Genomic DNA, 228012 nt, shown 5'->3' with positions numbered 1-228012 from the left:
TCGCCCATCAGTTGCGGCCATTCCATCGAGCGTTCACCGAAGTGCGCCCGCATGAAGCGGATCTCGTCCGGCGCGAGATACTTCTCGAAGATCCGCATCTTCGTTTCCGCGGACGCGCGCAGCACATAGTCGCGCAGCACGGTCGAGATGCCGAGTTTCGACTGCATCGACGGTTCGCGCTCGTGCATCAGGTTGAGCTTCGCCAGCAGCCGCGGATCGTTGTTCGTGTCGCGCACGAGCAGCGCCATCCAGCGGCCGGCAAGCGCGCGAGCGCGCTCGTCCTCCGGCGGCACGCCCGCGTCGTGCAGCGCACGCACGTCGGCGACGAGCGCTGTCCATTCCGCGTCGCCGGCCTGGCTCTTGCGATACATCGGCAGGCGCGCGAGTTCTTCCTCGGAAAAGTATTTGTCGTACACGGTCATCAACTCCAGTGTGGTGAGCCAGTCGGCCAGCTCCGGCTCCGTGCCCGCGGCGAGCTGCGCGTGCAGGTGCACGAGCCGCTCGCGCAGCTGCGCGGTCTGCGCGAGCTGGTGGTCGAGCGACGCGATCTGCCTCGCGACGAGTGCGACGAGCGGGGTGCCGGGCCGGTTCAGGTAGTCGCCGATTTCGGCGAGCGACAGTCCGAAGCGACGCAGGGCCTGGATCTGGTGGAGCCGGGCGATGTCGTCGCGGTCGTACAGCCGGTAGCCGTTGTCGGCACGCGCCGAAGGCGTCAGGAGGCCGATCGCGTGATAGTGATGAAGCGTGCGGACGGTCAGGCCGCTGCGTTTCGCCAGTTCTCCCACTTTCAGCCGCATGGTGTCCTCCGTTCGGTGCGCACACTGGAGTCTCGAACGTTACGCTACGTGAGGGTCAAGCGGAAGATCGCGGATCGGCGCGCGGGGTTGGTCCCGCGCGCCCGACGCAAACGGCGCGCTACTGCGGTCATTGCGGTGGCGGCGGCGCGTCGGGCGTGACCGCGCGCGCCTGGGCGGTGGGGGCGATTCGAACCGCGTTGCCGATGTCGCCGGCCGGGTCGGCCTTTCCAGCCTTTTCAGCCTTTTCGGCTTTTTCAGCCTTGCCGGCTTTGCCGGCCGGGTCGACCGGCGGCGTGCCCATCGCCTGATAGAGCCGCGCGGTATCCGCGAAGCGTGCGCCGGTCGCGCGGATCTCGTCGAGCCGCGCGTTGCGGTACTGCAGCTCGCTTGCTCGCGCGGCCGACGGCGGCAGCGCGCCGAGCCGCACGCGGGCGGCCGCGTCGTCGTACGCGCCGCGCGCGGACAGCGCGGCCCGCGACGACGCATCGAGCGCCTCAGCATCGTGCTCGAGCGCGGCGAGCGAATCCGCGACGTTCTGGAAGGCAGCGAGCACGGTCTGCTTGTACTGGTCGACCGCCGCCTCGTAGGTCGCCTTCGCCGCACGGCGCTGCGCGAGTAACGCGCCGCCGTGGAACAGCGGCTGGCTCAGCGACGCACCGACGTTCCAGATCGAACCGGCGCCCGACAGCATCGCCGGCCAGCTGAAACCGCCTTTGCCCATCGCGGCCGACAGCGACAGCTGCGGGAACAGCTGCGCGGTCGCGAGGCCGACTTCGGCGGCGGCTGCCTTCAGCCCCGCGTCGGCGGCCTGGATGTCGGGGCGGCTTTGCAGCAGGTCTGACGGCACGACCACCGGCACCTGCACGGGCAGGTGCAGGTCGGCGAGCGTGAGATCGGCGGGCGGCCGGTCGGGCGTGCGGCCGATCAGCACGGCCAGCGCATGGCGCGCCGAGTCGCGCTGCTGGCGCAGCGCGGGCAGGCTCGCGGCGAAGGTGTCCGCGCTTTGCTGCGCGTTCAGCGCGTCGCTGCGCGACGCCGAGCCGAGCGCGTAGCGGCGTTGCGCGTCGTGCGCCTGGTCGTTCGCGAGCGCGACGAGCCGTTCGGTCGTGGCGATCTGCGCGTTGAGCACCGACACCGTGATCGATGCGGTGACGATGTTCGCGGCGAGTGCCCGGCGTGCCGATTCGAGCTGGAACGCGCTGACGTCGACGCGTTTCGCGAGTGCACGGTTCGCGAAGCGCGATACGCCGAACAGGTCGACCGTATAGCTCGCCTGCAGTTGCCCGACGAACGTGTCGTACAGCAACGTCGGCGCGCCGAGCGCAGGGATCGGCACGCCGAGCGCACGCTGGCGCGTGGCCTGGCCGCCGGCGTCGATCGACGGCAGCATCGAGCTGCCGATCTGCCCGCGCAACTGCTCGCGCGCGGCATCCAGCGAGTGCGCGGCGGCGCTGAGCGTCGGGCTGTTGCGCAGCCCTTCGTCGACGAGTGCGTTCAGCGCATCCGAACGGTACTGCGTCCACCAGTCGGGCACGGGCTGCGCGCCGACGTCGAACTGCTGCGCGACGCCTTGCGCGGCGACGGTTTGCGGCACTTGCGGCGCAGCGCCGTAATGCGCGGGCGACGGCATCGCGGGCGGCTCGCCGCTCGGCGCGAACCACGCGCAGCCGGCGAGCGGGCCGGCGAGGCTCGCGGCCGCGAGCACCCGCGCGGCCTTCGTTTTCAGGTTCATCGACAGTTCCATGGTCAGGCTCCCGACGGCGCGGCGGGCGTGCCGCCGTCGTGCGGCGGGGCGTCGCGCGGGTCGCGTTCGTCGCGCTTCACGCGGAACCACGCGGCGTACAGCGCGGGCAGGTAGAACAGCGTCAGCACGGTCGCGCTCGTGATGCCGCCCATCAGCGCGGTCGCCATCGGCCCGAAGAAGTTCGAGCGCAACAGCGGGATCAGCGCGAGCACGGCGGCCGCGGCCGTCAGCGTGATCGGGCGGAAGCGCCGCACGGTCGCGCCGACGATCGCGTCGAAGCGTCCGTGGCCGGCCGCGATGTCCTGCTCGATCTGGTCGACGAGAATCACCGAGTTGCGCATGATGATCCCGAACATCGCGATCACGCCGAGCATCGCGACGAAGCCGAACGGCTGGCCGAACAGCAGCAGCGTGCCGACCACGCCGATCAGGCCGAGCGGGGCGGTCAGCACGACCATCAGCACGCGCGAGAAACTCTGCAACTGGATCATCAGCAGCGTGAACACGGCGATCGCCATCAGCGGCATCTGCGCGTTGATCGACGTCTGCGCCTTCGCGCTTTCCTCGACCGACCCGCCGATGTTGATCTGGTAGCCGACCGGCAGTTGCGCGCGCAACGCATTCAACTTGCCGTCGATCGCATGCGTGACGTCGATGCCCTGTGCGCCGGCGCGGACGTCGGACTGCACGGTGATGGTCGGCTGGCGGTCGCGTTCCCACACGACGCCGTATTCGAGCGTCGGCGTGAAGCGGCCGAGCGAACCGAGCGGCACGGGGCCGTTCGGCGTCGGCATCGCGAGGCCCGCGAGCTGCGCGGGATCGACGCGATCGGCGCGCGGCGCACGCAGGTCGACCGCGATCAGCTTGTCGCGTTCGCGGTATTGCGTGACGGTCGTGCCGGACAGCGTCATCGCGAGGAAGCTCGACACGTCCTGCGACGTGACGTTCAGCTCGCGCGCCTTCTTCTGGTCGAGCTCGAAGCGCACCGAACGTTCGGCCGGCTCGTCCCAGTCGAACTGCACGTTCACCGTGCGCGCGTCGCCGCGCATCGTCGCCGCGACCTTCTCGGCGATCGCGCGCACCGTCGCGATGTCGTCGCCGCTCACGCGGAACTGCACGGGGTAGCCGACGGGCGGCCCGTTCTCGAGCCGCGACAGGCGCCAGCGCACGGCCGGGAAGCGGTCGCGCAGCGTGGTCTCGAGCCAGGCTGCGAGCTTCTCGCGGTCCTCGACCGATTTCGCGGTGACGACGAACTGCGCGAAGTTCGGCAACTGCAGCTGCTGGTCGAGCGGCAGGTAGAAGCGCGGCGCGCCGCTGCCGACGAAATTCACCGAATGGTCGATCTCGGGCCGCTTGTCGAGCACCTTCTCGAGACGTTCGGTCTCGCGCAGCGTCGCCGCGAACGACGCGCCTTCGGGCAGCCGCAGGTCGATCAGCAGCTCGGGGCGATCGGAGCTCGGGAAGAACTGCTGCGGCACGAGCGAGAAGCCCGCCAGCGCGACCACGAACAGGGCGCCGGTGATCAGCAGCACGACGAAGCGCCGCTCGATGCACCAGTCGATCCAGCCGCGCAAGCGCGTGTAGAAGCGCGTGTCGTAGATGTCGTGCTCGTGATCGTCCGGCAGGTGCGCTTCGTGCGCGTGCTTCTTGCGTTCGGGCAGCAGGTGGAAGCCCAGCAGCGGGATCAGCACGACGGCCGCGAACCACGATGCGATCAGCGCGATCGCCGACACCTCGAAGATCGAGCGCGTGTACTCGCCGGTACTCGATTTCGCGAGCGCGATCGGCAGGAAGCCCGACACGGTGACGAGCGTGCCCGTCAGCATCGGGAACGCGGTGCTCGTGTACGCGAACGCGGCGGCGCGCGCGCGGCTGTAGCCCTGCTCGAGCTTCACGGCCATCATCTCGACCGCGATGATCGCGTCGTCGACGAGCAGCCCGAGCGCGAGCACGAGCGTGCCGAGCGACACCTTGTGCAGCCCGATGTCGAACAGGTACATGAACAGGGCGGTGACGGCGAGCACGACCGGAATCGAGATCACGACGACCATTCCGGTGCGCAGGCCGAGCGACACGAGGCTCACGACCAGCACGATCGCGACCGCTTCGGCGACGGCTTCGAGGAAGTCGTCGACGGAATGCGCGACCGCATGCGGCATGCTCGACACCAGCGTCAGCTTGAGGCCGGCCGGCAACCGCGCCTGCAGATCCTTCGATTCGGCGTCGAGCGCCTTGCCGAGCCGGATCACGTCGCCGCCCGGCTGCATCGTCACGCCGATGCCGAGCACGGCGTGACCGTTCGCACGCATCTGCGTGATGGCCGGATCGTCGTAGCCGCGCTTCACGGTGGCGAGATCGCCGAGCCGGAACGTGCGGCCGTTGATGCGGATCAGCGTGTCGGCGATCGTGGCGACGTTGTCGAACTGGCCGCTCGGCCGCACGAATACGCGGTCGTCGGCGGTCGTCAGCACGCCGGCCGACGAGATGTCGTTCTGCGCGTTGAGCGCCTGCCCGAGTTGCTGCGGCGAGATGCCGAGGCGCGTGAGCTGCGCATTGTTCACCTCGATGAAAATCCGCTGGTCGGGATCGCCGAAATAGTCGACCTTGCCGACACCGGGCACGCGCAGCAGCACGGTGCGCAGCTGGTCCGCATAGTCGTGGAGCTGCGCGGGCGTGAAGCCGTCGCCTTCGAGCGTCCAGATGTTGGTGTAGACGTCGCCGAACTCGTCGTTGAAGAACGGGCCCTGCACGCCGGGCGGCAGCGTATGGCCGATGTCGCCGACCTTCTTGCGGATCTGGTACCAGGTCTCGGGCACGTCCTGCACGGGCGCCGAGTCCTTCATCGTGAAGAAGATCAGCGATTCGCCTGGCCGCGAATAGCTGCGCAGGAAGTCGATGGCCGGCGTTTCCTGCAGCTTGCGGCCGATCCGGTCGGTCACCTGTTCCTGCACCTGACGCGCGCTCGCGCCGGGCCAGAACGTGCGGATCACCATCACGCGGAACGTGAACGGCGGGTCTTCGGATTGCGCGAGCCGCGTGTACGCGAGGCTGCCAGCGAGCGTCGCGAGCGCGATCAGGTAGACGACCAGCGCCTGGTGGCGCAGCGCCCATGCCGACAGGTTGAAGCGGCCTTCTTCGCGGGGGCTGCTCATGACGCGAAGTCCTCCGCGTGCAGCGGGGCGACCGGCCGCACCTTCTCGCCCGCGCTGACCGTGTGCACGCCTTGCAGCACGACGCGCTCGCCCGGCTGCAGCCCGCTCGACACGGTGACCGTGCGTTCGTTGAAGCGCGCGACGTCGACGCGGCGCAGCTCGAGCGTGTCGTCCTTCGCGCGCACGACCCACAGGGCCGGATGCGGGCCGTCGTGGAACAGCGCGGTCGCGGGCAGCGTGATGCTCGGCGCGTTGCCGGCAACCGGCGCGCCGTCGAACGCGACGTTCGCGGTCATCCCGAGGCGCACGGCCGGATCGGGCGCGGCGAGCGTGAGCTTCACACGCCAGGTGCGGCTTTGCGGATCGGCGGCCGGCGCGATTTCGCGCACCTTCGCGGCGAACTGGCGGCCCGGCAGCGACGGCAGCGTGACGCTCGCCGCGTGACCGGGCGCGAGCGATGCGAGCGCGGCCTCGGGCACGTCGCTGACGACGTCGACGTCGCCCGACCACGCGAGCTGGTAGACGGCTTGGCCGGCCGATACGTTCTGGCCGGTGTCGGCCTGCTCGGCGGTGATGGTGCCGGCGTGATCGGCGACGAGCGTCGCATAGCGGAGCTGGTTCTTCGCAAGCGCGAGCTGCTGCTGCGCCTGGTCGCGCTGCGCGAGCGCCGACGTGTAGCTGTTCTCGGTCTGCTCCAGCTGCGCCGTTGCGATCAAGTTCTCGCGCGCCTGCGCGCGATCGCGATCGCGCTGCTGCTTCGCGAACGCGAGGCTGTGCGACGCGGCATCGAGTTGCGCCTGTGCGCTCGCGGCGTTCTTCTCGACGTCGGACGGATCAAGCAGCGCGACGACCTGGCCGGCCTTGACGGTATCGCCGAGCCGCACCTTGCGCTCGACGATCTTGCCCGCGATGCGGAACGACAGCGGCGTTGCATAACGTGGCTGGATCTCGCCGGGCAGCGTGGCGGCGGCCGCGGCGCCGTCGGCGCGTGCGGGCAGCGCGACGACCGGGCGCGGCGCGGGCGGCGCGGCTTCCTTCGGATGACAGGCGGCGAGGACGAGCGCGGTGCCGACCAGCAGCACGGCGCGGGAACCGGAGCGATTCACGAAACCCCCAGATGAGGTGAGAGCGGAACGAGGCCGGCAAGCGCGGCGGGCGCTTGCCCCGAGTGGCGCCAGTCCGGCGCACACGAACACAGCCGAACGAGGTCGTTCGGAAACTGCGGTGGATTCTAATACAGTGCTGTATCTGAATGCAAAAATGAATCTGAAAGGAAGTTGGTGCTAGACTGCGCGCCATGAAACCTCAGCGCTTAACTCGCGAGCAGAGCAGGGACCAGACGCGCGAACGTCTGCTGACTGCCGCGCACCGCATTTTTATGAAGAAAGGCTTTGTCGCGGCGAGCGTCGAGGACATCGCCGCGGCGGCCGGCTACACGCGCGGCGCGTTCTACTCGAACTTCCGCAGCAAGTCGGAACTGCTGCTCGAATTGCTCGAGCGCGACCACGATTCGGTGCGGGCCGATTTCGAGGCGATCTTCGAGATTGGCGGCTCGCGTGAGCAGATGGAGTCGATGGCGCTCGCGTACTACCGGACGCTGTTTCGCGACGACGAATATTCGCTGCTGTGGGGCGAGGCGAAGCTGCAGGCGGCGCGTGACGCGAAGTTCCGCGTGCGCTTCAACCAGTTCCTGCACGGCAAGCGGCTGCAGATGGCCGAATTCATCCAGCGCTTCGCCGAGCGCGCGGGCACGCCGCTGCTTCTGCCGGCGGAGACGCTCGCGTTCGGATTGATGTGCCTGTGCGACGGCGTGCAGTCGTACTACACGGCCGACCCGCAGCACGTGTCGGCCGACGTGGCCGAATCGGTGCTCGCAGGGTTCTTCGCACGGGTCGTGCTGGGGCGCGCGCCGGACTGAACGGCCGGGCGCCGATGCGGGCGGCCAGACGGTTGGCCGGCCTGCGTGGCGATCAACAAGACCGCGACGCCACATCGGGCGTCGCGCACCGGCGCCGTCACCGCTCGCCGGTCATCCGCCGGTACGCGTCGAGCAGCGACGTCTTGTAGACGACGCCCGCGAGCGTCGGCTCGGCTTCGCTTTCGATCACCGGCAGCCGTTCGCCCTGGAACGCCATGAAGCGTTCGAGCGCGGTCGCGAGCGGCATGTCGGGCGTGAGCAGCGGAAACGGCGTATGCGTGTAGTGCGCGGCCGTCTTGTCGGTCGTGTCGCGCTTGTCGAGCAGGTCGGACGTGATGTCCTTCAGCGCGACCGCGCCGCGGAAGCGCCCGGCGTCGTCGGTCACGTACAGATACTTCACCGGATATTCGAGAAACACGCGCGTCATGTCGGCGACGCTCGCGGTGAGCGGCACGATCGTCTGCGCGGGCTGGATCAGCTCGCGCATCTGGGTGGTGCGCAGCCGCAGCCGTTCCTGTGCGTCCTGGTGATGGTGCAGCGTGATCTCGTACATCGACGTGGTGCCGGTCGCGCGCGCGACGAAATACGCGAACACGCACGACACCAGCAGCGGCAGCACGACCTGGTAGCTCAGCGTCATCTCGAAGATCATCAGGATCGCCATCAGCGGCGCCTGCGTGGCGCCGGCCAGGAACGCGCCCATCCCGACCATCGCATACGCGAAGTACGCGGACGTGTGGCCGGGCCACAGCGCGTGCATCGCGAGCCCGAACAGCGAACCGAACACGGCGCCAACGAACAGCGTCGGCGTAAACACGCCGCCGACCGCGCCGGAGCCTGCGGTCGCGGCGGTCGCGATCACCTTGAACACCAGCACCGCGACGAGCGCCTGCCAGGTCCACGGCGCATGCAGGATGTGGTTCACGACGCTGTAGCCGTTGCCCCACACGTCCGGAATCCACACCGAGATCACGCCGACCACGAGGCCGCCGAGCGCGAGCCGCACCGGCAGCGGCACGGGCAGCCGCTTGAACTGGTTCTTGGACGCATCGAGCAGGTGCAGGAACTGCGGCGCGAGCACGCCGCACAGCGCGCCGAGCACGACGAACAGCAGCACTTCGGCGCCCGTCACGGCCGGGAACACCGGCATCTCGTACGGTGGCCGGTAGCCGGCGAATTCCCGCATCACGATGTTCGCGACGACGGACGCGACGACCATCGGCCCGAAGCTCTCCATCGCGATCGTGCCGAGCACGATTTCGGAGACGAAGAACGCGCCGGCGATCGGCGCGTTGTACGCGGACGTGATACCGGCCGCGGCGCCGCACGCGACGAGCAGGCGCAGGCGCGGCGGGTCGAAGTGCACGAAGCGGCCGACCAGCGACGCCGCGAGCGCCGCGAGCTGCACCATCGGGCCTTCGCGGCCGATCGAGCCGCCGCTGCCGATCGTCAGCAGCGACGACACGCTGCGCCACAGGCTCTGCCGCACCGGCACGACGCCGTCGCCGAGCGCGACGGCTTCCATGTAGTCGATGTTGCCGGATTTTCGGTCGCCGCGCGTCGCGAGCAACAGCACGCAGCCGGCGAGGAAGCCGCCCGCGGCCGGCATCCAGAAGCGCACGTACCAAGGCAGGCTTTTCGCCATCTCCACGAAGCTGCCGCTGTGCCCCGAGATCAGGCGCTGCATCAGGTCGATGCCTTCGCGGAACGCCATGGTGGCGAAGGCGCCGCCGACGCCGACGACGGCCGACCAGATCAGCATCGTATGGGCGTCCGACAGGCGGAACAGCGTCTGGGCGCGAGTGCGCAGCTTCAGCAGGAACGAGAGCACGGCTGAAAGAGGGTGATGAAGAGGACGAAGGAAAACGACGCGAAGCATAGCACTGCGCCGCGCCCGCGGGACCTTCCCGTCGGGCGCGGCGCGTGTCGCGGCGTGGCTGCGCGGCTCAGCCAAGCCAGTGCTGTACCGCCCAGGTGATCCCGTAGCCGCCGGCGATCAGCCACACGTACAGGATCAGGCCGGTGGTCAAGGCGCGCGGGCCGGCCTCGCGGATCTGCGACACGCGGGTCTCGATGCCGAGCGCGGTCATCGCCATCGTCAGCGCGAAGGTGTCGAGCAGGTTCAGCGTGTGCGTGACGTCGGCGGGCAGCACGTTCAGCGAATTGACGATCACGAAGCCGAGGAAGCCGAGCGCGAACCACGGCACCGCCACCTTGCGCTTGCCTTGCGCGCCTTCAGCGGTCGCATCGGCCGAGCGCGCGGAGCGGGCGAGCCACCAGCCGAGCGTGAGCAGCACCGGCACCAGAAGCATCACGCGGGTCATCTTCACGATGGTCGCGACGTGCGTGACCTCCGGACTGATGTCGCTCGCCGCGCCGACCACCTGCGCGACCTCGTGGATCGTGCCGCCGAAGAACAGGCCGAGGCCGGTCGGGTCGAGGTTGAGCAGGCCGGCGTGATACGCGAACGGGTACAGGAACATCGACAGCGTGCCGAACAGCACCACGCTGCCCACGGCCATCGCGCTCTGGTGCGGCTTCGACTGCAGCGTCGACTCGAACGCGAGCACGGCGGCCGCGCCGCAGATCGCACTGCCGGCGGCGGTCAGGAGCGCCGCGTCGCGATCGAGCTTCATTACCTTCATGCCGACCCAGGTGCCGATCGCGAGCGTGCTGACGACGATCAGCACCGACACCGTCAGGCCCGGCAGGCCGACCTGCGCGATTTCCTGCAGGCTCACGCGCAGGCCAAAGAACGCGACCGCGATGCGCAGCAGCTTGCGCGCGGAAAAGTTGACGCCGGCCGCCCAGCTCGCGGGCATGCCGTCGCGCAGCGCGTTGCCGTACAGCGCACCGGCGACGATGCCGACGATCAGCGGCGACAGGCCGAGCCCGGCGACTGCCGGCAGTTGCGACAGACTGGTGACGGCGGCGGCGAACAGCGCGACGAACAGCACGCCGTTCAACTGGCCGCGCAGCGACGGCGCGGCGTGGGCAAGATGGGGAGTCGGAGCAGTGGACATGGGGCACCGTGATCAAGCAGGTTGCGATGGCCTAATCCTAGTTTGGTTATATCGATATGAAAAATTGTGATTTGTGACGTAAACTATCCGGGAAGCCGATAATTCATCCCCATGACCCCGGATCAACTGATAACGTTCGCGGCCGTCGCCGAACATCTGAACATCAGCCGCGCTGCCGTGGCGCTGCATCTGTCGCAGCCGGCGGTATCGGGCCAGCTGCGCCTGCTGCAGGACGAGTTCGGCGAGCCGCTGTACCAGCGTGACGGCCGCGGCATCCGCCTGACGCCGGTCGGCGAGCAGCTCGCGCAGTACGCGAAGGCCCAGCGCGACACGTTCGCGCAGGCGCGCGCGTTTCGCGACGCGGTGCGCGGGCTCGACGCCGGCACGCTGCGGATCGGCGCGAGCACGACGCCGGCCAGCTACCTGCTGCCTTACCTGATCGCGGCGTTCCAGCCGCGTGTGCCGCGGGTGGCGATCCACACGATGAGCGGCAACACGGCCGACGTGGTCGCCGCGTTGGCATCGCTCGACATTGCGATGATCGAAGGGCCGCCCGGCGAGGCGCTGCCGCCCGGCACCGCCGTGCACGCATGGCACGAGGACGAGATCGTCGCGGTCGTGCCGGCCGGGCATGCGCTCGCCGCGCCCGAGTACGCAGCCGGCGTCACGCTCGAGGCACTCGCCGTGCATCCGCTCGTGCTGCGCGAGGAGGGCTCCGGCGTGCGGCAACTCGTGGAACGCGCGTTCGCGCACGGCGGCGCGCCGATGCGTGTCGCGTTCGAGATCGCCGGTGTCGAGGCCGTGAAGGAGGCCGTGCGCGCGGGGATGGGCGTCGGCTTCGTGTCCGCGATGTCGCTGCGCCACGAGGGTGCGGCGCTCGTGCCGCGCTCGCTCGCCCCCGCGCCGCTCACGCGTCATTTCTCGATCCTGGTGCCGCACGGCGCGGCGCCGTCGCGCGTGGCCGCCCAGTTCCTGGAAATGAGCCTCGCGCACGACGCCGGGTAGACACCCGAAGCCGGTCCTGGAGCGCCGGATGCCCCTGCGCCCGCGCACGTTCGTGCGGCGGCCATCCTTAGGGATTTCCTCTATGGCGTGCGCCCGGGGCGAAGCGCACCATCCGTCTCAAGCAAATGGAACCGGTTCCATTCCGGAGAAAAAAGGGCAGACATGGCAGACATCGTGATCGTGGCGAGCGCATTCGGGATGGACCGCGTGCGTCAGGAGGGCCACCGTGCATTCATCGCGACCGCGGCGGCATCCGGTGCGACCGGCTTCGAGGTGCGGCGCGAACTGTTCGCATCGGACGACGACGCGACGCCCGGCGCGCTGGCCGAGCTCGGCACGGCGCTCGCCGCGCACGGGCTGTGGTCGGTCTATTCGACGCCGGCCACGCTGTACACGGAAACCGGCGCGCTCGACGCCGAAGCGCTGCGCGACACGCTCGTCGAAGCCGACGAGCTCGGCGCGCGCTTCGTCAAGTTCCAGCTCGGCGGCTTCGCCGGCAACGCGCACGCAGCCGAGATCGTCGCGCTGTCGCGCGGCGCGCGTGCCCGCGTGGTGGTCGAGAACGGCCAGTTGCCGGTGGGCGGCGCGCTCGTGCAATTCAGCGGGCTGTTCGCGGCGCTGGCCGAGGCGGGCGCGCCCGATGCGCTCGGCATGACGTTCGACATCGGCAACTGGCAGTGGCCGGGCGAAGCGCCGCTCGCATGCGCGCACGCACTCGCGCCGCATGTGGAATACATTCATTGCAAGGCAGTCGCTGGCGAGGGCGCGCGCCGTTTCGCGGTGGCGCCGGCGCCGGGCGACACGCTCGTCACGGGCGTGCTCGCGGCCCTGCCGCAAGCGGCGCCGCGCGGCATCGAATTCCCGTTCGATGCGGCCGACCTGGCGGGCGATGCCGGCCGGCGCGTCGCGTGGCTCGCCGCCGCGTGACGCTCGAAGGATACGGAGGAATGCACTCATGAAGGCAGCACTCGATGTCGTGACCTACGGCGAAGCGATGGCGATGTTCGTCGCCGCCGAGCCCGGCCACCTCGCGCACGCCGCGCAATTCACGAAACGGATCGCGGGCGCGGACCTGAACGTCGCGATCGGCCTGTCGCGGCTCGGCTTCCGGGTCGGCTGGATGAGCCGGGTGGGCCGCGATTCGTTCGGCGGCTACGTGCTCGACACGCTCGCGCGCGAAGGCATCGACGCGTCGTGCGTGACCGTCGATCCGCGCTATCCGACCGGCTTCCAGCTGAAGTCGCGCAACGACGACGGCAGCGACCCGACCGTCGAATATTTCCGCAAGGGCTCGGCCGCGAGCCACCTGTCGTGCGACGACTACGTGGCCGACTACGTGCTCGGCGCACGGCACCTGCATTTGACGGGCGTCGCACCCGCGATCTCCGCGACGTCGTGCGAGCTTGCGTTCCGGCTGGCGCGCGAGATGCGTGCGGCCGGCAAGACGATCTCGTTCGATCCGAACCTGCGCCCGACGCTGTGGCCGTCCGCCGACGTGATGGCGAAGACGCTGAACGCGCTCGCATCGCTCGCCGACTGGGTGCTGCCGGGCTTGGCCGAAGGGCAGCAGCTCACCGGGCACGACACGCCGGCCGACATCGCGGGCTTCTACCTGGCACAGGGCGCGCGCGGCGTGGTGATCAAGCTGGGCGCCGACGGCGCGTACTTCCGCACGGCCGACGGCCGCGAGGGCACGGTGGCGGGCGAGCGTGTCGCGAACGTGGTCGACACGGTCGGCGCCGGCGACGGCTTCGCGGTCGGCGTGGTCAGCGCGCTGCTGGAAGGCCGCTCCGTCGAGCAGGCGGTCGCGCGCGGCAATCGCATCGGGGCGCTCGCGATCCAGGTGATCGGCGATTCGGAAGGCTTGCCGACCCGCGCGGCGCTCGATCGGCTCGAAAACGTCAGCAATCGCGCCGATCGCCTAGAGGAAACCGTCACCGCGCAATGAGAGGCCGGACACGGCACAATCCGCGGACCCAATTCGTGCTTCGTGCACGGTTTTGCATGAGGCCGGAGCAGGCGCCATCGCGCCGACGCCGGTCGATTCCCGAAAGGACGGGAGCGGAGCCGGGCGTTTGACCCGCCCACTCCGATCACCCAAGGAGACACTCTGATGGCAGCCAATCTCGCAGCACGACGCTGGTGGACGATCATGCCGATCGTGTTCATCACCTACAGCCTTGCTTACCTCGACCGCGCGAACTACGGGTTCGCTGCAGCCGCCGGCATCAACCAGGACCTCGGGATCAGCAAGGGCCTGTCGTCGCTGATCGGCGCGCTGTTCTTCCTCGGCTACTTCTTCTTCCAGATTCCCGGCGCGATCTATGCGGAGCGCCGCAGCGTCAAGAAGCTCGTGTTCGCCAGCCTCGTGCTGTGGGGCGCGTGCGCGGCGCTCACGGGGGTGGTCACCAACATCCCGTCGCTGATGGCGATCCGCTTCGTGCTCGGCGTGGTCGAGGCGGCGGTGATGCCGGCGATGCTGATCTACATCAGCAACTGGTTCACGAAGAACGAGCGCTCGCGTGCGAACACGTTCCTGATCCTCGGCAACCCGGTCACGGTGCTGTGGATGTCGATCGTGTCGGGCTATCTCGTGCACGAATTCGGCTGGCGCCACATGTTCATCGCCGAAGGCGTGCCGGCCATCATCTGGGCCGTATGCTGGTGGTTCCTCGTGCAGGACAAGCCGGCCGATTCGCCGTGGCTCACCGCGCAGGAAAAGCGCGACCTCGACGCCGCGCTCGCGGCCGAACAGGCGGCGATCAAGCCCGTGCGCAACTACGGCGAGGCGTTCCGCTCGCCGGCCGTGATCAAGCTGTGCGCGCAGTATTTCTGCTGGAGCATCGGCGTGTACGGCTTCGTGCTGTGGCTGCCGTCGATCGTCAAGAACGGCTCCGAGCTCGGGATGGTCGCGACCGGCTGGCTGTCGGCGCTGCCGTACCTCGCGGCGACGATCGCGATGCTGGTCGCGTCGTGGGCGTCCGACAAGGTCGGCTCGCGCCGCGGCTTCGTGTGGCCGTTCCTGCTGGTCGGCGCGGCCGCGTTCGCCGCGTCGTATGCGCTCGGCTCGTCGCACTTCTGGATCTCGTATGCGCTGCTGGTCGTCGCGGGCGCCGCGATGTACGCGCCGTACGGCCCGTTCTTTGCGATCGTGCCGGAACTGCTGCCGAGGAACGTCGCCGGTGGGGCGATGGCGCTGATCAACAGCATGGGCGCGCTCGGCTCGTTCGTCGGCTCGTATTTCGTCGGCTACCTGAACGGGGCGACCGGGTCGCCCGTCGCATCGTATGCGTTCATGAGCGTCGCGCTCGTCGCCGCGGTGATCCTCACGCTGTCCGTCAAACCCCAGGCGCGCGATGCGCACCCGCTCGCGACGCCGCTGCAAGGAAAATGAAAACGATGAAGCCTCGTATCGTCGCGTACAAGCCGCTGCCCGATGACGTGCTCGCGTACCTGCGCGAGCATGCGGAGCTCGTGCAGGCCGACGGCGCCGACGCGCTCGCCGACGCCCTCGGCGACGCGGACGGCGTGATCGGCGCGAGCCTGAAGGTCACGCCGCAGATGCTCGATCGCGCGCCGCGGCTGAAGGCCTGGTCGACGATCTCGGTCGGCTACGACAACTTCGACGTCGCGGATCTCACGCGGCGCGGGATCGTGCTCGCGCATACGCCCGACGTGCTGACCGAATCGACCGCCGATACCGTGTTCTCGTTGATCCTCGCGTCCGCGCGGCGGGTGGTCGAACTGGCGGAGTGGGTGAAGGCCGGCCACTGGCAGCGCAGCATCGGCCCCGATCTGTACGGCACCGACGTGCAGGGCAAGACGCTCGGCATCGTCGGGCTCGGGCGGATCGGCGGCGCGGTCGCGCGCCGCGCGGCGCTCGGCTTCCGGATGCAGGTGCTGTACACGAACCGTGCCGCGCACGCCGAAGCCGAGACGCAGTACGGCGCGCGCCGCGTGACGCTCGACGAGCTGCTCGCGCAGTCGGACTTCGTGTGCCTGCAGGTTCCGCTGTCGCCGCAAACGCATCACCTGATCGGCGCGGCCGAATTCGCGAAGATGAAGCGTGGCGCGATCCTGATCAACGCGTCGCGCGGGCCGGTGGTCGACGAGGCCGCGCTGATCGACGCGCTGCGGGCCGGCACGATCCGCGGCGCGGGGCTCGACGTGTTCGAGAAGGAGCCGCTGGCGGCGGACTCGCCGCTGCTGCGGATGAGCAACGTCGTCGCGCTGCCGCATATCGGCTCGGCGACGCACGAGACGCGCCATGCGATGGCGCGCTGCGCCGCGGAAAACCTGGTCGGCGCGCTGGCCGGCACGCTGCGCACGAATCTCGTCAATCCGGACGCGCTCGCGCGCGTCTGAGCGGCGGCGGCCGGCCGGCGGGCCGCCGCCGCAGTTAGAGTCGATGGTCTTGGTGCGGGAGGGCAGGCTGCGTTATGATCGCCCGCTCGTCGCGCATCGACGACCCGGCCACGCGGCCGGCGGCGTCCGGCGACGGGCATCCGTGCCAGCCCGGTGCGGCCGATCGCCGTGCGTGTCAGGCGAGCGGAGCGGGCGCGAAGGCGCCGGCTTCGATCGACCGCGAAGCAGGGGAGCGGCGGCGTGCGCCGGGGGGCGTTCGTATCCAACAACAAAGGTCCGTCCGCACACGAAGCGGCGCGGATCGTACGTCGCGAGGCACGACTTGAGCGATTCGCAACCTTCCACGCAGCGTCCGGCGACGATCAGCGACGTCGCACGCGAAGCCGGCACGGGCAAGACCAGCGTTTCGCGCTATCTGAACGGCGAGACGCACGTGCTGTCCGCCGATCTGCGCCAGCGGATCGAGACGGCGATCGCGCGCCTGAACTACCGGCCGAACCAGATGGCGCGCGGGCTGAAGCGCGGCCGCAACCGGCTGCTCGGCATGCTCGCGGCCGACCTGACCAATCCCTATACCGTCGAAGTGCTGCTGGGCGTCGAGGCCGCGTGCCACGCGCTCGGCTACATGCCGCTCATCTGCCACGCGGCGAATGAAGTCGAGATGGAGCGGCGCTTCCTGCAGCTGCTCACGACCTACCGGGTCGAAGGGCTGATCGTCAATGCGCTCGGCGCCGAGGAAGACGTGCTGCGCCCGCTGCGCGGCGGCGGCATCCCGGCCGTGCTCGTCGACCGGACGGTCGAGGGCTTCGAGGCGGACCTGATCGGGCTCGACAACACCGATGCGATCGAGACGGCGCTCGCGCACCTGATCGCGCGCGGCTTCGATGCGATTCATTTCGTCGTGCAGCCGTTCGAGCGCGTCAGCTCGCGGCGCCTGCGCGAGGCCGCGTTCCGCGCGGCGCTCGAGGCGCGCGGGCTGCCGGTGCCGCCGACGGTCGTGCTCGACCTGAACGAGCCGGCCGCGGCCGCCGTGGCGCTCGCCGACCTCGACGCGCGCGTCGATGCGGCCACGCAGCGCGGCGTGCGGGCGGCGCTGTTCGCCGCGAACGCGCCGGTCGCGCTCGCGATCGCGCGCCACCTGCGCGCCCGCTTCGGCGCCGCATGGCAGGAAAAGGCCGCGCTGCTGTCGATCGACGATCCGGAGTGGGCCGAGCTGATCGGCATCACGACGATCCGTCAGCCGACCTACGAGATCGGCTACAAGGCCGTCGAATTCGTGCACGAGCGCATCGACGGCGCGGTCGGCGACGTGCGCGTCGCGATGCTGCCGGGCGAGCTGATTGCGCGCGCGTCGACCGCAAGCTGAGTATCATGCGGGGCACGCGGCGCGTCAGGTGCGCTGCCCCGAACAAGGAAATTCATGACTGTCGCTCCCGTCACGCTGGCGGTGCTGATCGCCGCCACGCTGATCATCGCGCTACTGCCGTTCGTTCTCTTCCGTACCCTGCGCAAGCCGCTTGCGCTCGACCGCCGCGACACGATCGTCGGCGTCGCCGTCTTCACGCTGTTCGCGATGATCGTCGAACGCGCATTCCATGGCCTCGTGCTGAGTCAGACGCCCGCCGGCGGCTGGCTCACGCAGCCGCTCGCATTCGTCGCGTACAGCGCGCTCGCGACCGCCGTGTTCGAGGAAGTCGGCCGTTATCTCGGGATCCGGTTCCTGAACCGCCGCTACGGCGCGTCGGCCGGCGACGGGCGCGGCATCGGCTACGGGATCGGCCATGCCGGCGCCGAAGCCTGGTTCGTCGGCGTGCTCGTCTGGGGCCAGTGGTCGTATCTCGCGTGGCTCGCGAGCCGCGGGCAGCTCGAGACGCAGCTCGCGGACCTGCCGGGCGATACCGTCGTGCGGCTGCACGTGATGCTGGCGACGCTGTCGGCACAGTCGATCCTGCTGTTGCTGATCGAGCGCTGCGCGGCGTTCGCGGTGCAGCTCGCGCTGTCGGTGCTGGTCTGGCGCGGCGTGCGTGCCGGCCGCGCGGGCGTATTGCCGCTCGCGATCGTGCTGCATGCGCTGGCGGCCGCACCGGCGTTGCTGTACCAGGTGCGCGTGCTGCCGGCCGGATCGCTCGAGGCCGTGTATTTCGTGCTGGCCGCGATCCTGGTCGCCGTGCTGGTGAAGACGTGCCGGTCGCCGCGTGCGGCGGCCTGACGGGAGAGGCGGAATGGACGACTATCTGATCGAATGCGCAAGCGCCGAATTCGACGCGCTCGCGCGCGTGATCTGCGATCTCTTTCCGGAGCAGACGCGTTTTGCCGAAAGCAGCGACGAACGCGGGCGCTTCCTGTCCGTGCAGTGGCTCGCGATGCGTTTCGGTTCGACGCCGAAGCGGATGACGCTCGATATCCGCTTCGTGCCGGCCGCGCTGGCGCGCTATCTGGCGCTCAGGCCGATGCAGCGCGCCCGCAGCCACGCGGTGCTGCATGCGTACACGGAAGCGATGCTGGGCTCGCTCGAGGAGCGGCACGCGGCGGGTGAAGCCGTCGAGCGCACCGCGGAACTCGAACTCGACGAAGACTTTGCGTGAGCGGCGACGCCGGCGCGCGCCGGCACGATGCCGGCGCGGCGCGTGTCACGCGACGCGCGCTTACGCGTCGCGATAAACCTGCGCGAAGCGCTGCGCCTGCACGACGCCATAGTCGCCGGGTGCATATTGCATGACCCAGTCGCCGGCCATGCCGCGCAGCGTGTCGCCGTTTTCCGAGCGGGCGATCGTGAACGGCTCGTCCATGCGGCGGGCGAGCACGACGGCCGGCCGGTTCCGGTAGGCGCCCGGCGCGCCGTGCGCGAGCGCCGGATCGGCGGGCAGGTACTTCGCGTCGAAGCGCACGCGCGACACGACCCAACGGTCGCCGGTCGAGCCGGTGATCAGCGCGTCGCCCGCGACATAGCGGTTCGGGCCTTCGAGGCTCATCAGTTCGCCGTCGGCATCCGCGAATGCGACCGTGACGGTTTCATCCTTCACGACGCGACGGGCCTGCGGGTCGGTACGCAGATCGAGGTGCTTGAGTTCGAGCATGGCAGGGGGGAAGTGCGGGAAAAGCCGGGAGCTTATCCCGAATCCGGCGCGCCGTGTGACGCGCCGGATTCCCGCGGGATGCGCGACGCCGTTCGGCCCGCACGGGCAGTGCGGCGCCGACGGGGCGGACGTCAGGGTTGCGCGGGCGCGCTGGCGGCCGGCGCGGCTGCTGCCTTGCCTTCCTTGCTCGCGGCCTTGCCCTTGCCGCGGTGTTCGCCGCCGTGGTGCAGCCAGCTGCGGAACGTCGTGTCGGCGAGCGCCTTCTGGTCGGCCGGGAAGCGCTCGTAGAGCGGCGCGAATGCGTCGGCGAGCTTTTTCGCGCCGTCCGCGTTCGCCTGCGCGAGTTCCGCGTACTGCTTCATGTCGTCGACCGCGGACACGTCATGGCTTTCCATCCGGGCGCGATAGAGGCGGCCCATCGTGTCGCCGTTCTCGCGCATCGTGTCGGCGAACGTCTTCCATTGCGGTTCCTGCGCCGACGTGATCTTCAACTGGTCGTGCAGGTACTTGATGCGCTGCTCGATGCGCGCTTCGTGGCGCGCCGCACGCTGCTCGGCGCTCGGGGCCGACGACGCCGTTGCCGCTGCCGGAGCGGGCGTCTGCGGTTGCGGCGGGGTTTGCGCGAATGCGCTGGCTGCAACGGCGAGCGTAGCGAGGGTGAGCGAGATCTTCTTCATGGTTGGCTCTCCGGGGTGGTGTCGTGCGAGCGGGCGCGGCGGGCAGTGCCGCGAGCGCGCATCTCGCGTCTCACCTTATTAGTAGCACGTTGCGTGCAGTGCAGCAGCGAAAGCGACACTTGCTTACATCCGATACGAATCGAAATTGAAAGGGACCTGGCGAAGGCCGGCGATCGATGGTGTTCGATCGGCGAGTCGGGCGCCGCGCGCGAACGAGGCGGGGCGATGCGAACGCGTGAGATCCCGTTTGGGCGCACCGGCGTTCGGCGCTATCATCGCGTCACGTTCCATTTCGCCGGCGCGTTGCACGCCGGCCCAGCCTCATGCGTCCTCCTCGCCTCGACCAACTCGACGACCTCGACCGGCAACTCGTCGCGCTGCTGCAAGCGGATGCGCGCGCAAGCGTCGCCGATCTCGCGCGACAGCTCGACGTTGCCCGCACGACGGTCGTCGCGCGCATCGCGCGGCTCGAGCGTACCAACGTGATCGCCGGTTACAGCGTGCGGCTCGGTCAGGACGTGCTCGACGCGAGCATTTACGCATACGTCGGCATCATTCTCACGCCGAAGTTCGGCAAGGACGTGCTGCGCAAGCTCGACCGGATGCCCGAGGTGCAGCTGTTGTGCGCGGTGAGTGGCGAATACGACTATGTCGCGTGGTTGCGTGCCGATTCGCCGGAACGGCTCAACGACCTGCTCGACCAGATCGGCACGCTCGAAGGCGTCGAGCGTACGACGACGTCGATCATTCTGTCGCGCAAGATCGATCGCGGCACGATCGGCGGATGACGCGTCGCATGCGGTGTTGCATGTGACGCCGCGGCGCGATTCGATACGTCGCGCAGGCTTTTCCTCCTTTCCCTTCCCCTTGATGCCTTGATGCCCGCCGCCCGCGCACGCCGCGGGCGGGGCGTTGCCTCGTGCGTCCGCACGCGAGCGTCGTTGTGTCGAATGCGTGCGCGGGCGCGCGCAACGATTCATTTGCCTGCCATGTCCCGCCTTGCGTGTTCCTTCCTGTCCGGCCACACGCGTCCACACGCGTCGATCGCGGCCCGTCTGACGCACGCCGTATACGCGTTTTTTAGATGATTTGGTCGTTGTGACGAAATGTGTAGTCATTTCGTCGAAAGTATCGGTCGTTTCGCATCATTCTTCGTCTTGGAACTGATTTTGCACGTCCCTAAACTGTGTTCATGGCTCGACGCCGTACACCAACACCAAACCCATCATCAGGAGATAAGCGCATGAAAATCGCCATCGTCGGCGCAGGTCTGATCGGCCACACCATTGCTCACATGCTGCGTGAAACGGGCGACTACGAAGTCGTCGCGTTCGACCGTGACGCCGATGCGCTCGCCAAGCTGTCGCGTGAGGGCATCGCGACGCAACGTGTCGATTCGGCCGACGCCAATGCGATCCGTGAAGCCGTGAAGGGCTTCGATGCGCTCGTCAACGCGCTGCCGTACTACCTGGCGGTCAACGTCGCCGCGGCGGCCAAGGCGGCAGGCGTCCATTACTTCGACCTGACCGAAGACGTGCGCGCGACCCACGCGATCCGCGAACTGGCCGACGGTTCGGACCGCGCGTTCATGCCGCAGTGCGGCCTCGCACCGGGCTTCATCGGCATCGCCGCGCACGAGCTCGTGAACGGCTTCAGCGAAGTGCGCGACGTGAAGATGCGCGTCGGCGCGCTGCCCGAGTATCCGACCAACGCGCTGAAGTACAACCTGACGTGGAGCGTCGACGGCCTGATCAACGAATACTGCCAGCCGTGCGAAGCGATCCGCGACGGCCGCAAGCAGTGGGTGCAGCCGCTCGAAGGCCTCGAACATTTCTCGCTCGACGGCACCGAATACGAAGCGTTCAACACGTCGGGCGGCCTGGGCACGCTGTGCGAGACGCTGTCGGGCAAGGTCGAGACGCTCGACTACAAGTCGGTGCGCTATCCGGGCCACCGCGAACTCGTGCAGTTCCTGCTCGAAGACCTGCGACTGTCGAGCGACCGCGACACGCTGAAGTCGATCATGCGCCGCGCGGTGCCGTCGACGAAGCAGGACGTCGTGCTCGTGTTCGTCACGGTGACGGGCGTGAAGGACGGCCAGCTCGTGCAGGACGTGTTCACCCGCAAGATCTTCGCGAAGGACGTGTGCGGGATGCACATGAGCGCCATCCAGATCACGACGGCCGGCGCGATGTGCGCGGTGCTGGATCTGTTCCGCGAAAAGAAGCTGCCGCAAAGCGGTTTCATCCCGCAGGAAAAGGTGTCGCTGAAGGCGTTCCTCGCGAACCGCTTCGGCAAGCTGTACGAAGGCGGCACGATGGAGCGCGTGCACGAAGTCGCCTGACGATCGGTCCCAGGCACGAGGGCCGTGCGACGCCGGGAGCGCAACAGCGCTTCCGGCGTTTTTTTTGACGAGCGCGTCGAAGCCCTTCACGGCTTCACGGATCGCATTGGCGTCGGCCGAATCGACACGTTGCGTCGCGATGCCTTCACGCGACATGGTGAAGCGACGAGGAGCAGGGCGGTGCGCGCCGCTCAGGCGGGCAGCGGCGGGACGATCGTTGCCGCCGGCGGGGGCGGCACGATGCGGTACAGCAGCGCATCGATGTCCGCGTCGGACGGTGCGGTGTTGTCGAACATCACGATGCCGTCGCATTCGTGGCCGGTCGGCACGAAGCGGCGTTGCCGGTATTCGTCCCAGTGCGCGAGCTTGTACGCGTCGTTCGGATTGCCGCGCGCGACGATCCGCTGGTGCGCGACGTCTTCCGAGGTGTGGACCCACACGACCGTCAGCGCGACGTCCGGCCCGATGCCGAGCCACGTGCGGTCGAGGATGCGCCGGTCACGCACTTCGCGCGACAGCGGGCCGACCACGAGCGCGCCGATGCCGAGCGCGAGGTTCTCGCGGGCCGTGTCGAGCAGGCCCTGGTATTCGGGATCGCGCAGATGCTTCAGGTAGAGCGGGCTGTCGCGGTCGTTCGGATCGGAGGTGAGGGCGCCCATCGCGGCCGAGCTGTAGCGGCCGTAGAGCGTGTCCTTGTCGAGCAGGCAGAAGGCTTCGCCGGTCGCGCGCATCAGCGGCCCGATCAGCCGCTTCGCGAGCGTGGTCTTGCCGGTGCCGGCATGACCGCAGAAGAACACCAGGTGCGTCACGAATACCGGCTCCCCGAATCCGTGCGCGGTGCGGCGGTGCGCTTGCCGTCGCGCGAGAACACTTCCGCTTCAAGCCACATCGCGTTGATGATGCCGAAGCCGAGCGCCACGCCGATGCCGAGTATCCACGAGAAATACCACATGGGTCTGTCTCCTTGAAGGTTGGGCGGCACGGCCGTGCCGTGCACTTGTCGAAGCGATGCCGTGCGCGAGCCGCGGCGCACGCAATCCGATCATGACCAATATCGGCGTGCCGCGCAAGCCGGGCCGCCCGCGCGGCAACCCGGTAAACTGGTGCGATAACGGCAACATGACGGACATCATGCTCATCAACTGTGCTGCATACCAGGACGGCCGCAAGCTGGCCGATATCGATATCGACGCCATCAGCGAATACGTGTCGAAACCCGAGTGTTTCGTATGGGTCGCGCTGAAGGATCCGACGCCGGACGAGATCGACCTGATGGGCGAGGAATTCGGGCTGCACGAGCTCGCGCTCGAGGATGCCCGCAAGGGGCATCAGCGGCCGAAGATCGAGGAGTACGGCGATTCGCTGTTCGCGGTGCTGCACACGGTCGAGCTCGACCACGACGGCGAATTCAATGTCGGCGAGCTGAACGTGTTCGTCGGCCCGAACTACGTGCTGTCGATCCGCAACCATACCGAACAGGACTTCCGCGCGGTGCGCAAGCGCTGCGAGCGTGAGCCGCATCTGCTGCAGGAAGGGTCGGCGTTCGTGTTCTATGCGTTGATGGACCAGGTCGTCGACCGCTATTTCCCGATCCTCGAGACGCTCGGCAACGAGCTCGAGGAACTCGAGGACCGCATCTTCACCAAGGCCACGCCCGCGTCGTCGCGCGCGATCATCGAGGATCTCTATTCGCTGAAACGCCGGCTCGTGATGCTGCACCAGCACACGGCGCCGCTGATCGAGCCGCTCGCGAAGCTCACCGGCGGACGCATTCCGCAGGTCTGCAGCGGGATGGAGCATTACTTCCGCGACGTGTACGACCACCTGCAGCGGATCGTGAAGACGATCGAAGGGCGGCGCGAGATGGTCGTGACGGCGATCCAGGTCAATCTCGGGATGATCTCGCTTGCGGAGAACGAGGTGACCAAGCGGCTCGGCTCGTTCGCCGCGCTGTTCGCGATACCGACGATGATTGCGGGCATCTACGGGATGAACTTCGCGAACATGCCCGAACTGCACCTCAAGTACGGCTTCTACGGCTGCATCGGCGTGATGGTCGTAGCCGATCTCGCGTTGTGGTGGCGCTTCAAGCGGGCGGGGTGGCTGTAGCCGTGGCCCCGTGCACCGTCAGCGCGGGGCGTGCTTGCCGACCACGACGCGCCACGGACGCACGCGCCAGGACTTGACGAGGCCGTTCTGCACGTAGGGATCGGCGCGCGCGAACGATTCGGCGGCTTCCGGCGAATCGCCTTCGAACACGAGCACGGCCTGGTCGGCCGGATCCTGCAACGCGCCGGCGAGCACGAGTTCGCCGCGTTCGGTTGCCGCCCGCGCGAGTGCGAGGTGCTCGGCGCGGTACTGTTCGCGCCGGGACAGGTAATCGTCGACGAGTTCGTAGATCAGCTGGTAATGCATGGTCGCTCCCGGAATCGGCCGCCGCGGGATGGCGGGTGTTGGGCTCAGTATAGGGCGAGGTTCTGTCTTTGTCGGCGCGGTTTGCGGTGGCCTCGTTGGTGCGTGGCCGGCCGATCCCCGGCGTGCGATGGCGACGGTTTTCAGGTCTCGACGTTCTTCCTTAAAATGCAACTAACGGTCTGGCGCAGATCCGCCATCACATGTGGTGGGGTCCTCGTACGGGAACCGTTACCGCCCGTTGCGTCTCGTTGTGTCTTCAGGAAAGGCGGGGGCAGGCAGACATGTTCCATGCGGATTCCGGGCCCGGATTGCGCGCGCCGGAAAAAGGGGGCCGAAGCCGGGGCGAGCGTCGGTGCGGGCGTAGTGCGAGGGCGTTTCCATTGGCCGCAATGCGACCTATGCTGAACAAACCCGGAGCGAACTTCGTTCGTCCGATTCGTCCAGAGAGGTGTGCCATGCCTGTATCAGCCACCCTGCAGGATTGCCTGCGCCAGAAGTCATCGCGGTACGAAGTCGTGTACCACCCGTATAGCCATACCAGCATGGAGACGGCCGCCGCCGCGCATATCCCCGGCGATCGCCTCGCGAAAACCGTGCTGCTCGAGGACGACGAAGGCTACGTCGCCGCCGTGCTGCCGACGTCGCACGCGGTGCGGCTGTCGGACCTCTGGGTCAAGACCGGCCGCCATCTCGTGCTCGCCAGGGAAATCGAACTGCGCGAACTCTTCAAGGATTGCGACCTGGGCGCGTTGCCGCCGGTGTGCATGGCGTACGGGATGAAGACGTTCCTCGAGGAACATCTCGCGCAGCAGCCGGAAGTGTATTTCGAGGCCGGCGACCACGAAGCGCTGATCCACATGATGCAGGATGAATTCCTGTCGCTGATGGAGACGGCCGAGCGCGCGCATTTCTCGCACAAGATGCAGGGGATGTGGTTGTCCTGATCGTCCTGTTGTGGGCGGTTTGCGGTGGTTGGAGACGGCGTCTGGCGGGCGGCCGTCGGGGGCATTGCGTGCCGCAGGTTTTTGCTGAGGCGGGGTTCACGCTGCAAGAACGGTGGCTGCGCGTGACTGGTGAGGAAGGATGCCGGCGGTGTGCGGCGGGGATTTCAGGGGCGTTTTCGGGTAAATTTCATATTTGACATAATCTCAATTATCGATAGTTTTGGTTGTAGTAGCTTTTTAGAAATGTCGTGTTCTGGCTACTTAGAAATGTCGTGTTTTGACCTCGGTATGCTGGCCGGTTCTTTGCGGGACCACGGAGCCGGCCATGTATCCAGGTGCACTGGTGACACTGAACATGCGAGAACTCGACCGTCTGAAGGTAATCCAGGCCGTGGTGGACATGGGACTCAAGCCCGGACGCGCGGCCGAACGACTGGGCGTGACCGTGCGTCAGCTCCAGCGTCTGGTGGATCGTTACCGTGAGTCTGGCGCCGCCGGACTGGCTTCGCGCAAGCGTGGGCGTCCCGGTAATCGGCGGCTGGACGCTGATCTGGCCGATCGAGCACTGTCGATCATCCGTGATCGCTACGCCGATTTCGGGCCGACGCTGGCCTGCGAGAAGCTCCGGAATGTCACGGGCGGAGTTGCCTTCCGTCCGGACGCATCGTTGCCGGTTCACATCGACGCCCCGGGCGAGACCATCATCGCCCGGAGCGCACCTGCCTACGTCGTCACGCTGGCGCTGGGTTCGAGCGCAGAGTGGTTTTCCCCTGCCCCGGGACGGATCTTGAACCAGATCGAGTACATGGCCGGCAGAAACACCAACGTCAGAACCGTTCCGGCGAATGTTCCTCCGATAAGCGTATAAGCCAGCGTGCCCCAGAACACGGAATGGGTAAGCGGAATGAACGCAAGCATCGCGGCGACCGCAGTCAGGATCACGGGCCGCGAGCGCTGCAGCGTTGCCTCCACCACCGCATCGAACGGCGTCATGCCCGCGCGCGCATTCTCTTCGATCTGGCCGATCAGGATCAGCGTGTTGCGCATCAGGATGCCTGAGAGCGCAATGAGTCCCACCAATGCGTTGATGCCGAAGGCCTGATTGAACAGCAGGAGTGTCGGCACCACACCGATCAAACCCAGCGGACTGGTCGCGAACACCATCATCGTGGCGGAAATCGAGCGGGTCTGAAAAATGATGATGAGCAGCGTCAGCGCGATCATGATCGGGAACAGCGGCGCGAGCGCAGTTGTCGCTTTGTTGGCCTCCTCGATGGAGCCGGCCTCCTCGATCCGGTAGCCGCCCGGCAGCTTCGCGATGATGGGCTGAAGCTGCGCGAGCATCGCGGTCGACACATCGGGCGGCTGCAACCCTTCGGCGATATCGCCGCGCACGGTGATCGTCGGCGTTCGGTCGCGCCGGCGCAGGATCGGATCCTCCATGCGGATGTCGACTTTGCCGACCTGCGAGAGCGGCACCCGCTGCCCTGCGGCGCCGATCAGCGTGAATCCGTCGATCCGTTGCGGGTCGAGCCGGATGTCGCCCGCCGAACGCGCGACGAGCTCCACGGAACGAATGTCCTCGCGCACGTGCGTGACGGGAATGCCGGTCAGCAGGAATTGCAGTTGCTGCGCGACCGAGCTGGACGTCAGTCCGAACGCCCCGAGCCGATTTTGATCGAGCGTGAAATGCACGGTGGGAACACGCGGCCCCCAGTCGGCGTTCACCGTTCGCATCATCGGGCTGGCGTTCATGGTCCGTTCGACCTGTGCGGCGATGGTGCGCAACGTCTGGGCGTCCGGGCCCATGACCCTGAACGCAACGGGGTAAGGCGAGTAAGGGCCGAACACCAGCTGCGTGACGCGAACCTGCGCTCCGGGCACCAACCCTTCGGCGATGACCTTGCGCAGACGGAATTTGAGCGCTTCCCGTTGTCGCTCGTCATTCGTGCGGATCACGATCTTCGAGAAGGACGAATCCGGCAGCTCCGGAGACATGGCCAGATAGAAGCGCGGAGCGCCCTGCCCGATGTACGAGGTCACGATCTGCGCTTCCGGCTGCTTCGCGAGCCATGCCTCGACCTTTTCCGTTGCCGACGCGGTCTGCTCGATCGAAGTCCCATAGGGCATCTGCACTTCGACGAGCACTTCCGGGCGATCGGAAGTCGGGAAGAATTGCTTCTTCACGAGCCCCATGCCCATCACGGCGACCACGAACGATGCCACCACGATCCCGGCGACCATCCACTTGCGCGCGACCACGCGCCCGAGGAAGCGGCGAAAGCGCCGGTAGTTCGGCGTGTTGTAGATCGCCTCGTGGCCGCCTTCGATTACGGCGATGTCGGGTAACAGCTTGACGCCGAGGTACGGTGTGAAGACGACGGCCACGATCCACGAGGTGACCAGCGCGATGCCGACGATCCAGAACATGTTGCTGGTGTATTCGCCGGCCGTCGAGCGCGCAAAGCCATTCGGCATGAAGCCGACAGCCGTGACCAGCGTGCCCGACAGCATCGGTGCGGCCGTGTGGCTCCACGCGTAAGCTGATGCCTGGACGCGGCTATAGCCCTCCTCCATTTTCACGACCATCATTTCGATGGCGATGATCGCGTCGTCGACGAGCAGGCCGAGCGCGAGAATCAGCGAACCGAGCGTGATGCGGTCGAAGCTCTTGCCCGTCGCGGCCATGACGACGAAGACGCCCGCGAGTGTCAGCGGCACCGCCGCCGACACGACGATGCCGACACGCCATCCCATGCTCGCGAAGCTCACGACCATCACCACGAGCAGCGCGACAAAGAACTTCACCATGAATTCGTCGATGGCCGAATGGATGTTGACGGCCTGGTCGGTCACTTTCGTGAGGCTCACGCCCAGCGGCAGCCCGGCATTGATCGATGCGACTTCCGTGTCGAGCGCCTTGCCGAGATTGAGCCCGTTCCAGCCGTCCCGCATCACGACGCCGAGGAGCAACGCCGGTTCGCCTTTGTTGCGAATCTGGAACGTGGCCGGGTCTTCGTAACCGCGTTCGACGGTCGCCACATCGGAGAGCTTCAGTGTGCGGCCCTGAACGACGATCGGCGTGTCACGGATGGTCTGCAGCTTGTCGAAGGCGCCTTCGACACGAATGAAGACCTGCGCGCCCGCCGTATCGATCGAACCAGCCGGCGTGAGAACGTTCTGGTTGTTCAGCGCGGCAAAGATCTCCTGCGGCGTCACGCCGAGCGTCGCGAGCCGGTCGTGCGAAAACGACACGTAGATCCGTTCCGCCTGCTCGCCGATGATGTTCACCTTCTTGACGCCCGGCACATGAAGAAGCCGCTGGCGCAATCCCTCGGCGTCGCGCACCAGCAATCGTTGCGGCTCGCCTTTCGCCTTGAGCGCGAACAGCGCGAACGTTACGTCGGAATACTCATCATTGACGAGCGGGCCGATCACCCCGGGCGGCAGGTTGCCCGCTTCATCGTGCAGCTTCTTGCGGGCCTGATAGAACTCCTCGGGCACGTCCGCGGGCGGCGTACTGTCGAGCAAGGTCACGGTGGTGAAGGCCAGCCCCGGACGCGTATAGGTCTCGGTCCGGTCGTACCAGCGCAGCTCCTGCATGCGCTTTTCGAGCGGCTCGGCCACCTGGTCCTGCATTTCCTGCGCGGTCGCGCCGGGCCATGCCGTAATGACCGTCATCGACTTGACGGTGAATGGCGGATCTTCGGCCCGCCCCAGTTTCAGGAAGGCAATCACGCCGGCGATCGAAATCAGGATGATCAGAAACAGCGTGACCGAGCGCTCCCGCACCGCAAGAGCCGACAAATTGAAGCCGCTCATTGCGCTGCTCCTTGCGTGGAGACGGATGCCGCGGCCAGCTTGTCGTTGGCGAGACGCACGCGCTCTCCGTCGTGCAACAACTGGGCACCGAGCGCGACGACCTGGTCGCCTTCGCGAAGATCGCCAGTCACCGTCGCACTGTCGTCGCTCAACGCGGTGACACGAACCTTGTGCCAGGTCACACGCGATTGAGATCGATCGACGGTCCAGACGCCGGTGCCCGTGCCCGGATCGAACAAGGCGCCGACCGGCACCACCATGCCGGCCTGTGTCTGGCCGGCATCGCCGGCGAGATCGATGGTCACGGTCGCGCCGAGCGGTGCATTCGAGAGCGCGCCCTCGAGGACGTATCTCGCCTCGTAGGTCCGTGTCAGCCGATCGGCAGAATCGGAGAGCTGGCGCAGGACGGCGGGAACGGGCTTCTGGTCCGCGCCGTAAAGCGTCGCCGCGGCAATCGAGCCGGACGCGGGACGCAGCGTCTCGGGAAGCTGGACGACGGCCTCGCGGGGGCCGGCATGCGCGAGCCGCACGACGATTTGTCCCGGCGCGACGACCTGGCCCGGCTCCGCCAGCGTCTCGACCACCACGCCGTCGGCGTCCGCCATGACGACGGCGTATCCGGAAGCATTGTTGGCGAGCACGGCCTGCGCCTGCGCTGCGACGAGCTGGGCCCTGGCGGAATCGGCCGCCGCCTTGAGCTGGTCGTAGGTCGATGCCGACACCGCGCCCGCCCCGACGAGATCCCGATACCGCGCCTCGTCGGCAGCCGTCTGCGTCGCGCGCGCCTGCGCAGCGTCCACGAGTTTCTGCTGCGCACGGGCCTGCAGCCCCAGATCGATCGGATCGATGCGCATCAGGGGCTGGCCGCGCTTGACCGTTTGGCCCGCGTCGACCAGTCGCTCGATGACTTTACCCTGAACGCGGAAACCGAGATCGCTCTGAACGCGGGCGCCCACGACACCCGAAAACGACCGGCTCGCACCCGCCGCACCGTGAACGGCGCTTGTACGGACCAGTGGCGCCTCGGTACGCGGATCAGCAGCCGGATGCTCGCCGCATGCTGCGAGCGCAAGCGAAGCCAGGCCCAATGTGTAGACAAGACGATGGCGCCGGAACATGAGATCCCCTCTCGCAAAGAACAGGAGACCTCATTCTGATACCGGTGACTAAATCAGTCAATAGTCACAGCGAGATTCATGGAGCAAGACTTCTGAGTACCAGGCTCGCGAGTTGGGCCGTCGCCTCTTCCGCGCCATCGAGGTTGTACTGCAGCAGCAAGGGATTGAAGTAAGGCTTCATCACCAGAAAGATCGCGTTCACCGCCTCGTCCGGCGGCGTCTTGCGTTCGAATTCGCCGGTTTCTCGTCCGAGCCGCAGGATATCGGCGATGAGTTGCCGGATCTGGTCCTCATAACTCTGGACAGATGGCCAGAGCGATTCGGCCGACACGGCGGCAATATCGTAGAGCTTGCGATCCTGGAAGAAAAGCTGGCCTCCAGTTGAAAGTAAGGTCTTGAACATGCAGCGGAATTTTTCCGTCGCACTGTGCGCGCCGTCGATGTTTTCCCTGACTGCGGCGATCATCGCGGCGAGGCGATTGGCGCAGATGACCTGACCGATCGCCTGTTTGGAGTCGAAAAACTTGTAAATATAGGCTTTTGAAAACCCGATTTCCTTCGCGAGATCGGAGACCGTGGTTTTTTCGTAGCCGTAACGGCTGAAGTATTCCGTCGCGGCGTCGACGATCTGGGCGCGAACTTCGTGGTCCGAGGGGCCACGGGACGAAGAGGTGGAGGGAGTCGGTTTGTTCATGCCTCAAGCTTAGTCCGACGCTCGTCAGTTGACAACGTGTGACCATATTGTATATTGGTCACTATATTTCCCCTCCCGTTGTCGCTCCCGAGATGATCATGCCCTTGCGCCGTCCACTTGTTCTCCTGACTAGCGTCGCCGCCCTTTCGGCGTGCGCCGTGGGTCCCGACTACCACCGCCCGGATGCGCCGCTGGCGCAGCACTACATGACCCAGCCGCCCGCGCGCGCGGCAAAGGCGCCGGTTGCCGACCTGTCCGCATGGTGGGAAAGCTTCAACGACCCGCTGCTCACGCATTACGTTTCGCTGGCGCTGGCCCAGAACCTGGACCTGGCCCAGGCCGTCGCGCAAATCACTCAGGCGCGCGCGCGCCTCGGCACGGCCAACGCGGCGCTCCTGCCGTCGGCCTCGGTTTCCGCGTCGGCGGCACGAGCCTATCAGTCTGTCGATACGCCGTTGGGGCGATTGCTCAATGCCACGCCGGGGTACGAGCGCTGGGGCACCGAGTACGAAACCAACCTGGAGGCCGGTTGGGAGATCGATATTTTTGGCGGTCTGCGTCGTCAGCGTGAAGCCGCGCTCGCCGATTACTCGGCAACGCAGGCGGCGGCAGTCGCCACCCGGCTTGCCGTCGCAGCCCAGACCGCCGATATCTACGTCACGATCCGGGGGCTCCAGGCCCGTCTGGATATCGCGACCCGGCAGGTGCAGACGCAGCAGGCGCTTCTCGCAGACGTGAAACTCCTGTATTCGAAGGGCGCGGCGGCCGACTATCAGGTTCAGCAGGCGCAAGGTGCGCTCGACCAGGTGCAGGCCAGCGTGCCCGTCCTCCTCGCGGCGCTCGATGCGGCGTCGAACGCCCTCGACGTGATGCTCGGTACACCTCCTGGCACGCACCGGGCAGAGCTGGGCTCGCCTTCCCCGATCCCCGTCGCGCCGGCGCTCGCGGAAATGGGCACGCCAGCCGATCTGCTGCAAAGACGTCCCGATCTGATCGCCGCCGAACGTCACCTCGCCGCCGCCAATGCGCGCATCGGCGCTGCGATCGGCGAGTACTACCCGACGGTCTCGCTGAACGCCTTCGTCGGCAGCGCGACCTCGGCCGCCGCCGGTACGTTGTTCTCGGGCGGCGCCAACCAGGCGGCCGGCCTCGTCGGGCTGCGCTGGCGACTGTTCGATTTCGCCCGCATCAGTGCCGATGTCGACGCGGCGAAAGGCGCCGACGCGCAAGCGCTCGCGGCCTATCGGCAGGCCGTGCTCCGCGCCTCCGAGGACGTCGAAAACTCGCTCTCGTCATTGGTGAATCGAGAGGCGCAGGCTGCCACGCTGTCGCATGCCGAGTCGTCGTTTTCCCGCGCCAAGGATTCCTCGATGACCGCGTACCGCAGCGGTGCAGCGAGTTTCATCGACGTATTGCACGCCAACGAGACGCTGCTCCAGGCCGCCGACGCGCATGCACAGGCACAGACGGAATCCGCTCGTGCAGCGATCTCGACGTTCAAGGCGCTCGGCGGCGGCTGGGACCCGGCATCGCACGATGCGCAGACGTCGTTGAGCTCACGCTGACGCCACCGCCCTGCACTGGCGCGCGCAATGGAGCCTGCGCACGTTCCTGGTTCGCGCAATAGCGCACCGCACCATTGACGTGCGCGTCGCGCCCGCAATCGGAGAGCGTCTCGCGCATCACGACACCAGTCGCGCGCCAGTCATCGAATTGCGCTAAATTGGGCCTGTTTTCATTTGAACCCGCCGTCGGGTAAAGGCACACGACGCCTGTACGGGCGCACTCCAAGGCGCGATGAATGAACGATAGGAATCACGTCGATTTCGGGCAACCCGTTGCAGACGACGCCCTCGCCAAACGGTTTCTACTGCGAGATGCGCCCACCGTGCGGGCCGGCGTTTTCTCCCACGGGCAGCCTATCTCGTTCACACGGTTGACGAACCCCCGGCCTCAACCGGGGCGCTCGCTCACGCCGCAACCGGAGGAAGCCTTTGTCTTTCAGATGCCGCTGATACTGAGCCCCGATCCCGGCCTCCGTTATTCAGGCGGTAACCTCGATGCTTCCGCGTCGTGCAGTCCCGGCAGCTGCTTTCTGCTCGACCTGCGCTCGAGCCCCACGCGCCGTCTCGACATGCCGTTCGATACCATGCGGCTCTATCTGGCCCAGAGCGCGATCGAGGAATTCACCGATCAAAAGCGGCGCCGGCGCATAGGCGGACTCGTGCAGCCGCATCTCGGCGCCAGCGACCCGGTGCTGTTCAGTCTTTCGCATACGCTGCAGGCGGTCCTGCAGCAGCCCGACCTGACGAGTGCGCTGTTCATCGATTACCTCGCGCTGGCGTTTTGCGAACACGTCGTCACACGATATGGCCGAGCCGATCCGGCGCTCCGGCCGCGCCGCTCCGGACTCGCTCCGTGGCAGATGCGGCGCATCGAAGATTATTTCGCGTCCCACCTGCACGACAATCCTTCGATTGCCGATCTCGCGCGCGAGTGCAATCTCTCCACCAGCTATTTCGGTGAAGCCTTCAAGCAGACGACCGGCAGCACACCCCATCAGTGGCTGCTCAAGCGCCGCATCGAGCGCGCGAAATCGCTGTTGCGGGAAACAGATGCGAGCCTGGCCAGCATCGCATCGGACTGCGGATTTTTCGACCAGAGTCATTTTTCGCGCGTGTTCTCGCGCCTCGAAGGGTGCGGGCCGAAAGACTGGGCGCAGCGGAACCGATAGCGCCGGACAGGTGCGAACGTCGTTATCGGCGCTTGCGCGCTCGCTCGATATGCGTCGACGCGCGACGCACCACCGCCTCTGATCCGAGTCCAACCACTGCCCCGGTGTTTGACGGCCGTCCGCGATTCGTCCATCGAATCGTTGTTTTATACAAGATCGTTCTGGCACCCGACAGGTACGCTTCTCTCACATCGACTCGTCGATGCCCGCGCGGCTCGTCACGGATCGAGCGGGTGGCCGTCGCGGTATGGCCGTTTCTTTTCACCGCACCCGCCGGGATAGCACGCTGATTTGCCCGTAAAGTTTCGCGCGGCCGCCAGCCTGGAACGGTATGGCGCTGCGCCGGTCCGCCCAACCCTCCTGGAGTCGAGGCATGAAAAACCGCGATACGTCTACGCGTCTTGATCACGCAACGGGCGCGCCCGTTGCCGACAATCTGAACATCGAAACGGCCGGCCCGCGCGGCCCCGCGCTGCTGCAGGATATCTGGCTGATCGAGAAACTCGCGCACTTCGACCGCGAGGTGATTCCCGAACGACGCATGCACGCCAAAGGATCGGGCGCGCACGGCGTATTCACGGTAACGCACGACATCACGCGCTACACCAAGGCCAAACTCTTTTCGGAAATCGGCAAGGCAACGCCCGTATTCATGCGCTTTTCGACGGTCGCCGGCGAGCGCGGCGCCGCCGATGCCGAGCGCGATATCCGCGGCTTCGCGGTGAAGTTCTATACGGAAGAAGGAAACTGGGACATCGTGGGCAATAACACGCCCGTGTTCTTCTTCCGTGATCCGCTGCGTTTTCCCGATCTCAACCACGCGATCAAGCGCGACCCGCGCACGGGACTGCGCAGCGCAAACAGCAACTGGGATTTCTGGACGCTTTTGCCGGAGGCGCTTCACCAGGTCACGATCGTCATGAGCGACAGGGGCATTCCGCGCAGCTATCGCCACATGCATGGTTTCGGCAGCCATACGTTCAGCCTGGTCGATGCCGACAATCGGCGGACGTGGGTGAAGTTTCACTTCCGTACGCAGCAAGGCATCGCGAATCTGACGGACGGCGAAGCCGAACAGCTCGTGGGCAAGGACCGCGAAACGCATGGCCGCGATCTTTACGAGAGCATCGAGCGCGGCGACTTCCCGCGCTGGACACTCTTCATTCAGGTGATGAACGACGACGAGGCCAGGTCTCTGCCGTTCAATCCGTTCGACCTGACCAAGGTCTGGCCGAAAAGCGATTTCCCGTTGATCGAGGTCGGCGTACTCGAATTGAACCGCAACCCGGGCAATTATTTCGCCGAGGTCGAGCAGGCGGCCTTCTCGCCCGCGAACGTCGTGCCCGGCATCGGCTTTTCGCCGGACAAGATGCTGCAGGCACGTCTGTTCTCTTACGGCGACACGCAACGGTATCGGCTGGGCGTGAACTTCAATCACATTCCCGTCAATGCGCCGAAGTGCCCCTTCCACAGCTACCACCGCGACGGCGCCATGCGCACCGACGACAACCTCGGCGGCACGCCTTCTTACTATCCGAACAGTTCCGGCGAGTGGGAAGTGCGGCCCGATCTTCACGAGCCGCCGCTGAGAATCGAAGGCGACGCCGCGCATTGGGACCACCGCGTGGACGTCGATCACTTCGCGCAGCCGGGAAACCTGTTTCGCCTGATGAGTCAGGCGCAGCAACAATTGCTGTTCGACAACACCGCACGCCAGATGGCCTCCGTTCAGGCGCATATCCAGGAACGCCACATCCTCAATTGCACGAAGGCCGACCCCGAGTACGGCGCGGGTGTTCGCGAGGCCCTGGCAAGAATCGGGGCGACGACTGCAGCCAAGTAGCCAGCCATTCGCGTGCGGCGTCCGCCACGACGCCGGCGTCCGCTCACATTTCGATGGAGGACCGTCATGTCAGAGTTCATTCAGGATGTCGCGGTGCCCGACAGTCAGCTTGCGCGGGAAATTACCGAGTTCGTGCGCGACACGTCCACCCCGCTGCTCTTTCATCATTCGAGCCGCGTATATTTGTTCGGTGCGCTGGAGGGTGTGCGCCGCGGCCTGAAATTCGATCCGGAACTGTTGTACGCCGGTGCCATGTTTCATGACGTCGGCCTCACCGGAGCGTACAGCAGCGCCACCGAACGCTTCGAAGTCGACGGGGCCAATGCGGCCCGCGACTTTCTCTCGGGCCGGGGCATCGACGCGGCCGACATCGATCTCGTCTGGACGGCGATTGCGCTGCACACCACGCCCGGCATTCCGCGCCATATGCACCCGGTCGTCGCGCTGGTGACCGCCGGGGTCGAGATGGATGTGCTCGGACTGTCGTACCACGCGTTCACGCACGAGGAGCGCGAAGCCGTGACGCATGCGCATCCCCGCCCGCCGCACTTCAAGGAAGAGATCATTCAGGCGTTCTACGACGGCATCAGGCACAAGCCGGAAACCACGTTCGGCAACGTGAAAGCCGACGTGATCGCCGACAAGGAGCCTCATTTCCATCGGGGGAATTTCTGTTCCGTCATCCGCAATTCGGCATGGCCGGGTTGAAGGTGCCGTGTCCCGCGCATCGATGCCCGGCCAGTCGCGCCGCGCCACCCGATCGCGATCGTACGCAGGTCCGCATAGGCAGGAAACACCGGCGATCGCATTGGGCGAGACGGCATGCCGGTGTCCATCAACGGAATCATTCACACTGAGGTGAACATCATGGGCAAGCTTGCACGGAAAGTGGCCGTCGTAACCGGTGCGTCGAAGGGTATCGGTGCCGCCATCGCCAAGGCGCTCGCGGCAGAGGGCGCGTCGATCGTAGTGAACTACGCAAGCAGCAAGACGGGCGCGGATGACGTCGTGTCCGCCATCACCACGGCCGGAGGAAAAGCGGTTGCCGTCGGAGGTGACGTGTCGAAGGCTGCCGATGCAAAAGGCATCGTCGATGCGGCGATCGAAACGTACGGCCGCCTCGACATCCTCGTCAACAACTCGGGCGTCTACGAGTTCGCCCCGATCGAGGCGTTCACGGAAGCGCAATACCGCAGGCAGTTCGACATCAACGTGCTCGGCGTGCTGCTCACCACACAGGCCGCCGTCCAGCACCTGGGCGAAGGCGCCAGCATCATCAATGTCAGTTCGGTCGTCTCGACGCTCACACCGGCGACGACTGCCGTCTACAGCGGCACGAAAGGCGCGGTGGATTCCATCACCGGCGCGCTCGCCCGTGAACTCGGGCCGCGAGGCATTCGCGTGAATACGATCAATCCCGGCGTGATCGTGACCGAAGGCGCGCAAAGCGCCGGGGTGATCGGATCGGAGTTCGAGAGTTCCGCGGTCAGCCAGACGCCGCTCGGGCGCGTGGGCAGACCGGACGACGTTGCGTCGATTGCGGTTTTCCTCGCGTCCGACGACGCAAAGTGGCTGACGGGCGAGCATATCGTCGCCAGTGGCGGCATGCGATGACGCAGGTTCGCGAAACCGCGCACGCAGGTCGGCCTCAAAATCGACGAAACAAGCGTGACGGTCGTTCTGGATTTCTCACGCGTCAGTGCGTCGTCACGTCCAGTTGAAGCGTGACGACCGAAGTTACCGACACGAAACGTCGACGCCCGTACTTTGCAAGTGTGACCTGCATTCGCGGGTCACCTCCCTCTCCCGCTTTTCACGCGTTTTTCGTTCGTTGAACGGTGCGTGGCCGCGGATCGGCGTCAGCACGATCGCACACGCCGGGTTCACGCCGACGTCGCCTTTGACGCTTATCCAATGGCGATCATGAAGCTATGGAAAACACTCCAGGTACCGACGATGTCACGAACGGCATCAGCGACCGGCATCGCTGGGACAGGATTCTCGACGCCCTGCGATCGCCTCCGGCCGCACCGCCCTTTCCGGGAGTGGATGAGCGTGCGTGCATGAGCCACTCAAACCTGGAGGCCGTCCGCATCGTGATTCTCGAGCGCCCGTCAACCGACACCGTTCTCATCTCGTGGAGCAGCTCGACGGCGTGTCGATATGGCGAACAGACCTGGCGGAGAGTTGTTGCCCGAGAGGACGGGGTTTGCATTCTGACGGGCGACTCGATTGCCCGGGGGGATTCGGTCTTTCGTCCAAAGCGCACGCGGAATGCGATGTGCAGCAACTCGATGGCGATGATCAAGGCGTCGTCCATCGATCTGCCGCGGTATCGGGTCGGTCAGACATCGGCCAGGTTGGGCGCGGAACCCAAGCCCTCGACGCCAGACCGGCTCGGAGATCGGCACGCAGATGCTCTCCCCGATCTCGAACCGCACCTTGCCCGACTGTTCTCCGAGGCTTGAGTCGGAGGCCGACGTAGGCGAGAAAAAGGAGACGTACGGACCGTTGCGGTGATTGCAGTTCGATTCGATGCGCCAGCAGATGAGCAAGCCTGGGCCGCGGACGGAACAGGAAGCGTATGCAGGTCAGGTCAGACGCGTTTTCGTACTCGCCGGTTTCGATTCATATCGATGCTATTGTGATAAGAAAAGTTATCCGGACAGATCCGATAAGCCATCGAAGTACCCGACGTGTCCGAGCACACCATCGCGCGGCATTGACAGCATTTCCTCGCACGAATCCCGGATTTCACGGCGATTCGACGCGCGGTGTCGCCCGCGATTGCTGCTTCGTTCGCAGCCGCGTCGATTCCCCTTCCGCCGCAACGATCGCCGTCGCGGCCGCCCCGTTCTTTCCCGCATTTGTTCCCGCGACGCAAGACTGTTGGTCCACGGTGGGTGTACGAACTCCGGCGCGACGCGCCTAAAGTCTGGTCCATCGGATTCATCGATCCGGTCGGCACCGAAGCCGAAAACCAGTCACCTGTCGAGGCATATCATGAGCACATCCAAAGTCATCATCGTCACCGGCGCATCGCAAGGCATCGGCGCGGAGACGGTCAACGCATTCCGCGCCCAGGGCCATCGGGTGGTCGCGACGTCCCGTTCGATCGGCGCGTCGGACGATCCCGATCTGGTCACTGTCGCGGGCGACATCGGCGACGCGGCCGTCGCACGGCGCGTGGTCGATACCGCACTCGAGCGCTTCGGCCGGGTCGACACGCTCGTCAACAACGCCGGCGTGTTCATCGCGAAGCCGTTCACGCAATACACCGCCGACGACTATGCGGCCATCACCCGCGTGAACCTGGACGGGTTCTTCCACGTCACGCAGCGCGCGATCGCGGCGATGCAACGCAACAGCGGCGGACACGTGGTCAGCATCACGACGAGCCTCGTCGACCACGCGAACAGCAACGTGCCGTCGGTGCTCGCATCGCTGACGAAAGGCGGACTCAACGCGGCGACGAAGTCGCTCGCAATCGAGTACGCGAAGGCCGGCATCCGCGTGAACGCCGTGTCCCCCGGCATCATCAAGTCGCCGATGCATGCGCCCGACACGCACGCGACGCTCGCCTCGCTGCATCCGGTCGGCCGGATGGGCGAGATGAGCGACATCGTCGGCGCGATCCTGTATCTCGATTCGGCGCCGTTCGTTACCGGCGAGATCCTGCACGTGGATGGCGGCCAGAGCGCCGGGCATTGAGCAGCGACGATGGGAGACTGCGCTGACGCGAATGGCGCGAATGGCGAGCGGGGCGCGGAGCGCGGCGGTCCTGCAACGGCGCAGGCGCGCCATTCGCGCCCCGCTCTGCCCCGTTGCCGGCATTCTCCCCGGACGCGCCTAGCGCGCCCGCTTGCCGGGCGCCTGTTGCAGATGTTCGACGAGAAAGTCGACGAACACGCGCACGCGCGAAGACAGATAGCGCGCGTGGGGATACAGCAGCATGAACGGCCGCGACCGGCCGCCCTGGCCGGACAGCACCTCCGTGAGCGTGCCCTCGCGCAAATCCCGGTCGACGATGAAGCGATAGGTCTGGAACAGGCCCGCGCCGCTGCGCGCGAGCGTGACGCCGGCGAGGACGTCGCCCGACGTGCCGTAGCCGCCGGTCGTCGCGACGTCGATTTCCGCCGAGCCGTCGTTGAACAACCACGGAATCGGCCGGCCGCTGCTCGGGAGCTCGAACTGGATGCATTCGTGCGTGTGCAGATCGTCGACGGCGCGCGGCACGCCGGCGCGTTTCAGGTAGCCGGGCGTCGCGACGACAACGAGTTCCGCATCCTCCAGCTTGCGCGCGACCAGGCTCGAATCCGCCGGCGCGCGGCCGCGGATCGCAAGATCGAAACCCTCCTCGGCGAAGTCGATGTTGCGGTTGCTCAGATGCGTGTCGACGCGCACGTCCGGATATCGCTCGCGAAACGCGGGTAACAGCGGCAACACGCGATAGTGTCCGTACGGCGTCGGCATGCTGATGCGCAGCACGCCGGCCGGCGTGGCCTGCTGGCCCGTCGCTTCGCGCTCGGCGTCGACGAGCTGCGAGAGCGCATCACGGCATTGCTCGAAATAGCGCCGGCCGGAATCGGTCAGGCGGATCTGCCGTGTCGTCCGCACGAACAGGCGTACGCCGAGACGCTCCTCGAGGCGCGCGACCGAGCGGCTGACCGCGGCCGGCGTGACGCTCGCGGCCGTCGCCGCGAGCGTGAAGCTGCCGAGTTCCGCGGCCAGGCAGAACAGCTCGATGCTGCCGAGCAGCAGGTCGTCGAATTTTCTCTGCATGGGGCGCTCCTGCTGCTTCGTGCGTGGCGTGGCCGGCAACGTGAACGTAGGCATCACGGAATCGCGCTCGCGGTGAGCCGGCGCGCGCCGTTTCGTCGCGTGACGCTGAAGCAGCGAGTGTGCATGAATCCCGGCCGGGAAACCAGCGTACCGACGACCGTCGCCGGCAACCGTTCGCGCCACATTGCGCCGCGCGCGATTCGTTACATCGCGTGTCGATTCAATTGCGCGAACGATATTTACCGGCGTCGACCGCCTCAATAGAGTGACTGCCAGAGACCCGTGCGAGTGAATCTTCCGAGCCTGGGCGCCACTCAATCTTCCCCGAAGGAGCAAGCGATGACGATCGAACAGAAGCTGGCCGAACTCGGCCTCACGTTACCCGAACCGCCGCAACCGCTCGGCAGCTACACGGCCGTCAGCGAAGCCGGCAACCTGCTGTTCATCTCCGGACAACTGCCGCTCGTCGACGGCAAGGTTGCCTATACAGGCCGCGTCGGCGAACGGCTGAACGTCGACGACGGGCGGCATGCGGCGCAACTCGCGGCGCTGAACGTGCTCGCGCAGATCCGCAAGCACCTCGGCGGGTTCGAGCGCCTGCATCACATCGTGCGTGTCGAGGGGCACGTTGCGTCGGCGGACGGCTTTTTCGGCCAGCCGGCCGTGATCGACGGCGCATCCGATCTGTTCGCCGCCGTGCTCGGCGACAAGGCCGGACATGCGCGCTCGGCGTTTTCCCAGCGCCAGTTGCCGGCCGACGCAGCCGTGATTCTGGTCGTGATCGCCGAAATCCGGCCGGCGTAGCCGCGTTGCGGTTGCGCGGGCAGCCGCCGTTCCGACGGCGGCCGCCCTGTCCGCGCCCGGAATGTCGCGCGACGCGATCTTTTCGATATAAGGGATGGAACACCGCACATCCTTGCCTGGCAAGGCCGTACACGATCCAGATACATTGAAATACAAAATATCGCATGCGATTTAATCGAATCCGCTTGACGAGGTTCGGCGTCTCGACCAAACTGCATCGCATGCGATCGAATCGCATTAGATAGAACCTTCCAACCTGACGGAGTGAACGATGAGCAAGATCGAAAAAGTGCTGTACACGGGCAAGACGCATACGACTTCCGGCGGCCGCGACGGCGCGGCGCGCAGTTCCGACGGTCGCCTCGACATCCAGTTGTCGTCGCCGGGCACCGCCGGAACCGGCACGAATCCGGAACAACTGTTCGCGGCCGGCTGGTCGGCCTGCTTCATCGGCGCGATGCAACTCGCGGCACGTGCGGCGAAGGTGACGCTGCCGGCCGATCTCGCGGTCGATGCGGAAGTGGACCTGGGCATGGGCGGCAACGCGTACTTCCTGCAGGCCCGCCTGAACGTGAGCGCGCCGGGGCTCGATCGTGACGTCGTGCAGCACATCGTCGACACCGCGCATCAGACCTGCCCGTACTCGAAAGCGACGCGCGGCAACATCGACGTCGAAATCCGCATCGTCTGAACGTTGAATCGGGCGGCCAGGCGCCGCCCTCCCGAATCTCCTGCCATTTTCTTGTCGAGGTAAATGATGAAGACCCAACTGATCGCCGCCCTGCTCGTCGCCGTGTCCGCTGCCGTTGCCGCGCCGGCCTTCGCCAGTGACGCCGTCGTGACGCGTGCGCAAGTGCGCGCCGAACTCGCGCAGCTCGAACGGACCGGCTACCCGCTGAACCGCGCCAGCGACGCGACCTACCCGGACAACCTGCAGGCCGCGCTGACGCAGATCCACGCGGACGACGCGGTGGCCAACGCACCGTCGAACGCGGGCTACGGCGGCGACGCCGTCGCGTCGACGCAGTCGGGCCGACGCGCGGTCGTGCAGATGGCCGAGCGTTCGATCTATTTCGGTCGTTGAGCGCGATCCGCGATTCCGGACGAATCGCGCCGACATGCTGCACACGCCTGAACGCCCCGTTTCTTTCCATTGAATCTGTCGAGGTAAATGATGAAAACCCCAGTGATCGCCGCCCTTCTCGTTGCCGCATCCGCCGCCGTTGCCGCCCCCGCCTTTGCCAATGAAGCTGTCGTGACGCGTGCGCAAGTACGTGCCGAGCTCGCCCAGCTGCAGCAAGCCGGCTATGTGCCGGGCCGCGCGAACGATCCGCACTATCCGGACGACCTGCAGGCCGCGCTGACGCGTATCCATGCGAACGACACGGCCGCAGCCGATACGGCGACGTCCGGTTACGGCAGCGACGCGGCAGCCGGCACGCAGTCGGGCAGCCGTCCTGCCATGCGGGTCGCCGAGCGCTCGATCTACTTCGGCCATTGAATGAAATCGCGATCGGCGCCGGTTGCCGGCGTGCGACGCCCACACTCCGATCACTCTTTTCTGTCGAGGTAAATGATGAAGACCCAACTGATTGCTGGCCTGCTCGTCGCCGTGTCCGCTGCCGTTGCCGAACCGGCATTCGCGACCGAAAGCACCGTCACGCGCGCGCAGGTGCGGGCGGAACTGGCCGCGCTCCAGAAGGCCGGCTACCTGCCGAATCGCCCGAACGATCCGAACTATCCGGAGAATCTGCAGACCGCGCTGAAGCGGGTGCGCGACAACGCTGCGACAGCGGCCGATACCGACGCATCCGGTTACGGCAGCGACGCCGACGGCGCGACGCAAGCCGGCAGCCGGAACGTCGTTCGCACGGCCGAGCGCTCGATCTACTTCGGTCATTGAGCACCGCGCCGAAATCGACGACGTCATCCATCAAATAAAGCGCATGCGATATAATCGCATGCGCTTTTTGTTCGTCTGAGACCTGAATGGACGATCGCGTCTATGCTGTGCGACGAACGACCTTCAATCAGGGAGCAGGCAATGCGGCAAGCAACGACGGGGAACGAAGGAAGCGGAGCGCATCCGCTCGACAACGCCGTGTGGCATGCGCTCGCCGGCGAGCAGCAGCGTTTTGCGCTCGGCGACGAGCGCGCGCGGCGCTTTCCTCCCGAACTCGCGCCCTTTGCCGGCCTCGCCGAGCGCAGCCCGGCCGCTTTCGACGCGTTGCGCGCATTGATCGACACGCACGGGCCCGCGGCACTGGTCACGCCTGACGAGATCCCGACGCCGGGCGGATGTTCCGTGGTCCGGCGCGCGGTGCTGCATCAGATGATCTGGCAGGGAACGCCTGACGATGCGCAGCCGCTGGAGCATGTCCGGCTGACCGAAGGCGACGTACCGGCCATGCTCGAGCTGATCGCGGCGACGGAGCCGGGTCCGTTCGGCCCGCGCACGATCGAATTCGGCGGCTATCTCGGTGTACGGAGCGAAGGACGGCTCGTGGCGATGGCCGGTCAGCGACTGACTGCCGGCGGCCATACGGAGATCAGCGCCGTGTGCGTGGATCCCGCCTTTCGCGGCCAGGGCCTCGCGGCCGGACTGATCCGCGCATTGATCGCGCGGATTCGCGCGCGGGCGGAAACGCCGTTTCTGCATGTGCTGTCGTCGAATCGCGTCGCAATCGAGCGCTATCTGGCACTCGGTTTCACGATCCGTCGCGACATGCAATTGCTGGTGTTGGGGCGTGAGGAAACCGGGACGGGCCAGCCCGAGCGTCAGCCGTAAGCAACCGGGCGCAGCATTGCAAAAGTCGGTCCGGACGGCCGGAAAAGCATGGACATCGTGGAGGAAGCCGGCTGCAATCGCATCGCCGGCTCGACATCGAGCCGGCGGCCAGGCTATTCGTGGTTTACTCGTCGATCGAATCGATCAGGTTGCCGCGCAGCGTGACGATCGCCTTCTGCATCTTCGCGAATTCGTCGGGCTTGAGCCCGGTGGCTTCGACGAGATTCATGTCGAGCCCCTTCTCGCGCACGCGGCGACCGCTTTTCGTCAGGCTCACGACCACCTGACGCTCGTCCGACGGATCGCGGTGCCGTTCCAGATAGCCCATCGCCTCGAGCTTCTTCAGGATCGGCGTCAGCGTGTTCGATTCGAGGAACAGCTTTTCGCCGAGCTGCCCGACCGTCTGGTCGCCCTCCTCCCACAGCGCAATGATCGTGATGTATTGCGTGTACGTGAGGCCGAGCTCCTCGAGGATCGGCTTGTAGGCCTTGCCGAACGCGAGGTTCGTCGAGTAGATCGCAAAGCACAGGAACTCGGAAAGCTTCGGCGTGGCGGGCGATTGGGTTTCGGTCGGTTTCATGAGCATCCTCCATCGACACGGGAGCGTGTCGCAGATGAATGCATTATATATCGCGTGCGATCTTATCGGAAGCATGATTATCGTTTCCGATCGACAGCACGCGACGCGAGCGATGCCCGCTCACGCTCAGGCTCGATCGCCGTCGTTCCGGCCCCGGTGCTCGCCGTGCCGTTGCCGGCTGATCGACAGCAGCGAACACTGCACCGGATGCGCGATTTCGGTCGCGAGGCCGCCCGCGGCGAACAGCAGGATCGTCAGCCAGCGTTTCATGCATCCTCCACGACGGACAGGCTCGCGCCGTCGGCGACGGTCGCGTCGAGCGCATACGGTTCGACGCCTTCGAGGCAGCCGAGATTGACGCGCCAGCACGCGGGATCCTTGCGCGTCTGATGAAACGGGTAGACGCCGCACCGGCTGCAGAAAAAGTGACGGGCCGTGCGCGTGTTGAAACGGTAGGTCGTCAGCGCGTCCTCGCCTGCGACGATCTTCAGGTCGGCGGCGGGGAACATCGGGCTCATCAACGCGCCGCGACGGCGGCAAAGGCTGCAGTTGCAGCGAACGGCCGGCGCAAGCGCGGTCCGGACCTGGAATTTCACGGCGCCGCAATGGCAGGATCCGTTGAACCATGTAGCAGACATGTCGTGCTCCTCGAGAGGTGATGTCTGCTTTATAACGAACCCGGGCGGACGCGTTGTATCGCTCTGTATCCGCGCGGTGCGCAGACACAGAGCATTGCAATTCTGTCGCGAACGGTGCGGATTTCAGCGCCTTCCGGCGCGTCCGCCGCGCGCCGCGTGATCCGGCACTCAGTCCAGCGCGTGCTGCAGCCGCGCGATGGCCGCCCGCGTCTCGCGCTCGAGCGTCGCGAACAGTTCCGCCGTCGGCAGCGACCGCACGAGCGGCGCCGCCTGCCCTGCCCACTGCGCGCCGTAGCCGAACTCGCCCTTCGCCTTCGCGGCCGCATGCAGCGCCTTGCCGGCGTCGTACGCGATCGGATAGGCGGGCGTCGCCGGTGCGTGCGGATCGTCGCCGAGCGCCGTCAGCCGGTTCGCGATGCCGCGCGCGACACGGCCGGAGATCGCGGTCGTGAAGGTCGTGCGGTGCGCCGCGTCGCCGAGGATCGCGCGGCGATAACCGTCGTCGATCGACGTTTCCGGACACGCGACGAACGCCGTGCCGAGTTGCGCGGCCTGCGCACCGAGCGCGAGCGCCGCGGCGATGCCGTCGCCGTCCATGATGCCGCCGGCGGCGATCACCGGCAGCGCGCATTCGCGCACGAGCAGTCGCGTCAGCGCGAACGTGCCGAGCCGGTCGTCGTGCGCCGTCGAGTCGAATACGCCGCGATGCCCGCCGGCCTCGATGCCCTGCGCGACGATCGCATCGATGCCGGCCGCGGCGATCTGGCGGGCTTCGTCGGGATGCGTCGCGGACGCGAACAGCGTGATGCCGGCGCGCTTGAGCATCGCGATCGCCTCGTCGGACGGCAACCCGAAATGAAAGCTCACGACCGCCGGTTTTTCCTCGAGCAACATCGCGAGCATCGCATCGTCCGCGACGAAGCTCGTGTAGATCTCCGACAGCCCCGGCGGCGGCGTCGCGCCGTATTCGCGGAACACCGGCGCGAGCCACTCGAGCCACGCGCGTTCGACCGCGGCATCGGCCCGCGCCGGCTGGTGGCAGAACAGGTTGATGTTGAACGGCCGGTCGGTGAGCGCGCGCGTGTCGCGGATCATCTTGCGCGCGCCGTCGGCGTTCGTCGCGCCGACGCCGAGCGAGCCGAGCCCGCCCGCGTTCGACACGGCAGCCGCCAGCGCGGGCGTGCTGACGCCGGCCATCGGCGCCTGGATGATCGGAGTGCGGACGCCGAGCGTGCGCAGCAGCGTCCGGTTGTCGGTCGGTCGATTCATGTCGTTGCCTCCTGGAACGTCCGGGATCGGAAGGCTCGGGCCGGCTGCCGGCCGAAGCGGCTTGGGTGGGTCCGGCGACGTCGCGGATGCGCGGTGCGTCGCGTGGACCCTGTCATGCGAATGCGAAAGCGGTGCCGGGTTCGGCGGCTGACCAAACGACGACGCGGCCGTCGCGACGCGTGGTTGCGGCGTCGTCTCCGCACGGCGTGCGAACCGGCGTCCCCGCAACTGCGCCCATGCTACGCCAGAGCGCCGCCGGCGGGCCAGCGCGCAGCGCTTCTACCGGCTGCGCACCCGATATGCGAGCGCCGCGCAGGCCGCCAGCAGCGCGGCCGTCACGAAGAACACCGAATGCAGGCCGAGCGCGACGCCGATTTGTCCGCCGATCACCGGGCCGATCACCTGCCCGCCGAACTGCGCGGACTGCAGGTAGCCGAGCATCTGGCCCGTCGCGCGCTCGTCGACCGACTGCCGGACCAGCTTGCCGATCGACGGCAGCAACCCGGCGAGCGTCATCCCCATCAGCACGCGCAGCGCGGCGAGCTGCCACCAGTGCGTGACGAACGCCTGCGGCAGCATCGCGAGCGCGGTCAGCAGCAGGCAGCCGACGATCACGTTCCAGCTGCCGATCCGGTCGGCAAGCGCGCCGAGCCGCGCGGCTGTCAGCATGCTGCCGAGTGCGGAGCCGGCCATCACGACGCCGGCGATGCGCGCCAGATGATTGCCGTCCACGCCGAGCCCGCCGATATAGACCGTGATGATCGGCTCGATCGACATGTTCGCGAGCAGCACCATCATCGCCGTCACGAGCAGCGCGGCGACCGCCACGCGATCGGTGCGCCGGGCCGGGTTCGCCGACGTTGCGCGGGCGTGCCGCGCGTGCGCGTCGGTGGCCGGATCGAAGTCCTCCTTCACGACGACGATCGTCAGCAGCGCGGCGACGGCGATCATCGCGCCACCCGCGAAAAACGTGCCGCGAATGCCGAGCCAGCCCGGCAGCAGGCCGCCGACGAGCGGCCCGACGAGATTGCCCGCGAGCGCGCCGGTCGACAGGATGCCGAGCGCCCAGCCCGCGCGTTCGCGCGGCGCCTGGGTGCCGACCATCACGGTCGACGCGGACGCATAGCCGCCGACGAGCCCGGCGATCAGCCGCAGTGCAACGAGTTCCACCACGTTGTGCGCGACGCCGATCAGCGACATCACGACGGCCATCCCGAGTGCCGCGCGCACGAGCATCGGCTTGCGGCCGAAGCGATCCGCGAGGCGGCCCCACAGCGGTGCGGTGACGGCCGTGCCGAGGAACGTCGCGCCGAACGCGACGCCCGACCACTGGATCACGGCCGACTGCGCGTCGACGCCGAGCTGCCGCACATACAGCGGCAGGAACGGCAGCAGCATGCTGAGACTCACGAGCGTCGTGAACGACCCGAACACGCACACGGCGAGATTGCGGCGCCAGTAGCGCGCATTGCGTTCGGCGTAGCCGGCGCTCGAGCGGCCGGCGTGTGCGGCGGCCGGTGCGTGGGCGGTCGTGCTCATCGCGCCCTCGCCGAGGAGATCACGTCGACCGCGAGCGCCAGCAACAGCGCGGCGGTGCCGACGCCGAACAGCGCTTCGTAACGGCCGCCGCTCGATGCGAACAGGTACGACAGACCGTAGGCGGCGACCGCCTGCATGATCGCGAAGCTGGTCGTCGCGCTGCGCCATGCGCGCTTCGCGACCGACGGATGATGCGCGAGCAGCTCGTTTACGCGGCCCAGCGCGAGCGGCACGATGCCGGGCGTGAACGCGCCGACGAGCAGGCTCGACACGATCAGCGCGGCCGGGCCCAGGCCGAGCAGCGGCAGCGCGACCGCGACGGCTTCGATCGCGAATGCGATCCGCAGTGCGCGGCCGAAGCCCGCACGGTCGGCCAGATGCCCGCACGCGAGCGGCCCGACGATCGCGCCGAGGCCGTACAGCACCCAGTACTGCGCGCCCGCGTCGACGCCCTTGCCGAGTCCGCGCGCGACGTAGTCGACGAGGAAGATCATGTGCGGGACGAGCCCGACCGCGTTGAGCCCGTATTCGACGTACAGCGCGCGCAGGCTGCCGGCCGGCAGGTTGCGCGCGTGCGCGGCATGCGCCGCGGCGGCTGCGGGCCGTGCGTCGTCGGCCGGCCAGCCGCGCCACGCGACGGCGGTCAGCAGTAGCGACACGATCGCGAGCCCGAGCCACGTGACGGTGAGCCCTTGCCGCAGCAGGATCGGCACGATCGTGCCCGATGCCGCGATGCCGAGCCCGATCCCGGTGAAGATGCCGCCGCTCGCGAAACCGCGCCGGGACGGCGGCACGTGCGTGAGGATCGCCGGCGCCGCGAGCACCATCAGCGCCCCGCCCGACAGGCCGGACGCGAAACGCCACACGAAGAACCACACGAACGACACTGGTGCCGCGCACGCGACGAATGCGAGTGTCGCGAGCAGCATCATCGCGCGCAGCACGGCGGTCGAGCCGGCGCGGCGCGCGAGCGTGCCGGCGACCAGCGCGCCGGCCAGATAGCCGCCGAGGTTGGCCGCCCCGAGATACGCGGCGGTGGACGCGGGAAACCAGTGCGCACCGATGATCGCCGGCAAGAGCGGCGTGTACGCAAAGCGCGCCAGGCCGATCCCGATCAGGCTCGCGCTGGCGCCGGATACCGTGCCGCGCCACACGTTGAACGCGGGGGCGTGCGGCCGGTCGAGAAGCGCTTGTTGCATGGAGACCTCCCATTCGCTGGGCGGATGCACGCGCATCCGCCGGTTGAAGGAAGTCTAGATTGAACCGGGTATCGGGAGAATCCATGCAGCACGGAAGCCATTCTTCCGCAACGCGATTCAATCTCCGTCGGTGATGGCCGCCAGCTGCGCGAAATGCTCGCGCAATCGCGGCGCGGCGAAATCGACGAACGTCCGCACCTTCGGCACCGACAGGCGTCCGTAAGGCGTGACCAGATGAATCGGCAGCGGCGCGTGCTCGCTGTCGCGCAGCACGATGCGCAGCGCGCCGTCCCGCACCGGCTCCGCGACGTGATACGAGAACAGCCGCGTGACGCCGTGGCCGGCGAGCGCCGACGCGAGCGCACCGCGGATCGTGTTGACGATGAAGCGCGGTGCGAACTGGACCACCTGTGGCAGCGCCGACGGCGCGGACGGCGGAAAGCTCCACGAATCGAGCCCGAAGTGCGTCATCGAGATGATCCGGTGCCGGGCGAGATCGGCCGGCGCGGTAATCGGCGGATGGTTCGCAAGGTAGTCCGGCGACGCGACGACGACACGCCGCACCGCGCCGACCGGCATCGCGACGAGCGTCGAATCGCTCAGGTGCGCGATGCGCAGCGCGACGTCGATGCCCTCGTCGATCAGGCTGACGGGACGGTCGAGCAGTTGCAGGCGAATCGACACGGCCGGATGGCGGTCGATGAATTCGTCGATGAGCGCACGCAGCACGTCTTCGCCCGCGGCGACCGGTGCGGTGATCGTCAGCAGGCCGCGCGGCGCCGAGCGTTCGTCGGCGATCAGCATGTCGGCTTCCTCGAGATCCGCGAGGATGCGGCGGCACGCTGCCGCATAACGTTCACCGGCTTCGCTCAAACGGATCGTCCGGGTGGTCCGGTACAGCAGCGCGGTGCCCGTGTGTTCCTCGAGAAACGCGAGCGCGCGGCTGACGGCCGCCGGCGAGCGGCCCAGGCGGCGGCTCGCGCCCGCGAGGCTGCCCTCGTCGAGCGTGGCGACGAACACCTTCATCGCATCGATTCGGTCCATGTCGTGTGCGGGGGCGCGTGGGGTCGTGTCGTGGGCGGGAAAAGCCAGCGAGCAGTCTACCGTACGCGTTGCGCAACGCGGGGGCAGCGCGGTCGCGCCGCTTCGTGAAATACTTCGGCCACGCGTCCTTGCGGAACTTCGAGATGACCGACTTGCCTGCCGTGCCCGCGTTGCGTTGCGTCGTCATGCGTTGCGCGTCGGCGTGCGTCGTCGCGTGGCTGGTCGCCGGGCCGGCGATGGCCGGCTCGTCGGCGGTGTCGCCGCCCGGGTTGCCGGCGCCCGCAATCCGCTCGCCGCAACGCATCCTGTTCGTCGGCGACAGTCTCACGCACGGCCGTTACACGCCCGTGCGTTCGTACGGCGCGATGCATGCCGGCCGTCAGGCCGCAGGCGCGGCCGCGGCGCGGGTGATCGACGAGAACTTCGGGCAGACCGGCGCCCGCGCGGAACGCGAGCCGGGCCCGTGGGGCGGGATTCCGGGCATCTTCGCGCGGTTTGCCGTCGAAGCCGGGCTCGACTATGACGTCCATCTCGAAGCGATGTCGGCGACGAGTCTCGCCAAACACGACCGCGTTGCATCGGACGTGATCGACCGGCCTGTCTGGGACGCGGTCGTGCTGCAGGAGTTGAGCGCGAAGCCGCTGCCGTTTTCGCTCACCCATAGCCGTGCCAGCGATCCGGCCGCCTTCTGCGCGAGCGTCGCGAAGATCGCGCGCGGCATTCGCGCTGCTGCACCGCAAGCGCGCGTCTATCTGTACGAAACCTGGCCGGGCGCCGATCTCGCGAAGGCGCTGGCGGGCGAGCCGGGCAGCGCCGGCTTTCACGCGCGCTATGTCGAGCGTCTCGCCGAACTCGTCGCCGCGTATCGCGATGCATTCGAACGCGCCCGCCGCACCGATCCGTCGATCGTGGCCGTCGCGCCGGTCGGCCGCGCATGGCAGCGCGCGTGGATGGCGGGCATCGCCGATCCCGATCCGTATGCGCCGTCGGGCGCCCCGCTGCTGTGGTACGGCATGCGCGCGCACAACGACCCGCCGATCTCGCGGCTCGACTATCAGCATCCGGGCGTGACGGGCGCTTACCTCAGCGCCCTCGTGCTGTTCCAGCAGATCGCCGGCGTCGACGTGCGCACCCTGGGCGCGCGGGAGCAAGCAGCCGCGCAGCTCGGCATCGCGCCGGACCTGGCGGTGAAGCTGCAGGCGGTTGCGTCGGAGACGGTGCGGCATGAACGGGCGGACGTCGGGGTCGGGACCGGCACCGATGCCGGTGCGGCGGCGACGGATGAACGGTCCGATCCGTGCGCGTCGCCATGAGCCGGATGGGCGGACGAGCGGCGGCGCTGCACATTCGGTGCGTCGCAGCGATCGATGAACGCTGACGAATGCAAGGTCCCGCGGCGTCGCTCCGCCGTTCCGTCGCGCGGCGCCGGCGGATTGACCGAGGATACCGAACCGCGCGGTACGCCATCACCATCACCGGCCGCCGAATCCGCGCAGCGCGGCCTATCGTTTTCCCTGCCCTGACCTTCCAGCTTCGGCTCGCCTTCCGTCCGACGCCCGCCCAGCGGGCGTTTCCCGGCCTTTCTGCGCGGGAAAGGATGCTTGAAGCATCCGCAATTATCGCGTCGCGCAAATTCGCCGACCATGTTTCGGACGATCGGCGCGATCGCGCGCATCCGGCCTTTCGCGGGCTTTGCGGGCACGTGCGCCGCGTCGCGCGACCGGGCCCGTGATGCCGGCCGCGAATAGCCGCGAACGGCCGGGCATCGCGCCACGGCAAATCGATAATCAGGAGACACGATGAACAGCCAATCCCTCGACCTTGGCGGCACCGCGGGCGGACCCGCGTCCGCCGCATCGTCCGCGGCCCGGGCCGGCGCCGATGCGACGGCCCTGCCCGCGCGTGGCATCACGCTCGGCGAATTCATGGACGACCTGCCGGTCGGTGCGCTGCACCGGTTCGTCGTCTGGGTAATCGGCATCGGGCTGTTCTTCGACATGTACGAGATCTTCCTCGTCAGCACGATCGGCTCCGCGCTGCAGCACGAATACGGGCTCAGCCGGCAAAGCGTCGATTTCAAGCTGCTGCTCGCGTCGGCATTCATCGGAATGTTCGTCGGCGCGCTGTGTCTCGGCAGCCTCGCCGACCGCATCGGCCGGCGCAAGGCGTTCCTGATGACGCTCGTCTGGTACAGCGCGTTCTCGCTGATCGGCGCGTTCTCCGTGAACGCCGACATGCTCGTCGCATGCCGCTTTCTCACGGGCATCGGCGTCGGCGCGATCTACCCGGTCGCCGACAGCTTCCTGTCCGAAATCCTGCCGAAGGACAAGCGCGGACGGCTTGCCGCATGGGCCTATACGACTTCGTACGTCGCCGTGCCGCTGGTCGGCTTCCTCGCGCTGTGGCTGAATCCGCTGCACGTCGCGGGCGTGGCCGGCTGGCGCATCATCCTCGCGATCGGCAGCCTCGGCGCCGTGTACGTGCTGCTGGTCCAGCATCGTCTGCCGGAAAGCCCGCGCTGGCTGCTCGCGCAGGGCCGCGCCGCGGATGCGCATGCCGCGGCGAAGCGCTTCGCGGACAGCGCGGGGGGGCGCGTGCCCGACCAGTTCGCGGCATCGGCCGAACCGCAGCGGCCGCTGCGCGTCGGCGAGCGCATCGCGCTGCTGCGCCGCCGGCCCTACGGCGCGCGCTACCTGATGCTCGCGGTATTCCACCTGTTCCAGGGCTTCGGCTATTACGGCTTCGGCACGCTCGCGAGCACGGTCGTCAAGAGCCGCGGGTTCGACGTGACGGACAGCACGCTGTTCATCGCACTGTCGTTCATCGGTTATCCGATCGGCTCGCTGCTGTCGATTCCGCTGCTGAACTGGATCGAGCGCCGCACGCTCGTGATCGTGTCGATCCTCTCGATCGCCGCGTTCGGGCTGTGCTTCGCGTATTCGGGCAATACGGCGCTGATCGTCTGCTTCGGGTTCCTGACGACCTGCGCGTCGAACGTGTTCAGCAACGCGTATCACGTGTATCAGGCGGAGATCTTCCCGGCGCGCGTGCGCTCGACCGCGATCGGCAGCACCTACTCGCTGTCGCGCATCGTCAGCGGCGCGTTGCCGTTCGTGCTGCTGCCGGTGCTGGCCGAGCACGGCGCCGGAGCGATGTTCGGCGTGATCTCGGTCGCGCTCGGCATCGTCGCGGTCACGCTGCGCATGCTCGGGCCGCTGACCACGCGGCGCAGCCAGGACGACATCAACCCGGTATGACGCGGTATGCGGCACGGGGCATGCGCATGCGTGCCCCGTGCGTCGCGCCTGGCGCGCGTTGAACGCAGGTCACGCATTCTTCGCGTTCAGCGCGCCGACATGAAATCGAACAGCTTCGCGATGTCCGTGGTCAGCACGGTGCCGGCCTTCACGCCGACCCACAGCGTGCGCGTCGCCCACGCGTCGTCGAGCGTCACGACGCCGAGCCGCGCCGCGCGCTCGCCCGTCACCGCGTCGCGCGGCAGCACGCCGATCCCGAGCCCGGCCTCGATCATCCGGCTCACGCCGTCGAAATTCGATACCTGGATGCGCAGCTTCAGCGAGCGCTCGGCCGCGAACGCGGCGTCGGTCATCCGCGCGAGCAGCGAACTGCCGTCGCTCAGGCCGACGTAGTCTTCATCGAGCGTATCCGCGAAGCGGATGCTGTCGCGCGCGGCGAAGCGATGCCCGCGCGGCACGAGCAGCACGAGCTCGTCGCGCCGGTACAGCCGGCGTTCGATGCCCGGCGCCGGCACGTTGTCCGCGAACACGCCGAGATCGGCCTTGCCGGACCCGAGCGCATCGACGATCTCGTGACTCAGCCTTTCCTCGAGACTGACCTTGATGCCCGGGTTGTCGGTCAGGAACGCGGCGAGATCGGCCGGCAGGAACTGGACGATCGCCGACGTATTGGTCCACACGTGAATGTGGCCGCGTACGCCGGCGACGTAATCGCTCATCTCGTGCGCCATCCGGTTCACCTGCTCGATGACCTTCGCCGCATGTTCGAGCAGCGCGCGGCCCGCGGGCGTCAGCTCGACGCCGCGCGCATGCCGGACGAACAGCGCGCTGCCGGTCACGCTCTCGAGTTCGGCGATCCGCTTGCTGACCGCGGACAACGTGAGCTGACCGTGTTCGGCCGCCTTGGTCAGGCTGCCGTGCTCGGCGACGAGAGCGAACACGCGCAGCGACTGCAGATCGAAATGAAGCGGGTTCACCATGACGAGGATCCTGGGGGTGTGCCGTGCGGCGCGTGCGAATGGCGCCCGACCGGCCTGATGCCGATCATACGCCCGGCCGTGCACGCGGCGAAATCGCGCGAAACGATGCAGGACGGCGCGTTCAGCGCGGCGCGATCGCCTGCAGTGCGGCGAGCATCGCGCTGTCCGGTCGCGCGAGATCGTCGAGTACCGTGAAGTGCTGCATGCCCGGCAGCCACGCGCGTGCAACCGGCTCGCCGGCCGTCTCGCATGCGTCCGCGTATTCATGCGCATGGCGCACCAGCTCCGGCAACTCGGCCGCGCCGACCGCGACGACGGTCGGCGCACCGGGGCCGACATGACGCAGCGGGCTGTAGGCGGCGATTTCGTGCGCGGTGAGTCGAAGCTTCTCGCCGAGCACACACAGCGAGATCGGCTCGAGATCGACGAGCGGGCTGATCGCAAGCGCCGACACGACCGCCGGATGCGCGCGATACACGGCGGTCAGGTGACCGCCTGCCGAGTGGCCGCTCAGGTGGATCGGCCGGCCGCCGGTGCCGATGCGATCGGGATCGGCCGCGAGATGGTCGAGCAGCGCGCCGATCTCGCCGACGATGTCGGTCATCGATGCATCCGGTGCGAGCGTGTATTCGGCGAGCACGACATCGAACCCGCGTGCGAGCGGCCCGGCGGCCGCGTACGCGAAATCTTCCTTCGCGCAGTGCTGCCAGTAGCCGCCGTGAATGAACACGAACAGCGGCGCGCCGGGCAGGCCGCAGCGCAGCCAGTCGAAGCGCCGCGCGGGGCGCGACCCGTAACGCAGGTCGCGCTGCGCGGGCGTCGCGGCGTAAAGCGCGGCACTGCGTGCCTGGCAGGACGCGAGTACCGCGGGGAAGTCGGGAATGGCCTTCGTGTTCAGGTAAGCGGCGTCGAGCGCCGCGCGGTCCATGCCGCGATAGAGGATCGTCATTCGGAATGTGCGTGGGTCGGATTGCGGATCTGCGGGACGCGCGTCGCGCCCGCTGCGAAGGCGGCGGACGGACCGGCGCCGATGCACGCCATTATCCGCAGTGCAACGCGGCGCGCCTATCCGGAATCGGCGGGTGCGATACGCGCCTGTCCGCTTTCGGCGGAGGATTGCTGCGTGGCGGGCGCATCGCGCCGGCGCATGCGGAACCGGCAGAACGGACGCGATGCTGCGCCCACGCCGCACGACAGCTCGGCATGACCGCCGCGCGCGCCGTGCAATTCAACGCAACGCAACTCAGATCAGCTCGGAGATCTCGATCAGGTTCAGGTCCGGGTCGCGCACGTACACCGACCGGATCTTCTGCGTCGCACCGGTGCGCTCGACGGGCCCTTCGACGATCGGCCATTCGACGAGGTGCAGATGCGCGATCACGTCGTCGAGCGGCACCGACGCGATGAAGCACAGGTCGAGCGCGCCGGGCACCGGCACGTGCGCCTTCGGCTCGAACTCCGCGCCGCGCACGTGCAGGTTGATCTTCTGGTTGCCGAAGCGGAACGCGAGCCGGCCCGCGCCGAAGGTTTCGAGCTGCATCTGCAGCACTTCGGTATAGAAATGCTTCGTCCGCTCCGGATCGACGCAAGTCAGCACGAGGTGGTCGAGGTGGTCAATCAGTGCCATGTGATTCGCTCCGGTTCGGTTACGACAAAGCCCGCTGCGCCGGCATGTGGCCGGCTTCGGCGCGCGGCGGCGGATGCAGGTCCGAGCGGCGCCCGGCCTTCAGGATCTGGCTCGGCAGGTCATGCCCGATCAGCGCGGGCAACCGCGCGGCCGCGGCGAGTACGCCCGCCAAGTCGACGCCCGTATCGTAGCCGTCGAGCGCGAGCATGTGCACGAGCTCCTCGGTGCACGCGTTGCCGGTCGCGCCCGGCGCGTACGGACAGCCGCCGAGGCCGCCGAGCGATGCGTCGAAGCGGTCGATGCCGGCGTCGAGCGCGGCGAGCGTGTTCGCGAGCGCCATCCCGCGCGTGTTGTGAAAGTGCAGCGCGAGCTGCAGCGCACCGAAGCGTTCGCGTGCGCGTTCGGCCAGGTCGCGCACCTGGGACGGATACGCCATGCCGGTCGTGTCGCACAGCGTGAAGCCGTGCACGCCGAGATCCGCGAAGCGCTGCATCCACGCGAGCACGGTTTCCGCACGCACGTCGCCTTCCATCGGGCAGCCCATCGCGGTCGACAGCGACACGTTGAGCGCGACGCCGGTGCCGCGCACCGTGTCGATCACGTCGCGCAGTTGCGCGAACGACTGCTCGCGGGTCATCCGCAGGTTCGTGCGGTTGTGGCTCTCGCTCGTCGACATCACGAGGTTCACCTCGTCGACGCCGCACGACAGCGCGCGTTCCGCGCCGCGCACGTTCGGCACGAGCACCGTATAGACGACGCCCGGCGCGCGCACGATGCCGTGCATCACGGCTTCCGCGTCGCGCAGCGCGGGGATCGCCTTCGGCGACGTGAACGACGTGACCTCGATCTTCGCGTAGCCGCACGCGCTCAACGCGTCGACGAGCGCGATCTTGTCGTCGGTGTCGACGAACGCCGCTTCATTCTGGAAACCGTCGCGTGTCGCGACTTCTTGAATATAAAGTCGTTGGGGATGGGGCTGGTTCATGTCGTCGTCCCGGTCGCAGGTTGGTCGCTTCAGATCACGCCGCGCGTGCGCCAGTCATCGCGCGTCGCGGCATCGATGCCGATCGATTCGAGTACCGCGTCGGTATCGGCGCCGAGCGCGGGCGCCGGACGCTCGATGCGTCCCGGCGTCGCGCCGAGTTTCGGCACGATGCCCGGCACGAGCACGGGCGTGCCGTCGGGCAGCGCGGCGTCGACGATCATGTCGCGTGCGCGGTAATGCGGATCGGCCGCGATGTCCGCGACGTCGTAGATGCGCCCGGACGGGATGCGTGCGTCGTGCAGCGCGGCGAGCACGTCGTCGAGATCGAGCCGCGCGCTCCATTCGCCGATCGCCGCGTCGATGCGCGCGACCTGCGCGACGCGCCCGTCGTTGTGCGCGAGCGCGGGATCGTCGCCGAGATCGGGGCGCCCGATCAGCGCCATCAGGCGCCGGAAGATGCTGTCGCCGTTGCCGGCGATCAGCGCGTACCTGCCGTCGCGGCAGCGGTACGCGTTGGTCGGCGCGATGCCCGGCAGGCTGCTGCCGGCCGGCTCGCGCACCGCGCCGAACGCCGAGTATTCGGGCAGCAGGCTTTCCATCATGTTGAAGACGGATTCGTACAGCGCGACGTCGACGACCTGCCCCTTGCCGCCCTGCTGTTCGCGATGGCGCAGTGCGAGCAGGATGCCGATCACGCCGTGCAGCGCCGACAGCGAATCGCCGAGCGACACGCCGACGCGCACCGGCGTGCGGCCCGGCTCGCCGGTCAGGTGGCGCAGGCCGCCCATCGCTTCGGCGATCACGCCGAAGCCGGGCCGGTCGCGATACGGGCCGGTCTGGCCGAAGCCCGATACGCGCAGCATCACGAGCCGCGGGTTGATCGCGGACAGCGTCTCCCAGTCGAGCCCCCAGCCTTCCAGCGTGCCGGGCCGGAAGTTCTCGATCAGCACGTCGGTCCCGGCGACGAGGCGGCGCACGACGTCCTGCCCTTCGGGCGTGCGCAGGTCGAGCGCGAGCGAGCGCTTGTTGCGCGACTGCGCGGCCCACCAGACCGACGTGCCGTCGTGCAGCAGCCGCCATTTGCGCAGCGGGTCGCCGACGCCGGGCGGCTCCACCTTGATCACGTCCGCGCCGAATTCGGCGAGCATCCGGCCCGCGAACGGCCCGGCAATCAGTTGGCCGAGTTCCAGCACGCGGATACCGTCCAGGGGGCGCGTCATGACTGTCTCCTGAAAATCGTGTTGTCGATGACGGCGATCATGACGGCGTTCGCATCCGGCGAAAATCGATCGATGCTCAACCAGCCTTTCCTGAACGGAAAGGGGCGCGTGGCTCATTTCGCGGGCCAGCACGGCGGCTTCGTCGAGCGCCGCACACGCATCGTCCCAGCGGCGCCCGCGTGCGCCATCGCCTGCAGCACGACGGGGCGCTGCCACAGCGGCTCGTGCGACGGAACAGTGAACCGGGAAGTCGTCGGGCCGGCCGTGCACGGATGGCACCGACGTTTTCCGCGCGGGAAAGCGCGCTCGCGCAATGCGCAAGCCCGATCGCATGCGCCGTTGGCAGAATCGTTGCCGTTGCGCGCCCGCCGGGCGCCCGTCAGCGAGGCCCGCCATGTTTTCCAGTTCCTCTCCTGCGCAGATCGTGTTTCTCGACCGCGCGACGCTGTCGCCGCAGACCGTGCTGAAGCCGTTTCCGTTTCCGCACGCGCTGCGGACCTTCGAAGGGACGACAACGGACGAAGTGGCCGCGCGTATCGGCGACGCGGACATCGTCGTGACCAACAAGGTCCGGCTCGACGCGACGGCGCTCGACCGTGCGCCGCACCTGAAAATGATCGCGATCGCCGCGACGGGTACCGACATCGTCGATCTCGATGCGTGCGCCGCGCGCGGCATCGTCGTCAGCAACATTCGCGGGTATGCGGTGCGCACCGTACCCGAACACACGTTCGCGCTGATCTTCGCGCTGCGGCGCAGCCTCGTCGCGTATCGCGACGCGGTGCGCGCGGGGCGCTGGCTCGACAGCGGACAGTTCTGCTTCTTCGATCATCCGATCCGCGACCTGGCCGGCGCGACGCTCGGGATCGTCGGCGACGGTGTGCTCGGCCGTGCGGTGGCCGGCATCGCCCGCGCGCTCGGCATGCGCGTGCTGTTCGCCGCGCACGGCGCTGCGCGGGGCGCCGGGCATGTGCCGCTCGACACGCTGCTGCGCGACAGCGACGTGATCACGCTGCACTGCCCGCTCACGCCGGCGACCAGCGGCCTGATCGACGCGGCCGCGTTCGCGCGGATGGCGCGCCGGCCGCTGCTGATCAACACCGCACGCGGCGGGCTCGTGGATGAAGGTGCACTCGTCGACGCGCTGCAGTCGGGGCAGATTTCGGGCGCCGGCTTCGACGTGGTCACGCAGGAGCCGCTGCCGGCCGCGCACCCGTTCCACGCGATCCTGTCGCATCCGGCGTTCATCCTGACGCCGCATGTCGCGTGGGCGAGCGACGAGGCGATGCGGGCACTGGCCGATCAGCTCGTCGACAACGTTGCCGCGTTTGCGCGCGGCGAACCTCGGCAGGTGGTGTGACGCCGGTCGCTGCGGACCGAACCTGCGGACCGCGCGAATTCGGGCCGTGCAGTCAGGGCCGTGTAAATGGGGCGCGCAGATCGACCGCGCAAATGGAGCGGCCCCGCTCGATTGCTCGAAGCGGGGCCGACGGAATGGGGGCTGCTTACGCCAGCGACTCGGCACGTTACGGGTTCGTGCATCCGCCCTGCCTTGCGGCCGGTTTCCGAATTCCTGATGGGCGCTACTTCAAGGAAATCAGGCCGCCAAATCTGTAGGACGAGTCCGAAACTGATGAAACGGAGCCCAGGACACCGTTCGCTGCCGCGCCGACCGGCACGCGAGCCTCGACGCGAAGATCGATCAGTAAGCGGACATCTCGACGCAAGGATCGACCTTGGACGGCGAGCAGATGACCGAATACTTGGCGCTTTCGCGCATCAGCGCTTCGCCTTCGTGCAGCGCGATCTTGATCTCGGGGTGACGCTCGTACGCGAGGAACGCGGAGCAGAAGACCGCGGACATCACGACCAGGGAAAACACAAATTTTTCAAGGGATTGGAGACGTTCGGGCATGGTTCGACCTTTCTTCTAGGTCGTGATTATAGCTCGAATTAAGGGTTTTCCCTATATTCCGATCCGCATACCGAGGATGGGTTCGGTCGATACCCGGTCGCGTTTGCGCCCTTTTTTGCCGCTAATCCGGGCCCGAGCACGGGTCGAACAAGATGGGGCACCGCCGCGGTCGCGGCACCGTTCGCGCAGTCCGCCAGCGGTCCGTGGAGAACGGTACGGTTCCGCGCGCCGGGAGCGTCCTCTGAAGAAAGCGCGACGAAGCCCGTCGCCGGCCGCGTCACTGCGGCGCTGACGCACCGCTCGCCGCGTTGCCGGGCCACGCCTTGCCGATCCGGTCGATCAGCGATTTGGCGGCGCCGGTCGCGATGGCCGCGTCGACGCCCGAGGTCTGCCACGAACCGTCGGCGGCCTTGACGAAGGTCAGGTTCGCGCGCGACGGCGCGTAATCGTGGTTGCGCCACGTGACCACGACGTCGCACGTGTAGGTCCGTTCGCCGACCTTCCTGCAGTCGCCGTCGGGTTTCGCCGAGATCACGTCGGCCGACACGGGCAGCGGCTGGCCGAACAGCGCGTTCAGGCCGCCGTGGTTTTCCGCTTCGAGCGCGCGGCGCACCGCGGCATCGACGTCGCTCGATCCGGGGCCGTCGTGGAGCAGGTTGCAGGCGGCAAGCAGCGTGGCCGCACAGCCGAGCGTGAGCAGCGTGGGAAACTTCATGGAACTCCGCGAATCGGGTGAACGTCGGGCGGCATGCGGCGATGCGAGCGAACGTATCGCCGGGCCGGTACGCTGCGTAGTCTGCAACGTCCGTGCACGGTTCGCGGTATCCATTTGTAACCAATTGCACGGATGGCGCGCGCAAGCATCGGCAGGACCGCCTGCATCGCTGCGCCGCCGCTGTCCTTCGCGTTGAGTCGCGTTAACGCACGCCGCCACACGTGGACGCCTATTGCCGCTCCTGCTTCACGCGACTCACGAGCTGCGTCGGGCTCACGAACTGCAGCGCGATCACGACCCACACGAGCGTGATGGCCATGTAGATCATCGCCATCGCGTCGATCGACTGCGGCGCGCGCACGCCGGTCGAGAACACCGCGTAATACAGCGCGACGACGAGCGTCTGCGTGCTCGGGCCCGCGGTGAAGAAGGTCAGCTCGAACATCCCGATCGTGCGCACCAGCACGAGCAGCCCGGCCGCGAGCATGCCGGGCACCAGCAGCGGCAACAGCACGTAGCGGAAATAGCGCCACGTGTTCGCGCCGAAGATGCGCGCGGCGGCTTCGAGGTTCGGATCGATCTGCTCGATGAACGGCGTCATCACGAGGATCACGAACGGCAGCGCCGGTACCAGGTTCGCGAGGATCACGCCCGGCAGCGTGCCGGCGAGCCCGACCTTGTACATCACGGTCGCCATCGGGATCCCGTACGTGACGGGCGGCACCATCAGCGGCAGCAGGAACACCAGCAGCGCGAAGCGCTTGCCGCGGAATTGCACGCGCGCGAGCGCATAGGCGGCCGGCACGCCGAGCGCGACCGACAGCAGCACCACCGCGCCGACCACTTCGAGCGTCACCCACAGCACGCTCGCGAGCTGGAAGTCTTCCCACGCCTTGGCATACCAGTGCAGCGTGAAGCCCTGCGGCAGCGGCGTGCCGAACCAGCGCGTCGCGACCGAGTTCACCGCGACGGTCGCGATCAGCAGCATCACGTTCAGCAGGAAGAACGCCATCAGCCCCCACACGAGCGCCTTCCATGCACGGCCGGCGAGGCTGCCGCGCAGTTTGCGCGGCTTCATCGCGTTGACCGGCTGCGCGCCGGGCGGGCTGTGCTTCGGCGGCCACGCCGGCGCGGCATGATTGTCGGTCGCCATCAGCCCTTGCCTCCCGTGACCGGACCGGTATAGAAGAAGCGGCGCGCGCCGAGCATCGACGCGACCACCAGCAGCTGCACGAAGCCCATCACGATTGCGATCGCCGACGCGAGCGAATAGTCGTAGCTCTCGAACGCGGCTTCGGCGGCCGCGATCGAGATCACTCGCGTCGGCCCGGCCGGCGCGCCGAGCAGCACGGCTGACGGGAACACCGAGAACGCCTGCACGAACGACAGGCACGCGGCCATCGTGAGCCCCGGCACGAGCAGCGGCAGGTAGATCCGCCGGAACTGCTGCCACGGGTTCGCGCCGAGCGTGGCCGCGGCGCGCGCGAGCGTCGGGTCGATGCCGCTGATGTACGACAGCATCAGCAGGAACGCGAACGGAAAGCCCGACACGATCAGCGACAGCAGCACGCCCCAGTAGTTGTGCGTGAGGCGCACCTCGTCGGTGTACAGGTGCAGCCCTTGCAGCGCCTGCGGGAACCAGCCGTTCGGGCCGAAGTACGTGAGCATCCCGTCGGCGACGAGCACCGTGCCGAGCGTGACGGGAATCACGAGCAGCGTCGTGACGAACTTCTGGTACGGCGAGTTGCGACGCAGCGCGAACGCGACGGGCACCGCGATGCCGACGTTGATCAGCGTCGCCGGCACCGCGAGCTTCAGCGTGACGAGCACGGTCGGCCACATCGCCGTGTCGGTGAAGAACTGCACGTAGTTCGCGAGCACGCCGCCGCCGTTCGTCGGCTGGAACGACAGCACGAGGCCGTACGCGAACGGATAGATGAACAGCGCGACGATGAACGCGAGCGCGGGCGTGACGAGCCACGCCTTCGCGTCGCGCGGCGCGCCGCCGGTCGCGAGCGTGCTCATGCGGCACCGCCCTTGCAAGTGCTGTTTCGACAGTGCCCGACAGAAGCATTCCGTTGCGCAAGAATGTGCGTCCGGCGGCGATCGGGGATGGTTTTCATGCTGGCCTCCCGGGGGCGCGCTGCCGCGCACGCGGCGCCGCGGCCGTTCATCGCGCGTCTCCCGCATAGACGAGCGTGCGCGCCGGGCTCACGCGCAGCCGCAGCCGTTCGCCCTGCGCGAATTCGCCGGCGACGCGCGCCCAGATCGGGCCGAACGGCGTGATCGCACGAATGAGCGAGTCGCGGCCGCCGTATTCGACCGTTTCGACGGTCGCGTCGAATGCGTTGTCGGCCCCTGCTTCCGCGCGCTCGATGTCGTCCGGGCGCAGCGCGACCACGACGTCCTTGCCGTCGAAGCCCGCCATCGGCACGCCGGTGATGCGCACACCCGCGGCGGCGACGTTCACGTAATCGCCGACCATGCCTTCGAGCGTGAACGGCAGCACGTTGCGATAGCCCATGAAGCGCGCGACGTGCAGGTTGTGCGGGCGCGTGTACACGTCCTTCGGCGACGCGACCTGCTGCACGATGCCCTCCTTCATCACGACGATCCGGTCGGCCATCGACAGCGCCTCGTCCTGGTCGTGCGTCACGTAGATCGTCGCGCGTTCGAGTTGCGTGTGGATGCGGCGGATCTCGGCGCGCATCTCGATGCGCAGCTTCGTGTCGAGGTTCGACAGCGGCTCGTCCATCAGCACCAGCGGCGGCTCGATGACGATCGCGCGCGCGATCGCGACGCGCTGCTGCTGCCCGCCCGACAACTGCCCGGGCAGCTTGCCCTCGTGGCCGACGAGCTGCACGAGTTCGAGCGCCTGCTGCGCGCGCCGCCGCGTTTCCTGCTTCGGCACGCCGCGCATCTTCAGCCCGAAGCCGACGTTTTCGAGCACCGACATGTGCGGAAACAGCGCGTAGTTCTGGAACACCATGCCAAAGCCGCGGCGCTCGGGCGGCAGCACGTCGATGCGCGTGTCGTCGAGCCAGATGCCGCCGCTCGTGAGCGGCTGCAGCCCGGCGATGCAGTTCAGCGCGGTCGACTTGCCGCAGCCCGACGGGCCGAGCAGCGCGACGAACTCGCCGCGCCGGATGTCGAGATCGAGCCCGTTCAGTGCGGCGACCTGCGCGCCCTCCGCATTGGTGAAGCTGCGGCACACGCCGTCGAGCCGCAACCGTTCGAAACTGTGCTTCATTACGCGAACTCCGTCGGCGCGGGCGCCGCGGCGCCCGCGGGTTCATCCGTCATTTCGACTTCTGCGACCCGATCTCGCGGTCCCACTTCTGGAACGCGGCCACCATCGCCTGCGCGTTGAGCGGCTGCACGTGCGGACGTTCCGCGAGCAGCTTCGCGTACTCGGGGCGGCCGAACTTCCTGATCACTTCCTGGCTGTGCGCGGGCGCCATCTCGAGCGTCACGCCCTTCACCGCCGGGCCCGGATAGAAGTAGCCGTCGTCGTAGGTCATCGCCTGCTGCGCCGGTTCGAGCAGGAAGTTCATCAGCTTGAACAGCACGTCGAGCTTGTCCTTCGCCACGCCCTTCGGAATCACCATGTAGTGCGCGTCGTTGACCCACGTCATGTTGTCGAACGCCTGGATCCGGAAGTCGGCCGGCACGATGCCGAGCGCGCGCGGGTTGAGGTCCCAGCCGGTGACGGTCACGGTCATGTCACGCGTGCCTTCGCCGAGCTCCTTCATCACGGCCGACGTGCCGCCCGGGTAGTACGGCACGCAGTCGTTGAGCTGCTTCAGGAACGCCCAGGTCTTGTCCCAGCCGTTGATCGGATCCTGCGGGTTCTTGTCGCCCAGCACGTACGGCAGCCCCATCAGGAACGTGCGGCCGGGGCCCGAGTTCGCCGGGCGTGCATAGATCAGCTTGTTCGGATGCGCCTTGCACCACGCGAGCAGCTGTTCGGGCGTCTTCGGCGGGTCGGCGACCTTCGCCGGGTTGTATTCGAGCAGCGGGCCGGCCGGCATGTAGGTCACTTCGAGGCCGAAGCCCTGCGCGACATCCTGCATCTTGCGCGGGCCGGGCGCGTACCGGTCGAGCACGCCGGGGAACGCGCCCGCGTTGTCGGGCAGCAGCTTCAGCCACAGGTTCTGCTCGATGCCGGCGGCCAGCGCGTCGGTGCCGGTCAGGACGAGATCGATGTCGGCGCGCCCCGCCGCCTGCATCGCCTTGATCTTGCCCGGCAGCTGCGGCGCGGGCGCGTTCGTGAACGTGACGTTCGCGACGAGATTCGGGTTCTTCTCCTTGAACGCCTCGATGGCCTTCTGCGTGAGCTGCAGGTTGCCCGCGACGTCGACGACGTTCAGCGATACGGGTGCGGCAACGGCTGCCGCGGCCGACAGCGTGAAACCCAGGGCGAGTGCGATCCGGCGGACACGGCGAGCGATCGGGGTGGCGTTCATGTCTCCTCACTTCGGTCGGTGGATGGGACCTTTCTTTTCAGGAAATCATGACGGCGTTATACGATGTCGGTCAACAAAAAACCGACTGGCGCGGGGCGGGAATTTCCCTAACAGAAACCTTCCGTTTCCCGAGGATTTGTAGATTGAGCGATTTCGCGGCGCGACACGGCGACGGGCACGCGGCGTGTTAGGACGTCGTATGTCGCTGGGCGCTCAAATGGAATCGGTTCACATTGACGCGCCGGCAGGGAATTCATGCGCGGCGCGTTGCCGATGGCGCTCAGGCCGCACCGAGCGCGATCACCTCCCCGATCAGCCGCTCCGCATCCCGCCACTCGCCGTACCCGGACGCCGGATTCAGATGCCCGACTTCGCCGAGATCGACGAGCTTGCTGCCCCACCCGGCCGCCAGCAGTTCGACGCGTTCGAAGCGCGCGAGCGGATCGTTGCGGCTCGCGGCCACGACGCTCGGAAACGGCAGCCGCCCGGTCGGTACCGGGGTCCAGCCGTTCGCGGCGATCGCGTCGGGCGCCGGATAACCGGCGGGCATCGGCGTATCGAGATCGGCCGGTGCCGCGAGCAGCGCGCCGTGGATCTTGCGCGTGGCCTGCCGTGCCCAGTGCACCGTGATCATCACGCCCGCGCTGTGCGCGACCAGAATCACGGGGCCGTCGATCGCGGCGAGCGCCGCATCGAGTGCCGCGACGCGCGCGGCGCGGCTCAGCTTGTCGGCTTCGAGCGGCGCGACGGACCGTGCGTTCGGCAGGCGTCGTTGCAGATGCGTCTGCCAATGGTCTTCGACGTGATCGCGCAAGCCGGGCACGATCAGGATGGTGGGCGCGGTCGCCAGGGTCATGCAGCCTCCGGGAGGGTTCGGTTCAGGAAAGGTGGGACGCGCGCCGTTCGCGTTCGACGCGCGCGAGATCGGCCGCGTAGCTCGCGCGTCCGATCGCGAACAGCACGGCGGCCGCGAGCGGCACGACGGGAATCCATTGCAGTGCGCCGACGAGGCCGGCGCGATCGGCGACCCACCCCGTCAGCAGCGGGCCCGGCGCCATGCCGAGCAGGTTGTTGGCGAGCGTGAGCGTCGCGAACGCCGATGCATGGATCGCGGCAGGCGTCAGGTTCGCGACCATCGCGCCCGATGCGCCGGACGCGCCCGCGCCGACCAGCATGCCCGCGCAGATCAGCGCGAGTTGCAGCGGCCCGGGCGGCAGCCGGAACGCGGCGCCGAGGCACACGCCCGTCAGCACGCAATACGCGATCGCGGTCAACCACTTGCGCTTGCCGTCGGTTTTGCCGACACGGTCGGTGACGATCCCGCAGCCGACCATCCCGACGCCCGACAGCAGCACGAAGCCGGCCGCGAGCACCGCGGCGCGGTCCGGCGCCATCGCGTAATAGCGGTTCAGGTAGCTCGGCAGCCAAGCGAACAGCGCGCCGGGCACGAACAGGTGCAGCCCGCTGCCGACATACGCGCAGATCACCGAACGCGATGCGAACAGCCCCGACATCAGCGCGCGCACGCTGCCGCGCAGGTCGCGCGGCGCATCGCCATGGGGCCGGCACGGTTCGACGCGGCAGGCCGCGAGCCGCCGTTCGGTGACCACGCCGCGGTACGCGACGAGCAGCACGATGCCGAGCGCGGCCATCACGCCGAACGACCAGCGCCAGCCGAGATGCGCGCCGACGAGGCCGCCGAGCGCCATCCCGAACACCGAGCCGAACGCGCCGCCGGCCATGAACGCGCCGGTCAGCGTCGCGCGCAGCCGGGCCGGAAAGATGCTGAGGATCAGTGCGACGCCGACGCTGCCGTACGCGGCTTCGCCGAGCCCGACGAGGCCGCGCGACACGAGCATTTGGGCGTAGTTGGTCGACAGCGCGCAGCCGAGCGTCGCGACGCTCCACAGCGCGGCCATCAGCACGATGCTGCGCACGCGGCCGAAGCGGTCGGCGAGCACCGACAGCGGGAACGTCAGCAGGCCGACCAGCAGCGCGACGACGCCGGAGAGCGAGCCGAGCTGCGTGTCCGACAGTCCCCACGCGTGCTTGAGGAGCGGAAACACGGCATTGAGCACCTGCCGCGACATGTAGTCCGACAGCAGCAGGCCGACGGTCAGCCCGAACACGAGCCAGGCATAGGCCGGCGCGCGCCGCCCGGTGGCCGCCACGTCCTGCAGCGACGGCTCGACGTGATGAATCAGCATGCGTGTCTCCTCCGGCACCGGTGCGGCAACGCGCCGGCGCGGCTTGCGCGGCCCCGCTCCGTTCGTCGGAGCTTGCCTCGCGCACGGCGCGAGGGTGGGTGCCGCGCCACATCGATCGGCGGGCGGCGCTCGCGGGCCGCCCGGTTGCACGGTCGCCCGGTGCGTCAGGCCGCGCGCAGCGGCACGCTCAGCTGGCCCGGCCGGCGGTTCGGCGCCATCCCGAGCTGCGCGAGCGTCTCGTCGACGCCGTCGTACTGCACGCCGATCCGGTAGATCGCCTTCGCCTCCTTGCCGGTGGCGATCTCGCGCCCGAGTTCGCGCGCGATCCGCGCGCACTGCTCGACCTGCTGCACCGACGTCATCCGGTTGCCCTTCTGGTCGATGATCGTGTCCTCGATCCCGCAGCGCGGATGCAGGCCCAGCGCCATCGCGACAGTGTTGATCGGCAGCACGTTCTTCATCAGCGATTCGAGCGTGATGCACGCGCCGTCCGGGCAGCGCCGCACGAATTCCATGAAGTTGTACGGATTCGGGCCGTCGAAGCCGCCGCCGATGCCGACCCACGTGACGTTCAGCGGCCCGCGATAGACGCCGCGGCGGATGATCCGCTCGAGCGTCTCGAGCGCGTGCATGCCGGTGAGCTGGAAATGCGGCTGGATGCCGGCCGCCTGCAGCCGGCGCAGGTGCTCGTCGACCCAGCCGGGGCCGGCCGGCACGGTCATCTCGCGGTACGCGTCCCACAGCGCGGCTTCGTTCAGCGACGTGCCGGCGATGTCCTTGCGGTTCATCAGCTCGGTGATGTTCATCTGCACGGTGTTGATCGCGACCGTCACCTGGTCGGGCTTCGGCGTCAGCTCGGCGAGCATGTGGCGCGTGTCGTCGGACAGCCATTTCGCCTCGGCGCCGTCGCCTTCCGGCGCGAACGAGATCGAGCCGCCGACCTGCAGGATCATGTCGGGCACCGCCTCGCGCAGCCGGCCGAGCAGCTCGTTGAATTTCGACAGCCGCTTGCTGCCCTTGCCGTCGAGCTCGCGCACGTGCAGGTGCAGCACCGTCGCGCCCGCGTTGTAGCAGTCGACGGCCTTCTGCACGTGCTCGTCCATCGTCACCGGAATGTCTTCCGGAAAGTCGGCGGGCATCCATTCGGGGCCGTACGGCGCGACCGTGATGACTACCTTGTCCTGGTTTTCCGGGTGCAGCGAATCGTCGAGAAATTGCATGTCGTCCTCCAGTGGGAATCGTTTTAGTGCAGGCGTACGGGCGTGCGTATCCCGCCGCGCCGGGCGGCTGGCCTGGCGCGTCGTGTACAGGGTTGCGAGTCGGTTAAGGTGCGGGCGCGCTCAGAACGGCACGTCGCCGACGATGCCCGCGCGCTCCATCCTGCGCACGCACGGCGGGTAGTCCATCACCGCGTAATGCTGGGTGCTGCGGTTGTCCCAGATCGCGACGCTGTTCTTCTTCCAGCGCCAGCGCACCTGGTATTCGGGGATGTAAGCCTGGCTGATCAGGTATTGCAGCAGCTGGCCGGCGCCCGGATTCGCGTCCTGCCCGAAGCGCACGCGCCCGGGCGTATGGAAGTTCGTGAAGTGCGTCGTGAACGCGTTCACGTACAGCACCTTCTCGCCGGTTTCGGGATGCGTGCGCACGACCGGATGCTCTGCGTCCGGATACTGCGCCTTCAGCGCGAGGCGCTTGTCGACCGGCATCGCCGCGCCGAAGCTCGCCTCGATGCTGTGACGCGCGCGCAAGTCTTCGATCTGCTGCTTCACGTGTTCCGGCAGGTTCTCGTACGCGAGCACCATGTTCGCCCACATCGTGTCGCCGCCAACCGGCGGACCCTCGATGCAGCGCAGCACACAGCCGAGCGGCGGCGCCACGCGCCAGCTCGCATCGCTGTGCCACGCATTCTCGTAGCGGTCGTTCGGCTGGTCGGGCGACTTGTAGATCCGCACGAGCCCCGCGTGCTCGGGATCGCTGCCGGCGACCGGATGATCCTCGAGCTCGCCGAAGCGGCGCGCGAACGCGACGTGCTCGGCGCGCGTGATGTCCTGGTCGCGCAGGAACAGCACGCGATGGCGCAGCAGCTGCGTGCGGATTTCGGCGAACAGGCCGTCGTCGTGCACGGCGTCGGCGAGGCTCACGTCCAGCAGCTCCGCGCCGATCGCACAGGTCAAGGGTTCGACTCGCATGCGCGTCTCCTCAGACGATGAATACCGACGAGCCGGTCGTCTTGCGCGACTCGAGATCGCGGTGCGCCTGTGCCGCGTCCTGCAGCGCGTAACGCTGGTTGATCTCGATCCGGATGCGGCCGGCCGCGACGTGCGCGAACAGCTCGCCGGCCAGGTCGTTCTTCTCGGCCGGATCGGCGATATAGTCGGCCAGCGCCGGGCGCGTCAGGTACAGCGAACCCTTCATCGCGAGGCGCTGCGGGTCGAACGGCGGGATCGGGCCCGACGCGGTACCGACGCAGACCATCAGCCCGCGCCGCTTCAGCGAATCGAGCGAGCCCTCGAAGGTGTCCTTGCCGACGCTGTCGAACACGACGTCGACGCCCGCGCCGCCGGTCAGTTCGCGCACGCGCTTCGCGACGTCCTCGCGGCTGTAGTCGATCGTATGGTCGCAGCCATGCGCGCGGGCGATCGCGGCCTTGTGCTCGCTCGACACGGTGCCGATCACCGTCAGCCCGAGCAGCTTCGCCCATTGCGACACGATCAACCCGACGCCGCCCGCGGCCGCGTGCAGCAGGATCGTGTCGCCCGGCGCGAACGCGTGGATGCGGCGCAACAGGTACGCCGACGTCAGGCCGCGCATCGTCATCGCCGCGGCCGTTTCGCAGGCGATCCCGGCCGGCAGCTTCACGAGCGGCGCGGCGGCGATCAGCCGTTCGGTGCTGTACGCGCCGAGCGTGTTCAGGAAGCCGGTGTAGGTCACCCGGTCGCCGGCGGCGACGTTCGTCACGCCGGGGCCGACGGCCTCGACCACGCCGGCGGCCTCGACGCCGATGCCGGCCGGCAGCGGCACCGGATACAGGCCGCTGCGGAAATACGTGTCGGCGAAGTTCAGGCCGACGGCCTCGTGCCGCAGGCGGACCTGCCCCGCGCCCGGGTCGCCGACTTCGACCGCTTCCCAGCGCAGCACGTCGGGGCCGCCGGTTTCGTGGAATCGCACTGCATGTGCCATCTGGTTCTCCGTAGGATTTCAGTCGGATGCGCGTCACGCATCGTCGGGTTCGTCCGCGCCCGGCGTCGTCGCGGCTGAGCCGCTCGCCGGAGGCGCGTCCAGTTCGGTCCAGTCGGCGTCGCTCAAATAGCGCCGCGCGGCCGGGAAAATCACGCCTTCCATGCGCCCCATCTGCTCGAACGCGCCGCGCGCATAGACGGCGAGCGCTGCATCGAACGCGGCCGACGGCAAGCCGTCGGAGGCGAGCCGCGCCAGCGCGCCGAGCGCGTGCGCATCGCGGCGCCGCTGGCGGTCGAGCTCGTCGAGTTCGGCCGCGGTGCTCTCCGCCCGTCTGCGCAATGCCGCGCACAGGCGTGCTTCGGCGGACGGCCCGGAACGCGCGTCCTGCAGCGCCGCGAGCGACGCCAACGCGGCGTGCACCGCGAGCGCGCGGTCTGCATCGGCGGCCGGCCGCGTTGCCGAGTCCGGGTCTTCGCTCGCGAGCGTCGGCGCCTGCAACTGCGTCAGCGCCTGCAACTGCGCGCCGAGCGCGCGATGCGCGGCGAGACAGCGGGCCATCACGCGCGCCTCTGCCGGCGCACGCCGCGCCGGGCACACGAGCACCGGCACGCCGCTCGTCGCCAGCAGCAACCGCCGTTGCGCGGCCGCGCCGGCATCGGCATCGTGCGGCAGCGCCGCGACGCCGATCAGGTCGCAGCCGAGTTCGCCGGCGAGCGTGGCGGGCGACGTGCCGCCGGCCGCCGGCTGACCGGCCCCCGGATCGCCGGCCCCCGGATCGCCGGCCGCCGGATGGCCGGCCCCCGGATCGCCGGCCGCCGCGATCGCATGGGACAGGCCCTGGGCCCGTGCGGCGGCTTCCACTTTCGCACCGTGTTCCGGCATCCGCGCTCCGGATAAACGCGAGTCGGAGCCAGGCGATTGCGGCGCCGCGCCGGACAGCACGAACGTGACCCGCGCGCCGACCGCACGCGCCAGTTCGAGCGCATGGCCGATCGCGTCGATGCCGCCGGGCACGCCGTCGACCGTCACGAGCAGATGGCGATACATCGTGCCGCTCCGTTTATCCGGCGCTCGGCGCGCTGCGGCGCGCGCCAGTCGATACGATGTTCATGGCCCCCTCCCCGTTGCATTGGTCAATCGCGTTCGTCACGCCTCGGAACCCATGCTATCGGCCGGGCGGCGGCGCGGCCCCACTCGCCGCGGGGGGGATTGACGCGCGAACGCGGTTCGGCCGATCCTTCCCCCCACGCCCACCCCGGACGCCGGCCTGCACGGCAGCGCCGGATTCCGACTGCTGCCCCCGATGGCTCACCCACCCGAACGCGCCGACGCGCCCCCGACCGAACTCGTGCTGAAGACGACCGCGCCGCGCGTGCCGGCGCAGTTGCTCGCGCGCGCGCGGCTGAGCCTCGCCGCGGCGGCGTTCGACGCCCGGCCCGTCACGCTCGTGCAGGCGCCGGCCGGCTACGGCAAGACCTCGCTGCTCGCGCAATGGCGACGCGAATCGCTCGCGCTCGGCCGCGCGGTCGTGTGGCTGTCCGCCGACGAGCGCGACGACGCGCCGCGCCTGCTGCAGGGGCTCGTGCAGGCGGTGCGCACCGGTTGCGCGCGACCCGCGTTCGGGCGCCTGATTCCGGACGGCGCGGCCCGCGCGCTGGAGGGGCTGACCGCGTGGCTGGCCGAGGTCGCGCAACTGTCGATCGACGCGCTGCTGATCGTCGACGATGCGGAGCGGCTGCCCGCCGCCGGCCTCGACGCGCTGACCTACGTGCTGCACAACGCGCCGCAGAACCTGCGGGTGGTCGTCGCGGCCCGGCGCGGGCTCGATCACGCGGCCGGCGACCTGCTCGCCGGCGGGCAATGCACGCTCGCGGGCCCCGACTGGCTGCGCTTCACGCTCGACGAAACGATCGCGCTGGTCGGCGCGCGCTTTGCGCAGCGGGTCGACGCCGACGCGTGCGCGCGGCTGTTCGAGCGCGTCGACGGCTGGCCTCTCGGGCTGCAGCTCGCGATGGCCGCGATGGCGCGCTCGGCCGATCCGCGCCAGGCCGTCGATGCGCTCGCCGCACGCATGGACGGCACGCGCGACCGGCTCGTCGAACTGCTGCTCGCGAATTTGTCGGCTGACGACACCGCGTTCCTGACCCGCACGAGCGTTGCCGACCGCCTGCATCCGTCGCTGTGCGCCGCGCTGCTCGACGACGCGGCCGCCCCCGACCGGCTCGCACGGCTCGCGCGCGACACGCCGCTGTTCATCGCGTCCGACGCTTCCGACTGGTGCCGGCTGCATCCGCTCGTGCGCGATACGCTGCGCGACCGTCTGACGACGAGCGCCGAAGCAGACCGCAGCGCGCTGCACGCACGCGCGGCCGCGTGGCTCGACGCGCACGGGATGACGGAGGAAGCGGCGCGCCACGCGTATGCGGCCGGCCAGTTCGAGACGGCATACGCGCTCGCGCAGCGCTGCCTCGAGGACGCGATCAAGCAGGGCCGCATCAACGACGTGCTCGACTGGCTCGCGCTGCTGCCCGATGCGGAACTCGACAAGCGCCCGACACTGCGGATCGCGGTCGCGTGGGCGCTGGCGCTCGGCGAGCGCCATGTCGAGGCGCGGCGCCAGATCGCCGGCATCCTCGCCGACCCCGACACGCCGGCCGCGATGCGCTACGAATGCGCGCTGATCCTCAGTGCGGCGGCCTACTACGCGGACGAAATCGACCATTTCGTCGAGCTGTTCGAACCGTGGGCCGACTTCACGCCGCCCAAGGCGACCTGGCTCGCGCAGATGCATGCGAACCGCCTGTCGGCGCGCGCGATCATCGTCGGCGAACCGGCGCAGGCGCGCCGCTTCCAGCAGGCCGCGCCGCGCGGCGCGACCGCGGCCGGGTTCGGCTACGTCGCGCGCTGGGGCGAGCTGATCACCGGCCTGAGCTACCTGCGCGAAGGCCAGATCCGGCTCGCGGACGACGCGTTGTCGCCGGCGCTCGCCCGCGCGGAAGCCGATCTCGGGCGCCGCCATCCGCTGACCTGCATGCTTGCGGCGATGTGCGCGGCGATCGCGTACGAGGCCGATCGCGTCGACCAGGCCGCCGCGCTGCTCGCGAACCGGCTCGACGTGCTCGAGCACGCGGGCACGCCCGACACCGTGCTGCTCGGCTACCGGACGGCCGCGCGCATCGCGCTGCTGCGCGGCGTCGAGCATCGCGCGATCGACCTGCTCGAGGCGCTCGACGCGATGGGCGTCGCGCGCCGGCTGCCGCGCCTGTCGGTCGCGAGCCTCGCCGAGCAGGTGCGCATTCACGCGGCGCGCTATCGCGAGGCGACCTGCCATGCGCTGGTCGAGCGGATCGATGCGATTGCCGCGGCCGAGTTTCCGTCGCACGGGCCGCTGTGGCGGCGCCCCGTCGTGCTGCTGCAGGCGATGGCGCACGCGGGCGCCGCGCTTGCCGCGCGCCGCTGGGACGATGCATGCGCGGCGCTCGACGAAGCCGCCGTGCTGGCCCGCGAAATGAGCATGGGACGCGAGCGCATCGAGATCATGGCGCTCAGCGCGTTCGCGCTCGAACAGTCCGGGCACGGCGGCCGCGCGCTGCTCGACGAGGCGATGAACCTCGCGGACATGTTCGGCCTCACGCGCACGCTCGCCGACGCGCATCCGGCCGTCGCCGACTGGGCGCGCCGCATCGGCGACGAGACGGCCGCGGGCGACGGACCCGCCCGGCCCGCGCAGCCGCAGCTGCGCATCGTGCCGCCCGCGCCGCGCAGCACGGCCAGCCCGCGCGCGGTGCCGAGCGTCGTGCTGACGCCGAAGGAGCGCGCGATCCTCGAACTGCTCGCGCGCAACCTGTCGAACAAGGAGATCGCGGTGGCGCTCGCCGTCGGCGAGGAAACCGTGAAGTGGCACCTGAAGAACCTGTTCGGCAAGCTCGACGCGAGCTCGCGCAAGCACGCGGTGCGCCGCGCGCTGGTGCTCGGGTTGCTCGAAAGCGCGCCTTGACGCGCGCGTTGCCCGCCTGCGCACGTCCGAACCGGCCTCAACTCGCGTCAACTCGCCTTAACTGGCCTTGATCGGCCTTGCCCGGCCGTTGATGACAACCGCGTCACCAGGGCTTCCCTCCGATTCTCCGCAACCCTGCCCCCCGCGCATGGGGGGGAGCGGCCGCGCGCCGTTGCGTAGTCTTTCCGCACGGCTCGCACCGGCGTCGCACCCGGCGCCCTCCCGCCTGCCTCGATGCTTCCCCTGCTGCACCCGCCCGGGCTCGATCCCGTGCGGTCCATTACGATCCTGGAGACTTCGATGAAGACGAAACTGGCCGCGCTCGCGGCGCTTGCCGGCAGTGCGGCGCTCGCGCACGCGCAATCCTCCGTCACGCTGTACGGGGTGGTCGACACGGGCCTGCTGTACCAGAGCACGTCGGCCGCGTCGTTCGGCCCGAGCGCGCCGAACACCGGCAAGGTGTTCCGCATGAAGGACGGCGGCATCTATTCGAGCTTCTGGGGCATCAAGGGCAGCGAGGACATCGGCGGCGGCTACAAGGTCAACTTCAAGCTGCAGGGCTCGTTCGACAGCGGCACCGGCAGGATGCAGCTGAGCGACACGCCGGGCGCCGTCGCGATCTTCAACCAGGTTGCGTCGCTCGGCGTGTCCGGGCCGTTCGGCACCTTCACGGCCGGCCGCCAGATCGTGCCGATGATCTACGCGATGGCCGACACCGACGTGCGCAACGCGCAGTTCTTCGGCAGCGTGCTGACCGCGTGGCTCGGCCTGAACACCGCGGCCGGCTGGCCGGGCACGAGCACCAACGGCGCGATCGGCGCGCTGTACGACAGCAATGCGCTCGTCTATCAGTCGCCGACCTTCGCGGGCGCGTCGATCGCGCTCGAATACGCGCCCGGCGGCGTCGCCGGGCAGTTCCAGGGCGGCACGCGCGAATCGGTCGTGCTGCGGTATTCGAACTACGGGCTCAACGCGTCGGCCGTCTACTACAACGGCCACGACACGAATCCGGCGCCGGGTGTCGCGCCGACCGGCGTCGACAACAACCGCTTCATCTACGTCGGCGCGAAATACACGATCCGTGACTTCTCGGTGTCGGCGTCGTACGGCAACGGCAGGAATCCGTCGCATGCGGACAAGGTGAACCTCGACATGCTGTCGGCCGGCGTCGGCTATCGCTTCACGCCCGCGTTGCAGGTGACGTCGGCGGTGTATTACCTGAAGGACCGCAACCGTTCGGAAAACCGCTCGACGGCCGTCGTGCTCACGGCCGACTACAGCCTGTCGAAGCGGTCGATGGTCTATGCGCAGGTCGGCCACGTGAACAACCGCGGCACGATGAACCAGATGCTCGTGTACGGGCAGCCGGTCGCGCCCGGGGTCGGCACGACCGCGGCGATGGTCGGGCTGCGGCACAACTTCTGACGATGCGGTGCGGTGTGGCACGGGTGCCGCAGCGCGCAGGGCCTGGCGCGATGTCCACAGGCACCCGTTCGCGACACGTCGATGCGTCGTCTGTTGAGGCGACTGACCGAAACAGGCAGGCGCGCTGCGCGCGGCGGCGCACGGACACGACGCGCGGCCGCCGTCTGCAGCGATCGCGGGGATCGGCTACAGTGGGCGTCTTCGGCGCGCCCCGCCCGCCGGTCGATGCGTTCGTCCCGTTCCCGCCGCCGTGTCAGCGGCTGCCGGCGACGCGTAGCAGGCCGGCGGGGCGCGGATCCTCAACGTTGACGAACGAACCCCCATGCCCGATCTGTCCGCCTTCCCGATCACGAAAAAATGGCCGGCCCAGCATCCCGACCGTCTCCAGCTGTACTCGCTGCCGACGCCGAACGGCGTCAAGGTGTCGATCATGCTCGAGGAAACCGGCCTGCCGTACGAGCCGCACCTCGTGCGCTTCGACACGAACGACCAGCTGTCGCCCGAATTCCTGTCGCTGAACCCGAACAACAAGATCCCGGCGATCATCGATCCGAACGGCCCCGACGGCCGGCCGCTGGCGCTGTTCGAATCCGGCGCGATCCTGATCTATCTCGCGGACAAGACGGGCCAGCTGATCCCGAAGGATCCGGCGGGCCGCTACGAGACGATCCAGTGGGTGATGTTCCAGATGGGCGGCATCGGCCCGATGTTCGGCCAGGTCGGCTTCTTCCACAAGTTCGCGGGCCGCGACTACGAGGACAAGCGTCCGCGCGACCGCTACGTCACCGAATCGAAGCGCCTGCTCGGCGTGCTCGACGCGCATCTCGCGAACCGCAAGTGGGTGATGGGCGATACGTACACGATCGCCGACATCGCGATCTTCCCGTGGGTGCGCAACCTCGTCGGCTTCTATGAAGCGGGCGACCTGGTCGGCTTCGGCGAATTCAAGCATGTCGCGCGGGCGCTCGACGCGTTCGTCGCGCGTCCGGCCGTCGCGCGCGGGCTCAACATCCCGGCACGCGGCTGAGCCGCGCGGCGGGCGCACCCGGTGCGGCCCGCCGTCTGTCCGGCCCGCCGCAGCGCGCGGCGGGCGGTTCACGCGCTGCCTTTCGCGCGTTTTCTTTCGGTGTTTCCATGTCCCGCTCGTCGCGTTCGTTCGACGTGACGATGCGGCGGCGCTACCTTTCGGCCGACGCTGACGCCGACGCTTCTCCTCCCAATCCCGCCAGCAGCTTTTCGAGCAACGCCGCAAGTTGCGCCTGCTCCGCCTCCGACAGCGCGGCCAGCATCGCGCGCTGATTGTCGACGTGCGCGACCACCGCATCGTCGATCAGCGCGCGGCCGGCGTCGGTCAGCGCGACGAGCGTGCCGCGGCCGTCGGCCGGGTTCGGCCGGCGCTCGACCCAGCCGGCCTTCTGCAGCCGGTCGATGCGCGCGGTCATCCCGCCCGACGACATCATCAGCGCGTCGTACAGCGCGGTCGGTGTCAGCGCGAACGGCGCGCCGCTGCGCCGCAGCGTCGCCAGCACGTCGAACTCGCCCGGCTGCATCCCGTAGCGCGCGAACAGCGGATTGAGACCGTCGCGCGCGATCACGAGCGCGGCTTCCTGCAGCCGTCCCATCACGAGCATCGACGACGCATCCAGATCCGGACGCTCGACGCGCCATTGCGCGAGCGCATGCTCGGCTCGATCCATTAACCCTCCTCGGCTCACCAGTTATCTTGACGTCGAGATAAATACGCATTTATCTTGATGTCGAGATACTTTACATGAAAATGCACGGCACGCAGGACGGAGGTGTCGTGCACCGATATCGAGGGCCACTCCATCATGAATCGCTCCACTTCCCCCGGCTGGCGGCTGGCCGCCGTCGTACTGGTCGGGTTGAACCTGCGGCCCGCGCTGGCCGCGATCGGTCCGCTGCTCGACATGATCCAGCGTGCGACCGGCATCGGCGATGGCGCGGCGAGCCTGCTGACCACGATCCCGATCCTGCTGATGGGCCTGGGCGCGCTTGGCGCGCGGTGGCTGCAGCGCGTGACGGGGATCGCCGGCGGCGTGTGGCTCGGCGTCGTGCTGATCGGGCTCGCGTGCGCGTCGCGCTTCGGCGCGCAGCACGCGTGGCTGCTGCTCGCGAGCGCAGGTTGCGCGGGCATCGGGATCGCGATGGTGCAGGCGCTGCTGCCGGGGTTCGTGAAGGCGCATTTCGCGACGCGCATCGGCGGCGCGATGGGCGTCTATTCGACGTCGATCATGGGCGGGGCGGTGCTCGCGAGCGTCGTCGCGCCGTTCGCCGCGGCCCGCTGGAGCTGGCTGGTCGCGCTCGCGGGCTGGGCGCTGCCGGCCGCGGTCGCGGCGCTCGCGTGGCCGCTGACCAGTCGTGGCGGTGACGCACCGGCGTCCGGGCCGACGGCTGCGCCGCCGATGCAGGCGCGACCGTCGCGCTCGCCGCGGGCCTGGCGGCTCGCGATGTTCTTCGGGATCGCGACGGGTGCCTACACCCTCGTGCTCGCATGGCTGCCGCCGTACTACATGCGGCTCGGCTGGTCGCCGACCGCGGCCGGCAGCCTGCTCGGCGGCGTGACGCTCGCGGAAGTCGTCGCGGGGCTGGCGATCTCGGCGACGATCGACCGCCTGCCCGATCGCCGGCCCGCGCTGCACGCGGCGATCGCGTCGCTGTTCGCCGGATTGCTGGTGATGCTGGCCGCGCCGGACACGCTCGCGATGCCGGCCGCGCTGCTGCTTGGCGCGGGGATCGGCGCGCTGTTTCCGCTGTCGCTGATCGTCACGGTCGATCATGCGGCGACGCCGGCCGATGCGGCATCGCTGACCGGGTTCGTGCAGGGCGTCGGCTATCTGGTCGCCGGGTTGTTTCCGTTCGCGGCCGGCATCGTGCGCCAGCATCTCGCGGATCTGACGCCGGCATGGATCGCGATGGCATGCCTGTGCGTCGTGCTGTTCGCACTGGCGGCGGGCTTCGCGCCGCAGTTTGCGCGGCGTGTCGCGCGTGCGTAGCGCCGTTCAGAAGCGGCGCGTGAAGGCGTCGACCCGGTTCGTGGCCGGCGCGCGGTTGCCCGTTGCCGGTTCATGCAGTGCCGTTCGACGATGGACATCGATCGGCGGCCCGGTTCGCGCGGTTGCCCGTTGTCACCCGGTCGCGCCGGTTCACGCGGAGAGCGCCGCTCGACGATGGGTATTGATCGGTTGCCCCGCTCGCGAGGCAACCCATTGTCGCGATGCCTCGCAACGCGAAGTGCGTTGCGTTCGGTACACGCGTCATCACCCCCCGCTCGCGTACAGCGTCGAATCCGCGAACCCTTCCGCATCGAGCACGCGCCCGATCAGGATCAGCGCGGTGCGTTCGATCTGCGTGCCCTGCACCTTGCCGACGATGTCGGCCAGCGTGCCGGTCACGCGCTCCTCGTCGGGCCAGCTCGCGCGATAGATCACGGCGACCGGGCACGCGGGCCCGTAATGCGGCAGCACTTCGTCGACGATCCGCGCGAGATGCCGCACGCCGAGGTGAATCGCGAGCGTCGCGCGATGCGCGGCGAGCGCGCCGAGCGCTTCGCCTTCCGGCATCGTCGTCTTGCCCGCGAAGCGCGTGAGGATCACCGTCTGAGCGACACCGGGCAGCGTCAGCTCGACCCCGAGCGTCGCCGCGCAGGCGGCCGTGGCCGTCACGCCCGGCACGATTTCATAGGGAATCCCGAGCGCTTTCAGCCGGCGGATCTGTTCGCCGATCGCACCGTACAGCGACGGATCGCCCGAATGCACGCGCGCGACGTCCTGCCCTTTCGCATGCGCGTCGGCGAGCAGCGCGACGATCGCGTCGAGGTCGAGCTCGGCGGTATTGACGACCCGTTCCGCACGATGGCCGTCAAGCACGGCCGGCGGCACGAGCGACCCTGCATACAGGATCACCGGGCACGTGCGCACGAGGCGCTGGCCCTTTACCGTGATCAGCTCCGGGTCGCCGGGGCCCGCGCCGATGAAATACACCGTCATCAAAAAATCTCCGTCAATTCATGGGACAGCCGGGTTGCGTGGCATCAAGCACGCGCGGCCGGGTCGAGCGCATCGAGCAGCGCGGCGGCCGAGTCGAACGCGCGGTCGGCGTCAGGCAGCGGCGGCCGGCGCAGCATCACGACCGGCAGCCGGCGTTCGCGCGCGACGTCGAGCTTGGCTTCGGTCGCGGCGCCGCCGCTGTTCTTGCTGACGACGACGTCGATGCCCGCGAGCGCGAACAGCGCGCGCTCATTTTCGAGCGTGAACGGCCCGCGCGCGGCGACGATCTGCGCGCGCGCGTTGCCGGGATGCGCATCGAGGCAGCGCACCAGCCAGAACTGGTGCGGCGGGATCGCGTCGAGATGCGCGAGCGGTTCGCGGCCGAGCGTGAACAGCGGCCGCCGGAACGGCGCGAGCGCGGCCTCGATGCCGCCCCAGTCGTCGACCATCCGCCAGTCGTCGCCGGGTTGCGGCGCCCACGGCGCGCGGCGCAGCGCCCACAGCGGCACGCCCGCGTCGCGCGCGGCGGCCGCCGCGTTCGCGCTGATGCGCGCGGCATACGGATGCGTGGCGTCGATCACGAGGCCGATGCCGGCACCGCGCAGATACGCGGCGAGCCCCGCCGCCCCGCCGAAGCCGCCGACGCGCACGTCGCAGCGCAGGTCGTCGGGCACCTTGCCGAGACCCGCGAGGCTATAGACGTGCCGCGGACCGAGCGCGCGTGCGATCTTCAGCGCGTCGCCGGTGCCGCCGAGCACCAGGATGCGCGCGCTCATCGTGCGATCCCGACGAAGCGGCCCTGCCGGTCGATCGCGAACATCTCGACGGCGACCGATGGCGGCACGATGTCGCGCGCGACCCGCAGCGCGTGCGCGCAGACGAGGTCGCCGAGCGGCACGCCTTCGGCCTGCGCGAGCTTCAGCGCTTCCTGGCTGGTGTTCGCCGCGCGCATCGCGGCCTGCAGCGCGTCGTTCGCGCCCGCCTCGGCCGCCCACTGCGCGAGCAGCGGCAGGTCGATGCTCGAATGGCGGCTGTGCAGGTCGAGATGGCCGGCCGCGAGCTTGCTGAGCTTGCCGAAGCCGCCGCACATCGACAGGCGCGCGACCGGCGCGCGGCGCAGGTGCTTGAGCACCGCGCCGGCGAAATCGCCCATTTCGATCAGTGCCATGTCGGGCAGGCCGTAGTGCGCGCGCATCGCATCCTCGCTCGCGTTGCCGGTGCACGCGGCGATGTGCGCGATCCCGTTCGCGCGCGCGACGTCGATGCCCTGATGGATCGACGCGATGTACGCCGAGCACGAGAACGGCCGCACGATGCCGGTCGTGCCGAGAATCGACAAGCCGCCGACGATGCCAAGCCGCGGGTTCATCGTCTTCAGCGCGAGCGCCTCGCCGCCCTCGACGCCGATCGTCACGTCGAAGCCGCCCGTGTAGCCGTATTCGGCCGCGAGCGCGTCGAGGTGCGCGGTCATCATCTGGCGTGGCACCGGATTGATCGCCGGTTCGCCGACCGGCAGCGTGAGCCCCGCGCGCGTGACGGTGCCGACCCCCGGCCCCGCGTGAAAACGCACGCCGGGCACGGCGGCGAGCGCGACCCGCGCGAAGATCAGCGCGCCGTGCGTGACGTCCGGATCGTCGCCGGCATCCTTGATCGTGCCGGCTTCCGCGCCGTCGGCCGTGGCTCGGCAGAACGCGAGCCGCATCATCACGCGCTGCCCCTTCGGCAGCACGATCTCGACCGCATCGTCCGCGCGGCCCGCGAGCAGCACGCGTGCGGCGGCGAGCGATGTCGCGGTCGCGCAGCTGCCGGTCGTGTAGCCGAAGCGCAGCGGTGCCGGTTGTTCGGGGGTTTCGTCGCGCATCAGGCAGGGTCCGCGAGGTCGGTCGCCGTGGAAGCGGGCTTGTGCACGTCGTACAGCGTGACGGGCAACGGCTGCCGCCACGTGTCGAAGCGGCCGAGCGGCTCGGCGTGCGCGAGCGATACGCGCGTGAGCGTGCCGCCGTGCGCGTCGCGCCACGCGGCGAGCGCCAGCTCGCCCTGCAGCGTGACCGCGTTCGCGACGAGCCGGCCGCCGGGCTTCAGTGCCGACCAGCACGCGTCGAGCACGCCGGGCACGGTCGCGCCGCCGCCGATGAAGATCGCGTCGGGCGCGGCGAGCCCCGCGAGCGCATCGGGCGCGCGCCCGGCCACGAGTTGCAGGCCCGGTACGCCGAGCGCGTCGCGGTTGTGCTCGATGTAGCGCTGCCGCTCCGCATGCGACTCGATCGCGATCGCCTGGCACGACGGATGCGCGCGCATCCACTCGATGCCGATCGAGCCGCTGCCCGCGCCGACGTCCCACAACAGTTCGCCGGGGGCAGGCGCGAGGCGTCCGAGCGTCAGCGCGCGCATGTCGCGCTTGGTGAGCTGGCCGTCGTGGCGGTACGCGTCGTCGGGCAGGCCGGGCGTGAGCGCGCGGCGCGGCGCATCGGGGCCTGCCTGGCAGTCGAGTGCGACGAGATTGAGCGCGGCGGTTTCGTCGATGTGCCAGTCTTGCGCGAGCCCGTCGATGCGCCGCTCGAGCGGGCCGCCGAGGTGCTCGAACACGCTGATGCGCGTCGGGCCGAAGCCGCGCGCGGCGAGTTCGGCGGCGACCGTGGCCGGCGTGCGGCCGTCGGCGCTCAGCACGAACAGGCGCCGGCCCGGCAGCAGGTGACGCGCCAGCGTCGCGAGCGGCCGGCCGACGAGCGACACCGCGCCGACGTCCTGCAACGCCCAGCCGAGCCGCGCGGCCGCCAGCGACAGCGACGACGGTGCGGGCAGCACGCGCCATTCGTCGGGGGACAGTTCGCGCGCGAGCGTCGCGCCGACGCCGAACAGCATCGGGTCGCCGCTCGCCAGCACGCAGACGGGCGAACCGCGCTGCGCGAGCAGGCCCGACAGGTCGAACGGCGACGGCCACGCGGCGCGTTCGGCCGGCAGCCGCGCGGGCAGCATGTCGAGGTGCCGCTTCGCGCCGATGACCCGCTTCGCCTCGAGCAGCGCGCGCCGCGCGCCGCGCCCGAGCCCCGCGTAGCCGTCGTCGCCGATGCCCACTACCGTCAGCCACGCCGTCATGCACCCTTCCCCTTCGTCCGATTCCATCGAGTCGCCGCACGGCGGCCGTGAAGGCGCCGGTGCGGCCGTCCGCATTGCGAAAGTCGGCATGGTACCGTGTTCCACCGCGCGTTTCATCTGCGAGCCCGCCGACGCCGGGCCGCGTTTCGCGTCGGCCACGGCGCCTGCCCGACGGTCGCCCGGCGGTCGCCTGGGGGTCCCGAAACGCCGGTGAAATCGGGTATCCTACGGCCGTTCGTTCGCCGGTGCCCTTCGGGGCCGAAGAGGGAACACAGGGCGCGCCGCGCGCCGCTGTGGCTGCCCCCGCAACTGTAGACAGCGAGCCGATCTCCCCCCTCATGCCACTGGTTTCACCGGGAAGGCCGGGAGCCGGCGCCGACCTGTCAGCCAGGAGACCTGCCGGCCTGAAAGTGCGTGCGTGCCAGTCGGCGTCGGGCGGGGTGTACCGATGCGTTGGCCGCGGCGCGACACTGTCCCGGTATCCCGTTGAGATCCGCCCCCGATTCGAATCCTGCTTCGCCCGTCGTGCGCCCTTCGGCTTGCCCGGGGCTCGTGCGCGTCGTCGCGGCCGCCGACGGCGGGCTGTGCCGGATCAAGCTGCCGGGCGGCCGGCTCGACACGCGGCAGGCGCGCGCGATCGCCGCCGTCGCGCGTGCCTGCGGCTCCGGCGCGATCGACGCGACCAATCGCGCGAATCTCCAGTTGCGCGGCATTCGCGACGGCACGGCCGATACGCTGGTCGACGCGTTGCTCGACGCGGGCCTGGGCCCACGCATCAACGCGGGGGAGGCCGCTGACGACCGCGCCGCGCTCGCCGCAAGCGACGATGTCCGCAACCTGATGCTCAGCCCGCTTGCGGGGCGCGATCCCGACGCGCTGCTCGACAGCCGCACACTCGCGCTTGAGCTGCTCGACATGCTGACGCACGAGCCGCGCCGCGGCGAACTGTCGCCGAAATTCTCGATCCAGCTCGACGGCGGCGAATCGGTCGCGGCGCTCGATCATCCGCACGACATCTGGCTCGCCGCGTGGCGTCGCGGCGACGGCGCGGTCCGCATCGCCGCGGGCCTGGCCGGCTGTCCGCCGGTCGCGCCCGGCGATCCGCCCGCTGCGTTCGACGTGGCGCCGGACCAGGCCGTCGCGCTCGTGCGCGCGTTGCTGCTGGCGTTCCTCGATCTCGCGCCGGCCGACGTCACGCGGATGCGCGCGTGGCTCGCGACCGGCAGCGCACGCGCGTTGCGCGAGCGTGCGCAGCATTACGTACCGTTCCCGCTCGAAGCCGGTCCGGCACTGGCCGGCTGGCGGCGCACGCAAGCGGATGCCGCGCTGCGTTTCGGCGCACGGCCGTCGCGCGACGCGGATCGCTGCAGCATCGGCGCGCAGTTCGTGCTCGGCCGGCTCGACGCGTCGCAACTGGAACGGCTCGCGGCACTGGCCGACGCCGACGGCGACGGCACGCTGTCGATGACGCCGTGGCAAGGCGTGTTCGTGCACGGCGTGCGGCACGAACGTGCGCCGGCCGTGCTCGACGCGCTGGCGTCGCTCGGGCTCGTGTGCACGACATCCGACCCGCTGGCGGCGCTGGTCGCCTGCACCGGCAGCGCGGGCTGCGCGAAGTCGCGTGCCGATACGAAACGCGATGCGCTCGCGCTGGCCGCGCGCGTCGGCCATCCGGTCGACGTGCACCTGACCGGCTGCGAGCGCCACTGTGCGCTGCCGCACCCCGCGACGCATACGCTCGTCGCGGTCGCGCCCGCGCGCTACGACCTTTACCGGCGCGACGCCGCCGCGGGCCTCGGCGCCCCGCTCGCGCGCCATCTGACGATTGACCAGGCCGCGGCCCGACTGACGGGCGCGCGCCACAGCCAGGACACTACCGATGCTTGACTACATTCGCGACGGGCAGGAAATCTACCGCCAGTCGTTCGCGACGATCCGCGCCGAGGCCGACCTGTCGCAGGTTCCGCCCGATCTCGAGAAACTCGCGGTGCGCGTGATCCACGCGTGCGGGATGGTCGATGTCACCTACGACCTGCGCTTCTCGGCCGGCGCCGGCACGGCGGGCCGTATGGCGCTCGCGGCCGGCGCGCCGATCCTGTGCGACGCGAAGATGGTTGCCGAAGGCATCACGCGCGCGCGGCTGCCGGCCGGCAATCGCGTGATCTGCACGCTCGGCGAACCGGAAGTGCCCGACCTCGCGCGGCATCTCGGCAACACCCGCTCGGCCGCGGCGCTCGAACTGTGGCGCCCGCATCTGGCCGGCAGCGTCGTCGTGATCGGCAATGCGCCGACCGCGCTGTTCCACCTGCTCGACATGATCGACTCCGGTGCGCCGCGTCCCGCGCTGATCCTCGGCTTTCCGGTCGGCTTCATCGGCGCGGCCGAATCGAAGGCGGCGCTCGACGCCGACAGCCGCGGCGTGCCGTACGTCGCGCTGCTCGGCCGGCGCGGCGGCAGCGCGATGGCGGCCGCCGCGGTCAACGCACTCGCGACGGAGGCCGAATGACGGCCCCGCGCGGACGCCTGTTCGGGGTCGGCGTCGGCCCCGGCGATCCTGAACTGATGACGATCAAGGCGCTGCGCGTGCTGCAGGCCGCGCCGGTGGTCGCGTATTTCGTCGCGAAGGGCAAGAAGGGCAATGCGTACGGAATCGTCGAGGCGCACCTGCGAGACGCGCAGACGCAACTGCCGCTCGTCTATCCGGTGACGACCGAGGCGCTGGCGCCGCCGCTTTGCTACGAGACCGTGATTGCCGACTTCTACGACACGGCGGCCGGGATCGTCGCGTCGCATCTCGACGCCGGGCGCGACGTCGCGGTGATCTGCGAAGGCGACCCGTTCTTCTACGGGTCGTACATGTACCTGCACGATCGCCTCGCGCCGCGCTACGACACCGAAGTGATCCCGGGCGTGTGCGCGATGCTCGGCGGCACGGCCGTGCTCGGCCAGCCGCTCGTCTATCGCAACCAGAGCCTGTCGGTGCTGTCCGGCGTGCTGCCGGAGGACGAATTGCGCGCGCGGCTCGCGCAGGCCGACGCGGCCGTCGTGATGAAGCTCGGCCGCAACTTCGACAAGGTGCGGCGCGTGCTCGACGAACTGGGGCTCGCGAAGCGCGCGCTGTACGTCGAGCGCGCGACGATGGCGGCCCAGCGCATCGTGCCGCTCGACGAAGTCGATCCGATGGCGTCGCCGTATTTCTCGCTGCTCGTCGTCCCGGGGGAAAAATGGCAAGGATGACGACTCCGCCCGCGATCGTGATTCTCGGCGCGGGCGCGCTCGATACCGCGCGGCGCATCCAGGCGCGTTATCCGGGCGCCGCCGTGCACGGGCTCGCGTCGCGCGTCGAGGCTGACGTGCCGTTCGACGAACTCGGCGCGCACCTGCGCGAACTCTACGCGCGCGGCTTGCCGATCGTCGCGCTGTGCGCGGCCGGCATCGTGATCCGTTGCGTCGCGCCGGCACTCGCCGACAAGGGTGTCGAACCGCCGGTACTCGCGGTCGCGGAAGACGGGTCGGCCGTCGTGCCGCTGCTCGGCGGGCTGACGGGCGTCAACGTGATCGCGCGCGAAATCGCCGAATGCCTCGGCGTCGCGCCGGCGATCACCACGAGCGGCGAACTGCGCTTCGGCGCATGCGTGCTCAACCCGCCCGACGGCTATGCGCTCGCCGATCTCCAGCAAGGCAAGCGCTTCGTGTCCGACCTGCTCGCGGGCGCGGCCACGCGCGTCGACGGCGCGGCGCCGTGGCTCGACGATGTCGCGCTGCCGCGCGACGACGCGGCCGCGCATGCGATCCGCGTGACGCCCGATGCGTGGCGCGGCGCGCGGGACGAACTCGTGATCCATCCGCGCAGCGTGGTGGTCGGCGTCGATGCGCGCGGCGTGCGGGCCGATGCGGCGCCGTCGCTTGCCGAACGCATCGACGCGCTGCTCGACACGCACGGCCTCGCGCGGCTGGCGCTTGCCGCGCTCGTCGCACCGGCGACGTTGCTCGGCGATGCACGGGTCGAAGCCGCCGCACGGATGCTGGAGGTGCCGCTGCGCTTTGCCGATGTCGAAGGCGATGGTGATGGCGAAGGCGATAAGGCCCGCGCTGGCAACACCGCTGCCGCCACCCTGCTCGCCCGCACGTTGCGCGTTGCGCATACGCTGCGCTCAGCGACCGATGGCCTCGCGTGCGCGGTCGCTGCCGAGCCCGTCGATCCCGCCACGCTCGGACGTGCACGCGGCCGCCTGACGGTGCTCGGCCTCGGCCCCGGCGACGCCGCATGGCTCACGCCCGCGGCGCGCAGCGCGCTCGCGGACGCCACCGATATCCTCGGCTATACGACCTACGTGACGATGGCCGGCCCGTTCCGCGCGGAGCAGCGCGTGCACGGCACCGACAATCGCGAGGAAATGCAGCGTGCGCGTCATGCGTTCGAACTGGCGGCCGAGGGCCGGCGCGTCGCGGTCGTGTCGTCGGGCGATCCCGGCGTGTTCGCGATGGCCGCGGCCGTGCTCGAAGCCCTCGACGAAGCGCGCGATCCGCGCTGGGCCGCGGTCGAACTGCGCATCGAACCCGGCGTATCGGCATCGCTCGCGACCGCCGCGCAGGCCGGCGCGCCGCTCGGCCACGATTTCTGCGCGATCTCGCTGTCGGACAACCTGAAGCCGTGGGACGTGATCGAGACGCGCCTGCGGCACGCGGCGCAAGCCGATCTGGTGATGGCGTTCTACAACCCGATCTCGCGTGCTCGGCCGTGGCAGCTCGATCGTGCGCTCGATGCGGTGCGTGCGCACCGCGCGGCCGATACGGTAGTCGTGCTCGGCCGCGACATCGGCCGGCCCGGCGCGACGCTCGCGACGACGACGCTCGGCGCGCTGCGCAGCGATCAGGTGGACATGCGCACGATGGTGATCGTCGGTTCGTCGACGACGCGACGTTTCGCGATCGGCGACGGGCGTGAGTGGGTGTATACGCCGCGCTGGTATCGCTGAACTTTGATGCGGATTGAGCCACAGTCCAGCCTTGCTGGCCGGGGCGGTGGCGTGGTTCGGGCGTCGAGCTGCCCGGATATCGCGCGGCAGCCGTACGCGTTCGCAGCGACCTTCGGGAAGCTCGACGGCGAGCGGCGTACCGGCACGTGATGCGATGCGGCCGTTCCCGGTCGCTATCCGGCATTCGCCATCGCGGCGAACGGACGCGAAGCGAAGCAAGCGCCCCGCCCCGCTTCGCGGTCCTTGCTACCCGCGCCCCTGCTCGGCCAGCAGCCGCGCCTTCGCATCGACCAGCAGCGCTGCATGCGTGTCGCGATGCTGGCGGATCCGCTCGGTCGGCCCGACGACCGACAGCCCGTACCAGTCGCCGTCGAGCGTCAGCGCGACCGCGATCGCCGACAGCTCGGGCGCGCTCTCGCCGAAGTTCTCGGCCCAGCCGAGTTCGCGAAACCGCGCGGTTTGCGCGACGAGCGCCGGCAGGTCGGCCACCGTCGCATCGGTGAAGCGCTCGAACGACAACTGCGCGCCGAGCGCCTGCTGCGCATCGCTCGCGAGTTCCGCGAAGATCGCCTTGCCGATCGAGTTCGCATGCAGCGGGCGCAGCTCGCCCGGCTGGCGCGTATAGCGGATCGCCTGCTCCGACTCGACGACGTCGAGATACGTGACCGACGCGCCCTGGATCTTGCCGAGCACGGCCGTCTCGCGGCTCGCGTCGCGCAGCGCGACGAGATGCGGATGCACGATGTCGACGACGGGATCGGTCGCGTCGATCGCGGCGGCGATCGTCTGCAGGCGCCGCGTCGGATAGTAGCCGCCGCGCTTGCGCACCTCGTACAGATAGCCGCGGCTCACGAGCGTGCGCGCCATCGCCAGGCAGCTCGACGCCGGCACGTTGAGCAGGCGCGCGAGTTCGGTGAGCGGCAGCGGCCGCCGTTCGGCGGCGAACAGCTCGAAGAGATCGAGCGTGCGGGCAACGAGTTTGACGTCCATGACGAGCGCTTGATTCGGAACGGGAAACGCGCGCCGGGCGAGCCGCCGCGTGTCAGTACGACTTCGGCAGCCCGAGCACCTTCTCCGCGATGTAGCACAGGATCAGTTGCGGACTCACGGGCGCGAGCCTCGGAATCATACACTCGCGCAGGTAGCGCTCGACATGGTATTCCTTCGCATAGCCCATCCCGCCGTGCGTCGCGATCGCCGTCTGGCAGGCCTGGAACGCGGCTTCCGCGCCGAGGTACTTCGCGGCGTTCGCCTCCGCGCCGCACGGCTGCCCCGCGTCGTAGCGCGTCGCGGCCTTCATCACCATCAGCCACGCGGCCTCGAGCTGCATCCACGCCTGCGCGAGCGGATGCTGGATCGACTGGTTCTGCCCGATCGGCCGGCCGAACACGACGCGCTCGCACGCATACTGCGTCGCGCGTCGCAGCGCGGCCTGACCGAGGCCGATCGCCTCGGCGGCGATCAGGATCCGCTCGGGGTTCAGCCCGTGCAGCAGGTAGCGAAAGCCGTCGCCTTCGTTGCCGATCAGGTCGTCGCGCGGCACGCGCAGGTTGTCGATGAACAGCATGTTCGAATCGACGGCCTTGCGGCCCATTTTCTCGATCTCGCGCACCTCGACGCGCGCACGGTCGAGGTCGGTGTAGAACAGGCTCAAGCCGTCGGTCGGCTTCGCGACCTGGTCGAGCGGCGTCGTGCGCGCGATGATCAGCATCTTGTTCGCGACCTGCGCGGTCGAGATCCAGATCTTGCGTCCGCTCAGCACGTAGTGGTCGCCGTCGCGGCGCGCCTGCGTGCTCAGGTGCGTCGTGTCGAGGCCGGCGTCGGGCTCGGTCACCGCGAAGCAGGCCTTGTCGCGCCCGGCGATCAGCGGCGGCAGGAAGCGCGCCTTCTGCGCGTCGTTGCCGAACACCTGCACCGGGTTCAGCCCGAAGATGTTCATGTGGACGGCCGAGGCACCCGACAGGCCGGCGCCCGACGCGCTGATCGTGCGCATCATCAGCGCGGCCTCGGTCATCCCGAGCCCGGCGCCGCCGTGGGCCGGATCCATCGCGATGCCGAGCCAGCCGGCCTCGGCGAGCGCCGCGTGAAAGTCGGACGGAAATCCGCCCGCGCGATCGCGCTCGAGCCAGTAATCGTCGCCGAAGCGTTCGCAGATTTTCTCGATCGCGCTTTCGATCGCGCGCTGGTCGTCGGTCAGGTCGAACTGCATGGATTGCTCTCCAGGAAAACGTGAACGGCCGCGCCGCGCTCGAGACGATGTCGGCCTTCGAGGGGGCGCGGTGGCGGCCGGCGCGGCGCGACAGGCACGCGGACGCTCACAACGGAAACACGCCCGCCACGACCGCGGCGAAGACCATCAGCACGGTGGCGGCGAACAGGAACGGGATCGTGAACTTCTGGTGCTCGGCCAGCTCGACGCCGGTCAGGCCGACGATCAGGAACGTCGCGGGCGTGAGCGGACTGACCGGGAACCCGGTGGTCATCTGGCCGAGCAGCGCGGCCTGCGCCATCTGGATCGGCGGTACGCCGAGCAGCTTCGCGCTTTCCGCGAGCACCGGCAGCACGCCGAAGTAGAACGAATCGGGATCGAACAGCAGGCTGAGCGGCATCGACAGCAGGCCGAGCACGAACGGCATGTGGCGCGCATGCTCGACCGGCACGTGCGCGACGACGACCTCGGCCATCGCCTTCAGCATCCCGGTGCCGGACATGATCCCGGTGAACGCGCCGGCCGCGAGCAGCACGCTCGCCATCATCAGCGCGGCCTTCGCGTGCGCGTCGATCCGCTCGCGCTGCGCCTGCACGTCCGGATAGTTGATGACGAGCGCGGCGACCGTGCCGAGCATGAACATCACCATCGGGTCGACGATGCCCGACACCAGCGTGCCGAGCACGACGAGCGTCAGCGCCAGGTTGATCCGGAAGCGGCCGGGCCGGCGCAGCACGCGCTCGGCGTCGGTCAGCTCGCGCGGCGCGACCGCGAGCGACGCCGCGCCGGCGCGATCGAGCCCGAGCCGCCTGGCCTCGCGCACGCCGAGCACGTAGGCGGTGCCGAACACGAACGCGAGCCCGACGATCTGCACCGGGATCATCGGCATGAAGATCGCCGAGCCGGGAATGTGCAAGGCCGCCGACGCGCGCAGCATCGGCCCGACCCACGGCAGGAAGTTGACCCCGGCCGCCATCGACGCGACGCACGCGAGAATCCGCCGGTCCATGCCGAGCCGCGTATAGAGCGGCATCATCGCGGGCAGCGTGACGAGAAACGTGACGGCGCCCGAGCCGTCCAGGTGGATCAGCAGCGCGAGCAGCGCCGAGCCCGTCACGATGCGCGGCGGATGGCAGCCGATCACGCGCAGCACGCCCGCGATGATCGGGTCGAGCATCCCCGCATCGGTGAGGATTCCGAAAAATAGAATCGCAAAAACGAACATCCCGGCGATCGGGCCGATGTTCTGCACGCCGCGCACGATGAACGTGCCGGTCGAGAGTCCGAAGCCGGCCGCGAGCGACGCGGCCACCGGCACGACGATCAGTGCGACGAGCGGCGACAGCCGCTTCGTGATGATCAGGCCGAACAGCGCGACGATCGCGATCGCGCCGATCCATGCGAGCATGATATGTCTCCTCTGGCGCCGGCGCGCGTCGGGCGCGGTGCGGCGCGATGTCCGAAGCGGCGTGCGGGCGTGCGGCGGCGTCGGGCGCCTTCGCACGGCCGCCGGCCGCCAGGCGTGTCAGTTGCGGCGCGTGCGGCCGGCGTTGTCGTTGGTGTCGTTGGTGTCGTTGGCGTCGTTGGCGTGGCCGGCGTCGCATGCATCCTCGGCAAACACCTGTGCCGCGTGTTCGTTCAGCGCCGGCGGCGGCCGCCGGTACGTGGCCGGTGTGCGGCCGAGCTTGATCGGCGACGCGATGCCGCGATGCCGGCCCAGTTCGACCTTCATCTGCCGATGTGCGACGTGCGGATGGTCGAGCGCCGCATCGAGCCCGAGCACCGGCGCGCACGGCACGCCGCGGCGCATCAGCTGCTCGGCGAGCGCCGCGCCGTCGTGCGCGGCCAGCGCCGTTTCGAGCAGCGCGCGCAACGCGGCGCGGTTCGCGCTGCGCGCGCGGTTGTCGGCGAAGCGCGGATCGGCGGGCCAGTCGCGCGTGCCGAGCACGTCGCACAGCGCGGCGAACTGCCCGTTGTTGCCGACCGCGAGAAAGATGTCGACGCTCGCGGTCGGAAAACTGTCGTACGGCGTGATGTTCGGATGCGCGTTGCCGGTGCGCGCCGGCGCCTTCCCGGAATGGAAGAAATTCGGCGTATGCGGATGCAGGATCGACAGCGCGCAGTCGAACAGCGTCGCTTCGACGAACTGGCCGCGCCCGCTCGCATCGCGTTCGCGCAGCGCCATCAGCACGCCGAGCGCCGCGTTCAGCCCGGTGACGAGATCGACGATCGGCACGCCGACGCGCAGCGGCGCGCCGCCCGCCTCGCCGTTCACGCTCATCAGCCCGGCCAGCGCCTGCACGGCCGCGTCGTAGCCGGGCAGGCCGCCGAGCGGGCCGTCCGCGCCGAAGCCCGAGACGCGGCAATGGACGAGGCGCGGAAAGCGCGCGTGCAGCGTGTCGAAGCCGAGGCCCCAGCGCTCCATCGTGCCGATCTTGAAGTTCTCGACCAGCGCATCGGCGTGCTCGAGCAGGCCGAGCAGCCGCTCGCGATCCGCCGGCTGCGTCAGGTCGAGCGCGATGCCGAGCTTGTTGCGGTTCACGCCGAGGAAATACGACGCCGTGTCGCCGTCGAACGGCGGCCCCCAGGTGCGCGTCTCGTCGCCCGACGGCGGTTCGACCTTGATCACCTCCGCGCCGTGGTCGGCGAGGATCTGCGTCGCGTACGGGCCGCCCAGCACCCGCGACAGATCGATGATGCGCAACCCCGCCAACGCGCCCTGCTGCTTCAGTTCCGCCATGCGTCTCGCTCCTGCTTCCGGTTGATCGGACCGCCGGTTCCGCCGGGCCGACAGCAGCGGCACGGTTGTCCGGACTCGAAGAATAATTCTTGTGTGTGAATTTATATTCACACTCGAGAATTTCATTGTCAAGCAGGAGATGCCCCGGCGGCCGCGCCGAGAACGCGGCCGGCCGCAAGTGGGGACGCCACCGAACGCCGGCCGGTTGCCGCGCCGGGCCGCGATTCGCTAAGCTGGCGGACGGTGCTCAACTGAAGAAAGGCGGAGATTTCATGAAACGCATGCTGCTCGCGGCCATCCTGCTGGCGTCGACGCTGGGCGTCGCCCGCGCGCAAACCCAGACCTTCCATTTTGGCGAGGGACAATTACAGCCGCGGGCCGCCGCGCCGGTGGCACGACCCGCGCCGGTGCGCCCGCACGTGACGCCGCCGCATCACCACCGGCGTACCGTCCACAAGCAGCACCACGGGCGGTCCGGAAAGCCGGCGCGCGCGGGGATCGACACGCACGCGTGAGGTGATCCGCGTTGCGCGCGACAACGCACGGAACTGTCACGAACGGCCGGTATGATCGGCGCGGCGGCTTGCATGCCGTCGTGCCCGGCGATCGGCCGACGTGCATTTCCCTTCACGATTGAGCACCAGTTTTGTTTTGCCGAACATGAATACCGGGCCGGATACCGTCGTCAGCATCAAGGAACGCGCCACGATCGTGTGCCGCCAGCGCAGCAGCGTGCTGCTGGTCGCCCGTACCGCGGCGCGCTGGTCGCTGCCGGGCGGCACGATCCGGCGCGGCGAGACGCCGCTGGAGGCCGCGCAGCGGGAACTGGCGGAGGAAACGCGGCTGGAGGGGCTCGCGCTCGACTACGCGGTGCAGTTCGGCGGCCTCACGAAGCTCCATCACGTGTTCGTGGCCGACGTGCCGAAACACCTGACGCCACGCGCGAGCAACGAGATCGCGCGCTGCAAGTGGTTCGACGTCGAGCGGCTGGAGACGCTGCGTGCGAGCGTGCCGACCCGCAAGATCATCGAGCTGCTGCACCTCGACCGCTTTTCCGCGCTCGCGGACGGGCCGCCTCGCTCGCGCTGAACCGGCCCGCGCGGCTCACGCGCGCAGCAATGGCCCGGCCTTGCGCTCGAGCAGTGCGACCAGCTCGGGCTGCATGTAGGCGTAGCGGTCGGGGATGTCGAGACAGACGATCTTCTTTTGCTTCAGCCGGGCGCCGAATCGGGCGTGCAGCTTCGCCTGGTGCGCGCGTTCCATCACGAACACGATCTCGGCCCATTCGAGCTGTTCCGCGGACAGACGCGTTTCCGCGTCGGGCGCGAGGCCCGCGGAGTCGGTTTCGACGCCCGGCCACGCGGCGAACACCGCCTCGGCCGTCGGGCTGCGCAGCCGATTGCGGCTGCAGATGAACAGGGCGCGTGTCATGCCGGTGCGCGGCGGCGGGATCGTCCGCTCGACCGTTCAACCCTGCGGAATCGTGCCGGGCCGCACGTAGGCCAGCATGTGCGGCACGTAGTCGGCCTTGCCCAGCTCGACGCCGTGATGGCGCAGGATCGCGTACGCAGCGATCGAATGAAAATAGAACTGCGGCAGCGCCCAGTCGCGCACGTACTGCTCGCCGGTCATGTCGAACGCGATACCGTTCGGCAGTGCGAGCGCGATCGGCAGCGCGGCGCCACCGTCGAGTGCGTCGGGCGCGAGTTCGCCGAGGAACGCGATCGTGCCGGCGAGGATGCCCTGTGCGTCGCCCAGCGTGCCGGGCTGCGCATCGGCATGCCAGCCGGCTTCCCGCAACGCCAGCAGCGCGTCCGGCAGCGGTTCGCCGCGCAGCCGGTAGACGGGTTCCATCGCCTGGAAGCACGAAAACCGCACCTGCGCCGCAAGCGGATACATGTCGGGTGCGAGCTTCAGCGCGAGCACCGCATCGGGCGCGTCGCCGGCGGCCTGCCGGTGCGCCACGGCCTTGTCGAGCCACGCGGATTGCGCGCGCAGCATCTGGGTGAAGGTTGGAACGAGAAGTTGAGTCGGTGACATCCATGCCCTCCGGTGGGTCGTTCGCGCCACGACATCGATGCCGGGGCAGCATCCGTATTCTGCCGTAGCGGACGGTTCGACGCGAAACCGGTGACGTATCGCACGATCGACGCGCGGGGCCTGATGTGTCACGGCTTGCCGTGGCGTGCCAGGAACCGGTCGAGCTGCGACGCGAACGCCTTGCCGTCGCGTGCGCTGAACGGGGCCGGCCCGCCCGTATCGATGCCCGCGCTGCGCAGCTGATCCATCATCGCGCGCGTCGACAGGCGCTCCTCGATGTTCTCGCGGCTGAACCAGTTGCCGCGCGGGTCGAGCGCATGCGCGCCCTTGTCGAGGACGGCGGCGGCCAGCGGGATGTCGGCAGTGATCACGAGATCGCCGGCTGCCGCGAGCTCGACGATCCGCGCATCGGCCACGTCGAAGCCGGCCGGCACCTGCAACGCCTTGATGAACGGCGACGGCGGCGTGCGCAGGAACTGGTTCGCGACCAGCGTCACGCAGATCTCGGCGCGACGCGCGGCGCGAAACAGCATGTCCTTGATGACGGCGGGACACGCGTCGGCATCGACGAGTACTTGCATGGAAGGCATTCCGGTGAGTAGAAACGGCGATCATAGCGCAGCGCCGGCAATCGGCCCGCCCGGCCCGCGCGCCCGATCACCGGATCAGCCGGCCAGCCGTGGGCACAGCGACGCGGCCGTCATCCATTGCGCGCCCCATGCATCGGCGAGCCGCCTGCCCTGCCCGATCCGCACGGCTGCATCGTCGAAATCGACGAACACGACGTGATCGGCGGCCGCCGGTTTCGGTGGTGTTTCGCGCGTGCGCCCGTCGGACAGCACCCACAGCCAGCGCTGCTGGTCCGGCGTGCGCCGTGCGGCGCCGGCGAGCAAGTGTCCGGCGGCGGCGATGCCGTCCGCAAGCGGTGTGCCGCCGCCGCCGTCCACCGGCTCGAGCCAGCGCGCATTCCACCAGCGCGGCACGGCCGGGCCGAAGCGCCGCTCGGCGCCGTTGCCGCCGAAACAGATCAGCGCGGTTGCCACGCGGTCGCGCGCGGCCTGGTCGAAGTACGCGACGATCAGCCCTTTCGCGAGCGCGAGCCGTTCGTGCGACAGCATCGACGCCGAACAGTCGAGCACGAAGCAATGGAGTGCGCGCGGCGTGCCGGCCTGCTTGCGAAAACGCAGGTGGTCGGCGTGCAGCGGGCCGCCGCGCTTCGCGGCGAGCGTCGCCGGCCATGCAACGGCCGTGCCGGCACGCACCGTACCCGGCACGCGCGCGGCGGCGCCTGGCAGCCATCGAGGACCGCGAACGGTGTTCGCGGCGGCGTCGGCTCGATGGCTCAGCGTTTTTTTAGCGGCAGCGGCACCACGCCTTTCACGTCGCGCAGTCCGGCGGGCTCGGGCGGCAGGTAGCCCCAGTCGCCTTGCGACGCCGTTGCATCGTTTCGTGCCGCGCCCGGTCGATGATCGGGCTGCCGGCGCAGGTCCGGCGGCGCAGGGTCGTCGCGGTCGCCGCCGCCCTCTGCATTCGACTGCGACGCGCCCGACGACGGCGGCGCACCCGCATGACGCCGATGCCGCAGCACCGCGTCGGCTACGCGTTCGACATGTGACACCGTCACCGCGTCGGCCTGTTCCAGCGCCGCGAGTGCGCGCGCGGCCCGCAGCATCACGAGGTCGGCGCGCAGGCCGTCGACGGCCGCGTCGATGCACAGCGCGCTGACGCGCGCGTGAACCGCATCGTCGAAATCCAGCGTCGACAACTTTGCCCGCGCCGCGTGGATGCGGTCGCGGAGGTCGCGCTGTGCAGTCGCGTGACGTGCGCGAAACGCATCCGGATCGAGATCGAACGCGAGGCGCGCCTTCACGATCTGCTCGCGCTGCGCGGCGTCGAAGCAGTTCGCGAGCTCGACCATCAGCCCGAAGCGGTCGAGCAATTGCGGGCGCAGTTCGCCTTCCTCGGGGTTCATCGTGCCGACCAGCACGAAGCGCGCGTCGTGCGCATGCGACACGCCATCGCGCTCGACCACGTTCACGCCGCTCGCGGCGACATCGAGCAGCGTATCGACGAGCCCGTCGGCGAGCAGGTTCACCTCGTCGACGTACAGCACGCCGCGATGCGCGCGCGCGAGCAGGCCCGGCCGGAAGCGCACGCCGTTTTCGGCGAGCGCATGCGCGAGATCGAGCGTGCCCGTGACCTGCTCGTCGCTCGCCGACAGCGGCAGCGTGACGAATGCCCCTTCGGGCAGCAGTTCGGCGAGCGCGCGTGCGGCGGTCGATTTCGCGGTGCCGCGCGGCCCGCTGACGAGCACGCCGCCGAGCGACGGGTCGATCGCCGCGAGCAGCAGCGCCTGCTGCAGCGGTTGCTGCGCGACCAGCGCCGCGAACGGGAATACCGCGCGTGCGTGCTGCGTCGTTGGATCGGTCATCGCCGTCCTCCTTCCTGAAGTTGTTCGCTGTCGAGCCAGACCGCTTCGATCCGCTCGCGATAGTCGCCCGGCTGCTGCCACAGCCCGCGCTGCATCGCTTCGACGAAGCGTTCGCAGATGCCGTGCAGCGCCTTCGGGTTGTGGCGTTCGAGGAACGCGCGCGTGTCGTCGTCGAACAGGTACGCGTCGGCGACGAGCGCGTACTGGTGGTCCGACAGCACGCGCGCGGTCGCGTCATAGCCGTACAGGTAGTCGACGGTCGCGGCCATTTCGGCCGCGCCCTTGTAGCCATGGCGCTTGACGCCGTCGAGCCATTTCGGATTGACGACGCGCGAGCGGATCACGCGCGCGATCTCCTCGCGCAGCGTGCGCATCTTCGGCGCGGCCGGGTTCGCATGGTCGCCGTGATAGATGCTCGGCTGCTGCCCGGACAGGTGCCGGACGGCCGCCGTCATCCCGCCCTGGAACTGGTAGTAGTCGTTCGAATCGAGGATGTCGTGTTCGCGGCTGTCCTGGTTCTGCACGACCACGTCGATCGTCGCGAGCCGCTCGCCGAACACGTCGGGCGCGGGCTCGCCCGCGCTGTTCTGCGCGTATGCGTGGCCGCCCCACTGGCGGTACGCATCGGCGAGATCGGCGTCGCTCTGCCAGTGGCGCTGGTCGATCAGGTCCTGCAGGCCGGCGCCGTAGCTGCCCGGCCGCGCGCCGAACACGCGCCAGCCGGCACGGCGTCGCGCTTCGTCCGGCGCCACGCCCCGCTCGATCCACGTTGCGCGTTCGCGCTCGACGCGCGCGCGGATCGGGTTCAGGGCCTCCGGCTCGTCGAGCGCGGCGACGGCCTGCACGGCGGCGTCGAACAGGTGCATCAGGTTCGGGAACGCGTCGCGGAAGAAGCCGGACACGCGCAGCGTCACATCGATGCGCGGCCGGTCGAAGATCTCGATCGGCAGGATCTCGAAGTCGGTCACGCGATGGCTGCCGTGCGCCCATTTCGGCCGCACGCCGAGGAGCGCGAACGCCTGCGCGATGTCGTCGCCGCCGGTGCGCATCGTGGCCGTCCCCCAGACCGACAGCCCGATCGCGCGCGGATAGTCGCCGTGATCCTGCAGATGACGTTCGATCAGCTGCTGCGCGGATTTCAGCCCGAGCGACCACGCGGCCTGCGTCGGCACCGCGCGCGTATCGACCGAATAGAAGTTGCGGCCCGTCGGCAGCACGTCGGGGCGGCCGCGCGACGGCGAGCCGCTCGGCCCCGGCGGCACGAAGCGGCCATCGAGCCCGCGCAGCAGCTGGCGCATTTCCTCGCCGCCGCACGCGTCGAGCGCGGGCATCAGCGTCGCGCGCACGCGTTCGATGACGGCGAGCGTATGCGGCCAGTCGCCGGGCGGCGTCGTGCCGATCCCGGAAGCGCCGGACGTGCCGGCCGCACACACGCCGTCGAGCCACTGCTGCGCGAGCCGTTCGAGCCGCTCGCGCGTGTCGCCCGCATGGCGCCACGGCGATGTGTCGAGCGCCTGCAGCACGGCCGGCCGCGGGCCCGTCCACGGCGCGGCCCAGTCGGCCGCGAGCGGATCGAAATCGTCGCCGAGCGCGAGATCGCGCGCGAGCGCGCCGATCAGCCCCGCACGTTCGCCCTTGCCGTCGCCGACCGGAAAGCGCGCGAGCGCGAGCAGCGTGTCGCGGCGCTGACGCTCGGCCGGCGACGCGCCGAACACATGCAGCCCGTCGCGAATCTGCGCTTCCTTCAATTCGCACAGCCACGCGTCGACGCGCGTCAGCAGCGCATCTTCGTCGCCCGCATCGCGCGGCGGCGACACGCTCAGTTCGTCGTGCAGCCGGTGTTCGGCGATCGTCGCGAGGATCGTCTTGCGCAGCAGCTTCGCGCGCCGCGCATCGACCATCAGCGCCTCGTAGTATTCGTCGACCTGCCGTTCGAGATCCTGCAGCGGGCCGTAGTTTTCCGCGCGCGTGAGCGGCGGCATCAGGTGATCGATGATCACCGCCTGCGCGCGGCGCTTCGCCTGGCTGCCCTCGCCCGGATCGTTGACGATGAACGGATACAGGTGCGGCAGCGGCCCGAGCGTCAGGTCGGGCCAGCACGCGTCGGACAGCGCGACGCTCTTGCCCGGCAGCCATTCGAGGTTGCCGTGCTTGCCGAGGTGGATGACCGCGTCGATGCCGAACGCATCGCGCAGCCAGAAATAGAACGCGAGGTACGCGTGCGGCGGCACGAGATCCGCGTCGTGGTAGCTCGCATAGTCGTTCTCGCCGCGCGAACGCGACGGCTGGATGCCGACGAACACGTTGCCCGCGCGCCAGCCTGCGATCGTGAAGCGCCCCTGCCGCAGCGTCGGATCGGCTTCGGGCGGGCCCCAGCGTGCGTTCAGCGCGTCGCGCACGGCGGCCGGCAGTCGCGCGAAATGCGCAATGTAATCGGCCAGCGCGAAACTCTGGAACGCCGGGCGCAATGCGCGCACGGCCGGGTCGTTGGTCACGCCTTCGGTGAGCCGCGCGATCAGCGCGTCGCCGTCGGCCGGCAGGTCGGCCACGCTATAGCCCGCGTCGCGCAGCGCCGCCAGCACGCGCAGCGCGGACGCCGGCGTGTCGAGCCCGACGCCGTTGCCGATCCGCCCTTCGCTTTGCGGATAGTTCGCGAGGATCAGCGCGATGCGCTTGTCGGCAGGGTCGAGCGTGCGCAGCCGGCACCAGCCGCGCGCGAGCGCCGCGACGAACGCGATCCGTTCGGCGTCCGGCTGGTAGCGCACGACGTCGACCTCGGTGTGCGGACAACGATACGCCAGCCCCTTGAAGCTCACCGCGCGGGTGACGATGCGCCCGTCGACTTCGGGCAACGCGATGTGCATCGCGATGTCGCGCGCGTGCAGCCCCTGGTTGTCGGCCACCCACGCGTCGCGGTTGCCGCCGGACAGGATCACCTGCAGCACCGGCGCGTCGCCGGCGAGCACGTCGGGCTCGGGGCTGTCGATCGCGCCGGCCGCGAAGGCCGTGGTGTTCAGCACGAGCGCGACACCGTGCGTGTCGCACAGCCGCGTGATGACCTCGCGGCTCACGGCATCCTTCAATGACGTGACCGCGATCGGCAGCGGATTGAGCCCTTCGCGCACGAGCGCATCGGCCAGCGCGTCGAACACGGCGGTGTTCGCGGCCTGCCAGTGCGCACGATAGAACAGGATCGCGACGACGGGCGCGCCGGGCGTCCAGCGCGGACGCCAGTCGTCGACGCTCGCCGGGTCGCGCGCCGGGTGATACAGCGCGGCGGCGGGCAGCGGGCGCGGCAGCTCGGGTTCGTCGCCGACCCCGAGCGTATGGAACGCGATGCTGCGCAGCAACGCTTCGGCGTTGTGCATCCCGCCTTCGCGCAGATAGCGCCACCACAACCGGCACAGGTCCGGTGCGACCGTGCTCTTCGCGACGAGGTTCGGATCTTCCTGCAGGTCGCCCGAGAACATCGCGAGCTGCTGCCCGCGTTTCGACGCGAGCGACACGGCCTGTTCGATCCCGTACGGCCAGTACGCTTCGCCGCCCAGATGATCGATCACGACCGTCTTCGCATGACGCAGCACGTCGTCGACATAGAAATCGACCGACGCCGGCTGCCGCAGGAACGTGACGTTCGCGAGCCGCACGCTCGGAAAGCCGGCCGGCAGCTTCGGCACGACGCTGGCCAGCAGCGACAGCGTCGTGTCGGCCGAACTCAGGATCACGATGTCGGCCGGCTGCTGGTCGATCCGGACGACACCCTGCGTATCGTCGACGAAGCCGCCCGGCGTGGTGCGCAGCAGATGCATCGTGCGTTACGCCTGTTGCGGCTCGGCCGCGCACGCGACGTCGAACGCGCGCTGCAGCGCGGCCGCGTCGAGATCCTCGCCGATCAGCACGAAGCGGCTCGCACGCGGTTCGCCGTCCTGCCAGCGACGGTCGAAATAGCTGTCGAAGCGACGGCCGACGCCCTGGATCACGAGCCGCATCGGCGCATCGGGCAGCGCCGCGAAGCCTTTCGCTCGGTAGATCGTGTGCGTCTCGACGACACGCTGCAGCGCGGCGATCGTCGCCTCGCGCGAGCCCGCGTCGCCCGACACCACCACCGAATCGAATTCGTCGTGGTGATGGTCGTGATCGCCGTCGTCGGCCGAGCCGTGATGGTCGTGCCGCAGGTGGATCGTTTCCTCCGATGCCGATTCGAGGCCGAGCAGCATCGCGAGGTCGAGCTCGCCGCGCGTCGCGCGCACGACCTTCACCTGCGGCGGGATCTCCTCGCGAATCGCGGCTTCGACCGCGGCGAACTGCGCGTCGGCGACGAGGTCGGCCTTGTTCACGATCACGAGATCGGCGGACGACAGCTGGTCGGCGAACAGTTCATGCAGCGGCGATTCGTGGTCGAGGTTCGGATCGGCGCGGCGCTGCGCGTCGACGGCCTGCGGGTTCTCGGCGAACTGGCCGCTCGCGGCGGCCGGCCCGTCGACGACGGTCACGACCGCGTCGACCGTGAAGCTGTTGCGGATCGTCGGCCAGTTGAAGGCCTGCACGAGCGGCTTCGGCAGCGCGAGCCCCGACGTCTCGATCAGCACGTGATCGATGTCGGCGCGGCGCTCGACGAGCGCTTCCATCACCGGATAGAACTCCTCCTGAACGGTGCAGCACAGGCAGCCGTTCGCGAGTTCGTACAGCTGGCCCGACGCTTCGCTGCGGGCGCCCTCGGCATCCTCGCAGCCGATCCCGCAGCCCTTGAGGATTTCGCCGTCGATGCCGAGCTCGCCGAATTCGTTGACGATCACCGCGATGCGGCGGCCTTCTGCATGCTGCAGGATGTGGCGCATCAGCGTGGTCTTGCCGCTGCCGAGAAAGCCCGTGACGATCGTGACGGGAAGCTTGCGTAGGGTCATGGTGGGTCCTGTGTCTAAAAGGGAGTCAGGCCGAGAGCGTCACGTCGATCTCGTCGTAGCGTTTGAGGCGGTAGATCGCGGCCGATACGATCCAGCACGCGACGAACAGGCCGATCACGACGTAGCCGAGCATGCCGAAATGCGATGCGACCATCGTCGCGAAATCCCATACCGGGCCCTGCAGCGAGAGTTTGTCCGCGAGCAGCGCGAGCACCTCGATGCCGCCGATCAGCGCGGCAACCAGCACCGACACGAACGTGATCGTCATGTTGTAGTAGATCTTGCGGATCGGCCGCACGTACGCCCAGCGGTACGCGCCCATCATCAGGATGCCGTCGGTCGTGTCGACGAGCGTCATGCCCGCGGTGAACAGCACCGGCAGCGCCATCACCGACCAGAACGACAGGCCGCCCTGCACCTGCGTGGCCGAAATGCCGAACAGCGCGATCTCGGTCGCGGTATCGAAGCCGAAGCCGAACAGGAAGCCGACCGGATACAGGTGCCAGCTGCGCGACACGAGGCGGAACAACGGCCGGAACAGGCGGGCCAGCACGCCGCGCTGGTTCATCAGCATGTCGAGGTCGGCGTCGACGATCGGCTCGCCGCGGCGGGCCGCGCGAAACGTCCGGTACACGGAGATCAGGATCAGCAGGTTCGCGGCCGCGAGCACCAGCAGGAAGAACGCCGACACGCTCGTGCTGATCACGCCGCCCCAGGTCTTCATGCTCTCGAAGCGCGCGAGCGACGCCGCGGTCAGCGCGACCGCGACCGACATCACGATCACCACCGTCGAATGGCCGAGCGAGAAGAACAGGCCCGCGCCGAGCGGGCTGCGGCCCTCCTGCATCAGCTTGCGCGTGACGTTGTCGATCGCGGCGATATGATCGGCGTCGACCGCGTGGCGCAGCCCGAACACGTAGGCGAGCAGCGCGGTACCCAGCAGCACGGGCTGGTCGCGAAACGCGATGAAGGCCCAGATCCACGCGCCGACGTTGAATGCGACGAGCAATGAATAGATCGCGACGATTTTGCCGCGCAGCCCGGACGGGCTGTCGTTGAACAGGCGGAAGAACGAGTCGAGCATGATGCTCCTTTGCGAACGGTCGACATGATGAATGCCAACACGGCCGTCGTCGGCCTGCCCGCGGAGCTGGCCGTTCTTCGCCCCGGCCCGCACGCGTGCAGCGGCTGACGGATCGGCGAAGGAAGGGCAACGCCCGGGCGTCCGGCGAACTGCGGCCGTGGACGATGCGCCGCCTCCCCGCGGCGCTGAACCCCAACGTCTCGGCCGGTATCCGGGCTGACGAACACGCCGCTTCGCCTTCCCGGATGCGCGGCATCCAGTGGCGGTCGTCCGCATGCGGCAGGCATGCGGCGAAGCGGCGCTGCATCGCGCTGGGCGCGACGCGTTCGCTTACCGTTGCGGGGGCAGCACAGGTTGGCCCGACTGCGGCGCAGGCAGGCTCCCTGTTTCCCGTTTAACTGCGCGCGCCGGAGGAGCGCGCGCGAGCACCGAAACGCGTGCGAGTGTAGGCGGCGGTGCGGGGAGCGTCAAGGTAAAGGCGGAACGGCCTGCCGCGGCGCGTCCGGCGTGGTGGCGGCATCGCACCGGGGGCGCTTGCGGCGCCCGCGCGGCGGGTTCGCGCGGGCCGACCGCTGTGCTATCGTATGCGCCGCGTTCGGTGCTCGCATGCGCATTCCGCGCACGCAGTTAAACGGGAAACAGGAGGCGGAAGTCCGCCCGGCCTGTGCTGTCCCCGCAACGGTACGCCGCCCGCGCGCCGCGGTTCCCCCCGCACGCGCCCAGGCCGCCCGCGATGCCACTGCCCTTCAGCGGGCGGGAAGGCTGCGGCCTGGCAAGCGGCCAGCCCGGATACCGGCCGACGCAAGGGGCGAGCCCGCTGCTCGCCGAACGCCCGATCCGCGGGGGACGGATGGGGTGCGCTTTCCGCCCGCGTTCGCGCGGGCTTCGCCCGATCCGTCATGCCTTGCCTGTCCGCCGGCCGCCGATGCGCCGCTCGCTGTCCCCTTTCCACTGCCACGACACGGTGTGCGCCGTGCCGCGCCCGATGAGCCGCGCCTGGCTCGTCGGCGCCGGCCCCGGCGACGCCGATCTGCTGACGCTGAAGGCCGTGCGCGCGATCGCCGCGGCCGACGTGCTGCTCGTCGACGATCTCGTGAACCCCGATGTATTGCGCCATGCGCGCGCCGACGCGCGCATCGAGCACGTCGGCAAGCGCGGCGGCCACGCGTCGACGCCGCAGGAAACGATCGTCGCCGCGATGCTCGCGCACCTGCGCGCGGGCCGCAGCGTCGCGCGGCTCAAGGGCGGCGATCCGTTCGTGTTCGGCCGCGGCGGCGAGGAGCTGCTCGCGCTCGGCGCGGCGGGTTTCCCGGTCGAGGTCGTGAACGGCATCACGGCAGGTATCGCGGCCCCGGCCGCACTCGGCATTCCGGTCACGCATCGCGGCGACGCGCAGGGCGTGATCTTCGTCACGGGCCACGGCGCGGGCGCCGACGAGCCCGACTGGCGCGCGCTGGCCGCGACGCGGATGACGATCGTGATCTACATGGGCATACGCCGGCTCGACACGATCGTGGCCGCGCTGCGTGACGGCGGCGTGCCCGGCGACATGCCGTGCGCGGCGATCGAGAACGCGACGCGCGACGGGCAGCGGCACGCGCTCGCGACGCTCGACACGGTCGTCGAACGCGTGGGCGCCGCCGGTATCGGCTCGCCCGCGATCGTCGTGATCGGCCGCGTCGCGGCGCTCGCCGGCGATCCGGCGGTGCGCGCGGCGCTCGGCGGCAGCGCATGATGCGCGTCGCGCTCGGCGTCGGTTTCCGCGCGGGCGTGACGGCCGCGCAACTCGATGCCGCGATCCGCGCGGCGCTGGCGCGCTACCCGGACGCCGAGCCGGCCGTCGTCGCGACGCTCGCCGACAAGGCGCGTGCCCGGCCGCTGCGCACGCTGTGCGCACGCCGCGGCTGGCCGCTCGTCGCGTTCGACGCGGCGCAGCTCGCGCGGTGCCCCGAACCGGCCTTGAGCGGCCCGTCGGCTGCGGCGCTCGCGCGTTTCGGCGTCGCGGGCGTGGCCGAGCCGTGCGCGCGGCTCGCGGCGCCCGATGGCCGGCTGCTCGGCCCCAAATCCATCCGGGACGGCGTGACGGTCGCGCTCGCCGGCCCGCTCTGAACCTTTTGTTTCGCTTTCGACAGGACGATTCCCGATGAAGACCGATGCCGAATCCCATCAGCGGATGACCGAACGCCGCCGCGCCGGCCATGAAAAGAAGCAGGCTGCCGCTACCCAGGAAAAGGGCCTGCTGATCGTCAATACCGGCAACGGCAAGGGCAAGAGCACGGCCGCGTTCGGCATGGCCGTGCGCGTGCTCGGCCATGGCATGCGGCTTGGCGTCGTGCAGTTCATCAAGGGCGCGCTGCACACGTCCGAGCGCGACTTCCTCGGCGCGGTCGCGCAATGCGACTTCGTGACGATGGGCGACGGCTATACGTGGAACACGCAGAACCGCGACGCCGACATCGCAACCGCGCGCAAGGGCTGGGACGAGGCGCGCCGGATGATCGAAAGCGGCGAGTACCGGATGGTGATCCTCGACGAGCTGAACACCGTGCTGAAGTACGAATACCTGCCGCTCGACGAAGTGCTCGCGACGCTCGTCGCGCGCCCGGAATCGGTGCACGTCGTCGTCACCGGGCGGCATGCGCCCGATGCGCTGATCGACGCGGCCGACCTCGTCACCGAAATGCGTCTCGTCAAGCATCCGTACAAGGAGCAAGGCGTGAAGGCGCAACCCGGCGTGGAGTTCTGAGCGATGCCGGCCTGCCCCGCGCTGTTCGTCAGCGCGCCCGCGTCCGGCCAGGGCAAGACGTCGGTGACGGCCGGCCTCGCGCGGCTGCACCGGCGGCTCGGCCGGCGCGTGCGCGTGTTCAAGACCGGGCCGGATTTTCTCGATCCGATGCTGCTCGAACGCGCGAGCGGCGCGCCCGTGCATGCGCTCGACCTCGGCATGGTCGGCGAAGCCGGCTGCCGCGCGCTGCTCGCCGATGCGGCGCGCGACGCGGACCTGATCCTGATCGAAGGCGTGATGGGGTTGTTCGACGGGACGCCGAGCAGCGCCGATCTCGCGGTCGCGTTCGGCGTGCCCGTCGTCGCGGTGATTGCCGCGAAGTCGATGGCGCAGACGTTCGCGGCGATCGCGTTCGGGCTCGCGCGGTTCCGGCCGGAGGTGCCGTTTCACGGCGTGCTGGGCAATCGTGTCGGGTCGCCGCGACACGCGGAACTGCTGCGGCAGGCGCTGCCGGACGACCTGCGCTGGCTCGGGCACGTGCCGGCCGATGCGGGCATCGCGCTGCCGGAACGGCATCTCGGCCTGCACCAGCCGGCCGACATCGACGATCTCGACGCGCGGCTCGAGCGTGCGGCCGACGTGCTCGCGCAGACGGCGCTCGCCGAATTGCCGCCGGCCGTCGCGTTCGCGGAACCGGACGTTCACGCCGCGCTGCCGCGCGTGCTCGCCGGCAAGCGGATCGCGATCGCGCGCGATGCCGCGTTCTCGTTCATCTATCCGGCCAATCTCGCGCTGCTCGACGCGCTGGGTGCGCAGCTGCGGTTCTTTTCGCCGCTTGCGGACGAACCCGTGCCCGACGATTGCGACGCGCTGTTCCTGCCGGGCGGCTATCCGGAACTGCATGCGGCGGCGCTCGCGGCGAATGCCGTGACCGCGCGGACGATTCGCGCGCACGCGGCGGCCGGCCTGCCGATCGCCGCGGAATGCGGAGGGATGGTGTATCTGTGCGAATCGCTGACCGACGTGGACGGCGCGACGACGCCGATGCTCGGACTGTTGTCAGGCCATGCGACGATGCAGCGCCGGTTCGCGGCGCTCGGGATGCAGCAGCTGGACACGCGCACCGGGCCGATGCGCGGTCATACGTTTCATTATTCGCGGCTCGATACGCCGCTGGCGCCGGTGGCGACGGCTGCGCGGCCCGACGGCGCGCCCGGAAGCGGCGAAGCCGTTTATCGCGCGGGCCCGATCGTCGCGACCTACATGCACATGTACTGGCCGTCGAATCCGGAGATGGCGGCCGCGCTGTTCGGCGGCACGGCATTCTGACGAAAAATACCCCGGGACACCGCGCGGCTGCGCGGTCAGGGTTTTTCGCGGCCCGGCGCTTCCGAGCGCGACGTCCGGATCACGGTGCCGTCGGGGGAGAAATGCGCGTTGAACATCGCGTCGCCCGATACGCCGCCCTCGGCCCAGTGCCAGCTCCACACTTCCTCATGGCTCAACGCGTATTGCGCGACCTCGGTCGGCTTGCCGAGCAGTTGCCGTACGTCGTCCTTCGACATCCCCGGCACGACCTTCGCGATGTTCGCCGCCGTCAGCGCCTGCGTGATCGACACGAGCCGGCCGTCGGGCCCGAAATCGAGCATGTACGTGCTCGTGCCGTACGGGCCGCGCGGATACTCGAAGCGCTGCGAGCCGTCCTCGCCCTGCCGGACCATCTCGGGCTTGCCCGCCTGGCGCAGCACGTCCTCGGTCGTCGAGACGCCCGGCTGCAGATTGCCGAACGCCATCGGATCGGGCTTGATCGCATTCACCGCGTCAGCCACCTTCTGGTCGTCGCATCCGGCCGCCAGAACGCCGACCGCGCAAGCCGTCAGCACGGTCAGAAACTGTTTTCGCATGTCGTCCACACCTGTATTCATCGAGCCGATCCGGCGTCGCGCGCAGCGTAGCACGCGGCCCGTGCCGTCGATGTCAAGGAGCGTCAAATTCAGCGCGTGAGCGCTTTCCAATGGAACAGGAGCCTGGGCGAGGGTTTGCGGTAGCTCTTGTGTAGCGCCTTTGGCGCGTTTCCAATGCGTCCCGCGCGGCCGGTGTCATGGCCGCGCGGGCGCTCACCGGGCGGCGGTGCCCACGTCGATGCGCCGCGGCGTCACACCAGGAAAGTCTCCGCCAGCTTGACCCAGTACGACGCGCCGATCGGCAGCGCCGCGTCGTTGAAGTCGTAGCCGGGGTTGTGCACCATGCAGCCGCCCTCCCCGTCGCCGTTGCCGATGATCAGGTAGCAGCCCGGCCGCTTCTCGAGCAGGAACGCGAAATCCTCGCTGCCGGTGAGCGGCACCATCCCGTCGATCAGGTTCGCTTCGCCGACCCACCCGCGCGCGACGCCCCGTGCGAACGCGGTCATCTCCGCATCGTTGACGAGCACCGGATAGCGACGCTGGTAATCGATCGTCGCGGTCGCGCCGAACACGGCCGCCTGCGCATGAACGACTTCCTTGATGCGTGTCTCGAGCAGGTCGCGCACCTCGGGCTTCAGCGCGCGAACGGACAGGCGCATCTGCGCACGGTCGGGAATCACGTTCGGCGCCTCGCCCGCGTGGATCGCACCGACCGTGACGATCGCCATGTCGAGCGGCGATACGTTGCGCGAGACGATCGTCTGCAGCGCGATGACGATCTGCGCGCACACGACGACCGGGTCGATCGCCTTGTGCGGCACCGCGCCGTGGCCGCCGCGCCCCTGCACGTCGATGGTCACGGTATCGGACGACGCCATGAACGGCCCCGGCAGGAAGCCGAACTTGCCCGTCGGGAAGCCCGGCATGTTGTGCATCGCGAAGATCGCGTCGCACGGGAACTGCTCGAACAGCCCGTCGTCGAGCATTTTCTTCGCGCCGCCGAGCCCTTCCTCGGCCGGCTGGAAAATCAGGTTCAGCGTGCCGGAAAAGCGGCGCTCGCGCGCCAGGTGCTTCGCGGCCGCGAGCAGCATCGCCGTGTGGCCGTCGTGACCGCACGCGTGCATCTTGCCGGGGATCGTGCTCTGGTACGGCAGGCCGGTCGACTCGTGGATCGGCAGCGCGTCCATGTCGGCACGCAGGCCGAGGCGCTGCGTGCCATTGCCCACCTTCAGCTGCGCGACGACGCCCGTGCCGCCGAGCCCGCGCTGCACCGTGTAGCCCCACGCCTGCAACTGCCCGGCGACGAGATCGCTCGTCGCGAATTCCTCGAAGCCCAGTTCGGGGTGGGCATGAATGCGGTGCCGGATCTCGATCATTTCGTCGGCGAGGCCTGCGGGGATCACGCTGTGCGTCACGGTATCGTCTCCTGGGTTCCATGGGGAATGTGCAGGCAAGGATAGTCGGTTGAGCGGCAACCGGACAGACAGAAAGTCGTCGCGGCGACAACCTGGAGTTGCCAGTCTGCCCGCCGGCACACGACGAATCGCACGGCGGGAGGAAGCCGGCCATTCGGGTGACTGCCGGCCACGATCGGGATGCGCGACACTGCGAGTTCGTCTTGATTTCTCAGGTGGGAGTGCACGTTGAGTTCCGTTCGTCATTCCAGAATAATCCCGCCTTATCAAAGAGTTGAGCGTTCTTGTTCATTTTTTGACGGTTGTACATTTTTTGTGTACGCTGGCAGAAAAGTGAACAAGCGATCCATCCCGATGCCCGAGAACGCCACCCTGCCGATAGCGGAACAGCACGTGCTCGACGAAGCCTGCGCCGCGTTCGAACGCGCGACCCGGCACTTCCATGCGCGGCCCGTGCGCGTGCCGGCCGCCTATGAAGCGCATGCCGACGCGATGATCCGTTTCGCCATTGCCGGGCAGGCCTTCGAGATGCCGGCGGCGGTGAGCATCGGGGTCGAATCGGTGCAGGACGCACGCGCGGCGCTGCGCCGGCGCGGCGGCGCCCCGCTGCCCGGCGAGCGGCCGCTGATGCTGGTTGCGCCGTACGTATCGGTCGAGCTGGCTGCCCGCCTGACCGATCAAGGCATCCCGTTTCTCGATACGGCCGGCAATGCGTGCCTGATCCAGCCGGAAGCGACCGTGATGATCGCCGGCCGGCCGAAACCCGCCCGCACGCCGCGCCGGCAGGCATCGCGCGCGACGACGCCCAAGGGGCTGGCCGTGATGTTCGCGCTCGCGACGCAGCCGGGCCTCGTCGCGCAACCGTACCGGGCGATCGCTGCCGCGTCGGGCGTCGCGCTCGGCACGGTCAATCTCGCGATGGACGACCTGCTCGCGCGCGGCCTTGTCGCGCAGCGGCGCAACGGCGAACGGCTGATACCCGACTGGCCGCGCTTCATGCAGGAATGGGTCGCGCTGTATCCGAGCCGCCTGCGCGCGAAACTGCCGGCCCGGCGGTTTGCCGCGCTCGCGCCCGACTGGTGGCGCGGCTTCGATTTCGCGGCATTCGACGCGCGGCTGGGCGGCGAACCCGCGGCCGACTTGCTGACGCACGACCTGAAGCCGGCCGCGATCACCGTCTATACGCATGGCGCCGTGTCGAACCGCCTGCTGCTCCAGGCACGCCTGCGCCCGGACGAGCGTGGCGACGTCGAGCTGCTCGAAGCCTTCTGGCCGCCGTCGCCGGCGCTCGACTGGCGCGAGCAGGACGTGCCGCTCGTGCCGCCGCTGCTGATCTACGCGGATCTCGTCTCGTCCGGGGACAGTCGCAATCTCGCCGCCGCCGAACACATCCATGACCGATACCTCGCCCGCCCGCCCGCTTGAAGTCGACACGCGCCGGCCGCTCGAGCCGGCGGCGGTCGCGCTGCTGCAGGCGGTCCGCGCGGCCTGCGCGCAGCTCGACGCGGCATTCGTCGTCGCCGGTGCGACCGCGCGCGACATCCTGATGTGGCATGTCCACGGCATCCGCCCGGTGCGTGCGACGCGGGACGTCGACGTCGCGGTGTGCGCGGTGAGCTGGCCGTTTCACGAACGGCTCGTCGATGCGCTCGTCGCGACCGGGCAATTCGCGCGTGCGCCGAAGCATCGGCAGAAACTGCTGTTCGACAGCGGGACGCAAGGCTTTCGCACGGAACTCGATCTCGTGCCGTTCGGCCCGCTCGAAACGCCGCCCGGCGAAATCGCTTGGCCGCCTGGCGGCGATTTCGTGTTGAACGTGCTGGGCTTTCAGGAGGCGATCGATACGGCGCTGGTCGTGTCGATCGCGGCCGACGTCGCGGTGCCGGTGGCGAGCCTGCCCGCCCTTGCGCTGTTGAAGTTGCTCGCGTGGAAGGACCGGCGCGCGCGCCAGAACAGCGACGCGTACGACCTGTTGTTCCTGCTCACGCATTTCCACGACGCAGGCAATCGCGAGCGCATCTGGGAGGTGGCGCCCGATCTGCTCGAGCAGCACGGTTTCCAGCCTGAGGTGGCGGCGGCTGCGCTGCTGGCGCGCGATGCGCAGCGGATTGCTTCGCCGCCGACGTACGATGCGATCCGCGCGCTGTTGTCCGATGAAGCAATCTACGCGACGCTCGGGCAGGATCTGCAGGCCCGCGCGTTCGCGCTGCTGCCGGGGGAATTCAGCGCGGACGCCGACCGGTATCTCGACGCGTTCCGCAGCGCCTTCCTCGCGGATCCGCCTGTTCCTCGCGCGTGACGTGCGACCGCGCGGGCGCCACGCCATCGCGCATTCACGACCTCAGGCCGAGGCCGCCCAGTCTTCGAGCGACAACCCCGCGACGCGGCCGAACTCGCGACGATTGTTCGTGACGAGCACGGCACCGGCCGCGATCGCGTGACCGGCGATCGACGCATCGTTTGCGCCGATCGGCGTGCCGCGCGCGGCGAGGTCGGCGCGAATCGCCGCCGTTGCATCGACCGCCGCGGTATCCCACGACAGCACGCCGTCCAGCCGAGCGACAAAGGCCGTCACGAGTTCCGCATGCTTCGGCGATGCCTTTCTGCCGACCGCGCCGAACCGCATTTCCGCATAGGTAATCGCCGACACGACGATCCGGTGCTGCGCATTGACGCACGACTGCAGCCGGGACAACACCACGGACGGTCGCTCGCGCATGATCAACGAACAGATGTTCGTATCGAGCATGTAGAGCGTGGTCACCGGCCCGACTCCGTCGGTGCGGCGTCATCGGCGCCGGACAAGTCGAAACGGCCGGATTCGACGACAGCCGGGCGCTCGACGAGGAGGTCGGCATCGGCCAGCGGTTCACTCGCGAGCGACAGCCACGTCGGCCGCACCGGCCGCAGCAGCAACGTGTCGCCCTCGCGGCGGATCTCGAGTTCCGTCACCCCCTCGAATTCCATGTCCTTCGGGATGCGGATTGCCTGGTTACGGGCGTTCTTGAAAATGGAAACGGTGCGCATGAGCCACTCCAATGGAGTACGATGCACCCACTCTAGGCATATGCCGGCATATGTCAATATCGGACGGCGCTGATGCGGGATCGCGCCTGATGCTGTCGCGGGTGTGCTTGCCATGTCGTCACGACCTGTCTGCGATGAGGGAGCGACCATTCTTCCTCATGCCGCCCACCCGATCCATATCGCGAACGGCCGATGCGCGCCCCCTGCAAGCCGCGCGATACGTCGATGCTTGTGAATCGACGTATCGACGTATCGACGTATCGACGTATCGACGTATCGACGTATCGACGTATCGACGTATCGACGTATCGACGAATCGACGCCTCGCGCCCCCGTCCCCGTCACGGCAACCGGAAAGTGTCGAAGAATGTTTCGCGCTCCATCACGGTAAGCGCCGCGCGCTTGTGCGGGAAATCGAACTCCTTCAACGTATGGAACCCGAGCCGGTGCATGTACGCGATATGCCGCACGTGATCGACGCGCGGCTCGCCGACGAGCCGCTGCGTGCGCGGTTCGTCGACGAACATGTAGTGCAGCACCCCGCTCCACCATGCATGCAGCTTGCCCGCGCTCTGGAAGCGTGAGTCGCCGATCAGCAGGTGCAGCCCGCGATCGTAGTCGTGCGCGTCGTAGAACGGCGCGAGGCGGTCCTCCTTCGCCCAGTAGAACTCGAAATAGCCGAACGGCGTGTCGTCGAAATAGCCGATCATCGGATGCATGTGCGGATCGGCGAGCCGCTCCGCGAGATACGCGGCGTGCTCGTCGAGCGTGCCGCGCTGATCCCAGAAATGCGCGACGCGATCGAGGTTCATCCAGTCGCTGAACAGCTGCGCATGTGCAGCGATGTCGACGGTGCGCAGGCTGAACGTCATCCCGACCTGCGGCATGTAGCGCGCATAGATCTCGCCGGCCGGCGACGGCGGCCGCACCGGGTGCCGATGGCCGTTCGTGATCGTGTAGCGCAGCGGCATCCCGCCCGACGCGGGGGCCTTCAGCCACGGCCGCGGGTTCTGCCAGAACGTCGCGCGCGATGCGGTGACGCGCAGCCGGTCGCCCGCGATCCGCGCGCCGTCGATCACGCCTTCGCGCACCGCGCGCGCGACGTACGACGCGATGGCCGCCGGATCGGCGCCGCCGAGCGGCACCGACACCGTCGCCGCGTCGTGCCGCGTGTCCGTGTTGAACAGCGCGACGAATTCCGCGAGCAGTGCCGCCGGCGGATCGCCGGGCCGCCACGCGTCGAGCGTGCGCTCGACGGCGGGCGGCTCCTGCCCGTGCGCGGCGCCGTCGCGTGCCGCGGCCACGTGGCCTTCGACCGCGTCTACCGCGTTGGCCGGTTTCGTCAGCGTGTCTTCCATCACAGTGCTCCCGCGTCGTGGCGGTCGGCGAGGATGTGCAGCCCCCGCTCGAGCGCCGGAAACAGGCTGCGCTGGAAGTTGTTCCAGCGCAGTTCGAGAATCGTGTCGTCCGGCGCGATCGGCGTGTCGAGCACGTCGCAGATCACCTCGCCGGAATCGATGCCGTTGTCGACGTAGTGGAACGAGGCGCCCGTCATCGTCACCGGTTCGACGCGCGAGGTCGCGCCGCTCGCCCAGTCGACCCGTTCGCCGCGCGCGCCGTGCAGCGCGTCGAGCGTCGCCCACGCACCGCGCCGCTGGTACGGCGAAGCGTCGGCCGTAATGCCGGGGTGGATGTTCGCGATGCGGCGGTGAAAGCGCGCGCCGGGACGCACGAGCTCGTCGAGGATCACGAGCAGCCCGTCGAGCACGACCACGTCGGCGTCGAGTTCGAGCAGGCGTTCGAGCAGGCGGCGCTCGAACGCTTGCTTGCCCGTCACGCGCTCGCGTGCGTCGCGCGGCAGCCGGCGGTACGTCGATGCAATCGTGCAGAACAGTTCGTCGACCGGCCGGCCCTGCACCGTCAGCCCGTCGGGCAGGATCCACGGGCGGCCCGGCGTGCGCGCGAAGCCGTAGTCGGCGACCTTCGCGCGGTCGGCCGGCGAGCCTGCGTCGTCGTCGACGATCACGCCCTTGAGCGCATAGCGTTCGCCGAGCGGCGAGTCGTTCAGGCGCTCGACGAGGAATTCGAGCGGCGCCTTCATGTAGCGCGTGCCGCCCCGGTAGGCGACCGGCTGGCCGGCGCGATCGGCCGCGCCGTTGCGCAGCGACTGGATGTAGACGAGATTTTTCTTCGGCATGGAGGCGTCGTGGAAAAAACGGACGACGGCGCCGCGGCCCGCCCGCGCCGGCCCGAAGGCCGGCCGGCGCGCCGCGGCGCGCGGCGTCACCAGTTGTATTTCGCGGTGGCGAGCACCGTGCGGTCGGTCCCGAAAATGCAGACGCTCGTCGACTGGCAACCGCTGATGTAGTGGCGGTTGAACAGGTTCGTCCCGTTCACGGCGAAGCGCCAGTTGCGCGTGTCGTAGTGCACGCCCGCGTCGAACAGCGTGTAGCTCGCGACCGTCAGCGAGTTGTCGGCCGCACCGGCCGACGCGCTCTGGTAACGCACGCCGCCGCCCAGGCCGAAGCCCGTGAGCGGCCCCGTGTGCCACGTCCAGTCGGCCCACAGCGACGCCATCTGGCGCGGTCGCGGAATGTCGACCGGCCAGTTGTTCAGCGATGCGTCGTTCGCCTTCACGTTCTTCACGTCCTGGTAGACGTAGGACGCGATCAGCGACAGGTTGCGCGTGAGCTTGCCGGTCGCGTTCAGCTCGATCCCGCGCGAGCGCACTTCGCCCGTCTGGACCGACGTCGTGCCGGACGGATCGAGATTGAGCGGCGTCGACGTGAGCACGTTGGTCTGGTTGATCTGGTAGATCGCCGCGCTCAGCATCAGGTTCTTGCCGGGCGGCTGCCAGCGCAGGCCGGCCTCGATCTGCTTGCCGCGGGTCGGCTGCGGCAGGCCGCCGCCGTACAGGTTCACGCCGATCAGCGGGTTGAACGACGTCGCGTAGCTGACGTACGGCGACAGCCCGTAGTCGCCCTGGTAGGTGAGGCCCACGCGGCCGGTGAACGCACTGATGTCGGCCTTCGACTGCGTGCCGCCCTCGCGGTCGTCCATCCGCTGGTTGACCCAGTCCTCGCGGCCGCCGAGCGTCAGCGTCCAGCGGTTCCACTTGACCTGGTCCTGCACGTACAGCCCGAACGTGTTCATCGTCGTGTACGTGTTGGTGCGGTACGTGGTATTCGGCGGCGAGAACACGGACAGCGTGACGGGCGTGTAGACCGGGTTGTAGATGTTCAGCGTCGGCGCGGCGGCCAGCCATTCGCTGTCGGTCGCGGTCTGCCGGTTGTACTGGAAGCCGAGCAGCAGCGTGTGCTCCAGCGGCCCCGTGCCGAAGCGGCCCTGCAGGTTGTTGTCGATGTCGAAGCGGCTGTAGTTCGTCTGGAACACGCCGGCCCAGCGGTTGATGTCGGTCAGGCTGCCGTCCGCGAAGCCCGCGCCGAACACCGAGCCGTTGTCGAGCGACAGGTGCATCCAGCGCACGTTCTGGCGGAACGTCCACATCGAATTCAGATTCCGCTCGAACTGGTAGCCGAGCGACCACTGCTTCTTGCGGTAGTAGTTGAAATCCGGGTCGCCGCCGTAGACGTCCTTGCTGAGCTGCCCGTTCGGGTTCGGCAACACCGTGCCTTGCGCCGGCAGGAAGTTCGACGAGATGTCGCCCCAGTCCTGCAGGTAGGTGGCGGACAGCGTCAGCGACGTATCCGCGTCCGGGCGCCAGCGGAACGACGGCGCGAGCGCGACGCGCTGGTCGTTGTTCGGGCCGGTCAGCGCGTTGCCGTCGCGCGCGACGCCGACGAACCGGTACGCATACTTGCCGTCCGCATCGAGCTTGTCGCCGACGTCGATCATGAACTGCTTGCGCGCATAGTTGCCGAACTGCACGCCGGCTTCGCGCACGCGCTCGCCGTCGGCCGTCTTGGTCTGCACGTCGATGATCGCGCCCGGGTCGCCGGCGCCGTACAGCACCGACGTCGGCCCGCGCAGCACGGTGATGCTGTCGATCATGTACGGATCGACGCGCCAGCTCGACAGGTTCAGCGTGTTCGGCACCTGCAGGCCGTTCACGTACGCGGTCGGCGTGAAGCCGCGCAGCGCCGCGTACCAGTCGGAACGGTTGTCCGAGCCGTACGACGAGAAACCCGGCACGTAGCGCAGCGCCGCGTTCACGTCGGTCGCGCCGGTCATCTCGATCTGCTGCGCGGTGACGATGTTGATCGTCTGCGGGATTTCGTTGATCGACGTATCGGTCTTGGTGCCGGTCCGGCTGCGCTTCGCGACGAGCCCGACCGTGCCGTCGCCTTGCGAGCCCGCGTTGACGTTGATCGCCGGCAGCGTGCCGGACGTCGAGCCATTCTGCGCGCCGGTCGACGTGCTTGCCGCCGCACTAGCCGCCGCACCGTTCTGCGCACCGCCGGCCGACACCGCGGCACCTGCGTTCACGGCCGGCGCCGTCTGGGCGTATGCATGCCCTGCCGCCATCCCGAACGCCACGCTCGCCGCGGCTGCGATCGCACGCACACGCGTGCCTGTTGCCCACTCCATCTTTCTCTGCTCCACTTTCTTGATGCGGTCTCCGACCGCGCCTTTGTCAAAGAGCGAAAGCCATGCGGCCCGCGCTCGCCCCGTTTTGGTGTCGTTGTTCATGCAGCGCCCGGACCGCCCCATCGTCATGGCCGGGCGCGATCCCTTCCTCGAGCGACGCGCAGATCTCGTCCGCGCGGCGCGCGAGGACCGACAGCAGCGTGTCGGACAGGCCGTGGCTGTCTTCGCAGCAGCCTTGCAGGTAGATGCGCGGCGCGAAGTGCTCGGGCGTCGCGAGCAGGTAGTCGCGCGTGACGTCGCCGCGCGTGAGCGCATCGCCAAGGTGCGGCGCGAGTCCTTCGAGCAGCGCCGAATGCGTGTCGCGCCGGTAGCCGGTCGCCAGCACCAGCGCGTCGAAGCGTTCGACGTGCGTCGCGCCGCTCATCCGGTCGCGCAGCGTCAGCTCGATGCGGCCGTCGGCGGTGCGCACCGCGGCCTCGATCGCGCTGTTCGCGCGCAGCGCGTGACGCGGCGTGCCGTCGATGCGCTGCAGGTACAGCATTTCGTAGATCTGCTCGATCAGCGGCCGGTCGACCACCGCGTAGTTGGTGTCGCGATAGCGCTCGAGCAGCGCGCGGCGCGCGTCGTGCGGCTGCGCGTAGACGACGTCGGTGAACGCCGGGCTGAAGATCTCGTTGACGAACGGGCTGTCGTCGGCCGGTTTCAGTGCGCCCGCGCGCATCACGAGGCTCGCGTCGACGTGCGGGAAGCGGCGCGCGAGGTCGATGAACACCTCGGCCGCGCTCTGCCCCGCGCCGATCACCGCGATGCGACGACGCTCGCCGTCCGGCGACGCGACCAGCCGGTCGATGTCGGACAGGTAGGACGACGAATGGATCACGCGGTCGCGGCCGAGCGCGGCGAACGCGTCCGGCACCGCCGGCGTGCCGCCGACACCGACCGACAGCGCACGCGTCACGCGCTGGCGTTCGTGGCCGGCCGCATCGCGCGACAACACGCGCAGCGCATCGACGCGCGCGCCGTCGCCGCGCACGGGCTCGATCGCCGTGACGGTTTCGCTGTAGTGGACGTGTTCGTCGAACGCGCCGGCGACCCAGCTCAGGTAGTCGTGGAATTCGACGCGGGTCGGATAGAAGTTCTTCAGGTTGACGAATTCGTTCAGCCGGCCGCGTTCGAACAGATAGTTGATGAACGTGTAGCGGCTCTTCGGATCGCGCATCGTGACGAGATCCTTCAGAAACGAGATCTGCATCCGGCAGTCGTCGAGCAGCATGCCGCGGTGCCAGCCGAATTCCGGCTGGCGTTCGACGAAGCAATGCGCGAACGGACGCGTGCCGTGGCGTTCCGCGAGGCGCACGGCCAGCGCCAGGTTCGACGGCCCGAAGCCGACGCCGATCAGGTCGAATACGGTTTCTCTCTGCATGTCTCTCAGCTCCCTTGTCGGTGAAACCGGCCCGTCAGACGTGACGGCCGGAGAAGAAGGTCTCGCGCAGCGTGCGCATCCACAGCGGCTGCCCGCGGGCGAGCGCCAGGCGGCGCTGCCGCGCGAAGCCATGCCGCGCGAGGGTATCGACGACCCGCGCGCGGCCGGCCGGGACCGCGCAGCCGACCGCTTCGGTGCGCGGGTCGTCGAGAAACAGGTAATGCACGACGGACGGCAGCCAGCCCGCCACGCAATGCGGGCCGCGCCAGCGCGATGCGCCGACCAGCATCCGCAGCCCGCGGTCGTAGTCGCGCGCGCCGACGTGCGGCGCGAGCGGGTCTTCCTTCAGCCAGTACGCCTCGACGTACGCGAACGGTTCGCCGTCGAAGCAGCCGACGAGCGGGCTCACGTGTGGATCGGCATCGGGCGCCGTGCCGTGCGCGCCGGGCTGCGTGCCCGGCCAGCCGTCGCGCACGCGCGGCTCGTCGAACCAGTGCGCAAGGCGCGCGGCATCCTCGCCCGGCTGCCAGCCGCGCAGCGTGAAGCGCACGCCAAGCGCCGGCAGGTCGCGCGCATACACGTCGCCGCGCGGCGCGGGCGGCCGGCGCGGATGACGCCGGCCGTCGGTCAGCATCGGCAGCGTCGCGCACGGCAGATGCGCGCCGACGCGCCACAGATCGGCCTGCTGGGCCCAGCCCTCGCGCATGCACCGGCCGCCGTCGGCCAGCACGCCGCTCGCGCGCAGCGCATCGAGCGCGACCGCCGGCCATGCGGCCGGGTCGAGCCGGATCGCCGCGTGGCGCGCGCTGTCCGAAAACGCCGCGGTGAGCGCGGCCAGCAGCGCGCGGCGCTGGTCGGCCGGCGCCGCGCGGTGGTTGTAGGCGACGAGGCGCAGCGCGCCGTCGTCGCCGAGTTGCGCACGCAGCAACTGCGTGCCGATGCCGTCGCCCTGTGCGACGCGGATCTCCGTGCCGTCGCGCACCGCGAACAGGCCGTCCGCGAACGCGAGGCGGTACGTATCGAGCAGCGTGAATCCGTCCGGGCGCACTTCAGCCAGCATCGCGCACCTCCAGTCGCGTGTGCGCCGCTTCGTCGAGATGCGTGCCGAGCGCCGCGAGCGTCGGCGACGTGAACACGTCGGCCACCGTCAGCGCGTGCCCGGCGCGGCTCGCCGCATCGACGAAACGCACGACGTCGAACGACGTCGCGCCGGCCTCGAACAGATCGGCATCGGGCGCGGGCGCCGCCGTCGCGAACGTGTCCGACCACAGCGCGGCGAGCGCGGCAGCCGTGTTCGGCACGCGCGATGACGCCGCCGCATGGGTCGCGTTGCCGACCGGTGCGACCGCTGCCGGCGCGGCGAACAGCGCATCGGGCACGCCGAGTGGCGCTTGCGCCGCACCGGCGAAACGCGCGACTTCGTCGTGGTAAAGATCGACGAGCGCATCGACGAAGCGGCCGTCGAGCAGTTCGTCCGCATAGGAGAACGCGGCGCTCACGCGGCCGTCCGGATGCTCGACGACGTCCAGCTCCAGCGTGAACACGACGCGATGACGCACGTCGTCGAAGCCGGCGAGCGACAGGCCGGCCCAGTCGCGTGCGGCCGCGCCGGTCGGGCGCAGGTAGTTGAACATCACCTGGAACAGCGGATTGGCCCGCGCGGCACGCGGCGCGCGCAGCGCCGCGACGACGTCGGCGAACGGCACGTCCGCATGCGCATAGGCGGCAAGCGCCATGTCGCGCACCTGAGCGAGCACGTCCGCGCGGCGGGCCGTGGAATCGAGCCGCGTGCGTACGACCACCGAATTGATGAAGAGACCGAGCGCGTCGCGTGCGGCTTCACCCGTGAGTTCGCGCGTCGATGCCAGCACGCCGACCGGCTGGTCGGCCGCGCCGGTCACGCGGAACAGCGCGGTATTGAGCGCCGCATGCAGCAGCATCGGCAACGTCGCGTGCGACGCCGACGCGGCATCGCGCGCGGCACGGATCAGCGACGCGTCGAACTCGAACGCGATGCGCGCCGCACGCCATTGCGGCACGGCCGGCGCGTCGGCGCGCTGCGGCAGCATGGGCGGCGGCAGGTCGGCCAGCGCGTCGCGCCAGTACGCGACACGGGCCGGCTGGCACGACGCGGGCAGCACGAGCGGCGTGTTTTCTGGCGTCGTTGTCGTCGTCGAAGAGGCCCGGGCCGCTTCGCCGCGCACGAGCGCGACATAGCGCGCGCGCACCGCGTCGAGCCATAGCTCGATCGATTCGCCGTCCGACACGATGTGATGGATCGTCACCGACAGCACGTGATCGTCCGCGCCGAGCCGCAGCACGCGCGCGCGCCACAGCGGCGCGTCGGCCGCGAGATCGAACGGTGCGAGCGCATCGGCGCCGGTCAGCGCCGCCGCGCGAGCGAGCGCGTCGGGCAGCGCGGACAGGTCGACGACCGGCAGCGCGACGCTCGCCGCGGCGTCGATCCGCTGGCCCGGCAGCATGCCGTCGCGCGCGACGAGCCGCGTGCGCAGCGCCGGGTGCGCGGCCGCGACCGCCGAAAACGCCGCGCGCAGCGCATCGACGTCGAGCGGGCCGCGCACGCGCAGCGCGACCGGAATGTTGTATGCGGCGCTGTCCGGCTGCGCGCGCCACAGGAACCACAGGCCAAGCTGCGCGGGCGACAGCGGCCACACGCCATGCGCATCGGGCTTCACCATCGCGACGCCCGGCACGGCGGTGCCGGCGTGCGCGGCGCGCGGCGCGTCGGCCACCTGGCGCGCGTATTGCGCGAGCACCGGCGCTTCGAACAGCGCGCGCACCGGCACGTCGCGGCCGAGCCGCTCGGCGACGCGGGTCGCGACGCGCACCGCCGCCAGCGAATGGCCGCCGAGTTCGAAGAAGTGATCGCCGCGGCCGACGCGCTCGGCGTTCAGCACGTCGCGCCAGATCGCCGCGAGCACGGTTTCATCGCCTTCGTGCGGCGCCTCGTAGGCACGTTCGACGCGCACCGGCGCCGGCAGCCGCGCCCGATCGACCTTGCTGTTCGCGTTGCGCGGCAACGCGTCGAGCACGATCAGCTGCGCGGGCACCATGTAGTCGGGCAGCGTGCGGCGCAGATGCGCGTCGAGCGTCGCGGCCTCCACCGGTTGCGCGGCCGCCTGCGCGTCGGCGGTCAGTTCGACGTACGCGACGAGCTGCGCCTGCGCGCCCTGCCCGTGCACGACCGCGCACGCTTCGCGCACCGCATCGTGCGCGGCCAGTTGCGCCTCGATCTCGCCGAGTTCGATGCGCAGCCCGCGCAGCTTCACCTGGTGATCGACGCGGCCGATGAAGTCGAATACGCCGTCCGCGCGCCGCCGCACGAGGTCGCCCGTGCGATACAAGCGTGCGCCCGGCGCGCCGTACGGGTCGGGCACGAAGCGCTCGGCCGTCAGCGCGGGACGATCGAGATAGCCGCGCGCGACGCCGATCCCCTCGCCGCCGAGGTACAGCTCGCCGATCACGCCGACCGGCAGCGGATGCAGCCGCGCGTCGAGCACGTGCGCGGTGCGCGCGCCGACCAGCGTGCCGATCGGCAGGTACGCGGCGTCGCCGAGCGTCGCGAGATCGTCGCCGGGACGGAACATCCACAGCGTCGGCGTGATCACGGTCTCGGTCGGCCCGTAGCCGTTGACCACGCGCACGTTCGGCATCGCGCGGCGCAACATCGCGAAGGCTTCGCGCGACGTCGCCTCGCCGCCGACGGTCAGCGAGCGCAGCGTCGGCGGCGCGCCGTGCGCGAGCGCCCATTCGGCGAGCTGCGCGGCGCAGCCGGGCGGCACGTAGGTCATCGTCACGCCGTCGCGAATCATCATCGCGCAGGTCTGCGCGGGCGGCCACAGCACGTCGGCCGTCACCGACACGGCGGCGCCCGACAGGTACTGCGAAAACCAGCCTTCGTGCGCGCCGTCGAAGTTGACCGACTGGAACAGCAGGAACACGTCGTGCTCACCCGCGCCGTAGCGTTCGGCGATCGCCGCGCAATGCCGCGCGAACGCCGCGTGATCGACGATCACGCCCTTCGGCTTGCCGGTCGAGCCGGACGTGTAGATCGCGTACGCCGCATGGCCGGGCAGCACGTCCGGCAGCGCGACGTCCGCGGCTTCGTCGAGCGCGTCGACTTCGTCCGCGCGCCAGACGCGCAGCGCCGGCAGCTCGGGCAGCGAGGCGGCGCTCGCGGCGTCGGTCAGCACGTGCGCGATGCCCGCGTCGCCGACGATCTGCGCGAGCCGTTCGCGCGGATGCGCCGGATCGAGCGGCACGAACGCGGCGCCCGACTTCAGTACCGCGATCAGCGCGACCAGCAGGTCGACCGAACGCTGCAGCGCGACGCCGACGCGCATTTCCGGCCGCACCCCGGCGGCGACGAGGTTGCGCGCGATGCGGGCCGCGCGCGCGTCGACCTCGCCGCGCGTCAGCGCGCGATCGATGTCGGCGACGCCGCGTGCGTCGGGCCGTGCGTGCGCGTGTGCGGCGATGCGTGCGTGCACCGGCACGAACGGTTCGGCTTCGGCCGCGCCTGCCGGCGCATTCCACGCGAAGAGTTGTGCGAGTTCGCCGGCCGGCAGCCAGTCGAGATCGCCGATCGGCATGTCGGGGCGCGCGAGCGCGTCGCCGAGCAGCGTGACGAAGCGCGCGGCCAGCCGCGCGATCGCGTCGCCGTCGAACAGGTCGAGCGCGTAGATGAATGCGGCGTCGAACGTGCCGTCGGGCGTCGCCTCGACGGCAAGCGTCAGGTCGAATTTCGCGGCAGGCGTGCCGGACGGCAGCAAGGTTGCCGATGCCGCGCCCAGCGCCGGCAGCGCGCGGCGCTCGCCGTACGCGGCCATCACCTGGAACAGCGGATGGTGGCTGGCGCTGCGCGGCACGCCGAGCGCGTCGACGACCTGCTCGAACGGCACGTCCTGGTGCATCTGCGCGTCGACGAGCGCGCGCTGCGTGCGTGCGACCAGCGACGAGAAATCGCCGTGCGCGGGCACGTCGACATCGATCGCGAGCGTGTTGACGAAAAAGCCGATCAGGCCGGCCGTTTCCGCGCGCTCGCGGTTCGCGGCCGGCACGCCGACGCAGATCCGCGCATCGCCGGTCGCGCGCGCGAGCAGCGCGTCGAGCGCCGCGAGCAGCGCCGCGAACGGCGTCGCGCCCGACGCGGCCGCGAACGCGCGCAGCCGCGCGCCGGTGTGTGCGTCGAGGGAAAACACGTGACGTGCACCGCGTGCGCTGCGGCGCGCGGGCCGTGCGGCCGCGCCGGGCAGCGTCAGCACGCCGCGTTGCGGGTCGAGGCGCTCGCGCCAGAACGCCAGCTGGCGATCGCGCTCGCCGGCATCGAGCCAGCGGCGTTGCCACAGCGCATAGTCCGCATACTGGATCGGCAGCGGCGCGAGCGGCACCGGCGCGCCCGACGCATACGCGCGATAGAACGCCGCGAGTTCGAACCGCATCACGTCCGACGACCAGCCGTCCGACACGATGTGGTGAACGGTCAGCGCGAGCCAGTGATGCGTCGCGTCGAGACGGATCAGGTGTGCGCGCATGAGCGGCGCCGCGCCGAGATCGAACGCGGCGGCTTCGTCGGCCGTCGCGATGCTTTCGGCGCGTGCCATGCGCTGCGCGTCGGGCAGCGCTTCGAGACCGGTCTCGCGCCACGGGCAGCGCAGCGGCGGATGGATCGTCTGCGCGACGCCGTCCTCCGCTTCGTCGAAGGTGGTGCGCAACGCTTCATGGCGCGCGATCAGCGCATCGCACGCGAGCCGCAGCGCGTGCGCGTCGAGCGGACCGGTCAGCGCGAGCCGCTCGGTGATGTGATACGCGTCCGGCGCGTCGATCAGCCGCGCGTGCAGCCACAGCCGCGTCTGCGCGAACGATGCCGGCACACGGTCGCCGCGCGGCGTGCGCGGCGGGATCGGCAGCATGCGAAAGTCGATGCCGGCCGCGCCGAGCTTGTCGATGAACACCGCGCGCTGCGCGTCGGGCAATTGCGCGAAACGCGTCGCGAGTGCGAGCCAGTCGGGTTGCATCCTCGTCATCCGTCGTCCTTATTGGGTTTCCAGTTCGCCGAGCAGCGCGTCGATCGCGCTCGCCGCGTCGGTCGCGCCGCGTGCCGCGCAGGCCGCATCGATCGCGTCCGCGCAGCGTGCGAGCGTGCGGGTGTCGAACAGCGTGCGCAGCGGCAGCGCGAGGCCCCAGTGCAGGTTCGCCTGCGCATGGGCTTGCGTCGCGAGCAGCGAGTGGCCGCCGAGCAGGAAGAAATCGTCGTCGCGGCCGATCGCGTCGACGTGCAGCACGCGTTGCCAGATCGCCGCGAGCGTGCGCTCCGTGTCGGTCGCGAGTTCGCTGGCCGCGGCCGCCTCGCGCACCGGTGCGGGCAACGCATGGCGGTCGCACTTGCCGTTCGGCGTGACCGGCAGCGCGTCGAGTTCGATCAGCTGCGACGGCACCATATAGGCCGGCAACTGCGCGCGCAGCGAATCGAGCATGGCCGCACGGTCGAGCGGCCCCGCGTCGCCGCGTGCGACATAGCCGATCAGCTGATCGTCGCGCACGATCACGACCGCGTCGTGCACGCCCGGCGCCGTGCGCAGCAGCGCCTCGATTTCACCCGGCTCGATCCGCTGGCCGCGCAGCTTCACCTGCGTGTCGACGCGGCCGAGGTAGTCGAGCGCGCCGTCGGCGCGACGCCGTGCGAGGTCGCCGGTGCGATACATGCGCGCGCCCGGCACGAACGGATCGGGCACGAAACGCTCGGCGGTCAGCCCCGGGCGGCCGAGATAGCCGCGCGCGAGCCCCGCGCCGGCCAGATACAGTTCGCCGGTCGCGCCGGCCGGCACCGGCTGCCAGGCCGCGTCGAGCACGTGCAGCTGCAGGTTCGCGATCGGATGGCCGATCGGCACCGCGAATGCGTTGGCGTCGTCGGGGCCGCAGGTCCAGTGCGACACGTCGATCGCGGCTTCCGTCGGCCCGTACAAGTTCACGAGCGTCGCGTTCGGCACGAGCCGCGCGACCTTCGCGACGAGTTCCGGCGCGAGCACCTCGCCACTCGCGACGATCAGGCGCACGCTGTCGCATTGCGCGGCGGCCTGTAAATCGTCGAGATACGCGGCGAACGCGGCCAGCATCGACGGCACGAAGTGCAGCACCGTCACGCCGTGCGCATGGATCGCGGCCGCGAGGCGGGCCGGATCGCGGTGGTCGCCGGGCGCGGCGATCGCGAGCTTCGCGCCGGTCGCGAGCGGCCACACGAATTCCCACACCGACACGTCGAAGCCGAACGGCGTCTTGTGCAGCACGACGTCGTCGCGCGTGAGCCGGTACGCGTGCTGCATCCACGCGATCCGGTTCGCGAGCGCGCCGTGCGAGTTGCCGGCGCCCTTCGGCTTGCCGGTCGAGCCGGACGTGTAGATCAGGTATGCGAGCTGGGCGGCGTCGATGTCGGTCGCGATCTCGGCGGCATCGCCCACTTCGCCGTGTTCGCCGCCATCGTTCGCTTCATCGGCGAGCAGATCGGCGACCGTCAGCAACTGCGTCGTCGCGTCGTCGCCGAGCGCAGCCTCGACTCGCGCGCTCAGATGGGCCTGCGTGATCGCGACCGCGGGCCGCGCGTCGCGCAGCAGGTACGCGATGCGCTCGGCCGGATAGTCGGGGTCGACCGGCAGGTACGCGGCGCCGGCCTTCAGCACGCCGACGAGCGCCGTCACCATGTCGAACGAACGCTCGACGCACAGCGCGACCGGCGTGTCGGGCTGCACGCCGCGCCGGCGCAAGGCGGCGGCGACGCGCGTCGTGTTCCGGTCGAGTTCGCGATAGGTCGCGCGTTGCACGTGGCCCTGGGCATCCGCGTATTCGAGTGCGATCGCATCGGGCGTGGCGCGTGCGGCGTCCGCGAATTGCAGATGCAGCGGTTGCCGTTGCGCGTCCGGCCAGCTCCGTGCGGTGTCCTGCGCGCGGGCCAGCGCGTCGCGCGTCGCGTCGTCGGCGATCGACAGCGTGCCGAGCAGCGCGTCGGGCGTGCGGGCCAGCGCATCGAGCGCGCACGCGAACGCGCGGTGCCAGGTCTCGACCTGGTGCGCATCGACGCGCGCGGTGTCGTAGCCGTAGTCGATCGTCAGCTCGGCGCCGCTTTCGATCACGAGCGTCAGCGCGAAATCGGTCGACTCGATGCTGCGCACGCTGCTCAGCGCGAGCGCACGCGGATCGGCATCGCGCGCCGTGTCGTCGACCGGGTAGTTCTCGAACACGACCAGCGTGTCGAACAGTGCGCCGCCGGCGCCGCGCGCCCAGCGCTGGATGTCGGCGAGCGGCGTATGCGCATGCTCGGCAGCCGCCGCGTTCTCGCGCTGCAATCCCTGCAGCCAGTCGGCCGCGCGTTGTTGCGGCGCGGGTGCCGTGATCACCGGCAGCGTGTTGATGAAAAGGCCGAGCACCGTATCGACGTCCGCGAGCGCATCGGGACGGCCCGCGACGGTCGCGCCGAACGCGACGGCCGGCTGGTGCGTCATGCGCTGCAGCGCGAGCGCCCACGCGCCCTGCACCAGCGTGTTCACGGTCAGCTTCAGCGCGCGCGCCGTGTGCGCGATACGCGTCGTCGCGGCCGCGTCGATCGTCGCGCGCCACATGACCATCTCGGCGTCCGCGCGGTCGGCCACACGCTCGGCGATCAGCGTCGGCGCATCGAGGCGCGCGAGTCGCCCGGTCCAGAAACGCTCATCGGCGTCGCGGTCGCGCGTGCCGAGCCACGCGATGAAGTCGCGATAGCGCAGCGCCGGGCGGCTCGCGAACGGCGACACCGCATCGGGGTCGCGATAGTCGCGCAGCACGTCCGCGAGCAGGCGCGCGGTGCTCCAGCCGTCGAGCAGCACGTGGTGGCGCGTCCACACGACGCGCCACGCGTCGTCCGTCACGCGGATCAGCGTGAGCCGCATCAGCGGCGGCTCGCGCCAGTCGAAGCCGCGTGCGCGATCGGCCGCGAGCCACGCGTCGAAGTCGGCGTCGAGCGTGTCGCCGCGCGCACGCCAGTCGAGTTGCTCGACCGGCATCCGCGCATGGCGATGCACGCATTGCAGCGGTGCGGCCTCGTCGGGCATCACGCTGGTGCGCAGGATGTCGTGACGTGCGACCGATGCGGCGAACGCGGCCGCGAGCCGGTCGGCATCGAGCGCCGTCGCGGTCGCGACGAGCTGGTTCACGTAGCTCGCATGACCGGGCGCGAACAGCGCATGGAACAGGATCCCCTGCTGCATCGGCGACAGCGGATACACGTCGTCGATCGTGCGCCAGTCGAGCGGCGCGCGCTCGATCGCGGCCTGCGTGAGGCCGGCAGCCTGCGCGAGCGGGAAGTCGCCCGGCGTCGCGCCGCCGCCGCGATGCGCGACACGCGATGCGCATGCGTCGGCGAGTTCGCGCAGTGCGGCCGCAAAGCGTTCCGCGAGCGCATCGATCGTCGCGCGCTCGAACTGCGGCGCGCCGTATATCCAGTGAACCTTCAGCGTGCGTGCGCCGTCGCGGTCGGTATCGAGATACGCATGGATCGCGAGCGTGTTGCCGAGCGGCCCTTGCGGGTCGCGCTCGATGCCGGTGCCGCCGAAGCGCGGCACGAGCGTCGCGTCGCGCGGTGCGTCGAACTGGCCGAGATAGTTGAACGTGACGCGCGGACGCGGCACGGCGGCCAGCGCCGCCCGCGTCGCCGCGTCGCCGTAGTGCGCGAGCACGCCGAAGCCGAGCCCCTTGTGCGGCACCGCGCGCAGCGTGTCCTTGACCGCGCACAGCGTGTCGCGCGCGGTGGCTTCGACCGGCAGCGTGACCGGATAGTGGCTCGTCAGCCAGCCGATCGTGCGGCTCGCGTCCGCATCGTCGAACAGCGCCTCGCGGCCATGCCCCTCGAGTTCGACGCGGCACGACGCGGCGCCGTCGGCACCGGCCAGCGCCAGCGCGAGCGCCGCGCCCAGCAGTTCGATCGTCTGCGTGCGATACGCGGCGTGCGCGTCGGTCAGCGCGGCGCGGGTCAATGCCGCGTCGATGGTCTGCACGACGACCGCCGCGTCGGCGTTCGTCGCCGGTGCGTCGGGATGATCGGGCACGAGGTCGTCGCCCTGTGCCATGCCGGCCCAGTAAGCCGCTTCAGCGGCGAACGGCGATGCCGGCTCCGTCGCGGCACGCGCGAGGCGCGCGGCCCACGCATCCGCGCGCAGGCCCGGCTGCGACAGGCGAACGGGCGTGCGCTCGCATGCGGCGCGATACGCGGCGTCGAGGTCGTCGAGCAGGATGCGCCACGACACGCCGTCGACGATCGCGTGGTGAATCGCCAGATACAGCCGCGCCGCGCCGTCCGGCAGACGCGCCGCGCATGCGCACGCGAGCGGCCCGCGGCCGAGGTCGAGGCGACGCTGCAACGCGTCGAAGCGCGCCAGTGCGTCGGCTTCGTCGCGCGCGGCGACTTCGACGAACGGCAGCGCGTCGTAGGGTTTCGGCGCATCGCTCGCGCGCCACTTGCCGTCCGCGCCACGCGCGAAGCGCTGGCGGAATGCGTCGTGATGGGTGAGCAACGCGTCGAATGCACGCGCGAATGCGTCGGCGTCGAACGGACCGCGCACGTCGAACGCGACGGACTGGTTCCAGTGGCCCGGATGCGGCACGTCGAGCGCGAAGAAGCGCTGCTGTGCAGGCGTCAGGACCGCTGCGGAAGCGGTTGCGGACCGAGCCGGCGCGGTCGATGTCGTTGCGGCGGCAACGTCCTCGATCTTCGCGATGCGCGCGAGTTCGGCGACCGTCGGGCCGTCGAACAGCTGCTTCGGCGTGAAGCGCACGCCGCGCTTGCGGGCGCGTGCGATCACCTGCAGCACGAGGATCGAATCGCCGCCGAGCTCGAAGAAATTGTCGTCGCGGCCGACGTGCGGCGCCTTCAGCACCGCTTGCCAGACTTCGGCGAGCGCCGTTTCGACCGGCCCCTGCGGCGCATCGCCGGCGGCCACCGCCACCGGCGATGTGGCCAGTTCGCGCAGCGCCGCGCGATCGAGCTTGCCGTTCGCGGTCACCGGCAGGCGTGCGAGCACGACGAACTGCGCGGGCACCATGTAGTCGGGCAACGCCGCGCCGAGCGCCGCGCGCACGGCCGCTTCGTCGAATGCCGCGCCGTCGCGCATCACGACGAACGTGGCGAGCCGCAGGCGGGCGTCGTGCTCGATCGCGAGCGTCTCGGCCTGCGCGATCGGGCCGGCCGCGCGTACCGCCGTGCTCACCTCGCCCGGCTCGACGCGATAGCCGCGAATCTTCACCTGGTCGTCGATGCGGCCGAGGAACGCGAGACGGCCGTCCGCGCGCAGGCGTACGCGATCGCCGGTTCGATACAGGCGCGCACCGGCCGCGAACGGATCGGGCACGAAGCGCTCGGCGGTCTGCGCGGGCCGGTTCAGGTAGCCGCGCGCCACGCCCGGGCCGCCGAGATACAGTTCGCCCGCCGCGCCGGCCGGCACGCACGCGCCGAACGCGTCGAGCACCAGCGCGCGCGCATTCGGCAGCGGGCCGCCGAGCGGCACGCCGCTCGCGGGATCGCGCGCATCGGCGGCGATCGACGCGGTGTCGCACGCGATCGCGCCGACGGTCGCCTCGGTCGGCCCGTAATGGTTGATCACGCGGCAGGCCGGCGCGAGCGCGGCGATTCGCGCGACGAGCGCCCACGTCAGCGTTTCGCCGCCGGTCACGAGCGCATGGCGCGGCAGCACGTCGGCCGGCACGCGCGCGTCGAGCAGCGCCTGCAGGTGGCTCGGCACGATCTTCAGCACGCCGACGTCGCGGCGGCGCATCTCGTCGGCGAACAGGTCCGGATCGAACGCGCACGCGGCCGGCAGCAGGTGCAGCGTGCGGCCCGCGCACAGCGCGCCGAACAACGTCGTGTGGCCGAGGTCGGCGGCGACGGTCGACACCATCGCGAACGACGCGTCCGGTGCGAACGCGAGTTCGTCGAGCATCCCCTGCACGTAGTCGGCCAGTGCGCCGTGCGACACGACGACGCCCTTCGGCGTGCCGGTCGAACCCGACGTATAGATCAGGTACGCGCCCTGTTCCGGATGCGGCGCGACGCGGATGCCGGCCGCATGCGCGAGCGTCGCGTCCTGCGCGAGCGTGTCGACGTCGAGCGGCCGTGCAGCGCTGCCGGCCGGCCACGCGGCCCCGTCCGGCTGCTGCGCGACGAGCGCCCAGCGCGCGCCGCAATCGGCGGCCGCGGCCACGAGGCGCGCGGCCGGCTGGGCCGGGTCGAGCAGCACGGCCAGCGCGCCGGCCTTCAGTGCGCCGAGCAGGCCGACGACGAAGCGGGCCGAGCGCTCGATGCAGACGATGGCCGGTGCTTCGGCCGTCGCGCCGCGCAGTTTCAGCGCATGTGCGATACGGTTCGATGCATCGTCGAGTTCGGCGAACGTCAGCGACGCCGACGCATCGGCGAGTGCGACGCGATGCGGATACGCGGCGGCCTGCCGCGCGAAAGCGGCGACGATGTCGGCGTGTTCGATCCGCAACGCACGGCCGTCGCGCGGCTGGCGCGATGCCGGCGACGCATCGCACGGCAGCGCGGTCGTCGCGCGGTGCGGTTCATGTGCGGCGGAGGCGACGAGCGCCGCATAGCTGTCGAGCCATGCGCGCGCGGTGTCGGCAGCGATGCAGTCGGTCGCATAGGCGGCGACCAGTTCGATCCCGTGCGCGTCGTCGGTGAAATCAAGCGCGAAGTCGAAGCGCGCGGCGAGATCGGGCCCCGGCGTCGCAACGGCGGTCGCGCCCGGCAGCACGCTGTCGTGCCGCGCATCGAACTGCTGCGCGAATTTCACGCGCAGCCATTCGTCGCCGCGCCGGACGGGCGGTTTCACCGCATCGACGACGCGCTCGAACGGCACGTCCTGGTGCGCGACCGCGTCGAGTGCCGCCGTGCGCGCCGCGTCGACCAGCGCGCGGAACGGCAGCGTCGGCGCCACCCGCACGCGCAGCGCGACCGTGTTCAGGAACAGGCCGAGCAGCGCGCGGGTTTCCGGGCGCTGGCGATGCGCGACCGGCACCGCGACGACCACGTCGGTCTCGCCGGTCAGGCGCGACAGCCATGCGTCGAGCGCGGCCAGCAGTACCGTGAAGACCGTGGCCTGCGCGTCGCGCGCGAGACGCCGGACGTCCGCCGCAACCGTGTCGGGCAGGCGAACCGACACGCGTGCGCCCTGCAGCGTGCGCGTCGCACCCGGCTTCCGATCGACCGGCAGCGCGAGCGGGCCCGGCACGTCGCGCAAGGCGTCGCGCCAGTAATCGAGCTGACGCTCGCCTTCGCCGCCGGCGAGCATGTCGCGCTGCCAGTCCGCATAGTCGGCGTACTGGATCGGCAGTAGCGGCAACGCCGGTTCGCGCCCTTCCGCATACGCACGGTACGCGGCCGACAATTCGTCGAATGCGCAGCGCGAGCTCCAGCCGTCGGTGATCGCGTGGTGCGCGGTCAGCAGCAGCCGGTGGCGATCGTCGGCGAGCACGACGAGCGTCGCGCGCAGCAGCGGCCCGTTCGACAGATCGAACGGTGCGCCCGCGTCGCGCTCGGCGATACGCGCGGCTTGCGCGTCGCGAGCGGCCGGCGGCTGGTCGCGCAAGTCGAACGTCGCGATCGTAACCGGCAGACGGGCATGGATGCGCTGCATCACGATGCCGTCGTCGTTGTCGACGAGCGTCGTGCGCCACGCGTCGTGCCGCCCGATCACGTGATCGAGCGCACGCTGCAGCGCAGCGCGGTCGAGCGCGCCGTCGATCGTCCAGTGCGCGGCGATGTGATACGCGGCGCTGGCATCGCGCGTTTGCGCGAGCACCCAGAAGCGTTGCTGTGCGAGCGATGCGGCGCGATCGACATACGGGGCACCCGATGCGGCGGCTTCGTCCGGTGCACGGCATGCGGCAATCGCGGCCAGCGGCTCGCCCGTCTCGCGCTCCGCCTGATCGACGTGCGCGGCCAGCTCGGCCAGTGCCGGATCGGCGAACAGCGTGTCGAGCCGCAGGTTCACGCGTAACGCGGCGCGGACCGCGGCCTGCAGTTGCATCGCGGCGAGCGAATCGGCGCCCAGCGCGAAGAAGCGGTCGTCGCGCGACGGCGTCGCGTCGAGGCCGAGCAGCGTCTGCCAGAAGCCGGCGATCTGCGCTTCGGTCGGCGTGCGCGGCGCGGCGCCGGCGGGTGCTTCGGCGTCGCGCGCGGCGGCGCTGCGCTCGCGCAGCGCGGCACGGTCGAGCTTGCCGTTCAGCGTGTACGGCAACGCATCGCAGCGCACGAAGCGATGCGGCTGCCACGCGGCGGGCAATTGCGCGCCCACGTGCGCCTTCAGCGCCGCATCGTCGACGGCCGCGCGCAGCGCGACGCACGCGATCAGCCGCGTCGGCCCGGCGCCAGTTTCGGCGATCACGGCCGCGTCGGCCACTGCCGGATGCGTGCGCAGGCACGCGGCGATTTCCGCGGGCTCCACACGCACGCCGCGCACCTGGACCTGATCGTCGAGGCGGCCGAGATAATCGAACGCACCTTCGGCGCGCAGGCGTGCGAGATCGCCGGTGCGATAGATGCGGGCACCGGGTTTGCCGTGCGCATCGGGAATGAAGCGTTCGGCGGTCAGCGCCGGGCGGCCGTGATAGCCGCGCGCGAGACACACGCCGCCGAGCAGCAGCTCGCCGCCCTCGCCCGCTTCATTCGGCTCGCCGGCCTCGTCGCCGTCGATGCGCGCGACACGCGGGCCGATCGCGCGACCGATCGGCAGCGACGCATACGCATCGTCCGCCGCCAGCGCGGGCATTTCACCCGGCTCGACCGGCCACAGCATCGGCGAGATCACGGCCTCGGTCGGCCCGTAGCCGTTGATCAGGCGTACCGACGGGAACGTGCGGCGCACGAATTCGAATGCCTGTTGCGGCAGCGCTTCGCCGCCGAACGCGAGCACGCGCAAGGCCGGCGGCACGCCGTCGCGCGCGGCGACGGCGGCGAATTCGCGCAGGTAGGCCGGCGGAAATGCGGCGACGCTGACCGCTTCGCGCACCATCAGCGCATGCGCGGCGTCCGGCGCGAACGGTTGCGGCGGCGCGATCGTCACGCTCGCGCCAACCGCGAGCGGCGCGAGCCAGCACTCGTGCGCGGCATCGAAATTGACCGACGCGAAATGCAGCAGGCGGTCGCCGCCCGCGATCGGCAGCGCGGCCGCGAGCGCATCGCAATGCGCGGCGAGCGGCCCGTGCTCGACGACCACCGCCTTCGGCGTGCCGGTCGAGCCCGACGTATAGATCATGTAGGCGGCCGAGCGCGGATGCACCGGCACGTCCTCGTCGTCGACGCCGGCAGCGGCCTCCGCGGAGCTTGCGTCGAACGCGTGTTCGAACGACGCGCCGAGCGCCGCGCGGCCGGCCGCATCGACGACGCCGTGCCGCAGTTGCGCATCGCGGACGATCCAGTCGAGGCGCGCGGCCGGATGACGCGGATCGAGCGGCACGAATACGCCGCCCGCCTTCAGCACGGCGAGCAGCGCGACGAACAGCTCGCACGAGCGCTCGACGCAGACACCCACCCGCACTTCCGCGCCGACACCGGCCGCGCGCAGTTGGCGGGCAAGGTGCGACGCACGCGCGTCGAGCGCGCCGCGCGACAGGCGCAGGTCGTTCTGGAAAGGCGCGGCGAGCGCGGGCGCGTCGGGCGCGCGGCGCGCCAGTTCGCGGATTCGGTGATGCAACGCAGTCGGGAAACTCGTCATGTGCGTGAAGTCCTTCGGTCCGGCCGCTTCGGCCAAGTCTCGGGGCCGCATGGGGCGGCTTCACTGGTGTGACGAACGGCGCGGCCGATTTTTTACCGTTTTGCGCGCAAAGCCGGCACGGATGCATTTTTTGAAGGCAGGGCTAAATATTTGCGCGGCCCGTTCGTCTATCAGGGAGGAAAGTCGCAACCGGGCCCGCCCCGCGCGCCGCTTTCGCATCAGTCTTGCCGTTTCCGCAGGGTTTGCCTGCCCTTCATTTATCGACGTTGCCGATGACCGCTGCCCACGAGCCTTCTTCCCCGCCGTCCCTCGACGCCTCCCCCGGCCGCCCTGCGGCCCGCCTGATCCTCGCGTTGCTGCGCGAAAGCCGCGCGTCGCTCGCGCTGGCGCTCGTCGCCTGCGTGCTCAACGGCGTCGCGAGCGTGCTGCTCGTCGCGACGCTGAACCGCGCGCTCGCGACGCCCGGCGCGGCCGACGCGGCGCTCGCGTGGCGCTTCGCGCTGTGCGCGGTGATCGCGCTCGTCACGCGGATCGTGTCGGGCACGCTGTTCGCCCGGCTGTCGCAGGACACGATGGCGCGGCTGCGCATGCATCTCGCGCGGCGCGTCGGCGCGGCCGAGCTGCGCGACATCGAGCGGATCGGCGCGGCGCCCGTGCAGTCGGTGCTGACCGACGACGCGACCAACGTGTCGATGCTGTTCTTCGCGCTGCCGAACCTGGTGATGCACGGCTCGATCGTGTTCGGCTGCCTCGGCTATCTCGCGTGGCTGTCGTGGCCCGTGTGCCTGCTCGCGCTGACCGCGATCGTCGCCGGCTCGCTCGGCTATCACACCGGCGATCGCCGCGCGATCGCGTCGCTGGAGGCGGCCGGCCACGCGCAGGATCGCCTGTTCGGCTATCTCGGCTCGCTGTTCTCCGGCGCGAAGGAACTGAAGCTGCACGACGCGCGCGCGCGCCAGTTCGTCGACGGCCAGCTCGGCGCCGCGATCGGCGAGGTGCGCGACCACCGCCGCCGCGCGTTCAGCGCGTATGCGATCGGCGTCGGCTGGATCATCTTCCTGTTCTATGTGTTCCTCGGCGCGGCCGCGTTCTGGCCGCAGCTCGGCGTGCATGCCGATGCGGGCACGGCGGCCGGCTACGTCGTCGTGTTCCTGTTCATGCTGGTGCCGCTCGACGGTCTGCTGAACAACCTGCCGACCGTCAACGCGGCGCGCGTGTCGCTCGGGCGCATCGAAGGCGTGATGGCCGAATTCGGCGCGCTGCGGACGGTGCCGCCTGCGAGCGACGCGCCCGACGTGCCGCCGGCAGGCGCCGTCACGCTGCGCGGCGTCACGCACGCGTATTTCCACGAGCGCGACGAACGGATGTTCCGCATCGGGCCGATCGACCTGACGATCCGGCCGGGCGAGCTCGTGTTCATCGTCGGCGGCAACGGCAGCGGCAAGACGACGCTCGCGAAGGTGCTGACGGGGCTCTACGAGCCGGAGGAAGGCACGATCGAGGTCGACGGCCGCCCGATCGGCTGGCGCGAGCGCGCCGCGTACCGGCAGCGTTTCAGCGCGGTGTTCAACGACTTCCACCTGTTCGATGCGCTGCTCGGCATCGTCGATCCCGACGATCCGGCGCGGACGCAGGCCGATGCGCGCGCGAACGCGCTGGTCGCGAAGCTCGCGCTCGATCACAAGGTGAAGGTCGTCGACGGCGCGTTCTCGAACCGCGCGCTGTCGACCGGGCAACGCAAGCGGCTCGCGCTCGTCGTCGCGTACCTGGAGGACCGGCCGTTCTACCTGTTCGACGAATGGGCGGCCGACCAGGATCCGTCGTTCAAGGCGGTGTTCTACGAACAGTTGCTGCCCGAGCTGCGCGCGCGCGGCAAGGCCGTGATCGTGATCACGCACGACGACCGCTATTTCGGTCTCGCCGATCGCCTGCTGAAGCTCGACAACGGGCAGATCGTCAGCGATACGACGCCCGTGCGGTCACGCGCACGCGATGGTGCGGATGTGCTGAGCGCGTAAGTATCGTCAAACACCTGCCGCCTGCGCGCAGCGGATGCTGCACGCAGGCGGTTTCAGGTTCGAAGGATGGTGAGCGTCGGGAAGTACCGGAAGAACCTGAGATATATCGTTCGGTGTGCGTAGTTGTTTACGACGCCGACGGAATGCAGCGGAACAGGCATTCGCGCAACACGCGCGAGACAATGCAATTCGCGACCACGCCACCCCACCCGCGCACGACCCGCCGCGCGTTCAGCGCACGGCCGGCAGCGTCAGCATCGTATCGGTCATCACGTCGGCCAGCTTCAGCGCCGACATCGGCCCGCCGAACCCCCAGATGTTCCGCTCGACGAGCGCGATCCTGCGCTCGCGCAGCGCGGGCACGAAACGCCACACCGGCGAATCGAGTTTCGACGACAGCGGCACGTCCATCCCCGTCGCGGTGACGAACAGCACGGCGAGATCGCGTTGCCGGAGCAGATCGGCGGACGTCACGTAAAGCGTGCCTTCCCGCGTCGGCTTCTTCGGCCACGGGTCGAGCCCGAGCGCGCGCGCGAGGCCGGCCGACGTGCTGTTGCCCGTATAGGCCCAGTAGCGGTCGGGCAGCCCGAGATCCTGCAGCAGTGCGATGCGTTCGCCGCCGCGGCCCGCGGCCGCGAGCCGCGCCGCATTGCGCGCGATCCCTGCGTCGAGTTGCGCTTCGACCGCCTGTGCGCGCGCATCACGCCCGGTCACGCGACCGATCGTCCGGAAGATCTGCCGCATCCAGTCGAACTGCGTGACGGGCACGCCGTCTTCCGACACGTTCGGGCTGAACTGGAACAGGATCGTCGGCGCGATCCGGTCGAGCGCGGCGAAGATCGGCGCATGCCGGAAGCCGACGCCGATGATCAGGTCGGGCTTCACCGCGGCGATCGCCTCGAGCCCCGGCTCCTGCCTCGAACCGATGTCGGTCACGTGCGCGAGCCGGTCGCTCTGGTAGCCGAGCCAGCCCGGATAAAACGCGGTATCGGCCATGCCGACCGGCACGAGGTCGAGCGCGATCACGCTTTCCGCGAACATGAAGTCGAGCGCGACCACGCGCTGCGGCCGCACGGGCATCGTCGCGCTCGCCTGCGACACGACGGGGTTGCCGGCGAGCGAGCGGCCCGGTTGCGACGGCATGCCGCCCTGCCCGCCGCGCGCGCCGTCCGCGATCGCGGCGGCCGGCGCACCGCAGCACGCGGCGCCGAGCGCGGCCAGTGCCGCGAGCGCATGGCGGCGGCCGGCATGCGGTACCGGCATCACCGGATCGCATCCTGCCCGGCCAGCGCCGCGTCGTCCATCGTCAATAGCAGCGGGCAGCTTCCACACAGTTGCGTTTCTCCTGGAATTTCATAGCGCAGGCAGCATACGCGGCGCGCGCGAAACGGCGTCGGCAGCAGCGGCGAGCGCGGCACGGCGTCGCGCACCGGCATGCGCAGCGGATTCGGCTCCCCGGCGACGCACGACGCGCCGAACAGCCAGTCGGCATCGCGAACGGGATCGGCCGCGCACGGCAGCGCGCGGTACGTGTCGAGCAGATAGTCGAGCAGGTTGCCCGCGTTGCTCCACAGCACGCGCGGCGTGACGCGGCCCATCGCCGCGAGCAGGTCGATCACCGCGCCGAGATGCGCGACGAGCCCCGCATAGCGCGGCGCAGGTTCGTCGCACGGTGCGCCGAGCGCGTCAGGCGAGACATACAGCGCGGCCGGCATCCCGTCGTCGAGCGCGACGAAGGTGCGCTCCGGCGCCATGTCGAGCGGCCGGCCGAGCGTCAGCGCGGCGACCACGCCGGCAGGCGCCGCGCGGCCGAAGTAGTACTTGCTCCATTGCGACACCAGCGCGCGCGCATGCAGCGCCGGATCGCCGCCGTAGTGGCGGACCATCGCGTCGAGCACCGCACCGCGATGCTCGGGCAGCGCGCTGACCGGCACGACGATCCGGCCCGGCGCGTGCGTGTCGTCGGGCATCCCGAGCCACACGGCGTCGAGATGCGCGGCGAACGGTTCGGGCGCGAACGCGGAGAATCGCGTGGCGCGTGCGCCGTCGAGCGCCGGCGTCATCGCCCCGCGCGCCGGGCGCGGCGCCCCTCGAGGATCAGCAACCCGAGCAGGTAAGGCGCGCCGATCAGCGCGGTCAGCACGCCGGCCGGCACTTCGCGCGGCGCGACGACCGTGCGGGCGGCCAGATCGGCGAGGCCAAGAATCAGCGCGCCGCATGCGGCCGCGAGCCACAGCCGCGTGCGATGCCGGCGCGCGCCGAGCATCGTCGCGACGTGCGGCGCCATCAGCCCGATGAAGCCGACCGGGCCGACCGCCGCGACGGCCGCGCAGGCGGCGAGCGTCGCGATCGTCAGCGCGAGCGGCCGCAGCGCGGCGACCGGCAGGCCGAGCGCGGCCGCCTGGTCGTCGCCGAGCGCGAGCATGTCGAGCGGCCGCGCGAGCCACGCAAATACTGGCAGCGCCAGCACGCACCACGGCAGCAGCATCGACACCTCGCCCCAGCTGCGGCCGTAGGTGCCGCCGACGAGCCAGACGACGAAGCGCGCGGGCTGCACGCTTTGCTGCGTGATCAGCCATTGCGCGAGCGTGGTCCACAGCGCGCCGATCACGATGCCGGTCAGCGCGACCGCGAGCGGTGCGTAACGATGCCGGTGATTCAGCACGAGCGTGATCGCGAGCGACGCCGCACCGCCGCTCAACGCGGCCGCCGCGAGCGTCACGTGCCCCATCAGCGGCCACGTCGACAACGCGAACAGCGTGACGAGCCCCGCGCCCTGCGTGACGCCGAGCACTTCGGGGCCGGCGAGCGGGTTGCGCACGACGCTCTGCATCGCGACCCCGCTCACCGCCAGCAGCGCACCCGCCAGGAGCGCGCACAGCAGCCGCGGCATGCGCAGGTCGATCAGCATCCGCGCGACGGGATCGTGACCCGACAGCGCGGCGGACCAGCGTGCCGGCGACAGCCATTCGGGGCCGGCCGACACGCCGACGAACACGACGAGCGCGCCGGCCACGACGAACAGCGCGGTGCGCAGCGGCCAGCCGAGCCGTTCGAGCCAGCCGACCATGCGCGTCGACCCGCCGCCGGCCGCGCGTTCGGCTTGTGCGTGCAGCACGCCCGACCACGCGGCGCCGCGCCGGATCATCGCGAGCATCAGCGGCGTGCCGACGAGCGCGATCGCGACGCCGGTCGACAGCGTCGCGTCGAGGCCCGACGCGAGCACCGCGCTGTCGGTGACGAGCACGAGCGCACCGCCCGCGAGCGCCGACAGCGGCACCAGCACGCCGAGCCGAGCCGCGCGTGCGCCGCGCACCTGGCGCAGCAGGTTCGGCGCGACCAGCCCGACATACGACAGCGGGCCCGCGATGCTGACGGCCACGCTCGTGAACGCGACGGCGACGATCGTCGCCGCGAGCCGCGTCGCGTCGACACGCACGCCGGCCGCGGCCGCCGCCTCGTCACCGAGCGCGAGCGGATTCAGCGGCCGGATCACGAACGGCAGCGCCAGCAGCGGCACGACGAGCCAGCGTGCGGCGAGCGCGAGCCCGGTCGCGCCCGGCTGATAGAGACTGCCGTTGGTCCACAGCGCGGCGCCCGCGATGTTCTGCTCGAAGAACGCGAGCACGAGCGTCGACAGCGCCGCGAACAGCAGCATGCAGACGCTGCCCGCGAGCACGAGCCGCAGCGGCGTCGCGCGCCAGCCGCCGGCCGCGACGATCGCGCACGCGGCGGCGACCAGCCCGCAGACGAACAGCAGCGGCACCGATGCGACCCCGGCGAGCGCCGGCACCAGCATCGCCGCGAGCAGGCCGAGCTGGGCGCCGCCCGTCACGCCGAGCAGGTCGGGGGACGCGAGCGGGTTGCGCGTGAGCGACTGGAACAGCGCGCCCGCGATGCCGAGGCAGCCGCCCGCCACGAGCGCGGCCGCGACGCGCGGCAGGTTGAGATCGAACAGGAACACGCCCGCGAGCGCGGCCGCGTCGCTGCCCGGCACGGCGTTCCACCACACGCGCAGGTCGGGTGCGACGCGCAGCACCGCCAGCACCGCGATCAGCGCGACGAGGCCGAGCGCAAGCGCGCCGGCGCGGCGGCCGGCTGCCGCACCGTGGGCGCCCTGCCCGCTCGCGGCGAGCCGTTTGCGCATCGCGAACGTCGTCATACGGCGATATCCCGCTGGACTGTGCGATCGAACGCGTCCGTCGCGCCGGATGCCGGCGGTCCGTAGGCCGGCACGCACATCGGCGCGCCCGTCTGCGGATGCGCGAGCTTCAGCATGTCGACGCCGAACGCCGCGCGCAGCTGCGCAGGCTCCAGCATCGCGTCGGGCGAGCCCTGCGCGACGAGGCGGCCGGCACGCATCAGCACGATCTCGTCGCTGTACGCCGCTGCCTGGTTCAGGTCGTGCAGGACCCACACGATCGTCAGCCCGCGCGCGCGGTTCAGCGCGCGCAGCGCGTCGAGGATGTCGAGCTGGTGATGGATGTCGAGATAGGTCGTCGGCTCGTCGAGCAGCACGATCGGCGCCTGCTGCGCGAGCGCCATCGCGATCCACGCGCGCTGCCGCTCGCCGCCCGACAGCGCGCCGACGTCGCGCCCGGCGTCGCCGGCGAGACCGCTCGTGTCGAGCGCCTCGTCGATCGCCGCATGATCGGCGCGCGACAGGCCGCGCAGGAAGCCGCCGTACGCGTAGCGCCCGTACGCGACGAGCTCGCGCACCGTCAGGCCCGACGGAATCTGGTTGAACTGCGCGAGCATCGTGAGCTCGCGCGCGAGCGCGCGACGGCGAAACGACGCGAGCGGCTTGCCGTTCACGTCGACCTGGCCCGCACGCGCGGGCTGCAGGCCCGCGAGCGTGCGCAGCAGCGTGCTCTTGCCGCAGCCGTTCGGGCCGCACAGCGCCGTGACGCGGCCGGCCGCGATCGACAGGTCGAGCCCGTCGATCACGACATGGTCGCGATAACCCACCGTCAGCCCGCGCGCGGCCAGCGCGGCGCTACTACGCGTCATCGGTCCTCCGTTCGGTCGCGCGCGGGACCGTGTAACTCTGCGCCATCGCGACGACCACCTTGCGCGGCCCCTCGAACGGGTCCCGTGCGTGCGCGGTCAGCATGTTGTCGAGCATCAGCACGTCGCCCGTCCGCCACGGGAACACGATGCGCTGGCGGTCGAGCACGCCGCGGATCTCGGCGAGCGCGTCGGCCTCGAGCGGCGCGCCGTCGCCGTAATACACGTTGCGCGGCACGTTCTCGAGCCCGACCGCGTCGACGAGCGCTTCCTGCATGTCGTCGTCGAGCGCGGACAGGTGAAACAGGTTCGCCTGGTTGAACCACACGCGGTCGCCCGTGCGCGGATGGCGCGCGACGGCCTGGCAGCGTTCGCGCGTGCGCAGCAGCAGTTCGCCGTCGTCGTCGGTGCGCCATGCGCATTCGATCCCGCGCGCCGCGCACATCCGCTCGACCTCGGCCGGCTCCTCGGTGCCGAACGATTGCTGCCACGGCAGGTCGAGCCCCTGGCCGAAATTGCGCACGTACAGCAGCTCGCGCTGCTCGAAGCGCGCGATGAGCGCCGGATCGAGCGCGCGATAGACGGCGCGGCTGTCCGCGATCGGCGTCGCCCCGCCCTTCGGCGCCGCGAGCGCGCAATGGAACCAGATCCGCAGCGGCCACTCGCGCGTGTACGACTGCTCGTTGTGCAGCGGAATCGCGCGGTGCGGCGGGTATTCCGTCGACGTGTAGACGGCGCCCTCGACCTGGCTGCGCGGCGTCGACGCGTATTCATAGCCGTTCAGCGGATCGCCGAACGATGCCGCGAACCGCTGGAACGCATCGATCGACGGCACGTGAAAGCCCGTGAACAGCACACCGCCCGCCCGTTCGAGCGTGTCGGCCGCGATCGCATGCGCGAGCGGCGCGATCTCGTCGATCGAAATGCCGTCGGCGCTGCGCGGCGACACGACGGTGGGCAGCCCCGGCTCGATACGCAGGTCGTCGAGCGTCGGCAACGAAAGCAGGGTCATGCAACGTCCTCTTCAGGTGACGCGCCGGATCGCGGCGCGGCGGGTCACGACGTGCGCGTCGCGCGTTCGCCGTCCATCGCGCGGCGCAGGCTCGCGGGGCGCATGTCGGTCCAGACGGTCTCGATGTGCGCGAGGCAGTCGGCTTTCGGGCCGCGCACGCCGACCTCGCGCCAGCCGGCCGGCACGGGCCGGAACGTCGGCCAGATCGAATACTGTTCTTCGTCGTTGATGACGACCGTGTAGACGAGGTCGTCGGTATCGGCGGAAGGCGTCGTGGCTTGCGTCATGATCGAAAAAACGGGAAGCGGTTGAAGGATGCGAAGCGGCAAGTGACCGGACCGTCGGATCGTTGGACCGTTGAATCGGCCGCTCCTGTCTTGAAGACGATTGGCCGGCGCGTTTTTTTACCGTCGCCGCGCGCGGCCGCCGAGAAACACCGGGCACGCGACGCCGCGATGGCATGCGTCGAGGCATTCCGCGCAGTGCCGCTCCGCGTCGCGCACCATGAAATGCACGAGGGTTTGCGACACGTTCAGCGCGCGCGCCGCGGTCTGCAGCGTCTCCTCGCGCAGCCGCACCATCTCGAACGCCGCGCGGCTGCGCGCCGGCAGGTCGTCGAGCGCGGCCCATACGCGACGCAGCGTGTCGCGCGTCAGCAGCGCGGCCTCGGGCGTCGGTTCCGGCGACGGCACGTCGAAGCCGTCGTCCTCTTCCGTGTGATAGACGTTCTCGAGGCTTTGCCGGCGGCACGCGTCGATCGACGCGTTGCGCACCATCCGCGTCACGTACGCGACCGGCTGGCGCACGGCGTCCTGGTTCGGGAATTCGACGAGCTTCACGAACACGTCGTGCACGACGTCCTCGGCCCGGCTCGCACAACCGACGAAGCCGCGCGCGACGTTGACGAGCATCGCGCGATGGGCGATCAGCACGTCGAGCAGCGCGCCTTGCGCACGCGGCTGCGCGCCGCGATGCGCCCGCGGTGCGGGACGTGACGGGAGGTCCGGACAACTGCCGAGGAACGGGTTCGCCGCTGCGGCTGCCGGCCGTTCGAGCACTTCCGCCATTGCCATCGATCTGCTCCGTCAGATTTCGAGATAGCGCAATTTAACGTAAACGCAAATCATTCTCAATACGATTACGAAATGCCCCTGCAGACCGTCAGGATTTGTCTGATTAATTGACGGGATCCGTGTTTTTGTCGGACGGGATGGCTGCCGCGCAGCGGTGGCGTGGGGAAAGCTTTTCGCGGGAAGGAATTGGCATGGCACCGTAAACGGCCCGCGGCGCCTGGTGGGTGTGGCGCGGCGTCGGGAGCGCCGCAAAGAAGCGCCGGCATGCCGGCGCTTCTTTCGTGGCGCGCGCGGCGCGTCCGGCCGCGCACGCAGCGCGCGTCAGTAGATGAACAGCCGGATCGTTGCGGTTGCATCGAACCGCCCGATCTTCGGCGGCCCGAACGACTTCAGCACCGCGTCCATCCGCACGCTTTGATTCATCACGTTCGACGGAAACTGCGCGAGCGTGAACTGCTGGTTGAACGGAATCGCGTTGCCCTTGCTGTCCTCGATGCCGATCCCGAAATTGCTGTCCTTCGCCGGCACCAGCAGGCCGTTCTGCAGCGGATAGCTCGTTTCGAAATAGCCGTCGACGCGCACCGCGACGTTGCACTTCTTGGACAACGACAACGAGAACGGCTTGCGCGGTACCGCGGGCAGGAAGCCGTTACCCACCGCCTGCACCTGTCCGAAGTTGACGATGCCCGGTTCGGGCGTCACGAGCACGTCGACGAAGCACGGCGTCGGCTTGAGGTTGCGCAGGCCGCTCAGGCGGTACTGGAAGCTCGTGCCGAATGCATTCAGCCCGAACTCGCCGTCGAACTGGAACACCGTGTAGATATCGCTCGGCGGCTGGACCCAGTTGCCCTTCTTGCGCACGACGACCTGGTAGTCGATGCTGATGCGGGTCTGCTCGCAACGCCTGTGATCGAAGTCTTCCCTGCTGCACGGCGGCACCGCATAGCCGGTAAACACCCCGCCGCCGCGATTGCTCGTCTTGTCGAAGTAGTCGACGCCCTTGTAGCGGATGCCGATCTCCAGCCCCCACGCGGCCGGGTTCGTGCGATTCGGATTCGCGTAGAAATAGATGTTGTCGACGACTTTCAGGCTGTCGGCATCGCCGAGGTCCTTGTAGCAATACCCCGACGTCGTGCGGACCGGCGACACCCAGATCACGTAGCCGTCCGGCGCGTCGGTCGGATACGACGCCACGCCGCCGATCGGCTCGGTCAGCGAGGTCGCGCCGCTGTTCGTCAGGCATCGCAGCGCCCACGCCGGCTGCGCCGCCGCGACCAGCAACGCAAGCACGAGCCAGCGCAGCCATGCTGCCGGCCATTGCCGTTCGCGCATCCCGCCGCTCATCGCTTCACGCTCTTGCACGCACCGGCATCGCACGCGTATTCGACCGCCACCTGGCCGCCGTAATCGTCGATATGCGTGACGAACAGCGTCGACGGCGTCGCGGCCTTGAACGGCACGCCGGCCGTGCTCATCGGGCTCACCATCACCGGCTCGATCGGCACCGGCGTCTTCTGCGCGCCGGCCGTCACCTCCACCACCGTCACGTGATACGGCGTCGGGTTGTCGAACACGAGCGTGTGCGCGGCCGGGTCCACCCGCAGCGTCATCGGCAGCGTCCAGTCCTCGTCGCGCGCGGGCTGCACGGCCTTCGGCCGGTAGAACAGCTTCATCTGCGTATGCAGCGCGATCTGCAGCGTGTTCGGTATATCGGACTTCGGCGGCACTTCGCGGATGTTCAGGTAGAACACCGATTCGCGATCGGCCGGCAGCGCGGCACCGGGCAGCTTCGCGATCCGCAGCACGTTGCGCTCGTTCGCCTCGATGCGCTGCAGCGGCGGCACGACCATCAGCGGCGACGCGATCTTGTTGCCCTTCGCGTCCTCGAGCCACGACTGCACGAGATACGGATACGTCGTGCTCTTGTTCGTGATCGTGACGATCGCGGCCTGTTCGCCTTCGTTGAAGATCACGCGGGTGCGGTCCGGGACGATCGCCGCGTGCGCGACACCGGCGAGCAGCGCGCTCGCCGCGCTCAGCATGCACGACGCGCGTCGCAGGAAGGAAAGGGAGAAAACGTGGTTCATCGCTGGATCCGTGAAATCATCGTTCGATCCGTGCGGCCGCTGCGTGCGACTCGCCGGATGCCTGGCACGTCACCGGAATCGGCGTGCCTTCGAGTTGAAGCTGGTTCGGCAGCACGTCCACCGTGCACAGCGTGCGTTCGCCCGCGCGCACCGCGAGCGCCGATTTCGGCTGAACCTGGGTCAGGAACGCCGCGCCGCCCTCGCCGACGATGCCGAGCTCCTTGCCGTTCGCCGCGTCCTGCACCGATGCGCCGAACGGCAGCGGCTTGCCGGCCGCGTCGGTCAGCGTCAGGTACAGGTTGCTGCCGCGCGCCGCCGAAAACCTGACGAAGCCGATCGCGCCGTCGGTCAGCACCATGCGCTGGATCGGGTTCGATACCTGCACCTCGAGCGGCAGCTTCTCGACGTTGACGGTCGCGTCGTACACGTTGTACGGCGAGATCCCGTCGAGCACCGCATAGCCGCGCGAGTCGGTGTGCGTGAGCGTGCCGGACAGCGGCACGTCGCGCACGCCGTCGGTCGAGACCAGGAGGCGCGTATCGCCCGCGTTGCCGTTCGCGTGTGCGGCGAGCCCGTACTGCGTCGCGACGAGCGAGCCGTCGACCTCGAGCGACGCGGCCGCATACGCGTTCGCGACCGTCGACGCCTGTGCGGTCAACTGGACCGTCGACGTGCGCTGGCGGAAACTCGCGTTCGCCGATGCGCGGCCATCGGTCGCGCCCGCGTTGACCTGGTAGGTGCGGCCGTCCGGATCGTCGTAGATGTAGCCTGCGTTCGCGCTCGTGCTGCCGTTGCCCGTCGTCAGGTTCGACGTGACCGTGTGACGACCGCCGATCGGCAGCGTCGCGGTCACCGAGAACTGGTTGCCGCTCGTGCCCGCGCTTTGCGTACGGAACGCCGACAGGCTGACGTTCAGGTTGCGCAGCGCACCGATCGAGAACGCACGCGTCAACGTGAGGCCGATGCGCTGCTCGGACGAGCGCGCCCAGTAAGTCGTCTGGTCGTACGAAAAGTAGGTCGACGTATCGCCGAAGCGCTTCGACAGCGTCGCCGAATAGCGCTGCTTGCTGTTGGCGAGGCCGTATGCGGTCGGGTCGCCCGAGAACTGCGCGAAGTTCGTGTATTCGCGCTCGGAAAAGCGGTAGCCGAAAAAGCGCACGTCGGCATCGAGCGTGTCGAAATGCTTCGAATAGTTGATCCGGTACGAGTTGCCGTTGCGCGTCGCGCCGTTCCACCACAGGCGCGCACGCGCATGCGTGACGTCGGCCGAGACTGCGCCGAACGTGCCGAAATCGCGGCCGACACCGAGCGCGATCGACGTATAGCCCGACGCGGCGATGAAGCCGCCGTACACGGTGAAATCCAGCGGCAGGCCGTACGCCGCTTCACCGAAACCGAAGAACGGCGTGATGCCGGCACCACCGAACTGCCGCGGCTTGCCGACCGCGGCCTTGTAGCGCAGCTGTCCGGTGCGCGCGAGAAACGGCACGGCGGCCGTCGTCACCTGGAAGCGCTGCACGCTGCCGTCTTCTTCCTCGACCGCGACGTCGAGCGTGCCCTGCACGCTCGTGTTGATGTTCTGCAGCGCGAATGCGCCCGGCGACACGCGCGTCACGTACAGCACGCGGCCCGCCTGCGAGACGGTCACGGTCGCGTTGGTGCGCGCGACGCCCGCGATCAGCGGCGCATAGCCGCGCAGCGAAGGCGGCAGCATGCGGTCGTCGCTGCGGATCGACGCGCCGGTCAGCGCGAACGTGTCGAAAATGTCCGAACTCAGGTAGTCGTCGCCGAACGTCACCGTCGACTGGATCGACGGCAGCGCACGAAATGCGTAAAGCCGGCTGAAGCGGAACGTGCGATCCGCGTACGCGCTGCTGCCCGCGTTCGACTGCGCCTGGTAGTCGCCGCGAAAGCGCCACGCGTCCCAGTTCGCGCCGATCGTTCCGTAGGCCTGGATCGAATTCGTCTGCTCGCCGCCCGAACCGAAGTTGCGGTTCGTGTTCGCGATCACGCGATAGTCGAGCATCGCGCCCGGAATCCCTTCGGACCAGCGCTCAGGCGGCAGGTAGTTCGAATCGGTGAATTCGAGCGCGGCCTGCGGAATCGTGATCTTGAGCCGACCGTCGCTCTTCAGGTAACGCACGGTGGCGCCCTCGATCGAGCCGAGATCGACGCAGCGACCGCCCTGGAAGCGCGGCAGGTCCTTCGCGAGCGACGGCTTCAGCCCGAACTGCGCGACGAGTTCCGGAGGCAGGCACGGCTTGCCTGCGCCGGACGGGTCGAGCGCGATGAACTGGATCGCCTGCAGCCCGTAGAACAGGTCGTTGACCTGCACGTCGAGCATGTATTCGCCCGGCAGCGTGAAGTCGGCCTGCGCGAACTGCGACAGGTCGACGTTGTTCGAGCCGTCGATGTCGAGGAACGACGAATTGAATTCCGTCGCATGGCTCTGGCTGCCGACCACCAGCACGGAGACGCAAAGGAAGGAATGTCTGATTCGCACGCGGTGCTACCGGAAGTCCGAGAAAAACTGGGCAGGAAGACAAGCCGGAGAAAGGGTGCGCGCACCCCTCCTCCGTGACGGCCGCTTACTGGTAGCGAACCGTGAAGTTCGCGACGCCGTCGGCCGTACCCGGCGTCACGTCGGCTGCCGTCGCTTCGTAGCGTGCGGCGAAGCGCACGGTGTTGTTGCCGTTCTGCAGCAGGGTTGCAGCGGCCTGTTCGACGCCGTTGTCGAGGTCTTCGCCCGTTGCGCCCTGTACGCGGATGCCGACGTTGGTTGCCGAGCCGATCGTGGCGAGCAGCTTCGGCTGGGCCGCGTTCGACGTACCCGTGAACGTGAAGAATGCGTTCTTCGAGATGCTGGTGTCGCAGTCGGTCAGGACGATGTCGAACTTGACCGGCTCCGACTTGTCGCCGGCCTTCTTGAACGTGTGGGTCGGCACCTTGCCGAGGTTCACGGTCTGGTTGACCGAACCCGAGTCGATACCGCACGCGCCCGCGACGATCTCGCCCGTGAAGTTGATCGTGCCGGTGCCGGCTGCGAAGGCCGAGGTGGACAGGGCTGCGAGTGCGACAGCGGCCAGGAGGGATTTTTTCATGACGTTTTCCGTGAGAATTGCAAAGGGAATGGACGACGTGGCGGATACAAAAGGCAGCGTGTGGTTGGCTTCCGTCCGTCACGAGGCGGCATTATCGAGATATGAATGAAAGAATTCTGTAAAGCATTGTCAAATCGCAAATGACAATCTTCGCCTTGCGTACTTTCAAACCCACTGTTTCCTTGAAATTCTCAATCACGATATTTTCATCCGCAGTCCTTTTTGATTTTCTAGAACCGACTGAAAATTAAAGACATTTCCTTTTTGGGGTCGCTTATTCCCCGCCCTTCCTTGCTGGATATGGCTTCGACGGATTACCAATCAAAAATGCCAAAATTCTGTCCGATCCTGCCATCGTTGCCCGACCGCAACGAATGCATTCATCGATTTTCAACTGAGAGGAAATTAACAGCCGATTTTCGGTGCTGTGGATTTCTCGCGCAAACGATTGCGCAATCCGCACAAACGTTTTACCGCGACATTTCGTCACCCGTCATTATTCCCGATACAAGAATCAATTGAATCGTCAACCCGGGATTAAAAGCCGCATGTAATGCCGTGCGCCGTCTCGGCATTCGGCGTACCTGCGCGACGACGCGCACGCGACGTTTCGGCGCCCTGGATGGAATCGAAAAAGGAGGAAGTCCGGCACGCTCGGGGCCGTGTGACGACGCGATCGGTCGCCAGGATGCGTGACGGGTTGAAGGCGCGCTTCAGCTCGACAGCGGGGAGAAACTACGTGGATGACGACGACGCGCGGATGCGTTCATCGTCGATCGGTGCCGATGGCCGGATGGACGCCACACCGGCCGGGGTGGCGACGACACATCGCAATGCGCGATCGCCACCCGCACGGCTACCGGATCACGCGGCGGCCTCCGCGGCTGACGCCGGCGTCCACCCGCCGCCCAGTGCTCGATACAGCGCAATCGCATTCGCGAGCCTCAGTTCCTTGAGCCGGATCAGTTCCTGTCCCGACTCGTACGTGCTGCGCTGCGCGTCGAGCAGTTCGAGATACGTCGCGACGCCGCCCGCGTAACGACGCTCGGCGAGCTTCAGCCGCGCGCCGTCGGCCGCGTACACGTCCTGCTGCGCGGCAAGCTGGCGATCGATCCAGTCGCGCGCGGCGAACGCGTCGGCCACTTCGCGAAACGCGGTCTGCACGGTCTTCTCGTATTCGGCGACCGCGATGTGCTTGCGCGCGGTCGCGACGTCGAGATTCGCGCGATTGCGGCCGCCCGCGAAGATCGGCAGCGTGATGCGCGGCGCGAACGTCCACACGCTCGTGCCGCCCGCGAACAGGCTCGAGAACGCGTCGCTGACCGAGCCGTAGTCGGTCGTCAGCGCGACGCGCGGGAAGAACGCCGCGCGCGCGGCGCCGATCTGCGCGTTCGCGGCCTTGAGCCGCGACTCGGCCTGCCGGATGTCCGGCCGCCGCTCGAGCAGCGCGCTCGGCGCGCCGGGTGCCACCGGCGCGATCGCGAGCGCGTCGAGCGCGGTGCCGTCGGCCGGCACCGTGCGCGCGAAATCGCCGGCAAGCAACTGCAGCGCGCGCACCGACTGCGCGTGTTCGCGCTGCAGCGCGGCCTGCGACGCACGTGCGGACGCGACCAGCATCTCGGCCGAGCGCAGCTCGATCGCATCGCTCGTGCCGGCCGCATAGCGGCGCTGCGTGAGCGCGGCGATGCGCTCGCGTGCGTCGAGGGTGTGCTGCGCCAGCGCCAGTTGTGCGTGCAACGACCGTTCGGAAACGTACGCGCCGGCGACTTCGGCAATCACGCCGATGCGCACCGTGCGCTGCGCGTCGGCCGTCGCGAAATACTCGGCGAGCGCCGCATCCGACAGGTTGCGCACGCGGCCGAACAGGTCGAGCTCGTACGCGCTGATACCCACGCCGGCGCGATACAGCCCGCTCACCGCGCTCTCGCGCACGACCGGGTCGTACTGGCGCGTGCGCTCGTAGCCGAGGTTCGCGTCGAGCGACGGCATCAGGTCCGCACGCTGCACGCCGTACAGCGCGCGCGCTTCGTCGAGCCGGCCGGCCGCGATCCGCAGGTCGCGATTGTTCGCGAGCGCCGCGTCGATCCAGGCCTGCAGCGCCGGGTCGGTGAAATATGCGCGCCAGTCGTCGAGCAGCGCGGCATCGGCAGGCGCCGCGACCGACGCCGGCTGCGTGCCGCCGTCGACCGGCGCATAGCTGGCCGGCACCGGCGCCGCCGGCCGCTCGTAGCGCGGCGCGAGCGAGCAGCCGGCGAGCGCGAACGCGAGTGCCGCGGCCAGCGCGACCGGGGCCCGCGGCGTCGAGCGCGCCTTCAGGTGAAACGTCATTGCGCACCCTCCATCGTCGCCGGCCGCGACCCGCCGCGCCGGCGCGGGCCGACGTCGAACAGGCGGCCGACGATCACGAAAAACAGCGGGACGAGGAATACCGCGAGCACCGTCGCCGTGATCACGCCGCCGAGCACGCCGGTGCCGATCGCCATCTGCGCGCCGGACGCGGCGCCCGATGCGAACGTGAGCGGCAGCACGCCGACGCCGAATGCGAGCGACGTCATCACGATCGGCCGCAGCCGCAGGCGCGCGGCCTCGAGCGCCGCGTCGACGAGCGACATGCGCTGCGCGACCAGGTCCTTCGCGACTTCGACGATCAGGATCGCGTTCTTCGCGGACAACCCGATCGTCGCGATCAGCCCCACCTTGAAGTAGATGTCGTTCGGCATCGCGCGCAGCGTGACGCCGAGCACCGCGCCGATCACGCCGAGCGGCACCACCAGCATCACCGCGAACGGAATCGACCAGCTCTCGTACAGCGCCGCGAGCGCGAGAAACACGACGAGCACCGACAGCGCGAACAGCATCGGCGCCTGTGCGCCCGACAGCCGCTCCTCGAACGACTGCCCCGACCACGCGTAACCGATGCCGGCCGGCAGTTTCGCGGCGAGCCGCTCGATCGCGGCCATCGCTTCGCCGCTGCTGTGGCCCGGCGCGGCCGAGCCGTTGATCGTGAACGACGGATAGCCGTTGTAGCGCGTGAGCTGCGGCGGCCCGAGCGTCCAGTGCAGCGTCGCGAACGCCGCGAGCGGCACCATCTCGCCGCGCGCGTTGCGCACGCGCAGCTTCTGCACATCGTCCGGATCGAGCCGGTGCCGCCCGTCGGCCTGCACGATCACGCGGCGCACCTGCGTGCCGTGCATGAAGTCGCCGATATAGTCGGAGCCGAACATCACCGCGAGCGTCGTATTGATCTCGTCCATCGACACGCCGAGCGCCGACGCCTTGGCACGATCGATGTCGAGCTTGAGCTGCGGCGCGTCCTGCGTGCCGGCGAACATCAGGTCGGTGAGCGCCGGATCCTTGCCGCCCGCCGCGAGCAATTGCTCGCGCGCGGCGCTGAACGCCGCATGGTCGAGCCCGCCACGGTTCTGCAGCCGGAAGTCGAAGCCGCCCGTCGAACCGAGATCGGGCAGCGCCGGCGAGTTCATCGCGAACACCGTGGTGTTCGCCGTGCCCGCGAAGCGCGCGTTGATGCGCGCGACGATCGCCTGCACGTGATCGCGCCCGGCCTTGCGCTCCTTCCAGTTCTTCAGCGTGACGAAGATCATCCCGCCGTTCGGCCCCTCGCCGTACAGGTTGAAGCCGCCGAGCGCGAACGTGTACGCGGCCGGCTCGTCGCGACGAATGTACGATTCGACCTCGCGCACGCTCTGCATCGTTTCCGCGAGCGGCGTGCCCTGCGGCCGGATCACCATCACCATGAAGTTGCCCTGGTCCTCGTCGGGCAGGAACGCGCTCGGCAGTTGCGTGAGCATCAGCGCGGCCGCCGCGGTCAGCGCACCGTACACGACCAGCCAGCGCAGCGGCTTGTTCAGCATCGCGCCGACGCGCGTCGCATAGCGCTGCGTCGAGCGCGCGACGAAGCGGTTGAACCAGCCGAAGAAACCGCGCTTTTCGTGATGGTCGCCGGATACCGGCTTGAGCAGCGTCGCGCACAACGCGGGCGTCAGCGACAGCGCGAGAAACGCCGAGAAGCCGATCGAGACCGCGAGCGCCAGCGCGAACTGCCGGTAGATGTTGCCCACCGCGCCGCCGAAGAACGCCATCGGCACGAACACCGACGTCAGCACGACCGTGATGCCGACGATCGCGCCGCTGATCTGCTGCATCGCCTTGACGGTCGCGTCGTAGGGCCCGAGCCCTTCCTCGACCATCAGTCGCTCGACGTTCTCGACGACGACGATCGCATCGTCGACGAGGATGCCGATCGCGAGCACCATCCCGAACATCGTCAGCACGTTGATCGAGAAGCCGGCCGCATGCATCACGCCGAACGTGCCCGCGAGCGCGACCGGCACGACGAGCGTGGGGATCAGCGTCGCGCGCAGGTTCTGCATGAACAGGAACATCACGAGGAACACCAGCACGCCGGCCTCGACGAGCGTCGTGACGACCTTGTTCATCGACACGCGCACGAACGACGACGTCTCGTACGGGATCTGGTATTTCACGCCCGGCGGGAAGTAGGCGGACAGCGCGTCCATCGCCGCGCGCACGCGCTGCTCGGTGGCCACCGCGTTCGAGCCCGGCGCGAGCTTGATGCCCATGCCCGTGGCGACCTTGCCGTTCACGTACGACGGATAGTTGTAGTCGTTGCCGCCGAACTCGATGCGCGCGACGTCGCGCAGGTAGAGCGCGGCGCCGTCCGGCTGCGTGCGCAGCGCGATCGCGCCGAAGTCGGCCGGCGTCTTCAGCGGCGCGTCGGCGAACACCGTCGCCGCGATCGGTGCGCTGTCCGGCACCGCGCTGCGGCCGATGTCGCCGACCGTCACGCGCGCGTTGTGCGCACGCACGGCCGACGCGATGTCCGACGCGGTGAGGCCGTGCCCGGCCAGCTTCACCGGGTCGGGCCAGATCCGCATCGCGTATTCGGCGCCCCAGAACTGCACCCGGCCGACGCCGTCGACGCGGCGCAGCGCCTGCACGACGTTCGCCGACGCGTATTCGCCGAGCTGCACGTCGCTCATCCGGCCGTCGTCGGACGTCAGCGACACGACGAGCTGGATGTTGTCCGCGGCCTTCTCGACCTGGATGCCGTCGCGCCGCACGGGTTCGGGCAGCCGCGCCTCGACCGTCTTCAGCCGGTTCTGCACTTCGACGGCCGCGAGATCGGCGTTGACGCCCTGCTTGAACGTCAGGTAGAGCGATGCCATCCCGGCGCTGCTCGTCGCGGACGTATACAGCAGCCCCGGCGCGCCGTTCATCTCGCGCTCGATCAGCGCGGTCACCGATTCCTCGACGACCTGCGCGGACGCACCCGGATACGTCGCATAGATGCTGACGACGGGCGGCGCGATGTCCGGATACTGCGCGACGGGCAGCGCGCGAATCGCGAACACGCCGCCGAGCATGATGAAGAGTGCGATCACCCACGCGAAGACGGGGCGATCGATGAAGAAACGTGCCATGTTGGTCTATGTGAACCGGTCAGGTTTGACGGGCGGCCGCCGGTGATGCGGCCTTCGCCGACGAGGCCTTCGTCGGCGAGGCCTGCTCGACGGGCTTGACGGTGGTATCCGGCGCGAACTGCGCGGCGTTGTCGACGATCACGCGCTCGCCGCCCGCGAGACCGCGCGTGATGCGCCAGTCGCGGCCGCTCATCCGGTCGGCGGCGACTTCGACGTCCTTCACCTTGCCGTTCTCGTCGACCACGCGCACCGATGTGCGATCGGCCGTGCGCAGCAGCGCATCGCGCGGCACGAGGATCGCGCGCTGGTCGACGGCCGCGTCGAGCGCGATCCGCACATACGCGCCCGGCAGCAGTTCGCGCTCGGGATTCGGGAACAGCGCGCGCATCGCGACGGTATCGGTGGTCGGATCGACCGCGAGATCGCTGAACAGCAGCTTGCCCTTCAGCGGATACGCGGTGCCGTCGGCGCGCAGCAGCGTCACCGTGACGTCGTGCTGCGCGATGCCCGTCGCGCGCCCGCTCTTCACCGCGCGGCGCAGTGCGTCGACGTCGGCCGCCGGCTGCGAGAAATTCACGTAGATCGGGTCGAGCTGCTCGACGGTCGTGAGCGGCGTCGCCTGGTCCTGGCCGACGAGCGCGCCTTCGGTCACGAGCGCGCGCCGGGCGCGGCCCGAAATCGGCGCGGTGACGGTCGCATAGTCGAGCTGCAGTTGCGCGCGGGCGAGCTCGGCCTGCGCGGACGCGACGTCGGCCTTCGCCTGCGTGTCGCCCGCGACGGCCTCGGTGTGATCGCGCTCGCTGACCGCGCGGTCGCGCACCAGGTCGTCGTAACGGCGGCGCTTGTCGCTCGCCGCGAGCGCGGCGGCCTGCGCCTTCGCGAGCGCCCCTCTCGCTGCGTCGCGCGCGGCCTTCAGCGGTGCGGGGTCGATGCGGAACAGCACCGCGCCCTGCTTCACTTCCTGGCCTTCCTCGTAAGTCCGCGCGGTGACGATGCCCGCGACCCGCGCGCGCACTTCCGCCTGCCGATATGCGTCGAGCCGGCCCGGCAATTCGACGGTCATCGGCACGGCCGTCGGACGCACCGTCACGACCGTCGCGTTCTGGATGGCCTCCGGCGCCTTGTCCCGTTCGCCCTTTCCGCAGCCGGTCGCGGCCAGCACGGCCGCGAGCGCGAACGACGCCAGCCGCAGGCGGCGCCCCAGGGAGCGTTTGTTATTCATGTGCTGACCTCGGATCGTTCGCCGCCGATACAATGCGGCGGCTCAGGGTGGCCGATTATAATCAGTCACGACTGATTAAATACAGGCGGTCGTCATCCGGCCGCCATACTGTCTCAATAAAACGACAGCGAACTGTAAGGAAATTCACGACATGGCCCGCAAGACCCGGGAAGAATCGCTCGCCATCAAGCACCGGATCCTCGACGCCGCCGAGCTCGTGCTGCTCGAAAAAGGCGTCGCGCAAACCGCGATGGCGGACCTCGCCGAGGCCGCCGGAATGTCGCGGGGCGCCGTGTACGGCCATTACCGCAACAAGATGGAAGTGTGTCTCGCGATGTGCGACCGCGCATTCGCGCGTACGTCGGAAGGGTTCGACGCGGTCGACAGCCTGCCCGCGTTCGCCACGCTGCGCCGCGCGGCATCGCATTACCTGCGGCAATGCGGCGAGCCGGGCGCGATGCAGCGCGTGCTCGTGATCCTCTATACGAAATGCGAGCAGAGCGAGGAGAACGGCGCGTTGCAGCGCCGCCGCATGCTGCTCGAGCTGCAGATGCTGCGCATCACCAAGGCGCTGCTGCGCCGCGCGATCGCGGCCGGCGAACTGGCCGCCGATCTCGACGTGCATCTCGCGGCCGTCCATCTCGTGTCGCTGCTCGAAGGCGTGTTCGCATCGATGATCTGGACCAACCGCTTGCGCGGCAATCTGTGGAACGACGCGGAAGCGATGCTCGACGCCGGCTTCGACGCGGTCAGGACATCCGCCGCGCTGCGCGTGCGCGCGCAAAAATTTCCTGTCTGACGAAAAGCCGCGCAATAAATGCTGATTTAACCCGATTTACCGCAGTGCGAAACGAATGAGCCGACCCTCTTTAAAATTTTTAACGTTTCGCGGAACATCGGTAGACTGACGCTGTCATCTTTCTTTAGCGTCTTCGTGATAAACCGGGTTCGACCCGGAAAGGTCACGCCGCCGTTCGAAGCGGGCCTGCCCGCGAGTTGGGTCGAACGGAAACGACACAGGCCCCTGGCGGGGCCTGTTTTGTTGCACGCCCGTCGCCCGCCCCGTCGTCACCCGACGGATCTGCCGCCGATGGTTCCCGCCCACACCTCTTTGAACCGCTTTTCCTGGATGTGGACACCTTTGGTCAAGCCTGCCGCAATTCCTGATGCTTTCGCGCCCGGGCGCGCGCAGCGCCTCGTGCGCGCGCTCGTGCCGGCCGCCGTGCTCGGCGCCCTCGCCGCCTTCGGTCTCGCCGCCGCGCTGCCGGCCGTCTCGCAACTGCCGGGCGCCGTCGACTCGGGCACGGCCGCGCTGCCGCAGCGCGTGCTGTCCGACACGCCGTTTCCCACCGCGCAGCATTTCGTGACGAGCGAACTCGCGCGCACGATCGGCGAGCGCAACGAACGCGACGAACGCCCCGACCGCAACCTGCAGCCGGGCCTGTTCGCGCCGCTCAGCGCGCACCGCAACGACATGCTCGGCTATACGAGCCTGTTCCAGCTCGCGCCGCCCGAGCAGCAGCACGGAATGCGCGCGGGCGACATCGAACTCACGCTGTCCGATACGCTGAACCGTCTCGACGTGCCGCCCGAAGTGCGCATCCAGCTCGGCGATCTCGTCACCGGCAAGGTCGCGCTGCGCGCTGGCGCGCAGCGCGGCGACTACTACCGCATCGCGTACGACACCAACAACGGCACGCCGCACCTCACCGCGCTCGAGCTGCGCGTCGCGGGCCGCACGTTCGGGGCGATCTGGTTCCGCGCGCCGGGCGCCGACCACGGCGCGTACTACACGCTCGACGGCGCGCCGCTCGAAGCGGCCGCGTTCACGATGCCGGTCAAGTGGACGCGCATCAGCTCGTTCTTCGGCGAGCGCGTCCACCCGCTGTCGCAGGCGATGGCATTCCATACCGGCGTCGACCTCGCCGCACCGTCCGGCACGCCCGTCAATGCGGCGGCCGACGGCATCGTGTCGTTCGTCGGAACCGATCCGGGCGGCTACGGCCACTACGTGATCGTCGATCACGCCGACGGTTATTCGACCTACTACGCGCATTTGTCCGCGTTCGCGCGCGGGCTGAAGACCGGCGAAACCGTCAAGCAGGGCCAGCGCATCGGCTCGGTCGGGATGACCGGCGCGGCCACCGGTCCGCACCTGCATTTCGAAGTGCGCGTCGCGAACGACCCGGTCGATCCGCTCGTCACGCTCGCGAGCGCGCAGACGGGGCTGTCCGACATGCAGCTCACCGCGTTCCGCCAGGAAGCGGCGCAATGGCGCTTCCGCCTCGCGTCGATCAGTACGACGCCGTTTGCATTCGCGCAGAGCGACGGCCCGCTGTGGGGCGATTTCGCGACCGGTCCGTCGACGCTGCGTTCGGTGTTCGATACGCACTACAGCGCGTCCTGACGCTGACGCGCTGAAGTGCTGAAGTTCTCAAGCACCGAAGTTCTGAAGCACCTTCACGCCCGTCGCCGCTCGCTCGGCGACGACGCGGCCCGCTGCGGATAGCCGCACGCTCTCACCTTCATCACCGGAAACGCGCCGCATGCATCGCACGCGGCGCGCACGCCGTCACCGCACCTGTTCCGTGCGTTCAGCCGCAGCCCGCGCGATGCGCTCCGCGCGAGGACGACGCGACAGCAACCAGCGCGCCGCACCGTCGAGCGACGTGCACAGCACCAGATAGATCGCCGCGACGAACAGGAAGATCGGCGCCGGATACACCATCAGCCGGTTGTTCACCTGCGTCGCGACGAACGACAGTTCCGGCACGCCGACGATATACGCGAGCGACGTGTCCTTCACGAGCGCGACCCACTGGTTGACGAACGACGGCGTCATGATCCGGATCGCCTGCGGCAGCAGCACGTAGCGCACGGTCTGCCAGCGCGTGAGCCCGAGCGACAGCCCCGCCTGCCACTGCCCGTCGCCGGCCGCGACGATGCCCGCATGCACCGCATGCGCGAGATACGCGCCGCCGATCAGCGCCAGCGCGCACACGACCGTCGCGAGCCCCGGCACGTCCATGTGCAGCAGCATCGGCATCAGGAAGTACGTCCAGAAGATCAGCATCAGCACCGGAATCGCGCGAAAGAAGCCGATGAACGCGAGCAGCAGCACGCGCAGCGGGCCGCGCGCGAGCGCCATCGCGACGCCGAGCGCCACGCCCAGCACCGCCGATGCGATGGCCGACGCGATCGCCAGCACAAGCGACAGCGCGGCGCCGCCGAGCGGGCCATCCGGGAATGCGCCGACGAGCAGGTACGGCAGGTTGTCGAGCAGGAGCGAGAGATCCATCGTCAACGCCTCGCCCCGAGCCGGTCGCGCCATTGCGTGGCCGCGTAGGCACCGGCCTCGATCGCGGCCACCGCGGCGACGTACAGCACGGTCGCGACACCGAAGGCGGCAAAGGTCTTGAACGTCTCCGTCTCGACCTGCCGCGACGCGTACGACAGCTCGGCGACACCGATCGCCATCGCGAGCGACGAGTTCTTCACGAGATTCATGTATTGGCCGAACAACGGCGGCAGCGCGATGCGCACGGCCTGCGGCAGCACGACGTAGCGCAGCGACTGCATCGGCGTGAGGCCGAGCGCCGCGGCCGCATCATGCTGCGCACGGCGCACGCCGCGCAGCCCGGCTTCGCATTCCTCGGCGACGAACGCGGCCGTGTACGCGCTCAACCCGAACCAGCCCGCGACGAACTCGAACGACGGCCATGCGAGCGTGAACGGGCCCGCGCTCAGCTGATGGCGCGCGTTCAGCCATGCGACCCATGTGTCGGGCAGCAACGACGCGACGCCGAAATACCAGAACAGCAACTGCACGAGCAACGGCGTGTTGCGGAACGCGACGACATAGCCGGCCGCGAGCGTGCGCGGCGCCGTTCCGCGCGGATGCCGCATGACGGCGAGCAGCAGTCCGCCGACCGTCGCGGCGAGCGCCGACGCGGCCGCAAGGCCGAGCGTCAGCAGGAAGCCCTGCCAGAGCCAGGACAGATATTTGGGAGCCAAGCCGAGCATGGTGGTGCGGGCGCGAAGCAAGCGATCAAGAGAAACGAAAAACGCCGCGATCCCCGCGCACCGGCACGACCGATGGCGGAGCGCGGCGCGTCCTGCATGCGACTCAGGTCTTGTCGCCGATGCGGAAGATGCGCGTGAGCGGCGTCTTCGTCGTCGGACCGAACCACGCGTCGTAGATCTGGCCCGCGCGGCCATTCGCCTCGAGCCCCTTGAGCGTGTCGTTGACGAAGCCGAGCAGGCGCGTCTCGCCCTTCGGCACGCCGACGCCCATGTAGTCGTTGGAGATCGTGAATGCCGGGATCTCGTAGTTCTGCTTGTCGGGCACGTTCGCGAGCAGGCCGATCAGCTTCGGCCCGTCCTGCGTGATCGCCTGCACGTTGCCGGCGCGCAGCGCGGCGAATGCGAACGGCGTGTCGTCGTACGCGACGATCGTCGCCTTCGGGAATTTCTCGCGCAGCGTGATCTCGTTCGTCGTGCCCTTGTCCGCGCCGACGCGCAAGCCGTTCAGCTGGTCGGCCGATTTCAGCACGCCCTTCTTCGCGAGAAACTGCTGGCCCGACGAGAAATACGGGATGCTGAAGTCGACCTGCTTCGCGCGCTCGTCGGTGATCGTGAAGTTCGCGAGCACCAGATCGACCTTGCCGGAGGTCAGGAACGGAATGCGGTTCGCGGGATTGGTCGGCTGCAGCTGCAGCTTCACGCCGAGCTTGTCGGCCAGCGCCTTCGCATAGTCGACGTCGAGGCCGACGATGTGATTGCTCTTGCCGTCGACATAGCCGAACGGCGGATTGCTGTCGAAGGTCGCGACGCGCAGCACGCCGGCCTTCCTGATGTCGTCGAGGCGGTCCGCGTGCGCGACCGTGCCGGCCGTGACGAGTGCGGCCCCGACGAGCCACGTAGCGAGAGTGTGGAGTTTCATGAGCACGACCTGATTTGTTATGAAGGCCGGCGCGGATCGCGCGGCGGCCGGTTCGAGGAACATCGCGACGCTGTGTGTCGTCGCGAAGCCGCTAACGTATCAGCGCGTGCGGCGATTCCGAACCAACAAATGGTGCTTTGCTCTGCGGGTTTCGTGATGAGGCTTGCAGCGGCTGCATGCGGCGCATGCGCACAAAAAAACGCCCGCTGCACGCAGCGGGCGCGAATCCCAGTCAAGGAGGTGTCACACGAACTACGCGTTCAGAATAAGCGCATCGTCCGCTGCGGACAACGAAGCGATTCCGATATCGATATCGTGCGCCCCGCGATGAGCTTGCACGCGCCCATGCGAAAACGTCACGCATAAAAAAACGGCGCTCCGCCTGCATGGCGGAGCGCCGTCCCGTTGCACGTTGCCGGTCGATGCGGGCAGCCCGGCGGGCTGCCCTGCCGATCACGGTTCGTGACGCAGGTACCCTTCCTTGCTCGGATCGCGCATCCGCCACGACACGATCAGCGAGATCGCGCACAGCACCGTCACGTACCAGTAGAAGGTTTCCTCGCTGCCGATCGACTTGAACCACAGCGCGACGTACTCGGCCGAACCGCCGAAGATCGCGTTCGCGACCGCATACGACAGGCCGACGCCCATCGCGCGCACTTCCGGCGGGAACATCTCGGCCTTGATGAGGCCGCTGATCGACGTGTAGAAGCTGACGATCGCCAGCGCGATCGTGATCAGCACGAACGCGGCCGTCGGGCTCGTGACGGTCTTCAGCGCGTGCATCAGCGGCACCGTGCCGATCACCGCGAACGTGCCGAACAGGATCATCGACGTGCGGCGGCCGATCTTGTCGGACAGCGCGCCGAACACCGGCTGGATCAGCATGTAGACGAGCAGCGCGACGGTCATCACGTTGCTGGCCGTCTTCGCATGCATGCCGGCCGTATTCACGAGGTACTTCTGCATGTACGTCGTGAAGGTGTAGAAGATCAGCGAGCCGCCGGCCGTGAAGCCGACCACCGTGAAGAAGGCGCCCTTGTGCTGCCACACGCCGCGGATCGTGCCCGCGTCCTTCTTGTCACGCGATGCGCTCGTCGACGTCTCGTCGAGCGATTTGCGCAGGTACAGCGAGATCAGCGCGGCCGCCGCCCCGCAGACGAACGGAATGCGCCAGCCCCACGCCTTCAGCTCGTCGTTCGACAGCGCCTGCTGCAGGATCACCAGCACCAGCAGCGCGCACAGCTGGCCGCCGATCAGCGTCACGTACTGGAACGACGCGAAGAAACCGCGCCGCCCCTTCAGCGCGACTTCGCTCATGTAGGTTGCGCTCGTCCCGTATTCGCCGCCCACCGACAGCCCCTGGAACAGGCGCGCGACCAGCAGCAGCGCCGGCGCCAGCGCGCCGATCTGCGCATAGGTCGGCAGCACCGCGATCACGAGCGAGCCGCCGCACATCATCAGCACCGAGATCATCATCGCCGTGCGACGGCCGTGACGGTCGGCGATGCGGCCGAACAGCCAGCCGCCGATCGGACGCATCAGGAAGCCGGCCGCGAACACGCCGGCCGTGTTCAGCAGCTGCGTGGTCGTGTTGCCGCTCGGGAAGAACGCCGGTGCGAAGTACAGCGCGCAGAACGAGTAGATGTAGAAGTCGAACCACTCGACGAGGTTGCCCGACGAGGCGCCGACGATGGCGAACACGCGCCGCCGGGTGTCATGCGCGGACAGCGCAGCTTGGTCGGTCTGGACGTCCATGGGTTGGTCTGTTCCTTTTAGTGCTTTCTGGGCGAGACGGCTCGCGGGCCGTCGCGTACGGTCGCACGTGGCACCGGTTCCGGCGGCACGGCGCTACGGGATTTTAGCGAAATGTAAAGTAACGGGCTTTCCGGGTTCGTCCGGATGTAGAAAATTTTTCTCCCGGTACGCGTTCGTCATATGAAAACGCCAGCCCTCAGGCTGGCGTCCGGTGCAAACTGCTCTCGGGCGATCGTCAGACGCGCACCTCCGGCGGCACGTAGCGGCACTCGTAGCGCTTGCGCACGGTCCCGGCCTCGTCGACGCTTTCCAGGAACACGTCGAACTGCCAGAGCCGCGCCATGTGCTTGAGCACTTCCTCGCTGTCGTTCGACAGATGGCGGTTGTCGGTCATGAAATGGCGCAGCGTGAGGCTGCGGTCGCCGCGCGTGTTCACGGCCCACACCTGGATGTTCGGCTCGCGGTGATGGATGTCGTACTGCCGCGACAACGCCTGCCGCACGTACTGGTAGCCGGACTCGTCGTGGATCGCCGACACCTCGAGCGAATCGCGCATGTCGTCGTCGAGCACCGAGAACAGCCGCATCTCGCGGATCAGGTTCGGCGACAGGTACTGCGCGATGAAGCTCTCGTCCTTGAAGTTGCGCATCGCGTAGTGCATCGCCGGCAGCCACGGGGTGCCCGCGATCTCCGGAAACCACTTGTAGTCCTCTTCCGTCGGCGCCTCGCAGATCCGGCGGATGTCGCTCATCATCGAGAAGCCGAGCGCATACGGGTTGATCCCGCTGTAGTACGGCTTCGTGACGGGCGGCTGGTAGACCACGTTGCTGTGCGAGTGCAGGAACTCCATCATGAAGCCGTCTTCCAGCTTGCCCTGGTTGTACAGCGTATTCAGCAGCGTGTAGTGCCAGAACGTCGCCCAGCCTTCGTTCATCACCTGCGTCTGCCGCTGCGGATAGAAGTACTGGCCGATCTTGCGCACGATGCGGATCACTTCCCGCTCCCACGGCTCGAGCAGCGGCGCGTTCTTCTCCGCGAAATACAGCAGGTTCTCCTGCGGCTCCGGCGGATAGCGTCCTTCCTGCTCCTCCATCTGCTCGGGCTTCTTGCCCGGCAGCGTGCGCCACAGCTCGTTGACCTGCGACTGCAGATACGCCTCGCGCTCGCGCCGCAGCGCGGCCTCCTTCGACAACGACGGCTTCTGCGGCCGCTTGTAGCGGTCGACGCCGTAGTTCATCAGCGCATGGCACGAATCGAGCAGTTCCTCGACGCGATCGAGGCCGTAGCGCTCCTCGCATTCGGCGACGTAGTTCTTCGCGTACACGAGATAGTCGATGATCGCGTGCGCGTCGGTCCACAGCCGGAACAGGTAGTTGCCCTTGAAGAAGGAGTTGTGCCCGTACGCCGCGTGCGCGATGACGAGCGCCTGCATCGTCATCGTGTTCTCTTCCATCAGATACGCGATGCAGGGATTCGAGTTGATGACGATTTCGTACGCGAGGCCCATCTGGCCGCGGCGATAGCTTTTCTCGGTCGCGAGGAAGTGCTTGCCGAACGACCAGTGGCGATAGTTGACCGGCATCCCGACCGACGCGTACGCATCCATCATCTGCTCGGCGCTGATCAGCTCGAGCTGGATCGGATAGATGTCGAGCTCGTACTGCTCGGCGACCTGCGAGATGTGCGTGTCGTATTCCTCGAGCAGCTCGAACGTCCAGTCGGACGGGCACGGCAGCGGCTTGCGTTCGGCAACGTTCATACGCGCTTCCTTCTGCCCGGCACCGGGCAAGTCGGCGGCCGGCGCCGCCGGTTCGGTCCGGCCGCTTTGCTGCGATGCGGCAGGGCCGGCCGTGTCGTCGCCGGAAGGGCGCGGCGCGTAGCCGCGCGACTCGTTGTGCAGATGGCGGGTCGTCATGACATTTCCACCTGCTTTTCGAACAATTCGCGAAACACCGGGTAAATATCGGCAGCCGATTCGACTTTCTTCATCGCGAGGTGCGGTTGCGACAGCGCCAGCTGTGCGTACTCCAGCCACAGGTTCTGCTCTTCCGGGGCGACCTGGATATACGCGAAGTAACGCGTCTTGGTGAGGATATCCTCTTCCAGGATTTTGCGACACTTCGGCGAATCGTCAGTCCAGTTGTCGCCGTCGGACGCCTGCGCGCCGTAGATGTTCCACTCGGTCGGCGAGTAGCGCTCGTTCATCACCTTGCGCATCAGTTCGAGCGCGCTCGACACGACGGTGCCGCCGCTTTCGGTCGAATGGAAGAAGGTGTCCTCGTCGACCTCCTCGGCGCGCGTGTGGTGACGGATGAACACGACCTCGATGCGCTCATAGTTGCGCTTCAGGAACAGGTACAGCAGGATGAAGAAGCGTTTCGCGAGATCCTTGCGCTGCTCGTCCATCGAGCCCGACACGTCCATCAGGCAGAACATCACGGCCTGGCTCGACGGTTGCGGCTGCTTCACGCGGTTGATGTAGCGCAGGTCGAACGGATCGATGAACGGGATCCGCCAGATGCGCCCCTTCAGATGATGGATCTCGGCCTCGAGCGTCGCGATATCCTCGCGACGGTCTTCCGGATCGAGCTTCATCACCTCGAGCCGCGCTTCGAGTTCGCGCAGCTCGTTGACGAGCGGCGAACCGAGCGCGATGCGTCGCCCGAGCGCGCTGCGCAGCGAGCGCACGACGTCGATGTTGTTCGGCGTGCCTTCCGCCGACCAGCCCGCGCGCACGTTCTTCCAGCTCGGCACCGTCAGCAGGTGCGTCTTCACGAGGCGCGGCAGTTCGAGGTCGTCGAAGAAGTACTGCATGAATTCGTCGCGGGACAGCTCGAACACGAAGTCGTCCTGCCCTTCGCCTTCGTTGCTCGCCTGACTGCCGCCGCCGCCCGAGCCGCCCTGCGGACGCGGAATCTTGTCGCCGCGCACGTAGTCCTCGTTGCCCGGGTGCACGTATTCGCGACGCCCGCCCGGCGCGTGCCGGAAATTCGGCTCGGCGATGTCCTTGCGCGGAATCGTGATGCTTTGCGTGCTCTGGATATCCTTGATGCTACGGTCGCGCACCGCGTCGGACACGGCACGACGAATGTAGTTCTTGACGCGACGCAGAAAGCGTTCGCGGTTGGCGATGCTCTTGTTCTTGCCGGCCAGCCTGCGGTCGATGATTTGATGAAGCACTCCCGGTCTCCCGCTCGAAAGTCGATCTGCCGGGGCACTCGCCGCGCATGCCGTCTGCCGTCATGCGGGCGGCGCCTCTGAAAGCGCCCGTACGGACTCGCCGCACGGGCGCGGTACCGCGCGCGTCATGACGACTTGCGCACGCGCAGGTACCAGTCGCAAAGCAGCCTCACCTGCTTCGGCGTATAGCCCTTCGCGACCATCCGGTTCACAAAGTCCTCATGCTTGCGCTGCTCCTCCGCCGAACCCTTGGCGTTGAACGAAATCACCGGCAACAGTTCCTCGGTATTCGAGAACATCTTCTTCTCGATCACGACGCGCAACTTCTCGTAGCTCGTCCACACGGGGTTCTTCCCGGCGTTCGCCGCCCGTGCACGCAACACGAAGTTCACGATCTCGTTGCGGAAATCCTTCGGATTGCTGATCCCGGCCGGCTTCTCGATCTTCTCCAGCTCCGCATTCAGCGCGGCGCGGTCGAAGCTCTCGCCCGTGTCGTGATCGCGGAATTCCTGGTCCTGGATCCAGAAGTCCGCATACGTGACGTAGCGGTCGAAGATGTTCTGCCCGTACTCCGAATACGACTCGAGGTAAGCCGTCTGGATCTCCTTGCCGATGAACTCCGCGTAGCGCGACGCGAGTACGTCCTTCACGAACGACAGGTACTTCTGCTCGGTCTCCGGCGGGAACTGCTCGCGTTCGATCTGCTGTTCGAGCACGTACATCAGGTGCACGGGGTTGGCCGCGACCTCGCTCGAGTCGAAGTTGAACACGCGCGACAGGATCTTGAACGCGAAGCGCGTCGACACGCCGGTCATCCCTTCGTCCACGCCCGCATAGTCGCGATACTCCTGGTACGACTTCGCTTTCGGATCGGTGTCCTTCAGGTTTTCGCCGTCGTACACCTGCATCTTCGAGAACAGGCTCGAATTCTCCGGCTCATGCAGGCGCGACAGCACCGAGAACTGCGACATCATCTTCAGCGTGCCCGGCGCGCACACGGCCTCGGCCAGCGACGAGTTGCGGATCAGCTTCTCGTAGATCTTGATCTCTTCCGACACGCGCAGGCAGTACGGCACCTTCACGACGAAGATCCGGTCGAGCAGTGCCTCGTTGTTGCGGTTGTTACGGAAGGCCTTCCACTCCGACTCGTTCGAGTGCGCGAGGATCACCCCGTCGAACGGAATCGCGCCGAATCCTTCGGTGCCCTTGAAGTTGCCTTCCTGCGTCGCGGTCAGCAACGGGTGCAGCACCTTGATCGGCGCCTTGAACATTTCGACGAATTCGAGCAGGCCCTGGTTCGCCAGGCACAGGCCGCCCGAGTAGCTGTACGCATCGGCGTCGTCCTGCGCATACTGTTCGAGCTTGCGGATGTCGACCTTGCCGACGAGCGACGAAATGTCCTGGTTGTTCTCGTCGCCAGGTTCCGTCTTCGCGATGCCGATCTGCCGCAGGATCGACGGAAAGCGGCGTACCACGCGGAACTGGCGGATATCGCCGTTGTATTCGTGCAGGCGCTTGACGGCCCAGGGACTCAGGATGCTCTTCAGGTAGCGGCGCGGAATGCCGTACTGCTCTTCGAGGATCGGGCCGTCTTCGTCGTAGTCGAACAGCCCGAGCGGCGATTCGTTGACGGGCGAACCCTTCAGCGCATAGAACGGCACACGCTCCATCAGCTGCTTCAGGCGCTCGGCGATCGACGACTTGCCGCCGCCCACCGGGCCGAGCAGGTAGAGAATCTGCTTCTTCTCTTCGAGCCCTTGCGCAGCGTGGCGGAAGTACGCGACCACCTGCTCGATCACTTCCTCCATTCCGTAGAATTCACGGAACGCGGGATAGACCTTGATAACCTTGTTCGCGAAGATCCGCGACAGGCGCGGGTCGATGCGGGTATCGATTTGTTCGGGTTCCCCGATTGCAGCCAGCATGCGTTCGCCAGCCGTGGCGTACGCTGACGGATCGTTCTTGCAGAGCGCGAGGTACTCCTCCAGCGAGAACTCTTCCTCTCGCGTTTTTTCGAAGCGGTTCGCGAAGCTGCTGTAAATATCCATGCTACCTCCCTCGCCTGAGTCTGAAGACGTGCCTGCCTTCTATGACTGCGCAGAAGCAAGCGCGTTCGAATTCATCCTAAACCCTTTCTTATTTTTTTTCACGACATCTTCGTATGAAGTTCGTCATTCTCGACAACACCGCTTGGACAACGCATTTCGACGCTTTACAATCGATCTCCCGTGTCGCAGAAACGGCATCCGCGACGTCTCGTCGAGCATCGGAACGTCTCGTGCGTTGGACACCTCCGTCGTCGTCGCGGCACCCTTCACTCCCCCTTCATCCCTAGACGTTCGAGCGGACGTTTACGACGACACGCTGCGCGCGCCGTTACAAATTTTTTTCGCATCGTCCGGAGATACCCGTAGTGCGGATGCGAACACGCAGCGCACGGCGACGCACGAACTTTCACGTGCGCTGTCACATTCCATCGGTCGAAACGACGACGCCCGCATGTCGCGGGCGTCGTGTGCTGCCAAATGGGGAGAGATACGGGGAAAGATACCGGGGAGCGTTACCGCGAAAAGATGCGCGTCACGCGCGAATCAGAACGTTTCCCAGTCGTCGGCGCCGGCAGCCACCGGAGCGGCCGCGGCAGCCGGCTTGCGCGCCGGCGCGGCGCGCTTCGGCGCTGCATCACGATCATTGCGCGCCACGGCCGGCGCGGGAGGCGAAACCGGCACCGCAGCCGCTGCGGGCACCGCGCGCGGCGCCTGACGTGCGGCGGCAGCGGTCGCCGGCTGCGCCGCGTCGTCGTCGATCCGGAACACCGACGCCGTCTCGCGCAGGCGCGCGGCCTGTTCGTCGAGCGATTGCGCGGCGGCCGCCGCTTCCTCGACGAGCGCGGCGTTCTGCTGGGTGACCTCGTCCATCTGCGCGACCGCGCGCGCGACCTGGTCGATGCCGCCGCTCTGTTCCTCGGACGCCGCCGCGATCTCGCCCATGATGTCGGTCACGCGCTGCACCGCACCGATCACGTCGCTCATCGTGCGGCCGGCTTCGTCGACCAGCGTCGACCCCGTCCGGATGCGCTCCACCGACGCGTCGATCAGCATCTTGATCTCCTTGGCCGCGCTCGACGAACGCTGCGCGAGACTGCGCACCTCGCCCGCGACGACCGCGAAGCCGCGGCCTTCCTCGCCGGCGCGCGCGGCTTCGACCGCCGCGTTCAGCGCCAGGATGTTGGTCTGGAACGCGATTCCCTCGATGATTGCGATGATGTCCGCGATCTTCGCGGAGCTGTCGTTGATCTCGCCCATCGTGCCGACCACCTGGCCGACTACCGTATTGCCCTTGTTTGCAATCTCCGACGCGTTCGCTGCCAGCGAGCTTGCCTGCCGCGCATTGTCCGCGTTCTGCTTCACGGTGCCGGTCAGCTGTTCCATGCTCGATGCGGTTTCCTGCAGCGCGGACGCCTGCTCTTCCGTGCGCGACGACAGGTCGATGTTGCCGGCGGCGATCTGGCGCGCCGCGGTCGCGATCGACTCGCTGCCGCCGCGCACGGTGCGCACCGTGTCGACGAGGCCGCGCTGCATCCTCGCGAGACCGTCCAGGAGCTGGCCCATTTCGTCGCGCCGATGCACGACGATCGAGCGGCGCAGGTCGCCCGCGGCGATCGCGTCGAAATGCGCGAGTGCGTCCGCGAGCGGACGGCCGATCGCACGGCTGAGCGTCAGCCAGGAAAACGCGGCGGCAACCAGACCGGCCGCAAGCAGGACGATCGACAGCACGCGCAGCGTCTCGTACAACGATTCCGCGCGGTTGAAGCCCGCCTGCCCGTCGGTGAACTGGAAATTGCGCAGTGCTTCGCCCGCAACCGAAAGCTCGTTATAAAGCGTCGAGAGCTGCTTGGCGCCCTCGCCGATCCGGTCGTGGTCGCCCGCCGCGACCAGCCCTCCGAACGCGTCGCAACTGCGCTGCAGCGCCTGCCGCTTCGCGGCGACGTCCTGCGCGAGCCGGTCTTCCTCCGGGCCACGCGGCAGTGCAAGGTATTTTTGCCACCACGCGTCGGACTGCGTGCGCATCGCGCGGCTGCGTTCCACGGCCGCAGCCGAGTCGGGCGTGCCCGCCAGCAACGCGGCGCGATCGAGCGCCAGGCGCTCGCGCGCCGCGTACATTTCGGCAACGGCCACGTCGACCGCGCTCGGCATCTGGTTCGTGAAAATCTCGCGCGTCGCATCGTTCGAGCGCGTCATCCCGTACACGCCGAGTACGCCAATCACGCCCAGCAGTACCGCGAGAAACGCCATCGTCATACCGATGCGCGCACGTATCGTCAGGTTTCCGATCACCATCATTCTTCCTGTGTTGCGTCGTCGTGAACGGGCAAGGCCCGTTTTTCGAAACAGTGTTTCGCCCAGGTGTATTTACGACCGGATGTTGCGCAGCTTGATGGTATTCACATCAATTTTTTCAGCAATTCACCAGTTCATTACAGATTCCAGAATAATAGGGGCGAAGCATCGCCGGCCCGCTTCGCGAACGCGCACGGCAAGTAATCGAGGACAGACAAGTGGGGAAAGATAGCCGGCCGACTGTTGTCGCATGCGCCGGCCGGGATGCGCGATCCAGCCCTATTCGGCCAGTTCGGCGAGCGTGGGAATCGACGGCTGCGCGCCTGCGCGCGTGACCGACAGCGCCGCCGCGCGTTGCGCGAAGCGGATGGCGGCATCGACGTCCGCGCCGGCCGCGAGCCGTGCGGAGAAACCGCCGATGAAGGTGTCGCCCGCCGCGGTCGTGTCGACCGCCTTGACGACGGGGGCCGGATAGTGGCGTGCCGCGCCGTCGGCCGTCAGCGCGAACACGCCGCGCGCGCCGAGCGTGATCAGCACATTGCGCGCGCCGGCTGCCCGCAATGCACGCGCCGCGGCTTCCGCCTCGGCCGGATTGCGCACCGGCAGCCCGGTCAGCGCGGCCGCCTCGACTTCGTTCGGGATCAGGTAATCGACCAGCGGCAGCCAGCCGTCCGGCAGCGGCGCGACGGCAGGCGCCGGATTGAGCACCACGGTGCGGCCGAGCCGCCGCCCGGCCGACAGCGCGGCGAACACGGCGTCCGGCGGCGTCTCGAGCTGGCAGATCAGCACGTCGGTCGCGGCCAGCGCCGCCTCGTGCCGCGCCACCGTATCCGTCGTGACTTCGCCGTTGCCGCCCGCGACGATCACGATCGTGTTCTGGCTGGCGTCGTCGACGACGATCAAGGCGACGCCGGTCGACGCCGTCTTGCTCGTCGCGAGCCGCGAGCAGTCGATGCCTTCGGTCTCGAGGCCGGCCCGCAGCGCGGTGCCGTGCGCATCCACGCCGACGCAGCCGATCATCGCGACCTGCGCGCCGAGCCGTGCGGCCGCGACGGCCTGGTTGCCGCCCTTGCCCCCCGCGGCCTGCGCATACGCGTGACCGGCGAGCGTTTCGCCCGGCAACGGCAGCCGCGACGCCCGTACGACGAGATCCATGTTGAGGCTGCCGACCACTGTCACGCGGCCGGCGCCTGCCGCACGCGCCGTCATGGGCGAGCACCCGGCGCGGCCGGCTCGCGGTAGACCGCCGTCGATTCGCGCAGCACCAGGCGCGGCGACACGACACGACGACGGCTCGGCGCGGCCGTCGAGCCGCCGCCGATCCGCTCGATCAGCGTCTGCGCGGCCATTTCGCCGAGGGCGCGCACCGACTGGCCGACCGTCGACAGCGCCGGATAGGTATAACGGGAGAATTCGATGTCGTCGAAGCCGATGATCGAGCAGTCGTCCGGCACGCGCATGCCGCGCTCGGCCGCCGCGCGCAGCGCGCCGACGCCCATCAGGTCGTTGCCCGCGAAAATCGCGCTCGGGTGCACCGACTCGAACAGCCGCGATGCCGCGTGATAGCCGCCCAGGCATGAAAAATCGCTTTCCGCGATCGCGCCCGGCACGATGTCGATCCCGCGCTCGGCCATCGCGCGGATGAAGCCGTGCACGCGCATCGCGCTGACGGCCGTGTCGGTCGGCCCGGTGATGCAGCCGATCTTCGCGTGCCCGAGTTCGAGCAGATGACGCGTCGCCAGGTAGGCGCCGCGTTCGTGGTCGATCTGCACGAGATCGGCCGCGAGCCCCTCGATGTTGCGGTCGACGACGACGAGCGGCGCATGCGCGTCGGCGAGCGTCTGCGCGAGCACCGCGTCCTCGCCGGCCGACGCGACGATCAGCCCGTCGATGCGCTTTTCCTGCAGCACGCGCAGGTAGTTGCGCTGCTTCACGGGATCGTCGTCCGAGTTGCAGAAGAACACGCAATAGCCGTTGGCCGCGCACTGGTCCTCGATGCCGCGCGCAAGCTCCGCGAAGTACGGATTCGTGCTGTTCGGCACGACGAGGCCGATGGTCGCCGTCGAGCGCGCCTTCAGCGAGCGCGCCACGGCCGATGGCACGTAGTTCAGCTCGCGGATCGCGCCTTCGACCTTCGCACGCACATCCGCGGACACCGGCCGCGAATTGTTCACCACGTGCGAGACGGTCGTAAACGACACGCCCGCCATGGCCGCCACATCCTTGATCGTCGCCATTTCCCGTTTCTCTCTGGTCTGCTTTCTGTGTAGTTTTACCGGGCGCGCGCGCGCCGGCTGCGATACGTATCGAGCACGACCGCCACCACGATCACCGCCCCGGTGATGATCCGTTTGGTCGGCTCGTTCGCGCCGATCTGCGCCAGCCCCGCGGCCAGCACGGAAATGATCAACACGCCGAAGAACGTGCTGATCACCGAGCCGCGCCCGCCCATCAGGCTCGTGCCGCCGATCACGACGGCCGCGATCACCTGCAGTTCGAGGCCCACGCCCGCGTTCGGGTCGGCGGCCTCGAGCCGCGAGATCTGGAACAGCGACGCGAGCCCCGCGAGCGCGCCCATCAGTGCGAATACGAGGATTTTATACGGCCGCGGGTTAACCCCGGCAAGCCGGACGGCTTCTTCATTCGTGCCGATACCGACAAGATAGCGCCCGAACACGGTGCGCGTGAGCACGAACTGCGCCGCGATCATCACCGCGACCGCGATCAGGAACGCCGGCGAGATGCCGAGCGCGATCGGGTTCGAGAGGAAATCGAACGCGTCGCCGATGTAGGCCGTGCGCGAATTCGTCAGCTGGTACGCGACACCGCGCGCGGCCTCGAGCACGCCGAGCGACACGATGAACGACGGAATCCGCCAGCCCACCGTGATCGCGCCCGTCAGCGAGCCGGTCACGGTCGCGACCGCGATCCCGATCAGCGCGGCGGGCAGCGGCCCCCAATGCCATTTCAGCGCGGCCACGCTGACCATCGACGCGGCCAGCGCGAGCACCGAGCCGACCGACAGGTCGATGCCGGCGATGATCAGCACGAACGTCATCCCGACCGACATCACGACGAGATCGGGGATCTGGTTCGCGATCGTGCTGAACGTATCGTAGGTCAGGAAATGCGAGCTGAGCGTCGAGAACAGCGCGATCATCGCGGCGAGCGCGCCGGCGAGCCCGAGATAGTTCGACACGCCGAGCCGCGTGCCGGACAGCGTGCGCGCGCGGCGCCCGGTCACGTCCTGCTGCGCGCCGGCGTCGCTCGGGGATACGGGAGGCTGGGTCATTGCTGTCGTCCTGTCGTCGAAGAGGCGGAAGCCGCGCGCGGCGCGCTTTCCGCATCCGGATGGCGTGCGCCGTCCGGCAGCGCTGCGCGGCCGAAGCCGGCGAACGCCGCGGCCAGCAGCGCATCCTGGGTCCAGTTGCCGCGTTCGAACACGGCGGTCATGCGGCCGGCCGACATCACGCCGATCCGGTCGCAGATCAGCATCAGCTCGCGCAGGTCGCTCGAGACGACCACCAGCGCCCGGCCCTCGCGCGCGAGCGCGCCCATCAGCGTGTAGATCTCGAATTTGGCGCCGACGTCGATCCCGCGGGTCGGTTCGTCGAACAGCAGCACGCCCATGTCGCGCGCGAGCCAGCGGCCGATCACGACCTTCTGCTGGTTGCCGCCCGACAGTTCGCCGACCGCCTGCGCGGCGCCGTGGGTGCGGATCCGCAGCGCGTCGATCTGCTGCTCGGCGAGCGCCGTCTCGCGCGCCGTATCGACGATGCCGCCGCGCGCGAGCCGGTCGAGCTGGCCGAGCGACACGTTCGACGTGACCGACTGCGACAGCAGCAGCCCTTCGCCCTTGCGGTCCTCGGTGATCAGCGCGATGCCGTGCTTCACCGCGTCGACGGGCGAGCCGATGCGCGCCGGCTTCAGCGGATCGCCGACCGCGATCATCCCGGCGTCCGGCGTGTCCGCGCCGTAGATCAGCCGCAGCAATTCGGTGCGCCCGGCACCGATCAGCCCCGAGATGCCGAAGATTTCGCCCGAGCGCACTTCGAGCGACACGTCCTGCACGGCCGTGCCGCGCGTCATGCCCGACACGACGAGGCGCGGCGCGCCGATGCGGCGCGCGCCGAGGTCGATGTGCTCGCCGACCTCGCGCCCGACCATCAGCGTGACGAGCCCGTCGGACGTCGTCGCGGCCATGTCGCCGACGTGCACGAGCCGGCCGTCGCGCAGCACCGCGACACGCTCGGCGACCCGCGCGAGTTCCTCGAGCCGGTGCGAGATGTAGACGATCGCCACGCCACGCGCCTTCAGCCGGTCGATCTGCTCGAACAGCAGTTCGACCTCGCGCGCGGTCAGCATCGCGGTCGGTTCGTCGAGGATCAGCACACGGCAGTCGCCGATCAGGTTGCGCGCGATCTCGACCATCTGCTGGTGGCCGATGCCGAGTGCGCCGACCGGCGTATCGGGATCGACCGCGTCGAGCCCGACCTGCGCCATCGCGGCACGCGCATCGTCGCGCAGCCGCGCGCGATCGATGATGCCGAAGCGCCGCGGCAGACGGTTCAGGAACAGGTTCTCGGCGACCGTCAGCGTCGGCAGCAGGTTCAGCTCCTGCATCACCATGCGCACGCCGAGCGCCTCGGCCTGCGTGCGGCTCGCCGGCGCGTAGGCCTGGCCGCCGAGTTGCATCGTGCCGGCGGTCGGGTCGACGAGGCCGCCGATGATCTTCGACAGCGTGCTCTTGCCGGCGCCGTTCTCGCCCGTCAGCGCGAGCGCTTCACCCGGCACGAGCGTCAACGTGACGTCGGCGAGCACCGGTTCGGCGTAGGTCTTGCCCACACCGGAGACGGACAGCACGGGAACGGCTGAACGGGAGGGTTGGAAGGTCGGTTCCATCGCGATCCTGGTTGCGGCCGCGCGCACGCGGCGCGCGGGTGTGACGCTCACAAGTGCATGTGCATGCAGTGGCCGTGATCGCGCTCACTCCGTATAACGGCCGCCGGGCCCGCTTCTTGAGGCCGGCGGCCGCGACGGGGCGGCGTTACTTCGTCACGAGATCCACCGGCGTCTCGACCACGCCGGACATGTCGGCCTGCTTGCGATGCTCGGCGATCGCCTTGAGCGCCGTGTCGATGCCGAACACGGCCTGCTTCGCCGCGTACTGGTCGGCGGTCGCGAGCACGCGGCCGTCCTTCAGCATCGGCCTGATCGCATTGATATTGTCGTAGCCGACCACGAACACCTTGCCCTGCTTGCCCGCCGCGCGCACGGCCGACACGGCGCCGATCGCCATGTTGTCGTTGCCGCACAGCAACGCGCGCAGGTTCGGGTATTCGTTGAGCATCGCGGACGCGACCGCATTGCCCTTGTCGATCTCCCATTCGCCCGACTGCACCGACACGACCTTCATCCCGCCCGCCTTCATCGCGTCCTCGAAGCCGGCCGTGCGCTGCTGCGCGTTGGTCGTCGTCGACACGCCTTCGAGGATGCCGACCTGGTCGCCCGCCTTCAGCCGCTTCGCGAGGTAGTCGCCGATCTTGCGCGCGCCCTTGCGGTTGTCGGGGCCGACGAACGGCACGTTCAGGTTCTTCGATTTCAGCACGTCCGGGTCGAGCCGGTTGTCGATGTTCACGACGGTGATGCCCGCGTCGACCGCCTTCTTCACGACCGGCACGAGCGCCTTCGAATCGGCCGGCGCGAGCACGATCGCATCGACCTTCGACACGATCATCTGCTCGACGATGCGGATCTGGTTCGCGGTGTCGGTCTCGTCCTTGATGCCGTTCGTGATCAGGTCGAACTGGCCGGCGTTGTGCTTCTGGTATTCCTTCGCGCCGTTTTCCATCGTCAGGAAGAACTCGTTGGCGAGCGACTTCATCACGAGCGCGACCTTCGGCTTGGCCGCAGCCTGCGCATGGACGGCCGGTGCGGCAGCGACCGCGACGGCGGCAAGCGCGGCGGTCAGGAAGCGACGGCGAAAGAGGACATTCATACACATCTCCTGGCGACTGGCCCACGGGCCAGATTATTGTTTGACTGTTGTTTTAATGTGAGCAAACGTTTGCGCTACACTTCCCGGACATTGGCCATCGTTGCTGCTTGTCGGTACCACGGAATGGAAGCGAGGCAGACGGCCGACTGCCTGGCGCGTGCTGTCGTCGACGCGCCACCGCCGGCGGGACGCCGGCGGAGTGGAAGCTATGCTGTACCGTTTCGGTTCGACGCGCAACCCGTCTGATCAATATTTAAGGGTTTATTCGGAGCGCGCGGTTGCACGTGCCGATTGCGGCGCGTTACATGATCGAAGCGAGGCACGCGCATGCGCCGTCTTGTTTTTCTATTGGTCGGCGATCAGATGACGGCCGCCGCTCACGGCAACCCGGCTTGTGAGCGACAGCTTCGATCGAAGGACCGACGCGTCGGCACGCCCTGAAATGGCGGATGCAGCATCGGCGCCCGATGCAACGCGTCCGAAGGGCGCCTGCCGCGCCCCCGGAACATCGTCCCGCCGTCAGACCGCTTCGCGCAGCAGCCCGGCGATTTCCGCTTCGTTAAGATGCGGCGCGAACATCTCGATCAGCCGGTACGCATACGCGCGCAGGAATGCGCCCTTGCGCAACCCGACCCGCGTCGTGCTCGCCTCGAACAGGTGCTGCGTGTCGAGCGCGACGAGCCCGGTGTCGCGCTGCGGATCGAAGGCCATTGCCGCGACGACGCCGATCCCCATCCCGAGCTCGACGTAAGTCTTGATCACGTCCGCGTCGATTGCAGTCAGCACGACGTCGGGCACGGCGCCGGCCTGCGCGAATGCCTGGTCGATGTGCGAGCGGCCCGTGAAGTCCTGGTCATACGTGATGATCGGGTACTCGGCGATTTCGTCGAGCGTCAGGTTCTCGCGACCGACGAGCGGATGCCCCTTCGGCACGACGACCGTGTGGTGCCACGAATAGCACGGGAACGTGACGATGTCCGGATAGCGATCGAGCGCCTCGGTCGAGATGCCGAGATCGGCTTCGCCGTTCAGGATCATCTGCGCGATCTGCTGCGGGCTGCCCTGGCGCAGCGCGAGATGCACCTTCGGAAACACCTCGGTGAACTGGCGGATCACCTTCGGCAGCGCGTAGCGCGCCTGCGTGTGCGTCGTCGCGACGACGAGGTGGCCGCTGTCCTGGTCCGCGAACTGGCGCGCGACGCGGCGCAGGTTTTCCGCATCCAGCAGCATCCGCTCGATCAGCTGATGCACGGCCTTGCCGGGCTCCGTGAGCCCCGTGAGCCGCTTGCCGCGCCGGATGAAGATATCGACGCCCAGTTCATCCTCGAGATCCTTGATCTGCTTCGACACGCCCGACTGCGACGTGTACAGCACGTTCGCGACTTCCGTCAGGTTCATGTTCTGGCGCACGGCCTCGCGCACGAAACGCAATTGCTGAAAATTCATGGGTATGCCTCTTAGGCTGTCGTTGTTTGAATGTCGATTCGGAGCGGTATCCGCCCTCTTCTCTTTACCGCGGCCGGGCGTCAGTGCGCGGGAAACACGCGGACCGCGCGCGGCACGGCCGTCGCGCCGTCGCCCACCTGCAGCGCGAGCGCACGCCACGCGTCGCGATCGAGTTCCGCTTCGAGTGCGCCGCCCGTGCGCGCCTCGAGTTCGACCCGCACCGAGCCGCCGAGCGGGATCACACGGCGCACGTCGACCGCGATGCCGTCGCGATGGTCGTCGCCGGCCGGCCACAGCTGCAGGTCGTGCGGCCGCACGTATGCGTTCGCGGGACCCGCGAAATCGGCGTCGACCGCGATCGGCGCGGCCGCCCCCTCGGCCACGAAGCCGCGCCCGGCGACCGTGCCCGGCAACCGGTTCGCCGCACCGAGGAATTCGTAGACGAACGCGCTTTGCGGATGATCGTAGACGTCCTGCGGGCTGCCGACCTGCTCCACATGACCGCGGTTCAGCACGACGATCCGGTCGGCCACTTCCAGCGCCTCCTCCTGGTCGTGCGTGACGAAGATCGTCGAGATGTGCAGGTCGTCGTGCAGGCGCCGCAGCCAGCCGCGCAGTTCCTTGCGCACCTTCGCGTCGAGCGCGCCGAACGGCTCGTCGAGCAGCAGCACCTTCGGCTCGACCGCGAGCGCGCGGGCCAGCGCGATCCGCTGACGCTGGCCGCCCGACAGCTCGGACGGGTAGCGCTGCGCGAGCCAGTCGAGCTGCACGAGCTTCAGCAGTTCGTGCACTTTCTCGCGGATCACGGCTTCCGACGGCCGCTCGCGGCGCGGCTTCACGCGCAGCCCGAACGCGACGTTCTCGAACACGGTCATGTGGCGGAACAGCGCGTAATGCTGGAACACGAAACCGACCTGGCGCTCGCGCGCGCCGACCGACGCGACGTCGAGCCCTTGCAGCACGACCTGGCCGGCGTCCGCGTGCTCGAGGCCCGCGATCACGCGCAGCAGCGTGGTCTTGCCGCAACCGGACGGCCCGAGCAGTGCGACGAGCTCGCCCGGCGGAAAGTCGAGCGACACGTTGTCGAGCGCGGTGAAATCGCCGAAGCGCTTCTGAAGGTGACGGACGGTGATACCCATTCTGGTTGCCTCTTTACGATTTCGACGAAATGGCGGCGGCGGGGCCGGCATGAGCGGGAACGTCATCGCGTGCGCCGGCCAGTTCGGCGGCGAGGTGACGCTCGGCGAGCAGCTTCAGCGCGAGCGTGACGAGCGCGAGCAGCGCCAGCACCGACGCCACCGCGAACGCCGCCGCGAAGTTGTATTCGTTGTACAGGATCTCGACGTGCAGCGGCATCGTGTCGGTCACGCCGCGGATGTGGCCGGACACGACCGACACCGCGCCGAACTCGCCCATCGCGCGCGCATTGCACAGGATCACGCCGTACAGCAGGCCCCATTTCACGTTCGGCAGCGTCACGCGCCGGAAGATCTGCCAGCCCGATGCGCCCAGCACGCGCGCGGCCTCCTCCTCGTCGGTGCCCTGCGCCTGCATCAGCGGGATCAGTTCACGCGCGACGAACGGGAACGTGACGAAGATCGTCGCGAGCACGATGCCCGGCACCGCGAAGATGATCTGCACGTCGTGGCCCTGCAGCCACGGCCCGAGCCAGCCCTGCGCACCGAACAGCAGCACGTAGACGAGGCCCGAGATCACCGGCGACACGGAGAACGGCAGGTCGATCAGCGTCGTCAGCAACGCCTTGCCGCGGAATTCGAACTTCGCGATCGCCCACGACGCGCACACGCCGAACACGAGGTTCAGCGGCACCGCGATCACCGCGACGGTCAGCGTCAGCTTGATCGCCGACCATGCGTCGGGATCCGCGAGCGATTCGAGATAGAAGCCGACGCCCTTGCGCAGCGCCTCGAAGAACACCGCGGCGAGCGGCACGACGAGGAAGAACGCGAGGAACGCCAGCGCGACGCCGATCAGCAGCCAGCGCACGGCGCGCGGCTCGCTGACGGGATCCGGTTGTTTCGCGGCGCGCACGCGCGCGGCGGACGGGTTGTTCAGCACGGCGGTGGACTCCTGGCTCATTGCTGGCCTCCGGCGGCAGTCGCGGCAACGGTGACGGTCGCGGGCGCGGGGCCGCTCGCGCCCTTGCTCGTGCGGCGCTGCAGATACCACTGCAGCGTGTTGATGAGCAGCAGCATCAGGAACGACACGACCAGCATCACGACCGCCAGCGCGGTCGCGCCCGCGTAGTCGTACTGCTCGAGCTTCGTGATGATCAGCAGCGACGTGATCTCGGATTTCATCGGCACGTTGCCGGCGATGAAGATCACCGACCCGTACTCGCCGAGCGCGCGCGCGAACGCCAGTGCGAAGCCGGTGAGCAGCGCGGGCAGCACGGCCGGCAGCACGACGCGGCGGAACGTCAGCCAGCGCGTTGCGCCGAGGCACGCGGCGGCCTCTTCCTGCTCGCGCTCGAAATCCTCGAGCACGGGCTGCACGGTGCGCACGACGAACGGCAGCCCGATGAAGGTCAGCGCCACCAGCACGCCGACCGGCGTGAACGCGATCTTGATGCCGAACGGCGCGAGATACTGGCCCACCCAGCCGTTGGTCGCGTAGACGGCGGCAAGCGAGATGCCGGCGACCGACGTCGGCAGCGCGAACGGCAGGTCGACGATCGCGTCGACGAGCCGCTTGAACGGGAACGTGTAGCGCACCAGCACCCACGCGACGAGAAAACCGAACACGGCATTGATCACCGCACCGCCGAGCGCGGAGGCAAACGTCAGCCGGTACGACGCGAGTACCCGCGGCGACGCGACGGCGGTGACGAACTGGTCCCACGACAGCGTCGCGGTCTTCAGGAACGTGGCGGCGAGCGGAATCAGCACCACGAGGCTCAAATAGGCCACCGTGATGCCGAGCGTCACGCCGAAACCGGGCAGCGCGCTCGGCTTGCGAAAGGTGTACGTCGTCATCGGATGCTCTTGCTGGGTCGTTGCTGCTCACGGGTCCGACGCAAACGCCGGCGCGGGGAGTCGCGCCGGCGGGCCGTCGGGGATGCGGCGCGCTGTCGTGGCGCGCCGCTGTCGTTGTGGTTTGCTGCTGCCTGGTGTTACTGCGGCTTGTAGATCGAGTCGAACACGCCGCCGTCCGCGAAATGCGTCTTCTGCGCGTTCGTCCAGCCGCCGAACGTGTCGTCGACCGTATACAGCTTCAGCTTCGGAAACTGCTTCGTCAGGTCCGCCGGCACGTTCTTCGAACGCGGACGGTAGTAGTTGCGCGCCGCGATTTCCTGGCCCTGCGGGCTGTACAGGAAATTCAGGTAGGCCTCGGCCAGCTTGCGCGTGCCCTTCTTGTCGACCACCTTGTCGACCACGGCAACGGGCGGCTCGGCCAGGATGCTCACCGACGGCACGACGATCTCGAACTTGTCGGTGCCGAATTCCTTGATCGACAGGAACGCCTCGTTCTCCCACGCGATCAGCACGTCGCCGATCCCGCGCTGCACGAAGCTCGTCGTCGCACCGCGCGCGCCCGAGTCGAGCACGCCCGCATTCTTGTAGAGCTTCGTCACGAATTCCTTTGCGCTCTGCTCGTTGCCGCCCGGCTTGTGGACCGCGTATGCCCATGCGGCCAGGTAGTTCCAGCGCGCCCCGCCCGACGTCTTCGGGTTCGGCGTAACGATCGAGATGCCCGGCTTGGTCAGGTCATCCCAGTCCTTGATCCCTTTCGGGTTGCCCTTGCGCACCAGGAACACGATCGTCGACGTGTACGGCGATGCGTTGTCGGGCAGGCGCTTCTGCCAGTCCTTGTTGACGAGCCCCTTGTTGGCGATCGCGTCGATGTCGTAGGCGAGCGCCAGCGTCACGACGTCGGCCTGCAGGCCGTCGAGCACCGAGCGCGCCTGCGCGCCCGAGCCGCCGTGCGACTGCTTGAAGTTGACCGTCTCGCCCGTCTGCGCCTTCCACGCCTTGCCGAACGCCTGGTTGAAGTCCTGGTACAACTCGCGCGTCGGGTCGTAGGACACGTTCAGGAACGTCGTATCGGCCTGGGCATGCGTCGCGACGCCCAGCGCCGCCGCCGCGCCCAGCGCGAGTGTTGCGATCAGGCGGCCCACTCCGCCCACCAGCCCCGTATTGCGCTTCGCCATCCTTGGTTCTCCAGTGTTGTCGGTATTGCGATGTCGGGCCAGTCTAGCGAACGGGTTACATGATTAAAAATAATCGTTCCTTATTTTTTAATACTCAAAAGTGCTAACGCAGACGGGATGGACGGTTGAGGCAGATGAACCGGCGTCCGGGCGTCGCGAAATCACGTCGGAACCGGCGCGATCGCGTCGAACTTCAAGTAACACTTGAAATTCGCGAAGTACTGTATAAAAATACAGCTCACTGTCTATCCATACAGTTCAGCCATGACCAAACTCACCGCCCGTCAGCAGCAAGTGTTCGACTTGATCCGCCGCGCGATCGAGCGCTCCGGTTTCCCGCCCACACGCGCCGAGATCGCGGCAGAGCTGGGCTTCAGCTCGCCGAATGCGGCCGAGGAACACCTCCGTGCGCTGGCGCGCAAAGGGGTGATCGAGCTGGCCGCCGGCGCGTCGCGCGGCATCCGCCTGCTCGGCATCGACGACGCCCCCCATCAGTTCACGCTGCCGCATGCCGGCCTGATGCAACTGTCGCTGCCGCTCGTCGGCCGGGTGGCGGCCGGTAGCCCGATCCTCGCGCAGGAGCACATCTCGCAGCATTACGCGTGCGATCCCGCGCTGTTCACCAGCAAGCCCGACTACCTGCTGAAGGTGCGCGGCCTGTCGATGCGCGACGCCGGCATTCTCGACGGCGACCTCCTCGCCGTGCAGAAGCGCACGGAAGCGAAGGACGGCCAGATCATCGTCGCGCGGCTTGGCGACGACGTCACGGTCAAGCGCCTGATGCGCCGGCCAGGCGGCCTCGAGCTGATCGCGGAGAACCCGGATTACGAAAACATCTTCGTCAAGGCCGGCAGCGCGGAATTCGCGCTGGAAGGCATCGCCGTCGGGCTGATCCGCTCGGGCGAACTCTGACAATCGGTCTCGCTGAGGAGAACATCATGGAACGCCTTTCCCGTTTGCTGCCTTTCCGTCAATTCGGCCGCCTGCGTCACCTGCGCGGCCGCACGCCCTGCGCGCCGCTGTCCGCCGCGGCGCCCGTGGTGAGCCAAGAAGTCGCAGTTGAACGGCAGGCGTCGCTGCTGCCCTCAGCGCTTCCCGCCTTCGCACGGGTCTCGCTGAACGCCGGCCTGCACCACGCGGAACCGGCGCGCCGTGCGCCCGTGCGCGTTTATCACGGCCGGTCGCGCCTGATCATGGTCGGGACGATCGATGCCGTGTGCCGGATGATCGATCGCTGCATCGACGAGGAACGATCGGCCACGCACGGCGGTCTCTGATTGCGGAACCTGTCCGCACCGGAGGCATCGTGACTGGATCTTCGGGCCGCGCGTGGCGGCTCAAGCCCCTGCTGATCGTCGTGCTGGCCGTCGCCGTTTTGGTGGCGATCGGCTATGCGTACGCATCGCCGTATGTCGCGCTCGGTCGCCTGAAATCGGCGATCGATGCGCGCGATGCGCAATCGGTCAGCGAATATGTCGATTTTCCGTCGCTGCGCATCAGCCTGAAGCAGCAGGTCACGGAAGAGTTGATGCACCGGATCGACGCGGTGAAGAAGGACAACCCGTTCGCGGTGATCGGCGCGCTGATCGGCTCTGCATTGATCGGCCCGCTCGTCGATGCGTATGCGACGCCGGAAGGCGTCGCGGCGCTGATGAGCGGCATTCCCCCGCGCGGTAATCCGGGCGAGCGGCCACCCGAATGGTCGGGCCCGCCGTCAGGCGGTGCGCCTGGCAGCGCATCGGCCGCACCGCCGGCCAATCCGGCGAGCACCCCCGTACCGGGCAGCAATGCCTCGGTCGCGTCCGCGCCGGCCCCCGCATCCGCGCCAGCCGGCCCGGGCGACACGCGCCATCCGCAGCAAACGAGCGCCGGCTACCGGAATATCGATGAATTTGTCGTGACCTACCAGCGCAGTGCCGACGGCACGCGCTATGCGGCGATCTTCCACCGCTTTGGCCTGTTTTCGTGGAAGCTGTCCGCGATCGACCTGCACGCGTGAGCGGTCGCGATCGGGATCGATGCCGCTGCGGCGGCAATGGCGAGCGACCGGCGCGGATCGCAGGACAACCCGGCCGGTCACACGATCTCACTGTGTCACTTGCCGCTCGCGGTGGCCGCTTCGCGTTCGCGCGCGATCTCGGCCTTTTGCTCTTCAGCCGACGAACACGCGACCAGAATGCTGCAGTTCACGCGATCGAGCAGTTGCGTATTGCCCGACCCCATCCACCATCTCGACAATCCGCTGCGGCACCGATGGCCGACCACGACGAGGTCGGCCTTCAACTCGGTCGCGAGATTCGCGATTTCGTCGATCGGATAACCGAACGCAAAATGGCCTTCCGCCTGGACGCCGCGCTCGCGCAGCCAGTTCACGCCTTCCTGCAGGATCTCGCGCGCGGTTTCCTCGAAGCGGCCGCAGGCGACGTCGGTCAGCAGCCCCGCGCTTTGCGCGATGCTCGAGCGCATGTCGACGACCGACAGCAAATGCGTTTCCGCCTTCAGGTCCAGCGCGAGATTCGCACCGCACCGCAAGGCCTTGCGTCCTTCGAGCGTGCCGTCGTAGCACAGCAGAATCTTGTTGTAGCTAGCCATGAGACCTCCCTATCGCGACAACGTGCCCTATGCACTCATCATGGTGCGCCGCAATTCCGGACGCAAGGGATGGAAAACGCTGATTCGCCACGCGGGGCGCGTCGGCGATGATGCGGTGCACGATCCGTGCGCGCATGCACCGTCGCGCGCGTGTGCGCCCTGATGAGACGCAGCCGATGCACTAGAATGGCCCGTCCGTGTCCTCGACGTGCGTTCGCCCCGGTCATGCCCATGTGACACGCATTCGCCCGATCCGTTCGCCGAGCGGCATGCCCATCCGGCCGGCCGCGAAACGCGTCCGCGCCTGCCTACAACGACAACCTGCCCATGTCCGTTGCACCGATCGATTTCCGGAACGTCGAAAAGCGCTATGGCGACAAGCTCGTCGTCAACGGCCTGTCCTTCCACGTGCAGGCCGGCGAATGCTACGGCCTGCTCGGGCCGAACGGCGCCGGCAAGACCACGACGCTGAAAATGCTGCTCGGCCTCGTGTATCCCAACGCCGGCACCATTTCACTGTGCGGCGAACCGGTTCCGTCGCGCGCGCGGCATGCGCGCCAGCGCGTCGGCGTCGTCCCGCAGTTCGACAACCTCGACCCCGACTTCACGGTCCGCGAAAACCTGCTCGTGTTCAGCCGCTATTTCGGGATGTCGGCGCAGGCTTCACGCGCGCTGGTGCAGCCGCTGCTGGAATTCGCGAAGCTGGAAAACAAGGCCGATGCGAAGGTCGGCGAGCTGTCGGGCGGGATGAAGCGCCGCCTGACGCTTGCGCGCGCGCTCGTCAACGATCCGGACGTGCTGGTGCTCGACGAGCCGACGACGGGGCTCGATCCGCAGGCGCGGCACCTGATGTGGGAACGCTTGCGTTCGCTGCTCGCGCGCGGCAAGACGATCCTGATCACCACGCATTTCATGGAGGAAGCCGAGCGCCTGTGCGACCGGCTGTGCGTGATCGAGGAAGGCCGCAAGATCGCCGAAGGCGCGCCGCACGCGCTGATCGAATCGGAGATCGGCTGCGACGTGATCGAGATCTACGGGCCGGACCCGGTCGCGCTGCGCGACGAGCTGACGCCGTTCGCGAAACGCACCGAGATCAGCGGCGAGACGCTGTTCTGCTACGTGAGCGATCCCGAGCCGCTCAGCGCCCGGCTCAAGGGTCGCACGGGATTGCGCTATCTGCATCGTCCGGCCAATCTGGAAGACGTGTTCCTGCGGCTCACGGGCCGCGAAATGCAGGACTGATCGATCATGGACGCACGCAACTATTCCGCCGCCGCGCCGTCCGCACCGCCACGCGAATCACGCTTCGCAGTCGCGCTGCCCGCGAATGCCACCAACTGGATCGCCGTGTGGCGGCGCAACTACCTCGTGTGGCGCAAGCTCGCGCTCGCGTCGCTGTTCGGCAATCTCGCCGATCCGATGATCTACCTGTTCGGGCTGGGATTCGGGCTCGGCCTGATGCTCGGCCACGTCGACGGCGTGTCGTATATCGCGTTCCTCGCGGCCGGCACGGTCGGTTCGAGCGTGATGATGTCCGCGAGCTTCGAGTCGATGTATTCGGGCTTCTCGCGGATGCACGTGCAGCGCACCTGGGAAGCGATCATGCACACGCCGCTCGCGCTGGGCGACATCGTGCTCGGGGAGATCGTCTGGGCGGCGAGCAAGGCGCTGTTGTCGGGCGTCGCGATCATGCTCGTCGCGGGCCTGCTCGGCTATGCGCGCTTTCCGTCGATGCTCGCGGCGCTACCCGTGATCGTGCTCGCCGGCCTCGCGTTCGCGAGCACCGCGATGATCGTCACCGCGCTCGCGCCGTCCTACGACTTCTTCATGTTCTATCAGACGCTCGTGCTGACGCCGATGCTGCTGCTGTCGGGCGTGTTCTTCCCGATCACGCAGTTGCCGCCGATCGCGCAGCATGCCGCGCACGTGCTGCCGCTCGCCAACGCGGTCGAACTGATCCGGCCCGCGATGCTCGGCCGGCCGGCGACGGACGCCGGCCTGCATCTCGCGGTGCTCGCCGGTTATGCGGTCGGCGGATTCATCGTCTCCGCGTGGCTGTTCCGGCGGCGCATGATGCGCTGACGGCCGACGCGCACGGCGCGCCGGCTCGCTGCGACGAAGCGGCGGCGGCGTTACTCGTCGTCGTCGCTCCACGGAATCTCGACGTCGGTCAGGAATGCGACGGTCGCCAGCGGGCCGCCTTCGTGGCGGCCGAGCTTGCCGTCCGCGCGATGCCATTCGACGCGGAACTGCGTACCCGGATCGTCGGCAACCAGATAGACCGCGCGCAATTCTTCGGCGTCGGCTTCGTCGACCGGACCGTCGAACGACACCAGCATCTTCTGCGGCCACAGGCCGTTCACCGGATCGTAGATGCGGTCGCCCTGCGGAATCTCGATGCTGGCCTCGACGCCGATCGTGGCGGAGGCTTCGATGATCATCGTGCCGAGCGCGTTCAGCACGGCAGTCGCCCGCGCGGAATTGGCCTGGCGGATCGCGAGATCGCCACGCGTCAGCGCCTTTTCGAGTCGAGGATGAATCTTCGGTTGGGTCATGCGTTTTCCTGTTTGCTTCTTGTAAAGGGCACCGCGCGCGTGAGGCGGCGGCGCCGGATGAATACGACGGTCATGCGACGGGACCGGTCGGCGCACGCCGCGGCGGCCATCGCGCAGGGTCCGGTCGCCGGCAGCCGGGCATGTCGTGCCCCGCGCCTCGATCGGCCACGCGAGCCGGACTTGTCCGGCCGTCGCGCCCGCTCGCCGTCCCGTCCGCGAGTCCGTCAGAACCCGAATGCGATCGCGAGCAGCCCGCTCACGATCCCGAACACGACGACGAGGCCCGTGACGATCGCCAGCATGTAAGGCTTGAACGACCGCGCGAGCATCGCGAGCGACGGCACGCTGATCGGCGGCAGCGTCATCAGCAGCGCGGCTGCCGGGCCGACGCCCATGCCGAGCGACAGCATCGCCTGGATGATCGGCACTTCACCGGCCGTCGGGATCACGAACAACGTCCCCGCGACCGCGAACGCGATGATCCAGCCGAGATGGTTGCCGATGTCCGGGCCGATATGCGGGAACAGCCACGCGCGCGCCGCGCCGAGCAGCAGCACGAGCACGATGTATTCGGGCACGAGCCGCACGGCCATGCGTGCGAGCAGCTTCATCCAGCGGACGAACGGATTGCCGGCGGCAGCCTGTTCGGCCACCAGCGCGGCGAGTTGCGCGTCGTCGATACTGCGGTCCTCCGGACGCGCGATGCGGTTCAGCAGATAGCCGATCCCGAACACCATCGCGATGCCGAGCACGAGCCGCAACGCGCTCCAGTGCCAGCCGAGCACGAAGCCCATGAACACCAGCGCGGCCGGATTCAGCACCGTGTTGCCAAGCCAGAACGCGACCGCGCCGCCCGGCGACGCGTGCCGCGCACGCAGGCCCGCGACGACCGGCGCCGCGCAGCACGTGCACATCATGCCCGGCAGCGACAGCAGGCCGCCCGCAGCGACACTGCCGAAGCCCGTGCGGCCGAGCACGCGCGCGACCCAGTGCGCGGGCAGCAGCGCCTGGACGGCCGAGCCGAGCAGCAGGCCAAGCACCATGGCCTGCCAGATCGCCTTGCCATACGCCCATGCGTAGTCGAGCGCCGCCTTCAGCGACGGCTCGGGCGCGCTCGCCGACGTGCCCATCAGGATCGACTGGCCGATCGAATGATGCTCGGCGGCGACGAACGCCTTGTTGTAGTACGGGAACCATTTCACGTAGAACAGTCCCGCGACCGCGATCAGCAGGAAGGTCAGCCAGCCGAGCGCCGGACTGGGTTGGGTGCGTGTGGTCGTCATCGTGCGGTGGTCGTAGGGTTGTGGTCGGTGGCGGCTCGCGCCGCCCCGCCGGCGGCGGGCGAGGCCGGCAGCCCGGCCTGCGCGAGCGCGTCGAGCAGCGCGCGCGCCTGCTCGCGCCCGTCGGCCGCATTCGGCCGGAAAGTGAACGTCAGTGCGCGGTTCGGCTTGTTGTACGTGGCGCGGTAGGTGCGCGCATAGGCGGGATCGTAATGCTTGTCGATCAGTTCGGTGAACAGCTCGGCCCGCGCGTCGGCATCGATCAGCGCATGCCAGTGCGCCACCTCGTCACGGCTGTGCAGGCCGATCAGCCGATTGAGCTGCGCCTTGAACGCGGCCGGCTCGTCGAACAGGTGGGCATAGTCGTCAAGGAGAAACGCGATGCGTTCGTCGTGCGCCGCCTCGACCTGCACCCACGGCCCGGCGTGAAACGCGTCGATCAACGCGATCGGCAGGTGCACGAGCCCGATCCTGCGGCTTTCCGATTCGACGAACACCGGCCATTCGGGGTCGAAACGCCCGAGTGTCTCGACGAGCCCCGAATCGAAGCCCTTCTGCGACGGCTGCGGCTTGCCCGGCAGCGCGCCGAGCAGCGAGCCGCGATGGCGCGCGAGCGCTTCGAGATCGAGCGTCTGCGCCCCTTCGTCGCGTAGCGCGTTCAGCAGCCGCGTCTTGCCGCAGCCGGTATGACCGACGAGCGCGATGTAGCGAAACCGTGTCGGCAGCGTGTCGAGCGTCGCGCACACCGAGTGGCGGTACGCCTTGTAGCCGCCGTCGAGCTGGCGCGCCTGCCAGCCGATCAGGTTGAACCAGGTCGTCATCGAACCCGAGCGCTTGCCGCCGCGCCAGCAGTAGATCAGCGGCCGCCAGTTGCGCGGACGGTCTGCAAACGTGGTGTCGAGATGGCGCGCGATGTTGCGTGCGACCATCGCCGCGCCGACGCGCGTCGCTTCATACGGCGACACCTGACGGTACATCGTGCCGACGATCACGCGCTCCTCGTTGCTGAGCACGGGCGCGTTCAGCGCGCCGGGGATGTGATCCTCGGCGAACTCGAGCGGCGTGCGCACGTCGATGATCTCGTCGAACTCGCCGGCGCGATCGAGGGTGACAATCAGGTTCTTCAATTTGGCGTCGAACAGGGGCGATGCGGCTCGGCGAGCCGCACGGGCACGGAAGGCGGATTCGCGATTATCTCACGCCCGGGCGTCCCGGGCCGCGCGCGGCAACCGGCGGCGGCGACGCGGCGCTCATCACGTCGATCAGATGGTCGCGAAACGCGCGCACCGACGCGGGCAGATCGCGCCCCGCCATGGTCTGCACCTGGATGCTGCGCTCGCGCAGCTGGGGGTTCGTGACGGGCACGACGACGAAGCCGTCCGCGTCGAAGCGGTCCCGTACCGACAGCAGCCCGGTGAACATGACCGCACCGGTACGCTGCGCGTAGCGGTACATCACCGCGGTGTTGTTGCTGGTCAGCTCCGGCTCGAGCATGAGCCCGTCGAGCACGCACGCGATGTCGATCAGCTGTCGCACTGTCGTGCCGGCCTCGGGCAGCACATGCGGGTGCCGGGCGACATCGGCGAGCGACACCGAATCGCGCGCCGCGAGCGGATGGTCGCGCCGCACGAGCGCGAAGACCGGCGCACGCTCCGTGTGTTCGACGCGTACGCCCTGCTCCGGCGCCAGGCTGAACGTCAGCCCGATGTCGGCATCGCCGTCGCGCACGCGCCGCGTCGCCTCCGCCGGCGACACGACCCACACCGAGAAATCGACGCCCGGGTGGCGCGCCTTGAAGCCCGCGAGCGCACCCGGCAGGAAATCGATCGCGAACCCTTCCGAGCAGGCGACCTTCAGCAGGCTGCCGTGCAGCGCCTCCAGCCCGCCGATTTCCTTCATCACGTGCTCGGCCTCCAGCAGGCTGCGCTGCGCGAAGCCCAGCAACCGTTCGCCGGCCTCCGACAGCGCCATCCCGCGCGGCCGGCGCTCGAACAGCGGCGCGCCGAGTTCGCTCTCGAGCTTCGCGATCTGCCGGCTGATCGCCGAGACGGCCACGTGCAGCCGCGCCGATGCGTCGCTGATCGAGCCGGTGCGCGCGACTTCGACGAAATACCGCAGCGCAAGACCATGCAGGAAAGCCGCCATCGTTCTGTCCCCGGGCCCGTCGCCCAGGCCGCTCCGCTTTGCCTTTTCGGCAAAGAAATGTTCGAAATTCGATCATTGTGACAAAAAAAACCGCTTCCTAGAATCGATCGCACTCCCGGTCGTGCGCGCCGCGCCCGCCGGAAAACCGATACAGGAGACCGTCTTGAGCCGTACCGCCGCCATCCAGCACGCGCTGAACCAGTTCGAATCGGGCGCGTTCTTCACGACCCTGAGCCGCCGCGTCAGCCTGCGCACCGAAAGCCAGGACAGCGGCTCGGGCGCCGTGCTGCGCGCCTACCTGACCGACGAGATCGCACCGGAGGCCGCGCGCCTCGGCTTCACGTCGCGGATCGTCGAGAATCCGGCCGACGGCGGCGGCCCGTTCCTGCTGGCCTCGCGCCACGAGGACGACGCACTGCCGACCGTGCTGATCTACGGCCACGGCGACGTCGTGCGCGGCTACGACGCGCAATGGCGCGCGCCGCTGTCGCCGTGGACGCTGACCGTCGACGGCGATCGCTGGTACGGCCGCGGCAGTGCCGACAACAAGGGGCAGCACACGATCAACCTGGCCGCGCTGGCGAGCGTGCTCGCCGCGCGCGGCGGCCGGCTCGGCTTCAACGCGAAACTGCTGATCGAGATGGGCGAGGAAACGGGGTCGCCGGGCCTCGACGCACTGTGCCGCCAGGAGCGCGACACGCTCGCGGCCGACGTGCTGATCGCGTCCGACGGGCCGCGCGTCACCGCCGAACGCCCCACCGTGTTCCTCGGCTCGCGCGGCTCCGTCAACTTCAAGCTCAGCCTGCGCGCCCGCGACGGCGGCCATCACTCGGGCAACTGGGGCGGCCTGCTGCGCAACCCGGCGACCGTGCTCGCGAATGCGCTCGCAAGCCTCGTCGACGCGCGCGGCGCGATCCGCGTCGCGGGGCTGCGCCCCCCGCCGATCCCGGCCGCCGTGCGCGCCGCGCTCGCCGACCTGTCCGTCGGCGGCGGCCCCGGTGATCCGGCGCTCGACGCCGACTGGGGCGAACCGGGCCTCTCTGCCGCCGAGCGCGTGTTCGGCTGGAATACGTTCGAGATCCTCGCGTTCAAGGCCGGCAATCCCGACCATCCGGTCAATGCTATTCCACCCGTCGCGTATGCGCACTGCCAGCTGCGTTTCGTGGTCGGCACCGACTGGGAGGCGCTGCACGCGCACCTGCGCGCGCATCTGGATGCGCACGGCTTCGCCGACATCGAGATCGACGTCGAACGCGGCGCACCGGCGACGCGCCTGCCGCCGGACGATCCGTGGGTCCGCTGGGCCGTCGCGTCGCTCGCGCGCACGACCGGCAAGAAGCCCGCGATCCTGCCGAACCTCGGCGGCACGCTGCCGAACGAAGTGTTCGCCGACACGCTCGGGCTGCCGACCCTGTGGGTGCCGCACTCGTATCCGGCGTGCTCGCAGCACGCGCCCGACGAGCACCTGCTTGCGAGCGTCGTGCGGGAAGGACTGCAGATGATGGCCGGCCTCTTCTGGGATCTCGGCGACGCCGCGCCGCCCGTTCGCCGCGCGGCACCCGCCGCGGCCGGCGCCGCCCTGTAACGCGCTTCGCCCCCTTTCTCGGGACTGCTCACACGATGAATACGACCACCCTGACCTCGCAGGACGCCGCGCGCCCCAGCACCGCGAAGATTCGCCGCATCATCTTCGCCGCGTCGATCGGCAACGCGCTCGAATGGTTCGACCTGATCGTCTACGGCTTCTTCGCGGTGACGATCGCCAAGCTGTTCTTCCCCGCGACGAGCGAGGCGACCTCGCTGCTGCTCACGCTCGGCACGTTCGGGCTGTCCTACCTGATCCGGCCGATCGGCGGCTTCGTGCTCGGCGCCTACGCGGACCGCGCGGGCCGCAAGGCGTCGCTGCTGCTGTCGATCGCGATGATGATGGCCGGCACGCTGCTGATCGCGCTGATGCCGACCTATGCGTCGATCGGCATCCTCGCGCCGCTCGGGATCATGCTGTCGCGGCTGATGCAGGGTTTTTCCGCCGGCGGCGAATTCGCGAGCTCGACCGCGTTCCTCGTCGAACACGCGCCGCAGCGGCGCGGCTTCATGTCGAGCTGGCAGTTCGCGAGCCAGGGTCTCGCGACGCTGCTCGCATCGGGCTTCGGTGCACTGCTGACGTCGACGCTGAGCACCGCGCAACTCGAAAGCTGGGGCTGGCGCGTGCCGTTCCTGTTCGGCCTCGCGATCGGCCCGGTCGGGCTCTACATCCGCCGCTACGTCGACGAAGGCATCGAGTTCAAGACGCAGGCGCGCTCGGAAGCGCCCTTGCGCGAACTGTTCGCGGACCAGAAGATGCGCGTGCTGCTGTCGATCGGCGTGCTCGTGATCTCGACCGCGATCAACTACATGGTGCTGTACATGCCGACGTACGCGATCAAGCAGCTCGGGCTGCCGGCATCGACGGGCTTCGCGGCGACGCTCGCGACCGGTTTCGTGCTGACGCTCGTCACGCCGCTCGTCGGCCACCTGTCCGATCGCACCGGACGGATCCGCGTGATGGCGGCAGCCGCCGTGCTGATGCTCGTCACCGTCTGGCCGACGTTCGCGTGGCTCACGCATCACGCGTCGTTCGCGACGATGCTCGCCGCGCTGATCTGGATCGGCCTGCTGAAGGCGACGTACTGCGGCGCGCTGCCGGCGCTGATGGCCGAGCTGTTTCCGTCGCAGACCCGTGCGACCGGTCTCGCCGTCAGCTACAACACGGGCGTCACGCTGTTCGGCGGCTTCGCGCCGTTCGTGATCACGTGGCTGATCAGCGCGACCGGCAACCGGCTGTCGCCGGCGCTGTACCTGATCGGTTGCGCCGTGTTGAGTCTCATCGCTCTGCTGGTCGCGCGCACGCGGCTCGGGATGCGCTGACCGCGCTCGCGAACAAAACGACGGCGCGGCATCCGTGCCGCGCGCCATTTACCGTGACGTCTACGGCGCCGGATTCGGCTGCAGCTCGTGCAGCGCGTCGATCTCGGCGAGGATCTCGTCGGACAGCTTCACGCCGATGCTGCCGATGTTCTCCTTCAGTTGCGCGAGCGATGTCGCCCCGACCAGGTTGCTGCGCACGAACGGCCGGCTGTTGACGAACGCGAGCGCGAGCTGCGCGGGCGACAGCCCGTGGCGCTGCGCAAGCGCGACGTAGCGTGACGTCGCTTCGACCGCCTGCGGCTTGCTGTAACGCTGGAAGCGCTCGAACAGCGTGATGCGCGCGCCGGCCGGACGCGCGCCGTTCTCGTACTTGCCGGACAGCCAGCCGAACGCGAGCGGCGAATACGCGAGCAGGCCGATGCCGTCGCGATGCGTGAATTCGGACAGGCCGTTCTCGAACGTGCGGTTCAGCAGGCTGTACGGATTCTGGATGCTCGCGATGCGCGGCAGCCCGAGCTTCTCGGCCGCGCGCAGGAACTGCGCGACGCCCCACGGCGTTTCGTTCGACACGCCGATCGCGCGGATCTTGCCGGCCTTCACGAATTCGGCGAGCACGCCGAGCGTTTCCTCGATCGGCACCGTATACGCGTCGTCAACCCACGGATACGCGGGGCGGCCGAACGTCGTCGTGCTGCGATCGGGCCAATGCAGCTGGTACAGGTCGACATAATCGGTCTGCAGGCGCTTGAGGCTGCCGTCGAGCGCCTCCGTCAGGTTCTTGCGGTCGAACTGGTTGCCTTCGCCGCGAATATGGCGCGGATTGTGCGGCTGTCGCGCCGGGCCCGCGATCTTCGTCGCGAGCACGATCCGGTCGCGCTGCGCACGATGCTGCGCGAGCCAGGTGCCGATGTACTGCTCGGTGCGGCCCTGGGTATCGGGCTTCGGGGGAACCGGATACATTTCCGCGGCATCGATCAGCGTGACGCCCTGCCCGAGCGCGTAATCGATCTGCTCATGCGCGTCGCGCTCCGAATTCTGCTCGCCCCACGTCATCGTGCCGAGACCGATCAGGCTGACCTCGATGCCCGAATCGCCGAGTTTGCGGTATTCCATGCTGTTCCTGTCGCGTCAGTGGAAAGCAGAAACGCTATCACACTGAAGCGAATGCTTCAGATGGCCGATGCGTTCACTTACAGGCGGCCTTCGATGTGCGTTCAGCCCTCGCCGATACGGATACGGCCGCCTTCGCGCGCGTCGTCCGGTGGATGGCGCCGGACGGCCGCGCCGGGCGTAACGACGCCACGCCTCCCGTTACTGCGGCCGCTGAATGAAGCAGGTCGCCGATGCATGCGCGACGATCTTGTCGTCCGGCGTTTTCAGCGTGCCTTCGGCGACGCCCAGCGAACGCGACAGGTGAATCACGCGCCCTTCGGCGATCAGGTCGACGTCGCGCGGCACGGGACGCAGCATCTTCACGTGCAGGTCGACCGTGCCGTAGCCGACGCCCGCGTCGAGCATCGAATGCACCGCGCAGCCCGTGACCGAGTCGAGCACCGTCGCGGCGAATCCGCCGTGCACGCCGCCGAGCGGATTCAGGTGCCGGCCGTCCGCCCGCGCGGAAAACTTCACGTAACCGAGCTCGACGCCCAGCGGCCGCATCGGCATCGTCTCCGAGATCGACGCGAGCGGCACGTCGCCTGCCGCCGCCGCGCGCAGCAGTTCGAGACCGGACAGGGAAAGCGGATTCATCGGGTTGTCTCCTGATTGAACGCGCGTCGCCGCGCGAGTAAGTTCCAAATTGGAACTGATTATTGACAAGCGCGCCAGGCTTGTCAATGCAGCCGGCGCCCTGTGCAACCGAAGCTCAGTTCTATAATCGAACCCGCTCCTTCGCTGAACTGCCGCACGAGACTCGATCATGAAATGGGATGACATCGGTACGCTGAACTGCTCGGTCGCGCGCACGCTTGCCGTGCTCGGCGATCGCTGGACCATGCTGATCCTGCGCAACGCCTTTCTCGGCTGCCGCCGCTTCGATGCATTCCAGACGCAGCTGGGCCTCACGCGTCACGTACTGGCCGAGCGGCTCGCGCGCCTCGTCGACGAAGGCGTACTGGTCAAGCGCGCGTATCAGGAACGCCCGCCGCGCTTCGAATACCGGTTGACCGAAAAAGGCCTCGACCTGTACCCGGCCCTGCTCGCGCTGATGACCTGGGGCGATCGCTGGAAGGACGACGGCCAGGGGCCGCCGGTGCAATTGCGCCATCGCGCCTGTGGCCAGCTGATGCATGCGGTCGCGGTGTGCTCGGCGTGCGGTGAGCCGCTCGACCCGCGCCACGTGCAGCCGGAACCCGGGCCCGGCTGGGTCGCGCACGAGGTGGCCGGAACGCACGATGCCTGACGCGTCGCGCTGAGCGCCGGTCGTACGAACATGGGTACGCCCATGACAGCGCGGCGCGGCCATCATGCGTGCGCGTGTTGCATGCGTCTTCGTTCGACGCGTATCGTTCGTGTTGCCGCGCCCTGTCTGCCGTTCCCGTCTCGTCGATCGCACGCCGCATTGCCCCTGCGCCCGCACGTGCGTGCCGTTCGTCACGCAGGGACCGTGCCGTCTGCGCACATGCGCACACCGCATCGACTTCCGTCACCCGGCACGACTGCCGAGCCGATGCAGGCGCCGCGCGGCATGATGACCATCGCCACGTCGGGCGCTGCAGACAGCCATCCAGCTGTCGTCCATTCGCATCCGGGCGTGACCGCGCCGCCGTGTCTGCGTTACACTCACGGCCCGCTGTCTCAAAAAGATTCGCTGTCCAAGATGTTGTCGCGCAAACGCCTCGCCGCCGCCTGCCTCGCTGCTTCCCTCATCGCCACACCCTTCGCCGCCTTCGGCAAGACGCACAATGAATCGCTGCTGCAGCAGGCGTTCGACTTCATCGCGCAACTGCTGCCGACCCCGACCCATGAAGCGCCCGCCACGCAATCCGTCGAATCGGCGTTCTCGCCCGATGGCGGTGCGGAGGCGCTCGTGCTGAAGGCAATCGGTGCCGCGCGCACCTCGATTCGCGTGGCCGCCTACTCGTTCACGTCGCCGCCCGTCACGCGCGCGCTGCTCGCCGCGAAGCGACGCGGCGTGAACGTCGCGGTCGTCGTGGACGACAAGGGCAATCGCGCGAAGAGCAGCAAGCAGGCGCTGAACCTGCTCGTCAACGCGGGCATTCCGACGCGCACGATCGACGCCTATGCGATCCACCACGACAAGTACCTCGTGATCGATGCCGAACATGTCGAGACGGGCTCGTTCAACTACAGCGCTTCGGCAGCCAGCCGCAATTCCGAAAACGTCGTCGTGGTCTGGAACAATCCGCAACTCGCGTCGCGCTACCTCGCGCATTGGCAAAGCCGCTTCGACCAGGGCACGCCGTACCGCTCGTCGTACTGACGCTTCGCCGCACGCGATCGCGGGCGCCGTTCGCGTGTGGCGCGGCCGACGCGCGTCGGCGTCGCACATCCGCGTCGTGATGTCGTCAATGATCGGCGCGCATTGCATGGCGATCAACCTGGCCGAATGGCCTGCACACCGTGCATGACGGCGCCGCGATCGCTGGAATCAGTTGAAATCAGTGGATGTCGGGCGAGCGCTCGGCGATCTGCGTGGCCGCGACGCACCGGCCGGCATGCGCACGCGCATCGCTTGCCGAAGGCTTCGGCCGATCCCGCGTACCGCCAGGCAACGCGTCGAGTACGCAGTCGGCACTGAAGGTCAACGTGTTCTGGACCATCGGATAGAGCAGATACAGCGCCAACGCGAGATACCCCGCGTACAGAATTCGAACCATGGTGCGTTAGATGAACGATTGATCTTGCCCTGTTTACGGCATCACGTCGGACAGCTTGAGCATCGGGCGTCGAATTGCATGGCCGGCAGCAACGCACGACGCGTGAAGCGTCCGTATCGCATCGACACGGCTACAACGCGTGGTGGCAGCACGATGGAGAATGCGTGATGCTGCTCGACGGGCGCTCGTCGAGCGTTGCGGTATCGACAGAAGCGAAGCACGCCGCCCGGCTTGCGCGAGCGCCGAGCGACACACGATCCCGCGCGGCATCGCGCGGTCGCCGACCGGCTCGGATCGGCCGATCGGCACAGGTACGAATCCGCGGACAAGCGGCGAAGCAACGCCGCCGGCATCTGAACGCGGACGAGCCGCGCGCCGATACGCGCGGCCAAGAGCCACGTTCAGTCGCGTTCAACCGGATTCGCCCGGCCCGGTCAGGCTCCGCACGGCGGCGCGCTCGCCATCGCTTCCGCGATCTGCTCGGGCGTCAGGTCGCGCTGGTGGGTCGCGATCGACCAGCGATGGCCGAACGGATCCTCCACTTGCCCATAGCGATCGCCCCAGAACATGTCGGCGGCCGGCATCGTGACTGTCGCGCCGGCCGCGACGGCCTGCGCGATCGCCGCATCGGTGTCCGGCACGAACAGGTGCAGGCAGACCGGCGTGCCTTTCAGCGTCTTCGGCCCGAGTGCGCCGTGCTCCGGCATTTCATCCACGAGCATCAGCGTCGAATCGCCGATTGCGAGGCATGCATGCGCGAGCCGGCCGTCCGGGGTCGGCAGGCGGAACCGTTCGGTCGCGTTGAACGCGCGCTTGTAGAAGTCGATGGCTGCGGCGGCGCCGGCGCAGATCAGATGCGGCGTCAGCGTGCGCATCCCTTCCGGGATCGGATTGACGGATGTGGTCATGGGTGTCGCTCCTTCAGTCGGTGTCGTGTCGGAAATCGGGACGGACGCACGATGCGCACGCCTCCGATGCTACGACGGACGGACTCGACGGAAATCGACACGCCGGACGACATTTTTTTGTTCGCGACAGGCGCCGGAACAGGTTCGGCCCGACAACGCGCGAGCATCAGGCAGCGTGCGACCTCCAATGGGGCGATCGCACATCCGGGCATGGCCTCGTGCGCGATGGCACGGCTCGTGGGAACACGCGCCGATCGCCGCTCAGATCTGCGGAAGGTCGCGCAACGTGCGCGACTCGCTCGTCGCATCGATGTCGAGTTCGATCCCCTCCGACGCGTCGCGATACAGCACGCGCTTCAGCCGCGGCCCCACCGCTGTGCCGTCCGCTTCGTCAAATACGGCGCGAACGTCGTTGCCGGCCGCGAGCGCACGTGCCACTTCCGCCACCGACGCCTCGCTCGGCGTCGCCGCCCACGACCGGTCCGCCGGATTGACAGCTGCCCAGCGCACGTGCGTCACACGCGCACTGCGCACATCGATTCGGACACCATTCACCGCGAACATCGACATCGGAATCTCCTTCGAAACGGTTGCGGCCGGGCGAACGCCCGACGATGGAAACCGGCGATGGCGCGACAGCACGCGTTCGATCGCCACCGGACCCGCCGGACGCGCGATCACCCAGGCACGCAGCTTCGGCCAACGCGATTTTCGATGATACATTGGGACGCTTTGCAACCGTCAACAGACAATCGTGCACGGGAGAAACACATGACCGACGCCTGGGGAACCTTCCCTGCCAGAATGGGCGACCATCAGGCCTTCATCAGCTTCAATCACGGCTTCGCGGAAATCGCCGAAAGCGACCCGCGCACGTCGCTGCTCAGCGTGCGCGTCACCCTTGCGCATCCGACGCCCGACGGCCTGCCGAGCGGTGACGAATTCGCCGATCTCACGAAGATCGAGGATCTGCTGGACGCCGCGGTGACCGCGAAAAACGGCGTGCAGGTCGGCCGCATCACGGTCGACGGCAACCAGGATTTCCTGTTCTACGTGCCGTTCGACGAAGCAGCCGCGGGCGAGATCGTCGACTCGCTGGCCGAACAGACGACCTACGCACTTCAGTACGCCTATCAGGACGATCCGGACAAGGAAACGTACTGGCGCACGCTCTACCCGACCGACGACGACTGGCAACTGATGCGCGACATGCGCGTGCTCGAGGCGCTGCGGCAGAAAGGCGACGTGAGCGACGTGAGCCGGCGCGTGATGCACTGGGCGTACTTCCCGGACCCCAGCGACGCGCACCAGTTCGCCGACTGGGCCGAGTCGAAAGGCTATCTGGTCGAATCGGTCGCGCCCACCGAGGACGGCAAATCGGCCGTGCGGTTCGCGCACGAAGGCACGACGGTGCTGGCCGACATCACGCACCATACACTCGAGATCAATCGCGAGGTGCACTCGCTCGGCGGCGAATACGACGGCTGGGAAACCAGCGTCGAGCAGGCAGGCTGATTGCGCTGACACGCGCGTGACGCGCGATCGGACCGTGGAGGGTTCGGGATCAAAAGCATCCCGGCGGCGCGACCGCGTGCCGCCGGGACCCAGGCATCGCCGGCCGCGACCGGCGATCGGCCCCAAGCGATCGCTCACGCACGAGGAATGCGATTCATGCGGATCAGGCGAACGGATGCCGGGACGCGAAACGTCGTCTGCCGAACGCCTGTCCGGTTCCGCCGACGCGGCTTGCATGCGTCGTGCGGCCAAAAAGCCCCCGCTCCTGCGCGAGCGAGCGGGGTAACGGTTGACCGGGCCGGGGTAGAACGGTCAACCGGCCAGATTGTCATCGTGGCCCGTGCAACCGTCTGTGCGGCAACTCACCCTTTCAACCGGAAAGCCCGCACGCGCCGGCACCGCATGCGGCACGTCGCGGTCAGCGCGCGACGCCGGCGAGTGGCGCGGCGACCGCGACGATCACCGGGAACAACACGACGGCCCCGATCATCATCACGCCGTCGGCCGCCAGCGTGACCGGCGTCGCGAGCACGCGAACGGCCTTGTCGCCCTTCGTCAGGCGATCGTCGACCTCGATCGTGTAGGTATGGGAAAACGACGACCACGTCTTGCCCTGCTCAAACCCGTCGGCCCGATAGCGCGAACCAGTCAGCGCGCCTTCCATGCTCAGCTCGCCTTGACGGGACGTCGTAAAGCCGTCCGCCTGCGCACGCGCCCAATCGTCATCCGTCATGCCGGCGCGGGAAAGCACGAGCCGGTATTCGCCCGAGATCTTGCTGCCCTGTGCGACGAATCCATGGAGCGCCGCCTCGATCGACTTCCGGTAGGACGAGGCCAGCACGGCGCCGAGATGCGCGGGCATGTCGAAGATGTAGTGATACTGGTTGCCCAGCACGACGAATTTCTTGCCGTCCTCGCTGACGAGGAATCGATCGACCGTCTCTTCGTATCGGCCGTTTTCGAACAGCATCGCGGTACATCCTGCCAGACCGGTGGCAGCGACGATCGTGCCGGCGGTCAGCAGCGTTCTTCTTTTCATGTTTCGAGTCCGGATTTTTTTGATTTATATCGGCGATTTTTAAATCGCGCCAGTCTCCGGTATCGCGCATGCATCGTCAAAGCAGCGTGATGCGCTTTTCCGTGAATCCGCGCTTTTTCTCCGGATTTTCGTGAAACGACGTTTCACGACCTAACCCACTTTTTCTGGATTTCTGGATGGAGCGGCGCGAACCCGACGCTACGCCGGGCCGTCCGTGAACCATTCCGCAATCATGTCGATCCAGTCGAGATCGCTGGCGATTTCGACGACGACGTCGCTGATGGTTTCTTCGACTGAAGAATCGCTGGCGACCGCACTGGCGGTACCAGCGGCAGCAACTGCTGCGACCGCCTTCGCGGCTGGGATTTCGACGAGCGGCGCGCCCCGCGGGCTGACCAGTTGCTCCAGCCAGTCGACGATACTGGCGCGCGCGTCGTCCTCGTCGGCGAAGTCGTTGCGCTTCAGAAAACGGTCGAACACGACCCACGCGAGCGTCTTGCTTCGGGAAACGGAATCCAGTTGCCATTCGGTCACGGCGACCCGCCCCGTTTCCCGGGTTTCGAGCGTCGCTGTGAAGCGGTAATCGAGATATTCGATCTCAAGTTCAGGCGACATGATTTTCTGCGGCCACTCCGCTCTCTCGGTTCTTATCGATGTGCCGCGCCAGTCCGGTTTCACGCGCCGCGTGAATCTTGTGTGAATTCCGGACCGCGCGTCATGCAGACAGGCAGTATCGCGATATTCTCGCAAGCTGTCGACCGCGACTGAAAATGCATGGCCGCACCCGTCCAGTAACCGAAACCCGTTGCGTGATCGATTCCGTGCCGCATTCTTTCGCGCATGATTGCGCCGGCTCGATTCCGGGTATCCGCGTGCTCTGCGGCCGCAGCCGCAGCCGCGCTGCTACACTCCCGCCACAAAAAACGCTTGCCCTACCTCAGGAAACAATGACAGTCGCTCGGGCACAACATGACGGCGTCGACGTCTGGATCATCCAGCTTCCGGGACACCCCGCCTATGCCTATACACATCTCAAACGGGTATTCGCGTCCGACGACTCGCGGCATCGCGTCGTGACGGTCGACCTGGCGAAGCTGCTCGCGTGCGCCGATCGCGACACGACCGACTATGTGCTGCCGTCGGTTCAATACTGGGCGCCCGGCAAGGCCGCCGGCATCCGCGATTTCCTCGATCCGGTCGAAGCCCGGATTCCCGACATGCCCTTCATCACGTTTCGCGAGACGAGAACGCGGACGCTGCTTGGCCTTCCGGGCCTGTCGAAAGTCGGCATCGCGTCGTTCCGGAACGGTCAGCATCGCGCGCGCTATCTGGCGTTTGCAGGGGCAACGAGCCTGCCTGTCGAGGTGCATGAAACCGAGGCGGATTTGCTCGTGCGGTATTGCGGCGAGTAACGGACGCGCCGCCTCATCTTCAGCGGCATCGGTCGTGCAGCGTGCCACCTTGGCGTTCGGTGCCGGCATCGATCACGTAGATCCGGTCGGCGACCTCCGTGCGGCCGATGAAGCTGGTTTCGACGCCTGCCAACCGCCAGCCGTTGTGCTCGTAGAAGCCGATCGCGCGGACGTTGCCGTCGAGTACCGAAAGATGAACCTTGTCCTCGCCGATATGGCGGGCCCATGCGCGAACGGCTTCGATCATGCGCTTGCCGGTACCGCTTCCGTGATGCGCGGGATGCACATGAAGGCAATCGAGCAGGACGCCGCGCGCCGGATCGACCGGCCTTTCGGCGCTGACGAAACCGACCGGCGCCCCGTCCGACTCGGCGATCAGCACGAGGCCCCACTCCGCTTCGGCGCGGTCGAAATAGTTTCGCCACCGCGTCGCGTGCTCCGTCGGCACCTCATCGGCGAGATAGGCCGCCGGCAGGATATGGCTATAGGCGTTCTGCCAGCTCAGCGTGTGCAAGCGAGCGATGTGTTCCGCGTCGTGTGGTGTCGCGTTGCGCAGCGTGATGGTGCGGTTTTCCGGCATGCGAGGGTCGCTCTCGTTGTGCGATGGAGGCAGGGAAAGTGTAGCAATCGCGATGTTTCAACGGCGGGTTGCACAGGGAGTCGCATGCGGCAGTGCGCGTCATGCCGTGGTCATCGCTTAATGCACCGTGACGCCTGCCGCTTTCTCCAATTCCTCGACAGCAGCTCCGCCAAAAAAAATGTCCCGACGCCTTCCGGGGCGTCGGGACCGAACGGCCCTGCAAAGCTAAGGGCACGAGGAATCGATACATTACATGAATGTAAGACTATTAAGCATTGGCGGCTCGTGCCAAGTCATTGGTTTAATCCGCCAATCTGCGAGACGATGAGCGAAGCCGGTCGCCGCTTCGCTTCGCGGGGCTCGTGAGCAGCGGCCGCTCAATGGATCAGCCACGCGCGAGTGACGTGACTCGGCGCGCAGTCTCAATATCGAAACGGCTTTCGTCGGCTGACGCGAAATGGATGAATGGCGAGCAGAACGCTCTGGAAATGGCGCGGCTCGAATCGATGCAATCGCATCGAATTTTCCGCACAAAACAAAACAGGCGCCGAAGCGCCTGTTTTGTTTGAGAATTTTGGGGTGGCTGATGGGACTCGAACCCACGACAACAGGAATCACAATCCTGGACTCTACCAACTGAGCTACAGCCACCACTGATACTGCTTTGTTTCTTCGCCGTTTCGTTTCGTGTTCAGCAGCGAAGAACAAGATTATACGAAGACTTTTCCGTCTTGCAAAGCATTTTTTTCAAAAATTTCTTCGGCATCGTTCAGATGCGTGCGCGCCTCGTCGAACACGGCCAGATCGCCGCGCGCGAGCTTCTTGTTGTCGGACAGCACACGACGCCAGCCGCGCGCACCCGCGACGCCACGATAGAGCCCGAGAGCATGCCGCACGATCGCGCCGAGATACGTGCCGCGCTTCAGTTCCGCCGCGCAGTACTCGATCAGTTTCGCCTCGGCCTCTTCGCGCGTCGGCACCGCCGCAGTCGACCCGTAGAAGCGCGCATCGACACCCGCGAGCACATACGGGTTGTGATAAGCCTCGCGGCCGAGCATCACGCCGTCCACGTGCTCGAGATGCTGCGCGACTTCGTCGAGCGTCTTGATCCCGCCGTTGATCACGATCTCCAGCGACGGGAAATCGCGCTTCAGCTGATACGCATAGTCGTACTTGAGCGGCGGGATCTCGCGGTTCTCCTTCGGCGAGAGCCCCTTCAGGATCGCATTGCGCGCGTGCACCACGAACGTTTCGCAGCCGGCCTCCGCCACCGTGCCGACGAAGTCCCGCACGAACGCATAATCCTCGACCGCGTCGACACCGATCCGGTGCTTGACCGTGACCGGCACCGACACCGCATCGCGCATCGCCTTCACGCAGTCGGCAACGAGTTGCGGCTCGTTCATCAGGCACGCGCCGAACGCACCGCGCTGCACGCGCTCGGACGGGCAGCCGCAATTCAGGTTGATCTCGTCGTAGCCCCACTGCTCGCCGAGTTTCGCGGCGCGCGCGAGATCGTCCCGTTCGCTGCCGCCCAGTTGCAGCGCGACCGGCGATTCGTTCGGCGTGAACGCGAGATGCCGCTGGGCGTCGCCGAACAGCAGCGCGCCCGTCGTGATCATTTCCGTATACAGCCACGTGTCGCGCGTCAGCGTGCGATGGAACGACCGGCAATGACGGTCGGTCCAGTCGAGCATCGGGGCCACGGAAACGCGGCGGGGAGGAAGCGAGGACGGTACGGACATGGAATTCGGGGCAGCAAGCGGCGCGGGAAACAACCCGACATTTTACCGCAACGCGACCAGGCCGGCCCGGCAGCCTGACTAGACCGGCCCGCCGTCGCCCAGTTCGACGTCGACGGCCCGCCGCGCCTCGTCGAGCACGCGCTCGATCACGCGCCGTTCGGTCAGCAGCATCCCGTCGACTTTCACGAGCCGCCAGTCGATCCGCACGGCCGAACCCTGCAGCACGCGGTAGTGCGCATGCTCGCCGTCCCACACCTGCTCGGTCTTCACCTCGATCTCGTAGCCGCGGTACGGCTCGCTGAAATCGCCGAGATCGCTGCCTCTCGGTTCCATCGCTCGCTCCGTGGCGACACGGCGCCAGGCCGCCGCGGCGGCCGGCGCCGTGTGCTCAATCGTATTCGTTGGACAAAACGGATTTGCCATCGGCGGTCAGGTCGACACGGTCGGCCGCCGCCTGGTAGATCAGCCCTTCGTTCAGCAACGCATAGACGACGTCGTCGAACGCGGCAGGGACCGGCCGGCTGTCGCCGAACTGGTCGATCCACTTCAGCGCCACGATGGCTTCGGGAGAAAGGATGGGGGTCATGCGTTGGCCTCCGGCGTCGGTGTCGTTCCATCCTAGCACTTCGTCCTGACGCCGAATACCGAGGCAAACGCTCGACCATGAAACAGGGGCGCCGCGGACGGCCAGACGGCCCGCCCGCGGCGCCCTGCACCGGAAACGCGCTCAAAGGCGCGCGATCGACACCTCGGTGGATTTCACGAGCGCGACGACTTCCGCGCCGACCTTCAGTTCGAGTTCGTCGACCGAGCGCGTCGTGATCACCGACGTGACGATGCCGAACGGCGTCTCGACGTCGACCTCGGACACCACGGGCCCGCGAATGATCTCCTTCACCTTGCCTTTGAACTGGTTACGCACGTTGATTGCAGTGATGCTCATCGGGTTGATCGCTCCGAAGAAAAAAGTCTGAGAACGGGCGGCCGGTGCCGCCCGGATTTAAACGGCCCAGCGAATCTGCCCGACCGGTCGTACGTGCTCCACCTCAGGCACCGCACCCTGCTCGCCCCCACCCGGCCCGCCGGCGAGTACGCGTTGCAGCACACGGTCTTCCAGCGCCGCGAATGCGGCCGACGCGCGCGCACGCGGCCGGTCGAGCGGAACGGACTGATCGAGGGCGACGCGCCCTTGCTCGATCAACAGGATCCGGTCGCCGAGTGCGACGGCTTCCTGCACGTCGTGCGTGACGAGCAGCGCGGTGAACCGATGCTCGCGCCACAAGCGCTCGATCAGCGCATGCATCTCGATGCGGGTCAGCGCGTCGAGCGCACCGAGCGGCTCGTCGAGCAGCAGCAATTGCGGCCGGTGCACGAGCGCGCGGGCGAGCGCGACGCGCTGCCGCTGGCCGCCCGACAGCTGGGCGGGCCAGTCATTCGCGCGCTCGAGCAGCCCGACTTCGTCGAGCACCGCGCGCGCCTGATCGCGTGCCCCGCGGCCCAGGCCCAGCATCACGTTCTGCAGCACGGTCTTCCACGGCAGCAGTCGCGCATCCTGGTACATGATCCGGGTGTCGAGCGTGCCGCCACCCTCGCCGCGCGTCACGAGCGCACCGCTGCTCGGCGCCTCGAGCCCCGCGACGAGACGCAGCAGCGTGGATTTTCCGCAGCCGCTGCGGCCGACGATCGCGACGAAGCTGCCGCGCGCGATGCCGAGTTCGACGTTGTCGAGCACGGTGCGCGTGCCGAAGCGCTTGCTGACGCCCGACAGCGTCACCGCGTCGTCGGCTGCCGGGCTGCCCGCGCGCCGCCGCGCGAGCGGAACGACGGATGCACCGCCGTCCCGATCGACGATCACCGCATCGCGTGCGTCGTCGTCCGTCACGCGCGCCTGTACCAGTTCGGCCTCGAGGTCTGCGCCGGCGAGCGGGCCGTAGGCGGCCGCCGAAGTCGTCGCATTCATGCCTTTGCTCCTGATTGATAAGCGGGGTGCCAGCGCAGCGTCACGCGCTCGATCCATTTCGCCAGCACATCGGCCAGCTTGCCGAGCACCGCATACAGCAGGATGCCGACCACCACCACATCGGTTTGCAGGAATTCGCGCGCGTTCATCGTCATGTAGCCGATGCCCGATTGCGCGGAGATCGTTTCCGCGACGATCAGCATCACCCACATCAGCCCGAGCGCGAAGCGCACGCCGACGAGAATCGACGGCAATGCGCCGGGCAGGATCACGTCGCGATACAGCGCGAAGCCGCGCACGCCATAGCTCTTCGCCATCTCGATCAGGTTCGCGTCGACCGAGCGGATCCCGTGATACGTGTTGATGTAAACCGGGAAGAACACGCCAAGCGAAACGAGGAACAGCTTCGCCTTCTCGTCGATGCCGAACCACAGGATCACGAGCGGAATCATCGCGAGCGCGGGGATGTTGCGGATCATCTGGATCGTCGAATCGAGCGCGACCTCCGCCGCTTTCGACAGGCCGGTCGCGAGCCCGAGCGCGAGACCCACGCCGCCGCCGATCGCGAAGCCGAACAGCGCGCGCCAGGTACTGACCTTCACGTTCGCCCACATCTCGCCCGACGTCACGAGCGACCACGCGGCACGCACGACCGCCAGCGGCTCGGGCAGCACGCGGGTCGACAGCCAGCCGACGCGCGCGCCGACCTCCCATGCGGCCAGCAGCGCGAGCGGCACGAGCCACGGCGCGATGCCGCGCCAGGCGCGGGCGGCCACGGCGGCGCCCGTCGTCGACGTTTTCGTTGTCATCGCAGGCCTCCTTCGTTCAGCTCTGGCTCGCCTTCGGCAGATAGTTGTTGCCGACGATCTCGCCGAACGGCCCCGACAGCGGGCCGGACGGACGCGCCGCGCCCTTGCCCTTGATCAGCGGGAACACGAGCTCGGCGAAGCGGTACGACTCCTCGAGGTGCGGATAGCCGGACAGGATGAACGTCTCGATGCCGAGATCCGCGTATTCGCGCATGCGTTCCGCGACCTGCTCGGGGTTGCCGACGAGCGCGGTACCCGCGCCGCCGCGCACGAGACCGACACCGGCCCACAGGTTCGGATACACCTCGAGCGCCTCGCGGCCGCCGCGCTTGCCACCGTGCAGCGCGGCCATCCGGCGCTGGCCTTCCGAATCCATGTTCGCGAATGCCTGCTGCGCGCGGGCGATCGTCTCGTCGTCGAGACGGCTGATCAGGCGGTCGGCATCGCGCCACGCCTCGTCCTCGGTCTCGCGCACGATCACGTGCAGGCGGATGCCGAACTTGATCTTGCGGCCACGCGCCTCGGCGCGGGCGCGGATGTCTGCGATCTTCTTCGCGACGGCCTCGGGCGGCTCGCCCCAGGTCAGGTAGGTGTCGATGTGATCCGCGGCGATCGCGTGCGCGGCCGGCGACGATCCGCCGAACCACAGCGGCGGATGCGGGCGCTGCACGGGCGGATACAGCGCCTTGCCGCCCTTCGACTGAAGGTGCTTGCCGATGTAGTCGAAGCCGCCGTTATCGTGCGAGGCGGACAGCAGTCCGCGCCAGATGTTCAGGAAGTCGTCGGTGATCTCGTAGCGCGTATCGTGATCCGCGAACAGCCCGTCGCCTTCGAGTTCGGCGGCGTCGCCGCCCGTCACGACGTTGATCAGCAGGCGGCCGCCCGACAGGCGGTCGAACGTCGCGGCCATCCGCGCCGCGAGACCGGGCGATGCGATGCCGGGACGCACGGCGACCAGGAACTTCAGACGCTGCGTCGCCGGAATCAGGCTCGACGCAACGACCCACGCATCCTCGCAGGAACGGCCGGTCGGCAGCAGCACGCCTTCGTAGCCGAGCGTGTCGGCCGCGACGGCGATCTGCTTGAAATAGTCGTAATCCGCGGCGCGCGCGCCTTCGGCGGTGCCGAGATAACGGCTGTCGCCGTGCGTGGGAATAAACCAGAAAACATTCATCTGCTGCTCCTGCTTGACTGTCCTTGCCGGAATCTGGATAAAACGAAGCCCTGCTCGCGTCGCGAATCAGCGACGCATGCATGGTGTGCATTCGAATCGGGATGGCTCGCCGGTCAGGCCGTGCCGCGGACGAGTACGCGATTGCACGGCTGTTTCTGGGAAATCAGTCTATGGATCGGTGCAGGGCTTTGGAACGATTTTTTTGAGCTTAGGTTTTCCGCTTTCGTGATTAGCGCGACGCTCCAGCGAATATCGCATCGGCCGGGCCCTATAATGACGCACCTATCCGAACAACTTCGCGCGGACGGCCCCGGCCGGCCGCGCCTGCAATACGCTCACCGATGCAGAAAGTCATCCTGCCGTTCCTGTCCGGCTTCCTGGCCGCCCTCTTCTTTCGCGAAGCGACGCTCGCGCTCCTGCATACGGCCGACCTGATCGCCGCAGCCGGATTCTCCACGCAACCTTTCGCGCCGCTCGGCATTCCTGAATTTGTCGCGAACGCGCTGATCAGCGCGTGCTGCGCGATCCCGATGGCGTGGCTGCTGCGCGTGTCGCCGGAGCGCGAAGCGCCGTGGATCGGCGCGCTGGTGTTCGGCGGCATCGTGCTGACGGCCGCCCGTGTGTTCGCGATCGATCCGCTGCGCGGGATCTGGCCGTCGGGCAACATGATGCCGGTGCTCGCCGCCGGTTTCGCGGCAAACGCGGTGTGGGGTTTCGGTGCGCTGGTGTTCATGCGCGCGTTCATGTCGGACGACGCCGGCGACGAATGACGCACGGCTTGCGGCGAGGCCCCGGCCCTGCCGCCGAGCCGGATCGGCATCCGCAAACGGAAAGGCCGCCTGCACATGCAAGCGGCCTTTTTGCTTTTCGCTTCGATACCGCGCGCGTCAGTCCTTCAGGTTGCGCAGCGGATGCGTGTCAGGCGTCCACGGGCTGTCGAACATCGCGAGCACGTCGGCCCGGTCGATATCGGCCGTCGACTTGAAACGCCAGACCGGCTGTTGATCCTTGTCGACGATCAGCGCGCGCACGCCTTCGATCACGTCGCCGTGCGCGAACGTCGAACGCGTGAGGTCGAGATCGCGCCGCAGGCAATCAGCCATCGTCGCGCCGCGCGCGCGCTCGACGACTTCGAGCGACACGGCCATCGACAGCGGCGACAACTGGCTGCGCATCGCGTGGGTCGCCTTCTCGACCCATCCGTCGATGGCCGCGCAATCCTGCTCGGCGTCGAGCGACGCCAGGATCGCGCCGATATCGGGCTGCGCGAAATGCCGGTCGATCCCGGCGCGCGCGTCGGCCAGCGCCGACGTGTCGGGCGTCGGCACGACCTTGTGCGCGGCAGCTGCGTCGGCCACGCATGCGACGGCCTGCGCGCCGCTGTCGATCCGCGCGCCGTGCAGCGTATCGAGCAGCGCCGGCAGCGCGGCGTCAGGCAGGTATACGTCGGCGAGCTGCGCATACAGTGCGCCGGCCGCGTCGAGCGTCGCGCCGGTCACCGCGAGATAGCGGCCGAGCGCGCCCGGCGTGCGCGCGAGGAACCAGCTCATTCCGACGTCCGGGAACAGGCCGATGCGCGTTTCGGGCATCGCCATCTTCGTCGAATCGGTGACCACACGCAGGCCGCCCGTATGTCGCGCCGCCTGCGAAATGCCCATGCCGCCGCCCATCACGACGCCGTGCATCAACGCGATGTACGGTTTCGGATAGGTGAAGATCGTATGGTTGAGCGTGTATTCCTCGATGAAGAACGTGTCGACCGCATCGCGATCGCCGCGCTGCCACGCATCGTGGAAGAAGCGCACGTCGCCGCCCGCGCAGAACGCGCGCGGATGCGGGCTGTGCACGACGACGGCCGTCACCTCCGCGTCGTCGCGCCATGCATCGAGCGCCTGCTGCATCAGTCGGATCATCCCCACCGACAGCGCATTCAGCGCCTTCGGCCGGTTCAGTTCGAGATAGCCGATGCGGTTCGCGACATACGCGCGCACGTCGGGCTGGGCGGCTTCGGCGGAAGCGGCAGTGGAATCGGTCATGTGAGCCATCCGGCGTATCGCGGGCGCACGCTCAGTGCGCCTGCATCTTCGAGAACAGGTTCAGCACCACGACGCCCGAGACGATCAGCCCGAGGCCGATCACGGCCGGCAGGTCCGGCACCTGGCGATAGAGCAGCATCGCGACGAGCGTGATCAGCACGATGCCGGCCCCCGACCACACCGCATAGATGATGCCGACGGGCATCGTGCGCAGCGTGAGCGACAGACAGTAGAACGCGATGCCGTAACCGGCCACGACGAGCGCCGACGGCCAGAAGCGCGTGAAGCCGTCCGCCGCGCGCAGCGCGGACGTGCCGACCACTTCCGCGACGATCGCGATCGCGAGCCATGCGTAACCCGGAATCTGCATCGCTCAGCTCCTTGCAAGTGCCAGCACGGCATAGTCCTGCCCGAGCTCGGCGCACAGGGCTTCGACAACGAACTCGTGATCCGCGCGCTGCGGCAGCCCCGATGCGGTGATCGAGCCGATCACGCCGGCCCCCGCGACGGTCAGCGGAAACGCGCCGCCGTGCGGCGAATAGTCGGAGATCGGCAGCCCGTGCTTGTCGGCGAGCGTGGCGCCGGCCTGCTGCATGCGCAGGCCGATCGCATACGAACTGCGGCGGAAGTGCGCGACGACGTTGCGCTTGCGGCGTACCCAGTCGGCGTTGTCGGGCGTCGCGCCGGCGAGCGCCGCATAGAACAGCGGCTGGCCGAACGTGACGATGTCGATCGCGATCGCATGGCCGCGCGACGTCGCGAGCGCATGCATCCGGTTGCCGAGCGCCCAGGCACGAGCCGGGTCGAAATGGGGAAACACGAGCGCCTGTTCCTGCGCGCCGATCGATTGCAGATCGTGAGCGATGTCCATGAATCCGTGGATGCAGTAGTGAGTGTTGCAACGGCACCGACGCGATCGCGCGCGACTCTCCGCTGCAGGCGTGAACGACACAAGCAAACCGCTCGATTCTAGCGCACGCGCCTGCCGTACCGGCCCTGCCGGCGTCCCGCCGGCGGCTGAAACGCGATTGTCAGAAAGTGCTTGCAAGCATTCGGGTTAGCCCATATAATTCATTTCTTCGACGGACGCGGGGTGGAGCAGTCTGGCAGCTCGTCGGGCTCATAACCCGAAGGTCGTAGGTTCAAATCCTACCCCCGCAACCAACGTCCCGATTCATGCAAAAAGCCCGGCTCCACGCCGGGCTTTTTGTTTTCCGGCGCGCGATTGCGCGCCTCGCACGTTGCGCTTCGCGCCGCACGCCGCGCACATGCGCTCGCGTTCGAGAATGCCCCGCCCCGGTGATACACTCGCATCACCTCGTCCCTTCCACTCGACATGAAATTCTGCTCCGTCTGCGGTCACGAAGTCATCGCGCGCATTCCTCCGGGCGACAACCGCGAGCGCTTCATTTGCGATCACTGCGGCACGATCCATTACCAGAATCCGCGCAACGTGGTCGGCACGGTGCCGGTCTGGGGCGATCAGGTGCTGCTGTGCCGCCGTGCGATCGAACCGCGCTACGGTTTCTGGACGCTGCCGGCAGGCTTCATGGAAATGGGCGAGACGACGGCCGAGGCCGCCGCGCGCGAAACGCTCGAGGAAGCCGGCGCACGCGTCGAGGTTCAGAACCTGTTCACGCTGCTCAACGTGCCGCACGTGCACCAGGTCCATCTGTTCTATCTGGCGCGGCTCGTCGATCCGGCTTACGAGGCCGGCGAGGAAAGCCTCGAAGTCAAGCTGTTCGACGAAGCCGACATTCCGTGGGACGAGATCGCGTTCCCGACCGTCAGCCAGACGCTGCGTTTCTTCTTCGCCGATCGCGCCGCCGGCGACTACGGCGTCCATACCGGCGATATCTTCCGCTCGCTGCGCAACGGCTGAGCCCGCGCCCCATGGTCCCCTGGCTCGGCCCGGACGATCCGTTCCCGCCCGTCGAACGCGCGCTCGGCTCCGCGACCGGCGCGCCGGGGCTGCTCGCCGCGAGCGCCGACCTGCTGCCGTCCCGCCTGATCGAGGCCTACCTGCGCGGCATCTTCCCGTGGTATTCGGACGGCCAGCCCGTGCTGTGGTGGAGCCCCGACCCGCGGATGATCCTCGCGCCGGCCGAATTCAAGGTGTCCCCGTCGCTGCGCAAGACGCTCAAGCGCGTGCTGCGCGACTCCGCGTGGGAAGTGCGCGTCGACCATGACTTTCCGGGCGTGATGCGCGCGTGCGCGCAAGCGCCGCGCCGCGGGCAGCGCGGTACCTGGATCACGGCCGAGATCATCGACGCGTATTCGTCGCTCTACCGTTCCGGCAACGCGCACAGCATCGAGGCGTGGCACGACGGGCGACGCGTGGGCGGCCTCTACGGCGTCGCGTTCGGGCGGATGTTTTTCGGCGAATCGATGTATGCGGATGTCACCGATGCGTCGAAGATCGCGCTGGCGACGCTCGTCGCCCACCTTCGCGAGCAGGGGCTGGAGATGATAGACTGCCAGCAGAATACGTCGCATCTAGCGTCGCTCGGTGGCCGCGAGATCGCACGCAAGGCCTTTGTCGCTCACGTGCGCCGCGCGGTAGCCGAACCGCCGATTCCGTGGCAGTTCGACAAGCGTGTGCTCGCCATGCTGACGAGCCCTGCCGAACCGGCCGCCCCCTCCGGGATCGAGCGCTAGCGCGGCACTCCCTCCCTGCATCGAGAGCTGCCCATGACTCACCCGACTGAGCTGCCGCTTTCACCGCTTTCGGCGCTGCAATTCTATGCAACGGCGCCCTATCCGTGCAGCTATCTGGACGGCCGCGTCGCGCGCTCGCAAGTCGCGACGCCGAGCCACCTGATCAATTCCGACATCTATACCGAGCTCGTGAAGGCCGGCTTCCGGCGCTCGGGCGTGTTCACCTATCGCCCGTACTGCGACGGCTGCCGTGCCTGCGTGCCGGTGCGCGTGCCGGTCGGCGCGTTCACGCCGTCGCGCACCCAGCGCCGGATGTGGAAGCGGCACCGCGCGCTCGTCGCGACGGTCTCGCCGCTGCACTACGACGAGGAGCACTACGCGCTCTACATGCGCTACCAGTCGGCGCGCCACGCGGGCGGCGGCATGGATCGCGACAGCCGCGACCAGTACGAGCAGTTCCTGCTGCAGAGCCGGATCAATTCGCGCCTCGTCGAATTCCGCGACCTCGACGCGCCGGGCGGCGAGCCCGGCAAGCTGCGCATGGTCAGCATGATCGACATCCTCGGCGACGGACTGTCGTCGGTCTATACGTTCTTCGAGCCGGACGAGCAGCATACGAGCTACGGCACGTACAACATCCTGTGGCAGATCGAGCAGGCGAAGAGCCTCGGCCTGCCGTACGTGTATCTCGGCTACTGGATCCGCGAGAGCCCGAAGATGGCCTACAAAGCCAACTTCCATCCGCTCGAAGGGTTGCTCGACGGCCGCTGGAAAATACTCGATCCGGATCGCATCGACCTGCCGCCGGTCGACGCGGCACTCGCCCGTGCGCCGCTGCCGGGCGGACATTCCGGGTCGGGCTGACGGGCCATCCCGCGGCGCGGCGGCGCGCCTGCAACGGGCACCCTGCGGCCCTTGCACGCGTTGCCGCGCGGCACAAGCGGTGCCACCGGCCGCGCATGCGAAGCGAAGCCCGCCCTTGCCGCGCAACTCCCGGTAAAATAGCGGGTTGTCATTCATTCCGGCCGTCCGCCCAATTCCCGTGTTCAGTTCCCTCTATCCGCTGGCCCGCGCATCCCTGTTCAAGATGGATGCGGAAGACGCTCACCACCTCACGCTGCGCGCGCTCGGCGCGGCCGGCCGCACGGGCCTCGCCTGCGCGCTGTCGGCCCGCGTGCCCGATGCGCCGCGCACCGTGATGGGACTCACGTTCCGCAACCCGGTCGGCCTCGCCGCCGGCCTCGACAAGGACGGCGCGGCCATCGACGGCCTCGCGGCGCTCGGCTTCGGCTTCATCGAGGTCGGCACGGTCACGCCGCGCCCGCAGCCGGGCAATCCGCGCCCGCGGATGTTCCGCCTGCCGCAGGCGGAAGCGCTGATCAACCGGATGGGCTTCAACAACCACGGCGTCGATCAGTTCGTGAAGAACGTCCAGGCGGCCCGCTATCGCGGCATCCTCGGCCTGAACATCGGCAAGAACGCCGACACGCCGATCGAACGCGCCGCGGAAGACTATCTCTACTGCCTCGAGCGCGTGTATCCGTTCGCAAGCTACGTGACGATCAACATTTCGTCGCCGAACACGAAGAACCTGCGCCAGCTGCAGGGCGCGGGCGAACTCGACGCGCTGCTCGCGGCGCTGAAGGACAAGCAGCAACGCCTCGCCGACCTGCACGGCAAGCTCGTGCCGCTCGCGCTGAAGATCGCGCCCGATCTCGACGACGAACAGGTCAAGGAAATCGCCGACACGCTGCTGCGCCACAAGATCGAGGCGGTCATCGCCACCAACACGACGCTGTCGCGTGCGGCCGTGCAGGGCCTGCCGCACGCCGACGAAGCCGGCGGCCTGTCGGGCCGTCCGGTGTTCGATGCGTCCAACGAAGTGATCCGCAAACTGCATGCCGAAGTCGGCAGCGCGGTGCCGATCATCGGCGTCGGCGGCATCTTCTCGGGCGAGGACGCGCGCGCGAAGCTCGCGGCCGGCGCGTCGCTCGTCCAGCTGTACACGGGCTTCATCTATCGCGGCCCCGCGCTCGTCGCCGAGTGCGTGAAGGCGATCGCGCGTGACCGCGCCGTGTAATATAGCCATAAACAAACGATATTTAATGGTCGATTGTATTTTTGCTATGATCGACCCCACAGTCAGAATCAAGCGCCCCGCTGGGGCAAGGAAGCTCACACGATGAAAATTTCGCTGCTGAAGAAGCTGCTGGTCGCCGGCCTGATCGGCACGTCGTTCGCCGCCGCCGCGCAGGCGGCCGACCTCCTCGACCAGGTGAAACAACGCGGCACGCTGCGCGTCGGCCTCGAAGGCACGTTCCCGCCGTTCAACTCGAAGAACCCGCAAGGCGAACTCGTCGGCTTCGACGTCGACATCGCGAATGCCGTCGCCGCGAAGCTCGGCGTGAAGGCCGAGTTCGTCACGACCGAATGGAGCGGCATCATCGCGGGCCTGCAGGCCGGCAAGTTCGACGTGATCGCCAACCAGGTCGGCATCACCGACAAGCGCAAGGAAACGCTCGACTTCTCGCCCGCGTACACGTATTCGTCCGCCCAGTTGATCCAGCGCAAGGACGACACGCGCCAGTTCAAGTCGCTCGACGACCTGAAGGGCAAGAAGCTCGGCGTCGCGCTCGGCACGAACTATATGGACATGGCGAAGTCGGTGCCCGGCATCGACGTGAAGACCTACCCGGGCGCGCCCGAGTACCTGCGCGACCTCGCGGCCGGCCGTCTCGATGCAGCGCTCAACGACCGCCTGATGCTCGCGTACCTGACGAAGAACTCGCAACTGCCGCTGCGCCCGGGCGCGAACGTCGGCTCGGCGAATCCGTCGGGGATCCCGTTCAAGAAGGGCAACCCGAAGTTCCAGAAGGCGATCGACGACGCGATGGCGCAACTCGAGGCCGACGGCACGTTCACAAAGATCTCGGACAAGTGGTTCGGCATCGACGTGACGAAGCCGGTCAAGTAAGCACGCCTCTGCTTCCCGCCTGACGGCGGGCCGGAAAGGGCGGCATCCGAAGCGATGCCGCCCTTTGTTTTATCGGTCCGGTTTATGATTGCGCTTTCGCGCACGCATTCGATTCGTATTCCATGTCGACAACGTCCCTGCTCGTCCAATCGCTGCCGGTGCTCGCCCAGGGTGCCGTACTGACCGTCAAGTTCGCCGTGCTGTCGATGGTGTTCGGCCTGCTCGGCGCCGTCGTGCTCGCGATGATGGGCATCCGGCAAAGCGAACCGCTCGACGGCTTCGAACGCATCTGGGTCAACGCGCTCGCGGGGCTCGCACGCGCCTACGTGAGCCTGATGCGCGGCACGCCGCTGCTCGTGCAGATCTTCGTCATCTATTACGGACTGCCGAGCCTCGGCATCTCGCTCGACCCGACACCGGCCGGCGTGATCGCGCTCTCCGCGAATGTCGCCGCTTACATGTCCGAAAGCATGCGCGGTGCGATCAACGGAATCGCGCGCGGCCAATGGCTGGCCGCCTACAGCCTCGGGCTGTCGTGGGGGCAGACGCTGCGCTACGTGATCGGCCCGCAGGCGCTGCGCATCGCGGTGCCGAGCCTGTCGAACAGCCTGATCAGCCTGATCAAGGACACGTCGCTCGTGTCCGTCATCACCGTGACCGAACTGCTGCGCAGCGCGCAGGAAGTGATCGCGGCGACCTACCAGCCGTTGCCGCTGTACCTGGCCGCCGCCGCGATCTACTGGGTGCTGTGCCAGATCCTCGAATGGGTCCAGCGCTGGTACGAAAAGCGCCTGTCGCTGCCCGCGCGGCACTGAGCATGTCGCCTCTCGCGCCGGGCCGCGGATGCGCGCCCGGCCCCCGCCTTCCCGCCTACTCGCCCGAATAGCGCACGCCGAGCGCCGCGCGTGCGGCATCGGTCATCGCGATCATGCGCCGCGAATGGTCGTGCGTCATGATCGGGCTCTCGAGTTCGCCCGCGCGCAGCAGGTCGCAGAAATGCGCGGTCTCGTAGTTCAGGCCGCCGCCGTCGACCGGCGCGTCGAGTTCGACCGTGCGCCCGTCCGCATAGCGGATCGTCGCCCGCGCGGGGTTCCACCACTTTTCGTGAATCGTCACGTGCCCGCCTGCTGCAGCGATCAGCGCATCGCCGCGTCCCATCACGTCGAGCCCGCAAAAGAGCTGCGCAATGCCGCCGTTCGCGTGACGGCTGTTCAGGCTCGCGAACACGTCGACACCCGTCGCGCCGATGCGGCCGAGCGTCTGCACGTCGACTGCCGCGCCGAGCCAGTCGACCGCGAGAAACGCTTCGTAGATCCCGATGTCGAGCAGCGCGCCGCCGGCGCGGTCGAGCCGATAGACGGAATGATCGTCCGGCACCGACGACGACGCGCAGCCCGCGCGCACGAGCCTGATCTCGCCGATCGGATCGTCATGCAGATGCGCGCGCAACCGACGATACAACGGAAAGAACGGCGGCTTCATCGCTTCCATGAAGAGCCGGCCGGCCGTGCGTGCCGCATCCAGCACGGCATCGAGCTGCGTCGCGTTCAGCGTCGCGGGTTTTTCGCACAGCACGGCCTTGCCGGCGGCGAGCGCCGCTTGCGCGTAGTGCGCGTGACTGTCGTGGAGGGTCGCGATATAGATCGCGTCGATGTCGCTCGCGAGGAGCGCGTCGAGGCTGGCGGCAGGCTTGCCGCCGCAGCTGTCGCAGAAAGCGGTTGCCGCATCGGCGCGGCGGGCCCACACGCCGGCGAGCGTGGCACCCGGCACGTGCGCGAGGCTTTGCGCGAAACGGCGTGCGATGCTGCCTGCGCCGACGATGCCGAAGCGCACCGGGCGGTTGTCGAATTCGTTCATCCGGATCTTCCGTGTCGGTCGTATGACGGTGGCCGGCACGCTGCCGGCCGGCCGTCATGATAAACGGCTCGCCGGCACAGGGATAAGCGACCCGCGCCGATTCAGGCGCGCACGGGCACGTCGACGGAGAAATCGCGCGAGATCTCGTCGGCGCTGAAATCGATCAGGGCAAGCGACGCCGCCTCGGCTTCGCGCGGATCGCGGCGTTCGATCGCATCGACGACGCGCGCATGCGCCTTCACCGCGATGTCGTGCGCACCGTCCTTCTGCGCGACGCGCGGATTCACGAGCCGCACAGCGCCGCGCACGATCGCCGCCATCTGCTGGAAAAACTGGTTGCCGCTCGCCTGGACGATTCGCGTGTGCAGCAGCTCGTCCGCCGTGTCATAACCGGGGTCGCCCGGTTGCAACACCTTGAACGCTTCGAACGCCTCGCGGATGCCCGCGATGTCGGCCGCCGTCGCACGGACCGCCGCCTGTGCGGTCGCGCGCGGTTCGATCAGCATCCGGAATTCGATGACGTCGCGCATGAACTGCGGATCCGGCTTCGCACGAAACCGCCAGCTCACCACGTCTTCATCGATCATGCGCCAGTCGCGCATCGGCCGAACGCGCGTACCGACTTTCGGACGCACGTCGAGCATGTCGCGCGCGAGCAACATCGACAATGCTTCGCGCATCACCGTGCGACTCACGTCGAACTCTTTCGACAGCACATCCTGCGGCGGCAGAATGCCGCCGTACTTGTCCTCGACGATACCTGCGACAAGCCCATCCATCACTTTGGCGACCAGTGACCGGTCTTTGCCCTGCTCCATGACACCTCCCCGTGCGTCGATTTGCGAACACCTGCTCCGCAGTTCCGCCGGCCCTGGTTACGACTGTTCTTATGATCTATAAGTTGATGAGTTCGGGGATATTTCGCTATCTGGTAAACACCTGACAGGGTTATCCCTCTTTTTGATGCGGTTGATTTATAAGGCTTCAAAAAAAGCCCGGAAAGCGCGCTGCGCTTGCCGGGCCGGGCTTTCCACGAACTTTGAACATGCAATCCATTACGGCATCCGGATGCCATTACGGACTGCTTCTCATTCAGTTTCGATTAATCGGGATAAACGATCGTTTCAACGCCGTTTGCCGTGCCGAGCAGGCACAGATTCGCGCCGCGCGCGGCGAACAGGCCGACCGTCACGACGCCCGGCCATGCGTTGACCTGCGCCTCGAAACCGCGCGGATCGGTGATTTGCAGCCCCTTGACGTCGATGATCTCGTTGCCGTTGTCGGTGATGTACGGCGCGCCGTCCTTCGTCACGCGCAGCACCGGCACGCCGCCCAGCGCGGTCACGCGCCGGCCGATCGCCGTGCGTGCCATCGGCACGACCTCGATCGGCAGCGGAAATGCGCCGAGCACCGGCACGCGCTTGCTGCCGTCCGCGATGCAGACGAAGGTATCGGCCACCGACGCGACGATCTTTTCGCGCGTCAATGCGCCACCGCCGCCCTTGATCATTGCACCGCTTGCGTCGATCTCGTCGGCACCGTCGACGTACACCTGCAGCGATTCGACCTCGTTCAGGTCGAACACCTTGATGCCGTGCGATTTCAGGCGTTCGGTGGTCGCGATGGAGCTCGACACGGCGCCGCGATAGCGCGACTTGACGGCCGCGAGCGCGTCGATGAAGCAGTTGGCGGTCGAGCCGGTGCCGACGCCGATCACGGCGCCTTCCGGCACGTTCTGGATCACATAATCGGCGGCCGCCTGGCCGACCAGGCGTTTGAGTTCGTCTTGAGTCATGGGGGTGGGAATACAGCGGGATTGCGGAAAACCGCCAGTTTACCGGACTCGGGAGACGACCCGGGCATTTTCGGTGGGGTGCCGGCGCTGCGATCAGCGCCGGGCACGCCGGCGATCACGGCGCGCCGGTGGCGGATGCGTCGCCCGCCGGCGGCGTGGCGGAGAAATACTTGTCGAGCAGCGCCTGTGCGATCGCATCGGTTTCGGCGTCCGGATTGCCCGCATAGTCGACCGGCCGGAAATGCATCTGGAACGCCGCGAATACGCGTCGCGTGCGGGTGTCGAGCACGCCGTCGGCCGGCACGTCGTAGCCGTAGCGCGCGAGCTTCAGCTGCAGTTCGCGCACGTCGACGAGCGCGTGCGGATCGCGGCCGCCGAGCCGGGCGGCCACGGTCGCATCGTCCGGCCACGCGCCGACACCGGCTTGCGCGAGCGCATGCCACGGGAACAGCGGCCCCGGATCGATCTTGCGTTGCGGCGCGATGTCGCTGTGCCCGACCACGCGCGTCGGCGGAATCCGGTAGCGCGCGACGACATCTTTCGACAGACGGATCAGCGCATCGACCTGTTCGGGCGGATACGGCTGCCACGTGCGGTTTTGCGGATCGAGCGGGCCGCGATTCACGTTCTCGATGCCGATCGACGCTGCGTTGAGCTCGGTCGTGCCCTGCCATTCGCTGATGCCCGCCTGCCATGCGCGTTCCGATTCGGGCACGAGCTGGTAGACCACCGGCATCCTGCGTTCGATGCGCGGTTGCGGCGGCACCACGTAGTGCGCGCTGACCGAATCGCCCGTCAGCGTGCGCAGCGATTTCGCTTCGTCGCTTTCGGTGTAATGCATCACGAGAAAGCGGATCCGCGAATCGGCGCCGCGTGCGTGCAAGCTCGTGTCGGCGTAGTAAGTGCCGCGCCCGACCAGTGACGGCGACGTGCAGGCGGCCAGCAGGCCGAGGATGGCGCACGATGCGCCGAGGCGAAACAGGGTCATGTTCGCGAGTTCCGGGAGGCGCGTGCCGCGCGCAGTCGCGGCACGCGTCGTGCGGGTCGTGACGGCCCGCGCAGCGCGCGAGACCGCGCGCGTCAGCCCGTGTATCAGCCCTTCACGCGCCGCTGCCGCACCGCTTCATACAGGCACACGCCGCTCGCGACCGACACGTTCAGGCTTTCCACGCTGCCGGCCATCGGGATGCTCATCACTTCGTCGCAGGTGTCGCGCGTGAGCCGGCGCATGCCTTCGCCTTCCGCACCCATCACGATGGCGACGGGACCGTCGAGCTTCGTGTCGTACAGCGTGCCCGACGCCTCGTCCGACGTACCGATGACCCACACGCCCGCGTCCTTCAGCTCGCGCAGCGCGCGGGCGAGGTTCGTGACCGTGATGTACGGCACCGTGTCGGCCGCGCCACTCGCGACCTTCGCCGCGGTCGCGTTCAGGCCGACCGCGCGGTCGCGCGGCGCGATCACCGCATGCGCGCCGGCCGAATCGGCGACACGCAGGCATGCGCCGAGGTTGTGCGGATCGGTGACGCCGTCGAGTACCAGCAGCAGCGCCGGGCCCTGGATGCCGTCGAGCAGCTCGGACAGGTTCTGTGCGAGCGGAACATCCTCGACGCGCGCCACGACGCCCTGGTGGCGCTCGGTATGCGCGAGGCCCCACAGGCGGGTTTCATCGGCCGCAATCAGCCGCACGCCCGCTTCCTTCGCGGCGTGCAGGAAGTCCTGCATGCGGCGGTCGCGGCGCGTCTGGTCGTACAGCACCTCCGCAACCGTCGACGCATCGTGCCGCAAACGTGCGGTCACCGCATGAAAACCGTAAAGAACCTTCAGACGAGACATGACTGGAACAACCTTCGATCAAACGTGCGGCCGCGCGACGTGCGCAGCCGCGATCCATGGAAAAGGAAAGCGCCGCGTTGCCGGCCGGTGACCGGTCAAGCGCGGCGTCTCTCGATACTGCAAGGGCGTGCGCGTGCGCCGCCCCGAACGCTCAATACTTCTTGCGGGCGTGCACCTTCTTCGCGGCCGTCTTCGCCGCCGCGCCGCCCTTCTTCTTCGCGGCACGCGCGGCGCGCGCCTCCTTCACCGCGACGGTCGGCGCGCTGGCCGCCTTCTTGCGGCGCGGCGCGGCGTCCTCCACCGGCGGCAACGCGCGCACGCGCGGGCCGCCGCGATCGTTACCGTTACCGTTGCCGGCGACAGCCGGCGCCGGTGCCGGACGCGGCGCCTTCACCGGCGTGTCGCGCACGAGGCGGAAGTCGATCTTGCGCGCGTCGAGATCGACGCGGCTCACCTGCACGCGCACGCGATCCGACAGGCGATAACGGATGCCCGTGCGCTCGCCGCGCAGCTCGTTCTTGATCTCGTCGTACTGGAAGTAGTCCGAGCCGAGTTCCGTGACGTGCACGAGCCCCTCGATGAACAGCGTATCGAGCTGCACGAAGATGCCGAACGACGTGACGCCGTTCACCATCCCGCCGTACTCCTCGCCGAGCTTGTCGCGCATGAAGTAGCACTTGAGCCAGGCCTCGACGTCGCGCGACGCTTCGTCGGCACGGCGCTCGTTCGCCGAGCAGTGCAGGCCGAGTTCTTCCCAGATCGCCGTGTTCGAGCGCGAACGGCCGCGCGCTTCGTCGTCGGCCTGCTGCATCGCGCGGGCGCGCGGCGACAGCGCGGTGTTCAGCTCGAAGCCGTCCGGCGCCTTCGGCGCATACTTCTTGCCGGACAGGATCGCGTAGATCGCGCGGTGCGTGAGCAGGTCGGGATAGCGGCGGATCGGGCTCGTGAAGTGCGCGTACGCCTCGTATGCGAGACCGAAGTGACCGATGTTGTCAGGGCTGTAGACGGCCTGCTGCATCGAGCGCAGCAGCATCGGCTGCAGCATCTGCGCGTCGGGCCGGTCGCGGATCTGCGCCATCAGCGCCGCGTAGTCGCTCGCATGCGGCTTGTCGCCGCCGCCGAGCGAGAGGCCCATGCCGCGCAGGAACGCGCGCAGGTTCTCGAGCTTCTCCGGCGTCGGCCCCGCGTGCACGCGGTACAGGCCCGGGTGCTTGTGGCGCTTCAGGAAATCGGCCGCGCACACGTTCGCGGCCAGCATGCATTCCTCGATCAGCTTGTGCGCATCGTTGCGCTGACGCGGGACGATCTGCTCGATCTTGCCTTGCGAGTTGCAGACGATGTAGGTCTCGGTCGTGTCGAAGTCGATCGCGCCGCGCTTCTGGCGTGCGGCGAACAGCGCCTTGTAGACGCCGTACAGATCCTGCAGGTGCGGCAGCAGGTCCGCGCGGCGCGCAGCCTCCGGCCCCTTCGTGTTCGACAGCACGGCCGCGACTTCGGTGTACGTGAGGCGCGCGGCCGAATGGATCACGGCCGGATAGAACTGGTACGCCTTGATCTCGCCGCGCGCGGTAATCACCATGTCGCATGCGAGCACGCAGCGATCGACCTGCGGGTTCAGCGAACAGAGGCCGTTCGACAGCTTCTCCGGCAGCATCGGGATCACGCGGCGCGGGAAGTAGACCGACGTACTGCGCTCGAGCGCGTCGGCATCGAGCCCGCTGCCCGGCTGCACGTAGTGCGACACGTCGGCGATCGCGACGATCAGGCGGAAGCCGTCGCCGCGGCCGACCTTGGTCGGCTCGCAGTAGACGGCATCGTCGAAGTCACGGGCATCCTCGCCGTCGATCGTCACGAGCGGCACGTCGCGCAGGTCGACGCGGAAGCGCAGGTCGGTCGGCCGTACCTTGTCCGGCAGCGCGGCGGCTTCGTCGAGCGCCGGCTGGCTGAATTCGTGCGGCACGCCGTACTTGCGCACGGCGATCTCGATTTCCATGCCCGGATCGTCGATGTCGCCGAGCACTTCGACGACGCGGCCGAGCGGTTGCGAATGACGGCTCGGGAAGTCGGTCAGTTCGACGACGACGACCTGCCCGACCTTCGCCTTCTTCACGTTCTGCGTGATCAGGATGTCGTGGCCGATGCGCTTGTCTTCGGGGGCGACGATCAGCGCGCCGTTCTCGTTGAGCAGGCGGCCGATCACGCGCTTGTTCGCGCGCTCGGTGACTTCGACGACGTGCCCTTCCGGCCGGCCGCGGCGATCGTAGCCGACGATCCGCGCGAGCACGCGGTCGTTGTGCATGACCTTCTGCATTTCGCCGTTCGGCAGGAACAGGTCGTCCTGGCCGTCGTCGCGGATCACGAACCCGTAGCCGTCGCGATGGCCCTGCACGCGGCCGGCAACGAAGTTCGACGGATGGGTGAGCTGGTAGTGGCCGCGCTTGTCGAAGCGGATCTGGCCGTCGCGTTCCATCGCGGCGACACGCCGGAAGAACCCCTCGCGTTCCTGACGCTTGATCGACAGCGCTTCGGCGATGTCGTTGGCTGCCAGCGGCGCGTCGCTCGTACGCAGCACGCCGAGAATTTCTTCACGGCTCGGAATGGGGTACGGATATTTGCTCAAGGGTTTGTCGATGATTGTTCTCGTTGCGTTGACTGATGGTGCACGGCATCAACATAGAAGTGTCCGTCAGACAGTTCTATAGTGACGGCGGCGGATCATTCTATCACCCGCCTGTGTCGCCAAATGACGCGAATGCCGCGTGCAGGCGCCGCGGCGACCGGTTTGCGGTGCATCGCAAAAAAGTGTTGACACGATTAATTGGGGCGCTATAATTTCGCTTCTTTGCAGCAAGCAGCTACTGCAAAACGTGCCCAGGTGGCGGAATTGGTAGACGCACTAGGTTCAGGTCCTAGCGGTGGCAACATCGTGGAGGTTCGAGTCCTCTCCTGGGCACCACTTACACTTCCAGAGACTTCCAACAAAGTCTTCTGATCCTCGGAAAAGCCCGCCACTGCGGGCTTTTTTGTCTTCTGACGTCTTTTGAGTTCCACCCTAAGCCAGCTGCAAACGAGTACATTTTTGAGTACATTGAAAGTTCGATGTAAGGAGATGTACTCAGATGGCACTGACAGCCCTACAGATCCTAGGCGGCCAAGCCGAGAGTCCTCATCGCTATCCGCTTTCTCCGCCTCTGCCGCCGCGCGCACTCGCGCCTCGAATTGGACAAGTGCCTCGGGCTTTCCATCTGGATGCGCGGCAGTCAGACGAGCGATCTGCTCGTAGAAGTCGGGATAGAAGCGCTCGGCGAGCATGATCTTCGCCAAGATCGGCCGCTGAATCTCGCTGCCAAACCCTCGCTCGTCGGCGATGGCATGACGGAGCATCAGGGAGTTCAGAAAGCGCTTGATCTGCCGCGGATTGCCACGCGTACCCTCGCTGAGGATCTTGGTCACATGCGCACTGATTACCAGCGCCTGGTCAACTTCAGGCGGTACCGAGCCCTGCATGGCATCCTCGACCGTCTTCCTATCCAGACCACGGCTCTTCCATGGCCGCCGCATACCAGAAATCGTCGACGCTCATTACGCTGCTCAAGACGCGCGGCACGCTGGAGCAGTCGCTTGCGCCGCTCGGCCTGCGCGTGTCGTGGCATGAATTCGCGAGCGGCTTGCCGCTGACCGAAGCGCTCAACGTCGGTGCGGTCGATTTCAGTGCCGACGTGGCCGACACCGTTCCCGTCTTCGCACAGGCCGCGCATGCGCGCTTCGTATACGTCGCGCAGGAAGCGCCGTCACCGAAAGCGCAGGCCATCATCGTCAAGCGCGACAGCGCGCTGCGCACGCTCGCCGATCTCAAGGGCAAGCGCATCGCCGTCACGAAAGCAGCCGGCAGCCACTACCTGCTGCTTGCCGCACTCGCACGCGCAAAGCTCACCCCCGCCGACGCCGCAATCCACTACCTGACGCCGGCCGACGGCCGCGCGGCGTTCGAGCGCGGCAGCGTCGATGCATGGATCACGTGGGATCCGTATGTCGCATCGGTCGACGCGAGTCCCGACGTGCGGATTCTGGCCGACGGCGACGGGCTTGCGTCGTACCAACGCTATTACCTGGCGTCGAGCAGCTTTGCCGCCGCGCGCCCCGACGTCATCCAGATCGTGTTCGACCAGTTGTCGCAAGCCGGCACCTGGCTGCGCGAACATCAGCAGGAGGCCGCCAATACCCTCGCCCCGATCTGGGGACTCGACGCGAAGACGATCGAGCGCGCGAACGCACGACGCAGCTATCTCGTGCGCACCGTGGCCACGCAGAACTTCGGTGAGCAGCAGAAGATCGCCGATACGTTCCTCGCGGCCGGTTTGCTGCCCGCCCGCGTCGACACGGGTGAAGCGCTGCGCTGGAATTTCGCGGCAAAGCGTGCTGAGCCGATCGGCGCCTGATGCCCGGAACCTGCAACGCGCGATAATTTTGATCGCCATCGAAAAATTGTGTTGACAGATGCTCCAGACACGCTAGAATAGCGGTCTTCGCATCGCAGCAAGCGAAACGTGCCCAGGTGGCGGAATTGGTAGACGCACTAGGTTCAGGTCCTAGCGGTGGCAACATCGTGGAGGTTCGAGTCCTCTCCTGGGCACCACTTATTTAAAAAAGGTCGGCTTCTGCCGGCCTTTTTCTTTTTCAGGCCCAGGAAGCAAAGCGCCTGCGCGCTTTGCGCGAGGACTCGAAAGGCTGCGCTTGCAAGCGCAGCCGGGGTCGCGCTCGTGTGACCGAGTCCTCTCCTGGGCACCATCTGTTTTCTAAAAAGGTCGGCTTTCAGCCGGCCTTTTTTTATTTCCGGCGCCGAATCGATACGCTCGCCGTGGCACGATGGTCGCACCTGACCATCACGACGCATCGACGAACACTCCGATCGTTTCCGCGCACGCTCCCCTCTCGCATCGCAAGCAGGCCGGCAAATTATTTTCGTTCGTAACCTCAAATTCTGTTGACAGATCCTTCAGACGCGCTAGAATAGCGGTCTTCGCATCGCAGCAAGCGAAACGTGCCCAGGTGGCGGAATTGGTAGACGCACTAGGTTCAGGTCCTAGCGGTGGCAACATCGTGGAGGTTCGAGTCCTCTCCTGGGCACCACTTATTTAAAAAAGGTCGGCTTCTGCCGGCCTTTTTCTTTTTCAGGCCCAGGAAGCAAAGCGCCTGCGCGCTTTGCGCGAGGACTCGAAAGGCTGCGCTTGCAAGCGCAGCCGGGGTCGCGCTCGTGTGACCGAGTCCTCTCCTGGGCACCATCTGTTTTCCAAAAAGGCCGGCTTTTAGCCGGCCTTTTTTCATTTCCGGCGCCGAATCGATACCAGGTTCACGCCGCGCCCAATACCGTCGCCGGTGACGCGCATGACGCGCCATCCTTCCTTCGCCACCTGCGCATCAGGACAAATCGCCCCGGCCTGCGCGGCGAGTCAGTCCGGCCGGCGGTCCGTCGAGCGTGCGCGCCGGCCGCGATCCATCGCGCGAATTCGACATCGCCGGTCCCGCTGCACGACGCGGCGGCCGCCCGCCCCGGCAACCCGGGCCCCGCCTTCATCCCGGAACAAAACCGGGATTTCCCTAGGCTGACATGCCAGCGCTCACGCGGTTAAATAAATCAACATGATTTATTTAATGCGTCGATGTTCGACGCAACATGGAAGGAGACGCCATGCGAAGCCCGCACTTCGGCCAGGGCAGCAATTCGGCCAACGTGCGCCGTTACAACGAGCGCCTGCTGCTGAAGACGCTGCGCCGCGTGGGCAGCGCGTCGAAGGCCGACCTCGCGCGTCTCGCGAACATGACGAGCGCGGCTGTCGGCGGCATCATCGCGTCGCTCGCCGACGCGAAGCTGATCGAATCCGCCGGCCGCACCGAGGGCCAGCGCGGCCAGCCGGCGTCGCTGATCCGCCTCGATCCGCGCGGCGCGTTCGGCATCGGCGTCCACCTCGACCGGATGCGCATCGAGACGGCGCTCGTCAATTTCGCGGGCGACGTGCTCGGCCGCCGCTCCCACGACTGCCTGCTCCCCCCGCCCGCCGACGTGCTCGACATCGTGCGGCGCGACATCGATGCGATGCAGGATCTGCTCCCCACGCATGAGCGCGCGCGCCTGACCGGCGTCGGCGTCGCCCAGCCGTACAATCTCGGCGCGTGGATGCGCGAACTCGGCCTCGCGCCCGACACGTTCCGCGCGTGGGAAGACGTCGACTTCGCGAGCGACCTCGGGCGCACGCTGTCGCTGCCCGTGTTCGGCGAAAACGACGGCAACGCGGCCGCGATCGCCGAACTGTTCTACGGGTACGGCCGGCAGTGCGACGATTTCGTCTACCTGTTCATCGGTCCCGCGATCGGCGGCGGCATCGCGATCGACGGCGACTGCCTGCGCGGCGTGACCGGCAATGCCGGCGACATCGCCGTGATTCCCGTGCCACCGAGCCGGCTGGCGTCCGCGCCGCCGCCCCGCGGCCCGTGGGACATCCTGCTCGCCCGCGCGTCGCTGCACGCGCTCGTGCGCCACCTGCGCCATCACGGCGAGACGGTCGAGAACCGCGCCGATCTCGAGGCCTGTATCGCGCGTGGCCTGCCGGCGGTCGACGAATGGATCGACGACTGTGTCGACGCGCTCGCGCCGGCATTGCGTGCGGTGCTGTGCGTCGTCGATGCGCCGGTGGTCGTACTCGACGCCGATACCGACGCCGGCCTGCTCGATGCGGTGACGACCCGCCTGCGCGCGGCGCTCGTCGCCACCGCGCCGGAAGCGCGCGGCACGCCGACGCTCGTGCGCGGCACGTTCGGCGCTGACGCCGGCGCGATCGGCGCCGCGACACTGCCGATGTTCTTCAACTTCTCTCCACGGGCCGGCATCCTCAAGGGCGCCCGCACCGAATCGCAGGAGGTCAACCATGTCGCGTTCTGAGTCCCCCCGGCCGCTGCTCGAGATGCGCGGCATCAGCAAGACCTTCCCGGCCGTGCGCGCGCT

The 228012-nt window shown here is 68.4% G+C and carries 195 protein-coding genes, 5 tRNA genes, 2 pseudogenes and 3 riboswitches (1 of these 205 only partly in view); of the genes and pseudogenes, 73 read left to right on the top strand and 129 right to left on the bottom strand.

Annotated features, from left to right (window positions below; all coding sequences use genetic code 11):
* The 4 genes from DIE02_RS13350 to DIE02_RS13335 form a co-directional block, all read right to left on the bottom strand.
* Nucleotides 1-797: the 5' portion of a MerR family transcriptional regulator gene (locus tag DIE02_RS13350; RefSeq protein WP_124485432.1), read on the bottom strand. Its footprint begins 232 nt before the window's first position; only the first 797 of its 1029 coding nucleotides appear in the window; the start codon lies at nucleotides 795-797; its stop codon lies beyond the left edge, outside the window.
* Nucleotides 798-924: 127 nt separating this feature from the next.
* Nucleotides 925-2541, bottom strand: a complete 1617-nt coding sequence (locus DIE02_RS13345; RefSeq protein ID WP_124485433.1) for an efflux transporter outer membrane subunit — start codon at nucleotides 2539-2541, stop codon at nucleotides 925-927.
* A 2-nt stretch (nucleotides 2542-2543) separates the two neighbouring features.
* On the bottom strand, nucleotides 2544-5693 hold the full coding sequence (locus DIE02_RS13340) for an efflux RND transporter permease subunit (RefSeq protein WP_124485434.1): 3150 nt from the start codon (nucleotides 5691-5693) through the stop codon (nucleotides 2544-2546).
* Complete coding sequence (locus tag DIE02_RS13335; RefSeq protein WP_124485435.1) at nucleotides 5690-6799, bottom strand: efflux RND transporter periplasmic adaptor subunit; 1110 nt, start codon at nucleotides 6797-6799, stop codon at nucleotides 5690-5692. The genes DIE02_RS13340 and DIE02_RS13335 overlap by 4 nt, the downstream gene beginning before the upstream one ends.
* 191 nt (nucleotides 6800-6990) lie before the next feature.
* On the opposite strand from DIE02_RS13335, the gene DIE02_RS13330 reads away from it, so the two are divergent.
* Nucleotides 6991-7611: a TetR/AcrR family transcriptional regulator gene (locus DIE02_RS13330; RefSeq protein WP_124485436.1), complete on the top strand. Its 621-nt coding sequence runs from the start codon at nucleotides 6991-6993 to the stop codon at nucleotides 7609-7611.
* 97 nt (nucleotides 7612-7708) lie between these two features.
* On the opposite strand, the gene DIE02_RS13325 is transcribed toward DIE02_RS13330, so the two are convergent.
* Nucleotides 7709-9442 (bottom strand): ClcB-like voltage-gated chloride channel protein, encoded by a 1734-nt coding sequence (locus tag DIE02_RS13325; protein ID WP_221621948.1) that lies wholly within the window; start codon nucleotides 9440-9442, stop codon nucleotides 7709-7711.
* Between the two features lie 115 nt (nucleotides 9443-9557).
* A complete protein-coding gene (locus DIE02_RS13315; protein WP_124485438.1) occupies nucleotides 9558-10634 on the bottom strand; it encodes a YeiH family protein in 1077 nt (358 codons plus the stop codon).
* Between the two features lie 111 nt (nucleotides 10635-10745).
* On the opposite strand from DIE02_RS13315, the gene DIE02_RS13310 reads away from it, so the two are divergent.
* The 8 genes from DIE02_RS13310 to DIE02_RS13275 all read left to right on the top strand — a co-directional run bounded on the left by DIE02_RS13310 (nucleotide 10746) and on the right by DIE02_RS13275 (nucleotide 18589).
* A complete protein-coding gene (locus DIE02_RS13310) occupies nucleotides 10746-11639 on the top strand; it encodes a LysR family transcriptional regulator (protein WP_124485439.1) in 894 nt (297 codons plus the stop codon).
* A gap of 162 nt (nucleotides 11640-11801) precedes the next feature.
* A complete protein-coding gene (locus DIE02_RS13305; protein ID WP_124485440.1) occupies nucleotides 11802-12566 on the top strand; it encodes a sugar phosphate isomerase/epimerase in 765 nt (254 codons plus the stop codon).
* Nucleotides 12567-12594: 28 nt separating this feature from the next.
* On the top strand, nucleotides 12595-13587 hold the full coding sequence (locus DIE02_RS13300; RefSeq protein WP_044848249.1) for a sugar kinase: 993 nt from the start codon (nucleotides 12595-12597) through the stop codon (nucleotides 13585-13587).
* Nucleotides 13588-13752: 165 nt separating this feature from the next.
* Entirely contained in the window at nucleotides 13753-15033 is a 1281-nt protein-coding gene (locus DIE02_RS13295; protein WP_044848248.1) for an MFS transporter, read from the top strand.
* Nucleotides 15034-15038: 5 nt separating this feature from the next.
* Entirely contained in the window at nucleotides 15039-16004 is a 966-nt protein-coding gene (locus DIE02_RS13290) for an NAD(P)-dependent oxidoreductase (RefSeq protein WP_124485441.1), read from the top strand.
* 322 nt (nucleotides 16005-16326) lie between these two features.
* A complete protein-coding gene (locus DIE02_RS13285) occupies nucleotides 16327-17370 on the top strand; it encodes a LacI family DNA-binding transcriptional regulator (RefSeq protein ID WP_124485442.1) in 1044 nt (347 codons plus the stop codon).
* A 54-nt stretch (nucleotides 17371-17424) separates the two neighbouring features.
* Nucleotides 17425-18213, top strand: a complete 789-nt coding sequence (locus tag DIE02_RS13280) for a YhfC family intramembrane metalloprotease (protein ID WP_124485443.1) — start codon at nucleotides 17425-17427, stop codon at nucleotides 18211-18213.
* Nucleotides 18214-18226: 13 nt separating this feature from the next.
* Nucleotides 18227-18589, top strand: coding sequence for a DUF3022 domain-containing protein (locus DIE02_RS13275; RefSeq protein ID WP_124485444.1), 363 nt, complete (start codon nucleotides 18227-18229; stop codon nucleotides 18587-18589).
* A gap of 60 nt (nucleotides 18590-18649) precedes the next feature.
* Here DIE02_RS13275 and DIE02_RS13270 read toward each other — a convergent pair whose 3' ends face one another.
* Both DIE02_RS13270 and DIE02_RS13265 read right to left on the bottom strand, forming a co-directional pair.
* On the bottom strand, nucleotides 18650-19081 hold the full coding sequence (locus DIE02_RS13270) for a PGDYG domain-containing protein (RefSeq protein WP_124485445.1): 432 nt from the start codon (nucleotides 19079-19081) through the stop codon (nucleotides 18650-18652).
* Nucleotides 19082-19212: 131 nt separating this feature from the next.
* On the bottom strand, nucleotides 19213-19758 hold the full coding sequence (locus DIE02_RS13265) for a Spy/CpxP family protein refolding chaperone (protein WP_124485446.1): 546 nt from the start codon (nucleotides 19756-19758) through the stop codon (nucleotides 19213-19215).
* 323 nt (nucleotides 19759-20081) lie between these two features.
* On the opposite strand from DIE02_RS13265, the gene DIE02_RS13260 reads away from it, so the two are divergent.
* Both DIE02_RS13260 and DIE02_RS13255 read left to right on the top strand, forming a co-directional pair.
* Nucleotides 20082-20546, top strand: a complete 465-nt coding sequence (locus tag DIE02_RS13260; protein WP_006481526.1) for an Lrp/AsnC family transcriptional regulator — start codon at nucleotides 20082-20084, stop codon at nucleotides 20544-20546.
* A 455-nt stretch (nucleotides 20547-21001) separates the two neighbouring features.
* A complete protein-coding gene (locus DIE02_RS13255; protein WP_040144221.1) occupies nucleotides 21002-22102 on the top strand; it encodes a saccharopine dehydrogenase family protein in 1101 nt (366 codons plus the stop codon).
* Nucleotides 22103-22293: 191 nt separating this feature from the next.
* On the opposite strand, the gene DIE02_RS13250 is transcribed toward DIE02_RS13255, so the two are convergent.
* Both DIE02_RS13250 and cydX read right to left on the bottom strand, forming a co-directional pair.
* Nucleotides 22294-22911 carry an ATP-binding protein gene (locus tag DIE02_RS13250; RefSeq protein ID WP_044848242.1) on the bottom strand — a complete coding sequence of 206 codons (618 nt, stop codon included), beginning with the start codon at nucleotides 22909-22911 and terminating at the stop codon, nucleotides 22294-22296.
* A complete protein-coding gene (cydX, locus tag DIE02_RS13245) occupies nucleotides 22908-23054 on the bottom strand; it encodes a cytochrome bd-I oxidase subunit CydX (protein WP_044848241.1) in 147 nt (48 codons plus the stop codon). Before cydX ends, DIE02_RS13250 begins: the two co-directional genes overlap by 4 nt.
* Before the next feature lie 179 nt (nucleotides 23055-23233).
* On the opposite strand from cydX, the gene corA reads away from it, so the two are divergent.
* On the top strand, nucleotides 23234-24211 hold the full coding sequence (corA, locus tag DIE02_RS13240; RefSeq protein WP_044848267.1) for a magnesium/cobalt transporter CorA: 978 nt from the start codon (nucleotides 23234-23236) through the stop codon (nucleotides 24209-24211).
* A gap of 18 nt (nucleotides 24212-24229) precedes the next feature.
* Here the strand turns inward: corA and DIE02_RS13235 are convergent, their stop codons facing one another.
* Nucleotides 24230-24517, bottom strand: a complete 288-nt coding sequence (locus DIE02_RS13235) for a YciI-like protein (RefSeq protein ID WP_124485447.1) — start codon at nucleotides 24515-24517, stop codon at nucleotides 24230-24232.
* A gap of 455 nt (nucleotides 24518-24972) precedes the next feature.
* Here DIE02_RS13235 and DIE02_RS13230 point away from each other — a divergent pair, with 455 nt between their 5' ends.
* Entirely contained in the window at nucleotides 24973-25461 is a 489-nt protein-coding gene (locus DIE02_RS13230; protein ID WP_044848239.1) for an aminoacyl-tRNA deacylase, read from the top strand.
* A 325-nt stretch (nucleotides 25462-25786) separates the two neighbouring features.
* A pseudogene (locus DIE02_RS36430) lies at nucleotides 25787-25948 on the top strand (helix-turn-helix domain-containing protein); the annotation flags it as partial.
* Nucleotides 25949-26184: 236 nt separating this feature from the next.
* Here the strand turns inward: DIE02_RS36430 and DIE02_RS13220 are convergent.
* From DIE02_RS13220 to DIE02_RS13210, 3 genes are all read right to left on the bottom strand, one after another.
* A complete protein-coding gene (locus tag DIE02_RS13220) occupies nucleotides 26185-29283 on the bottom strand; it encodes an efflux RND transporter permease subunit (protein ID WP_124485448.1) in 3099 nt (1032 codons plus the stop codon).
* Nucleotides 29280-30401 (bottom strand): efflux RND transporter periplasmic adaptor subunit, encoded by a 1122-nt coding sequence (locus DIE02_RS13215; RefSeq protein WP_124485449.1) that lies wholly within the window; start codon nucleotides 30399-30401, stop codon nucleotides 29280-29282. Before DIE02_RS13215 ends, DIE02_RS13220 begins: the two co-directional genes overlap by 4 nt.
* A 76-nt stretch (nucleotides 30402-30477) precedes the next feature.
* Nucleotides 30478-31095: a TetR/AcrR family transcriptional regulator gene (locus DIE02_RS13210; protein WP_124485450.1), complete on the bottom strand. Its 618-nt coding sequence runs from the start codon at nucleotides 31093-31095 to the stop codon at nucleotides 30478-30480.
* A 98-nt stretch (nucleotides 31096-31193) separates the two neighbouring features.
* Here DIE02_RS13210 and DIE02_RS13205 point away from each other — a divergent pair, with 98 nt between their 5' ends.
* The 7 genes from DIE02_RS13205 to DIE02_RS13175 all read left to right on the top strand — a co-directional run bounded on the left by DIE02_RS13205 (nucleotide 31194) and on the right by DIE02_RS13175 (nucleotide 39383).
* Complete coding sequence (locus DIE02_RS13205; protein WP_124485451.1) at nucleotides 31194-32660, top strand: efflux transporter outer membrane subunit; 1467 nt, start codon at nucleotides 31194-31196, stop codon at nucleotides 32658-32660.
* 236 nt (nucleotides 32661-32896) lie between these two features.
* Nucleotides 32897-33829: an AraC family transcriptional regulator gene (locus tag DIE02_RS13200; RefSeq protein ID WP_124485452.1), complete on the top strand. Its 933-nt coding sequence runs from the start codon at nucleotides 32897-32899 to the stop codon at nucleotides 33827-33829.
* Between the two features lie 373 nt (nucleotides 33830-34202).
* On the top strand, nucleotides 34203-35672 hold the full coding sequence (locus DIE02_RS13195) for a catalase (protein ID WP_124485453.1): 1470 nt from the start codon (nucleotides 34203-34205) through the stop codon (nucleotides 35670-35672).
* Nucleotides 35673-35738: 66 nt separating this feature from the next.
* Nucleotides 35739-36380, top strand: a complete 642-nt coding sequence (locus DIE02_RS13190; protein ID WP_124485454.1) for an HD domain-containing protein — start codon at nucleotides 35739-35741, stop codon at nucleotides 36378-36380.
* A gap of 159 nt (nucleotides 36381-36539) precedes the next feature.
* Nucleotides 36540-37286, top strand: a complete 747-nt coding sequence (locus tag DIE02_RS13185; RefSeq protein WP_124485714.1) for a glucose 1-dehydrogenase — start codon at nucleotides 36540-36542, stop codon at nucleotides 37284-37286.
* A gap of 317 nt (nucleotides 37287-37603) precedes the next feature.
* Entirely contained in the window at nucleotides 37604-38140 is a 537-nt protein-coding gene (locus DIE02_RS13180) for a DUF3331 domain-containing protein (protein WP_124485455.1), read from the top strand.
* Between the two features lie 535 nt (nucleotides 38141-38675).
* Nucleotides 38676-39383: an SDR family NAD(P)-dependent oxidoreductase gene (locus DIE02_RS13175; RefSeq protein ID WP_124485456.1), complete on the top strand. Its 708-nt coding sequence runs from the start codon at nucleotides 38676-38678 to the stop codon at nucleotides 39381-39383.
* A 138-nt stretch (nucleotides 39384-39521) separates the two neighbouring features.
* Here the strand turns inward: DIE02_RS13175 and DIE02_RS13170 are convergent, their stop codons facing one another.
* A complete protein-coding gene (locus tag DIE02_RS13170; protein ID WP_124485457.1) occupies nucleotides 39522-40454 on the bottom strand; it encodes a LysR family transcriptional regulator in 933 nt (310 codons plus the stop codon).
* A 339-nt stretch (nucleotides 40455-40793) separates the two neighbouring features.
* On the opposite strand from DIE02_RS13170, the gene DIE02_RS13165 reads away from it, so the two are divergent.
* The 6 genes from DIE02_RS13165 (at nucleotide 40794) to DIE02_RS13140 (ending at nucleotide 44046) form a co-directional block, all read left to right on the top strand.
* Nucleotides 40794-41258, top strand: a complete 465-nt coding sequence (locus DIE02_RS13165) for a RidA family protein (RefSeq protein WP_124485458.1) — start codon at nucleotides 40794-40796, stop codon at nucleotides 41256-41258.
* 271 nt (nucleotides 41259-41529) lie between these two features.
* A complete protein-coding gene (locus DIE02_RS13160; protein ID WP_124485459.1) occupies nucleotides 41530-41949 on the top strand; it encodes an organic hydroperoxide resistance protein in 420 nt (139 codons plus the stop codon).
* A 66-nt stretch (nucleotides 41950-42015) separates the two neighbouring features.
* Nucleotides 42016-42342 (top strand): DUF4148 domain-containing protein, encoded by a 327-nt coding sequence (locus tag DIE02_RS13155; protein ID WP_124485715.1) that lies wholly within the window; start codon nucleotides 42016-42018, stop codon nucleotides 42340-42342.
* An 87-nt stretch (nucleotides 42343-42429) separates the two neighbouring features.
* Complete coding sequence (locus DIE02_RS13150; protein ID WP_185641310.1) at nucleotides 42430-42759, top strand: DUF4148 domain-containing protein; 330 nt, start codon at nucleotides 42430-42432, stop codon at nucleotides 42757-42759.
* Between the two features lie 72 nt (nucleotides 42760-42831).
* Entirely contained in the window at nucleotides 42832-43161 is a 330-nt protein-coding gene (locus tag DIE02_RS13145; protein ID WP_124529073.1) for a DUF4148 domain-containing protein, read from the top strand.
* A gap of 141 nt (nucleotides 43162-43302) precedes the next feature.
* Nucleotides 43303-44046, top strand: a complete 744-nt coding sequence (locus DIE02_RS13140) for a GNAT family N-acetyltransferase (RefSeq protein ID WP_124485461.1) — start codon at nucleotides 43303-43305, stop codon at nucleotides 44044-44046.
* Between the two features lie 124 nt (nucleotides 44047-44170).
* On the opposite strand, the gene DIE02_RS13135 is transcribed toward DIE02_RS13140, so the two are convergent.
* The 7 genes from DIE02_RS13135 to DIE02_RS13110 form a co-directional block, all read right to left on the bottom strand.
* Nucleotides 44171-44626 (bottom strand): MarR family winged helix-turn-helix transcriptional regulator, encoded by a 456-nt coding sequence (locus tag DIE02_RS13135; RefSeq protein WP_044843621.1) that lies wholly within the window; start codon nucleotides 44624-44626, stop codon nucleotides 44171-44173.
* Between the two features lie 126 nt (nucleotides 44627-44752).
* A complete protein-coding gene (locus DIE02_RS35490; protein WP_185641311.1) occupies nucleotides 44753-44896 on the bottom strand; it encodes a hypothetical protein in 144 nt (47 codons plus the stop codon).
* The gene (locus tag DIE02_RS13130; protein WP_124485462.1) at nucleotides 44893-45264 is read right to left on the bottom strand and encodes a GFA family protein; all 372 of its coding nucleotides are present in this window, start codon (nucleotides 45262-45264) and stop codon (nucleotides 44893-44895) included. Before DIE02_RS13130 ends, DIE02_RS35490 begins: the two co-directional genes overlap by 4 nt.
* Nucleotides 45265-45432: 168 nt before the next feature.
* Nucleotides 45433-46533, bottom strand: coding sequence for a nitronate monooxygenase family protein (locus tag DIE02_RS13125; RefSeq protein WP_124485463.1), 1101 nt, complete (start codon nucleotides 46531-46533; stop codon nucleotides 45433-45435).
* 279 nt (nucleotides 46534-46812) lie between these two features.
* Complete coding sequence (locus DIE02_RS13120) at nucleotides 46813-48072, bottom strand: MFS transporter (protein WP_124485464.1); 1260 nt, start codon at nucleotides 48070-48072, stop codon at nucleotides 46813-46815.
* Complete coding sequence (locus DIE02_RS13115) at nucleotides 48069-49271, bottom strand: YbfB/YjiJ family MFS transporter (RefSeq protein ID WP_124485465.1); 1203 nt, start codon at nucleotides 49269-49271, stop codon at nucleotides 48069-48071. The genes DIE02_RS13120 and DIE02_RS13115 overlap by 4 nt, the downstream gene beginning before the upstream one ends.
* A gap of 117 nt (nucleotides 49272-49388) precedes the next feature.
* Nucleotides 49389-50315 carry a LysR family transcriptional regulator gene (locus DIE02_RS13110; protein ID WP_044843518.1) on the bottom strand — a complete coding sequence of 309 codons (927 nt, stop codon included), beginning with the start codon at nucleotides 50313-50315 and terminating at the stop codon, nucleotides 49389-49391.
* 143 nt (nucleotides 50316-50458) lie between these two features.
* Between DIE02_RS13110 and DIE02_RS13105 the strand changes: the two genes are divergently transcribed.
* Together DIE02_RS13105 and DIE02_RS13100 are read left to right on the top strand one after the other, a co-directional pair.
* The gene (locus tag DIE02_RS13105) at nucleotides 50459-51628 is read left to right on the top strand and encodes a hypothetical protein (RefSeq protein WP_124485466.1); all 1170 of its coding nucleotides are present in this window, start codon (nucleotides 50459-50461) and stop codon (nucleotides 51626-51628) included.
* A gap of 486 nt (nucleotides 51629-52114) precedes the next feature.
* Nucleotides 52115-53572, top strand: coding sequence for an MFS transporter (locus DIE02_RS13100; RefSeq protein WP_124529071.1), 1458 nt, complete (start codon nucleotides 52115-52117; stop codon nucleotides 53570-53572).
* An 86-nt stretch (nucleotides 53573-53658) separates the two neighbouring features.
* Here DIE02_RS13100 and DIE02_RS13095 read toward each other — a convergent pair whose 3' ends face one another.
* From DIE02_RS13095 to DIE02_RS13075, 5 genes are all read right to left on the bottom strand, one after another.
* Complete coding sequence (locus DIE02_RS13095) at nucleotides 53659-54552, bottom strand: LysR family transcriptional regulator (RefSeq protein WP_124485468.1); 894 nt, start codon at nucleotides 54550-54552, stop codon at nucleotides 53659-53661.
* A 121-nt stretch (nucleotides 54553-54673) separates the two neighbouring features.
* On the bottom strand, nucleotides 54674-55501 hold the full coding sequence (locus tag DIE02_RS13090; RefSeq protein WP_124485469.1) for an alpha/beta hydrolase: 828 nt from the start codon (nucleotides 55499-55501) through the stop codon (nucleotides 54674-54676).
* A gap of 294 nt (nucleotides 55502-55795) precedes the next feature.
* Entirely contained in the window at nucleotides 55796-56179 is a 384-nt protein-coding gene (locus DIE02_RS13085; RefSeq protein WP_124485470.1) for a VOC family protein, read from the bottom strand.
* A gap of 19 nt (nucleotides 56180-56198) precedes the next feature.
* The gene (locus tag DIE02_RS13080; protein ID WP_124485471.1) at nucleotides 56199-57164 is read right to left on the bottom strand and encodes a hydroxymethylglutaryl-CoA lyase; all 966 of its coding nucleotides are present in this window, start codon (nucleotides 57162-57164) and stop codon (nucleotides 56199-56201) included.
* Nucleotides 57165-57193: 29 nt separating this feature from the next.
* Nucleotides 57194-58384, bottom strand: a complete 1191-nt coding sequence (locus DIE02_RS13075; protein WP_124485472.1) for a CaiB/BaiF CoA-transferase family protein — start codon at nucleotides 58382-58384, stop codon at nucleotides 57194-57196.
* 394 nt (nucleotides 58385-58778) lie between these two features.
* On the opposite strand from DIE02_RS13075, the gene DIE02_RS13070 reads away from it, so the two are divergent.
* Complete coding sequence (locus DIE02_RS13070; RefSeq protein ID WP_124485473.1) at nucleotides 58779-59744, top strand: D-2-hydroxyacid dehydrogenase; 966 nt, start codon at nucleotides 58779-58781, stop codon at nucleotides 59742-59744.
* Nucleotides 59745-60086: 342 nt separating this feature from the next.
* On the opposite strand, the gene DIE02_RS13065 is transcribed toward DIE02_RS13070, so the two are convergent.
* The 12 genes from DIE02_RS13065 to DIE02_RS13010 form a co-directional block, all read right to left on the bottom strand.
* Nucleotides 60087-60299, bottom strand: a complete 213-nt coding sequence (locus tag DIE02_RS13065; RefSeq protein WP_044843526.1) for a hypothetical protein — start codon at nucleotides 60297-60299, stop codon at nucleotides 60087-60089.
* A gap of 277 nt (nucleotides 60300-60576) precedes the next feature.
* Nucleotides 60577-61014: a hypothetical protein gene (locus DIE02_RS13060; RefSeq protein WP_124485474.1), complete on the bottom strand. Its 438-nt coding sequence runs from the start codon at nucleotides 61012-61014 to the stop codon at nucleotides 60577-60579.
* Between the two features lie 229 nt (nucleotides 61015-61243).
* Entirely contained in the window at nucleotides 61244-62167 is a 924-nt protein-coding gene (locus DIE02_RS13055) for an ABC transporter permease (RefSeq protein ID WP_124485475.1), read from the bottom strand.
* A complete protein-coding gene (locus DIE02_RS13050) occupies nucleotides 62167-63039 on the bottom strand; it encodes an ABC transporter permease (RefSeq protein WP_044843529.1) in 873 nt (290 codons plus the stop codon). The genes DIE02_RS13055 and DIE02_RS13050 overlap by 1 nt, the downstream gene beginning before the upstream one ends.
* Before the next feature lie 145 nt (nucleotides 63040-63184).
* Nucleotides 63185-64264, bottom strand: a complete 1080-nt coding sequence (locus DIE02_RS13045; RefSeq protein ID WP_124485476.1) for an ABC transporter ATP-binding protein — start codon at nucleotides 64262-64264, stop codon at nucleotides 63185-63187.
* A 49-nt stretch (nucleotides 64265-64313) separates the two neighbouring features.
* Nucleotides 64314-65480 carry an ABC transporter substrate-binding protein gene (locus tag DIE02_RS13040; RefSeq protein WP_044843531.1) on the bottom strand — a complete coding sequence of 389 codons (1167 nt, stop codon included), beginning with the start codon at nucleotides 65478-65480 and terminating at the stop codon, nucleotides 64314-64316.
* 280 nt (nucleotides 65481-65760) lie between these two features.
* Nucleotides 65761-66336: an alpha/beta hydrolase gene (locus DIE02_RS13035; protein ID WP_124485477.1), complete on the bottom strand. Its 576-nt coding sequence runs from the start codon at nucleotides 66334-66336 to the stop codon at nucleotides 65761-65763.
* 22 nt (nucleotides 66337-66358) lie between these two features.
* Nucleotides 66359-67687: an MFS transporter gene (locus tag DIE02_RS13030; protein WP_124485478.1), complete on the bottom strand. Its 1329-nt coding sequence runs from the start codon at nucleotides 67685-67687 to the stop codon at nucleotides 66359-66361.
* Nucleotides 67688-67851: 164 nt separating this feature from the next.
* Nucleotides 67852-68907, bottom strand: coding sequence for a 3-keto-5-aminohexanoate cleavage protein (locus tag DIE02_RS13025; protein WP_044843535.1), 1056 nt, complete (start codon nucleotides 68905-68907; stop codon nucleotides 67852-67854).
* Nucleotides 68908-69027: 120 nt separating this feature from the next.
* The gene (locus DIE02_RS13020; RefSeq protein WP_124485479.1) at nucleotides 69028-69876 is read right to left on the bottom strand and encodes a TauD/TfdA family dioxygenase; all 849 of its coding nucleotides are present in this window, start codon (nucleotides 69874-69876) and stop codon (nucleotides 69028-69030) included.
* Nucleotides 69877-69886: 10 nt separating this feature from the next.
* Nucleotides 69887-70867: a quinone oxidoreductase gene (locus DIE02_RS13015; protein ID WP_124485480.1), complete on the bottom strand. Its 981-nt coding sequence runs from the start codon at nucleotides 70865-70867 to the stop codon at nucleotides 69887-69889.
* Nucleotides 70868-70900: 33 nt separating this feature from the next.
* Entirely contained in the window at nucleotides 70901-71914 is a 1014-nt protein-coding gene (locus tag DIE02_RS13010) for a universal stress protein (protein WP_124485481.1), read from the bottom strand.
* A gap of 256 nt (nucleotides 71915-72170) precedes the next feature.
* Here DIE02_RS13010 and DIE02_RS13005 point away from each other — a divergent pair, with 256 nt between their 5' ends.
* From DIE02_RS13005 to DIE02_RS12995, 3 genes are all read left to right on the top strand, one after another.
* A complete protein-coding gene (locus DIE02_RS13005) occupies nucleotides 72171-74864 on the top strand; it encodes a LuxR C-terminal-related transcriptional regulator (RefSeq protein WP_124485482.1) in 2694 nt (897 codons plus the stop codon).
* Between the two features lie 300 nt (nucleotides 74865-75164).
* Nucleotides 75165-76289, top strand: coding sequence for a porin (locus tag DIE02_RS13000; protein WP_124485483.1), 1125 nt, complete (start codon nucleotides 75165-75167; stop codon nucleotides 76287-76289).
* A 322-nt stretch (nucleotides 76290-76611) separates the two neighbouring features.
* Nucleotides 76612-77316, top strand: coding sequence for a glutathione S-transferase N-terminal domain-containing protein (locus DIE02_RS12995; RefSeq protein WP_124485484.1), 705 nt, complete (start codon nucleotides 76612-76614; stop codon nucleotides 77314-77316).
* 151 nt (nucleotides 77317-77467) lie between these two features.
* Here DIE02_RS12995 and DIE02_RS12990 read toward each other — a convergent pair whose 3' ends face one another.
* Nucleotides 77468-77986 carry a MarR family winged helix-turn-helix transcriptional regulator gene (locus DIE02_RS12990; protein WP_124485485.1) on the bottom strand — a complete coding sequence of 173 codons (519 nt, stop codon included), beginning with the start codon at nucleotides 77984-77986 and terminating at the stop codon, nucleotides 77468-77470.
* A gap of 135 nt (nucleotides 77987-78121) precedes the next feature.
* Here DIE02_RS12990 and DIE02_RS12985 point away from each other — a divergent pair, with 135 nt between their 5' ends.
* Nucleotides 78122-79306 carry an MFS transporter gene (locus tag DIE02_RS12985; protein WP_124485486.1) on the top strand — a complete coding sequence of 395 codons (1185 nt, stop codon included), beginning with the start codon at nucleotides 78122-78124 and terminating at the stop codon, nucleotides 79304-79306.
* Between the two features lie 264 nt (nucleotides 79307-79570).
* Here the strand turns inward: DIE02_RS12985 and cobM are convergent, their stop codons facing one another.
* From cobM to cbiE, 4 genes are read right to left on the bottom strand one after another with little or no spacing between them, the layout of a single operon-like run.
* Nucleotides 79571-80299: a precorrin-4 C(11)-methyltransferase gene (gene cobM / locus DIE02_RS12980; RefSeq protein WP_124485487.1), complete on the bottom strand. Its 729-nt coding sequence runs from the start codon at nucleotides 80297-80299 to the stop codon at nucleotides 79571-79573.
* Nucleotides 80300-80343: 44 nt separating this feature from the next.
* Entirely contained in the window at nucleotides 80344-81075 is a 732-nt protein-coding gene (locus DIE02_RS12975) for a cobalt-precorrin-6A reductase (RefSeq protein WP_124485488.1), read from the bottom strand.
* On the bottom strand, nucleotides 81072-82160 hold the full coding sequence (locus DIE02_RS12970) for a cobalt-precorrin-5B (C(1))-methyltransferase (protein ID WP_124485489.1): 1089 nt from the start codon (nucleotides 82158-82160) through the stop codon (nucleotides 81072-81074). Before DIE02_RS12970 ends, DIE02_RS12975 begins: the two co-directional genes overlap by 4 nt.
* The gene (gene cbiE, locus DIE02_RS12965; protein WP_124485717.1) at nucleotides 82160-83395 is read right to left on the bottom strand and encodes a precorrin-6y C5,15-methyltransferase (decarboxylating) subunit CbiE; all 1236 of its coding nucleotides are present in this window, start codon (nucleotides 83393-83395) and stop codon (nucleotides 82160-82162) included. The genes DIE02_RS12970 and cbiE overlap by 1 nt, the downstream gene beginning before the upstream one ends.
* A 226-nt stretch (nucleotides 83396-83621) precedes the next feature.
* Nucleotides 83622-83814, top strand: a riboswitch (cobalamin riboswitch).
* A 106-nt stretch (nucleotides 83815-83920) separates the two neighbouring features.
* On the opposite strand from cbiE, the gene cobG reads away from it, so the two are divergent.
* The 4 genes from cobG to cobJ are packed head-to-tail and all read left to right on the top strand — an operon-like array spanning nucleotide 83921 to nucleotide 88374.
* On the top strand, nucleotides 83921-85282 hold the full coding sequence (gene cobG / locus DIE02_RS12960; RefSeq protein ID WP_311766815.1) for a precorrin-3B synthase: 1362 nt from the start codon (nucleotides 83921-83923) through the stop codon (nucleotides 85280-85282).
* A complete protein-coding gene (locus DIE02_RS12955) occupies nucleotides 85275-85901 on the top strand; it encodes a precorrin-8X methylmutase (RefSeq protein WP_124485491.1) in 627 nt (208 codons plus the stop codon). Before cobG ends, DIE02_RS12955 begins: the two co-directional genes overlap by 8 nt.
* Nucleotides 85898-86632: a precorrin-2 C(20)-methyltransferase gene (locus DIE02_RS12950; RefSeq protein WP_124485492.1), complete on the top strand. Its 735-nt coding sequence runs from the start codon at nucleotides 85898-85900 to the stop codon at nucleotides 86630-86632. Before DIE02_RS12955 ends, DIE02_RS12950 begins: the two co-directional genes overlap by 4 nt.
* Nucleotides 86629-88374, top strand: a complete 1746-nt coding sequence (gene cobJ, locus DIE02_RS12945; protein ID WP_124485493.1) for a precorrin-3B C(17)-methyltransferase — start codon at nucleotides 86629-86631, stop codon at nucleotides 88372-88374. Before DIE02_RS12950 ends, cobJ begins: the two co-directional genes overlap by 4 nt.
* Nucleotides 88375-88620: 246 nt before the next feature.
* On the opposite strand, the gene DIE02_RS12940 is transcribed toward cobJ, so the two are convergent.
* From DIE02_RS12940 to DIE02_RS12925, 4 genes are all read right to left on the bottom strand, one after another.
* Nucleotides 88621-89364, bottom strand: a complete 744-nt coding sequence (locus tag DIE02_RS12940; RefSeq protein WP_124485494.1) for an IclR family transcriptional regulator — start codon at nucleotides 89362-89364, stop codon at nucleotides 88621-88623.
* A 52-nt stretch (nucleotides 89365-89416) separates the two neighbouring features.
* The gene (locus tag DIE02_RS12935; RefSeq protein ID WP_124485495.1) at nucleotides 89417-90583 is read right to left on the bottom strand and encodes an acyl-CoA dehydrogenase family protein; all 1167 of its coding nucleotides are present in this window, start codon (nucleotides 90581-90583) and stop codon (nucleotides 89417-89419) included.
* Between the two features lie 106 nt (nucleotides 90584-90689).
* Nucleotides 90690-91991: a CitMHS family transporter gene (locus DIE02_RS12930; protein ID WP_124485496.1), complete on the bottom strand. Its 1302-nt coding sequence runs from the start codon at nucleotides 91989-91991 to the stop codon at nucleotides 90690-90692.
* 117 nt (nucleotides 91992-92108) lie between these two features.
* On the bottom strand, nucleotides 92109-93323 hold the full coding sequence (locus DIE02_RS12925) for a CaiB/BaiF CoA-transferase family protein (protein ID WP_124529067.1): 1215 nt from the start codon (nucleotides 93321-93323) through the stop codon (nucleotides 92109-92111).
* A gap of 272 nt (nucleotides 93324-93595) precedes the next feature.
* Here DIE02_RS12925 and DIE02_RS12920 point away from each other — a divergent pair, with 272 nt between their 5' ends.
* Nucleotides 93596-93838: a hypothetical protein gene (locus DIE02_RS12920; protein WP_124485498.1), complete on the top strand. Its 243-nt coding sequence runs from the start codon at nucleotides 93596-93598 to the stop codon at nucleotides 93836-93838.
* Between the two features lie 145 nt (nucleotides 93839-93983).
* The gene (locus DIE02_RS12915) at nucleotides 93984-94412 is read left to right on the top strand and encodes an NUDIX hydrolase (RefSeq protein WP_044843626.1); all 429 of its coding nucleotides are present in this window, start codon (nucleotides 93984-93986) and stop codon (nucleotides 94410-94412) included.
* Between the two features lie 15 nt (nucleotides 94413-94427).
* On the opposite strand, the gene DIE02_RS12910 is transcribed toward DIE02_RS12915, so the two are convergent.
* The 8 genes from DIE02_RS12910 to DIE02_RS12875 form a co-directional block, all read right to left on the bottom strand.
* The gene (locus DIE02_RS12910; protein WP_124485499.1) at nucleotides 94428-94754 is read right to left on the bottom strand and encodes a low molecular weight protein tyrosine phosphatase family protein; all 327 of its coding nucleotides are present in this window, start codon (nucleotides 94752-94754) and stop codon (nucleotides 94428-94430) included.
* A 36-nt stretch (nucleotides 94755-94790) separates the two neighbouring features.
* The gene (locus DIE02_RS12905; RefSeq protein ID WP_124485500.1) at nucleotides 94791-95363 is read right to left on the bottom strand and encodes a DUF1993 family protein; all 573 of its coding nucleotides are present in this window, start codon (nucleotides 95361-95363) and stop codon (nucleotides 94791-94793) included.
* A gap of 128 nt (nucleotides 95364-95491) precedes the next feature.
* Complete coding sequence (locus tag DIE02_RS12900) at nucleotides 95492-95944, bottom strand: YaiI/YqxD family protein (RefSeq protein ID WP_044843557.1); 453 nt, start codon at nucleotides 95942-95944, stop codon at nucleotides 95492-95494.
* An 84-nt stretch (nucleotides 95945-96028) separates the two neighbouring features.
* Nucleotides 96029-96637 (bottom strand): VWA domain-containing protein, encoded by a 609-nt coding sequence (locus tag DIE02_RS12895; RefSeq protein ID WP_124485501.1) that lies wholly within the window; start codon nucleotides 96635-96637, stop codon nucleotides 96029-96031.
* Nucleotides 96638-96705: 68 nt separating this feature from the next.
* A complete protein-coding gene (locus DIE02_RS12890) occupies nucleotides 96706-97794 on the bottom strand; it encodes an ATP-binding protein (protein ID WP_124485502.1) in 1089 nt (362 codons plus the stop codon).
* Nucleotides 97791-101603 carry a cobaltochelatase subunit CobN gene (gene cobN, locus DIE02_RS12885; protein ID WP_124485503.1) on the bottom strand — a complete coding sequence of 1271 codons (3813 nt, stop codon included), beginning with the start codon at nucleotides 101601-101603 and terminating at the stop codon, nucleotides 97791-97793. The genes DIE02_RS12890 and cobN overlap by 4 nt, the downstream gene beginning before the upstream one ends.
* Before the next feature lie 6 nt (nucleotides 101604-101609).
* Nucleotides 101610-102698, bottom strand: a complete 1089-nt coding sequence (gene cobW / locus DIE02_RS12880) for a cobalamin biosynthesis protein CobW (protein ID WP_124485504.1) — start codon at nucleotides 102696-102698, stop codon at nucleotides 101610-101612.
* A 25-nt stretch (nucleotides 102699-102723) separates the two neighbouring features.
* Nucleotides 102724-103782, bottom strand: coding sequence for a HoxN/HupN/NixA family nickel/cobalt transporter (locus DIE02_RS12875; RefSeq protein WP_124485505.1), 1059 nt, complete (start codon nucleotides 103780-103782; stop codon nucleotides 102724-102726).
* Nucleotides 103783-103966: 184 nt separating this feature from the next.
* Nucleotides 103967-104230: riboswitch (cobalamin riboswitch) on the bottom strand.
* 131 nt (nucleotides 104231-104361) lie between these two features.
* A riboswitch (cobalamin riboswitch) is annotated at nucleotides 104362-104598 on the top strand.
* Nucleotides 104599-104707: 109 nt separating this feature from the next.
* On the opposite strand from DIE02_RS12875, the gene cobA reads away from it, so the two are divergent.
* From cobA to DIE02_RS12855, 4 genes are read left to right on the top strand one after another with little or no spacing between them, the layout of a single operon-like run.
* Entirely contained in the window at nucleotides 104708-105517 is an 810-nt protein-coding gene (cobA, locus tag DIE02_RS12870) for a uroporphyrinogen-III C-methyltransferase (RefSeq protein WP_185500366.1), read from the top strand.
* Nucleotides 105514-105891 carry a cobalamin biosynthesis protein gene (locus tag DIE02_RS12865; RefSeq protein ID WP_124485507.1) on the top strand — a complete coding sequence of 126 codons (378 nt, stop codon included), beginning with the start codon at nucleotides 105514-105516 and terminating at the stop codon, nucleotides 105889-105891. Before cobA ends, DIE02_RS12865 begins: the two co-directional genes overlap by 4 nt.
* A gap of 34 nt (nucleotides 105892-105925) precedes the next feature.
* Nucleotides 105926-106528 (top strand): cob(I)yrinic acid a,c-diamide adenosyltransferase, encoded by a 603-nt coding sequence (gene cobO, locus DIE02_RS12860; protein ID WP_044843565.1) that lies wholly within the window; start codon nucleotides 105926-105928, stop codon nucleotides 106526-106528.
* A 3-nt stretch (nucleotides 106529-106531) separates the two neighbouring features.
* On the top strand, nucleotides 106532-107836 hold the full coding sequence (locus DIE02_RS12855; RefSeq protein ID WP_124485508.1) for a cobyrinate a,c-diamide synthase: 1305 nt from the start codon (nucleotides 106532-106534) through the stop codon (nucleotides 107834-107836).
* A gap of 35 nt (nucleotides 107837-107871) precedes the next feature.
* Here DIE02_RS12855 and bamE read toward each other — a convergent pair whose 3' ends face one another.
* Entirely contained in the window at nucleotides 107872-108411 is a 540-nt protein-coding gene (bamE, locus tag DIE02_RS12850) for an outer membrane protein assembly factor BamE (protein WP_124485509.1), read from the bottom strand.
* 251 nt (nucleotides 108412-108662) lie between these two features.
* Nucleotides 108663-109826 (bottom strand): M20 aminoacylase family protein, encoded by a 1164-nt coding sequence (locus DIE02_RS12845; protein ID WP_124485510.1) that lies wholly within the window; start codon nucleotides 109824-109826, stop codon nucleotides 108663-108665.
* 354 nt (nucleotides 109827-110180) lie between these two features.
* On the opposite strand from DIE02_RS12845, the gene DIE02_RS12840 reads away from it, so the two are divergent.
* Nucleotides 110181-111251 carry a type IV toxin-antitoxin system AbiEi family antitoxin gene (locus DIE02_RS12840; RefSeq protein WP_124485718.1) on the top strand — a complete coding sequence of 357 codons (1071 nt, stop codon included), beginning with the start codon at nucleotides 110181-110183 and terminating at the stop codon, nucleotides 111249-111251.
* On the top strand, nucleotides 111220-112125 hold the full coding sequence (locus tag DIE02_RS12835) for a nucleotidyl transferase AbiEii/AbiGii toxin family protein (protein WP_124485511.1): 906 nt from the start codon (nucleotides 111220-111222) through the stop codon (nucleotides 112123-112125). Before DIE02_RS12840 ends, DIE02_RS12835 begins: the two co-directional genes overlap by 32 nt.
* Before the next feature lie 42 nt (nucleotides 112126-112167).
* Here the strand turns inward: DIE02_RS12835 and DIE02_RS12830 are convergent, their stop codons facing one another.
* From DIE02_RS12830 to DIE02_RS12790, 9 genes are all read right to left on the bottom strand, one after another.
* Complete coding sequence (locus tag DIE02_RS12830; RefSeq protein WP_124485512.1) at nucleotides 112168-112590, bottom strand: PIN domain-containing protein; 423 nt, start codon at nucleotides 112588-112590, stop codon at nucleotides 112168-112170.
* On the bottom strand, nucleotides 112587-112853 hold the full coding sequence (gene vapB / locus DIE02_RS12825; protein WP_124485513.1) for a type II toxin-antitoxin system VapB family antitoxin: 267 nt from the start codon (nucleotides 112851-112853) through the stop codon (nucleotides 112587-112589). Before vapB ends, DIE02_RS12830 begins: the two co-directional genes overlap by 4 nt.
* Nucleotides 112854-113194: 341 nt before the next feature.
* A complete protein-coding gene (locus DIE02_RS12820; RefSeq protein ID WP_124485515.1) occupies nucleotides 113195-114211 on the bottom strand; it encodes a GNAT family N-acetyltransferase in 1017 nt (338 codons plus the stop codon).
* On the bottom strand, nucleotides 114211-115050 hold the full coding sequence (locus DIE02_RS12815; RefSeq protein WP_124485516.1) for a formyltransferase family protein: 840 nt from the start codon (nucleotides 115048-115050) through the stop codon (nucleotides 114211-114213). The genes DIE02_RS12820 and DIE02_RS12815 overlap by 1 nt, the downstream gene beginning before the upstream one ends.
* An 86-nt stretch (nucleotides 115051-115136) precedes the next feature.
* Nucleotides 115137-117401 (bottom strand): TonB-dependent siderophore receptor, encoded by a 2265-nt coding sequence (locus DIE02_RS12810; protein ID WP_124485517.1) that lies wholly within the window; start codon nucleotides 117399-117401, stop codon nucleotides 115137-115139.
* A 46-nt stretch (nucleotides 117402-117447) separates the two neighbouring features.
* Nucleotides 117448-118824 carry a lysine N(6)-hydroxylase/L-ornithine N(5)-oxygenase family protein gene (locus tag DIE02_RS12805; RefSeq protein WP_124485518.1) on the bottom strand — a complete coding sequence of 459 codons (1377 nt, stop codon included), beginning with the start codon at nucleotides 118822-118824 and terminating at the stop codon, nucleotides 117448-117450.
* 34 nt (nucleotides 118825-118858) lie between these two features.
* Complete coding sequence (locus DIE02_RS12800; RefSeq protein WP_124485519.1) at nucleotides 118859-119884, bottom strand: GNAT family N-acetyltransferase; 1026 nt, start codon at nucleotides 119882-119884, stop codon at nucleotides 118859-118861.
* Nucleotides 119874-124871 (bottom strand): non-ribosomal peptide synthetase, encoded by a 4998-nt coding sequence (locus tag DIE02_RS12795; RefSeq protein ID WP_124485520.1) that lies wholly within the window; start codon nucleotides 124869-124871, stop codon nucleotides 119874-119876. The genes DIE02_RS12800 and DIE02_RS12795 overlap by 11 nt, the downstream gene beginning before the upstream one ends.
* Before the next feature lie 9 nt (nucleotides 124872-124880).
* Nucleotides 124881-134579, bottom strand: a complete 9699-nt coding sequence (locus DIE02_RS12790) for a non-ribosomal peptide synthetase (RefSeq protein WP_124485719.1) — start codon at nucleotides 134577-134579, stop codon at nucleotides 124881-124883.
* Between the two features lie 272 nt (nucleotides 134580-134851).
* Here DIE02_RS12790 and DIE02_RS12785 point away from each other — a divergent pair, with 272 nt between their 5' ends.
* Nucleotides 134852-136597 carry a cyclic peptide export ABC transporter gene (locus DIE02_RS12785; protein ID WP_124485521.1) on the top strand — a complete coding sequence of 582 codons (1746 nt, stop codon included), beginning with the start codon at nucleotides 134852-134854 and terminating at the stop codon, nucleotides 136595-136597.
* A 231-nt stretch (nucleotides 136598-136828) separates the two neighbouring features.
* Here the strand turns inward: DIE02_RS12785 and DIE02_RS12780 are convergent, their stop codons facing one another.
* From DIE02_RS12780 to DIE02_RS12715, 14 genes are all read right to left on the bottom strand, one after another.
* Nucleotides 136829-137860 (bottom strand): ABC transporter substrate-binding protein, encoded by a 1032-nt coding sequence (locus DIE02_RS12780; RefSeq protein ID WP_124485522.1) that lies wholly within the window; start codon nucleotides 137858-137860, stop codon nucleotides 136829-136831.
* Nucleotides 137860-138660: a siderophore-iron reductase FhuF gene (gene fhuF, locus DIE02_RS12775; RefSeq protein ID WP_124485523.1), complete on the bottom strand. Its 801-nt coding sequence runs from the start codon at nucleotides 138658-138660 to the stop codon at nucleotides 137860-137862. The genes DIE02_RS12780 and fhuF overlap by 1 nt, the downstream gene beginning before the upstream one ends.
* Entirely contained in the window at nucleotides 138657-140759 is a 2103-nt protein-coding gene (fhuB, locus tag DIE02_RS12770) for a Fe(3+)-hydroxamate ABC transporter permease FhuB (protein WP_124485524.1), read from the bottom strand. The genes fhuF and fhuB overlap by 4 nt, the downstream gene beginning before the upstream one ends.
* Complete coding sequence (locus DIE02_RS12765; protein ID WP_124485525.1) at nucleotides 140756-141607, bottom strand: ABC transporter ATP-binding protein; 852 nt, start codon at nucleotides 141605-141607, stop codon at nucleotides 140756-140758. The genes fhuB and DIE02_RS12765 overlap by 4 nt, the downstream gene beginning before the upstream one ends.
* On the bottom strand, nucleotides 141597-142616 hold the full coding sequence (locus tag DIE02_RS12760) for a TauD/TfdA family dioxygenase (protein WP_124485526.1): 1020 nt from the start codon (nucleotides 142614-142616) through the stop codon (nucleotides 141597-141599). Before DIE02_RS12760 ends, DIE02_RS12765 begins: the two co-directional genes overlap by 11 nt.
* 44 nt (nucleotides 142617-142660) lie before the next feature.
* Nucleotides 142661-142903, bottom strand: coding sequence for an MbtH family NRPS accessory protein (locus tag DIE02_RS12755; protein WP_044843583.1), 243 nt, complete (start codon nucleotides 142901-142903; stop codon nucleotides 142661-142663).
* Between the two features lie 117 nt (nucleotides 142904-143020).
* Entirely contained in the window at nucleotides 143021-143689 is a 669-nt protein-coding gene (locus tag DIE02_RS12750; RefSeq protein WP_044843584.1) for an RNA polymerase factor sigma-70, read from the bottom strand.
* 321 nt (nucleotides 143690-144010) lie between these two features.
* Nucleotides 144011-145033 (bottom strand): fimbrial protein, encoded by a 1023-nt coding sequence (locus tag DIE02_RS12745; RefSeq protein WP_124485720.1) that lies wholly within the window; start codon nucleotides 145031-145033, stop codon nucleotides 144011-144013.
* Entirely contained in the window at nucleotides 145030-145776 is a 747-nt protein-coding gene (locus DIE02_RS12740; protein ID WP_124485527.1) for a molecular chaperone, read from the bottom strand. Before DIE02_RS12740 ends, DIE02_RS12745 begins: the two co-directional genes overlap by 4 nt.
* Nucleotides 145777-145792: 16 nt before the next feature.
* Nucleotides 145793-148246, bottom strand: coding sequence for a fimbria/pilus outer membrane usher protein (locus DIE02_RS12735; RefSeq protein ID WP_124485721.1), 2454 nt, complete (start codon nucleotides 148244-148246; stop codon nucleotides 145793-145795).
* A 118-nt stretch (nucleotides 148247-148364) separates the two neighbouring features.
* Nucleotides 148365-148877, bottom strand: coding sequence for a fimbrial protein (locus tag DIE02_RS12730; protein WP_044843588.1), 513 nt, complete (start codon nucleotides 148875-148877; stop codon nucleotides 148365-148367).
* Between the two features lie 864 nt (nucleotides 148878-149741).
* A complete protein-coding gene (locus DIE02_RS12725; RefSeq protein ID WP_124485528.1) occupies nucleotides 149742-151205 on the bottom strand; it encodes an efflux transporter outer membrane subunit in 1464 nt (487 codons plus the stop codon).
* Entirely contained in the window at nucleotides 151202-154339 is a 3138-nt protein-coding gene (locus DIE02_RS12720; protein WP_124485529.1) for a multidrug efflux RND transporter permease subunit, read from the bottom strand. Before DIE02_RS12720 ends, DIE02_RS12725 begins: the two co-directional genes overlap by 4 nt.
* A 19-nt stretch (nucleotides 154340-154358) precedes the next feature.
* Nucleotides 154359-155561 carry a MexX/AxyX family multidrug efflux RND transporter periplasmic adaptor subunit gene (locus DIE02_RS12715; protein ID WP_124485530.1) on the bottom strand — a complete coding sequence of 401 codons (1203 nt, stop codon included), beginning with the start codon at nucleotides 155559-155561 and terminating at the stop codon, nucleotides 154359-154361.
* A gap of 151 nt (nucleotides 155562-155712) precedes the next feature.
* Between DIE02_RS12715 and DIE02_RS12710 the strand changes: the two genes are divergently transcribed.
* Together DIE02_RS12710 and DIE02_RS12705 are read left to right on the top strand one after the other, a co-directional pair.
* Nucleotides 155713-156360, top strand: coding sequence for a TetR family transcriptional regulator (locus tag DIE02_RS12710; RefSeq protein WP_124485531.1), 648 nt, complete (start codon nucleotides 155713-155715; stop codon nucleotides 156358-156360).
* A 330-nt stretch (nucleotides 156361-156690) separates the two neighbouring features.
* On the top strand, nucleotides 156691-157968 hold the full coding sequence (locus DIE02_RS12705; protein WP_124485532.1) for a M23 family metallopeptidase: 1278 nt from the start codon (nucleotides 156691-156693) through the stop codon (nucleotides 157966-157968).
* A 165-nt stretch (nucleotides 157969-158133) separates the two neighbouring features.
* Here the strand turns inward: DIE02_RS12705 and DIE02_RS12700 are convergent, their stop codons facing one another.
* The 18 genes from DIE02_RS12700 to DIE02_RS12610 all read right to left on the bottom strand — a co-directional run bounded on the left by DIE02_RS12700 (nucleotide 158134) and on the right by DIE02_RS12610 (nucleotide 181396).
* Nucleotides 158134-158859, bottom strand: a complete 726-nt coding sequence (locus tag DIE02_RS12700; RefSeq protein WP_124485533.1) for an amino acid ABC transporter permease — start codon at nucleotides 158857-158859, stop codon at nucleotides 158134-158136.
* Nucleotides 158860-158861: 2 nt separating this feature from the next.
* Nucleotides 158862-159584, bottom strand: a complete 723-nt coding sequence (locus tag DIE02_RS12695; protein WP_124485534.1) for an amino acid ABC transporter permease — start codon at nucleotides 159582-159584, stop codon at nucleotides 158862-158864.
* Between the two features lie 103 nt (nucleotides 159585-159687).
* On the bottom strand, nucleotides 159688-160503 hold the full coding sequence (locus tag DIE02_RS12690) for an ABC transporter substrate-binding protein (RefSeq protein WP_124485535.1): 816 nt from the start codon (nucleotides 160501-160503) through the stop codon (nucleotides 159688-159690).
* Nucleotides 160504-160956: 453 nt separating this feature from the next.
* Nucleotides 160957-162261 carry an MFS family transporter gene (locus DIE02_RS12685; RefSeq protein ID WP_124485536.1) on the bottom strand — a complete coding sequence of 435 codons (1305 nt, stop codon included), beginning with the start codon at nucleotides 162259-162261 and terminating at the stop codon, nucleotides 160957-160959.
* 235 nt (nucleotides 162262-162496) lie between these two features.
* Complete coding sequence (locus DIE02_RS12680; protein ID WP_044843597.1) at nucleotides 162497-164176, bottom strand: SpoVR family protein; 1680 nt, start codon at nucleotides 164174-164176, stop codon at nucleotides 162497-162499.
* A complete protein-coding gene (locus tag DIE02_RS12675; protein WP_044843598.1) occupies nucleotides 164173-165441 on the bottom strand; it encodes a YeaH/YhbH family protein in 1269 nt (422 codons plus the stop codon). The genes DIE02_RS12680 and DIE02_RS12675 overlap by 4 nt, the downstream gene beginning before the upstream one ends.
* Before the next feature lie 125 nt (nucleotides 165442-165566).
* Nucleotides 165567-167489: a PrkA family serine protein kinase gene (locus DIE02_RS12670; protein ID WP_044843599.1), complete on the bottom strand. Its 1923-nt coding sequence runs from the start codon at nucleotides 167487-167489 to the stop codon at nucleotides 165567-165569.
* Nucleotides 167490-168032: 543 nt separating this feature from the next.
* Nucleotides 168033-169781, bottom strand: coding sequence for a methyl-accepting chemotaxis protein (locus tag DIE02_RS12660; protein WP_124485537.1), 1749 nt, complete (start codon nucleotides 169779-169781; stop codon nucleotides 168033-168035).
* A 279-nt stretch (nucleotides 169782-170060) separates the two neighbouring features.
* Nucleotides 170061-170990: a ribokinase gene (gene rbsK / locus DIE02_RS12655; protein ID WP_124485538.1), complete on the bottom strand. Its 930-nt coding sequence runs from the start codon at nucleotides 170988-170990 to the stop codon at nucleotides 170061-170063.
* A complete protein-coding gene (locus DIE02_RS12650; RefSeq protein WP_044843601.1) occupies nucleotides 170987-172018 on the bottom strand; it encodes a LacI family DNA-binding transcriptional regulator in 1032 nt (343 codons plus the stop codon). Before DIE02_RS12650 ends, rbsK begins: the two co-directional genes overlap by 4 nt.
* Before the next feature lie 35 nt (nucleotides 172019-172053).
* Nucleotides 172054-173073, bottom strand: coding sequence for an ABC transporter permease (locus DIE02_RS12645; protein ID WP_044843602.1), 1020 nt, complete (start codon nucleotides 173071-173073; stop codon nucleotides 172054-172056).
* Nucleotides 173070-174683 (bottom strand): sugar ABC transporter ATP-binding protein, encoded by a 1614-nt coding sequence (locus DIE02_RS12640; protein WP_124485539.1) that lies wholly within the window; start codon nucleotides 174681-174683, stop codon nucleotides 173070-173072. The genes DIE02_RS12645 and DIE02_RS12640 overlap by 4 nt, the downstream gene beginning before the upstream one ends.
* Before the next feature lie 145 nt (nucleotides 174684-174828).
* Nucleotides 174829-175779, bottom strand: a complete 951-nt coding sequence (locus DIE02_RS12635) for a sugar ABC transporter substrate-binding protein (protein ID WP_044843604.1) — start codon at nucleotides 175777-175779, stop codon at nucleotides 174829-174831.
* A 519-nt stretch (nucleotides 175780-176298) separates the two neighbouring features.
* Nucleotides 176299-177225 (bottom strand): CysB family HTH-type transcriptional regulator, encoded by a 927-nt coding sequence (locus tag DIE02_RS12630; protein WP_044843605.1) that lies wholly within the window; start codon nucleotides 177223-177225, stop codon nucleotides 176299-176301.
* 80 nt (nucleotides 177226-177305) lie between these two features.
* A complete protein-coding gene (locus tag DIE02_RS12625) occupies nucleotides 177306-178364 on the bottom strand; it encodes a sulfate/molybdate ABC transporter ATP-binding protein (protein ID WP_044843606.1) in 1059 nt (352 codons plus the stop codon).
* 13 nt (nucleotides 178365-178377) lie between these two features.
* Nucleotides 178378-179325, bottom strand: a complete 948-nt coding sequence (cysW, locus tag DIE02_RS12620) for a sulfate ABC transporter permease subunit CysW (protein WP_044843607.1) — start codon at nucleotides 179323-179325, stop codon at nucleotides 178378-178380.
* Nucleotides 179322-180221 (bottom strand): sulfate ABC transporter permease subunit CysT, encoded by a 900-nt coding sequence (gene cysT / locus DIE02_RS12615; RefSeq protein ID WP_044843608.1) that lies wholly within the window; start codon nucleotides 180219-180221, stop codon nucleotides 179322-179324. Before cysT ends, cysW begins: the two co-directional genes overlap by 4 nt.
* 137 nt (nucleotides 180222-180358) lie before the next feature.
* The gene (locus DIE02_RS12610; RefSeq protein ID WP_124485540.1) at nucleotides 180359-181396 is read right to left on the bottom strand and encodes a sulfate ABC transporter substrate-binding protein; all 1038 of its coding nucleotides are present in this window, start codon (nucleotides 181394-181396) and stop codon (nucleotides 180359-180361) included.
* 264 nt (nucleotides 181397-181660) lie between these two features.
* On the opposite strand from DIE02_RS12610, the gene lexA reads away from it, so the two are divergent.
* Genes lexA through DIE02_RS12590 form a run of 3 tightly spaced genes read left to right on the top strand, consistent with a single transcriptional unit; the run spans nucleotide 181661 to nucleotide 183395 of the window.
* Entirely contained in the window at nucleotides 181661-182308 is a 648-nt protein-coding gene (gene lexA / locus DIE02_RS12600; RefSeq protein WP_006754655.1) for a transcriptional repressor LexA, read from the top strand.
* Nucleotides 182309-182334: 26 nt separating this feature from the next.
* The gene (locus tag DIE02_RS12595) at nucleotides 182335-182673 is read left to right on the top strand and encodes a hypothetical protein (protein ID WP_044843610.1); all 339 of its coding nucleotides are present in this window, start codon (nucleotides 182335-182337) and stop codon (nucleotides 182671-182673) included.
* Nucleotides 182674-182702: 29 nt separating this feature from the next.
* Nucleotides 182703-183395 carry a DUF2939 domain-containing protein gene (locus tag DIE02_RS12590; RefSeq protein WP_124485541.1) on the top strand — a complete coding sequence of 231 codons (693 nt, stop codon included), beginning with the start codon at nucleotides 182703-182705 and terminating at the stop codon, nucleotides 183393-183395.
* A 95-nt stretch (nucleotides 183396-183490) separates the two neighbouring features.
* On the opposite strand, the gene DIE02_RS12585 is transcribed toward DIE02_RS12590, so the two are convergent.
* Nucleotides 183491-183988 (bottom strand): universal stress protein, encoded by a 498-nt coding sequence (locus DIE02_RS12585; RefSeq protein ID WP_044843612.1) that lies wholly within the window; start codon nucleotides 183986-183988, stop codon nucleotides 183491-183493.
* 327 nt (nucleotides 183989-184315) lie between these two features.
* On the opposite strand from DIE02_RS12585, the gene nodI reads away from it, so the two are divergent.
* Nucleotides 184316-185230: a nodulation factor ABC transporter ATP-binding protein NodI gene (nodI, locus tag DIE02_RS12580; protein ID WP_124485542.1), complete on the top strand. Its 915-nt coding sequence runs from the start codon at nucleotides 184316-184318 to the stop codon at nucleotides 185228-185230.
* 6 nt (nucleotides 185231-185236) lie between these two features.
* A complete protein-coding gene (locus tag DIE02_RS12575) occupies nucleotides 185237-186070 on the top strand; it encodes an ABC transporter permease (RefSeq protein ID WP_044843614.1) in 834 nt (277 codons plus the stop codon).
* Between the two features lie 50 nt (nucleotides 186071-186120).
* On the opposite strand, the gene DIE02_RS12570 is transcribed toward DIE02_RS12575, so the two are convergent.
* The 4 genes from DIE02_RS12570 to DIE02_RS12555 all read right to left on the bottom strand — a co-directional run bounded on the left by DIE02_RS12570 (nucleotide 186121) and on the right by DIE02_RS12555 (nucleotide 189968).
* Nucleotides 186121-186543, bottom strand: a complete 423-nt coding sequence (locus DIE02_RS12570) for a hypothetical protein (protein ID WP_044843615.1) — start codon at nucleotides 186541-186543, stop codon at nucleotides 186121-186123.
* Nucleotides 186544-186767: 224 nt separating this feature from the next.
* The gene (locus tag DIE02_RS12565) at nucleotides 186768-187826 is read right to left on the bottom strand and encodes a permease (RefSeq protein ID WP_044843616.1); all 1059 of its coding nucleotides are present in this window, start codon (nucleotides 187824-187826) and stop codon (nucleotides 186768-186770) included.
* On the bottom strand, nucleotides 187823-188950 hold the full coding sequence (gene mnmH / locus DIE02_RS12560; protein ID WP_124485543.1) for a tRNA 2-selenouridine(34) synthase MnmH: 1128 nt from the start codon (nucleotides 188948-188950) through the stop codon (nucleotides 187823-187825). Before mnmH ends, DIE02_RS12565 begins: the two co-directional genes overlap by 4 nt.
* A gap of 64 nt (nucleotides 188951-189014) precedes the next feature.
* Nucleotides 189015-189968: a LysR family transcriptional regulator gene (locus DIE02_RS12555; protein ID WP_124485544.1), complete on the bottom strand. Its 954-nt coding sequence runs from the start codon at nucleotides 189966-189968 to the stop codon at nucleotides 189015-189017.
* A gap of 163 nt (nucleotides 189969-190131) precedes the next feature.
* Between DIE02_RS12555 and DIE02_RS12550 the strand changes: the two genes are divergently transcribed.
* Nucleotides 190132-191553: a M20 family metallopeptidase gene (locus tag DIE02_RS12550; RefSeq protein WP_124485545.1), complete on the top strand. Its 1422-nt coding sequence runs from the start codon at nucleotides 190132-190134 to the stop codon at nucleotides 191551-191553.
* Nucleotides 191554-191588: 35 nt separating this feature from the next.
* On the top strand, nucleotides 191589-192875 hold the full coding sequence (locus DIE02_RS12545) for an MFS transporter (protein WP_124485546.1): 1287 nt from the start codon (nucleotides 191589-191591) through the stop codon (nucleotides 192873-192875).
* Between the two features lie 60 nt (nucleotides 192876-192935).
* Here the strand turns inward: DIE02_RS12545 and DIE02_RS12540 are convergent, their stop codons facing one another.
* Both DIE02_RS12540 and DIE02_RS12535 read right to left on the bottom strand, forming a co-directional pair.
* Complete coding sequence (locus DIE02_RS12540) at nucleotides 192936-193988, bottom strand: NADP(H)-dependent aldo-keto reductase (protein WP_124485547.1); 1053 nt, start codon at nucleotides 193986-193988, stop codon at nucleotides 192936-192938.
* Between the two features lie 198 nt (nucleotides 193989-194186).
* A complete protein-coding gene (locus DIE02_RS12535; protein ID WP_124485548.1) occupies nucleotides 194187-194624 on the bottom strand; it encodes a PaaI family thioesterase in 438 nt (145 codons plus the stop codon).
* A gap of 169 nt (nucleotides 194625-194793) precedes the next feature.
* Here DIE02_RS12535 and DIE02_RS12530 point away from each other — a divergent pair, with 169 nt between their 5' ends.
* Together DIE02_RS12530 and DIE02_RS12525 are read left to right on the top strand one after the other, a co-directional pair.
* The gene (locus tag DIE02_RS12530) at nucleotides 194794-195276 is read left to right on the top strand and encodes a helix-turn-helix domain-containing protein (protein WP_124485549.1); all 483 of its coding nucleotides are present in this window, start codon (nucleotides 194794-194796) and stop codon (nucleotides 195274-195276) included.
* A 417-nt stretch (nucleotides 195277-195693) separates the two neighbouring features.
* A complete protein-coding gene (locus tag DIE02_RS12525; RefSeq protein WP_124570448.1) occupies nucleotides 195694-196317 on the top strand; it encodes a phospholipase D family protein in 624 nt (207 codons plus the stop codon).
* Between the two features lie 178 nt (nucleotides 196318-196495).
* Here the strand turns inward: DIE02_RS12525 and DIE02_RS12520 are convergent, their stop codons facing one another.
* The 3 genes from DIE02_RS12520 to DIE02_RS12510 form a co-directional block, all read right to left on the bottom strand.
* Complete coding sequence (locus DIE02_RS12520) at nucleotides 196496-196714, bottom strand: hypothetical protein (RefSeq protein ID WP_124485550.1); 219 nt, start codon at nucleotides 196712-196714, stop codon at nucleotides 196496-196498.
* Nucleotides 196715-197148: 434 nt separating this feature from the next.
* Complete coding sequence (locus DIE02_RS12515; RefSeq protein WP_124485551.1) at nucleotides 197149-197622, bottom strand: VOC family protein; 474 nt, start codon at nucleotides 197620-197622, stop codon at nucleotides 197149-197151.
* A 261-nt stretch (nucleotides 197623-197883) separates the two neighbouring features.
* The gene (locus DIE02_RS12510; RefSeq protein ID WP_044845154.1) at nucleotides 197884-198192 is read right to left on the bottom strand and encodes a hypothetical protein; all 309 of its coding nucleotides are present in this window, start codon (nucleotides 198190-198192) and stop codon (nucleotides 197884-197886) included.
* A 201-nt stretch (nucleotides 198193-198393) separates the two neighbouring features.
* On the opposite strand from DIE02_RS12510, the gene DIE02_RS12505 reads away from it, so the two are divergent.
* Nucleotides 198394-199137, top strand: a complete 744-nt coding sequence (locus tag DIE02_RS12505) for a DUF695 domain-containing protein (RefSeq protein ID WP_044845048.1) — start codon at nucleotides 198394-198396, stop codon at nucleotides 199135-199137.
* Nucleotides 199138-199555: 418 nt separating this feature from the next.
* Here the strand turns inward: DIE02_RS12505 and DIE02_RS12500 are convergent, their stop codons facing one another.
* The gene (locus DIE02_RS12500) at nucleotides 199556-200176 is read right to left on the bottom strand and encodes a hypothetical protein (protein ID WP_185641330.1); all 621 of its coding nucleotides are present in this window, start codon (nucleotides 200174-200176) and stop codon (nucleotides 199556-199558) included.
* A 198-nt stretch (nucleotides 200177-200374) separates the two neighbouring features.
* Nucleotides 200375-200791 (bottom strand): hypothetical protein, encoded by a 417-nt coding sequence (locus DIE02_RS12495; protein ID WP_124485552.1) that lies wholly within the window; start codon nucleotides 200789-200791, stop codon nucleotides 200375-200377.
* 332 nt (nucleotides 200792-201123) lie between these two features.
* On the opposite strand from DIE02_RS12495, the gene DIE02_RS12490 reads away from it, so the two are divergent.
* The gene (locus DIE02_RS12490) at nucleotides 201124-201588 is read left to right on the top strand and encodes a plasmid fertility inhibition factor family protein (protein ID WP_124485725.1); all 465 of its coding nucleotides are present in this window, start codon (nucleotides 201124-201126) and stop codon (nucleotides 201586-201588) included.
* A gap of 19 nt (nucleotides 201589-201607) precedes the next feature.
* Here the strand turns inward: DIE02_RS12490 and DIE02_RS12485 are convergent, their stop codons facing one another.
* From DIE02_RS12485 to ssuD, 9 genes are all read right to left on the bottom strand, one after another.
* Nucleotides 201608-202168, bottom strand: a complete 561-nt coding sequence (locus tag DIE02_RS12485; protein ID WP_124485553.1) for a GNAT family N-acetyltransferase — start codon at nucleotides 202166-202168, stop codon at nucleotides 201608-201610.
* Nucleotides 202169-202743: 575 nt separating this feature from the next.
* Nucleotides 202744-202819: transfer RNA gene (locus DIE02_RS12480), tRNA-His, on the bottom strand.
* Nucleotides 202820-202878: 59 nt separating this feature from the next.
* On the bottom strand, nucleotides 202879-203865 hold the full coding sequence (dusA, locus tag DIE02_RS12475) for a tRNA dihydrouridine(20/20a) synthase DusA (protein WP_044845062.1): 987 nt from the start codon (nucleotides 203863-203865) through the stop codon (nucleotides 202879-202881).
* 126 nt (nucleotides 203866-203991) lie between these two features.
* A complete protein-coding gene (locus tag DIE02_RS12470) occupies nucleotides 203992-204246 on the bottom strand; it encodes a hypothetical protein (protein ID WP_124485687.1) in 255 nt (84 codons plus the stop codon).
* A gap of 55 nt (nucleotides 204247-204301) precedes the next feature.
* Nucleotides 204302-204499, bottom strand: coding sequence for a hypothetical protein (locus tag DIE02_RS12465; protein ID WP_044845064.1), 198 nt, complete (start codon nucleotides 204497-204499; stop codon nucleotides 204302-204304).
* Between the two features lie 141 nt (nucleotides 204500-204640).
* The gene (locus DIE02_RS12460) at nucleotides 204641-204856 is read right to left on the bottom strand and encodes a molybdopterin-binding protein (RefSeq protein ID WP_006400187.1); all 216 of its coding nucleotides are present in this window, start codon (nucleotides 204854-204856) and stop codon (nucleotides 204641-204643) included.
* Nucleotides 204857-204913: 57 nt separating this feature from the next.
* The gene (locus DIE02_RS12455) at nucleotides 204914-205873 is read right to left on the bottom strand and encodes an ATP-binding cassette domain-containing protein (RefSeq protein ID WP_124485688.1); all 960 of its coding nucleotides are present in this window, start codon (nucleotides 205871-205873) and stop codon (nucleotides 204914-204916) included.
* Entirely contained in the window at nucleotides 205870-206682 is an 813-nt protein-coding gene (gene ssuC, locus DIE02_RS12450) for an aliphatic sulfonate ABC transporter permease SsuC (protein WP_044845066.1), read from the bottom strand. The genes DIE02_RS12455 and ssuC overlap by 4 nt, the downstream gene beginning before the upstream one ends.
* 16 nt (nucleotides 206683-206698) lie before the next feature.
* A complete protein-coding gene (gene ssuD, locus DIE02_RS12445; RefSeq protein ID WP_044845067.1) occupies nucleotides 206699-207856 on the bottom strand; it encodes an FMNH2-dependent alkanesulfonate monooxygenase in 1158 nt (385 codons plus the stop codon).
* A 341-nt stretch (nucleotides 207857-208197) separates the two neighbouring features.
* Here ssuD and DIE02_RS12440 point away from each other — a divergent pair, with 341 nt between their 5' ends.
* On the top strand, nucleotides 208198-208626 hold the full coding sequence (locus DIE02_RS12440) for a hypothetical protein (RefSeq protein ID WP_044845068.1): 429 nt from the start codon (nucleotides 208198-208200) through the stop codon (nucleotides 208624-208626).
* 117 nt (nucleotides 208627-208743) lie between these two features.
* Here DIE02_RS12440 and DIE02_RS12435 read toward each other — a convergent pair whose 3' ends face one another.
* Genes DIE02_RS12435 through DIE02_RS12425 form a run of 3 tightly spaced genes read right to left on the bottom strand, consistent with a single transcriptional unit; the run spans nucleotide 208744 to nucleotide 210763 of the window.
* Entirely contained in the window at nucleotides 208744-209892 is a 1149-nt protein-coding gene (locus DIE02_RS12435; RefSeq protein ID WP_124485689.1) for an enoyl-CoA hydratase/isomerase family protein, read from the bottom strand.
* Between the two features lie 31 nt (nucleotides 209893-209923).
* Entirely contained in the window at nucleotides 209924-210262 is a 339-nt protein-coding gene (locus DIE02_RS12430) for a multidrug efflux SMR transporter (RefSeq protein WP_044845070.1), read from the bottom strand.
* Nucleotides 210263-210265: 3 nt separating this feature from the next.
* Nucleotides 210266-210763 (bottom strand): heme-degrading domain-containing protein, encoded by a 498-nt coding sequence (locus tag DIE02_RS12425; RefSeq protein WP_044845071.1) that lies wholly within the window; start codon nucleotides 210761-210763, stop codon nucleotides 210266-210268.
* Nucleotides 210764-210979: 216 nt separating this feature from the next.
* On the opposite strand from DIE02_RS12425, the gene DIE02_RS12420 reads away from it, so the two are divergent.
* The 7 genes from DIE02_RS12420 to DIE02_RS12390 all read left to right on the top strand — a co-directional run bounded on the left by DIE02_RS12420 (nucleotide 210980) and on the right by DIE02_RS12390 (nucleotide 216339).
* Nucleotides 210980-211056, top strand: a tRNA-Met gene (locus DIE02_RS12420).
* Between the two features lie 172 nt (nucleotides 211057-211228).
* The gene (locus DIE02_RS12415) at nucleotides 211229-211774 is read left to right on the top strand and encodes an NUDIX hydrolase (RefSeq protein WP_040144100.1); all 546 of its coding nucleotides are present in this window, start codon (nucleotides 211229-211231) and stop codon (nucleotides 211772-211774) included.
* 11 nt (nucleotides 211775-211785) lie between these two features.
* Nucleotides 211786-212550, top strand: coding sequence for a leucyl/phenylalanyl-tRNA--protein transferase (gene aat / locus DIE02_RS12410; RefSeq protein ID WP_124485690.1), 765 nt, complete (start codon nucleotides 211786-211788; stop codon nucleotides 212548-212550).
* A gap of 33 nt (nucleotides 212551-212583) precedes the next feature.
* Nucleotides 212584-213414 (top strand): arginyltransferase, encoded by an 831-nt coding sequence (locus tag DIE02_RS12405; RefSeq protein WP_044845073.1) that lies wholly within the window; start codon nucleotides 212584-212586, stop codon nucleotides 213412-213414.
* A gap of 178 nt (nucleotides 213415-213592) precedes the next feature.
* Entirely contained in the window at nucleotides 213593-214630 is a 1038-nt protein-coding gene (locus DIE02_RS12400) for a quinone-dependent dihydroorotate dehydrogenase (protein ID WP_124485691.1), read from the top strand.
* Nucleotides 214631-214732: 102 nt separating this feature from the next.
* Nucleotides 214733-215524, top strand: coding sequence for a cystine ABC transporter substrate-binding protein (locus tag DIE02_RS12395; protein ID WP_124485692.1), 792 nt, complete (start codon nucleotides 214733-214735; stop codon nucleotides 215522-215524).
* 122 nt (nucleotides 215525-215646) lie between these two features.
* Nucleotides 215647-216339, top strand: a complete 693-nt coding sequence (locus DIE02_RS12390) for an amino acid ABC transporter permease (RefSeq protein WP_044845076.1) — start codon at nucleotides 215647-215649, stop codon at nucleotides 216337-216339.
* Between the two features lie 55 nt (nucleotides 216340-216394).
* Here the strand turns inward: DIE02_RS12390 and DIE02_RS12385 are convergent, their stop codons facing one another.
* The 6 genes from DIE02_RS12385 to rnr all read right to left on the bottom strand — a co-directional run bounded on the left by DIE02_RS12385 (nucleotide 216395) and on the right by rnr (nucleotide 223632).
* The gene (locus DIE02_RS12385; RefSeq protein ID WP_124485693.1) at nucleotides 216395-217381 is read right to left on the bottom strand and encodes a Gfo/Idh/MocA family protein; all 987 of its coding nucleotides are present in this window, start codon (nucleotides 217379-217381) and stop codon (nucleotides 216395-216397) included.
* A 101-nt stretch (nucleotides 217382-217482) separates the two neighbouring features.
* Nucleotides 217483-218199, bottom strand: coding sequence for a FadR/GntR family transcriptional regulator (locus DIE02_RS12380; protein WP_044845078.1), 717 nt, complete (start codon nucleotides 218197-218199; stop codon nucleotides 217483-217485).
* Between the two features lie 284 nt (nucleotides 218200-218483).
* Entirely contained in the window at nucleotides 218484-219176 is a 693-nt protein-coding gene (rpiA, locus tag DIE02_RS12375; protein WP_044845079.1) for a ribose-5-phosphate isomerase RpiA, read from the bottom strand.
* 115 nt (nucleotides 219177-219291) lie between these two features.
* A complete protein-coding gene (locus DIE02_RS12370) occupies nucleotides 219292-220164 on the bottom strand; it encodes an N-acetylmuramoyl-L-alanine amidase (protein WP_124485695.1) in 873 nt (290 codons plus the stop codon).
* Nucleotides 220165-220268: 104 nt separating this feature from the next.
* Entirely contained in the window at nucleotides 220269-221012 is a 744-nt protein-coding gene (gene rlmB, locus DIE02_RS12365; RefSeq protein WP_044845081.1) for a 23S rRNA (guanosine(2251)-2'-O)-methyltransferase RlmB, read from the bottom strand.
* Between the two features lie 151 nt (nucleotides 221013-221163).
* Nucleotides 221164-223632: a ribonuclease R gene (gene rnr / locus DIE02_RS12360; protein ID WP_124529064.1), complete on the bottom strand. Its 2469-nt coding sequence runs from the start codon at nucleotides 223630-223632 to the stop codon at nucleotides 221164-221166.
* Between the two features lie 249 nt (nucleotides 223633-223881).
* On the opposite strand from rnr, the gene DIE02_RS12355 reads away from it, so the two are divergent.
* The 5 genes and pseudogenes from DIE02_RS12355 to DIE02_RS12335 all read left to right on the top strand — a co-directional run bounded on the left by DIE02_RS12355 (nucleotide 223882) and on the right by DIE02_RS12335 (nucleotide 227949).
* Nucleotides 223882-223968 (top strand) — tRNA-Leu (locus DIE02_RS12355).
* A 601-nt stretch (nucleotides 223969-224569) separates the two neighbouring features.
* Nucleotides 224570-225451, top strand: a pseudogene (locus tag DIE02_RS12350) (aliphatic sulfonate ABC transporter substrate-binding protein); the annotation flags it as partial.
* 110 nt (nucleotides 225452-225561) lie between these two features.
* Nucleotides 225562-225648 (top strand) — tRNA-Leu (locus DIE02_RS12345).
* A gap of 407 nt (nucleotides 225649-226055) precedes the next feature.
* Nucleotides 226056-226142 (top strand) — tRNA-Leu (locus tag DIE02_RS12340).
* Nucleotides 226143-226701: 559 nt separating this feature from the next.
* Nucleotides 226702-227949 (top strand): ROK family transcriptional regulator, encoded by a 1248-nt coding sequence (locus DIE02_RS12335; protein ID WP_124485712.1) that lies wholly within the window; start codon nucleotides 226702-226704, stop codon nucleotides 227947-227949.
* Nucleotides 227950-228012 lie beyond the last annotated feature (63 nt).

Source organism: Burkholderia sp. Bp8991, from assembly GCF_003853795.1.
Taxonomy (GTDB): Bacteria; Pseudomonadota; Gammaproteobacteria; order Burkholderiales; family Burkholderiaceae; genus Burkholderia.
This window is presented reverse-complemented; position numbering and strand designations above follow the sequence as displayed.

Excerpts from the sequence above, each read along its gene's own strand:
- DIE02_RS12435 (WP_124485689.1), bottom strand. The coding sequence starts at position 209,892 with ATGACCGATTCCACTGCCGCTTCCGCCGAAGCCGCCCAGCCCGACGTG.
- DIE02_RS13000 (WP_124485483.1), top strand. The coding sequence starts at position 75,165 with ATGAAGACGAAACTGGCCGCGCTCGCGGCGCTTGCCGGCAGTGCGGCG.
- DIE02_RS13050 (WP_044843529.1), bottom strand. The coding sequence starts at position 63,039 with ATGAGCACGCTCGCGACCGGCGGCGCGCCGCGCGACGCGAAGGCGTGG.
- DIE02_RS35490 (WP_185641311.1), bottom strand. The coding sequence starts at position 44,896 with ATGAAACGCTGGCTGACGATCCTGCTGTTCGCCGCGGGCGGCCTCGCG.
- DIE02_RS12785 (WP_124485521.1), top strand. The coding sequence starts at position 134,852 with ATGACCGCTGCCCACGAGCCTTCTTCCCCGCCGTCCCTCGACGCCTCC.
- DIE02_RS12780 (WP_124485522.1), bottom strand. The coding sequence starts at position 137,860 with ATGCCGGTACCGCATGCCGGCCGCCGCCATGCGCTCGCGGCACTGGCC.
- corA (WP_044848267.1), top strand. The coding sequence starts at position 23,234 with ATGCTCATCAACTGTGCTGCATACCAGGACGGCCGCAAGCTGGCCGAT.
- DIE02_RS12645 (WP_044843602.1), bottom strand. The coding sequence starts at position 173,073 with ATGACCCAGCCTCCCGTATCCCCGAGCGACGCCGGCGCGCAGCAGGAC.
- DIE02_RS12570 (WP_044843615.1), bottom strand. The coding sequence starts at position 186,543 with ATGACCCAACCGAAGATTCATCCTCGACTCGAAAAGGCGCTGACGCGT.
- DIE02_RS12950 (WP_124485492.1), top strand. The coding sequence starts at position 85,898 with ATGACGGCCCCGCGCGGACGCCTGTTCGGGGTCGGCGTCGGCCCCGGC.
- DIE02_RS12405 (WP_044845073.1), top strand. The coding sequence starts at position 212,584 with ATGACTCACCCGACTGAGCTGCCGCTTTCACCGCTTTCGGCGCTGCAA.
- DIE02_RS12670 (WP_044843599.1), bottom strand. The coding sequence starts at position 167,489 with ATGGATATTTACAGCAGCTTCGCGAACCGCTTCGAAAAAACGCGAGAG.
- DIE02_RS12835 (WP_124485511.1), top strand. The coding sequence starts at position 111,220 with ATGACCGATACCTCGCCCGCCCGCCCGCTTGAAGTCGACACGCGCCGG.
- DIE02_RS12740 (WP_124485527.1), bottom strand. The coding sequence starts at position 145,776 with ATGAACCACGTTTTCTCCCTTTCCTTCCTGCGACGCGCGTCGTGCATG.
- DIE02_RS12730 (WP_044843588.1), bottom strand. The coding sequence starts at position 148,877 with ATGAAAAAATCCCTCCTGGCCGCTGTCGCACTCGCAGCCCTGTCCACC.
- DIE02_RS12805 (WP_124485518.1), bottom strand. The coding sequence starts at position 118,824 with ATGCAGAGAGAAACCGTATTCGACCTGATCGGCGTCGGCTTCGGGCCG.
- DIE02_RS13210 (WP_124485450.1), bottom strand. The coding sequence starts at position 31,095 with ATGAACAAACCGACTCCCTCCACCTCTTCGTCCCGTGGCCCCTCGGAC.
- DIE02_RS13175 (WP_124485456.1), top strand. The coding sequence starts at position 38,676 with ATGAGCACATCCAAAGTCATCATCGTCACCGGCGCATCGCAAGGCATC.
- DIE02_RS13295 (WP_044848248.1), top strand. The coding sequence starts at position 13,753 with ATGGCAGCCAATCTCGCAGCACGACGCTGGTGGACGATCATGCCGATC.
- DIE02_RS13105 (WP_124485466.1), top strand. The coding sequence starts at position 50,459 with ATGACCGACTTGCCTGCCGTGCCCGCGTTGCGTTGCGTCGTCATGCGT.
- DIE02_RS12530 (WP_124485549.1), top strand. The coding sequence starts at position 194,794 with ATGAAATGGGATGACATCGGTACGCTGAACTGCTCGGTCGCGCGCACG.
- DIE02_RS12485 (WP_124485553.1), bottom strand. The coding sequence starts at position 202,168 with ATGCCGGAAAACCGCACCATCACGCTGCGCAACGCGACACCACACGAC.
- cobN (WP_124485503.1), bottom strand. The coding sequence starts at position 101,603 with ATGCATCTGCTGCGCACCACGCCGGGCGGCTTCGTCGACGATACGCAG.
- DIE02_RS13075 (WP_124485472.1), bottom strand. The coding sequence starts at position 58,384 with ATGACGCGCCCCCTGGACGGTATCCGCGTGCTGGAACTCGGCCAACTG.
- DIE02_RS12750 (WP_044843584.1), bottom strand. The coding sequence starts at position 143,689 with ATGGCAATGGCGGAAGTGCTCGAACGGCCGGCAGCCGCAGCGGCGAAC.
- DIE02_RS13235 (WP_124485447.1), bottom strand. The coding sequence starts at position 24,517 with ATGCATTACCAGCTGATCTACGAACTCGTCGACGATTACCTGTCCCGG.
- DIE02_RS13130 (WP_124485462.1), bottom strand. The coding sequence starts at position 45,264 with ATGTCTGCTACATGGTTCAACGGATCCTGCCATTGCGGCGCCGTGAAA.
- DIE02_RS12815 (WP_124485516.1), bottom strand. The coding sequence starts at position 115,050 with ATGCCGAAGAAAAATCTCGTCTACATCCAGTCGCTGCGCAACGGCGCG.
- DIE02_RS12685 (WP_124485536.1), bottom strand. The coding sequence starts at position 162,261 with ATGGACGTCCAGACCGACCAAGCTGCGCTGTCCGCGCATGACACCCGG.
- DIE02_RS12795 (WP_124485520.1), bottom strand. The coding sequence starts at position 124,871 with ATGACGAGGATGCAACCCGACTGGCTCGCACTCGCGACGCGTTTCGCG.
- DIE02_RS12520 (WP_124485550.1), bottom strand. The coding sequence starts at position 196,714 with ATGGTTCGAATTCTGTACGCGGGGTATCTCGCGTTGGCGCTGTATCTG.
- vapB (WP_124485513.1), bottom strand. The coding sequence starts at position 112,853 with ATGCGCACCGTTTCCATTTTCAAGAACGCCCGTAACCAGGCAATCCGC.
- DIE02_RS13290 (WP_124485441.1), top strand. The coding sequence starts at position 15,039 with ATGAAGCCTCGTATCGTCGCGTACAAGCCGCTGCCCGATGACGTGCTC.
- DIE02_RS13305 (WP_124485440.1), top strand. The coding sequence starts at position 11,802 with ATGGCAGACATCGTGATCGTGGCGAGCGCATTCGGGATGGACCGCGTG.
- DIE02_RS13045 (WP_124485476.1), bottom strand. The coding sequence starts at position 64,264 with ATGAAGCACAGTTTCGAACGGTTGCGGCTCGACGGCGTGTGCCGCAGC.
- DIE02_RS12650 (WP_044843601.1), bottom strand. The coding sequence starts at position 172,018 with ATGGCGACGATCAAGGATGTGGCGGCCATGGCGGGCGTGTCGTTTACG.
- DIE02_RS13065 (WP_044843526.1), bottom strand. The coding sequence starts at position 60,299 with ATGCCCGAACGTCTCCAATCCCTTGAAAAATTTGTGTTTTCCCTGGTC.
- lexA (WP_006754655.1), top strand. The coding sequence starts at position 181,661 with ATGACCAAACTCACCGCCCGTCAGCAGCAAGTGTTCGACTTGATCCGC.
- DIE02_RS12380 (WP_044845078.1), bottom strand. The coding sequence starts at position 218,199 with ATGGAGCAGGGCAAAGACCGGTCACTGGTCGCCAAAGTGATGGATGGG.
- DIE02_RS13085 (WP_124485470.1), bottom strand. The coding sequence starts at position 56,179 with ATGGCACTGATTGACCACCTCGACCACCTCGTGCTGACTTGCGTCGAT.
- DIE02_RS12465 (WP_044845064.1), bottom strand. The coding sequence starts at position 204,499 with ATGACCCCCATCCTTTCTCCCGAAGCCATCGTGGCGCTGAAGTGGATC.
- DIE02_RS12970 (WP_124485489.1), bottom strand. The coding sequence starts at position 82,160 with ATGCGCGACGAAACCCCCGAACAACCGGCACCGCTGCGCTTCGGCTAC.
- DIE02_RS12700 (WP_124485533.1), bottom strand. The coding sequence starts at position 158,859 with ATGGATCTCTCGCTCCTGCTCGACAACCTGCCGTACCTGCTCGTCGGC.
- DIE02_RS12430 (WP_044845070.1), bottom strand. The coding sequence starts at position 210,262 with ATGCAGATTCCGGGTTACGCATGGCTCGCGATCGCGATCGTCGCGGAA.
- DIE02_RS12940 (WP_124485494.1), bottom strand. The coding sequence starts at position 89,364 with ATGGACGTCAAACTCGTTGCCCGCACGCTCGATCTCTTCGAGCTGTTC.
- rpiA (WP_044845079.1), bottom strand. The coding sequence starts at position 219,176 with ATGACTCAAGACGAACTCAAACGCCTGGTCGGCCAGGCGGCCGCCGAT.
- DIE02_RS12415 (WP_040144100.1), top strand. The coding sequence starts at position 211,229 with ATGAAATTCTGCTCCGTCTGCGGTCACGAAGTCATCGCGCGCATTCCT.
- DIE02_RS13340 (WP_124485434.1), bottom strand. The coding sequence starts at position 5,693 with ATGAGCAGCCCCCGCGAAGAAGGCCGCTTCAACCTGTCGGCATGGGCG.
- DIE02_RS12610 (WP_124485540.1), bottom strand. The coding sequence starts at position 181,396 with ATGGCGAAGCGCAATACGGGGCTGGTGGGCGGAGTGGGCCGCCTGATC.
- DIE02_RS12990 (WP_124485485.1), bottom strand. The coding sequence starts at position 77,986 with ATGGATCGAGCCGAGCATGCGCTCGCGCAATGGCGCGTCGAGCGTCCG.
- DIE02_RS13195 (WP_124485453.1), top strand. The coding sequence starts at position 34,203 with ATGAAAAACCGCGATACGTCTACGCGTCTTGATCACGCAACGGGCGCG.
- dusA (WP_044845062.1), bottom strand. The coding sequence starts at position 203,865 with ATGCTCGACTGGACCGACCGTCATTGCCGGTCGTTCCATCGCACGCTG.
- DIE02_RS12395 (WP_124485692.1), top strand. The coding sequence starts at position 214,733 with ATGAAAATTTCGCTGCTGAAGAAGCTGCTGGTCGCCGGCCTGATCGGC.
- DIE02_RS12935 (WP_124485495.1), bottom strand. The coding sequence starts at position 90,583 with ATGCAGTTCGACCTGACCGACGACCAGCGCGCGATCGAAAGCGCGATC.
- DIE02_RS13080 (WP_124485471.1), bottom strand. The coding sequence starts at position 57,164 with ATGAACCAGCCCCATCCCCAACGACTTTATATTCAAGAAGTCGCGACA.
- DIE02_RS13310 (WP_124485439.1), top strand. The coding sequence starts at position 10,746 with ATGACCCCGGATCAACTGATAACGTTCGCGGCCGTCGCCGAACATCTG.
- DIE02_RS12690 (WP_124485535.1), bottom strand. The coding sequence starts at position 160,503 with ATGAAACTCCACACTCTCGCTACGTGGCTCGTCGGGGCCGCACTCGTC.
- DIE02_RS13015 (WP_124485480.1), bottom strand. The coding sequence starts at position 70,867 with ATGGCACATGCAGTGCGATTCCACGAAACCGGCGGCCCCGACGTGCTG.
- DIE02_RS13145 (WP_124529073.1), top strand. The coding sequence starts at position 42,832 with ATGATGAAGACCCAACTGATTGCTGGCCTGCTCGTCGCCGTGTCCGCT.
- DIE02_RS13315 (WP_124485438.1), bottom strand. The coding sequence starts at position 10,634 with ATGTCCACTGCTCCGACTCCCCATCTTGCCCACGCCGCGCCGTCGCTG.
- DIE02_RS13100 (WP_124529071.1), top strand. The coding sequence starts at position 52,115 with ATGAACAGCCAATCCCTCGACCTTGGCGGCACCGCGGGCGGACCCGCG.
- DIE02_RS12840 (WP_124485718.1), top strand. The coding sequence starts at position 110,181 with ATGCCCGAGAACGCCACCCTGCCGATAGCGGAACAGCACGTGCTCGAC.
- DIE02_RS12505 (WP_044845048.1), top strand. The coding sequence starts at position 198,394 with ATGACCGACGCCTGGGGAACCTTCCCTGCCAGAATGGGCGACCATCAG.
- DIE02_RS12955 (WP_124485491.1), top strand. The coding sequence starts at position 85,275 with ATGCTTGACTACATTCGCGACGGGCAGGAAATCTACCGCCAGTCGTTC.
- DIE02_RS12490 (WP_124485725.1), top strand. The coding sequence starts at position 201,124 with ATGACAGTCGCTCGGGCACAACATGACGGCGTCGACGTCTGGATCATC.
- DIE02_RS12630 (WP_044843605.1), bottom strand. The coding sequence starts at position 177,225 with ATGAATTTTCAGCAATTGCGTTTCGTGCGCGAGGCCGTGCGCCAGAAC.
- DIE02_RS13205 (WP_124485451.1), top strand. The coding sequence starts at position 31,194 with ATGCCCTTGCGCCGTCCACTTGTTCTCCTGACTAGCGTCGCCGCCCTT.
- DIE02_RS12975 (WP_124485488.1), bottom strand. The coding sequence starts at position 81,075 with ATGAGCGCGCGCATCCTGGTGCTCGGCGGCACCGGCGACGCGCTGAAG.
- DIE02_RS13300 (WP_044848249.1), top strand. The coding sequence starts at position 12,595 with ATGAAGGCAGCACTCGATGTCGTGACCTACGGCGAAGCGATGGCGATG.
- DIE02_RS13265 (WP_124485446.1), bottom strand. The coding sequence starts at position 19,758 with ATGAAGAAGATCTCGCTCACCCTCGCTACGCTCGCCGTTGCAGCCAGC.
- DIE02_RS13125 (WP_124485463.1), bottom strand. The coding sequence starts at position 46,533 with ATGAATCGACCGACCGACAACCGGACGCTGCTGCGCACGCTCGGCGTC.
- ssuC (WP_044845066.1), bottom strand. The coding sequence starts at position 206,682 with ATGACAACGAAAACGTCGACGACGGGCGCCGCCGTGGCCGCCCGCGCC.
- DIE02_RS12900 (WP_044843557.1), bottom strand. The coding sequence starts at position 95,944 with ATGCAAGTACTCGTCGATGCCGACGCGTGTCCCGCCGTCATCAAGGAC.
- DIE02_RS12535 (WP_124485548.1), bottom strand. The coding sequence starts at position 194,624 with ATGAATCCGCTTTCCCTGTCCGGTCTCGAACTGCTGCGCGCGGCGGCG.
- cobW (WP_124485504.1), bottom strand. The coding sequence starts at position 102,698 with ATGACCCTACGCAAGCTTCCCGTCACGATCGTCACGGGCTTTCTCGGC.
- DIE02_RS12390 (WP_044845076.1), top strand. The coding sequence starts at position 215,647 with ATGTCGACAACGTCCCTGCTCGTCCAATCGCTGCCGGTGCTCGCCCAG.
- DIE02_RS12910 (WP_124485499.1), bottom strand. The coding sequence starts at position 94,754 with ATGACACGCGCCCTGTTCATCTGCAGCCGCAATCGGCTGCGCAGCCCG.
- DIE02_RS12765 (WP_124485525.1), bottom strand. The coding sequence starts at position 141,607 with ATGACGCGTAGTAGCGCCGCGCTGGCCGCGCGCGGGCTGACGGTGGGT.
- cobA (WP_185500366.1), top strand. The coding sequence starts at position 104,708 with ATGCGCCGCTCGCTGTCCCCTTTCCACTGCCACGACACGGTGTGCGCC.
- DIE02_RS12810 (WP_124485517.1), bottom strand. The coding sequence starts at position 117,401 with ATGGAGTGGGCAACAGGCACGCGTGTGCGTGCGATCGCAGCCGCGGCG.
- cydX (WP_044848241.1), bottom strand. The coding sequence starts at position 23,054 with ATGTGGTATTTCTCGTGGATACTCGGCATCGGCGTGGCGCTCGGCTTC.
- DIE02_RS12545 (WP_124485546.1), top strand. The coding sequence starts at position 191,589 with ATGAATACGACCACCCTGACCTCGCAGGACGCCGCGCGCCCCAGCACC.
- DIE02_RS13115 (WP_124485465.1), bottom strand. The coding sequence starts at position 49,271 with ATGCAACAAGCGCTTCTCGACCGGCCGCACGCCCCCGCGTTCAACGTG.
- DIE02_RS12555 (WP_124485544.1), bottom strand. The coding sequence starts at position 189,968 with ATGGCGGCTTTCCTGCATGGTCTTGCGCTGCGGTATTTCGTCGAAGTC.
- nodI (WP_124485542.1), top strand. The coding sequence starts at position 184,316 with ATGTCCGTTGCACCGATCGATTTCCGGAACGTCGAAAAGCGCTATGGC.
- DIE02_RS12920 (WP_124485498.1), top strand. The coding sequence starts at position 93,596 with ATGAAACGCATGCTGCTCGCGGCCATCCTGCTGGCGTCGACGCTGGGC.
- DIE02_RS13165 (WP_124485458.1), top strand. The coding sequence starts at position 40,794 with ATGACGATCGAACAGAAGCTGGCCGAACTCGGCCTCACGTTACCCGAA.
- DIE02_RS12565 (WP_044843616.1), bottom strand. The coding sequence starts at position 187,826 with ATGACGACCACACGCACCCAACCCAGTCCGGCGCTCGGCTGGCTGACC.
- DIE02_RS13220 (WP_124485448.1), bottom strand. The coding sequence starts at position 29,283 with ATGAGCGGCTTCAATTTGTCGGCTCTTGCGGTGCGGGAGCGCTCGGTC.
- DIE02_RS13190 (WP_124485454.1), top strand. The coding sequence starts at position 35,739 with ATGTCAGAGTTCATTCAGGATGTCGCGGTGCCCGACAGTCAGCTTGCG.
- DIE02_RS12820 (WP_124485515.1), bottom strand. The coding sequence starts at position 114,211 with ATGGAAGACACGCTGACGAAACCGGCCAACGCGGTAGACGCGGTCGAA.
- DIE02_RS12710 (WP_124485531.1), top strand. The coding sequence starts at position 155,713 with ATGGCCCGCAAGACCCGGGAAGAATCGCTCGCCATCAAGCACCGGATC.
- bamE (WP_124485509.1), bottom strand. The coding sequence starts at position 108,411 with ATGCGAAAACAGTTTCTGACCGTGCTGACGGCTTGCGCGGTCGGCGTT.
- DIE02_RS13095 (WP_124485468.1), bottom strand. The coding sequence starts at position 54,552 with ATGGTGAACCCGCTTCATTTCGATCTGCAGTCGCTGCGCGTGTTCGCT.
- DIE02_RS13230 (WP_044848239.1), top strand. The coding sequence starts at position 24,973 with ATGCCTGTATCAGCCACCCTGCAGGATTGCCTGCGCCAGAAGTCATCG.
- DIE02_RS12335 (WP_124485712.1), top strand. The coding sequence starts at position 226,702 with ATGCGAAGCCCGCACTTCGGCCAGGGCAGCAATTCGGCCAACGTGCGC.
- DIE02_RS12385 (WP_124485693.1), bottom strand. The coding sequence starts at position 217,381 with ATGAACGAATTCGACAACCGCCCGGTGCGCTTCGGCATCGTCGGCGCA.
- cbiE (WP_124485717.1), bottom strand. The coding sequence starts at position 83,395 with ATGACGGCGTGGCTGACGGTAGTGGGCATCGGCGACGACGGCTACGCG.
- DIE02_RS12470 (WP_124485687.1), bottom strand. The coding sequence starts at position 204,246 with ATGGAACCGAGAGGCAGCGATCTCGGCGATTTCAGCGAGCCGTACCGC.
- DIE02_RS13140 (WP_124485461.1), top strand. The coding sequence starts at position 43,303 with ATGCGGCAAGCAACGACGGGGAACGAAGGAAGCGGAGCGCATCCGCTC.
- DIE02_RS12790 (WP_124485719.1), bottom strand. The coding sequence starts at position 134,579 with ATGACGAGTTTCCCGACTGCGTTGCATCACCGAATCCGCGAACTGGCG.
- DIE02_RS13025 (WP_044843535.1), bottom strand. The coding sequence starts at position 68,907 with ATGCAATTTCTCGACGATTCGCTGCACCCGGAAAACCAGGACAAGGTA.
- DIE02_RS13160 (WP_124485459.1), top strand. The coding sequence starts at position 41,530 with ATGAGCAAGATCGAAAAAGTGCTGTACACGGGCAAGACGCATACGACT.
- rlmB (WP_044845081.1), bottom strand. The coding sequence starts at position 221,012 with ATGTCTCGTCTGAAGGTTCTTTACGGTTTTCATGCGGTGACCGCACGT.
- ssuD (WP_044845067.1), bottom strand. The coding sequence starts at position 207,856 with ATGAATGTTTTCTGGTTTATTCCCACGCACGGCGACAGCCGTTATCTC.
- fhuF (WP_124485523.1), bottom strand. The coding sequence starts at position 138,660 with ATGACGCCGGCGCTCGACGGCGCACGCGCCACGCGATTCTCCGCGTTC.
- DIE02_RS12865 (WP_124485507.1), top strand. The coding sequence starts at position 105,514 with ATGATGCGCGTCGCGCTCGGCGTCGGTTTCCGCGCGGGCGTGACGGCC.
- DIE02_RS13330 (WP_124485436.1), top strand. The coding sequence starts at position 6,991 with ATGAAACCTCAGCGCTTAACTCGCGAGCAGAGCAGGGACCAGACGCGC.
- DIE02_RS13150 (WP_185641310.1), top strand. The coding sequence starts at position 42,430 with ATGATGAAAACCCCAGTGATCGCCGCCCTTCTCGTTGCCGCATCCGCC.
- DIE02_RS12695 (WP_124485534.1), bottom strand. The coding sequence starts at position 159,584 with ATGCTCGGCTTGGCTCCCAAATATCTGTCCTGGCTCTGGCAGGGCTTC.
- DIE02_RS12995 (WP_124485484.1), top strand. The coding sequence starts at position 76,612 with ATGCCCGATCTGTCCGCCTTCCCGATCACGAAAAAATGGCCGGCCCAG.
- DIE02_RS12540 (WP_124485547.1), bottom strand. The coding sequence starts at position 193,988 with ATGGAATACCGCAAACTCGGCGATTCGGGCATCGAGGTCAGCCTGATC.
- DIE02_RS12930 (WP_124485496.1), bottom strand. The coding sequence starts at position 91,991 with ATGCTCGCATGGATCGGCGCGATCGCGATCGTCGCGCTGTTCGGCCTG.
- DIE02_RS12515 (WP_124485551.1), bottom strand. The coding sequence starts at position 197,622 with ATGACCACATCCGTCAATCCGATCCCGGAAGGGATGCGCACGCTGACG.
- rbsK (WP_124485538.1), bottom strand. The coding sequence starts at position 170,990 with ATGACGGCGCGTGCGGCAGGCGCCGGCCGCGTGACAGTGGTCGGCAGC.
- DIE02_RS13060 (WP_124485474.1), bottom strand. The coding sequence starts at position 61,014 with ATGAAGTTTCCCACGCTGCTCACGCTCGGCTGTGCGGCCACGCTGCTT.
- DIE02_RS12875 (WP_124485505.1), bottom strand. The coding sequence starts at position 103,782 with ATGCTCGACTCGTTCTTCCGCCTGTTCAACGACAGCCCGTCCGGGCTG.
- DIE02_RS12680 (WP_044843597.1), bottom strand. The coding sequence starts at position 164,176 with ATGACGACCCGCCATCTGCACAACGAGTCGCGCGGCTACGCGCCGCGC.
- DIE02_RS12440 (WP_044845068.1), top strand. The coding sequence starts at position 208,198 with ATGCAGAAAGTCATCCTGCCGTTCCTGTCCGGCTTCCTGGCCGCCCTC.
- DIE02_RS13055 (WP_124485475.1), bottom strand. The coding sequence starts at position 62,167 with ATGGCGACCGACAATCATGCCGCGCCGGCGTGGCCGCCGAAGCACAGC.
- DIE02_RS12725 (WP_124485528.1), bottom strand. The coding sequence starts at position 151,205 with ATGACGTTTCACCTGAAGGCGCGCTCGACGCCGCGGGCCCCGGTCGCG.
- DIE02_RS13260 (WP_006481526.1), top strand. The coding sequence starts at position 20,082 with ATGCGTCCTCCTCGCCTCGACCAACTCGACGACCTCGACCGGCAACTC.
- DIE02_RS13035 (WP_124485477.1), bottom strand. The coding sequence starts at position 66,336 with ATGACCCTGGCGACCGCGCCCACCATCCTGATCGTGCCCGGCTTGCGC.
- DIE02_RS12985 (WP_124485486.1), top strand. The coding sequence starts at position 78,122 with ATGAATCGCTCCACTTCCCCCGGCTGGCGGCTGGCCGCCGTCGTACTG.
- DIE02_RS13120 (WP_124485464.1), bottom strand. The coding sequence starts at position 48,072 with ATGAGCACGACCGCCCACGCACCGGCCGCCGCACACGCCGGCCGCTCG.
- DIE02_RS12635 (WP_044843604.1), bottom strand. The coding sequence starts at position 175,779 with ATGAATGTCCTCTTTCGCCGTCGCTTCCTGACCGCCGCGCTTGCCGCC.
- DIE02_RS13090 (WP_124485469.1), bottom strand. The coding sequence starts at position 55,501 with ATGACGATCCTCTATCGCGGCATGGACCGCGCGGCGCTCGACGCCGCT.
- DIE02_RS12800 (WP_124485519.1), bottom strand. The coding sequence starts at position 119,884 with ATGCTGGCTGAAGTGCGCCCGGACGGATTCACGCTGCTCGATACGTAC.
- DIE02_RS12705 (WP_124485532.1), top strand. The coding sequence starts at position 156,691 with ATGTGGACACCTTTGGTCAAGCCTGCCGCAATTCCTGATGCTTTCGCG.
- DIE02_RS12720 (WP_124485529.1), bottom strand. The coding sequence starts at position 154,339 with ATGGCACGTTTCTTCATCGATCGCCCCGTCTTCGCGTGGGTGATCGCA.
- DIE02_RS13020 (WP_124485479.1), bottom strand. The coding sequence starts at position 69,876 with ATGCGAGTCGAACCCTTGACCTGTGCGATCGGCGCGGAGCTGCTGGAC.
- DIE02_RS12625 (WP_044843606.1), bottom strand. The coding sequence starts at position 178,364 with ATGGGTATCACCGTCCGTCACCTTCAGAAGCGCTTCGGCGATTTCACC.
- DIE02_RS12425 (WP_044845071.1), bottom strand. The coding sequence starts at position 210,763 with ATGGACATCGCTCACGATCTGCAATCGATCGGCGCGCAGGAACAGGCG.
- DIE02_RS12455 (WP_124485688.1), bottom strand. The coding sequence starts at position 205,873 with ATGAATGCGACGACTTCGGCGGCCGCCTACGGCCCGCTCGCCGGCGCA.
- DIE02_RS12905 (WP_124485500.1), bottom strand. The coding sequence starts at position 95,363 with ATGTCACCGACTCAACTTCTCGTTCCAACCTTCACCCAGATGCTGCGC.
- DIE02_RS12915 (WP_044843626.1), top strand. The coding sequence starts at position 93,984 with ATGAATACCGGGCCGGATACCGTCGTCAGCATCAAGGAACGCGCCACG.
- DIE02_RS13275 (WP_124485444.1), top strand. The coding sequence starts at position 18,227 with ATGGACGACTATCTGATCGAATGCGCAAGCGCCGAATTCGACGCGCTC.
- DIE02_RS12640 (WP_124485539.1), bottom strand. The coding sequence starts at position 174,683 with ATGGAACCGACCTTCCAACCCTCCCGTTCAGCCGTTCCCGTGCTGTCC.
- DIE02_RS13010 (WP_124485481.1), bottom strand. The coding sequence starts at position 71,914 with ATGTATCGCCATCTGCTCGTGACGGTCGACGGCGTGCCCGGCGGCATC.
- DIE02_RS13200 (WP_124485452.1), top strand. The coding sequence starts at position 32,897 with ATGAACGATAGGAATCACGTCGATTTCGGGCAACCCGTTGCAGACGAC.
- DIE02_RS12585 (WP_044843612.1), bottom strand. The coding sequence starts at position 183,988 with ATGGCTAGCTACAACAAGATTCTGCTGTGCTACGACGGCACGCTCGAA.
- DIE02_RS13135 (WP_044843621.1), bottom strand. The coding sequence starts at position 44,626 with ATGAAACCGACCGAAACCCAATCGCCCGCCACGCCGAAGCTTTCCGAG.
- DIE02_RS12460 (WP_006400187.1), bottom strand. The coding sequence starts at position 204,856 with ATGAGCATCACTGCAATCAACGTGCGTAACCAGTTCAAAGGCAAGGTG.
- fhuB (WP_124485524.1), bottom strand. The coding sequence starts at position 140,759 with ATGACGACGTTCGCGATGCGCAAACGGCTCGCCGCGAGCGGGCAGGGC.
- DIE02_RS12660 (WP_124485537.1), bottom strand. The coding sequence starts at position 169,781 with ATGGTGATCGGAAACCTGACGATACGTGCGCGCATCGGTATGACGATG.
- DIE02_RS12370 (WP_124485695.1), bottom strand. The coding sequence starts at position 220,164 with ATGACCCTGTTTCGCCTCGGCGCATCGTGCGCCATCCTCGGCCTGCTG.
- DIE02_RS13345 (WP_124485433.1), bottom strand. The coding sequence starts at position 2,541 with ATGGAACTGTCGATGAACCTGAAAACGAAGGCCGCGCGGGTGCTCGCG.
- cobM (WP_124485487.1), bottom strand. The coding sequence starts at position 80,299 with ATGACGGTGTATTTCATCGGCGCGGGCCCCGGCGACCCGGAGCTGATC.
- DIE02_RS13040 (WP_044843531.1), bottom strand. The coding sequence starts at position 65,480 with ATGAACGCCACCCCGATCGCTCGCCGTGTCCGCCGGATCGCACTCGCC.
- DIE02_RS13170 (WP_124485457.1), bottom strand. The coding sequence starts at position 40,454 with ATGCAGAGAAAATTCGACGACCTGCTGCTCGGCAGCATCGAGCTGTTC.
- DIE02_RS12855 (WP_124485508.1), top strand. The coding sequence starts at position 106,532 with ATGCCGGCCTGCCCCGCGCTGTTCGTCAGCGCGCCCGCGTCCGGCCAG.
- DIE02_RS13270 (WP_124485445.1), bottom strand. The coding sequence starts at position 19,081 with ATGCTCGAACTCAAGCACCTCGATCTGCGTACCGACCCGCAGGCCCGT.
- cysW (WP_044843607.1), bottom strand. The coding sequence starts at position 179,325 with ATGAGCCAGGAGTCCACCGCCGTGCTGAACAACCCGTCCGCCGCGCGC.
- DIE02_RS12755 (WP_044843583.1), bottom strand. The coding sequence starts at position 142,903 with ATGACGCAAGCCACGACGCCTTCCGCCGATACCGACGACCTCGTCTAC.
- cobJ (WP_124485493.1), top strand. The coding sequence starts at position 86,629 with ATGACGACTCCGCCCGCGATCGTGATTCTCGGCGCGGGCGCGCTCGAT.
- aat (WP_124485690.1), top strand. The coding sequence starts at position 211,786 with ATGGTCCCCTGGCTCGGCCCGGACGATCCGTTCCCGCCCGTCGAACGC.
- DIE02_RS12510 (WP_044845154.1), bottom strand. The coding sequence starts at position 198,192 with ATGTCGATGTTCGCGGTGAATGGTGTCCGAATCGATGTGCGCAGTGCG.
- DIE02_RS12595 (WP_044843610.1), top strand. The coding sequence starts at position 182,335 with ATGGAACGCCTTTCCCGTTTGCTGCCTTTCCGTCAATTCGGCCGCCTG.
- DIE02_RS13110 (WP_044843518.1), bottom strand. The coding sequence starts at position 50,315 with ATGGACCGAATCGATGCGATGAAGGTGTTCGTCGCCACGCTCGACGAG.
- DIE02_RS13180 (WP_124485455.1), top strand. The coding sequence starts at position 37,604 with ATGGAAAACACTCCAGGTACCGACGATGTCACGAACGGCATCAGCGAC.
- DIE02_RS12500 (WP_185641330.1), bottom strand. The coding sequence starts at position 200,176 with ATGAAAAGAAGAACGCTGCTGACCGCCGGCACGATCGTCGCTGCCACC.
- DIE02_RS13155 (WP_124485715.1), top strand. The coding sequence starts at position 42,016 with ATGAAGACCCAACTGATCGCCGCCCTGCTCGTCGCCGTGTCCGCTGCC.
- DIE02_RS12745 (WP_124485720.1), bottom strand. The coding sequence starts at position 145,033 with ATGAGCGGCGGGATGCGCGAACGGCAATGGCCGGCAGCATGGCTGCGC.
- DIE02_RS13030 (WP_124485478.1), bottom strand. The coding sequence starts at position 67,687 with ATGCTGATTCATCACGTCGAGCCGTCGCTGCAGGACGTGGCGGCCACC.
- DIE02_RS12495 (WP_124485552.1), bottom strand. The coding sequence starts at position 200,791 with ATGTCGCCTGAACTTGAGATCGAATATCTCGATTACCGCTTCACAGCG.
- cysT (WP_044843608.1), bottom strand. The coding sequence starts at position 180,221 with ATGACGACGTACACCTTTCGCAAGCCGAGCGCGCTGCCCGGTTTCGGC.
- DIE02_RS13070 (WP_124485473.1), top strand. The coding sequence starts at position 58,779 with ATGTTTTCCAGTTCCTCTCCTGCGCAGATCGTGTTTCTCGACCGCGCG.
- DIE02_RS13215 (WP_124485449.1), bottom strand. The coding sequence starts at position 30,401 with ATGTTCCGGCGCCATCGTCTTGTCTACACATTGGGCCTGGCTTCGCTT.
- DIE02_RS12525 (WP_124570448.1), top strand. The coding sequence starts at position 195,694 with ATGTTGTCGCGCAAACGCCTCGCCGCCGCCTGCCTCGCTGCTTCCCTC.
- cobO (WP_044843565.1), top strand. The coding sequence starts at position 105,926 with ATGAAGACCGATGCCGAATCCCATCAGCGGATGACCGAACGCCGCCGC.
- DIE02_RS12925 (WP_124529067.1), bottom strand. The coding sequence starts at position 93,323 with ATGGCGGAACTGAAGCAGCAGGGCGCGTTGGCGGGGTTGCGCATCATC.
- DIE02_RS12760 (WP_124485526.1), bottom strand. The coding sequence starts at position 142,616 with ATGACCCTGCTTTCGTTGCCGACGCTCGACGACCTGCGTATCGAGCCG.
- DIE02_RS13005 (WP_124485482.1), top strand. The coding sequence starts at position 72,171 with ATGGCTCACCCACCCGAACGCGCCGACGCGCCCCCGACCGAACTCGTG.
- DIE02_RS13280 (WP_124485443.1), top strand. The coding sequence starts at position 17,425 with ATGACTGTCGCTCCCGTCACGCTGGCGGTGCTGATCGCCGCCACGCTG.
- DIE02_RS12890 (WP_124485502.1), bottom strand. The coding sequence starts at position 97,794 with ATGACCGATCCAACGACGCAGCACGCACGCGCGGTATTCCCGTTCGCG.
- DIE02_RS12575 (WP_044843614.1), top strand. The coding sequence starts at position 185,237 with ATGGACGCACGCAACTATTCCGCCGCCGCGCCGTCCGCACCGCCACGC.
- DIE02_RS13255 (WP_040144221.1), top strand. The coding sequence starts at position 21,002 with ATGAAAATCGCCATCGTCGGCGCAGGTCTGATCGGCCACACCATTGCT.
- DIE02_RS13185 (WP_124485714.1), top strand. The coding sequence starts at position 36,540 with ATGGGCAAGCTTGCACGGAAAGTGGCCGTCGTAACCGGTGCGTCGAAG.
- DIE02_RS12715 (WP_124485530.1), bottom strand. The coding sequence starts at position 155,561 with ATGAATAACAAACGCTCCCTGGGGCGCCGCCTGCGGCTGGCGTCGTTC.